Source organism: Azospirillum oryzae (assembly GCF_008364795.1).
GTDB lineage: Bacteria > Pseudomonadota > Alphaproteobacteria > Azospirillales > Azospirillaceae > Azospirillum > Azospirillum oryzae.
This window is the reverse complement of record NZ_VTTM01000001.1, coordinates 616,766-842,659: the sequence shown is the minus strand read 5'-3', so window position 1 is coordinate 842,659 and position 225,894 is coordinate 616,766. Positions and strand designations below refer to the sequence as shown.

Here is a 225,894-nt window from a genome sequence, read left to right as displayed (position 1 = left end):
CGCCTGAAGGAGCGTTACAGCCGCCCGGCCTGCGTCGTTGCCCTCGAGGAAACCGCCGATGGAACGGTCATCGGCAAGGCATCGGGCCGTTCCGTCCGCGGCGTCGACCTGGGTTCCGCGGTGATCGCCGCCCGGCAGGAGGGGCTGCTGCTGGCCGGCGGCGGCCACCGCATGGCGGCCGGCTTCACCGTGGCCGGCGACAAGATCGACGCACTGCGCGACTTCCTGCACAGCCGCATCTCCGAACAGGTGGCATCCGCCCCGCTGGTGCCGACGCTGGAACTGGACGGCGCCCTGTCGGTCGGCGGCGCCAGCATCGGGCTGGTGACGATGCTCGACAAGCTCGGCCCCTACGGCACCGGCAACTCCGAACCGCGCTTCGCCATCGCCGATGCCCGCGTCGTGCGCGCCGACGTGGTGGGGGCCAACCATGTCCGCTGCATCTTGCAAGGCAATGACGGCGCCCGGCTGAAGGCCATCGCCTTCCGCGCGCTCGACAGTGACATGGGGCAGGCGCTGCTGACCGGTCGCGGCACTCCTTTCCACCTCGCCGGCGTGCTGCGGGTCGACCGCTGGAACGGGTCGGAAGGCGTGCAGTTGCTGATCGACGACGCGGCGCCTGCGCGCTCCGCCTGAGCGCTTGCAGGACGCCGGGCGGGCAGGGCGCAAAAAAGTATCGGGGGATGCAAAAAAGCGCTTGCGCTCTCCGGCTCCGATCTTTAGAAAGCGCGTCACCGCGAACGACGTCCCCGTCGTCTAGAGGCCTAGGACACCGCCCTTTCACGGCGGCGACACGGGTTCGACTCCCGTCGGGGACGCCACCTCCTCCAAGGTGCGTGACAAGCTTAGAAGGCCCGGCTGCAAAGCCGGGCCTTTTGCGTTTGGCGAATTTTTGCCGGGCGGTTGCCCGCCGATCCGATTTCGCCCATCCTGATCTTTCCGGCTGCAGCAGAGCTTACCGCTATGACCGCTCCGAACCTCGCTCCCGCCTCTGGCCCCGCCATCCCCCTCAGCGTCGCCCCGATGATGGACTGGACCGACCGGCATTGCCGGTACTTCCACCGTCTGCTGTCGCGCTCGACCCTGCTCTACACCGAGATGGTGACGACCGGCGCCGTGCTGCATGGCGACCGCGAGCGGCTGCTGGGATTCGACGCGGCGGAGCATCCGGTCGCGCTCCAACTCGGCGGTTCCGACCCGGCCGACCTCGCCGCCTGCGCCCGCATCGCGGAAGAGTGGGGCTATGACGAGGTGAACCTGAACGTCGGCTGCCCCAGCGACCGCGTGCAGTCCGGCCGCTTCGGCGCCTGCCTGATGGCGGAGCCGGAACTGGTGGCGCGGCTGGTCGGCGCCATGCGCGAGGCCGTGTCGATCCCCGTCACCGTCAAGTCGCGCATCGCCATCGACGAGATGGAGGAGTGGCCGACGCTGGACCACTTCATCCGCACCGTCTCCGCCGCCGGCTGCACCCACTTCATCGTCCACGCCCGCAAGGCTTGGCTGAAGGGCCTCAGCCCCAAGGATAACCGGGACATCCCGCCGCTGCGCTACGACCTCGTCCACCGGCTGAAGGCGGACTATCCGCACCTGACCATCGCCATCAACGGCGGCATCAGGACGCTGGACGAGGCCGAGGCGCATCTGGGCAAGGTCGACAGCGTGATGATCGGCCGCGCCGCTTACGAGACCCCCTATCTGCTGGCCGATGCCGACCGCCGCCTGATGGGCGGGCAGCCCGGCCCCGACCGCCATGCGGTGATCGAGGCCGTGCTGCCCTACATCGAGGCGCGCATGGCGCGGGGCACGCCGCTCTCTTCCATCACCCGCCACATGCTGGGGCTGTTCCAGGGGCTGCCCGGCGCCCGCGCCTACCGCCGCCACATCGCCGAGAACGCCCACCGCCCCGGCGCAGGCCCGGAGGTGCTGGAACGCGCCGCCTCGCTGGTTCGCCGGCGCACGACAGACGAGGCGGCCGACGAAGCCGTGGAGGAGGCCGCGTGAGAGGCCAAGGCCCGGATTGAACAGTGAACACTCCCCGGAAGACTGTTTCACGGCGTTCCAAACGTTCCATCCAGAGCAGCCCGACGGCCCCAACCGGACGGAATATGCGCCGTGCGTCCCGCACCGCTTGCGTGCGGGCGGGGTCCTCGCTAACTATGCCCACTTCATCGGACGGAGTGTAAGCGGTGCGGTACGTCAGCACGCGGGGCGCGGCCCCGGTCTTGGGTTTCGAGGACGTCCTTCTTGCCGGGCTGGCGCGCGACGGCGGCCTCTATGTGCCGGAGACCTGGCCGCAGTTCACGGCCGACGACATCCGCGCCATGCGCGGGCTGCCCTACAGCGAGATCGCCGTCCGGGTGATGCTGCCCTTCCTGGGCGGTGCCATTGCGGAGGACGAGTTCCGCGCCATCGTCCGTGACGCCTATGCCAGCTTCGACCATGCCGCGGTGACCCCGCTGGTGCAGGTCGATCCGACCACCTGGGTGCTGGAGCTGTTCCACGGGCCCACCCTGGCCTTCAAGGATGTGGCGCTGCAGCTGCTCGGCCGCCTGTTCGACCATGTGCTGGCCAAGCGCGGGCAGCGGGTGACCATCGTCGGCGCCACCTCCGGCGACACCGGCTCGGCCGCCATCGAGGCCTGCCGCGACCGCCAGAACGTCGACATCTTCATCCTGCACCCCAAGGGCCGCACGTCCGAGGTGCAGCGCCGGCAGATGACCAGCGTGCTGTCGTCCAACGTCCACAACATCGCGCTGGACGGCACCTTCGACGATTGCCAGGACCTCGTGAAGGCGATGTTCAACGACGGCGCTTTCCGCGACCGGATGGGGCTGTCGGCGGTGAATTCGATCAACTGGGCCCGCATCATGGCCCAGATCGTCTATTACTTCACCGCCGCGGTGGCGCTGGGCGCTCCCGACCGCAAGATTGCCTTCACCGTGCCGACCGGTAATTTCGGCAACGTCTATGCCGCCTATGGCGCCCGCGCCATGGGACTGCCGGTGGAGACGCTGGTCGTCGGCTCCAACAGCAACGACATCCTGGCGCGCTTTTTCGCCAGTGGGAGCATGGTCGCGGCGCCCGTCGTCCCTACCTTGTCTCCCAGCATGGACATCCAGATCTCCTCCAACTTCGAACGGCTGCTGTTCGACCTGCTCGACCGCGACGGCGCCGCGGTGACGGAGGCGCTGAACCGCTTCCGCACCGAGGGCAGGTTCGCGGTGACCGACGCGCAGCTCGCCCGCGCGCTGGCGATCTTCTCCGGCCACCGGGTGGACGAGGCCGCCACCATGGCGACCATCGCCGACGTCTGGAAGGGCAGCCTCTATCTGCTCGACCCGCACACCGCGGTCGGCATCGGGGCGGCCAAGGCCGCGGTCGCGGCCGGCCGGGTCGATCCGTCCGTTCCCATGGTGGTTCTCGCCACCGCCCATCCCGCCAAGTTCCCCGACGCGGTGGAAAAGGCGACCGGCCGCCGGCCGGACCTGCCGCCGCGTCTGTCCGATCTTTATGTGCGCGAGGAGCGCCTGTCCGAACTGCCGAACGATCTGGCGGCGGTCCAGGACTTCGTCACCGCGCGCGCCCGCGCCGCCCAGGAGGCCGCATGAGTTCCATTCGTGTGACGACGTTGCCCAACGGGCTTCGCGTCGCGACCGATACGATGCCCGACGTGCAGTCCGTTTCGCTCGGCTGCTGGGTCGGGGTTGGTACCCGCAACGAGGCGGCGAGCGTCAACGGCGTCGCCCACCTCGTCGAGCATATGCTGTTCAAGGGCACCCGCCGCCGGTCCGCCTTCCGCATCTCCGAGGAGATCGAGAATGTCGGCGGGCAGCTGAACGCCTACACCACCCGCGAGCAGACCGCCTATTACGCCAAGGTCCTGCACGAGGATGCACCGCTGGCGCTCGACATCCTGTCCGACATGATCCAGCACTCCACGCTGGACGCCGAGGAGCTGGTGCGCGAGCGCACGGTGGTTCTGCAGGAGATCGGCCAGAGCGCCGACACGCCCGACGACATCATCTTCGACCATTTCCAGTCCACCGCCTATCCTGGGCAGGCGATCGGCCGTCCGGTGCTGGGCTCGGCGGAGATCGTCGGCGCGCTGCCGCGCGAGGCGCTGGTCGACTATATCGGCGGCCATTACGGCGCCCCCGGCATGGTGCTGAGCGCCGCCGGCCGGATCGAGCATGACCGGATGGTCGACCTCGCGTTCAAGGCATTCGGCGACCTGCCGAGCGGCGCCCCGCCCAAGCCGGAGTCCGCCAGCTACACCGGCGGCGACTTCCGCGAGGACCGCGACCTGGAGCAGATGCACCTCGTGCTCGGCTTCGACGGGGTAGGGGTCCATGATCCGGACTTCTACGCCCACTCCGTGCTCTCCACCCTGCTGGGCGGCGGCATGTCGTCCCGCCTGTTCCAGGAGGTGCGCGAGAAGCGCGGGCTGGTCTATTCCATCTACACCTTCACCGGCGGCTACCATGATGGCGGCCTGTTCGGCGTCTATGCCGGCACCGGCGAGGATGAGGTGGCGGAACTGGTCCCCGTCGTCTGCGACGAGATCGCCAAGGTCGGCGCCGACGTCACCGAGGACGAGGTCGCCCGCGCCCGCGCCCAGTTGAAGGCCGGGACGCTGATGGCGCTGGAAAGCACCATGTCTCGCTGCGAACAGCTGGGCCAGCAGATCCTGATCTACGACCGCCCGGTTCCGGTGGAAGAGATCGTGGCGAAGATCGACGGTGTCGACCGCGACGCCGTGGTCAAGGCCGCCTCCCGCCTGCGCGCCAGCCGCCCGACCGTCGCCGCGCTCGGCCCGATCGCCAAGCTGGAAAGCTACGACCGCATCGCGGAGCGTCTCGCCTGACGATGAAGACGGTGGCGGTCTCCATTTCACCCCCGCACTCGTCTCCCTCTCCCCCCCGGGGAGAGGGTTGGGGTGAGGGGGATGCATTGCGTGAATGGACCGGGATGCGGATGTCTCTTCTCCTGAAAGGGAGAGGAAGTGTGGTCGCACTATGATCCGCCTCCTCGGCAGCGGCCTCATCAGCCCGCCCGCGATCCGTCTCGACGGGCCAAACTGCTACATCCGGCCGCCTTTGCCCCGCGACTGGCGGGAGTGGGCCGACCTCCGCGCCGCCTCGCGCGCTTTCCTGACGCCCTGGGAACCCACTTGGCCGGCCGATGCTCTGACGCGCACAGCCTTCGCCCGGCGGCTGCGGCGGCAGGCGCAGGAATGGCGCGACGATCTCGGCTATAGCTTCCTGATCTTCGACCGCGCGACCGACGCGCTGGTCGGCGGCCTCGGCCTCACCAACATCCGCCGCGGCGTGGCCCAGATGGGGACGCTCGGCTACTGGGCCGGCCAGCCCTATGCCCGCAACGGCTATGTGTCCGGCGGTACCCGGCTGGTTCTGGAATTCGCCTTCGGGCAACTCGGCCTGCACCGGGTCGAAGCCGCCTGCCTGCCGACCAACCTGCCGAGCCGCGGCCTGTTGGAAAAGGTCGGCTTCACCCACGAAGGCTATGCCCGAGGCTATCTGCGCATCGACGGCGCATGGCGCGACCACGTCCTCTACGCCATCCTGCGCGAGGAGTGGCAGGGCTGACCCAGCCGGACCTTACCGCTGGTCCAGCTTGATCTCGATCCGGCGGTTCTTCGCCAACGCCTCGTCCGACGCGCCGGGGTCGATGGGCTGGAACTCGCCGAAGGCGGCGGCGGCGAGGCGTTCTGCCGGGATGCCTTGATCGATCAGAAACTTGACCACCGAGATGGCGCGCGCCGACGACAATTCCCAGTTGGAGGCGAACTGGAAGCGCACCGGCTTGATGTCGGTGTGGCCATCCACCCGCAGAACCCAATTGATGTCGGACGGAATCGCCTTGCCGATCTCGATCAGGGTATGGGCGAGGTCGGCCAGCCGTTGCTTGCCGGCCTCCTCCAGCGTCGCCGAGCCGGACGGGAACAGCAGTTCCGACTGGAAGACGAAGCGGTCGCCGACGATCTTCACGTCCGGCCGGTTGCCCAGCGCCTCGCGGACACGGCCGAAGAATTCCGACTTGTAGCGCGCGAGGTCCTGGACCTTGGCGGCGAGCGCCTGATTGAGCCGGGCGCCCAGTTCCGCGATCTGCACCTTCTGCTCGGCCGAGGACTTTTCCGACGCCGCCAGCGCCGCGCCGATGCGGGCGAGCTGTTCACGCAGGGCCAGAAGCTGTTGGTTCAGCAGGTCGATCTGCTGCTTGCTCTGGGTCCCCACCGCCTTCTCGCCGGTGAGGGAAGCCATCAGGTCGCGGATGCGGATGTCGCGCTGGTCGATTTCCTTCTGGGCCTGGGTCCGGCTGTCGGCCAGCTGCGACTCCATCGTCTTCAGCCGGATGTCGCGCTGGTCGATCTCCTTCTGCGCCAGCATGGTCTTCTCGTTGGCGGATGCGAGTTCCGATTCCAGCGCCTTGGCGCGGTCACGGGTGGTTCCGAGTTCGGCCAGCAGGGCTTGGCGTTGCTGCTCGGTCAGCTTTGTGGCGGCGACGGCGGCGGCAAACTCGCCCTCCAGCTTCTGCCGGGCCTCACGCAGGGCCTTGATGTCGTTCTGAAGGCTGATGATCTCCTTCAGCTTCAGGTCGAGCGTCTCACGGTCGACGCGGACATTGCGCTGCAGCTCTTCCAGCGTGCGGGCGGTGCGGTCGCGGTCCTCCTGCAACTGGCTCAGCGTCAGGGTCATGTCGTCGCGGGCGGCGACGGAGGTCTGCAATTCGGTCGACAGCTGGGTGATGTTGACGCGCAGGTCGGCGTTGGCATCCCGCTCCATTGCCAGCAGGTCGTTCATCTCCGCGATCTTGTGATTGAGCGCGGTCAGCTGCTCGTCCCGGCCGGTCAGGGCTGTGGCGAGGTAGAATTGTGCCACGACGAAGACCATCAGCAGGAAGATGACGACCATCACCAGCGACGACAGGGCGTCGACCCAGCCGGGCCATGCGCTGGCGTCGCGGTGGCCGTTGCGGCGGCTGATGCTGGCCATGGGTACTCCCGGCGTTGGCCTACGGTGTCAGAGTGTCAGCGCTGCTGCTGGTCGGCTTCTTCGGCCAATGCGGCGATGGTGCGGGCCAGCAGCTTGATCTCGCTGCGGATCTCCTGCACCGCCTGGACGCGGCCGTTGGAGGATTCCTCGACGATGCGGGCGAGATAGATGTCCATGTTGCGCAGATGCTGGCGCGAGGCGTCGTCGAAGCCGGCGCCGGCGTTTTCCGCCAGCCGGTCGAGCAGCCCCTTCACCTCCAGCTGGTTCTCGCCCAGCCGCAGGAGAAGCTGCTGTTCGGCCCGCATGTGGTCGGTCAGACTCGACAGCCGCTCGGTCAGCGCCATCAGGTTGGCGTTGGCGGCGCGCCGGCCTTCCTCGGCGGTGGCGACGGTGCGTTGGAGCGAGTCGAGGTTTTCGGCGGTCTGCTCCAGCAGGGCGGTCAAGTAGGCCGACGCCGCATGGTCGCCCGATTCGAGCCCGCCGGCGGCGGCGCTCGACAGGCGGGTGGCGCTGGACAGCCAATCCTCAAGGTCCTGGAAGAAGCGGTTGTGGGCTTGGCTGGCCTGGAGTTCCAGGAAGCCCAACACCAGGGACCCGGCGAGGCCGAACAGCGACGAGGAGAATGCGGTTCCCATGCCGACCAGCGGCGCTTCCAGCCCCTGCTGCAGGTGGGAGAACATGGTGCCGACGTCGCCGCCCTGGACCGACAGGCTGCCGATGACGCCGCCAACCGACTGCACGGTGTGCAGCAGGCCCCAGAAGGTGCCGAGCAGGCCGAGGAAGATCAGCAGGCCGATCAGATAGCGCGACAGCTCCCGCGATTCGTCCAGGCGCGAGGCGATGCCGTCGAGCAGGGAGCGCATCGACAGGGCTGACAGGGTCAGCCGGCCGCGCCGCTCGCCCAGCATGCGCGCCATCGGCGCGAGCAGCACCGGTTCCTGCAGCGAGGCGGGGGCGACGCCGCTCTGGTACTGCTCCAGCCACGCCACTTCGGGGCGCAGCATCAGGACCTGGCGGAAGATGAAGGCGATGCCGGCCAGCAGCGTCGCCAGGATGACGCCGTTCAGCGGCGCATTGTTGAGGAAGGCGGAGCGCAAGGCGGGGAACAGCAGGCCAGTCACCGCGCCGACCACCACCAGGAACAGGATCATCCGGGTCAGGAACCGCTCCGGGCGTGTCATGAGGGCGGATACCTCCAGCGGTCGGGTCGTCGGGGTTGTGGCGGTCATGATGCTCCGAAGGGGTGTTCCGATCAGACCTCGCGCACGGGTTGGGCGCTACTCATTCAGAAAGACAGCATCGATCCGGTCGGGTGGCCCGCCGTTGTCGTCGACGCCAAGCGCGCGGACATCGACGCGGGTGCTGCGGATCCCGAAGGCCGACAGCCGCTCGCGCAGAGCCAACGCCCGGGCCAGTGCCAGCTGTCGCGCCTCGCGCGCCGTATCGGCGGTGCCGCTGGCGTAGGAGCGCAACTGGAGCCTCGCGGTGTCGCTGGCGCGCAGCCGTTCGACGATCCGGTCGACCACGGCGTCTGCCGTATCCGGCAGATTGGTGGCGTCGGCCGGGAACACAAGGCTCAAAACGCTCGAAGGTGGCAGGTTAGCCGCAGGGGGTGCCGCGTCCGGGGGAGGGGGCAGCGCGGCCGTGTCGGTTCGCGGGGCGGTCGGCGTCCGATCGGGCGCCGGAGCGGCAGGTGCCTGGACGGCGGGCTGCTGCGGCTGCGCCGCCTTCGGGGCCGGCTCGGTACGGGCGGTTGCGCGGGGTGCCGGCTGGGCCGGACCTTCGGTCAGGACGGGCGGAGGCGGGGCCTCCAGCGGCTGCGGCAGGACGAGTCGCGGCGGTGCCTTGACCGGTGGCGGGGTGCGCAGATTGGGGCGGGGCGGCACGGACAGGGGAACCGCGTTTTCCAGCGTCAGTCCGGCGGGAGACGGCGCCGGGCCGTTGGCCGGTGCCGCTGCCGACAGGGCAGCCGGAGAGAGCGTCCAGACCGCGCACAGCGCGGCGGCGGCAAGGTGCTTGCGGTCGGCGTGTCCCCAGCGGCCCAAAACGATGTGTCCCGTTAAACCTTTGTCCTGCAAACCATAGCCTATCGATCGCTCCAGCCACAACCACCCATCCGCCTGTCCCGCACGGGAAGGCGGATGGGTGGGCAGGGCAGGAGGGGTCAGCCCTTGGCGGACTTCAACAGGCGGGCGACCGGGACCTGGAGATGGCTGTTGGCGGCGAGCACGTTGCCGGTGAAGACCGGGTTGCGGCCGCCCTCGATCTCGCCGACGAAACCGCCGGCCTCGGTGACCATCAGCACGCCGGCGGCGCAGTCCCAGGGGGCCAGGCCGCGTTCCCAATAGGCGTCGAATCGGCCGGCGGCGGTGTAGGCGAGGTCGAGCGAGGCGGCGCCGAAGCGGCGGATGCCCGCGACCTCCTTCATCACCGCTTCCTGTTCCTTCAGGAAGGTGGCGTGGTCGCCGCGGCCCTTGAACGGGATGCCGGTGGCGATCACGCAATCCTCCAGCCGCCGGCGTTCGGAAACGCGCAGGCGGGTGTGGTTGACGAAGGCGCCGGCACCCTTCTCGGCCCAGAACAGCTGGTCGCCGATCGGGGCGTAGATGACGCCGGCGACGATCTCGCCGTTGCGCTCGGCGGCGATGGAGATCGCCCAGTGCGGCAGGCCGTGCAGGAAGTTGGTGGTGCCGTCGAGTGGATCGACGATCCAGCGCGCCTCGGCATCGCTGCCCTTGGACGCGCCGCTCTCCTCCATCAGGAAACCGAATTCGGGCCGCGCCTTCTGCAGTTCCTCGCGCAGGGTGCGTTCGGCCTTCAGATCGGCGGCGGACACGAAGTCCGCGGGCCCCTTGCGCGACACCTGGAGGTGTTCGACCTCGCCGAAGTCGCGGACCAGACCGCGGGCAGCCTTTTCGGCGGCGCGGACCATGACGTTGATGAGAGCGGAGCGGGTGGCCATGGGTGTGGGTGTACCGTTTCGTGCAGGAACCAGAAAACAATACACCGGCCTCCGCGCATGGCGAAGACCGGTGATGGCAGAACCGACCTGGGAAGGATCAGTCCTTCGCGCGCTCGACGTATTCGCCGGTGGCGGTATCGACGACGACGCGGGTCCCGGCCTCGATGTGCGGCGGAACCAGGATCGACACGCCGTTCTCCAGCTTGGCCGGCTTGTAGGAGGAAGAGGCCGTCTGGCCCTTCACCACCGGGTCGGATTCGGTGATCAGCAGCGTGACCTTGCCGGGGATCTCGACGCCCAGCGGCGAGCCTTCATGGCTCTGCACCGTGACTTCCATGCCGTCCTGCAGGAAGACGGCCGGTTCGCCGATGATGTCGCGGGGGATGGCGACCTGTTCGAAGCTTTCCTTGTCCATGAAGGTGAAGCTGTCACCTTCTGCGAAGAGGAAGGTCATCTCATGCTCGTCCAGGCGAGCGCGCTCAACGGTCTCCTGGGTGCGGAACCGCTCGATCGACTTGTTGCCGGTGCGAACGTCCTTCATTTCCAGCTGGATGAAGGCGCCGCCCTTGCCAGGCTGGACGATGGCGGTTTTGGTGATGACCCAGAGCTTACCGTTGTGCTCCAGCACATGGCCGGGGCGCATCGTGTTGGCATTGACCTTCATGGCGTACTCGTGAATTCCAGAATCAGGGCGGCGCGGACCCTACCAGCTTGACCGCCCGTAGGCAACGGCGCGGAACGGTAACTGCGGGCGATCCGGGCGATTGGCGGACGATTCTTCGCCGTTTCGTAGCGTGGTACTTTAGAATTCCTCCAGGAAGGAGACGTTTGAAACAGTTTTCCGCCCCCTGTTCACTGTTCCATCCGCACATCCCGACGGTCGATCGCCGGCCCGGCGATTCTACCACGGGGCGGTCATAGACGGTAAGCGGGAGCGGTAAAACCGTTGGCCGGGCCGATGACGCTGTGACTATTGGCGACCCGGCTTGAGTACGCCGCCCGTGGGTGCTCTGATGCGGCCGCACCCCTTTCGACCGTCCATGAAGAGCGCGCCCGCATGTCCGCCCCGATCCGATCTGCCTCGATTCCCTCTGGCGACCTTCCTCCCTGGCATCCCGAGGCGCTTGCCCGTCGCCGGCCCTATCTGGCGGCGCGCGGCCGGGTGTTGAACGCTGTCCGCCGCGTGTTCGAGGACCTCGCCTTCGTCGAGGTCGACACGCCGGCCCTGCAGGTCTCGCCGGGGATGGAGCCGCATCTCCAGGCCTTCGCCACCGAGCTGCGCGGACCGCACCCGGACGACCGCCGGCCGCTGTACCTGCACACCAGTCCCGAATTCGCCATGAAAAAGCTGCTGGTCGCGGGCGTGCCGCGGCTGTGGCAACTGGCGCATGTCTACCGCAACGGCGAACGGTCGGGGACCCATGCGCCGGAATTCTCGATGCTGGAATGGTATCGTGCCGGAGACGGCTATCGCACGCTGATCGACGATTGCCGCGAACTTCTGCGCGCCGGCGCCGAAGCCGGCGGGCGGCGGACGTTCAGTTTCCGTGGGATGACCTGCGATCCCTTCGCGGTTTGGCGGGTGCTGACCGTGCCGGAGGCGTTCCGGGAGTATGCCGGCATCGACCTGATGGCGACCTATGACGGCAGCCACGATCCCGATCCGGCGGCGCTGGCGGCGGAGGCGGCGCGCATCGGGGTCGCGCCCCATCATGGCGACCGCTGGGAGGACATCGTCTTCCGCATCATGTTCGACCGCATCGAACCGCATCTGGGGGAGGGGGTGCCCTGCGTGCTGACCGACTATCCGCTGTGCATGGCGGCGCTGTCGCGGCCGAAGCCGGAGGACCCCCGGCTTGCCGAACGGTTCGAGTTGTATGCCTGCGGGCTGGAACTGGCGAACGCCTTCGGCGAACTGACCGACCCGGCGGTGCAGCGCGCCCGCTTCGAGGCCGACATGGCGTTGAAGGAGCGGCTCTATGGCGAGCGCTTCCCGGTGGACGAGGATTTCCTCGCCGCGCTGGAGCACGGCATGCCGCAGAGCAGCGGCATCGCCATGGGCTTCGACCGGCTGGCGATGCTGTGCAGCGGGGCCGAGAGCATCGAGCAGGTGCTGTGGCTGCCGGTCGCGGGGGTGTAGGGGGCTGGAATCTCCCTCTCCCCCCGGGAGAGGGTCGGGGTGAGGGGGATGCACTGAGTGCCTTTCCCGAGAATCCCCGCCACGCGTCCCCCTCACCCTAACCCTAACCCCCTCCCCGGGGGGAGAGGGGATTGTCAGGGGCGGGCGAGGGCAGATCACCTCACATCAGAACGTGAACTTCGCCTGCAGGCCGATCAGGTCGATGCTGCTTTTGTAGTCCACATTCAGGTTGCCGCGGCCGGCTTCGGCGCCGGTCAGGTCGTCGGTGAGGGCGACCGACGTCTTCGGGATGAAGACGTGCGAGTAGGCGGCATCGACGCGCAGGTTGTCGGTGACCTGATAGCCGGCGCCGGCCGACAGCCAGTAGCGGTTCTGCTCCGGGATGCGGGGGGTGCGGTACTCGACGTCGACCGAGCCCTTGTCGAAGGCGACGCCGGCGCGCAGCGTCAGCTTGTCGGTCACCTTGTAGGAGGTGCCGAGCGCGTAATACCAGGTGTCCTTCCAGTGCTCTTCCGTCACGGAATTGAGCGCCGGATTGGCGACGTTGACGCGCAGTTCGCGGAAGCGTGACCAGTTGGTCCATTGCACGTCGGCCATCACCGCCCAGCGGTCGTTGACCTCGTGGTACAGGCCGATCGAGGCGATGTCCGGCGTGGTCAGATCGGCGCTGATGCTCTGGGAGGGCAGGGCACCGGCGAGCGGCGCCGGCAGGCCGGTGAAGGAGATGGTGCCGGTCAGCGTGTGCTTGACCGCCGAGCGGTAGGCGAGGCCGACGCGGGTGCCCTTGACCGGTTCGATCAGGGCGCCGAGCGTGAAGCCCCAGCCCCAGTCGTCGCCGGTCATATCGCTCTTCACGTCGAGCGAGCCGGGACGGCCGAGGCGGCTGGCGCCGAAATCGGACGCCTGCGACAGCTTGGCCTTGGCATACTGGACCTGCACGCCGCCGCCGATGGTGATCATCGGGTTGATGCGGTAGGACACCGACGGCGCGAAATTGTAGGTGCGCAGGTCGGAGCGGATGCCGTGATAGCGGCCGATCCAGTTGTCGCCGTAATCGGTGACCAAGCCCCAGGGGCCGTTGGCCGACAGACCGACCTTCAGGTCGTCGTTGATCGAATAGACGAAGTAACCGGCCGGAACCAGCGCGTCCTGGGCGATGTCGCCGGGCGAGGCGTTGCCGCTGATCGCCGTGCCCCCCAGGCGCCGGGCGCGGGTGGCGCTGGCGCTGTCGACCTTCGACTTCACGATGACGCCGGTGGCGGTCTGCACCGCCTCGATGCCTGTCACCAGACCCATGGTCGCCGGATTGTAGAACATGGAGCTGGCGTCGCCGTTGCCGCCGGCGGTCACGCCGGCATAGGCGGTGCCCTGGCCCGATACGCTCTGCTCCTTCAGCGCGAAACCGGCGGCGAACGCGGTCGAGGCGGTCGCGATCGGTGCGGTCACCGCGATGGCGGCAGCGGCGGTCATCAGGCGTGTCTTGAGCGTCGTCGGAGACATTCGTTCCTTCCCCCAATTGTGTTGTTGACGCAATGATACACAAACTGACGCTTACGTAAAGGGCTGCCCACCACTTTTTGTTGGCTACACAAGCAGTGTTGCGGGCCTGCATCGGTTTCGGAAGTCGGAAAAGGGAGAAAGGGGTGCGGCGCGGCCACCGGAGGCAGCCGCGCTTTCGTCCCCGCCCCCGTCGCGGGGGCGAGATTATCCAGTGAATTCAGTGGAAAAAACGGCGCGATGGCCGCCGTTGCGGCCCGGCGCGGTCAGGCGATCCAGGCGGTGGCGGCGGTGAAAAGCTCGCGCAGGATGTTGTGCTCGTCGCTCCACACCAGCTTGGCGGTGATGACGATGGAGGCGACGACCAGCATCGGACGCACGACTCGGGCGCCGTTGCGGATCACCATGTGGGCGCCGGCCTGGGCACCGATATACTGCGCGACGCCCATCAGCAGGCCGACCGTCCACAGCACATGGCCGCCGGCGATGAAGAACAGCAGCGAGGCCACGTTGCTGGTCAGGTTCAGCACCTTGGTGTGGGCGGTCGCCTTGCGCAGGTTGTAGCCCAGCAGCGAGACGAAGGCGATGGCGAAGAAGGTGCCGGTGCCGGGCCCGAAGAAGCCGTCATAGAAGCCGATGCCGGTGCCGATGCTGAGCGCGAAGGCATGCTCGCCGATGCGCTGATGGGCATCGACATCGCCAGCCTTGGGCGACAGCAGCAGATAGATGGCGATGCCGATCAGCAGGATCGGGATGACGTCGCGCAGGAAGCTGGGATCCAGCATCTGCACCAAGGTGGCCCCGGCCCCGGCGCCAATGAAGGTGCAGAGAATCATCGTGCGCATGGACGCAGGATGGACCTCGCCCCGGCGGACGAACTTGATGGTGGCGGACAGCGAACCGAAGCTTGATTGCAGTTTGCCGGTGGCCAGCGCTTCGGCCGGGGACAGTCCGGCGGCCAGCAGGGCCGGGATGGTCAGCAGGCCGCCGCCGCCGGCGATAGAATCGACGAAGCCGGCCAGCAGGCCGACGGCGAACAGGATGCCCAGCGACTCGGGCGTCAAAAGGTCCATGATTATGGGGAAGTCCAGGTAATCGGCCGGCCTAGCCGGCGAGTGCGGCCTCGATGGCGGCGTTCAGCGCCCGGACTCCGGCGCCGGGACCCTGCGGATGACCCCAGACGGCGTTGACCACGGCCAGGAAATCGGCGCCCGCGGTGACCAGCGGCGCGCAATTCTCGGCGGTGATGCCGCCGATGGCGACACAGGGGACCTCCATCAGCTCCGACCACCAGCTCAGCAGCTCCGGCTCGGCCTTGTATTCGGCCGTCTTGGTGCTGGTGGGGAAGAAGGCGCCGAAAGCGACGTAGTCCGCCCCTTCCTCGCCGGCGATCATGGCGAGATGGCGGCTGTCGTGGCAGGTGACGCCGACGATGGCGTCGTTGCCCAGGATCTTGCGGGCATCGCGATAGGGCGTATCGGACTGGCCTACATGGACGCCGTCGCAGCCGGCCTCCCGCGCCAGACGCGGATGGTCGTTCAGGATGAAGGCAACCTCACGCTCCTGCGCGATGGGGCGCAGGACGTCGCAGGCGCGGCGGATGTCGTCCTCCGAGCAGTCCTTGAGGCGGAGCTGCACGCAGGCGACGTCGCCGGCATCCAGCGCTTCCTCCAGAAGCGGCGCGAACGCCGCCGGCTCCAGGGCCGGCGGCGTCACGAGGTACAGTCGGCAGGCGGCAGGTTCCGCCTGCGTCGGCTTTCCCTTGGCCAAGTGTTACTCCCGGCCCTGGTAGATCTTCATGATCCGGTCGAGCAGCTTGAGGGCATCCTCGCGCGGGCGCTGGAAGGCGTTGCGGCCGATGATCGAGCCGTTGCCGCCGCCGTCACGGATGGCGCGGGCGTCCTCGAACACCGCGTCCTCGCCCTTGGTGGCGCCGCCGGAGAAGACCACGATGCGGCGGCCGTTGAAGGCGCACTGCATGATGTGCTTCACGCGCTCGGCCTGGTTGCCGATGGCGATCTGCTTCGACTCGTAGACCTTCTTGGCTTCCGGCTGCTCCAGATGGGCCGACGGCAGCTTCACCTTGATGATGTGGGCGCCCAGCAGAGCGGCCATGTGCGCGGCGTAGCCGATCACGTCGATGGCCAGCTCGCCGTCCTTGGTGACGGCGCCGCCGCGCGGGTAGGACCACAGCACGGTGGCGAGGCCGTAGGACTTGGCCTCCTTCGACAGCTCACGGAACTCCTCGTACTGGGAGTACATGGCGTCGGAGCCGGGATAGATCGTGAAGCCGATGGCCGAGGCGCCGATGCGCAGCGCGTCCTGGACCGAGGCGGTGACGGCCTGGTCGGCGGCTTCCTTCTGGGTGGACAGCGAGTTGGCGCTGTTCATCTTCAGGATCAGCGGGATCGACCCGGCGAAGGTGCCGGCGCCGGCCTCCAGCGAGCCCAGGGGAGCGGCGTAGGCGTTGCAGCCGGCGTCGATGGCCAGCTGGTAGTGGTAGTGCGGGTCATAGCCCGGCTCGTTCGGGCCGAAGCTGCGGGCCGGACCATGCTCGAAGCCCTGGTCGACCGGCAGGATCACCAGCTTGCCGGTGCCGCCGAGCTTGCCTTCCATCAGGATGCGGGCGAGGTTCGCCTTGGTGCCGGGATTGTCGCTCTCGTAGTTGGCGAGAATGTCTTTGACGCGGCGCGTGAGCTTCATTGTGGCTCTTCCCCTGGGGCATTCTTGGAAATGGCGCCGTCTTAGCCCGTATTCGGCCGCTTTGCAACGGCGGGAGGGGCATAAAGCGGCCATTTGCCACGCCTGAACGGCCTAGGGCCTGCGGCGGGGGGAAACCCGCGGGGGGTGGAAAGGCTCGGCCGGAGGGGTTAAGGCAGAAGAGAGCTGACCACGGTGTAGAGGCCGTATCCGGCCCCACCCAGCACCGCCCAGGATCCGGCGGTCAGCCCGACCCAGACGGCGACCAGCCGCAGACCGCGTATCTTCTCCGGCCGGGGATCCGGGCTGTTCCCCATCCGGTCGGATGAGCGGCCGTTTGCGGCCTGCCCCGGATGGTGCGGCTGCGCGATGGTCTGATCCGGCGTGGTCAGGGAGGTGATGCTCATGGGTGGCTCTTCCGGCATCGGAGGGAGAGTGCGGTGTCACAAAAATATCCTTACGTGACGTTACACCACCTTTGCGCGGCGAGGCTGTGCGAAAAAGCGGTAGTCCGGACCTAAGCCTCGGCACGACTTTCGGCCCAACCGTTGGCCTGTGTCAGCCAGTCGCGGCATAGCGCCTCCAGCAGGACCGGCCGGGTGGAGCCATGACTTTCGGCGGCGAGGTCGAGCAGGGGCGGGCAGGCGGTCAGCAGCGCGGCGCCACGGGCCGTGGCGATGGCCGCCAGACGGCCCGCCGCCTCCGTCCGTCCGGTGAACAGCAGGGCCTGCACCCCGGCGGCCAGCGCCCCCTGCGCCTCGCCGGCGCGGTCGCCGCAGTCCAGCAGGCCGCTCACCTCCAGGCCGGGGTGGGCCCGGCGCACCCGCGCGATCAGGTCGAGGAGCCACAGCGCCCCGCCCGCCGGCGGCGCCATCAGGGTGAGGGCGGCACCGGCCGAGTCGGCGACCGCGGCGGCGGCCAGCGCGTCGGCGAGGCCGCGGACCAGGATGGGGCGGATGGGGGACGGGGGGAATTGCGGGGCGGCGGGCATGGGCGGCGGCGGGGCGGGGCAGGGTGGCGGCGGGTCGGACATTCTAGCGGTGGGTGCGATTGGGCTCCAGCCCTCAGCCGGTTGAGAGAATTGAGGCAGGTCAAACCCAGGGATGGCGGTCCCGGAGTATGGTCAGTCACAACGGACAGCAGGCCGGGGCACCGGCGTCCGTTTCATTGGAATACCTCCCCCGGGAATGCCGCGATGATGGAATACAAGGGTTACAAGGCCCAGATCGACTTCGACAACGACGCGGGCGTCTTTGTCGGCGAGGTCATCAACACCCACGACGGCATCACCTTTTCCGGCCGGTCTGTGGACGAATTGCGGGACTCCTTTCGGCGGGCGGTCGACGATTACCTCGATTTGTCCTGCGACATGGGGGGCGAGGGCGAACAGCCCTTCTCCGGACGGCTGGCCATCCGCATCAACCCGATCCTGCACCGCGCCGTCGCCGACTGCGCCGCGCGGGAAGGCAAGAGCGTCTCCGCCTGGATCGCCGAGTGCCTGGGCCGTGCCGCCGGCGTGACCGATGTCAAAGCCGGATGATTTTTCGCAAAACGCAACGCAGCTTGCGTTCGAAGGAGTGTGAGTTTGGCGAAACGCTTGAATTATGCATTCACGTAATCATAGCAGAGCAACGGCTCCATCCCGTTTTCCGATTGGCACCGTCCTTGCTGTGAAGTCTCCGATCTAAAGGGGGGGACTTCCTCATGAGCGGACTGAAACTGACTCTGCGAACGAAGCTGTGGACACTGGTTGCGCTGGCCGGGGCCGTCAGTATCGCGCTTGCCGCCGCCGCGCTGTGGTTGAACCAGCGCAGCACGCTGGAGGATCGGAAGGAAACCCTGCGCTCCGTCGTGCAGGCCGCCCATGGTCTGGCGACCGGTTACGAGGCCGAGGTCAAGGCCGGCCGGCTGACCCGCGATCAGGCCTTCGACCGGTTCAAGGCCAACATCAACACGATGCTCTACAGCGGCAAGGACTACATCTTCGTCCTCGATACCGGCTATCGCACCGTCATCCATCCGGTGCGGCCGGACGTGATCGGCAAGGATCAGCGCGACCAGAAGGATGCCAACGGCGTCTATTTCTCGCGTGAGATGGTCGACACCGCCAAGGCCAAGGGCGAGGGCTTCGTCTATTACAGCTATCCCAAGGCCGGCGGCAGCGAGCCGCTGCCCAAGCTCAGCTATGTGAAGATGTTCGAGCCGTGGCAACTGGCCATCGGCACCGGCGTCTATATCGATGATCTGGACGCCCGATTCGCCAACAGCCTGTGGACCATGGCGGCCTTTGTCGGCGGGTTGGTGCTGCCGGCGGTGGCGCTGATCGCGCTGGTCGGCAATTCGATCAGCCGGCGCATCCGCCGCCTGTCCGACGCCATGCGCTCGCTCGCCGACGGCAACCTTTCCGTCACCATTCCGGAGACTGAGGGCGGCGACGAACTGGGTGACATGGGCCGGGCGGTCCAGGTGTTCCGGGTCAATGCCGAGGCCGCCCGCCGGCTGGAGGCCGAACAGGCGGAGGCCGCGCGCCGGGCGGTGGAGGAAAAGCGGCAGGCGATGGACCGGCTGGCCGCGCAATTCGAGGGGACGGTGGGCGGCATGATCCGCTCCGTCTCCACCACAACCGACGCGCTGGGCCAGAAGGTTCGGGCGATGTCGCACGCCGCGGAGCAGACCAGCCAGCTGGCCGGGATCGTGGCGAGCGCCAGCGACGGCACCGCCGCCAACGTGCAGACCGTCGCCGCTGCGTCGGAACAGCTGTCCTGCTCCATCGTCGAGATCGGCCGGCAGGTGTCGGAAGCCAGCCGCGTCGCCGGCGAGGCGGTCGGCATGGCGCAGGAGGCCACCGGCCGCATCGGCAGCCTCGCCGAGGCGGTCGAGCGGATCGGTACGGTCGTCGGACTGATCAACTCCATCGCCGGACAGACCAATCTGCTGGCGCTGAACGCCACCATCGAGGCGGCGCGGGCCGGCGAGGCCGGCAAGGGCTTCGCCGTCGTGGCGAGCGAGGTGAAGGCGCTGGCCAACCAGACGGCCAAGGCCACCGACGAGATCGGCGGCCAGATGAGCGGCATCCAGGCGGTGACCGGTCAGGCGGTGACGGAAATCCAGAAGGTGTCGGCGGTGATCGAGCGGCTGAGTGCCATCGCAACGACGATCTCCGCCGCGGTCGACCAGCAGAACGCCGCCACCGCGGAAATCTCCCGCTCGGTCCAGCAGGCGGCATCCGGCACCGGCGAGGTGTCGTCCAGCATCTCCGGCGTCACCGCCGCGTCGGACGAGAGCGGCCGCACCGCCCGCGAACTGGTCGAGGCGCTGGGCAAGTTGACCAGCGAAGCGGCCGGGCTGAACGCGAAGGTCGGCGACTTCCTGGCGACGGTGCGGGCGGCCTGAAGGCCTGCGGCCACTGAAAAGAAAAAAGGCGCCTTCCCCACGGGAAGGCGCCTTTTTCTCGGGTAGGCGAGGCTTACTTGGCGTTCGCCATGGCGACGGCGGTGTCGCTCATGCGGTTGGAGAAGCCCCACTCGTTGTCGTACCAGGTCATGATGCGGACGAAGTTGCCGTCGATGACCTTGGTCTCGTTCAGCGCGAAGATCGAGCTGTTCGGGTCATGGTTGAAGTCGGTCGAAACCAGATCTTCGGTGTAGGCGGCCAGCACGCCCTTCAGCGGGCCGTTGGCGGCATCGGAGATCGCCTTGGTGATCTCTTCGACCGAGGTGGCGCGCTTGGCGGTGAACTTGAAGTCGACGACCGACACGTTCGGGGTCGGAACGCGCATCGCGGTGCCGTCCAGCTTGCCCTTCAGCTCCGGCAGCACCTTGCCGACGGCCTTGGCGGCGCCGGTGGAGGTCGGGATCATGTTCAGGGCCGCGGCGCGGGCGCGGTGCAGGTCCTTGTGGTTGGTGTCGACGATCCGCTGGTCACCCGTGTAGGAGTGGATCGTGGTCATGAAGCCCTTCTCGATGCCCACCAGGTTGTGGAGGACATGCGCGACCGGGGCCAGGCAGTTGGTGGTGCAGGAGGCGTTGGAGACGATCCGGTGCTCGGCGGTCAGCTTGTCGTGGTTGACGCCGTAGACGACGGTGATGTCCTCATCGGTGGCCGGGGCCGAGATCAGCACCTTCTGCGCGCCGGCTTCCAGATGCTTGGCGGCGTCGGCGCGCTTGGTGAAGATGCCCGAGCATTCCATGGCGATCTCGATGCCGAGATCCTTCCACGGCAGCTTGGCCGGGTCACGCTCCTGCACGACCTTGATGGAGTGGCCGTTGACGATCAGGACGCCGCCCCCGTCTTCAGATTGGGCGGTCTCGATGGTGCCGGGGAAGCGGCCGTGGACGCTGTCGTACTTCAGCAGGTGCGCGTTGGCCTTCAGATCGGCGAGGTCGTTGATCGCCACGACCTCCACGTCCTTGCGGCCGCTCTCGTAGATGGCGCGCAGAACCAGACGGCCGATGCGGCCAAAACCGTTGATCGCTACCCGTACAGCCATGACTTCCTCCAGTTGGATATGGGGCGCCCGAATTCTGCTGGACGCCCCTTCGGCTTCTCTCAGAGACGCGCCCTTACAGGCGCGCTTTAACGGCGTCCACGACCGCTTCGGCGGTGATGCCGAAGTGCTTGTACAGTTCCTGGTACGGCGCCGATTCGCCGAAGCCGGCCATGCCGACGAAGGCGCCCTTGTCGCCCAGCCAGCGGTCCCAGCCCAGACGGATCGCCGCCTCGACGCCGACGCGCACGCCGGTGCCGAGCACCGAGGCCTTGTACGCATCGTCCTGGCGCTCGAACAGTTCCCAACTCGGCATAGACACAACGGCGGTGCCGATGCCCTGGGCCTGCAGGGCCTTGCGGGCCTCCATCGCCAGCGACACTTCCGAACCGGTGGCGAGGATGGTCGCCTTGCGCTCGCCATCGGCCTCGGCCAGGACATAGGCGCCGCGGGCGGACAGGTTGTCGGCGGTGTGCTCGGTGCGCAGGGTCGGCACATTCTGGCGGGTCAGTGCCAGAACCGACGGGCTGCCGGTGGCCTCCAGCGCGATCTGCCAGCACTCGGCGGTCTCGACCGCGTCGGCCGGGCGCAGGACAAGCAGGTTGGGGATGGCGCGCAGAGCGGCCAGATGTTCGACCGGCTGGTGGGTCGGGCCGTCTTCGCCGAGACCGATCGAGTCGTGGGTCATCACGAAGACGGTGCGCTGCTTCATCAGCGCGGCCAGACGGATCGACGGACGGCAATAGTCGGCGAACTGCATGAAGGTGCCGCCGTAGGGGATGATGCCGCCATGCAGCGTCATGCCGTTCATCAGCGTCGCCATGCCGTGCTCGCGCACGCCGTAGCGGACATAACGGCCGGCGAACTCGCCCTTGCCCTTCACGTCGGCGGTGTTCTTGACCTTGGTGTTGTTCGACGGGGTCAGGTCGGCGGAGCCGCCGATCAGTTCGTGGATCGCCGGGACCAGGACCTCCAGCGTGTTGCCGGAAGCGACGCGGGTCGCCCAGCTCGGCTTGTCGGCGCTGACCTTCTGCTTGAAGGCGACGATGGTGTCGGCCAGGGCGGAGGGAACGCCGCGGCCGAAGGCCTCGTCGAACGCCTTGCCGGCGGCCTCGGTCAGGGTGGCGCGGCGGCCGGCCCAGGCGGCATAGGCGTCGGCGCTGCGGGAACCGGCGGCGCGCCAGGCGGACAGAACCTCGTCCGGAACGACGAAGGGCTCATGGGTCCAGCCGATGGCGGTGCGGGTCGCGGCGACCTCGTCGGCGCCCAGCGGCGAACCGTGGCAGCCGTGGGTGTTGGCCTTGTTCGGCGCGCCCTTGCCGATGATGGTGCGGCAGGCGATCAGCGTCGGCTTGTCGGTGGAGGTCCGGGCCTGGGCGATGGCCTTCGACACGGCGTCGGTGTCGTGGCCGTCGACGGCGATGGTGTTCCAGCCGTAGGAGCGGAAGCGCGCCTGGGTGTCGTCGGTGAAGCTGAGGTCGGTCGAGCCGTCGATGGAGATGTGGTTGTCGTCCCACAGCACGATCAGGCGGTTCAGCCCGAGATGGCCGGCCAGCGAGCAGGCCTCGTGGCTGACGCCCTCCATCAGGTCGCCGTCCGAGGCGATGACGTAGGTGTAGTGGTCGATCAGCTCGTCGCCGAAGCGGGCGTTGGTGATCCGCTCCGCCAGCGCCATGCCGACCGCGGTGGAGACGCCCTGGCCGAGCGGGCCGGTGGTCATCTCGATGCCGAGGGAGGGATCGACTTCCGGGTGGCCGGGGGTCAGGCTGCCCAGCTGGCGGAAGCGCTTGATCTCGTCGATCGTCATCCGCTCGTAGCCGGTCAGGTAGGCCAGCGAATAGATCAGCATCGACCCGTGGCCGGCCGACAGCACGAAGCGGTCGCGGTCGGGCCAGGACGGGTTCTTCGGATCGAACTTCAGGAACTGGGTGAACAGGACCGTGGCGACGTCGGCCATGCCCATCGGCATGCCCGGGTGGCCGGACTTCGCGGCCTCGACCGCGTCCATGGAGAGCGCGCGGATCGCGCTGGCCATCGTGTGGAGGGAGGGCTGGGCGGAGGCAGCGGACATCTGGCGTTTCCTGCGGAGTCGGGCGCGGTTGCGGCGTCGGCAACGGACGTTGCGCGGTCGCCTTGGAAGGCGCCGCGAAACGGGCGCACCATGCAGAACCGCCGTCCGCAGGTCAACATGGGAATGGGGTAGGAAATGGTATGGCAGAGGCCCCTCTTCCGTGTGGGATGCGCTCCGTCCGGCATTGTTTCGTCACTGTCGCATCCTCTGCGGCCTTCCGTCACGCCCCGGTATTCCGTATGGGCATTCGGTGGAAGAAGCCGTCGTGACGGTTGACGCGGTCGGTGTGCCGGCCCAACTCTAGGCGCTGCGATAAGGCAGCGGTTCGGCTTGGCGCAGCGCCGATCGAGCTTCTACGCCTAGAACATGACGTGCCCACAGGTCGAGGTTGACGTCCATGGATTCCCTGAAAGCCGCTCTCGACCGTCTCGGCCGCGCTGTGGACCGGCTGGAGCATGCCGCGACGGCCCGTGATGAGCGGGTGGTCCGGCGCGAACAGGACTTGTCGCAGGCGCTGGAAACCGCGCGGGCGGACCGGGCGACCGCCCAGGCCACCGCGGAGGCGGTATCCCAGCGGCTGGAGGTCGCCATCGCCCGACTGCAACAAGTGCTGGAGAGCTGACGCCATGGCCCAGGTCGACATCGAAGTGAACGGCCGCTTCTATCGCATGCTGTGCGAGGACGGCCAGGAAGCGCGGCTGCGGGAACTGGCGGCCTACGTCGACGAGCGTCTGCGCCGGCTGACCGGCGGCGGCCGCAGCGGGTCGGAGGCGCAGATGATGCTGATGACCTGTCTGGTGCTGGCCGACGAGCTGCAGGACGTGATGTCCGGCAAGGGCATCGCCCCTGCCGTGGACGAGGGCGCGGTGGTCGGCGAACTCGATCGTGTGGCAAAACGCATCGAAGAGGTTGCCGCGCGGCTCGAGCGCGCCTAGATTGGTACACGGAAGGACCGCTGCCTGGTTCGACAGGCTGCAATAATCCCCAGGGCCGATAACCTTGATCTCTAGGGAGCTGTCCCTGTCCGGCCCATAGGGCCGGGTATATGGCGCCCACCTGCTCATGCAGGCCATGGAGGATAGGCATATGGCCACCGGCCGAGGCGGCACCTTCCACCCTTTTCTTCCCGCACGCAGTCCGCGATGACCGATCCGCAAGCCAAGGACGCCGCCCGACGCGAGGCGCGCGTCCGGCGCGACGCCATCGCCGACTCCGACCGCCCCGCCGCATCCGCCGCCGTGCGCGACCGCATCGCCGAACTGGCGCAAGGCGGCCATCTGCCGCGCGGCGCCGCCGGGGGATATTGGCCGCTCGGCTCCGAACTCGACGCGCGGCCGGCTTTGCTCCATCTTAAAGAACTCGGTCATACGGTCGGGCTGCCGGTCTCGGGGCCGCGCGGCACCGCGCTCGTCTTCCGCGATTGGGATCCGCAGGCGCCCATGGCGGCCGGCCGTTACGGCATTCATGAGCCGGCGGAGGGGCGCGCGGTGCTGCGGCCGTCGCTGCTGCTGGTGCCGCTGCTGGCCTTCGACCGCTCGGGGCATCGGCTGGGCTATGGTGCCGGCTATTACGACCGGACGCTGGATGGCTTGCGCGATGGCGGGGCGGTGGTCGCGGTCGGCGTGGCCTTCGCGGCGCAGGAAATGCCGGCGGTGCCGGTGGACGGCCACGACGAGCGGCTTGACTGGATCGTGACGGAGCGCGAGACGCTCCGCGTTCGTAAGTAGTTATTCTGGAAGGTTGGGCGATGCGGATTCTGTTCTTCGGCGATGTGGTGGGCCGGGCCGGGCGCGAGGCGGTGCTGGCGCACATGCCGATGCTGCGCGAACGGCTGGACCCCGACCTGACCGTGGTCAACGGCGAGAATTCTGCCGGCGGCTATGGCGTCACCGTCAAGATCGCCGAGGAGTTCTTCGAGGCCGGCATCGACGTGGTGACGCTCGGCAACCACACCTGGGACCAGAAGGAGCTGGTCGGCACCATCGAGCAGCAGCCGCGCATCATCCGTCCGCTGAACTACCCGGAGGGCACGCCCGGCCGCGGATTCGTCCTGTTGCAGGCGCGCGGCGGGCGCAAGGTGCTGGTCATCAACGTGCTGCTCCGCCTGTTCATGGAGCCGATGGACGATCCCTTCGCAGCGGTGGACCGGGTGCTGAAGGCGCACCGGCTGGGGCCGGGCGGCGTCGATGCCGTGCTGGTCGACATGCATGGCGAGGCCACCAGCGAGAAGATGATCATGGGCCATTTCTGCGACGGCCGCGCCTCGCTGGTGGTGGGCACCCACAGCCATGTTCCGACCGCCGACCACATGGTCCTGCCGAAGGGCACCGCCTATCAGTCGGACGCCGGCATGTGCGGCGATTACGACAGCGCCATCGGCATGAAGAAGGAGGTGGCGCTGGCCAAGATGGTGCGGAAGCTGCCGACCGAACGGCTGTCCCCGGCGGAAGGGGAGGGCACCGTCTGCGGCTGCTACGTGGAGACCGACGACCGCACCGGGCTGGCGGTCCGCATCGAGCCGTTGCGCATCGGCGGGCGGCTGAGCCAGACTTTGCCGGAACGGATGCAATAGCCGGAGCGCAGTGTCATGGGCTTCCATGCGAAGCATGATGAGGATTTCTACGCCTGGGCGATCGAGCAGGCAGCCCGCCTGCGCGAGGCGGCAGCGTCGGGAACCAACCTGCCGCTCGACTGGGAGAACCTCGCCGAGGAAATCGAGAGCATGGGTGGGCGTGACCGCCGGGAACTTCTCAGCCGGCTGATACGGGTAATCGAGCATCTGCTGAAGCTCGAACTTTCGCCGGCCGAAGGGCCGCGCGAGGGATGGAAGCGGTCGGTTCGCCAGCAGCGCCTGTCCTTGGCACGGCTGCTGAAGGACAGCCCCAGCCTAAAGGCGCGCGTGGACGAGGTTCTGCCGGACGCCTGGAGCGGCGGGCGCGAAGAGGCGTTGATGGGGCTGGAGTGCGACGGGCTGTACGACCAGGATCTCCCCCGCGACTGCCCCTATGGCGTAGGGGAACTGCTCGATCCCGCATTCTGGCCTGCCAATGGGCATGGGCTGAGGTGACCTCGGCATAAAGTCTCTGCTGGGCTCCCAGCCGCGCCGCAATCTCGCCATATTGACTTTCTAATCCCGTGGGTGTCGTCTCCCGCGCCGAAAAGGTGCGGTGGGGCGGCAGACCTGTTACATGTGTCGTGCGCTCACCCCGCCCGATTGACCATTTTCCGTTTCGAGGCTCGTTCGACCCATGGCCGGTCATTCCCAGTTCAAGAACATCATGCACCGCAAGGGCGCACAGGACGCCAAGCGGTCCAAGATCTTCAACAAGCTCGCCCGCGAGATCACCGTGGCCGCCAAGAGCGGCCTGCCGGACCCGGCGGCCAACCCGCGCCTGCGCGCCGCCATTCTCGCTGCGCGCGTGCAGAACATGCCGCGCGACCGCATCGACCGCGCCATCAAGCAGGGCACGCCCGGCGGCGGCGACGACGCGAACTATGAAGAGGTGCGGTACGAGGGCTACGGCCCCGGCGGCGTCGCGCTGATCGTCGAGGCGCTGACCGACAACCGCAACCGCACGGCGGCGGAAGTGCGCTCCAGCTTCACCAAGTATGGCGGTAGCCTGGGCGAGACCAATTCGGTCAGCTTCATGTTCAACCGCATCGGCGCGATCTTCTACCCGGCCGCCGCCGCGGATGCCGACGCCGTGTTCGAGGTGGCGCTGGAGGCCGGTGCCGACAACGTCGAATCCGACGAGAACGGCCATGAGGTCACCACCACGGTCGAGAATTTCGGGGCCGTGCGCGATGCGCTGGAGGCCAAGTTCGGCGGTGCGGAGAGCGCGCGGCTGACCTGGCGCCCGCTGAACACCGTCGCACCAAGCGAGGATGCCGCGGCCAGCCTGCTGAAGCTGCTGGACGTGCTGGAGGACAACGACGACGTCCAGGTGGTCGAAGGCAACTTCGACATCTCCGACGAGCTGATGCAGAAGCTGACCGCGTAAGCTGAACGCTGGTCTTGCAGGCGGAGTGCGGGTGCCGTGTTTGCGCGGGCAGGACGAAGTGAGGCGGGGATGCCTTCGCCGGTGCGGTTGCTGGGGATCGACCCCGGTCTGCGCCACACCGGCTGGGGCATCATCGACGTGGCGGGCAACCGCCTGAGCCACGTCGCCGACGGCGCCGTGCATTCGGACGACTCCTGCCCGTTGGCCGAGCGGCTGGTCCAGCTCCACGACGCGCTGTCGGCGGTGGTGGAGCGCTACCGCCCCGACGAGGCGGCGGTGGAGGAGACCTTCGTCAACAGCAATGCGGTCTCGACGCTGAAGCTGGGGCAGGCCCGCGCCGTGGCCCTGCTGGTGCCGGCCCAGGCCGGGCTGGCGGTGGCGGAATACGCCAACAACATGGTCAAGAAGGCGGTCGTCGGGCAGGGCCGCGCCGAAAAGGCGCAGGTCCAGACGATGGTGCGCCTGCTGCTGCCCGGCTGCGAGATCGGCTCGCCGGACGCCGCCGACGCGCTCGCCGTGGCGATCTGCCACGCGCACCATCGCGCCAGCTGGACGATGTGGCGGCGGGGTGGCGACGCGGCGGGGAAGCAAACCCTCTCCCCCCCGGGGAGAGGGCAGGGTGAGGGGGGCGCATTGCGTGCCTCTCCCAAGACTTCACGCAGTGCCTCCCCCTCACCCCGACCCTCTCCCCGGGGGGGAAATGGAGATATGGCGAGCATCGCAAAGGCGAAGCCCACTGAATACATAACCGGGCGCGCGCACGAACTGCGGATGAACGCCACGGATGTGGAAAAGATCGTCTGGCAGAAGCTGCGCAATGCCCAACTCGGCGCGAAATTCCGACGGCAGGAGCCCATTCTTGGCTTCGTCGCCGACTTCGTCGCCCATGACCATCGCCTGATCATCGAACTGGACGGCGGCCAGCATGCCGAGCAGCGCGCCGCCCATGACGAAAGGCGGGCGCGGATGCTGGAGCAGGCCGGCTTCCGCATCCTGCGCTTCTGGAACATCGACGTGATCGACAACCTTGACGGCGTGCTGGAGACCATCCGCGCGCGTCTCGAAGAGACCCCCATTCTTCGCAGCCAGCCCTCGGGCCGGGAGTTCCCATGATCGCCAAGCTGACCGGCATCGTCGATTCCACCGGCACCGACTGGGTCGTGCTCGACGTGAACGGCGTCGGTTACCTGCTGTCCTGCTCCAACCGCACGCTGTCGCGCATGGCGGTGGGGGAGCGGGCGTCGCTGGTGGTCGAGACCTTCATTCGCGAGGAGCGCATCGTCCTGCACGGCTTCGGCGAGCAGGCCGAGCGCGAGTGGTTCAAGCTGCTGACCACCATCCAGGGCGTCGGCGCCCGGCTGGCGCTGTCGATCCTGGGCGTGCTCGACCCCGACCAGCTGACCCGCGCCATCGCCTCGCAGGACAAGACCGCGCTGGTGCGGGCTGACGGCGTCGGGCCGAAGGTGGCGGCGCGCATCCTGAACGAATTGAAGGACAAGGTCGGCAATCTGGCGCTCGGCCCCGCGGCGACCGCGGGCGCGCCGGCCGGCAAGGGCGCCCCCGCCGCCGTTCCGGGCGCCAGCCCGGCGCTGGCCGACGCGGTGTCGGCGCTGGTCAATCTCGGCTATGGCCGGTCGGAGGCCTTCGGCGCGGTCGTCGCCGCCGGGCGGGTGCTGGGCGATGACGCCGGCGTGTCCGATCTGATCCGCCAGGGCCTCAAGGAACTGAGCCAATGAGCGACCCCAACCACGACCGTCTGGTCCAGCCGGGCCAGGGGCAGGGCGACTCGGCCGAGTCGTCGATCCGCCCGCTGTCGCTCGCCGAGTTTATCGGCCAGCGCCAGGCGCGCGAGAATCTGTCGATCTTCATCCAGGCCGCCCGCTCCCGCAACGAGGCGCTGGACCATGTGCTGCTGTTCGGGCCCCCCGGCCTGGGCAAGACCACGCTGGCGCAGATCGTGGCGCGCGAGCTGGGGGTGGGGTTCCGCGCCACCTCCGGGCCGGTCATCGCGCGGGCCGGCGATCTGGCGGCGCTGCTGACCAATCTGCAGCCGCATGACGTCCTCTTCATCGACGAGATTCATCGCCTTAATCCCGCCGTGGAAGAGGTGCTCTATCCCGCGATGGAGGATTTCCAGCTCGACCTCATCATCGGCGAAGGCCCGTCGGCGCGGTCCATCCGGATCGACCTGCCGCCCTTCACGCTTGTCGGCGCCACGACGCGCAGCGGCTTGATCACGCGCCCCTTGCGCGAACGCTTCGGCATTCCCGTGCGGCTGCAATTCTACGAGCCGGACGAGCTGGAGCTGATCGTGCGCCGCGCCGCCGGCGTGCTCGGCATGGGCATCACGCCCGAGGGCGCCCGCGAGATCGCCAACCGCTCGCGCGGCACGCCGCGCGTGTCGGGCCGGCTGCTGCGCCGGGTGCGCGATTTCGCCGCGGTCGCCGGGGTGGAGGAGGTCGACAAGCGGGTCGCCGATGCCGCCCTGACCCGGCTGGAGGTCGACCGGCTGGGGCTGGACAGCATGGACCGCCGCTATCTCGGGCTGGTCGCCAACAACTATGGAGGCGGGCCGGTGGGCGTCGAGACGCTGGGCGCCGCTCTGGGTGAACAGCGCGACGTGCTGGAGGAGGTGGTCGAACCCTACCTGATCCAGCAGGGCTTCCTGCAGCGCACGCCGCGCGGGCGCATGCTGACCGACCAGGGCTTCCGCTATCTCGGCCTCAACCCGCCGAACGCGCCGCTCCGTCAGCTCGACCTGCTGGACCGGGTTCCCAACCCGACAGACGAGGGTGACGATGAGTGAGGCGACGATCTCCCTCTCGGGCTGGTTCGCGGATGACGGCACGCACCGCTATCCGCTGCGGGTCTATTACGAGGATACCGACGCCGGCGGCATCGTCTATCACGCCAATTACCTGCGATTCGCGGAGCGGGCGCGGACGGAGATGCTGTACCTGATGGGCTTCCGTCAGAAGGAAATGGCGGACGGTTTGGGCGATGTCACAGGTGTGTCATTTGCGGTACGGCGCCTGACCATCGATTTTGACGCCCCTGCCAAGCTGGAGGACACGCTTGAAGTGGAAACCCGAATCGTCGATATCCGCGGAGCCTCCTTCGCAGTTGCACAAGTCATCCGCCGCGACGGTCGCGTGCTGGCGCGCGCCGACCTGCAGCTGGTGACGATAAACCGGGCCGGGCGGGCCGTGCGCCTTCCCGAACCGGTGAAAGCGGCGATGGAGTCGCTGCATGCAAAGCAAAGCTCTTCTTCGTCTGCCCACCCTTGATCGACCGTTTCCCTTCCACATCCCCGTGCCAACAGCGCAACCGCGAGACTGACTGCGATGGACGCCCTGCAAACCGCCCAACTGGCCGGCAACGCCGCCACGACGGCACATGAAATCACGATCCTCGGCCTGTTCTGGCAGGCCGACGCGATCGTCAAGATCGTGATGATGATGCTCGTCGTCGCCTCGATCTGGTGCTGGGCGATCATCATCGAAAAGCTGATGCGGATCCGCCGCCTGAACGCCCAGGCCGACGCCTTCGAAGAGGCCTTCTGGTCGGGCGGGTCGCTCGACGCGCTGTACGACCGCATCGGCCAGACCCCTGCCGACCCGATGGCCGCGACCTTCGCCGCCGGCATGCGCGAATGGCGCCACGCCGCCGACCGCGGCATCGCCGGCACCATGAAGGGCTCGCTGCAGCAGCGGGTCGAGCGGGTGATGGCGGTGACCATCGGCCGCGAGATGGCGCGGGCCGAACGCTACATGACCTTCCTGGCCTCGGTCGGCTCGACGGCCCCCTTCATCGGCCTGTTCGGCACGGTGTGGGGCATCATGAACTCCTTCACCTCGATCGCCGGCTCGGGCAACACCAGCCTCGCCGTGGTGGCGCCCGGTATCGCCGAGGCGCTGTTCGCCACCGCCATGGGCCTGCTGGCCGCCATCCCGGCGGTGCTGTCCTACAACAAGTTCTCCACCGACCTCGGCCGCTACGCCGACCGGCTGGACACCTTCTCGGGCGAGTTCTCGGCGATCCTGTCCCGCCACCTCGAGGAGCGGGGAGCCGCCTGAACCATGGCCGGACAACTCGCAGGCAAATCCCACGGACGCGGCAAGCGCCGGGGATATCGCGCGATGGCCGAGATCAACATGACGCCGTTCATCGACGTCATGCTGGTCCTGCTGATCGTCTTCATGGTCGCCGCCCCGATGCTGACCGTCGGCGTGCCGGTCGACCTGCCCAAGACCAACGCCGCTCCGCTGGAGCAGCAGAAGGACCCGCTGTTCGTCACCGTGCAGACCGACGGCCGCGTCTTCGTCCAGGAGACGCCGGTCGAGCTGGGCAACATGGTGCCGCTGCTGATCGCGGTGACCAACAACAACCCGGAGGCCCGCATCCTGGTCCGCGGCGACGCCAAGATCGCCTATGGCAAGATGCTGGAGGTGATGGGCACCATGAGCGCCGCCGGCTTCAAGAAGGTCGGCCTGGTCGCCGAGATGCCGAACGGTCCGACCGCGTCCAGCGCGCGGGTCGGCGCCCCCAAACCGGCGCGTTGAGGCGGGCGGAACTCCCATGCGCAAGCCCCTGATCGCCTCGGCGGTGCTGCACGTCGCGCTGGTCGCGCTGTTCGTGCTTGGCCTGCCGCCCAGCGATCGCAAGCTCGAAATCGCCTCCTCGATCCCGATCGAGATCGTCGACATCGGCGAGGTCACCCAGGCCGCCCGGGTCGAGAAGGGCGAGCCCAAGCCGGCCAATGCCGCGCTGCGCCCGCCGATGCCCGAGGCCAAGCCGTCCCCGCCGGCGCCCGAGCCGCCGGACGAGGAGGACGAACCGCCGCCGCCGCCCCCGCCGCCTGCCAAGACGCCGGAGCCGCCGAAGGTCGCCCAGGTGCCGCCGCCCCCGCGCGAGCCGACGCCGCCGCCCAAGCCCGCCCCGACTCCGCCGCCTCCTCCGCCGCCACCCCCGCCGCCCCCGGATCCGGCGCCGTCGCCGACTCCGAAGCCGCCGGAGCCCCCCAAGCCCGAGCCGCCGAAGCCGGAACCGCCCAAACCGGAACCGCCGAAGCACGAGCCCAAGCCGGAGCCTCCTAAACCGGAGCCGCCCAAGCCTGAGCCTCCGAAGCCTGAGCCGAAGAAGCCCGAGCCGCCCAAGCACGAGCCGAAGCCGGAACCGCCCAAGGCGGAACCGAAGAAGCCGGAGCCGGCGAAGGAGGTCGCGAAGGCCGAGCCGAAGAAGGCGGAGACGCCGGCCAAGCAGCCGGAGAAGCCGTCGGCCAAGACCGACCCGCTGTCCGACCTGCTGTCGAACGTCGGGAAGATCAAGCCGTCGGACAACCCGAAGGCGGACGGCAAGGCATCGGCCAGCGCCAACAGCGACGCCAAGCCCAGCCAGAAGACCGCTTCGGCGGCACCGGCCGGTGCGGCGAAGGCGACCAACGGCCCCGACAGGCCGTTCAAGCCGTCGGGCCGCGCGTTGGACGCCATCCGCGGCCAGTTGAGCAAGAACTGGAACTTCGACAGCGGCCGCAAGGACGCAGGGTCGATGCAGATCGAGATCCACGTCGAGGTCGGCCGCGACCACAGCGTGATCCGAGCCTGGATCGACGAGAAGTACAAGTCGCGCTATCTGTCGGATGCCGCCTTCCGGGCGTCGGCCGATGCGGCGGTGCGCGCGGTCAAACGGTCCAGCCCCCTGGACCTGCTGCCCAGCGAGTTCACGTCGCAGACTTATGAAGACTGGCGCTTCATCGTGTTCAATTTCGACCCGAGGGACATGTTCTGACCATGACGACGAAGACGAGGCTTCTGTTGAAGCTGGCCGGGGCCACCGGCGCGCTTCTCCTCTCCCTCGGCGTTGCCGCTCCGCAGGAGGCGCGCGCCGAGTTGCGCATCGACATCACGCGGGGCGTGTCCGAGCCGCTGCCCATCGCGATCACCAGCTTCGCCGGTGCGGGCGGACGCGATGCACAGCTGGGCGCCGACATCTCCAAGGTCATCTCCGCCGACCTGGAGCGCTCCGGCCTGTTCAAGCCGCTGGACCCGCGCGGCTTCCTGCAGACGCCGGAGCAGCTGCGCAGCGGCGAGCCGCGTTACCCGGACTGGAAGGCGCTTGGCGCCCAGGCGCTGGTCGCCGGCAACACCACGACGGGCGGCGACGGCCGCATGAAGGTGGATTTCCGCCTGTGGGACGTCGCCGCCGGCCAGTACATGCAGGGGCTGAGCTACAGCGCCTCGCCGCAGGAATGGCGCCGCATCGCCCACATCGTGGCCGATGCCATCTATAAGCGCCTGACCGGCGAGGACGGCTATTTCGACACGCGCATCGTCTACGTTGCCGAATCGGGCCCGGCGAATGCGCGCAAGAAGCAGCTGGCCATCATGGACCAGGACAGCGCCAACCATCAGTTCCTGACCGACGGCCAGTCCCTGGTCCTGACGCCGCGCTTCTCGCCGACGTCCCAGGAAATCACGTACATGTCGTACTTCAACAAGAAGCCGCGCGTGTACCTGTTCAACATCGACACCGGCCGCCAGGAGGTCCTGGGCGACTTCCCCGGCATGACCTTCGCCCCGCGCTTCTCGCCGGACGGCAACAAGGTCATCATGTCGATGGCCCAGAACGGCAACACCGACATCTACACGCTGGACCTGCGCACCCGCCGCCAGACCCAGCTGACCGACGCGCCCGGCATCGACACCGGTCCCAGCTATTCCCCGGACGGCCAGAAGATCGTCTTCGAGTCGGATCGCGGCGGCACGCAGCAGCTCTATGTCATGGGCGCCGACGGGTCGGGCGTGAAGCGGCTGACCTTCGGCGAGGGCCGCTACGGCACGCCGGTGTGGTCGCCGCGCGGCGATCTGATCGCCTTCACGCGCCAGCGTGGTAGCAGCTTTGCAATCGGCGTAATCCGTCCGGATGGGACGGGGGAACGAATCCTGACCGAAGCCTTCCACGTCGAGGGGCCGACCTGGGCGCCGAATGGCCGTGTTCTTATGTTCTTCAAGGACTTGCCGACGGGTGACGGTCGTGGCCGCAACGCGCAGCTGTACAGCATCGACATCACCGGCGCGAACGAGCGTCGCGTGAGCACCCCGGTCGGCGCATCGGACCCTGCGTGGTCGCCCTTGATTCCCTAGTGGAGTAGCCCTATTTTGCGGCGGCGCGGGAGCAATGCTCAAGACAAAGGTCGGACGTCGTCTTTTCGTCGGGGATTGGCGAAAAGAAGCGGCTCTCGTGCTGACCAGTCCGGCCACTCAACAATTGTCGTTCAAGGGGTCCCTGAACATGCGTATGAAGTTCCTTGCCCTCGCCGCGGTCGCCCTGCTCGCCGCTTGCGAATCCACGCCGAACGACGCCGCCAACGGCGCCAACACCGGTGCCCAGCAGACCTCGGTCCGCCCGGGCTCGGCTGAAGATTTCGTCGTCAACGTCGGCGACCGCGTCTTCTTCGGCCTCGACCGCTTCGACCTGTCGCCGGAGGCTCGCGCCACCCTCGACCGTCAGGCCAAGTGGCTGCAGACCTACGGTTCGGTCACCGTGACCGTCGAGGGCCATGCCGACGAGCGCGGCACCCGCGAGTACAACCTGGCCCTGGGCGAGCGTCGCGCCAACTCGGTGAAGAACTACCTGGCCGCCAAGGGCATCCCGGCCAGCCGCGTCAACGTCGTGTCCTACGGCAAGGAGCGTCCGGCCGTGGTTGGCTCGAACGAGGCCGCCTGGTCGCAGAACCGCCGTGGCGTGACCGTCGTCAACTAATGACGCCGGTCCCCGCCTGACGGGGAAATGGGAAAAGGCGCCGCCACCGGGCAACCGGGGCGGCGCCTTTTTCTTTTCGGCGGGCGGTATTCCCGACTCTTTCGACGGCCGGAATTCCGGCGCCGCCGGGTTCTTTGCGCCGGTGCGCAAGTTCTGCTAAACAGCGGCCATCGCGTCGCCTTTTTCGTTCGCCATGGTCGCCGTGGGTGTTTTCCCCCGGCATCAGATCTCCTCAGGATCCCACGCGCATGACCAACATCCGTCCCGTCGCCGCCCTGCTGCTGGGTGGCATGCTCGCGGCAAGCCCCGCACTGGCCCAGTCGAAGGGGCAGATCGAGCGGCTGCAATCGCTGGAAACCCAGGTTGCGGCGCTGGGCGGTCCGGTGGAGGTGGCGCAGCTGTCGCCCTCCGTCGCCGCCGATTTCGAGATCCGGCTGCAGAACCTGGAACGCGCCATCCAGGACCTGACCGGCAAGTACGAGGAGTCGACCTATCAGGTCACCCAACTGCGCGAGCGCCTGGAGAAGGTGAACGCCGACGTGGATTTCCGCCTGAAGGAGCTGGAGAAGGGCGGCGGCGCCACCGGAGGGGCCATGGGCGGCGCAATGGGCGGCGCAATGGGCGGCGCCATGTCTGACGCCGCGCCGTCCAAGCCGTCGAAGGCCGCCGACGACAAGAAGCCCGCCGACAAGCCGGCGCAGACCGCCGCGGCCAATCCGCCCTCGACCGTCGGCCTGTCGCCGGAAAAGCAGTATGAGCAGGCGTTCGAACTGCTGCGCAACTCCGACTATGACCGCGCGGAGAAGGCCCTGCAGGAGTTCATCGCCAAGAACAAGTCCCACGCCTATGCCGGCAACGCGCAATATTGGCTGGGTGAGAGCTATTACGTCCGCAACCGCTTCCCGGAGGCGGCCCAGGCCTTCGCAGAGGTGCTGTCCAAGTACCGCACCAACCCGAAGGCGGCGGACAGCCTGCTGAAGCTGGGCATGACCCTGCAGCAGATGAACAAGAAGTCGGATGCCTGCACCGCCTTCGGCCAGCTGCTGACCAAGTTCCCCGAAGCCTCGGCCAGCGTGAAGCGCCGCGCCGATACGGAGCGCAAACGCATCAATTGCCCGGCCTGATGGGCGATACAGACGACTCCGCAACGGTTTCGGCGGAGGAGTTCGCCCGTGCGATGGCGGCGCTGGGCGGATTCGAACCGGCGCCGGCCGTCGCCGTCGGGATTTCCGGCGGCGGCGACAGCATGGCGCTGGTTCTGCTGCTGCGGCATTGGGTCGCAGAGCGGGGCGGACGTCTGCTGGCGCTGACCGTCGACCACGGCTTGCGGCCCGAATCGTCCGACGAGGCGGCGGCGGTCGGGGCGGCGATGGCCCGACTCGGTATTCCTCACCGCGTCCTTCGCTGGGACGGGGAAAAGCCCTCGGCGGGATTGCAGGCGGCGGCCAGGGCGGCGCGGCACCGGTTGCTGGCCGCGGCCTGCGACGAGTCCGGCATCCTGCATCTGGCGTTGGCCCACCATCGCGACGATCAGGCGGAGACGGTGCTGCTGCGGCTGGCCCGCGGCTCCGGCATCGACGGGCTGGCCGGAATGGCGGCGGCGCGCGCCGATGGGGCGGTGCGGGTGATCCGGCCGCTGCTGGGCTTTTCCCATGACCGGCTGCTGGCGACCTGCCGCGCCCAGGGCGTCGACTGGATCGAGGACCCCTCCAACCACAATCCGCGCTTCGCCCGCGCCCGGCTGCGCGCCGCCGTCGATCTGCTTGGGGGGGAGGGGCTGGACGCCACCCGGTTGGGCGAGGTCGCCCGCCGGGCCGGACGGGCGCGCGCCGTGCTGGAACAGGCGACCGCCGGGTTGCTTGCCGAGGCCGCGACCATTCATCCGGAAGGCTGGATCACGCTGGCTCCCGCACCGTTGCTGGGCGCGCCGGCGGAGGTTGCGCTGCGGGGGCTGGCCCAGGCGCTGACCGCGGTCGGCGGTCCGGCCCATCCCGTGCGCGACGAGGCGCTGGAGCGGCTGTTGGGCGCGCTGGCGGACGGGCAGGGCACGACCTTGGGTGGCTGCGTGGTGCGGCTGCGGCGGGGCGCGGTCATGGTGGCGCGCGAGCCGGTTGCAGCAATGGAGCGGCTGAGCGTGCCGCCGGGCGGGCGGGTGCTGTGGGACGGTCGCTTCGACCTGCGGGTGTCTCCGCGACATGGCAAGCCCGTCACGGTCGCGGCGCTGGGGGCGGCGGGCTGGCGCGAATGGGTGGCGCGGTTGGCGCCGGAAAAGGCGCCCGATCTGCCGGTACCGGTGCGGGAAACGCTGCCAAGCCTTTGGTCGGCAACGGAATTGCTTGGCGTACCAATGGTTGGCGGACGATACGGATTCGACGCGGATGGACAGGACCCGATGGACCGCGCGATCTTCCGTCCGCCTTCGTCGTTGGGAAGACCAGCTTTTACGGTTGTTTCGGACCGGCGCGGCATTATTTAATCTGGGAACGTGCCCGTAGGAGTCCGGGGTGCGGCCTTGTCGGCGCACCGCATGGCGATGGGTTCGCAGAAAGGCGTGTGACGTGAACAATTTCGGCAAGAACCTCGCGCTCTGGATCATCATAGGGCTGCTGCTCGTGGCCCTGTTCAATCTGTTCCAGAGTTCTTCCACCCGCAGCCCGCAAACGACCGTTCCGTTCAGCGAGCTTCTCGCCGAAGTGGACCGGGGCCAGGTTGCAGACGTGACGATCAAGGGCAACCAGGTTTCGGGCCATTTCTCGGACGGCCGCTCCTTCAGCACCTATGTCCCGCCCGAAGCGGGTCTGGTGGAGCGCCTGACCAACAAGAACGTCCGGATCAACGCGGTCCCCGACGACAGCAACGTGCCGTCGCTGTTCTCGGTGCTGCTGTCCTGGTTCCCGATGCTTCTGCTGATCGGCGTTTGGATCTTCTTCATGCGCCAGATGCAGTCCGGCGGCGGCAAGGCCATGGGCTTCGGCAAGTCGCGGGCGCGCCTGCTGACCGAAAAGGTCGGCCGCGTGACCTTCGACGACGTCGCCGGCATCGACGAGGCCAAGCAGGAGCTGACGGAAATCGTCGAGTTCCTGAAGGACCCGCAGAAGTTCCAGCGGCTGGGCGGCAAGATCCCGAAGGGCTGTCTTCTGGTCGGCCCGCCGGGTACCGGTAAGACGCTGACCGCCCGCGCGGTAGCCGGCGAAGCCAATGTCCCGTTCTTCACCATCTCCGGTTCGGATTTCGTCGAAATGTTCGTCGGTGTGGGTGCGTCCCGCGTCCGCGACATGTTCGAACAGGGCAAGAAGAACGCCCCCTGCATCATCTTCATCGACGAAATCGACGCGGTCGGCCGCCATCGCGGTGCCGGCCTGGGCGGCGGCAACGACGAGCGTGAGCAGACCCTCAACCAGTTGCTGGTCGAGATGGACGGCTTCGAGGCGAACGAGGGCGTGATCCTGATCGCCGCGACCAACCGTCCGGACGTTCTCGATCCCGCGCTGCTGCGTCCGGGCCGCTTCGACCGTCAGGTCGTGGTGCCGAACCCCGACGTGCTGGGCCGCGAGAAGATCCTCAAGGTCCACATGCGCAAGGTCCCGCTGTCGCCGGACGTCGACGCCAAGGTCATCGCCCGCGGCACCCCCGGCTTCTCCGGCGCCGATCTGGCGAACCTCGTCAACGAGGCGGCGCTGCTGGCGGCCCGCATCGGCAAGCGCGTCGTCGGCATGTCCGAGTTCGAGGCCGCCAAGGACAAGGTCATGATGGGTGCGGAACGCCGCTCCATGGTGATGACCGAGGACGAGAAGAAGCTGACCGCCTACCACGAGGCCGGCCACGCCATCTGCGCGATCCACTGCGTCGACAGCGACCCGGTCCACAAGGCCACCATCATCCCGCGCGGCCGTGCGCTGGGCATGGTGATGCGCCTGCCGGAAGGCGACCGCATCAGCCTGTCGCAGGCCAAGCTGCTGGCCGACCTGACCGTCGCCATGGGTGGCCGCATCGCGGAAGAGCTGATCTTCGGCAAGGAGCGGGTGACCACCGGCGCCTCGGGCGACATCAAGATGGCGACCGAGATGTCGCGCCGGATGGTGACGGAGTGGGGCATGAGCGACAAGCTCGGTCCGCTGCTGTACGGCGAGCCGACGCAGGAGGTGTTCCTGGGCCATTCGGTGACCCAGCACAAGAACATGTCCGACCGCACCGCCCAGCTGGTCGACGAGGAGATCCGCCGCATCGTGGACGAAAGCTACGATCGCGCCCGGACCATCCTGACCGAGAACATCGACCAGCTGCACACCCTCGCCAAGGGCCTGCTGGAGTACGAGACGCTGAGCGGCGACGAGATCAACCGTCTGCTGCGCGGCGAGCCGATCCTGCGCGACGACGAGCGCGAGACGATGCCCGTCCCGCCGCGTCCGACCACCGGCACCGGCCGCCGGTCCTCCGTTCCGCCCAGCACCGGGCAGGAAAGCGGCGGCATCGGTCCGGAACCGCAGGGCACCTGAGTTTTCAGGGATCCGACATGAAGAAGGCGGCGCTGCGAGGCGCCGTCTTTTTTGTTGGCCTTGCCGGTGCTCCGTGGCGGGAGATTGACGGCGTCCGACGTTGGTATCAGACTTTGCTACCGGGAAGTGGAGAGTTGTCATGACCGGCCGGAACTTCAGCCTAACAGACCGCTTGAGCGACTTCATCGATCAGCAGGTCGAGCATGGGCGGCATCAGAACGCCAGCGAGGTCGTACGCGAGGCGCTGCGCCGCTATCAGGACGATCTGGAGGCGGAGCAGGCGAGCCTTGCCGCCATCGGCGCCATCGCCCGCAATGGCATTGTCGCTGTCGAGCAGGGCGACTTCCGTCTGGTGCAGGGCGAGGAGGGACGGCGCGACCTGCTGGCGGACCTGAACCGCCGTGCCGCCATGCGTGCTGCCGCCAGACGGGGATGACGGTGTCTGCGTTCCGCCTTTCCGGTCCGGCGGAAGCCGAGTTGGAAGATATCCTGGACTGGAGCGAGCGGAACTTCCACGAGGTGGGCCGGATGCGCTATGCGGCACTTCTCGTCCAGGCGATGCAGGACATCGCCGACGATCCGCAGCGTCACGGCATCGAGTGGGTACAAGCGGCTGGGCTCCGGGTTGGGCTTTACCACAGCTGGCACAGTAGGACCCGCATCGCCGATCCGGCCGAGCGAATCCACGCGCCGCGCCATTTGATCGTCTTTCGGCTCGCAGCCGATGGCATTGTCGATATCTTGGGCTTCGTCCATGAAAGCATGCTGCGCGGCCGTGCGCTCGGCAGGATCGTTCGGGCGAATGGCTGACGGGGCTTCCGCCGCCTGATAGCCCCACAGGACTTCAGGCGGCGGAGAAATCCTTCAGAGCGAGCCCTTCTGCTCGCGGCGGCGGTCCAGTGCGACGTCGAACTGGCGCAGCAGCTTCTGCATGCCTTCGAAGTACAGCTTGCGCGACGGCGTGTTCTTCATGCAGCGGGCGTCCAGATGGGCGACGCTGGTCAGGGCCGAGACGCAGTAGCCGAGCAGCCAGTAGCGCGAGCGGATGCTGCGCAGGTAATCGCGGAAGGGCTCCGGCTGGCCGTTCATGAAGCTGCTGAACGACGTCTCGTAATCCGACAGGATGGTGCGGATGTCGAGCAGCGTCGTCTCCAGCAGCTTGCCCACCCGTTCGATGTGCATCAGCAGCTGGGTCTCGTAGGGCTTGTGCATGCGGATGTCGACCGGGATGCACTCGCGCGACTTCAGCCAGGTCAGGATGGTGCGGGCACGCGGGGCGATGCGGCGCAGCTGGTATTCGTAGAAGGTCGTGCCCTTCCACGCGCTGAAGATGGTGTCGGCCTCCGACCGCTCGATGCCGAAGGCGGAGACGAACAGGCCGGCCTCTTCCAGGTTGGGGTTCCAGATCGCCTCCAGGAAGCGCTCGATGCTTCCGGCGCTGCCCTGGCTGCCGGACAGCGCCTTGCGGACGATCGGCTCGATGCGGGCGCGGATCAGGCGGCGGAGCTGGTGGTCCTCCTCGTTGGAGATCAGCCAGTGGCGCGGATCGACGTTGACCTTCTCCGCTTCGAAGCAGGTCTTCAGCAGGAAGGCGTCGAGCGACGGCACGTCGTCGATCATCGACAGCATCTTCATGTCGCCGATGATGCCGTTCTCCTGCGGCCCGTGCTTCAGCCCGAACTGCTCTTCCAGCAGGGTCGCGCTGTTGCGGCCGCGCAGATAGATGGCGATGCCGCCGGCCTCCGGCGCCCGGGCGTTGTGCGGCACATAGATGCCGGTCTCCACCGGCCGCTCGCCGCCCTCCAGTTCCTCGTCCTCGGCGATCGGATCGCCGCCGTCGTCTTCGCGGTCGTCGAAGTTCGGGTATTTGAACAGGATGCAGTTGTTCAGGCCCTGGGCCTTGAACATGCGCTGCTCTTCCGGAATCTCGCGCGTGATGGCGATGAGATTCATCGACACGCTGGAGCCGCCATAGAGGATCTGCTCAAGGATCGGAGAAACCGAGTCCATTTTCTTGCGAGCGCGCATGAATATTACCCAAATCCGCGAATATTGCGCAAATCATAAACGCCGTTTTTGCAAACGCAAAGAGGGATCGGCGTACCGATCCCTCTCTTCGTCATGCGATTGCAGGCGTCGGTCTCCGGCTCGACCGACCGGCTTTCAGCCGGCCTTCGGCGTGCCGCCCAGCGAGCCCAGCAGGCTGGCGACCTCGGCCGCCTCGTCCACCGCGACCATGCCGACGGTGTGATAGCCGCTGTCGACATGCATCACCTCGCCGGTGACGCCGCTGCCCAGATCCGACATCAGGAACAGGCCGGCGCCGCCGACCTCCTGGATGGTGACGTTGCGCTTCAGCGGGGCGTTCAGCTCGTTCCACTTCAGGATATAGCGGAAGTCGCCGATGCCGCTGGCGGCCAGAGTCTTGATCGGACCGGCGGAGATGGCGTTGACACGGATGTTGCGGCCACCCAGATCGACGGCCAGGTAGCGCACGCTGGCTTCCAGCGCGGCCTTGGCGACGCCCATCACGTTGTAATGGGGCATGACGCGTTCGGCGCCGTAATAGGATAGAGTGAGCAGGCTGCCGCCGTCCTTCATCAGCGGCACGGCGCGCTGCGCCACCGCGGTGAAGGAGTAGCAGGAGATGTCCATGGTGCGCAGGAAATTGGCCCGCGTGGTATCCAGATACAGCCCGTCAAGCTCGCTCTTGTCGGAAAAGGCGATGGCATGAACCACGAAGTCCAGCCCGCCCCATTCCTTCTCGATGGCGGCGAAGGTCGCGTCGATGCTGGCCTCGTCCGTCACATCGCAGGGCAGGACGAGCTTGGCGCCGACCTGTTCGGCCAGCGGCTTCACCCGCTTCAGCAGCGCATCGCCCTGATAGGTGAAGGCAAGCTCCGCCCCGTGCTGGGCCAGGGTGGAGGCGATCCCCCAGGCGATCGAACGATCGTTGGCCACGCCCATGATCAGGCCACGCTTGCCGGCCATGAGCGGCATCGGATTGGACATCGGAACCTCGTGAACGACGGATGTGCTGCGGGTCGAGCCGCGAAAAGTGGGGCGCATCCTACACGAAAGCGCCCACCGGTCAAACCGACGCGGGTGGTCCCGCCGCAGGAGGCGTCGCATGGCTCACCCTAAGCACAGCGGTGGGCGCGAGGAGGAGGAGCGCAGCCGCATCCTGACCGGTCTGAGGGAGCTGAGCGGCTTCTTCGGCCATTCGATGCTGCGCTTCTACAACGACAACTGTTTCCAGACCGCGGCGGCGCTGACCTACACCTCGCTGCTGGCCATCGTGCCGATGATGACCATCGGCTTCGCCATCTTCTCCGCCTTCCCGGCCTTCAGCGCGCTGCAGCTGCGGATCCAGACGGCGCTGGTCAAGAATCTTGTGCCGGAGATCGGCGACGCGATCCTGGAATATCTCGGCCGCTTCATGGCGAATGCCGGGCAGATGCCGATCTTCGGCGTGATCGGGCTGGCCGTGTCGGCGGTGCTGTTGATCTGGACGATAGAGGGGTCCTTCGCCACCGTCTGGCGCGTGCGCGAGCCGCGATCCTACGTCACCCGCATCCTGTCCTTCTGGGCGGTGGTGTCGCTGACCCCGCTGTTCGCCGGCGCCAGCCTGTCGCTGTCCAGCACGCTGTGGACCGCGCTGGAGGTTGCGCATTTGGAGGGCGTGGTCCATCCGCTGGCGGGAATCGGCATGCTGCTGCCGTTCGGGCTGCAACTGCTGGGATGCACGCTGCTGTATCTGGTGATCCCGAATCGCGACGTTTTCTGGCTGGACGCGCTGTGCGGCGGCGCCATCGGCTCGATCCTGTTGGAGGGGTCGAAGGCGATCTTCGGCTGGTACATGCGCGAATATCCGGCCTACCAGACCATCTACGGCGCCCTGTCGGTGGTGCCGATCTTCCTGTTCTGGCTCTACATCGCCTGGTCGACGGTGTTGTTCGGCGCGGTGGTCGCGGCGTCATTGCCGGAATGGCGCGCCGGCAAGGTCACCCGCGGCGGCATGGAGGGGCTGTTGCCGGCCCAGCGGCTGGCGCTGGCGCTGGCCGTGCTTCACGAGCTTATGGAGGCGAGCCGGCTGGGCGTCGGCATGCGCCGCCGCACGCTGGTCGGCCGGGTGCCCGTCGGCACGCTGCTGATCGACGGCATCCTGGAACAGCTGCGCGACGCCCATTGGGCGGCCCACACCACCCGCGACGCCTGGGTGGTCACCCGCGACATGGGCGAGGCGACTTTGCTGGAGCTGATGAAGGCGCTGGGCATCGGCATGCGCGGCTCCGTCCACGGGCTGGGCGGGCTGGATCTGCCCTGGCAGGAACGCACCGCCCGCCTGCTGGACGCCGCCGAGGCGCGGCAAAGCGACCTTCTGAACGTGCCGCTGAAGACCCTGCTGAACGACGATCTGCCGCCGGAAGGCCAGCCGATGGGGCAGGGGAGTGCTGGGCCGTTACCGTTGCCGTTGCGGGCGGTGAAGAAGTGATGCCCTACTCCAGCCCGGCCTTCTTGCGGACGTCGTAACTGCGGGTCTTGGCCCACTGTTCCACGAACTTGACCAGTTCGGCGTCGGGCGGGTCGGGCAGGACGACCTTCAGCTTCACATACTGGTCGCCCGGCTGCTTGGTGGCCTGATTGACCACGCCCTTGCCGCGCAGACGCAGGACCGAGCCGGTGTTGGCACCGGGCGGAACCTTCACCGCCACCTTGCCGCTGATGGTCGGGACATTGACGGTGGCGCCCAGAACCGCTTCGTTCAGGGTGATCGGCACCTCGACATGGATGTCGCTGTCCTGCCGGGTGAAGAAGGGGTGCGATTCGACATGCACCTCGACGATGGCGTCGCCGTTGGGCATGCCGCCCATGCCGGGCAGGCCCTGGCCCTTCAGGCGCAGCTTCGTCTCGTTCTCCGTCCCCGGCGGGATGGCGACGTCGATGCTCTTGCCGTTGGACAGGTTGATCCGGCGCTTCGACCCGTTCGCCGCCTCGACGAAGGGGACGGTCACCGAATAGGAGATGTCGCTGCCCCGCACCCGCGGCCCGGCGGAGCCGCCGGCCCCCGCACCGGCCCCTGCACCCGGCCCTCCGGGGCGGCGACGGCCGCCGCCGAACAGGTCGGAGAACCAGTCGTCGCCGCCGCCGAAGAACGTGTCGTCGGCGGTGCTGCTGTAGGCCCGGCCGCGGCTGCCGGAGCGGCCGCGCGAGCCGAAGCCCGCGTGCCGTTCCTGCCCCGACGGGTCGATCTCGCCACGGTCGTAGCGGGCGCGCTTCTCGGCATCCGACAGCAGCGTGTAGGCGGCCGAGATTTCCTTGAACCGCTCCTCGTTGGCGCCGTCGCCCGGCTTCAGGTCCGGGTGATGCTGCTTGGCGAGCTTGCGGTATGCCTTCTTGATGTCGTCGGCACTGGCGGACCGGCTGACGCCGAGAACGCTGTAGGGATCGCGCGTAGCCACGGGCAGAGGGTTCCCGCCCCAGGGGGGCTTAGAGGTTGCGAGTGCGGGGTGCTGGTCGGCGAAGTTACGAGTTACCGATGATCTTCCACGTACCGTCGGCCTGTTTGCAAGCGGTTCCGTACGCCTGCTCCGTCCGGCCCTTCACGACGATGGTCTGCTGGAACTCGCGGCAATAGGTGCCGGCGCTGCTGTAACCGTCGCGGGTGGTGACGATCGTGCCGGAATTGCCCGACTGCGGGTTGTTCCAGTTGATGCGGTCGCCGACCGGGGCGGCGTAGGCCCGACGGGCGGCGGTCTCGGCATAGCCGGCATCGGCCTTGTCGAGCGAGCTGCCGACTTCCCTGCCGATGAAGGCGCCGAGCAGCGTGCCGACGCCGGTCGCCACCAGCTTGCCGGTTCCGCCGCCGATCTGCGACCCGATCAGGCCGCCGGCGACCGCGCCGCCCGCCGTGCCGATCGTTTCCTTCTGGCCACCCAGCTGGCAGCCGGCCAGCAGGCCGGCGACGATCATGGCCGGAACGACTTTCTTCACGAACATCCTTGCGCCTCGAAAAGGTTGGTTGCCGCGGCACCTTATCGGTGGCTTCGCGGTGGACAGTGATATAAGCGACCCTATGCTTGCTGTGAATTGTGATGAGGCTGTGACCCTTACGCTTTTGCACGGAAGCTCGCCCGCTCCCCTGGCCGCGCACCGCCCGGCCGGCGGCACGGGACCCATCGATACAGGACCACAGGCATGACGGACAGCACCGACCGCGACCCTTACGAACTCTTCGCCGAATGGATGAAGGAGGCGGAGCAGAGCGAACCGAACGATCCCAACGCCATGGCGCTTGCCACCGCCGACGCCAACGGCATCCCGTCAGTGCGGATGGTTCTGCTGAAGGGGATCGATCCGCGCGGTTTCGTCTTCTACACCAACACCGAAAGCCGGAAAGGCACCCAGCTGCTGGCGAATCGGAACGCCGCCCTGTGCTTCCATTGGAAGAGCCTGCGCCGTCAGGTGCGGGTGGAGGGGCCGGTGGAGGTCGTCACCGACGCCGAGGCCGACGCCTATTTCGAAAGCCGGCCGCGCGAAAGCCGCATCGGCGCCTGGGCCTCGCTGCAGTCGCGCCCGCTGGAAGGGCGGTGGGAGCTGGAGAAGCGCGTGGCGCAGTTCGCCGCCAAATACGCCATCGGCACCGTGCCGCGCCCGCCGCACTGGACCGGTTTCCGCGTGCTGCCCTCGCGGATCGAATTCTGGCGCGACCGCCCGTTCCGCCTGCACGACCGGCTGGTTTTCCAGCGCGCCGAGGGGACCGACGGCACGCAGACGGGTTGGACCACCGAGCATCTTTATCCTTGACCGGGGCACTGCGGGCGGAAGCCGGCCGTAAGCGAACTGTAAGGATGGGCCGCTACGGTCGCGCGCCGGCCAGCGCGGTCGCGCGAGCGGACGGGGACCCAAGCGGATGGGGGGAGCATTGAGCGACAGTGCGCAAAACGCGGCATCGGCGGACCGGCTGCGCCGCTATGCCACCTACGCCAGCGTCTCGGTGGCCTCCACCCTGATCGCGGCGAAGCTGGCCGCCTATCTGTTGACCGAATCGGTCAGCATCCTGTCGTCGCTGATCGATTCCTGCACCGACCTGATGGCGTCGGTGGTGACTCTGCTGGGGGTGCGCCACGCCCTGCGCCCGGCCGACGCCAACCACCGTTTCGGACATGGCAAGGCGGAGGCGCTGGCGGCGCTCGCCCAGGCCGCCTTCATCGGCGGCTCGGCCGTGCTGCTGAGCGTCGAGGCGGTGCGGCGAATTATCCGGCCGGAGCCGATCACCGAGGGCACGATGGGCATCGCCGTGATGCTTTTTTCGATCCTGCTGACCGCCGGGCTCATCACTTTCCAGCGCCGGGTGCAGGCGGCCACCGGCTCCGTCGCCATCGGTGCGGACCGGCTGCACTACTCCGGCGACCTGCTGATGAACAGTGCGGTCATCGTCGCCATCCTGCTGACCGAGGCGACCGGGCTGACCGTGGTCGACCCCCTGTTCGGCATCGGCATTTCCCTGTTCCTGCTGAACGGCGCCCGCGGCGTGGCGCGCGATGCGTTGGACGTGCTGATGGACCGCGAACTGGCCGAGGAGGAGCGCGAGCGCATCGCCGCGCTGGCGCGGGCCGAGCCGGGGGTGCGCGGTCTGCACGACCTGCGAACGCGCAATGCCGGCACCGGCTGTTTCATCGAACTGCATCTGGAGTTGGACGGCGGCATCAGCCTGACCGCCGCGCACGAGGTCGCTGACCGGGTGGAGCGGCGATTGCGCGAGGCCTTCGTCAACGCCGAGGTGATGGTTCACCAGGAGCCGGCCGGGCTGGCCGACGAGCGGCTGGATCACCGGATCGCCGGCTGAAAGCGGGGGTTGCAAGGCCTTGGCCTGGAAACCGATGCCCGCAAATCGAGTCCTGGCGATTGACGGTTGTGGGCGGTGCAGCTGGTGATACGGGTCCGTATTGCGGGATAACCCGCATTTCGCATCGAACGAGGGGTATCGCACAATCGCCGGGCGTGCCCTCCCCTTAAGGTATCCTACCAAAGGACAGGGGGGCCGGGCGCTGCCCTGGCACCCCCTTCATTGCGAATCTGTATCAAAAGCGCAATAATAGTACTTGGGAGAAAGCGCTCGGTTATAATTCAGCAAGAATGGTGGATATGATGGATGGTGGCTTTGGGCTTCGTCCGAATCTGATTGCGGACATCGCGCAGGAAGCAGGCAATCTCGGCATCGAGATCGCGGATATCGCCGGCCATATCGAGGATGTGAACGCCCGCGTCACCCACCAGTCGGAGGTGTTCACGCAGCTGCGCGATACCGGTGCCAAGATGTCGCGCAGCACGCAGCGAATCTCGGAGGCGTCGGCCGTAGCGCGCTCGGTCACCGAACAGGCGCGGCAGGAGGTCGACAGCTCCCACGACCGGGTGCAGCAGTCACTGTCCGACATCCATGCGCTGGTGTCGTCGGTGACGGGGATCGAGGGGCAGATCGCCGGGCTGCGCGAGGCGCTGGAGCGCGTCGGCAAGGTCGCCAAGGAGATCTTCACCATCGCCAAGCAGACCAACCTGCTGGCGCTGAACGCCACCATCGAGGCCGCCCGCGCCGGCGAGGCCGGGCGCGGCTTCGCCGTGGTGGCGAACGAGGTGAAGTCGCTGTCCACCAAGACAAGCGAGGCGACGACGGAAATCGACGCGACGCTGAAGGTGCTGAACGAGCAGGCCCAGCGCCTGATGACGGAGAGCGCCGCCAGCGCCGCCAAGGCCCGCGCGGTCAGCGAGGGCACCACCGCCATCGGCACGGTGATCGAGACGGTTGGCCGCGCCATGCGCGAACTGAACGGCGAGACCGACAAGATCGACGCCGCCTCCGCCGAGATCGGCGGCAACTGCGGCGAGTTGGAGCACGAGATCGCCGATCTGGCGGTGGGCGTGAAGCTGTCCAGCGACAATCTGGCGCAGGCGCGCGACCGGGTGAACAATCTGGTCGGCATGAGCGAGCGTCTGATCGGCATCACCGCCGAACTGAACATCGAAACGGTCGACACCCCCTTCATCGCCGCGGTCAAGGACGCCGCCATCAAGGTGTCCGCCGCCTTCGAGGACGCGCTGGCCCGTGGCGACATCAGCGAGTCCGACCTGTTCGACCGCAATTACCAACCGGTCGCCGGATCAGACCCGCAGCAGGTGCTGACCCGCTATACCCAGCTGTGCGACCGCGTGCTGCCCGGAATCCAGGAGCCTGTGCTGGCGGCCAACAGCCGCATCGTCTTCTGCGTGGCGATCGACGAGAACGGCTATCTGCCCACCCACAACCGTCAGTTCAGCCAACCGCAGGGCCGTGACCCGGTCTGGAACGCCGCCAACTGCCGCAACCGCCGCATCTTCAACGACCGCGTCGGCCTGGCCGCCGGGCGCAACACCAAGCCCTTCCTGCTGCAGACCTACCGGCGCGACATGGGCGGCGGGAAATACACCCTGATGAAGGACGTCTCCGCCCCCGTCATGGTCCGCGGCCGCCATTGGGGCGGGCTGCGGCTGGCCTACAAGGTGTGACCGGGAATATGTGAGAAAGCGCGCAAGCGCACGGGTTGCCGGACTTCCCTCTTGATCCGTATCAACGCATGGGATCAGCCTTGCGGGTGAAATGGCGGGGCAGAGGGAGCGACCATGAAGTATGTCGATGAGTTCCGCGATCCGGTGCTTGCCCGCAACGTCGCCGCCGCCATCGCGCGGGAGGTGCGGTCAGACCGCTCCTATCACCTGATGGAGTTCTGCGGCGGCCACACCCATGCCATCTCCCGCTATGGCATTCCCGACCTGCTGCCCGACAATGTGCGCATGATCCATGGGCCGGGCTGCCCGGTCTGCGTTCTGCCGGTGGGGCGGATCGACGACGCCATCGCGCTGGCCCGCCGGCCGGAGGTGACGCTGTGCACCTATGGCGACGTCATGCGGGTGCCGGGGTCCGGGCGGCTCAGCCTGCTGAAGGCCAAGGCGCAGGGCGCCGACGTGCGCATGGTGGTGTCGGCCGACGCCGCGGTACGCATCGCCGCGGAGAATCCGGACCGGCAGGTGGTGTTCCTCGCCATCGGCTTCGAGACGACGACCCCGCCCACCGCGCTGGCGGTGCGGGCGGCGGCGGCGCAGGGGCTGTCCAACTTCTCCGTCTTCTGCAACCATGTGCTCACCCCCTCGGCCATCCAGGGCATCATGGCGGGAGCGGACGAGGGGCTGTCGCTGGACGGGTTCGTCGGGCCGGCCCATGTCTCCGTCGTCATCGGGTCGGACTCCTATGCCCCGGCTGCAACGGATTACGGCAAGCCGGTGGTGATCTCCGGATTCGAGCCGCTGGACGTGCTGCAGTCGATCCTGATGCTTGTCCGCCAGATCAACGACGGGCGGGCGGAGGTCGAGAACCAGTATACCCGCGCCGTCACCGCCGACGGCAACCGCAAGGCCCAGGCGCTGGTGCTGGAGATCTTCGAGACCCGGCCGTCCTTCGAATGGCGCGGCCTGGGCAGCATCCCGCACAGCGGGCTGAAGCTGCGCGAGGCCTATGCCGACTTCGACGCCGAACGGCGCTTTCCCATCGCCGGGGCCAGCGTGCCCGACCACAAGGGCTGCGATTGCGGCGCCATCCTGCGCGGCGTGAAGCGGCCGATCGACTGCAAGCTGTTCGATACCGTCTGCACCCCGGAAAACCCGATGGGGTCCTGCATGGTGTCGGCCGAAGGCGCCTGCGCGGCGCACTACACCTATGGACGGTTCCGCGACGCCTGACCGGCTCCGGGCGGTGCGTCTCAGCCATTGCGACCTTTCACCGCAGGCTGGACGAAGGCTGCTGGACGAACGCCGCCCGGTTAAACATGATGCATATGAAACAATCCGTTGGGCCGGCCATCCACTCCATGGCATCCACCCCATGGCATCGGCCCCATGGAAAACGGCAGACGTCGCAAGACTTCGCATTTCATACCGGGAGGACCCGCATGACCTACAAGCACATCCTCGTCCATCTCGACAGCAGCCCGCATGTCGAGGCGCGACTCGAGGCCGCCATCGCACTGGCGCAGAGCCACGGCGCCTTTCTGCGCGGCCTGTTCGCTCAGGGCGACCGCAACGCCTCCAGCGTCATCGCCCGCCGGTCCAGCGACCATCTGGTCGAGGCGGCGGCGCGCAGCGAGGCGCTGTTCAACGAAAAGCTCGCCGCGTCCGGTCTGCAGGGCCATTGGCACGGGCTGACCCACGGCGAATACAACCATGTGATCCGCGAGGTCATCATCTGGTCGCGCTTCGCCGACCTGACGGTGCTGGGCCAGTATGACCGCGAGGCCGGATCGCAGGCCGCGCCGGAGGAACTGAACGAGCAGGTGGTGCTGAACTCCGGCCGCCCGGTGCTGGTCGTGCCCTATGCCGGCCGCTTCCCGGTGATCGGCAAACGCGTCGCCGTCGCCTGGAATGCCGAGCGCGAGGCCGCCCGCGCCCTGTCCGACGCCATGCCGATGCTGGAGAAGGCCGCCGAGGTGACGGTCATCACCGTGCTGACCCAGGCCTCGAACGCCGCGCCGGAAGCGCCGCGGGTCGGGCTGCTCGACCATCTCGCCTTCCACGGCGTGAAGGCGGAGCAGACCCACTTCACGGTCAACGACATCGGCGCGATGGACGCCCTGCTGGCCCGTGCCATGGATACCGGCGCCGACCTGCTGGTGATGGGCGCCCATGGCCATTACGGCTTCCCGTTCCTGCATCGCGGCAGCGGGACGCGCCACGTGCTGCGCACCTGCCCGGTGCCGCTGCTGCTGTCGCACTGAGGTTGGGGGACGTTAGACCCCCACCTAACCTCCCCCGCCCAGCGGGGGAGGGTTAGGGTGGGGGCCAACCTTCCCCTCATGCCGCCTTCACCCCGCTCAGGAAGCTCTCCACCTCCTGACGCAGGCGGGTCGATTCGGTGCTGAGGTGGTCGGCGACGTTGCGGACCTCGCCCGCGGCGCGGCCGGTGTCGCCGGCGGCGCGGGTGACGCCGACGATGTTGCTGGTCACCTGCTGCGTGCCCTGGGCCGCTTCCTGGACGTTGCGGCTGATCTCCTGGGTCGCCGCGCTCTGCTGTTCCACCGCCGAGGCGATGGTCGCGGAAATCTGGCTGATCTCCGTGATGATGCGGCCGATCTCCTCAATGGCGGAAACCGCCTCGCGGGTCGCGCCCTGGATGGTGGCGATCTGGCCGGTGATGTCCTCCGTGGCCTTCGCCGTCTGGTTGGCCAGGCTCTTCACCTCGCTCGCCACCACCGCGAAGCCCTTGCCCGCCTCGCCGGCGCGGGCAGCCTCGATCGTTGCGTTGAGCGCCAGCAGGTTGGTCTGCGCCGCGATGTTGTTGATGAGGTCCACCACCTCGCCGATCTTCTGCGCGCCGTCGGCAAGTCCGGAGACGACGCCGTTGGCCCGGCTGGCGCCGCTGACCGCCTGTTCGGCGACGCGGGTCGACTGAGAGACCTGACGGCCGATCTCGGCGATCGAGGAGGAGAGTTCCTCGGCCGCAGCGGCGACGGTCTGGACGTTGGCGGAGGCCTGCTCGGCGGCCGAGGCCACCGTGGTGCTCTGGCGGTTGGTCTCGTCGGCGGTGCTGGTCAGCATGCCGGCCGACTGCTGCATCTGGGTCGCCGCTCCCGACAGGCTCTGCACCACCGCGGTCACATTGCCTTCGAAGGCGCGCATCAACTCCTCCAGCCGGGCGGTGCGGCGGGCCTTGGCCTCTTCCTCGGCGCGCTGGGCGGAGGCGAGGCGGTCGGCCTCGATGGCGTTGCGCTTGAAGACGTCCACCGCTTCGGCCATGGCGCCGACCTCGTCCTTGCGGCCGACGCCGGGCACCTCGACCGCCCGCTCGCCGCCGGCCAGACGGCCCATGGCGGCGGTCATGGCGACGATGGGCGAGGCGATGGCCCCGCGCAGCACCATCCCGGCGGCCACGGCGACCAGGACGGAAGCCAGCGCGCCGACGATGGCGGTGAGATAGCCGGTGGAGAAGGCGGCCTTCTGCTCGTCCTTGCGCAGGGTCAGAAGCACGCGCTCCGCGTCCTCGATCTGCGCGACCAGCGCGCGGACATGGTCCATGGAGGCCTTGCCCAGCGCCTTCGCCTCCATCGCGCGGGCTTCCTCGCGCGATTCGGCCTTTGACATCAGGGCGATTTCCTTTTCGGCCACGGTCTGGCGCCAGATGGCGGCGTGTTTGCGCAGTTCCTCCAACCGGGCCTGCTGCTGCGGATTGTCGGCGGTCAGCGACTTCACCTCCGCCAGGGCGCGGTCGAACGCCTGTTCACCCCGACGGTAGGGCTCCAGGAAAGCCTGATCACCGCTGACCAGATAGCCGCGCACACCGGTCTCCTGGTCGACCATCGCCGCCAGCGCCGCGTCGGTGGTCTGGATCACGCGGTAGGTGTGGATCGTCCAGTCGATGGAGGATTGGATGGACGACAGCGTGGCATAATTGGCAAAGCTGATCGCGCCGATGATGACAATCAGAGCGGCGAATGCCGTCAGCAGCTTTCCGCCGATTCGGAGATTGGTGAACCAGGACATTTCTTGCGCCTCATGTGACCGGACGGGCTTGTGATTCGCGCGGACAGTCGCCTTGCCTCGCAGAGTCGCATCCGATCGGGTGAGAGTCTTACCCGTTCGAATGCGCCACCTGATACGGCAGGAAAATCGATTTCGATCATCGACAATTTTACGTATGGCGAAATCTTCTGTCTGTCACATAAGGCCTATACCCGCCTTGCAAACAAAGCGTTAACGTCCCAGCGATGTTCTACCGCCGGTAATTGTCCTGCGTGCTTTCATTGCCGCCGCGCGCATGCGGCAGGGTGACGCACCAACCTATGGGGATCGGATGGCGGCTTTGGCGGTCAGCGACGAAGCCGCATGTCGATGTGGGGAATGCCGAAGTCGTCGTAGGGTTCGGTGACAGGCACGAAACCGAAGCTGCCGTAAAAGCGCTCCAGATAAAGCTGTGCGCCGATCAGCACATCGCGGCCGGGCCAGCGTTCCGCCAGCACCGCCAGCGATTCCACGACCAATGCCCGCCCCAGCCCGGTGGAGCGTTGCGACCGGTCGACCGCCAGCCGGCCGAAGGAGACCGTCGCGTCCGGACCTTCGGAATCGGGGCCCTCGCGGTCCGGGCCGAGGCAGCGGGCACAGCCGACGATGGCGCCGGCGCCGTCCGCCGCGATCAGATGAAGCGCTCCGGGATCGCGGCCGTCGATGTCGGGATAGGGGCAGGACTGCTCGACGACGAACACACGGCTGCGCAGCGCCAGCAGGTCGTGCAGTTCGGTCAGCGACAGGGCCTCGAAGGCGACGCGGCGGATCGGTGGGCGGCGGATCGATGAGGCGGGCATTCCGGCGGACTGCTCAGGCAATCGCGTTGCGGATCATGTAGTCGGCGATGTCCTTGGGCTTGACCTTGACCTCGGTCAGCGGCTCGTCGGCGGTCATCGCCTTGGCGACCAGCAGGCTGTTCTGCACGTTGGTCAGGGTGATGCGGTAGACGCCGGCCGCCCCCTTCAGGCGCGGGTAATAGGTGGGGTCGATCACCTTCTCGCGCCGGCCGAGCCGGGCCAGCGCGCTGTCCTCGTCCAGATCGTCGATCTGTTTGGAATGGACGAGCTTCCAGTCGGATTCGCCACCCCAGCCGGCGGCGACGGCGGCCTTCACCGCGGCTTCGTCCTCCGCAATGCCCAGCTTGTAGATGTGCTTACCCTGTCCGACGTCGGACGCCCATTTGGTCAGGGCGGCGCTGCGCGCGACATAGACGACGGGCATGACGATTCGATCCTCCCGGCACAGGCTGTTGGAGCAGCGTTATTGCAGCGACGATTGGCGCGCGATGGGCGTGATCAGGATGCGGCTGACGACGTCCTTGCCGAACATGGCGACGACCGATTCGTCGATCCGGCGGCGCAGGGCGGGGACGTTCGCGATGTTGCCGCGGACGATCCATCCCTCGTCCACGCCCTTGTAGATGGCGGTCAGGATGGCGTCGTGCAGGCGGGGGATGCTCAACTGGACCTCGCCCAGCCTCAGCGCGTCGCCGATTTCCAGGTTCACTTCGACCTGGGTGTATTTCTCGATCCGGCCGGCATTCACCACCGGGACCATCAGCGGCTTGATCCGCACCGACGGGGGCAGGGCGCCCGGCGCCCCTTCGTTCGCGGCGGCCGGCAGCGCCGACGTCAAGGTCAGGAGCAGGGCAAGGCAGAGGGCAGGCAGAAAGCCGCGCATGGCAGAACACCGCGAAGGACCGGATGGCAGGGATGCTACCGGTCCGACGCGGTGGTTGCAACCGCGGCCCGGGTCTTTTGCCGACCCGGGGGCGATTGGTCACGGTTCGGCTGGGATCAGGCAGCCTTCTTGCCGCTGGCGGCGATCGCCTTCTTGTTCACGTCGCCGATGGCCAGCTTGTTCAGCAGCATGTCGGTGTCCTTTTCCTCCTGCAGCGTCTCGTTCAGCAGTTGCGCGACCTTGTCGAGGCCGCAGGCGGTGGCATAGGCGTGGAGCGTGCCGTAGCTGGCGATCTCGTAATGCTCCACCTTCTGGGCGGCGGCGATCAGGGCGGCGTCCTGAACCTCCGGCGCCAGACCCATTTCGAGGATCTCCTGTGCCTCGCTGATCAGCCCCTCCATCGCGTCGCAATGCTTGCCGCGGGGGCGGGTGTCCATTTCCTCGAACACCTGCTGCAGCCGTTCGATCTGGCCGTTGGTCTGTTCCAGATGGGTCTCGAAGGCCTTGCGCAGCTGGTCGGAGCTGGCGGCCCTCGCCATCTTGGGCAGGGCCTTCGCGATCTGCTTCTCGGCGTGGTAGATGTCGCGAAGATCCTCGATCAGGAGATCCTGCATCGTCTTGGCGGCCATTATGATGGTCCTTCCTCGCTGTGGGTTTTGGCGGAGCGGGGCTCCTGCGCGCCGAATGGCAGCGGGAACAACAGCGGCGGCCACCGGGCGTTGCGGTCTCGAACGGGGATTGGCTTTCGGATAGGGGAGGGGACGGATCATGACGGCAGCGGGCGGCGACGGCGAGGTGCTGTTCGAATTCCAGCGGGTCGGCAGCTATCTGAGGGTCACGGCCATCGACGCGAAGACCGGCGTCGAGGTGACGGTGGCCGGCCCGGCGACCGGCAGCCAGGAATTGCTGAAGCGTACGGCGATCAACAAGCTGCGCTTCGTCCAGACCAAGAGCGCGGACAACAGAGGCGCTTCCGGAAGCGGTTCTTCCGGGGGCGGTGCGGGCGGGGGACCGGCGAAGCCGGCGCCGAAGGGGCGTGGCGGCCTTTACTGACCGGCCGCCATCGACCGGTTGCCGGGGCCTGCCAAAGAAAACGCGCCGCCGGACGGGGCCGGGCGGCGCGGATCGAAGTCTGGCTTTTGCTGATGGTGAGCGCCGGCATGCCTCCGCCGGCAACCCCGCATGGGACATGGTCCCAGTCCGGATCGCCGGTCGTAGAGCGAACCGCTCGACCCAGACAGTAGACCTATGCCTGCCCGTTGGCACTGGCGCAGGGGGTGTAACGCTTGTAGAACCGCGCATCTCTGAACGAATGGCGCATAGAAAAGGCCCTTCTTCCACGCCGTCCGGGCGGGTAAGCGGAGAAAGGGTCCGGCCGTTGTCCGGCCGGCTTTCGCACAGAGGAACGAAACACCAGGGGAACGAGGCCATGGTCGGTGTGAGGGCGGTTCGTGTGACGGCTTTCCTGCGCGTGTCGGTGATGTCGGCGCTTTTGACGGCAACCGCCCTGGCGGCGGCCCTGCCGGTGCTGACCACGGCGCGGACGGCAACCGCCGCGACCTCGCAGAAGCCGGGTCACGGGACGCAGGATCATGGCGGCCGGTCTGCCGCCCCCGCTGCACCGTCACCGGGCGCTCAGGCCGGCGGAGCGGCATCGACGGCACCCCAGCCCACCACTCCGGCGGCGGGCTGTCTGAAGCCGGGCGTGCCGATGTGCATGGACGACCAGTCCACCTTCCTCAGCGCCGACAAGATGTCGTCCTGTCAGGGCGAGGTGAAGGAGTATGTCGACAAGTCGATGGCCTATCTGACCTGCCTGAACGAAGAGAATGTGGCGACCGGGCGGGAACTGAGCCGCAATGTCGACCGGTTCAACTGCCGCCTGTCGGGCCGGAAGGGCTGCGCCAACTGAGCTGCGCCAATCGGGGCTATGGCCGCCGGGAGGCGGTTGCGCGGTTGCGATGCCGGCGGTGGCCGGTTCGCCGTAACTGGCTTGCCGTAACTGGCCCGCTGCAACTGGCGGGGGCGACCGGCTTGCGTCTCGTCAACCAATCCGACGGCTTCGCCGTCATTCCGACCGCTTTGCCATCATTCTGACATGCACACGGGCCGAATCCCATGGGACCGGCCCGCGTTGCATACGGACTTTACACGATCAACCGGCCTTGCGGCGGGTCTGACGGCCGGAGCTGCGGCCGAGGCCGATGCGCTTGGCGAATTCCGAACGCTGCGCCGCGTAGTTCGGCGCGACCATCGGATAGTCGGGCGGAAGTCCCCAACGGGACCGATACTCGTCCGGCGACATGTTGTAGGTCGAGCGAAGGTGCCGCTTCAGCATCTTCAGCTTCTTCCCGTCTTCCAGGCAGACGATGTATTCGGGCGTCACCGATTTGCGAATCGGAACGGCAGGCTTCAGCGGTTCCGCCGCGACCTCGCGAGGCTGACCATTCAGGCCAGTCAGCGACGAGTAGACCGTATTGATCACATCGGGGATTTGCTGAGCAGGCAACACGTTCTTGCTGACATACGCCGATACGATGTCGGCGGTCATCCGCAGCAGCGCATTGTCCGGTACATCGGCGCGAAGCTGGTCGCTCATTGCACTGTGTCCTGGTATTTCATTTGTCCGTACGAACCAAGTTGCATACCGTGATTTGGGTGTCAATATAATTTCGGCAAGCTTCAAATTAGTTGCTCTTGGCTGCCAGAACAAAGGAGCGTGGTGCAAATCAGCCTTCGCTGAAAATCGTTGCACGGTTGTGGCTGTGCGGCGGCTTTAGCGGCGGTCTAGTAAGCAGGGGCTTGTGATTTTCCGCCGAGTCCGCCGCGGCAATTGGGCGTTTTCCCGCTCCTATAACGAATCGGCTATCTCCCTTGTTTCGGCTTCTCGGCAACGCAGAGGTGAAAACCGTCTCCAAACCTTCGCAGTGTCGGGGTGCCCCGGTTCGATGCGGGCGGGGAACCGCGAAGGACGGTCTGAAGGCAAGGCGTCGCCAGCCGAGGACGGGCCGGCCCCGGGTTTAGCTATGCATCCACGTCATGGTGTGGCAGTGGCGGTCTGCACCGACATCTGGTAGGGTGCGGGCGTCTTTCGCCGCATTGCCGGCGCTGTCGTCGCTTGTGCATCCGTTACCGCACGCACCGGAGTTTCCGCCGTCATGACCGTCCGCACCGTGGCACTCGCTTCCGATCACGCCGGCTATGAGCTGAAGGCCCAGATCGCCCGGCAGCTCGAGGACGCCGGCTACACCGTCCTCGACCTCGGTACCGACGGGCCGGCCTCGGTCGATTACCCGGATTTCGCCGCGGCGCTCGCCGCCGCCGTCACCGACGGCCGGGCGCAGCGCGGCGTGCTGATCTGCGGCAGCGGCATCGGCATCAGCATCGCCGCCAACCGCCACCCCGGCATCCGTGCCGCCCTGGTCCATGACGTCACCACCGCGCGCCTGTCGCGCGAGCACAACGACGCCAACGTGATCGCGCTCGGCGCCCGCGTCATCGGCCCGGAGATCGCCAAGGATTGCGTCGACGTCTTCCTGAAGACCGGCTTCGAGGGTGGGGAGCGTCACAGCCGCCGCATCGCCAAGATGGGCTGAGCGCGCCGTCGCGCCGCCTTTTCCAGGCCCGTTATTTGGCCGCCAAGGCCCGCAACCGGGACGCGACAGAACCCGGAAAGACCCAACGGAAGCCGCCTGACCGGGCGTCCGGCCGGCTTCGCGCCCTTCGATCGAGGAACCTTCCGCCATGACCAGCAGCAACACCGCCGAGATCGGCCGCTTCTTCGCCGCCTCGCTCGCCGAGACCGATCCCGAACTGGCCCGCGCGGTGCGCGACGAGCTGGTCCGCCAGCAGGAGCAGATCGAACTGATCGCGTCCGAGAACATCGTCTCGCAGGCGGTGCTGGAGGCGCAGGGCTCGGTCCTGACCAACAAGTATGCCGAAGGCTATCCGGGCAAGCGTTACTATGGCGGCTGCGAGTTCGTCGACATCGCCGAGAACCTGGCGATCGAGCGCGCCTGCAAGCTGTTCGGCTGCGATTTCGCCAACGTGCAGCCCAATTCCGGCTCCCAGGCCAACCAGGCGGTGATGCTGGCCCTGCTGCAGCCCGGCGACTGCGTGCTGGGCATGTCGCTGGCCGCCGGCGGCCACCTGACCCATGGCGCCGCGCCCAACATGTCGGGCAAGTGGTTCAAGGCCGTGCAGTACGGCGTTCGCAAGGACGACCACCTGATCGACTTCGATCAGGTCGAGGCGCTGGCCCGCGAACACAAGCCGAAGCTGATCATCGCCGGCGGCTCGGCCTATCCGCGCGTTCTGGATTACCAGCGCTTCCGCGCCATCGCGGACGAGGTCGGCGCCTACCTGATGGTGGACATCGCCCACTATGCCGGCCTGATCGCCGGCGGCGTCTATCCGAACCCGTTCCCCTATGCCGACGTGGCGACCACCACCACCCACAAGACCCTGCGCGGCCCGCGCGGCGGCATGGTGCTGACCAACAGCGAAGAGATCGCCAAGAAGATCAACTCGGCGGTGTTCCCCGGCCTGCAGGGCGGCCCGCTGATGCATGTCATCGCCGCCAAGGCTGTCGCCTTCGCCGAGGCGCTGCGTCCGGAGTTCAAGACCTACGCCCAGGCGGTGGTCGACAACGCCCAGGTGCTGGCCAAGACGCTGATCGGCGGCGGGCTGGACATCGTGTCGGGCGGCACCGACAGCCACATCGTGCTGGTCGACCTGCGTCCGAAGAACCTGACCGGCAAGGCGGCGGAAGCCAGCCTGGAGCATGCCGGCATGACCTGCAACAAGAACGGCGTGCCGTTCGACCCGCAGAAGCCGATGATCACCTCCGGCGTCCGTCTGGGCAGCCCGGCGGCGACCACCCGCGGCTTCGGCACCGCCGAGTTCAAACAGGTCGGCGAGATGATCGTCGAGACGCTGGACGGGCTGGCCGCCAGCAACTCCGGCGACAACACGGCGGTCGAGGCCGCGATGCGCGAGCGGGTGCGCGGCCTGTGCCGTCAGTTCCCGATCTATCCCACTCTCTAAGGCCCGACCCTCTGATCCGATAAGGTGATCGACAGATGCGCTGCCCGTTCTGCGGAAACGAGGATACCCAGGTCAAGGACTCGCGCCCGACCGAAGACAACTCGGCAATCCGCCGGCGGCGCTTCTGTCCCAGTTGCAGCGCCCGCTTCACCACCTTCGAACGCGTCCAGCTGCGCGAGCTGACGGTGGTGAAGAGCAACGGCCAGCGCGAACCCTTCGACCGCGAGAAACTGTTGCGGTCGATGAAGATCGCGCTGCGCAAGCGCCCGATCGACGCCGACCGCATCGACCGGGTGGTGAACAGCATGGTCCGCCAGCTGGAATCCTCCGGCGAGAGCGAAATCCCGTCGAAGCAGATCGGCGAGAAGATCATGGAGGCGCTGCAGACGATGGATCAGGTGGCGTATATCCGCTACGCCTCGGTCTACAAGGACTTCCGCGAAGCGTCAGACTTCAACGAGTTCGTGGAACAGCTGGCTCCGGAAGCGTCGCCGGGAATGTGAGTGTTCCGGTGCGGGGCAGGTGGTTGTCCTGCCCCGCACCGACCCTTCAGCTGAACTGCGCCAGGATGGCCAGCAGCAGGATCGCCACGATGTTGGTGATCTTGATCATCGGGTTCACCGCCGGGCCGGCGGTGTCCTTGTAGGGATCACCGACGGTATCCCCGGTCACCGCCGCCTTGTGGGCGTCGGAACCTTTGCCGCCGTGGTTGCCCTCCTCGATGTATTTCTTGGCGTTGTCCCAGGCGCCGCCGCCCGACGTCATGGAAATGGCGACGAAGATGCCGGTGACGATGGTGCCAAGCAGCATGGCGCCCAGCGCCGCGAAGCCGGCCGCCTGACCGCCGATGGCGGAAATGACGAAATACAGAACCACCGGTGCCAACACCGGCAACAGCGAGGGGATCACCATCTCCTTGATCGCCGCCTTGGTCAGCATGTCCACCGCGCGGCCGTAATCGGGCTTGGCGGTGCCCTCCATGATGCCGGGGATTTCGCGGAACTGGCGCCGCACCTCCACCACCACCGATCCGGCGGCGCGGCCGACGGCGGTCATGCCCATGGCGCCGAACAGGTAGGGCAGCAGACCGCCCACCAGCAGCCCGACGACGACATAGGGGTCGTTCAGCCGGAACTCCACCGGGATGTTCGGGAAGTAATGGCCAAGGTCCTGGACATAGGCGGCGAAGAGGACCAATGCGGCCAGACCGGCGGAGCCGATGGCATAGCCCTTGGTCACCGCCTTGGTGGTGTTGCCGACGGCGTCCAGCGCGTCGGTGGTGACGCGGATGTTGGCGGGCATGTCCGACATCTCGGCGATTCCGCCGGCATTGTCGGTGACCGGCCCGTAGGCGTCGAGCGCCACCACCATGCCGGCCAGCGCCAGCATCGTCGTCGCGGCGACGCCGATGCCGAAGACGCCGGCCTGCCCATGGGCGATCAGGATGCCGGCGCAGATGACGATCACCGGCAGGGCGGTCGATTCCATCGACACCGCAAGGCCCTGGATGACGTTGGTGCCGTGCCCGGTCTCCGACGCCTTGGCGACGCTGCGCACCGGGCGGTAGGCCGTCGAGGTGTAGTACTCGGTGATCCAGACCAAGAGGCCGGTGACGCCCAGCCCGACCAGGGCCGAGACGAACAGGTTGAATCCGGTGATCGTCATGCCGTCGGTCATCGGGATGGCGCGGGTGAAGCCGAACAGGATCGCGGTGACGATCAGGATCAGCACCAGCGACAGGCCCGCCGCGACGGCCAGCCCCTTGTAGAGCGCCTTCATGATGGCGTTGTCGGCGCCGAGCTTCACCGCGAAGGTGCCGGCGACCGAGGCCAGGATGCACACCGCGCCGATCAGCAGCGGATAGACCAGCATCAGTCGCAACACGCCGCCGGTAAAGAAAATCGCCGCCAACAGCATGGTGGCGACGATGGTGACGGCGTAGGTTTCGAACAGGTCGGCGGCCATACCGGCACAGTCGCCGACATTGTCGCCGACATTGTCCGCGATGACCGCCGGGTTGCGCGGGTCGTCCTCCGGAATGCCGGCCTCCACCTTGCCGACGAGATCGGCGCCGACATCGGCGCCCTTGGTGAAGATGCCGCCGCCCAACCGGGCGAAGATGGAGATCAGCGACGCGCCGAAGCTGAGCGCCACCAGCGCCTCCAGCACGGTGCGGACCTCGACCGGGTCGTTGACGTGGTAGACCAGCGTCAGGATGCCGAAATAGCCACCGACGCCCAGCAGCCCCAACCCGACCACCAGCATGCCGGTGATCGCCCCCGATTTGAAGGCGATGTCGAGCGCGGGAGCCAGCCCGCGAGTCGCCGCCTCCGCCGTGCGGACATTGGCACGGACAGAGACGTTCATGCCGATATAGCCGGCGCTGCCCGACAGGACGGCGCCGATCAGGAAGCCCAGTGCCACCGGAAAGCCCAGCGTGACCCACAGGATCAGCAGCAGGACGACGCCGGCGATGGCGATGGTGGTGTACTGGCGGTTCAGGTAGGCGCGCGCCCCTTCCTGCACCGCGGCGGCGATGGCCTGCATCCGGTCGGACCCCGGCGACGCGGCCATGACTTCTTTTCCGGTACGAAAACCGTAGGCCAGCGCGAGCAGGCCGGCGGCGATGATGACGATGAACGCTAGAGCCATCGCATCCCCCGATTGATTTTAAGGTCGCGCCCCGGAAAGGCTGGTCCCACCACGCGGATCAGTGGGGGAGAAGTCGGGCGCAAGTATTTTCACGAAAAGCATGCGCCCGGTCCCGCCGCTTTGCAACCGCCGCACGGGTCGACGCGACGCGGCGAAATGGCCGAGGGTGATCCTGACCTTTATGGGTAGTACAGGGCTTCTGCACCGTAAAATGGGTGCAAATGGCGGGTGTTGTGCAGTGCGGTCAGAGATTGCGTTGCGTAACCGCCTGAACCAGCACGTCATAGACCGCGTCCTTGCCCACCACTTTGACGGCGGCCTCCTTCAATTTCGCCTTTACGGCAGGAATATTGACCAAAGCACCGTTCAGGATCGACTTGTCGGCGACGCCGCCGTAGAGCGCGGTGAGGAATGCGTCGGTCAGGCGTGGCTGGTTGGCCTGGACCATCGGCTGCTGTTCAAGAATCACCTCGACCGCCACCACCACGGTGACGAATTGCTCGACTCGGGAAGGGCCGATCATCGGCACCACCAGCGGGGGCAAGCGGACGAAGGCGGTGGGCGGCTTTGGCGGCGGCTCGACCTTCTTCGGTTCTTCCGGGTGCGGGGTAAAATATTTCTGATAGACGAACCAGCCGCCGAAGCTGGCGCCGCCCAGCAGCACGATGCCGAGAACGAGGACGATCAGGGCCTTGACCACGGCGGCACACCTTACGCAGACGTAAATTCGCCGAACCCTGCGCCGGGGATGCTTTCGATTGTCTTAAATGCGCGGCGTCGTTGCAGACGCGTCAGAAATGGTCCCAACCGCGCCGGGTCAGCGGCAGGGGCGCGTCGGACGCATCCAGCACGGCGACATCACCGGGCGTGCCGGGGCGGAGTTCGCCGATTTCGGTGATCGCGACGCCGCACTCGGCCGCCAGGGCCGCCAGGGCGTCGCGGGCCGAGGGCGGGGCGGTGAACAGAAGCTCGTAATCATCGCCGCCGGTGATGGCAAGCGCCAGCCGGACCGGATCGCCGTCGATGGCGCCGCGCGCCGCATCCGACAGCGGCACCGCATCGGCTCTCAGCAGAGCGGCGCAGCCGGATTCCTCGCAGAGATGGCCAAGGTCGGCGACAAGACCGTCCGACACGTCCATCGCACCGCTCGCCAGCCCGATCAGCCGCGGCCCGACGCTTATGCGCGGGTCCGGCCGGCGCATCCGGCGCAGCAGATGGGCGCGGGTCTCCTCGTCCGGGACATCGAGGCGACCATAGGCGATCTCCAACCCCAGGGCGGCATCGCCGATGCTGCCGGTGATGAAGACGCGGTCGCCCGGCTGTCCGCCCCAGCGCGGCAGGGCGCAGCCGGTGGGGACCAGCCCGAAGGCGGTCACCGACAGGGTGATCGGGCCGCTGGTGGAGACCGAATCGCCGCCGGCCAGCGCGATGCCGAACCGGTGCTGTTCCTCGCCCAGGCCGGCTGCGAACGCCTCCAGCCACGACTCGTCCAGCCCGCGGGGCAGGGCGGTCACCAGCGTATAGGCCAGCGGCTCCGCCCCCATGGCGGCGAGGTCGGACAGGTTGCTGCGCATCAGCTTGGCGGCGATGTCGGCCGGCGCGTCGTCGGGGAAGAAATGCACCCCAGCCACCATGGCGTCGGTGGTGACCACCAACTCCCGCCCCTCCGGCACCCCGAACACGGCGGCATCGTCCCGCAACCCGCGGGCGCCGGGGAACCCGGCGGCCAGCGGCTTGAAGAAGCGGGCGATGCGGCCGAACTCGCCGAGGGGGTGGCTTTGAGACGTCACTCCTCGCCCGTGCCGCGGCCGGGGTCGGGCTTGGCGAGGTCGTCGGCGCGCAGTGCGCGGGCGACGTGGTCGAGAACGCCGTTCACCATCGCCGGCTCGCGGCCGGAGAAGAAGGCGCGGGCGACGTCGACATACTCGCTGATGAGGATGCGCGGGTGGGTGTCCATATGGACCGCGATCTCATAGGCGCCGGCGCGCAGGATGGCGCGCAGCAGCAGCTCCAGCCGGTCGAGCGGGAAGCGTGGGTCGAGCGCGGCGCCCAGCACCCCGTCGACCTCGGCCCGGCGGTGGACGACGCCGCGGACGATGTCGGCGAACAGCTGCGGATCGCCGGCGACGAACTTGTCGCCGTCGATCTCCTCTCCCAGCCGGTGGGCGACGAACTCGCCGACGACATTCTCGACCGGGGCCTGGGCCAGATCGATCTGGTACAGCGCCTGGGCCGCGGCCAGACGGGCGGCCTTGCGGCGCGCCTTGGCGGAGCCGCCGCCGGTCTTGTTCTTGCGGGACTTCGATTTGCCCTTGGAGTCGCCGCCCTTGGGGGCGTGATCGGGTGTCACGGGGCTGCCCGCGTCGTCGTTGCTCATGATCTGCAGTCGCTAAAAGAGAGGAGATGTCGGGGTCAGCGCGGATAGAGGCGGAATTTGCGCTTCAGGTCAATCATGTCAAGACAGGCCCGCGCGGCACGGCCGCCCATATTGACCGATCCGACATTGGCCCGCGCCCAGGCCTGCTCGCGGTTTTCCACCGTCAGGATGCCGTTTCCGACCGCCAGACTGTAACGCAGCGCCAGATCCTGCAAGCCGCGGGCGCTTTCGGCACAGATCGTGTCGTAGCGCGTCGTCTCGCCCCGGATCACGCAGCCGAGCGCGATATAGCCGTCGAAGCGCTTGCGGGCGGTGAAGAAATCCATGGAGCGGATGGCGTACATGATCGCCGCCGGAAGCTCCAGACAGCCGGGCACGCCATAGCGGATGTGCGTGGCGCCGGCGCGGTCCAGTTCCGCGACGGCGCCACGCGCCAGCTCATCGGCGATGTCCTCGTGGACGCGGGCGTCCACGACCATGATGTGGGGCGTGTCGGTCATCCGGCGGCGACCAGTCCCTTCCTCAGTCGTCGCCCGGGCCGGCGGCGCCCGTTCCATCGGCCGTGGGGCCGACCGCGCGGTGGCCGACCACGGTCAGGCCGTAGCCCTCCAACCCGATGATCGGCTTCTTGCGGTTGGAGATCAGCACCATCTTGCGCACGCCCAGATCCAGCAGGATCTGGGCGCCGATGCCATAGTCGCGCAGTTCCGGCACGCTGCTGGCCTGACCTTCCAGCCGGGCCTTCAGCGTGACCGAGAGGCCGTTCGGGTTCGGCTCGCGCAGAAGCACGACGACGCCGCGGCCTTCCTTGGCGATCAGCTCCATCGAGGCGTGGAGTTCGTTGTCGCGGCCGGAGTTGCGGTCGCCCAGCACGTCGTCCAGCACCGATTGGGCATGCATGCGGACCAGCACCGGCTCGTCGCCGGAGATGTCGCCGCGCACCAGCGCGATGTGCTCCGCATACTGGATCTTGTTGACATAGACATAGGACTGGAACCGGCCGCCGTAACGGCTGTCCAGCGTGCCGGCCAGCACCTGCTCGACGATGGTCTCGGTGCGGCGGCGATAGGCGATCAGGTCGGCGATGGTGCCCACCTTCAGCCCGTGGAACTGTGCGAACTGCACCAGATCCGGCAGGCGGGCCATGCTGCCGTCGTCGTTCATGATCTCGCAGATCACCGCCGACGAAGAATGGCCGGACAGCCGGGCGATGTCGACCGACGCCTCCGTATGGCCGGCGCGGACCAGCACGCCGCCGTCACGCGCCAGCAGCGGGAAGATGTGACCGGGGGTGGCGAGATCCTGCGGGCCGGACGCCGGGTCGATGGCGACGGCGATGGTGCGGGCGCGGTCGGCGGCCGAGATGCCGGTGGTCACCCCCTCGCGCGCCTCGATCGAGACGGTGAAGGCGGTCTGGTGGCGCGAGGCGTTCTGCTGCGCCATCAGCGGCAGGCGCAGCCGTTCGATGTTCGGCCGGTCCATGGTCAGGCAGATCAGGCCGCGCCCATGCTTGGCCATGAAGTTCACCGCATCCGGCGTGGCGCAGGAGGCGGGGATCACCAGATCGCCCTCGTTCTCCCGGTCCTCGTCGTCGACCAGGATGAACATTCTGCCCTGACGCGCCTCTTCGATGATCTCTTCGGCCGTCGACAGGTACTTGTGAAACTCGGACGTCATTCCTGCCCCGCGAGCCGGGCGACATAGCGCGCCAGCATATCGATTTCGAGATTGACCGGATCGCCCTCCCTCAGCCCGCCGAAGGTGGTCGCGGTCTGGGTGTGGGGGATGATGTTGACGCCGAAGCGGTTGCCCTCGACCTCGTTGACGGTCAGGGACACGCCGTCGATGGCGACCGAACCCTTCGGCGCGATGTATTTGGCGAGGGTGGCCGGCGCCTCGAAGGTCAGGCGCAGCGATTCGCCTTCGGGGCGGATCGACAGCAGCCGGCCGACGCCGTCGACATGGCCGGACACGATGTGCCCGCCCAGCTCGTCGCCGACCTTCAGCGCGCGTTCCAGGTTGACGCGCGTGCCGGGCTCCCACCCGCCGAGCGTCGTCTTCGACAGGGTCTCCCCCGACGCCTGGATGACGTAGGTCCCCGGTCCCTTTTCGATGACCGTCAGACAGACGCCGTTGTGGGCGATGGACGCCCCGATCGCGATCGTCTCCGTGTCGAAGGCGGTCTCGATGGTGAACCGGGTGTCGCCCTGCCGCTCCACGGCCTGGACGCGCCCGACATCGGTGATGATTCCGGTGAACATGCGGGGAATTTAGCAGGTTTCGCGGCCAGGGGAAGCGCGCGCGACACCGCGGACGGCGCAACGGTCTGTTGCGTCGGCTAGACCGATGCTTTGGCGGGGATCCGGCGGTAGCTTTCGGCGAGATCGGCGCCGGCACCGCGGACGGCGGCGCGTTCGAAGCGCGCCATGGCGGCCAGCGCCTCGACTCCGAAGCCGGCGACCGCCGGCAGCCCGTCGCCGCCGATCAGCGAGGCGGCGCGGAACCACTCCAGCCGGTCGACCAGCCCGGCGCCGAGCAGGGCGCCGGCGATGGACGCTCCGCCCTCCACCAGCACGCGGGTGATGCCGCGGGCGGCGAGGGCGGTCATCGCGGCGGCTGGATCGATGCGGCCGTCAGCGTCGGTGGCAACCGGGATCACTTCGACGCCGAGAGCGGTCAGCGCCTGGGTGCGGGCGGGATCGGCAGAAGGGCCGGTGACGATCCAGCTCGGGATGCGGCCGGCGCCGGTGGCGAGCTTTGCCGTCGGCGGCAGGCGCAGGCTGCTGTCCACCACCACGCGCACCGGGCTGCGGTCTTCCAGGCCGGGCAGGCGGCAGGTCAGTTCGGGATCGTCGGCCAGCGCGGTGCCGATGCCGACCAGGATGGCGTCGTGGCTGGCGCGCAGCCGGTGGCCCCAGGCGCGGGCGGTGGGGCCGGTGATCCACTGCGACTCGCCGGTGGCGGTGGCGATGCGGCCGTCCAGCGTGCTGGCGACCTTCAGCGTCACCAGCGGGCGGCCCAGCGTGATGCGGTTGAAGAAGCCCTCGTTCAGGGCCAGCGCCTCGGCCTCGCAGACGCCGGTGGTCACCTCGATGCCGGCATCGCGCAGCCGGGTCAGGCCACCGCCGGCGACCCGCGGGTCGGGGTCCTGGCAGGCGACGACGACGCGCGCCACCTTCGCCTCCACCAGCGCCAGGGCGCAGGGCGGCGTCTTGCCATAGTGATTGCAGGGTTCCAGCGTGACGTAGGCGGTGGCGCCTTCCGCCCCGCCGCCCTCTATCCCGCCGGAGAGGCTGCGGGCACGGGCCAGCGCCTCCGTCTCGGCATGCGGCCTCCCGCCGGGCTGGGTCCAGCCGCGGCCGATCACGGCGCCGCCGCGGACCAGCACACAGCCGACCGCCGGATTGGGCCATGTCCGCCCCAGCCCGCGCGCGGCGAGCGACAGGGCGGCGCGCATGTGGCGCAGGTCGGTGTCTGTATCGGGATGAACCGGCACGGAGGGCCTGGCTGGCGGCTAAGCGATCAGCTGCCGGGGCCCTTGCCCTTGGTGTCCTTGGCGGAGAAGCGGCCGACGTTGCCCATCATCTGTTCCAGGAAGCCCATCTCGCGGCCGGCGGTCGGGGTGGTGCGTTCCACCAGATCGACGTCCTGGCCAGCCGACTTGTCGAGCGTCTTGATCTCGCGCAGGACGCCGGTGTCGTCGAAATGGGCGACGACGACGCGGCGCTCCGTCACTTCCGGCTCGAAGAAGGCGGTCTTCTCTGTCTTCTGCCCGATATAGTACCAGACGTTCGGATCGAAGGTGCCGACCGAGGTCGGGGTGCCCAGCACCGCGGCGACGTCGTCGCGCCGGCTCTGGCCCGGCTGCAGCTCTGCCACCAGCTGCGGGTCCGTCAGGTTGCCGCGGGTGGCGACGATGGGCGAGCAGCCGGTCGCGGCGAGGCCGGCGAGCAGGACGCTGCCCAGCAGGGCGGTGCGAATGACGGTGCGGGGGGCGGAAAAGTTCGATCTGGTCATGGTGCTCGGGCTATGATGGAGCCGGCGGGGCAGTGAGGCCGTCCACGGCTGTGGACAGTCTCCGTGCGGGACAATCGCACCGGCTGCTTCGCCCTGTCAACGAGACTCCGAGTCGGGGAAGGGCTGCCGTTCGTGTCAGGAAGCTTTATCGGCCGTCTGCTGGCCCCTTTGATGTCCGGGATCGGCGGCGGCGCGCGTGCCCGCAACGCCACGGCGGTGGGCGGCCTGTTCACCGCCATCGTCGGCCGCGCCCGCGAGCCGGCCTTCTACAGTGCGCTCGCCGTGCCGGACACGCTCGACGGGCGGTTCGAAATGGTGGCGCTGCATCTGCTGCTGGTGATGCGCCGGCTGAAGGGGCAGGGCGCGGAGGCGGGCAAACTGTCGCAGCGCCTCTACGAGACGATGGTCGACGATTTCGAGAAGTCGCTGCTGGAGATGGGGGTCGGCGACAGCGGCATCGCCCGGCGCGTCAAGACGATGGCGCGCGGCATGGCCGGACGCATCCGCGCCTATGACGAGGCGCTGGCCGACTCCGACGACGGCAGGCTGGAAGTGGCGCTGGACAACAACCTCTACGGCACGGTGGACCCGGTGCCGGACGGGGTGCTGGTGACCATCGCCGCCTATGTGCGCGCCTGCGCCGCGGCGCTCGACGCCCAGCCGCTGGAGTCGCTGATGCAGGGGGAGGTCCGCTTCGCGCCGGTGCCGGCGTGAGCGTTGCACTATATTAAGGTGAGCGTTGAATCGCTCGCGGCCGGGCGGGCGATGCCCAGGGAGATGCCCTGGGAGATGCTTGAGGGCTTGCCTTTCCGGTGCGGCGGCTGCATGTGACTTGAGTGATGCCGGTCGCCCGTCGCGCCGGCCGTTCCGGTTTTCGATCAGAGAGTCTTTCGCCATGAGTCCTGCCAACGGTGCCCTGCCGGCCCCGGAATTCTCGCGCATCGTCCCTGCCGACGCTGTGCGCCGCGCCGACGTGATCGAGACCATCGAAGCGACGGAGACGGAGCGCAAGGCGCTGGCCGAACGGCTGGAGCTGGAGGCGATCGGCAGCCTGACCGCCACGGTGAAACTGCGGGCGGTGCGCGGCGGCCAGATGATCCGCGTCTCCGGCCGGTTGGAGGCCGACGTGGTCCAGACCTGCGTCGTCACGCTGGAGCCGGTGCCCGCCCATGTCAGCGAGAGCTTCGATGCGCTGTTCGCCCCGCCGTCGATGATCGAAGACCAGGGGCTGGAGATCGATTTCGACCCGTCCCTGTCGGACGAGGACATTCCCGAGCCGATGGACAACAACCGAATCGACATCGGCGAGTTGACGGCGCAGCACCTGTCGCTGGGCCTGGACCCCTATCCGCACGCCGAAGGGGTGGAATTCGAAGGCTATGACGAGGACCCGGTGGAGGAAGAGGTGGCGGAAGAGCCTGAAAAGCCCAATCCCTTCGCCGTTCTGCAACAGTTGAAGTCGCGGGACTGATCGGACTGTTGCTTTCCCCGCCGCGCCTTGTATAAGGGCCGGCATTTCCACCCCCACCAATGAGCGGCGCGGGGTTGCGAAATGGGGGTTGTTCGGGCTTGCCCTTTGGGGGCATTTGCCTTATTGAATGCCGCTCGCGCTGGGCGGCCCCTGTTCGGGCCGCCCTTTCCAATGAAGAGAGTTTACGGTCATGGCTGTTCCGAAGAAGAAGACCTCCAAGTCGCGGCGCAACATGCGGCGTTCGCACCACGCTCTGCCGACGTCGGCGTACAACGAGTGCCCGAACTGCGGCGAGCTGAAGCGTCCGCACCACGTCTGCGGGTCTTGCGGCCATTACGACCAGCGTGAAGTGGTTCAGAGCGGCACCGCGGCCGCTTGATCCGGATCGCGTTGTCTGAGGTCCCGATGACCGGGGGCGCTGGTCGCCCCTGCCGGGGTCCAAGCCGGGGAGCCTGTTCGCGGTGAGCCAGCGCCTGACCATCGCCCTGGATGCCATGGGTGGCGATCTCGGCCCCGACATGGTCGTTGCCGGGGCGGACATCGCGCGGGAGCGCCATCCCGACGTGCGCTTTCTGCTGTACGGCGACCAGCAGCGGCTCGAACCGCTGCTGAGCCAGCGGCCTGCGTTGAAGGCAGTGGCGGAAATCCGCCACACCGCCGACTTCGTGGCCGGTGACGCCAAGCCGGCAGTGGCGTTGCGCGCCGGTCGCCAGTCCAGCATGAGGCTTGCCATCGACGCCGTCGCGGCGGGCGAGGCTGCCTGCGTGGTGTCGGCCGGCAACACCGGCGCCCTGATGGCGATGGCGAAGTTCGTGCTGAAGACGCTGCCGGGCATCGACCGGCCGGCGATGGCCTCCTTCTTCCCGACGCAACGGGGCGAGAGCGTGATGCTGGACCTCGGCGCCAACGCCGAATGCCAGCCGGAAAATCTCGTCCAGTTCGCCGTGATGGGGGCCGTCTTCGCGCGCGCCATCCTGGGCCTTCCGGAGCCGTCGATCGGTGTGCTGAACATCGGGTCGGAGGACATGAAGGGCAACGAGGTGGTGCGTGCCGCGGCGGCCAGCCTGCGCGACATGCCGCTGCCCGGCCGCTTCCATGGCTTCGTCGAAGGCACGGACATCGGGCTGGGAACGGTGGACGTCATCGTCACCGACGGTTTCACCGGCAATGTCGCGCTGAAGACGGCGGAGGGCACGGCCAAGCTGTTCTCGGAGTTCCTGCGCCGGACCTTCGCGACGTCGTTCCTGGCACGGATCGGCTATCTGCTGGCACGCGGCGCCTTCAAGCGCTTCCGCGAGCGGATCGACCCGCGCCGCTACAACGGCGCGATGTTCCTGGGCCTGCGCGGCGTCTGCGTGAAGAGCCATGGCGGCACCGACGCGGTCGGCTTCGCCAATGCCGTCGCGGTCGCCGTCAATCTGGCGACGCATGGCTTCAACGAACGCATCAAGGAAGAGATGGGGCGCATAGCCGACGCGAACCCTCTTCCCGACACGAAGGCGGCGGCGGGCTGAACAATGGTCATGCGTTCCCGAGTTCTGGGTTGCGGTATCTTCCTGCCGTCCAATGTCGTCACCAACAAAGATTTGGAACAGCGGGTCGACACGTCGGACGAATGGATCGTCCAGCGCACCGGCATCAAGTCCCGCCACATCGCCGCGGAGGGGGAGAAGACCTCCGACCTCGCCATCGCCGCGGCGACCCGCGCGCTGGAGCATGCCGGCGTGCCGGCCGCCAGCATCGACTGTATCATCCTGGCCACCACCACGCCCGACAACACCTTCCCGGCCACGGCGACCAAGGTGCAGGCGGCGCTGGGGACCAAGGGCTTCGCCATGGACATCCAGGCGGTGTGCGCCGGATTCGTCTATGCCATGTCGGTGGCCGACAATTTCCTGCGCAACGGTCAGGCGCGCCGCGCCCTGGTGATCGGGGCGGAAACCTTCTCCCGCCTGCTGGACTGGAACGACCGCACCACCTGCGTGCTGTTCGGCGACGGCGCCGGCGCCATCGTTCTGGACGCCTATGAAGGCAAGGGCGATTCGTCCGACCGCGGCGTGCTGTCCACCCACCTGCATTCCGACGGCAGCCAGTACGACCTGCTCTACGTCGACGGCGGCGCATCGTCGACCGGCACCATCGGCCATGTCCGCATGCACGGGCAGGAAATCTTCCGCCACGCCGTGTCCAAGCTGTCGGCGGTGGTGGAGGAGGCTCTGGTCGCCAACGGCCTCGAGTCGACCGACATCGACTGGATGGTGCCGCACCAGGCGAACCGCCGCATCATCGACGGGCTGGCCCGCAAGATGAAGCTGTCGCCGGAGAAGGTGGTTCTGACGGTTGACCGCCACGGCAACACCTCGGCCGCGTCGATCCCGCTGGCGCTGGGCGAGGCGGTGGCCGACGGCCGCATCAAGCGTGGCGACCTGATCCTGATGGAAGCCATCGGCGGCGGCCTGACCTGGGGTTCGGCGCTGATCCGCTGGTAAGCCGCCGGCGTCCCATTCCACTCTCCCCGTTGCCATGCTGCGCTGCAACCCCGGCCGGACTTCGGCCGGGCCGTTTGCGGCTGCCAAGCTTTTGAATTGACGGACCTTCTTCCCCCGGATTACCGTCTTCGCAATGGTTGCGGGGGGAGGTCGAACAATGTCGCAAAACACCGTCACGCGCGCGCAATTGAGCGAAGCCGTCTATCAGGAGGTCGGTCTTTCGCGCAATGAATCGGCCGATCTGGTCGAAACCGTCCTGGACGAGATTTCCGATGCGCTCGCCCGGGGGGAGATGGTGAAGATCTCGTCCTTCGGCAGCTTTCAGGTCCGCCAGAAGGGCGAGCGAATCGGCCGCAATCCCAAGACCGGGGAAGAGGTGCCGATCCTGCCGCGCCGGGTTTTGGTCTTTCGCGCCAGCCATGTGCTGAAGAACCGCATCAACGAGGTTCAGGAGGGTGGGGCGCCGACGCCCGCGCGGGCGCTGTCCTGACGTTGGCCGTTCCCGATGATTCGGATGTCCCGTCCATCGCCGTGCCGTGCCGTCCCGCGGACCGCCGCCTTCGGTCATTGCCGGAAGGCGGCCTGATCCGGTCATGAAATCCGCCACGGCCTATCGCACCATCAGCGAGGTGTCGACCGACCTCAACGTGCCTCAGCATGTGCTGCGGTTCTGGGAGACGAAGTTTCCCCAGATCCGCCCGCTGAAGCGCGGCGGCGGCCGACGCTATTACCGGCCGGAGGATGTCGATCTTCTGCGGCGCATCCAGGCGCTGCTGTATGAGGACCGCTACACCATCAAGGGCGTTCAGCGCCTGTTGAAGGAAGGGCGGATGTCCGATCCGACGCCGCCGCTGCCCGAAGACACGGATGACGGCAACGAGGCGCCGGATGTCGAAGCTTTCACCATTGACGAACCCGATGACGGCGGCGAGGCCGGTGCCGACCAGCCGCCCCTGTCCGATGCGGTGCGTCACGAGATCACCATGGTGTTGGACGAGTTGAAATCGTTGCGATCGGTGCTGTCCCGCCTGTCCGAAATGGGGAGCAAAAAAAGCTGAAAATTCATCACGGGAGATGTTGCATCGGCAAAAGCCCGCGGCTATAGTCCCGTTCCCTTCCGGAGCCAAGCCGCAAGCACTGCGGTGAAGTTGACGGAGCGTAGCGCAGCCTGGTAGCGCATCAGACTGGGGGTCTGGGGGTCGCAGGTTCAAATCCTGTCGCTCCGACCAGTTCCGGAAGGAAAGAAAAGCCTTGGAACCCAACGGTTCCAAGGCTTTTTCTTTGCCCGCGTCATCGGGGGGCCGGTGCGTCATCTGTCGGCGCCGTGTGGAACTCTTGTGTGGAAGTCGGGCCGGTTCCCACACGCGGCGCCGCCATGGTCGCCCCCTCCGGCGCCAGATCCTGGTTGTGAGAGAGCGACGCCGGTCACGCGGCGCGGATGCCGCTCAGGAAGGTCTCCACCTCCTGCCGCAGCAGTTCCGACTGGCGCGCCAACTCGCCCGAGGCGCCCAGCACCTGACTGGCCGCGGCGCCGGTCTGGGCCGCCGCCTCGCTGACGCCGCCGATGTTGGCGCTGACCGACGCGGTGCCGCTGGAGGCCTCCTGAACGTTGCGGGCGATCTCGGCCGTTGCCGCGCCCTGCTCCTCGATGGCGGAGGCGATGGAGGTGGCGACCTCGCTGATCGTCGCGATGGTCCGGCTGATGCCGCCGATCGCCTGGGCCGCGCCGTTGGTGGCGCCCTGCATCGAGGCGATCTGGGTGCCGATGTCCTCCGTCGCCTTGGCCGTCTGGTTGGCGAGGCTTTTCACCTCCGACGCCACCACGGCGAAGCCCTTGCCCGCTTCTCCCGCCCGTGCCGCCTCGATGGTGGCGTTCAGCGCCAGCAGATTGGTCTGGGTGGCGATGCCGTTGATCATCTGCACGATCTCGCCGATGCGCTGCGCCTGCTCGACCAGCCCCTGGACCTGGGCATTGGTCTGCTGCGCTTCGCCCACCGCCTGATCGGCGATGGCAGTGGAGCGCGACACCTGCCCGCTGATCTCGGTGATGGAGGCGGTCAGCTCCTCCGTTGCCACTGCGACGGCCTGGACGTTGGATGAGGCCTCGACCGCCGTTCGAGCCGCCGCCGTTGCACGCGCATTGGTTTGGTCGGCGATGCCCGACATGCTGTGCGCCGTCTGGCTCAGTTCGGTGGCGGCGGACGACAGCGTGTGCAGGATGCCGCTGACGGTCGCTTCGAAATGGCGGACCAGACGCTCCACCTCGGCCGTGCGCCGTTCCTTGGCGGCGCGGTCGGCCGCCTGCTCGGCCTCCAGCCGGTCGGCGGTCTGCAGCGCGTCGCGGAAGGTGACGACCGCGGTGGCCATCGCGCCGACCTCGTCACCGCGCGCCGCATCCGTCAGGTCGACGCCGTAATCCTTGCGGGCAAGGCGTCCCATGCTCGCGGTCAGGCGGGCCAGCGGCTCCACGACGCTGCGGCGGGCAATCAGCAGGGAGAGCAGGGCGCCGGCGAGAATGCCGATAAGCCCGACCGCCGCCACGGCGACCTTCACGAAGCTCTCGGTCTCCTCCACCGCCTCGGTGAGTTGGGCGATCCGCTTCGTCCCAGTCTCGATGATCGGATCGGTCAGGGCCGAGGCCGCGCGCTCGCCGTTGCGCACATCGCTGCGGAACAGGGCGGCGGCGGCGGCGCGCTGCCCCGCCAGGGCGAGGTCCTGCGTCTTCGCCAGGGCATCCATCACCTTGACCTGCAGCGGACCGATTTGCCCGGCGGCCGGATTGCCCGACGCGGCGAGAAGCCGGTCGAGCCGGCGGTTGGTGTCCGCCATTTCATCAATTCGCGCGCCGAACCGTTCGCCGATCGCCGCCTGCGTCGCAGCGTCCTCGGAAATGAGGTTCAAGGCGTCACGCTGCAGGGACCTACTGATCGACCGCAGTTCCGATGCGGTGAGGACCATCCGATCCGTCCGGATCAGGGCTTGGTTGGCGGCGGCGATGCGGTTCAACCCCCATACCGAGGTGCCGCCGATGGCGGCCGACACGATGGAAAGGACCAGGACCGGCAGCAGGATCTTGTTGGAAAGTTTCATCGCACTCTCGGGGGGGGGCAGCGGAATGAGGGGCCGGAAGGTCACTCCGCCGGCACGAACTCGGCAGTAGCCCTAACTGGGTTAACAAATGGCAATACGCGGGTATGCGGGCCAACCCGCACCGGGCATTGGTCATCTGGCTCCAGGGCAGCGTCATGCGCCAAACGCATTGCACGCAATCAAATAGCGCACGATAAAAAGAGATTGCGTGCAATTCAATTGTGCGCAATAGTTCTTCTCACGAGATCGACGGGCGCCGGTTCAAACCGCCGCCCCGGAAACCCAGCCAATCCAATCTGTGAAGGAGCACACGCCATGAAGACCCTGTATTCGACCAAGGTGACCGCCACCGGTGGCCGTGACGGCAAGGCCGTCAGCGAGGATGGCCTGCTGTCGGTCGCGCTGGCCGCGCCGAAGGAACTGGGCGGCCAAGGCGGCGCCACCAATCCGGAACAGCTGTTCGCCGCCGGCTATTCGGCCTGCTTCATCGGCGCCATCAAGTTCGTCGGCAACCGCGACAAGATCGCCGTTCCGGCCGACCTGACGGTGAACGCCACGGTCGGCATCGGCGCCCGCGACGATGGCGAGGGCTTCGGCCTGACCGTCGACTTCGTGGTCTCGCTGCCGGGCATGGACAAGGCCGCCGCCGAAGACCTGCTGGCCCGTGCCCACAAGGTCTGCCCGTACAGCCACGCCACCAAGGGCAACATCCCGGTCACCACGACCGTCGCCTGACGATGGGGCTGAAGGCCGGATCTTGAGGGTATCGCCCGAGGCGTAAAGCCTTCGGCATTGCGCTGCCGGGCTGTTGCGCGCGATTGTGCGGGATGCACGATCGATCGACGCGCGGCATCCCGGCGGCGCGCCATCTTTTTCACGCCGCCTTCTCCGCGCCGTCTTTCCAGGGTTCACGCATCATGGCAGCCGACAAGGACGACCCGCTTCTGCTCTCCAACCAGGCATGCTTCGCGCTCTATTCGGCCAATCTGGCGATGAGCCGCGTCTACCGCCCGATGCTGGAGCAGCTTGGCCTGACCTATCCGCAGTATCTGATCATGCTGCTGCTGTGGGAGCAGGACGGACAGTCGATGAAGCTGCTGGGCGAGCGGCTGGGGCTGGACAGCGGCACGCTGACCCCGCTGCTGAAGCGGATGGAAGGGCAGGGGCTTCTCACCCGCGCCCGCGATCCGCAGGACGAACGGCTGATGCGCATTGGCCTGACCGCCGAGGGTGCGGCACTGCGGGCCAAGGCCGAATGCCTGCCGACGCGGATCGCCGCCGCCGCCGGCAATTCAGCCGAGGAACTGATGTCGCTCCGCGATGCGCTGCTGCGGCTGCGCGACGACCTGAACCGGGCCGCCGATCAGGGCTGAGCGGATTGGGGCCGAGCGGGTCGGTTCGCGCGAAAGGGGCTGGAAATCCGCGGCGGGAGGGCCTCTTCTATTCGGCCGCTCTCCTGATCGAAGGTTCCCGCCGTGAGCCCTGCATTGACTGACGACCGTCTCCGCATCCGCCCGGCCGATGCCGACGACGCACCGGAGCTGGCTCGGTTGATCGACATTGCCGGGGGCGGCGTCTACGAATTTCTGCTCGACGGGCTGATGCCGGGAATGACCGCGGCGGAGATGCTGGTTCCGGGATTGGCCGGGCGCAGCGGGTCGCTGTCGCACCGGCAAAGCGGAGTGGCGGAACTGGACGGGCAGGTGGTCGGCATCGCCCACGGCTATCCCACCGACTGGATCCGGACGGAGGATTACAGCGGCCTGCCGCCCGACCGGGTCGCCCATATGGCCGAATTTTCCGAAACGCTGGATTGGGGCAGCTATTTCCTGTCGGCGCTGGCGGTCGATCCGGACCGGCGGCGGCAGGGCATCGCCGGGCGGCTGCTCGGCTGGTTCTACGAGCGGGCGCGGACCGGCGGCTTCGACCGCGTCACCCTGCATGTCTGGGCCGACAACGAGCCGGCCCGCCACCTGTATGCCGGCGAGGGATTCGAGGAGATCGGCCGCGCCGACATCCCCTGGCACCCCCGCCTGCCGCACCAGGGCGGCAGCGTCCTGATGCGGCGCTATCTGTGAACGGAGACTTGCGGCGCCGCCTTTTCTGCTGACAACTCGTCGATCCGGCGCACCACCAGCTCCGGATCGGCGTAATGCACCATGTGGCCGGAGTCCGGTACCCAATGCAGGGTGCTGTCGGACAGGACATGGTGAAGTCGGCCGCTCTGTTCCTCCTGCTCGACGACGCGATCGCCATGACCGGCGAAGATCGCCACCGGGACCGTCACGTCGGCATAGCGGTGCTGCAGCCGTTCGGCGGCGGGCACCATGGTGACGCCGTCCTGGGCGTTGGCGCGCAGCTGGCTCGGCCGGATCGTCAGGGCGGCGGGAAAGCTGTCCGTCAGGTGGTCCGGCACCGGCCGCGGCGAGAACAGCGTCTTCAGCATCGCCGGCATCATCGCCTTGGCGAACGGCGGCGACAGCGTATAACGCAGCAGGTCGCCCAGCACCGGCATCGCCACCGGCGCCACCAGAGCCGCGTCCACCCGCCTGGTCGGGAAGTAGTAGCCGGCCATCAGCACCAGACCCTTCACCGCCCGGCGATGATCCAGCGCCAGGGCCAGGGCGACGAGCGTGGCGTAGGAGTGGCCGACCACCACGGCGTTCTCGATGTTCAGCGCGTCGAAGGCGCGGGCGAGCAGGTCGGCCTGATCCTCCGGCGTCCAGTCGCGGCCATGGGAGCGGTTTTTGGGACGGTCGCTGTGGCCCATGCCGGGACGGTCGAAGGCGATCACCCGGTGATTCCGCGCCAGCCGCTGGAACATGCCGCTCGCCAGCGAATCGCCGAGGGCGGAGACGTTGCCGTGCAGCAGCACGACCGGCGGGCCTTCGCCGGCCTCCATGTAATGCAGGCGGACGCCGTCGACGGTCAGGAAACGGCCTTCCGGCGGATAGCGGCGCTCGGCCGCCCGCGCGGCCAGCGTGTTGGCCACGGCCAGCCCGCCAAGCGCCAGCGCGGTGATGCCCAAGGTCTTGAGCATGGTGGAGTGGCGGTTGGTCATTGCGGTCGTCCTCTCGGGCTGGTGCTGCGGCGCAGCATCATGAGTGGACAACCGGGCGGCGGAGGAAGGGTTCCCAAGGGGGAGACGGTTGCGTCCCCCTCGGGCACTCCCCTCCCCCTATTCGGTCAGCGCTGCGACGGGAACAGGAAGCGCGCCTTCAGGGTGCCTTCGATGGCGCGCAGGTCGTTGGTGACCTCCAGCTCGTCGACGTCGCCGTTGACGTCCACCACCACATAGCCCAGCTCCGGATCGGTCTGGAGATACTGGGCGGCGATGTTCAGGTCGCGGCCGGAGAACACCTCGTTCACCTTGCGCAGGATGCCCGGACGGTTCTCGTGGACATGCAGGAAGCGGGTGCAGCCGGCCTGCACCGGCAGCGCCACCTGCGGGAAGTTGACCGCGCCGACGGTGGAGCCGTTGTCCGAATACTCGATCAGCTTCTGCGCCACCTCGGTGCCGATGTTGGCCTGGGCCTCCATCGTCGAACCGCCGATGTGCGGGGTCAGGATGGCGGTCTTGATGCCGCGCAGCGCGCTCTGGAACTCGTCCTTGTCCGAACCGGGTTCGACCGGGAAGACGTCGATGGCGGCGCCCAGGACGTGGCCGGTGTTCATCGCGGCGGCCAGCGCCTCGATGTCCACCACCTGCCCGCGGGCGGCGTTGATCAGGTGGCTGCCCTTCTTCATGGCGGCCAGTTCACGCTCGCCGATCATGTTCCGGGTCTGCGCGGTGTCCGGCACATGCAGGGTCACCACGTCGGACACCGACAGCAGCTCCTCCAGCGAGTCGCAGGCGCGCGCGTTGCCGAGCGCGAGCTTGCGCACGGTGTCGTAGAAGCGGACCTGCATGCCCATGGCTTCCGCCAGGATCGACACCTGGGTGCCGATGTGACCGTAGCCGACGATGCCCAGCGTCTTGCCGCGGATCTCGTAAGAATCCTTGGCCGACTTCATCCAGCCGCCGCCATGGACCAGCTGCGACTTCTCGAAGATGCCGCGCATCAGCATGATGATCTCGCCGATCACCAGCTCCGCCACCGACCGGGTGTTGGAATAGGGGGCGTTGAACACCGGCACGCCCTGGCGGCGCGCCGCCTTCAGGTCGACCTGGTTGGTGCCGATGCAGAAGCAGCCGACGGTGATCAGCTTGTTCGCCGCTTCCAGCACCTTGGCGGTCAGGTGGGTGCGCGAGCGGATGCCCAGGATGTGGACCGAACCGATGCGCTCCAGCAGTTCCGCCTCGTCCAGCGCGCGCGGCAGCCGCTCGACGGAGGCATAGCCGCCGCGGGCCAGCTCGTCGATGGCGTTGTCGTGGACACCTTCCAGAAGGAGGATGTTGATCTTGTCCTTGGAGAGCGAGAGCTTGGTCACGGCCGGCATCCGTATCTGGGCATCGGAACTGTTCCGCATGGCCCGCCCACCGGGATAAGGGCGCGCACGGGCCTTCGGAAAAGCGAGCGCGCAAAGTAATACCAAAGCCATCCCTTGTCACCTGAGGGATGTTGCGCCGCGGCGTCCGTTTCCGCATGCCGGATTGGCGCGGAGCGCGGGTTGGGTGTATCAGTCTGACCGCTCTTCAAACCGAGCAAGCCTGCCCAACCCTGGAAAGCCTACCATGAGCGACGTGACGATCTATCACAACCCGCGCTGCAGCAAATCGCGCGAGACGCTGGAGCTTCTGCGGTCGCGCGGCGTCGAGCCGACGGTGATCGAGTATCTGAAGACCCCGCCCGGCCCGGCGGAGCTGTCGGCCATCCTCGCCAAGCTGGGCAAGGGGCCGCGCGACATCACCCGCGCCAAGGAGGCGGCGGAGGCCGGCTTGCCCAAGGATCTGGACGGAGAGGCGCTGGTCGCCGCCCTGTCCGCCAATCCGGCGGCCATCGAGCGCCCCATCGTGGTGAAGGGCGACCGCGCCCGCGTCGGCCGTCCGCCGGAGTCGGTGCTGGACATCCTCTGACCCCTTTCCCGTTCCTGACCGGAGCCTGCGCCCAGTGACCAGCAAGCTGACCACCAAACACACCGCCGCGGCAGCCGCCGCCGAGCTGTCGACCATCCGCGATTTCCTGCGCTACGGCGTCAGCCGCTTCAACGAGGCCGATCTGGATTACGGCCACGGCACCACCACGGCCTTCGACGAGGCGGTGTTCCTGGTGCTGGAGACGCTGCACCTGCCGGTCGACCAGCTCGACCCCTATCTGGACTCGCGCCTGACCGCGGCGGAGCGCGAGGCGGTGGCCGGCATCCTCCATGCCCGCATCGACACCCGCAAGCCGGCGCCCTACCTGCTGAACAAGGCCTATATCCAGGGCATCCCCTTCTATGTGGACGAGCGGGTGATCGTCCCGCGCTCCTACATCGGGGAGCTGCTGTTCTCCGACCTGTTCGGCGGCGACGACTTCACGCTGGTGGAGGACCCGACCTCGGTGGAGCGGGTGCTGGATCTGTGCACCGGTTCCGGCTGCCTCGCCATCCTGGCCGCCCGCATCTTCCCCGAGGCCCAGGTGGACGCCGTCGACCTGTCGCCCGACGCGCTGGAGGTGGCGAAGCGCAACGTCGCCGACAGCGGGTTCGAGGACCGCATCACCCTGCATCAGGGCGACCTGTTCGCGCCGCTGAAGACGCGGAAGTACGACGTCATCATCACCAACCCGCCCTATGTCGACGCCGAATCGATGGACGCCCTGCCGCCGGAATTCCGGGCCGAGCCGGAGATGGCGCTGGCCGGCGGCGATGACGGGCTGGACATCGTCCGCCGCATCCTGAAGGAAGCACCCAAGCACCTGACCCCGGAGGGCGGCCTGCTGTGCGAGTTCGGCACCGGCCGCGAGATTCTGGAGGCGGAGTATCCGCACCTGGATTTCCTGTGGCTGCAGACCGCCAACAGCTTCGGCGAGGTGTTCTGGCTGACGCGGGAGCAGCTGAAGGCGGGGAAGTGAGGTTCGGGGGCATCGGCCGCCCTTCCATATCTCTTGTCGGCGAACGGTTTCCCGGTAACAGTGCTGGGATGACCGTTCGCCTCCTGTTCCTTTCCCTTTTGGGTCTCCTCCTTGCGGCGATGCCGGCCGCGGCGCAGTCCAATGGCTGCGGCGGCTTTCCGCCGACCAAGCTGACTCTCGACACCGTGCTGGCGCCGATCAAGCGCGACGACAGCCTGTCGATCGCCCAGCTCACCCGGCTTCCGGGGCGGACGCCGGGGCCGGTGAGCACCGCCGACAGCCATGTGCTGGGGCTGACCCAGGCGCGTTACGGCGAACAGTCGCAGGTGCAGGCGCTGTTCAAGTCGATGGGCGACGGCACCTATTGCGCGTCGGCCAGTTCGCTGACCATCAGCTTCGGCTTCCAGCAGCGCATCGTCCATGTCGCCGGCGAGATCCCCGCCGGGTCCTGCCTGCATGGCGAGGTTCTGGCCCACGAGATGCGCCATGTCGCGGTGGACGAGGCGCTGCTGAACGAGACGATGCCGCAGATCCGCAGCCGCCTGGAACAGGTGATCGACGGGATGGCGCCGGTGCGTTCGCGCAGCCAGGCCCAGGCGATGGCGGCGATCCGCCGGCCGCTCGAATCGGCGATGCGGCGGATCATGCAGGAGTTCGGCCGCGAGCGCGACCGCCGGCAGGCCAAGGTCGACACGGTGGAGGAGTATGAGCGGGTCAGCCGCGTCTGCAACGGCGAGGCCCGCGAATATCTGCCGAAGCCGGCCGCGCGGCGGGCGATGCAGCGGGGCTGAGGTCGGTCAGCGCTTGCGCCGCCGCCGGTCGGTGGCATGGCCGTCGACGAACTCCGGCGGCTTGCGGCGGACCCAGCGGATGAAGGCGGCGATGTCGGGATGGCCGCGCAGGGCCTCGATCTCGTGATAATGGTCGCGCAGCTGCTGTTCGGTCAGCACCGCGTGGATCTTCGCATGACAGATGCGGTGCATCGTCACCGTTTCCCGGCCGCCATAGGTGCGGGGGATCAGGTGATGCTCGTTCAGGCTGGCGCCCGGCACCATCGGCCGTCCGCAAAGCGGGCAGGCGGGGTTGTCGGGCTCCGCAGTCGGCGGAGGCTTGTGAGAAAACGGATGATCCGGAAGACGCATATCTGTTGGAACCGCTGACCGCTGCCCATGTTGGCAATCTAGGAGAGGCCATAATCGATATGGTCCGCAACCTCCAGGAGGCCACTGTGGACGATCCCAAATCAAAGCCTCGTGACCAGAAGCATGGCGGCGAAAAGGCGGCCGCTACCCCGACAGCCGCCGGCCAGACAGCCGATTGCACCCAGTACGGACAAGCCGTCGGATCACCCGGCGGGCGTGGCGGCACCAGCTGCTATGGCGGCATCCAGCGGGTCCAGCCGCGCACGGCGACCACCGCGACGCTGGCCCCTGACAAGGAGCGTAATGCCAAATAGGAAAAGGGGGAGCCGCGCGAACGGCTCCCCCTTTTTCATGACCTGCCGGCGGTCGGGCGTCAGGCCGCCTTCTTCTCGGCGATCAGCTGGACGAAGCGGTCGAACAGATAGTGGCTGTCCTGCGGGCCGGGCGAGGCTTCCGGGTGGTACTGCACCGAGAAGACCGGCTTGCCCTTCAGGCGGATGCCCTCGTTGGTGCCGTCGAACAGGCTGACATGGGTGACCTCGGCGTCGGCCGGCAGGGTCTCCGGAACGACGACGAAGCCGTGGTTCTGGCTGGTGATCTCCACCCGGCCGGAGGCGAGGTCCTTCACCGGATGGTTGGCGCCACGGTGGCCCAGCGCCATCTTGGTGGTCTTGGCGCCCAGTGCCAGCGACAGCATCTGGTGGCCGAGGCAGATGCCGAACATCGGCACGCCGGTGTCGAGCAGGCCCTTGATGGTCGGCACGGCATATTCGCCGGTGGCGGCGGGGTCGCCGGGGCCGTTGGACAGGAAGACGCCGTCCGGCTGGTGGCGCATCACGTCCTCGACCGAAGCGGTGGACGGAACCACCGTCACCTTGCAGCCGGATGCTGCGAGGCAGCGCAGGATGTTGCGCTTGGCGCCGTAATCGATGGCGACGACATGGTACTGCGGCTTGTCCTGGGTGGCGTAGCCGCCGCCGATGGTCCAGCCGGCCTCGGTCCAGTCATAGGTCTGGCGGCAGGACACGTCCTTGGCCAGGTCCATGCCCTCCAGACCCGGCCAGCCCTTGGCCTTGGCGACCAGCGCCTCGATGTCGAACTTGCCGTCCGGCGCATGGGCGACGACGCCGTTGGGCGCGCCCAGGTCGCGGATGCGGCGGGTCAGGCGGCGGGTGTCGACGCCGGCCAGACCGACGAGGCCGTAGCTCTTCAGCCAGTCGTCCAGATGGCGGGTGGAGCGCCAGTTCGACGGGTCGGTGATGTCGGCGCGCAGGATCAGGCCGCGGGCGGCCGGCGTGATCGTCTCGATGTCTTCGGCGTTGGCGCCGGTGTTGCCGATGTGCGGGAAGGTGAAGGTGATGATCTGGCCGGCATAGCTGGGATCGGTCAGGATCTCCTGATAGCCGGTCATGGAGGTGTTGAAGCACACCTCGCCCACCGAATCCCCCGTGGCGCCGATGCCTCGGCCGCGGAACACCGTGCCGTCGGCCAGGACCAGGACGCCGGTGTGAACCGCATTGTCGGAGGGGGGAGTGGCGAGAGTCATTCCTATGAACCTTCCCAAAAACCGCGGCCGGCGACGGATCGGGTGATCGGCGGAACGGCGACGGCCTAGCGTCCCGCCGGGCGCGCACACGCAACCGCTCGCACCCCATGTCCACCCTGGAGGGCGATGACGTGGGATCGAGTGGGCTGATCGGGTGGGCCGGACATCCTATATGACGATTGGCGGCCGGATTTCCAGCAATAGCTTTGCAAGGCGGCCCTGATCCGCGGACAAAGTCGGAGGGTTCCGTGGCGTCCATTCGCCGGATGGGGCTTTTGCCATGGAAATCGGCGGCCATTTTCGGAATAGTCGGCTGTCCGGCCGGAGCCTTTCGATCCCGGCCCGCTCCCGGCCCGACGAACCAAGGAAGACAGGACATGACGCTGCGCACGCAGTTCAACGACAGCCTCAAGGATGCGATGCGCGCGAAGGACCAGCGCGCGGTGTCCACCATCCGCATGATCCTCGCCGGCCTGAAGGACCGCGACATCGCCGCCCGCACCCGCGGCGTGACCGACGGCATCGACGAGGCGGAGATCCTGTCGTTGCTGCAGGCACTGGTAAAGCAGCGCAACGAATCGGCGGTGCTGTACGACCAGGGCGGCCGTCCCGAACTGGCGCAGCAGGAGCGCGAGGAGATCGCGGTCATCGAACGCTTCCTGCCCAAGCAGATGAGCGAGGAGGAGTCCGCCGCCGCCATCGACGCCATCGTGGCCGAGCTGGGCGCCGCCAGCATCAAGGACATGGGCAAGGTGATGGCCGAGCTGAAGGCCCGCCATGCCGGCCAGATGGACTTCGCCAAGGCCGGTGGTCTGGTGAAGGCCCGGCTTTCGGGCAAGTAAGGCGCGCTGGCTGCCGCGGGGCGACTCAGGCTAGGCTGATGTCTGATGCGCCCTGCGGCAGACGGGCAGGAGGACGGTGGAATGGTCGCGGTCCGCAAATCCAGCTTTTCGGGCATGACCGTCGCGGAGTTCCTGGACTGGAACGGCGACGGCACCGACACACGCTATGAACTGGTGAACGGCGAACCGCGCGCCATGGCGCCGGCGAGCATCACCCACGGCATCCTGCAAAGCACCGTCGCCCGCCTGATCGGCAACCATCTGGCCGACCGCGCGCCCGGCTGCCATGTCGTCACCGCTCCGGGCGTGCAGCCCCGCGTCCGCTCCAGCCACAACATGCGCATCCCCGACCTGGGCGTCACCTGCACCCCGGATGAACGGGGTCTGCGCACGCTGCCCGATCCGGTCCTTCTGATCGAGATCCTCTCGCCCAGCAACGAGGCCGAGACCTGGGAGAATGTCTGGACCTACACCACGCTGCCGTCGGTCCGCGAGATCCTGGTGCTGTGGACGGCCGGTGTCGGTGCGGAGCTTCTGCGGCGGCAGGGGGACGGAAGCTGGCCGGAAAGTCCGCAGGTGATCGTCGGGGACGAGGTGCTGACTCTGGACAGCGTCGGCTATCAGGCCCCCTTGCGCATGCTCTATGCCGGGACGCATCTCGTCAGGCAGCCGGACTGACGCACTCCACCCGTGCCATCTGCACCCTTGGGGCCGGCGGCGCTGGTTCCCATACTATGCCTCTGCTATAGCCTAGCGCCCATTGCCCCGCCCATTGCTCCGCCCATCGTCCTTCGTACCCCGGTGACCGTTCGACCATGGCTTTCCCGCCCCAATTCCTGGAAGAACTGCGCACCCGGCTGACCTTGTCGGAAGTGGTATCCAAGCGGCTGCGGCTGATCCGCGCCGGCCGCGAGTACAAGGCTCCCTGTCCCTTCCACAATGAGAAGTCGCCCTCCTTCTACGTCAACGACCAGAAGGGCTTCTTCCATTGCTTCGGCTGCGGCGCCCATGGCGACATCATCGGGTTCGTCATGCGCCACGACAATCTCGGCTTCCCCGATGCGGTCGAGCATCTGGCCGGCGAGGCCGGCTTGCCGGTTCCGCGCCCGACGGAGGAGGACCGGCAGCGCTACGAGCGGCGCAAGACCCTGCACGACCTTGTCGAACAGGCGGCGCGCTGGTTCGAACAGCAGCTGCACACGCCCGCCGGGCGGCCGGGGCTGGACTATTTCATGCGGCGCGGGCTGGACGGCGAGACCATTGCCCGCTTCCGGCTGGGCTATGCCCCCGGCGATTCGAACGCATTGCGCACCTATCTGGGCAAGCAGGGCTTTTCCGACGAGGACATGGTCAATGCCGGGTTGCTGAAGCGGCCGGACGACGGCCGGGCGCCCTACAGCTTCTTCCGCAACCGGGTGATGTTCCCGGTCACCGACCGCCGCGGGCAGGTGGTCGCCTTCGGCGGGCGCATCCTGGAAGGCGACGGGCCGAAATACGTCAACACCGCCGACACCCCGCTCTTCCACAAGGGCACGCTGCTCTACGGCCTGTCGCGGGCGCGGCAGGCGGCGGCGGACGGCAAGCCGGTGATCGTCGCCGAAGGTTATATGGATGTGATCGCGCTGGTCCGCGCCGGCTTCGAGGGCGCCGTGGCGCCGCTGGGCACCGCGCTGACCGAGACGCAGGTGCAGGAGCTGTGGAAGCTGATCCCGGCGGCGGAGAAGGTGCCCTTCCTGTGTTTCGACGGGGACAATGCCGGCCGGCGCGCGGCATGGCGGGCGGTGGAGCGCATTTTGCCGCACCTCGCCCCCGGCCAGTCGGCCCGCGTCGCCTTCCTGCCGGAAGGGGAGGACCCCGACAGCCTGATCCGCGCCAGCGGCGCCAAGGCGATGGGGGCGGTGCTGGAGGCGGCCATCCCGCTGTCCGACGCCCTGTGGCGGATGGAGAGCGAAGGCCGGCCGACCGACACGCCGGAGGCCAAGGCCGCGGTGAAGTCGGCGCTGGAGGCCCGCGTCGCCACGATCGCCGACCGCGACGTCCAGAGCTTCTACCGCACCGAGATGCGCCGCCGCGTCGACGAGGCCTTCGCCCCGGTGCGCCAGGGCTACAATCGCGGCCCCTGGGTGCCGGGGCAGGGGCGGGGCCGCTTCGGCGAGGCGCCGCGCCGCCATGTGCCGGGCACGCCGGGCCGCCTGACCTCCAAGCCGGTCGGGGAGGGGCGCGGCCGCGCCTCGCGCCTCGCCTCGATGCGGGAGCGGATCCTGCTGGCGACGCTCATCAATCATCCGGAATTGTTCGGCGAACTGGCCGAGCCGCTGGGGCTGTTGCCGTTCGGTGACCCGGAGCTGGAAAAACTGCGCTGGGCGGTCATTGAATGCCTTTCCGACGACCGCAATCACGACTCGACACTTGACGCCGCTGCGCTTTGTCGCCACTTGTCATCCGCCGGCCATGAGACCATGGTCGGTGCTTTGCTAGGCGAGTCGACCTATGTCCATGCCGGCTTCGCCCGTCCCGACGCCTCTACGGAGGACGCCAGGAAGGGATGGTGGCCTGCGTGGCGGCATCTGCATCACGAGCGGGTGCTCGACGATCTTAGGGAAGCGAAGGCGGCCCTGACCCGTGACAACAGCGAGGCCAACTTCGCGAGGGTCGTGGCTCTTCAGCAGGAGGTCATAAAGTCCGGTCTGGGTAATGCGGACGACAGTGACTTTGACGATGTCTGACGGTTGATGACTCGTATCATCGGCAATCGGGCATCGGTTGACGGGACACAGGGCAACAGGACGGGGCCGCATGACAGCTTCTGTGATGGCGGGTTCTGGGTAGATACATGGTTGGGGGTGGGGCGGACGGGCCGGGAAACCGGGACCGGGCGCTCCTTTCGTCTTTATTCACTGGGGTAATGCGGGGGCACCGATCGCATGGCCACGAAAGCTGCGAACAGCGTGGAAGTTTCCGAAACGCGGGAGGAATCCGCAGACGGTCCTCTGATGGACGGCATGGGTTTGGCCGTCAAGAAGATGATCGCCCGCGGCAAGGAGCGCGGGTATGTCACCTATGACGAGCTGAACGCAGCGCTGCCGCAGGATTCGTCCTCTTCCGAGCAGATCGAAGACACGATGGCGATGCTGTCCGAAATGGGCATCAACATCGTCGAATCGGAAGAGCAGGATTCGGAGAACAGCGGCGAGGCCGGCGGCGAGGGCGAAGGCCGCTCGTCGGGCAATCTCGACGACGACGACATCGGCCGCACCGACGACCCCGTGCGCATGTATCTGCGCGAGATGGGGTCGGTGGAGCTGCTGTCGCGCGAAGGCGAAATCGCCATCGCCAAGCGGATCGAGGCCGGCCGCGAGATGATGATCGGCGCGATCTGCGAATCGCCCCTGACCATCCGCGCCATCCTGGAGTGGCATGATTCCCTGATGGAAGGGAAGATGCTGCTGCGCGACATCATCGATCTGGATGCCACCTATGGCGGCGGTCCGGACGGTGAGGAGATTCCGGAGGGTCTGGCCGGGGTGGTCGAGGCCGTCGGTCCCGCCGGCACCGCCGGTGCGGCTCCCGCCGCCGAAGCGCCGGCCGACGAGGAAGGCGACGAGCCGCGTCCGCCGCGCGCCGAAGGCGAGGGCGACGAGGGCGAGGAAGGCGACGAGGGCGAGAACAGCCTGTCGCTGTCCGCGATGGAAGCCGCGCTGAAGCCGCAGGTCATCGAGACCTTCGAGAACATCAAGGCGACCTACGACAAGCTGCACAAGCTGCATGAGGCCCGCATGGGCGCGATGCAGCGCGGCGAGGATGTCGGCAAGCAGACGGACAAGAAGTACGACAAGCTCAAGACCGAGATGGTCGAGCTGATGAACACCGTCCGCCTGAACAACCAGCGCATCGAACAGCTGGTCGAGCAGCTCTATGGCCTGAACCGCAAGCTGACCGGCTTCGAAGGCCGCCTGCTGCGCATGGCGACCGAGTGCCGGGTGAAGCGCGAGGACTTCCTGAACCAGTATTTCGGCCACGAGCTGGACCCGAACTGGCTGGAGCGCATCCGCGGCCTGAACCCCAAGACCTGGGGCAAGTTCGCGGAGAAGTACGACAGCGACATCCGCAAGACGCGCGAGGCGATCTCCAACGTCGCCGACGAGGCGCGCCTGCCGATCAACGAGTTCCGCCGCATCGTCTCCACCGTCCAGAAGGGCGAGAAGGAAGCGAGCCGCGCCAAGAAGGAGATGGTCGAGGCCAACCTGCGTCTCGTCATCTCCATCGCCAAGAAGTACACGAACCGCGGCCTGCAGTTCCTGGACCTGATCCAGGAGGGCAACATCGGCCTGATGAAGGCGGTCGACAAGTTCGAGTACCGGCGCGGCTACAAGTTCTCGACCTACGCCACCTGGTGGATTCGTCAGGCCATCACCCGTTCCATCGCGGACCAGGCGCGGACCATCCGCATCCCGGTCCACATGATCGAGACGATCAACAAGCTGGTCCGCACCAGTCGCCAGATGCTGCACGAGATCGGCCGCGAGCCGACCCCGGAAGAGCTGGCCGAGCGTCTGATGATGCCGCTGGAGAAGGTCCGCAAGGTCCTGAAGATCGCCAAGGAGCCGATCTCCCTCGAAACGCCGATCGGCGACGAGGAGGATTCGCATCTCGGCGATTTCATCGAGGACAAGAACGCGGTCCTGCCGCTCGACGCCGCCATCCAGGCGAACCTGCGCGAGACGACGACCCGCGTCCTGGCCTCGCTGACGCCGCGCGAGGAGCGTGTGCTGCGCATGCGCTTCGGCATCGGCATGAACACCGACCACACGCTGGAAGAGGTCGGCCAGCAGTTCAACGTGACCCGCGAGCGTATCCGCCAGATCGAGGCGAAGGCGCTGCGCAAGCTGAAGCACCCGTCGCGGTCGCGCAAGCTGCGCAGCTTCCTGGATACCTGATCGGGAACGCCTGATTTTCCAGACGAAGCGGGGGCCGATCGGCCCCCGTTTTCGTTTTCGGGCTTCTGCGTCGGAACGATGAACGAGGGGTTGCATTTCCCCGAAGCTTTGTCGCAAAGTGCGCCCCGCGGTAGGGCCTGTAGTTCAGCGGTTAGAACGCGCCGCTCATAACGGTGTTGTCGTCGGTTCGAATCCGGCCGGGCCCACCACGCTTTTCCGGGGGTTTCCGACAGGCCGTCGGCCCCCTCGTCCCCGTCGCGGATCGCGTCGGATAAGACACGGCATCTCCTTGGACATGATCGGGCAGCCTTTCGGTTGGCCTGCGGCGCTTCGCCCCGCTGCGTCGGTGACTATCTCACCGACGCCGGCGCGTGGCGGGGTGTATCGTATCCGCAATGGGGAATGGGCGAAGGGAATCCGGACATGCGTCGGCTGCTGCGCCTCGGTCTCGCGCTGCTCCCGATCCTCGGTGTCCTGGCCGGCGGGGTCTGGGCGTTGTGGCTGCGCCCGCTGGCGCTGCCGGTCGCGGCGGCGGAGGACGAGGTTCCTTTGGAGGTCTACGGCATCGGCACGGTGGAGGCGCGGGTGCGCTCCGCAGTCGGGCTGGAGGTCGCCGGCACGCTGACGGAGCTGTTCGCCGACCACGGCGAACGCGTGCCGCAGGGCGCCGTGCTCGCCCGCCTCGACACCCGCCAGCAGGACGCCCGCGTTGCCGAGGCCAAGGCCGCCGTCGGGCAGGCGCGGGCGGCGCGCGCGAGGGCGGAGGCCACCATCCTCAAGGCGCACTCACTGCTCGACAAGCGTCGGCAGGCCGCTGGACGACGGCAGCAACTGCTGGCCAAGGGCAGCGTGTCGGTGGAGGTGGCGGAGGACAGCGCCGCAGACCTGCGCGTCGCCGAAGCGGAACTGACGGTGGCGCAGTCGGACCTCGCGGTGGCCGATGCCGCCCTTGCCGATTCCGAGGCGCGGCTGCGCTACGAATCCGCTCGGCTCGACCGCTACACGCTGACCGCACCGTTCGACGCATTGGTGATCGCCCGCCACAAGGAGTTGGGCGCCGCCGTCAATCCCGGCGAGCCGCTGTTCACCCTGATCGCCCCGGACAGCGTATGGGCGCTGGTCCACATCGACGAGGCCTCGGCCGGTGGTCTGGCGGAAGGGCAGGTGGCGACGGTGCGGTTGCGTTCGCTTCCCGGCGGGACCTTTCGGGCGCGCGTGGCCCGCATCGAGCTGGAAAGCGACCGTGTCACCGAGGAAAGGAAAGTCTATCTGAAATGCGAGGTCTGCCCGTCCCGCGTCTATCTCGCCGAACAGGTCGAGGCGACGATCGCGGTGGGCCGCCTGCAGCGCGCCGTGCTGGTGCCGCAGATGGCGATCGACCGCTTCGACGGACGGAGCGGTACGGTGTGGACCATCGAGGACGGCCTCCTCGCCCGCCGCGCGCTGAGTTTCGGCCGGCGCATGCTGGACGGCCGGCTGGAGGTGACCGGCGGTCTGCCCGATGGCGCGCAGCCGGTGGTCGCCGCCGCGTCCGGCCTGCGGGAGGGCCGGCGCGCCGATCCGCTGGGGGCGCCGCCATGAACCTTGCGTTGCGCGACGTCCGCCACAACCTCGGCCGCTTTCTGCTGACCTGCCTGGGGCTGAGCCTGCTGCTGGGTGTCGTGCTGTCGATGATCGGCATCTACCGTGGGCTGGTGGACGAGGCGCTGACCCTGGTGCGCGCCCCCGGCGCCGACCTGTGGGTCGTCGAATCCGGCACCCGCGGCCCGTTTGCCGAGTCCTCGCGCATTCCCGGCGACACGCGCGACGCGGTGGCGCGGTTGGCCGGGGTGGCGGCGGCGGGGGCGCTCACCTTCCAGTCGGTGGAAGCCGCACACCGCGGGCGGACGTTGCGCCTGTACGTTGTCGGCTACGAGCCGGGCCGGCCGGGCGAGCCGAAGCGCCTCGCCGCCGGGCGGCCGATCACCCGCAGCCACTACGAAATGCTCGCCGACCGCCGCGCCGGTCTGGAGATCGGCGAGCGGGTGCGGCTGGGGCGGGACTCCTACGAGGTGGTGGGGCTGACCGAGGGCATCGTCGCGTCGGGCGGCGATCCGGTGGTCCATCTGACGTTGAAGGACAGCCAGCGCCTCCAGTTCGAGCTGGACCCGCCCGCCGCCCGGCGCGAATTGGCACGCGGCGCCCGCCCGGCCGGTCTCGACACCGTGAACGCGGTGGTGGCGCGGATGCTGCCCGGCGTGCCGGCGGTCGGCGTTGAGGCGGAGGCGGCGCGCTGGAAGCATCTCGGGGCGCTGACGCAGGAGGACCAGGAAGGGTTGTTGCTGAAATCGGTGGTCGAGAAGGCGCGCCGGCAGATCGGTCTGTTCACGGGGATCTTGCTGGCGGTCTCGGCCGTGGTGATTGCGCTGATCCTCTACACGCTGACCATGGATAAGGTGAAGGCCATCGCCACGCTCAAGCTCATCGGTGCGCCCGACCGCACCATCGTCGCCCTGATCGTGCAGCAGGCGCTCGCCATGGGGATAATCGGCTGGAGCGCCGGCACGCTGCTCATTCTGCTCGCCAAGGATCATTTTCCGCGCCGCCTGCTGCTGCTGCCGGAGGACGCGCTGATGCTGGGCGTGGCGGTGCTTGTCCTGTGCGTGGCGGCGAGCGGGCTTGGCGTGCGCCTGGCGCTCAAGGTCGATCCGGCCACGGCGCTGGGAGGGTAGGGCGATGGCCGCGCCGCTCGTCGAGCTTCGGGGAATCGCCAAGACCTACGGCCGAGGCGAGACCGCCGTGCATGCGCTGAAGGACACCGACCTGCAGGTCTATCCGGGGCAGGTGGTCGGGCTGCTCGGCCCCAGCGGATCGGGCAAGACGACGCTGCTGAACCTGATCGGCTGCATCGTCGAACCGACGCGCGGCCGCCTGAACCTCGACGGCGAGACGGTCTACGACGGCCGCTGGCTTCGATCCGACCTGCGCCGGCTGCGGTTGGAGAAGATCGGCTTCATCTTCCAGTTCCATAACCTGCTGCCGTTCCTGACCGCCGAGGAGAATGTCGCGGTCGCGCTCGACCTTGCCGGCGTTCCCGGCGCCGAGGCGCGGCGCCGCGCGCGGGCTTTGCTGGACTATCTGGAGGTGGGGCACCGTGGCGCGACGCTGCCGTCGCGGCTGTCGGGCGGCGAGGCGCAGCGCGTCGCCATCGCCCGCGCGCTCGCCAATCGCCCGCGCATCATCCTGGCCGACGAGCCGACGGCGGCCCTGGACTCCGGGCGCGCCGGCATGGTGATGGACCTGCTGCGCCGGCTCGCCATCGAACAGCAGGCCGCCATCCTGGTCGTCACGCACGACGAGACGATCTTCGGCCGTTTCGACGGCACGGTGACGCTGCGCGACGGGCGGGTCGTCTCCAGCGGGTGAAGGATGCGGCATGTGCCACGCCCGCATGATCGCTGCCGCCGCGTGCGGCATTCCGTTCTCTGCCGGCCCGGCTCTGAAGCCTTTTCGGCACAAGCGTGGCCGTACCGCACAAATTTTGCTGCAAGCCCGACAAAGTCTGGAATAAAGGATGCGCGGCGCGCGTTCGCACCCATATGCATCGGGTCCCCATTTCGGCCGCAGGGTCGAGTGAGCCGGCCCGGCCCTGGAGTTGCGGCGCCCTCGTCGTCCCGTCCGGCCTCTCGCTGGAAGGGGGAGTCCATGGCGTGAGCCTTGGCGTTACCGGTAAGGAACGGGTGCGCGGTTGAGCAAATTCGGGGTCGATCTGGAAGTCCACATCGCGTCCTTGCGGCGCTACGCGCGAGCGTTGCTGCGCAACGGTGCGGATGCGGAGGATCTGGTGCAGGAGGCGCTGACGCGCGCGGTGGCGCGCGCCGACAGCTTCCAGGCGGGGACGAACCTGCGGGCATGGCTTTTCACCATCCTGCACAACGTCCACGTCAATCAGGTCCGTTCCAAGGCCGCCCGGCCGCAGGAGGTCGACGTCGCCGACGTCGAATCGAAGCTGGTCAGCCCGGCCCGGCAGGAAGAGCGTGTCGAGTTGCGCGAGATGATGCGCGCGGTCGACGAGTTGCCGGAGGAACAGCGCAAGGTGCTGCTTCTGGTGGCGCTGGAGGGCCTGAAATACGACGAGGTCGCCGACATGCTCGGCGTGCCGATCGGGACCGTCATGTCGCGCCTCTCCAGGGCGCGCGAGGCGGTGCGGGCGAAACTGGCGAACGAGGGTGGCGTCACCCTCCGGCGGGTGAAGTGATGAACGCGCATCAAGCGACTGGACGGGTCACGGAGGACGAACTCCACGCCTATGTGGATGGCCAGCTGGACGGCAACCGCCGCCTGGCGGTGGAGCGATGGCTTGCCGAGGATCCGGAGGCGGCGCGCCGGGCGGAGGATTACCGCGCCCAGGGGCTGCTGCTGCACGAGATGTTCGACGCCGTCCTGCGCGAGCCGCCGAGCGACACGGTTCAGGAGCTGTCCGACCGGCTGAAGGGCCGCATCGCCTTCAACGACAACCGTCCGGCGTGGCATGCCCGTCCGCTGGTGCGATTCGCCGCGGCGGTGATGCTGGTGGTCGCCGGTGCGGCCGGCGGCTGGATGGGCCGTGGCGCCGACCAGCAGGGCGCGGCCCCCGTCGCCCAGCAGCGCCAGACGCTGGCCACCTTCGCCCAGGAGGCGACGCAGGCCCACCGTTTCTACACCTCGGACGAACGCTTCCAGGTGGAGCTTGGCGCCGACAATCAGGACGAGCTGAACGGCTGGCTGTCCAAGCGGATGGGCCGCGACGTGTTCGGTCCTGACCTGGGCCGCGTCGGCTACCGGCTGATCGGCGGCCGGTCGCTGCCGACCGACCTCGGCGCCGGCGCCCAGTACATGTACGCCAACGACGCCAACAAGCGGATCACCCTGTTCGTCGGCGCGCCCCAGGGCGGCAACCAGTCCAACTTCAGCTTCACCCAGAACGGCGACGTCGCGACCTTCTATTGGGTCGAGGGTCCGCTGGCCTACGCGCTGGCCGGCCGCCTGTCGAAGGAGGAACTGCTGGAGATCGCCAAGGCGGTCTATCAGGACGTGAAGGCCGGCCCGCCGCGCCGCGAGCCGCCGCCGGAACAGCAGCCCCAGCAGCAACAGCCGCAGCCGCAACAGGATCATCCGCCGGGCGTGCAGCCGATCAGCGACACTCAAAAGGCGAAGGAAAGCTGAGGCGAAGGAAAGCCGAGGGGGCGTCTGCTCCCCTCTACTTCTTCAGCAAGTTTTCCTTCAGCCAGTCGCGCACCTCGCGGCAGACCGCCTCCGACGCCTCCTCCAGGGCGTGGCCGGTGCCGGGGACAAGGACCAGCTTCTTCGGCTCGCGCGCCTTGCGGTGGACGTGGATGGAGCAGCTGGGCGGCAGGATCTCGTCCGCCTCGCCGTGGACCAGCAGGATGGGGCAGGACAAATCGCCGACCGGGTCGGTGCCGTAGCCCTGGGTCGCCAGCGCCACCACCGTGCAGACGGCGCCGCGGTTCGACGCCGCCGCCTGGATGACCACCGCCCCGCCGAAGGAATGGCCGACCAGCGCCACATGGTGGATGCCCTGGCGGCCCAGGAAGCTCAGCCCGCACAGCAGGTCGTACACCGCCTCCTCCAGGTCGCGCGGATCGCGGAAGCGCAGGCGAAGCGAGGCGATGCGGTCGGCGGTCAGGTCGGCGGCCAGCCGGGGATAGAGCCCGCGCGCCGGCGTGTCGAAGCCGCCGCCGACCCCGCCGACCCAAATCACCGCCAGAACCCCGCCCGGCACCGGGTAATAGCGGGCCTCGATCGGGCCACGGTCGGTTTCCAGTGTCGCCGGCTGAAAGCCTTCGGCGTCGGCGATGCCCATGGTGGCGTCCAGAAGCGGCACGGCCATTCTCCCTTCCGATCTCGGCTGCTGAAGATGGTAACAGCGGGAACGGCCCGCGGTTGCCGCATACCGGGGCGGGCGAGGCAACGAAGCCGCAACCCGGCTGTTCTCTATCCAGAGACTTTGGCCCAGTGACTCTGGCCACAGGCATTGGACAAACGGGAAAGGAGCGGCGATGGCGTCGAACAGTTTGACCGGAGACGGCCGCTGGCCGCGGCCGGACACTTTCGGCTCGGGCTTGAGCCGGATCGGCGACCGCCTTGGGTCGGGCGAGGTCGCGACCGGCGGACGCTGGCTTGCCATGATGGGCGGCACCGCGCTGGGCGTGATGGGGTTGCGGCGGTCGGGATGGGGCGGGGCGATGCTGGCGCTCGGCGGCGCCGGCCTGTTCGCCGTCGGCGCCCTGGGGTTGGGTTCGTTCGGCGGACGGCCGCTGCGCACCGCGCCGAACCCCGGCTCCTGGCGCAGCCATGGCCTGGCCTCCCGCCGGCGGTCGTTGACGCCGGAGCGGAAGCAGGCCGTGGTCACCATCGCGTCCGAACCGGGGACGGTCTTCCGCTTCTGGCGCAACTTCGCCAACCTGCCGAAGCTGATGCCGCAGCTGGAGCGGGTCGACGTGCTGTCGGCCACCGAAAGCCGCTGGATCGCCAAGGCCGTCTCGGGCGGCGAGGGGCCAAGCTGGCGCTGCGTGCTCGACCGTGTCGACGAGGACCGGCTGCTGACCTGGCACACGGTGGGCGAGACGGCGCTGCCGCACCGCGCCTCGCTGATGCTGAGCCCGGCGCCGGGCGACCGCGGGACGGAGGTGCGGCTGACGCTGGTCTACCGGGTTCCGGCCGGCGAGGTGGCGGCGCTACTGGGCGTGACGCCGGAAGGGCAGGCGGAAGAGGCGCTGCGCCGGCTGAAACAGCGGGTGGAGACCGGTGAACTGTCGACCATCGAACGGCAGCCGCGCGGGGATGGGTCGGGTACTTTCCGGGAGGCGACGGAATGAAGGCGCTCTGCTGGAACGGAACCGACGATTTGCGGGTGGAGCGGGTGCCCGACCCGGTGCTGGTCAATCCGCATGACGTGATCGTCAAGGTGGCGCTGTCGTCGGTCTGCGGGTCGGACCTGCATCTGATCGACGGCTATGTGCCGACCATGCGGCCCGGCGACATCATCGGCCACGAGTTCCTGGGCGAGATCGTGGAGAAGGGGCCGGAGGTCCGCTATCTCAACCGCGGCGACCGGGTCATCACCGTGTCGATCATCGGCTGCGGCCATTGCGGGCACTGCCAGCATGGCGAAAGCTCGCTGTGCGACAACTCCAACCCGAATCCGGACTATGCCCGCACCGCCTATGGCCATTGCGGCGCCGGCATCTTCGGCTACAGCCACGCCTTTGGCGGCTACGCCGGCAGCCACGCCGACTATATCCGCGTGCCCTATGCCGACTTCAACGCCTTCCGCGTGCCGGAGGGGGTGAGCGACGAGAAGGCCGTCTTCGTGTCGGACGCGGTGCCGACCGGCTACATGGCCGCCGACATGGCCGGCATCAAGCCCGGCGACATGGTGGCGGTATGGGGCTGCGGCGGCGTCGGCCAGATGGCGATCCGCAGCGCCTATCTGCTGGGGGCGGAGCGGGTGATCGGCATCGACCGCTTTCCCGACCGGCTGCGCGCCGCCCAGATGAAGGTGGGGGCGGAGACGCTGGACTACAGCCGCGTCGACGTCTTCGACGCGCTGCAGGCGATGACCGGCGGGCGCGGTCCCGACGTCTGCATCGACGCCGTCGGCATGGAGGCCGACAGCGCGTCGAACGCGGTGGAGGATTTGTACGACCGTGCCAAGCAGGCGGTGGGGCTGCAGACCGACCGGCCGGCGGTTCTGCGCCAGATGATCGAGAGTTGCCGCAAGGGCGGCACCCTGTCGATCGTCGGCGTCTATGGCGGGGTGATCGACAAGTTCCCGATGGGCGCGGCGATGAACAAGGGCCTGACCTTCCGCATGGGCCAGCAGAATGGCCAGCGCTATGCCGGGCGCCTGTTCGAGCACATCCGCAACGGCGACCTGGACCCGTCATATCTGATGACGCACCGGCTGCCGCTGGACGATGGCCCGCAGGCCTACCGCATGTTCAAGGAAAAGGCGGACGACTGCATGCGCGTCGTCTTCGCCCCGCAAGGCTAGAGTGCGATCGGTTCAGACGGAATCGTCTGAAGCGTGAATCGCACGGCAAATCAAAAGGCTAGAGTCTGTCCGATGCTTCAATAAGCATCGGACAGACTCTAGAGCGAAAAGGGAGAGCCGCCATGGAGCTGGTCTATGCCTATCCCGCCGAACGCGGCCGGGGTGTGGAGGCCGAGATCGTCGGCAGCCTGCGCGACCGCTTCGGCGATGTCGTGCAGCGGGGGCGGGAGGAGCGCGACGCCGAACGCGGCGACCGGTCCGACGTGGTGGTGACGCTGGAGGTCACCGACGACAAGGTCGAAGCGGCGCTGACCGCGCTGCGCGCCCACCCGCTGGTGATCGACGCGGCGGCGCGGAGTTTTGGGGAGCGGGTGTGAGGGACGGGGGCGTCGAAGCGCGCTCCCTAAAACCCTTAGTCTCTGAAACAATTTTCAGCCTGTCTGCAACCACGCCGCCCAGCCTCTGTTGACCATTGCCGCAAGGCAAGTCCGCATCACTCGTCCCGGGGGGCCGTTGCCGTGAAGTTGTCCGCCGTCGTACCGCCTGTCGAGCAGGCGCAGGCCACCGTCAAACGCCGCTGGCCCATCGGTGTGGAGTTACTGCCCGGCGGTGCCCATGCGCGGGTCTGGGCGCCGAAGGCCGGGCGTGTGGAGCTTGTGGCCGAACCGGACGGGCGGGCGACGGCGCTGGAGCGCGAGGGCAACGGCTATTTCTCCGGCGCCGTGCCGGGGCTGGAGGCCGGCGGGCTCTACCGCTTCCGGCTGGACGGCGGCGACATGCGTTATCCGGATCCGATGTCGCGCTTCCAGCCGGAGGGACCGCACGGCCCGTCCCAGCTGGTCGATCCGCACCGCTTCCCCTGGACCGATCAGGACTGGCAAGGCCGCGCGATCAAGGGCCAGGTGATCTACGAGATGCACATCGGCACCTTCACGCATGACGGGACCTGGGACGCCGCGCTGCGGGAGCTGCCGGCACTGGCCGATCTCGGCGTGACGGTGCTGGAGGTGATGCCGGTGTCGGAGTTTCCCGGCCGCTTCGGCTGGGGCTATGACGGGGTGAACCTGTTCGCGCCGACGCGGCTCTATGGCGATCCCGACGCCATGCGGCGCTTCGTCGACGGGGCGCACCGGCTGGGGCTCGCCGTCATTCTCGACGTCGTCTACAACCACTTCGGTCCGGACGGCAATTACCTGAAATGCTTCGCCGATGACTACTTCACCGACCGCTACAAGAACGACTGGGGCGAGTCGATCAACTTCGACGGCCCCAACTCAAAACCGGTGCGGGAGTTCTTCCTCTGCAACGCCGCCTACTGGATCGCGGAATACCATCTGGACGGGCTGCGGCTGGACGCCACCCAGTCGATCTTCGACAGCAGCGAAGAGAGAGGAGAACCGCACATCCTGACCGAGATCTCCCTCACCGTGCGCAAGGCGGCCGACGGACGCGCCACCATCCTGGTGGGGGAGAACGAGCCGCAGCATGCCAGCATGGTGAAGCCGGCCGAGGAGGGTGGTTGCGGGCTGTGCGCCATCTGGAACGACGACCTGCACCATTCGGCCGTGGTGGCGTTGACCGGCCGGAACGAGGCCTATTACAGCGATTACCGCGGCACGCCGCAGGAGTTCGTGTCGGCGCTGAAGTACGGCTTCCTCTATCAGGGGCAGTGGTATCGCTGGCAGGGCAAGCGGCGCGGTATGCCGGCCCTCGCCATGCCGCGGCCGGCTTTCGTCAATTTCCTGCAGAACCACGACCAGATCGCCAACTCCGCCAGGGGCTCGAGGCTGCATGCGCTGACCGCGCCGGGGCTGCTGCGGGCGATGACGGCGCTGATCCTGCTGGGACCCGGTACGCCGATGCTGTTCCAGGGGCAGGAATTCGCCGCCGGCGCCCCCTTCCTCTATTTCGCCGACCACAAGCCGGATCTCGCCGTGCTGGTCGAGACGGGCAGGGCGGAGTTCCTGGCCCAGTTCCCCAGCATCGCCGAACCGGCGATGAGCGCCGGACTGCCCAAGCCGCAGGCGGAGGACAGCTTCACCCGTTGCAAGCTCGACCACCGGGAGCGGGAGGCCAACGCCGCGGTCTGGACGATGCACCGCGACCTGCTGCGCCTGCGCCGGGAGGACGCGGTGTTCGCCGCCCAGCGCGTCGGCGGGCTGGATGGCGCGGTGCTGGGCGAGGAGTCCTTCGTCCTGCGCTTCTTCGGGGAGGAGGAGGGCGACGACCGGCTGGTCCTGGTCAATCTGGGCCGCGACCTGACGCTCCGCGCACTGGCGGAGCCGCTGCTGGCCCCGCCGTTTGTGGATGGCGCCTGGACGGTGCTGTGGTCGAGCGAGGAGCCGGTCTATGGCGGCGGCGGCTCGGCGGCGGTGGAACAGCCGGACGGCGCATGGCGGCTGCCCGGCCATGCGGCTCTGGTTCTGGCCCCCGCGCGCGATTTTCCAAAGAAAAGCGACGGGGCCGGAGGCAACACAACCCCTGTCATCGTGGTTTCACATGGGTCGGAAACCGATTGCAGAGCATAGGTCCACCATGGCTGATTTCGTCCGCACCCTGTCGCGCGATGTCCTGAACACCGGTCCGAAAGGCGCGGAGACCCGTGAATGGCTGGTCGCCAACGGTCTCGGCGGCTACGCCTCGGGCTCCGTGTCGGGAGCGGTGACGCGGCGTTACCACGGGCTGCTGATCGCGGCGCTGCCGGCTCCGCTCGGCCGCGTGCTGATGCTGAGCCAATTGAGCGACGTGGTCATCGACGCCGACGGCCGGAGCTACCGGCTGAGCAGCCGCGACACCGGCGGCGATCCTGCGGGAGACGATTCGGAGGGCGGCGAAGCGGGGCAGGAGGGCCAGACCGCCGCCTTGCAGGAATTCCGCATGGAGTCGGGACTTCCGGTCTGGCGTTTCCGCGCCGGCGGGGCGGTGATCGAAAAGCAGGTCGTCCTGCCGCACGGCCAGAACATCGTCCATGTCACCTATCGGGTGATGGAGACGAAGGCGCCGGTGAAATTGCACCTGCGGCCGGTGCTGGCCTTCCGCACGCAGGAATCGGCGGTCGACCGGCCGCTCGCCGGGGACTATCGCATCACCGCGGCCGGGCAGCGTTACGAGGTTTCCGCCGGACCCGACCTGCCGGTGCTGCGCATGGCGATCGAGGGTGGCCATTTCCCGATGACGCTCGACGGCGGCATCCGCCGCGACGTCTATTACCGGGTGGAGGACGAACGCGGCTATCAGGCGCGCGGTTCGCTGTGGACGCCCGGCTATTTCAGCGGCGAGGTCGGATCGGGCCAGAGCATCACCTTCGCCGCGGCGACCGAGGACTGGTGGCGGCTGGAGGCGTTGCCGCCGCAGGACGTGCTGGTGTTCGAGACGGAGCGCCGCCGCCGCATCATCCAGAACGCCCATCCCGCCTTGCGCGACGGGGCGATGGCGGAACTGGTGCTGTCCGCCGACAGCTTCCTGTTCGTGCCGGCCGGCCGGGTCGCCGACCAGATGCGGGCGCGGGCGGAGGGCGACGAGGTGCGGACGGTGATCGCCGGCTATCACTGGTTCACCGACTGGGGCCGCGACACCATGATCGCGCTGGAAGGGCTGACGCTGGCCACCGGCCGCCATCTGGAGGCCGGGTGGATCCTGCACACCTTCGGCCATTACATCCGCGACGGCCTGATCCCCAATATGTTCCCCGACGGCAAGGATCGCGGGCTGTACCACACCGCCGACGCGACGCTGTGGTTCTTCCACGCGCTGCACCGCTATCTGGGAGCCACCGGCGACCGCGACACGCTGCGCCTGCTGCTGCCCAAGCTGACCGATGTGATCGACCACCACCGCCGCGGCACCCGGTTCGGCATCGGCGTCGACCCAAGGGACGGGCTGCTGCGCCAGGGGCAGGAGGGCTACCAGCTGACCTGGATGGACGCCAAGGTCGACGACTGGGTGGTCACGCCGCGCCGGGGCAAGGCGGTGGAGATCAACGCGCTGTGGTACAATGCCCTGCGGCTGATGGCAGGCTGGCTGCGCGAGGAGGACGGCGAGGCCGCCGCCCGTCCGCTGACCGAATTGGCCGATCAGGCCCACGCCTCCTTCAACGCGCGCTTCTGGTGCCCGTCGGCCGGCCATCTGTTCGACGTGGTGGATGGCGAGCATGGCGACGACATCGCCTGCCGGCCCAATCAGATCTTCGCCGTCTCGCTCGACCATCCGGTGCTGGAGCGCGAACGATGGGAGCCGGTGGTGGAAACGGTGCGCAGCCGTCTGCTGACCCCGCTGGGGCTGCGGTCGCTGGCGCCTGGCTGCCGCGACTACAAGGCCAAATATTTCGGCGACCTGCGGGCGCGCGACGCCGCCTATCACCAGGGCACCGTCTGGGGCTGGCTGATCGGCCCCTATGTCGATGCGTGGCTGAAGCTGCACCCGGAGGACAAGGCGGGGGCGCGGCGCCTGCTGGAGGGCTTCCTGCCGCATCTGGACGAGGCCGGCATCGGCACCATCAGCGAGATCTTCGATGCGGAGGCGCCTTTCACCCCGCGCGGCTGCATCTCCCAGGCCTGGAGCGTGGCGGAGGTCCTGCGCTGCTGGGTGAAGACGGAGAGCTGAAGGAATTCGGCGGTTGCGGAGACCCTGCCTCTCCGAAGGTCATAGGGCGGCCGATGAGGGCCGCCCCACCCGCAACGATGGTGGAATGCCCTTGGGAGCAGTTGTCAACAGGGCACAACAGGGTGTGAAATCGCAGGGTCGGGCGGAATGTGACAGATTTCGGTTGACACGCGGCCAGGGCTCCGAGAGCAGAAAAACAGGGTTTTCTTTTATAAATCAGGCGCTTGCGTTATTTGCCTGATTTTTGGGCAAACACCGTGGCCCCGTTGAATCGCCTAGCGCGAATCGGGACTGCCCACGGCTTGCCCACACAGTTATCCACAGCCTCTGTGGAGACCGTCGGCTTTGCCGGCGGCCATGCCTCCCGTCGTGCCTATGGGCCGGACCTGTACTTTCGATGCCTGTGCTTTGGGCCGAGGCAGGGGTGGGGCTCTGCGCAAGGGGGTAATCGTTTTGGATTTTAGCCAGACCGGAGAAAGCATCCTATAGTTCCCGCGCCGGTTCTCTCGGTACCCCGACTGGCGGTACTCCGGGCGGACCTTCGAAATGCAGCCGTACGGAGTGCGGAAGGACAGCCAGAGCGGAGGAGCCAATGCGGAGCGTTGTGCGGGGTGTCGCCGGCATGCCGTACCCGGCGGGCCGGTCGGGATGGGCGGCGGAGGATGCCGCCACGGCCGGGACCGCCGGACGCTCGCGGCGTGGCGCCCTTGGCCTGCTGCCGACCGTTGTCGGTCCTCTGCTGGCGGTGTCGGTGCTGGGGGCGCTGATCCTGCATCTTCTGGCCGGTCTGGTGGCCCGGCTTCCCACCTCCGATGCGCTGGGAGCCTTGTCGGTCATGGTCGGGATGGCGGTGGTCCTGGTGACTCTGCTGCCCTTCGCCTTGCTGTCCGTCAGGCGGGCGCAACGGGCCTGGGCCGCCATGCAGGAGTCCTTCCGCAGCTGAGGCCGCAGCTGAGGCCGCCGCAGAGATCGCCCGCTCAGGCTTTTCCCTAGGATTACTCCCGATAAGGATTCCGTTGCTCCGCGAGGCGCACCCGCGTTTAATCGCGGGTGAGGGCGGCATTCGCCCTTCCTCCCGGTGATCGGGGGCGGTTTTCCGGGGGCGCGGGATGGGGCTATTCGATTTCCTGAAGGTCGCGGTGAAGGACAACAAGGCGGCCAAGCCCGCCGGCCGCATACCGGTCAGCGTCATCCAGTGCGACGGAAAGAGCTTTCCCATCGTATCGCTGACGCCGAAGGGTTTCGTTGCCCGCGGTTTCGACGGGTCGCTGATCGTCGGTCAGAACGCCAAGGTGTCGGTGCGTGTCGACGATCCCGCCGGCAAGTTCACCTTCAACGCGACCGTCGCGGTGGTGGAGATCAAGGGCGACACCGTCGGCGCCACCTGGTCGATCCTGCCGACGGAAGTCGATGCGGTGATCCGCCAATACGCCCAGAACCGCAAGAAGCAGGACGGCAAGCCCGCCCGGTGAGGGCGCAGCCCCCTTACTGGCGATCCGTGGGCGTTCCGGCCACCGGCGAGGGGATGCCGGCGTTGACGATCTTCGGCAGTGCAAGGACGCGCGCCCGTTCCAGCCATTCGGACAGGGTGACGAACTCGCAGCCCTTGGCCCGCAGCTCCGCGATCACGCGGGGCAGCGCCTGCGCCGTGCTGGCATAGGTGGAGTGCATCAGGAAGACGTTGCCCGGCAGGCCGCCCAGCTTGATCTGGCTGACGATCTTGTCGGCATTGCGCACCTGCCAGTCGCGCGTGTCCACCGACCACAGGACGGAGCCCATATGCTCCTCCCGCGCGATGGTCAGCAGATCGTCCGAATAGCGGCCGTAGGGCGGGCGGAACAGCACCGGATTGGCGCCGAATTCGCGCAGGATGCGGTTGGTCTCGGCGATCTCGTAGCGGGCGCCGGCGGCGTCCATCTTGCGCAGGTCGGAATGGGTCAGGCTGTGGTTGCCGATCTCGTGCCCGCCGGCGACGAAGTCGCGGATCAGATCCCCCTGCCGTTCGGCGATGCGGCCGACCGGGAAATAGGTGGCGCGCACGCCCTCGCGGTTCAGGATGTCCAGAACCTGACGGGTGACCGTGCGGTGCGGCCCGTCGTCGAAGGTCAGGGCGCAGAGGTTCCAGTTCTCCCGCTTCAGCGTCGCCGGCATCACGTCGTAGCGCGAATCCGGCATCACCGAGCGCAGCCGGCCCTTGCGGCGGCTGTGCTGCTCGATGTCCGCCATGGTGCGGGCATCTTCCTCGTTGTAGATGACCAGACCGTCGGCCGGCGGCAAGGCTGCGGCGACGGACGGCGGCGGCAGCGGAGCGGCGACGGCGGAGCCGATCGGCGCCAGGACCGAAGTGGTCGTCGCCGTCACCGGCTCGCGCTCTACGGCCGGCTGCGGCGGCTTGCCGTCGGGCAATGGTGGGGCGACCGCCACGGTCACGGCCGGCGGCTTGGTCGCGGGCGACGGAACGAAGGCCGGCTCCGCCGGTGTTGCCGCCTGCACGGGGGCAACGTCGGGAACGGGCGCCGTCGCGCTCTTTTCGGGAGCAGCCTTTTCGGGGGTGGTCTTCGCCAGCGTGACGGGCGCCAGCGTGACGGGCGCCGGTGTCGCGGCCGGGGCCGGGCGGTCGACGACAAGGCAGCCGAAACCGGCACCGACGATCCGGCGGCACAGAGCCCGCGCGTCGGTGCCCTTGGCGACCTGGGCGTAGAGCGCCACGCCGCCAGCCTCGCTCTTGCCGTCCAGCAGCATGACCGAGGCGGTCATCCCGGCCGTCAGGTCGTGCTCGCGCCGCTGCAGGTTCTTCCAGCTCCACCAGGCGTCGCCGTCGCGGGAAAAGATGCCCAGTTGCAGGACCGGGCCATCGGCAGCGGCCGGGGCAGCGGCTGCGACTGGGGCAGCGGCCGGGGCCGGCGCCTTCTGCTCGACCTTCGCTGCGTGCTGGCGTTTGGCGGGCGATTCGGCAGCGTGGGAGGACAGGGCGGGCAAGGCGATCGCGCAGGCCAGCAGGGCGGCCTTGAGCAGTCCGCGGGAGCCCTGGCCGCACGCCGGCAGGACCAGCGCGAGGCCACGGCCCCGGAGGCTGTCGGCCATCCGATGGCTGGAACTGTGGGATGCGGCGTTCGGCCAGGAAATGCGCAACATATCGGTCCCGTCGCTTGGCCCAGCCACTATCTGCGGACCGCCGGTTGATGGCGGTGCAATATCATCCCGATGGGGTTAATTCAAACGACAAGCGGCGAAAATGTGGCGGCTCCGCCGCTTTTCACAGGGGCGTTGCCGTTCGGAAACGGTGCCGCGACTGGGCATGCCCGGGGCGGGGGCAAAGGCCTGTGAAGAGGCGTGTCGGAACCGGTGGGGGAGCGAAGGGGTTCATAAGGGGACTGGCGGAGCGGCCGGGCGCCGGAACGGGCGCCGCCGGCCGCTCCGCTTTCCCCCTTGGAAGGCCCACCCGTGAATGGAGACGACCCGTATGGCCGAGGATTTGGAAAGCCGCATCCGTCGGCGCGCGCATGAGATTTGGGAAGGCGAAGGCCGGCCGGAAGGCCGCGACGCCGCCCATTGGGAACTGGCCAGCGAGGAGATCGCGATCCAGGACAATTACCGCGACACGCTGAAGCCCAACCCGGCCGGCGGTCCGGAAGCGACCGCGATGCGGACCGAGCCGGTGGAGCCGGTGCTGAGCATCGCCAATCAGGGCGAACAGCCCGGCCTTGCCGACCAGGGTGAAGAGATGGGCATCCCTATGCGCGGCGACCGGGAGGTTTGGCCGACGCCGGAGGAAGCGGCCTCCACCGCCGTGCCGCCCAACCGCAGCAAGAAGACGCGTCGCCGGGGATAGCCCCTCAGACGCGGGACTTCTCCACCATACCGCCGGCCGTGCCGCTCGTGCCCTCGGGCATGGCGGCGCGGCCGGTGTCGGCCGGCGTCACTGCCGGGGTGGTCGCCGGGGCGGTCGCGGGCGCGACGGCCGGAAGCGAGCCGGGCGCCGGTTCCACCGCCGGGGCGGCTGCGCCGACCGGCACGTCGTCCAGGCGGTCGTAGATGTCCGGATGCAGACGGACGGCGCCGTCGGCCTCGACCGTGGCGATCCAATAGACGAACTGTACCGGCATCGGCGTGGGCAGCTTGACCCACTGCGGCTGCGGCTTGCTCAGCATGCGGTCGATCCGCTCCGGGGTCACGCTGGATCCCTGCAGCAGCAGCTCGGCCAGCCGGCGCGGGTCTTCCAGCCGGACACAGCCGGAGCTGATGGAGCGCAGCTCGCGGGCGAACAGCCGCGGCTCGTTGGTGCCGTGCAGATAGATGTCGTAGGGGTTGGTCAGGTTGAAGCGGAACCGGCCGAGCGCGTTGTGGTCGCCCGGCTGCTGCACGATGCGGACCCGGCCGGGCGTGACGTCGTGCCAGTCGACCGTTTCCGGCGCCACCTCCTGCCCATCGAGATAGACGATGGCATTCTGGATGCCGGGCACGCCCTTGGCCCGCAGCATCGGCAGCTTGTCTTCCTTCAGGACGGTGGGCGGCACGGTCCAGGTCGGGTTGACGATGACGTGGGTGATGCGGTCGGTCAGCAGCGGCGTCTCGCGCGATGGCCGGCCGACGATGGCGCGCATCGTCAGCTCCTCCTCCCCGCCGCGCACCAGCGTGGTGGTCTGGTCGGTCAGGTTCACCACCAGGACATTGTCGGGGGCGGTGTCGCGGAAGCTGCGCATGGCGACGGCACTCTGCCGCATCAGCGCCGCGGCCTCGGCCGGCGTGCGGTCCAGGGCGGCGCGGGTGCCGGCGCCCACCAGCCCGTCCTGCTTCATCCGCTGGGCGAGTTGGAAGGCCTTGACCGCACGGTCGATGTCGGCGGTGAAGACCTCCGACACCTTGTCCGCCGACAGCAGGCCGAGTTCGACCAGGCGCTGCGACAGCCGGCCGACGCGCTCGCCGCTGCTGCCGAGCTTCATCAGGCCGCCTTCGCCGATCCGGGTGGAGGGCTGCACCGGGTTGCGGTCCAGCTCCACGGCGGCGGCGTCCAGCCGGTCGGCCCATTGCGTCAGCGTGTCGCGGTAGGGCAGGGCGTCCGCGGGGCCGACGCCAAGCAGCGCCAGCGCCGATGCGGCAGCGAGCGCCAGCATGGCCAGCTTGCGGGGCTTGCGGAGGTCGGCGGAAACGGTCATGTCGGATACCCTCTGTCACAGTGGGCAGGCTGTGCGTACGAATGAACGCGCCGCCGCCCTTTCGAACAATTTATGCAACGCAATAATGGAAGGCGAGGCGTGCGGCGCGAAATTCCGTCGATCATTCTCCCGGTGTGATCTTCCTGCCGCCGTCCTATGACCTGCCTATGCAAGAAGGTCACAGTGCAAAATTTTTTGGTTGCCTCGACCGATGACCTTCCTTATACGGATATCCGTCCGGAGACGATTCACACCAGACGGGACGCTTCGGACCAGCGTTGGTCATAAGGTTATACCAGCCGCGGGCGCCACGCGACCCGCCAAACGCCGAACGGCCACAGCGTAGAACGGCCAAAAACGTAAAACGACGAGGTTCGGGGATGCATTTGGGGGATGACGAGCGTGCCGCTCCGGCCATCGGTCGGCGCGGGTTCCTGGGTTTTGCCGCCGCGGCGGTGACGTCGGCCCTTCCGGCCGCTTCGGGACTGATGACGGGGGTTGCCACCAGCGTGGCGACGGGTGTGGCGACGGCACCGGTCTTGTTGGGGTCGGGCAGCGCGGAGGCCGCTCCCCTTGCCGGCAGCGTCCGGCGGATCAGCCTGCACAACATCAACACGCAAGAGCGGTTCGACGGCGTCTATTGGGCCGACGGCCATTACAAGCCGGATGTGCTGCGCAAGCTGGACGTGCTGCTGCGCGACCATCGGGCCAAGCAGGTCTGCCGCTACGATCCGCGCCTGTTCGACCTGCTCGCCCGTGTTCACCAGAGCGTCGGGTCGGACGATCCGTTCGAAGTGATCTGCGGTTACCGCTCCCGCCGCACCAATGCGATGGCGCGGCGCCGGTCGCGCGGTGTGGCGAAGGAAAGCTATCACACCCGCGGGATGGCCATCGACATCCGCCTGCCCGACACCCAATTGCGCGCCATCTCGGAGATGGCGAAGGCGATGCAGTCGGGCGGCGTCGGTTACTACCCGCGCAGCGGCTTCGTCCATCTCGACGTCGGCCCGGTTCGCAGCTGGTAGGCATCCGTTCGACGGGTTGGCGGCCGACGGGACAGCAACCGACGGGTTGCCTGCCAGCCGTCACAGCCGTCACACTGGGTGCGTCATTTCATGCAAAAAGGCTCCGCATCGATCGATGCGGAGCCTTTTTGATGTGCGGATGACATGCTGGAGTCCTGTCGGTCGTCCTGTCGCCTTCAGCTTCGCGGCGATGGTTTGGTCGCACGCAGGATGTCGGTCGGATCCCAAACAGCGCCATGACGGCGGCGTGCCTTGCTCTCGCTGGAGCCGTCGGCGGAATTCACCGGCTTGATCCGCAGCGCATCGCTGCGGACCGTGCGGCCGGCCTTGCGGGCGTTTTCCCTCTCCGGGGCCACGGCGACGATTTCGCTGCCCGCCAGGCTGCTGCCGCCATCGGATGACTGCATCGGGTCCAGGGACGTCGATGAGTCGGGATCACCGTCCTCGCCCTCGTCGGGGCCTTCCGGCGGCTCCTTGATTTCCGGTGACAGGGCGGAGAGCAGCGACAGCATCTCGTCCGACACATGGGAGGGGGCGGCGCGCCATAGGCGCAGAAGCCGCGCCTCGCGCCGGCTGATCTGGGTGTCGTTGTCGTCCGACTCCTGAAAGCCGCCGCGCGAGCGGCGCAGGCCGTCGGCATCGCTGTAGGTGTCGAAGAAGAAGCTCACCGGAACATCCAGAACCTGTCCGAGGCGGTACAGGGTTCCGGCCGATATGCGGTTGGAGCCGCGTTCGTATTTCTGAACCTGCTGAAAGGTCAGGCCGATCGCCTCGCCGAGTTTTTCCTGGCTCATTCCCAGAAGGGTCCGGCGCATCCGCACGCGCTGCCCGACATGGGCGTCTACAGACCAGGATTCCGGCGATCCGCGTCGTCCTCTTTTGCGCGCCGTCGGTTCACTCATGTCCATTGGTCTCCGATGCCCAGTCTTCCGCAGCCTCTCTTTGCGAGAATGAAAAGATTGTTCACACATTCCTTGGGTATGTTCAAGAGAAAACTTTTGAATATTGGTGCGCGACCGCCATATTCCGATAGGCATCGATGGTGCCGCAGCATTCGCGAGAGTTGTGCTGTTACAGCTTTGTATTATTCCGCAGGCGATGAGGATCAAATGCCAGAAGGGCTTGTCCGATCCCTGCATTCAACCCTTTTGCGGAAATCCCGGAATCTTCCGGCTCGCCCAATGGTTGGGTCGACAGCTTTTTGTTTACAGGAATTCGACGATCGTGACCGGATAGGGTTTGCACTGCCGCAAATGGTGATAAGAAACCTTCTGGTTGTGGTAAATATTCGGGTGCTTGCAGAACAACTTTCTGTTCGACAGGCCGATACACCGCGTCACGCATCGGCGATCGGCTGTCGCGGCCCGGCAACGTTGGTCGGACCATCATTAATATATAATTAACTATATTCGGACGGCGCCGATCGGCGCCTGATACGGCGGATTCAGGGCCGCGGGGGCCGTGGTGCGTGACCGTCCGTATCGGCCTTGCCGCCACTCCCCTTCCGGGCACTGGCCCGGAACGTTGGCGCTGCTTCCCAGGGACCGCCGGCGGCCGCAAACCCCTCCACATGGTCGCGCAGCTTCTGAACCTGGGACGGGGTGACGCTGCGGCCGAAACGCGACTTCAGCAGGGCGGCCAGCGCGCCGCGTGTCGGGCGGACACCGTCGGCCGACAGGGTGCGGTAGGCGACGAAGGCCTCGGCATAAAGGCGGATGCGGTCGGGCCGCGCGCGCAGCTGCGCCGTCTGGGCGGAGGCGTTGCGGTTCAGGTGGTCGACCAGCCGCTCCGCCGCCTGCGCCAGTGTCAGGTCGGGCAGGGCGGCGGCCGGCTGCTCCGGCGGTTCGGGACGGCCGATGGAGTCGCGCAGGCGCCGCCGCCGCTGGCGCTCGCGGTCGCCGGCGCGCAGCCGCTCGGCATAGGCTGGGTCGGCGGCGCGGCGTTCGGTGCGGCTGCGGTTGGAGCGGGCGGCGCGCTCCGCCTCGCGCGCCTGCAGCATCGGGTCGCGCAGCAGGAATGCCAGTTCTTCGGCGGTCAGCCGATGCTCGGGCTCCGGCCCGGCGGGCACGGAGGCGGAAGGACTGTCGCGGTCGCCGTCGGTGTCGTCCATCGCGAGGGAACGCAAAGATCGCCCCCCTTGTTCCCGCCCCCCGCCGTTCCCCCGCCAAACGGTCCCCCGCCAAACGATCCGCCGAACGGCCCGGCCGGAGTCTCCGCATGGATGATGAGGGAGATTTCATGTCCGGTGCCGGTCCCGCCCGTGCTAGAGAAAGCCCGTCCTAATTCGGGCCGCCGTCCTCTTCCCGGCCCGTCTTCCCGGCCCGTGCAACAGTGGAATTCGCCCGCCCATGACCCCCCGGCAAGCCCTTCAGCAGCGCCTTGCGGCCTTGGATGCCCATCTGCGCGCGGAAAACCCCAACCTGCTGCCGGTCCTTCCGACCTTCCGCGCCTTCGACCGCATCCTGGCCGGGCTTGGGCTGATCGACCGCTATGAATCGCTCACCACCCGCATCCCCTGGTGGCCGATGGTCGCAGTGCTCGGCACCTTTTCGGCCGGCAAGTCGACCTTCCTCAACGGCTATCTGGGCGAGGTGCTGCAGAACACCGGCAACCAGGCGGTCGACGACAAGTTCACCGTCATCTGCCACGGGCCGGAAACCCGCAAGGAGGCGCTGCCCGGCACCGCGCTGAACGCCGACCCGCGCTTTCCCTTCTACCGCATCGCCGACGAGATCGAGAAGGTCGCGGCCGGCGAGGGCAAGCGGATCGACAACTACCTACAGCTGAAGACGCTGGCCGGCCCGCGGACCAAGGGCAAGATCTTCATCGATTCCCCGGGCTTCGACGCCGACGACCAGCGCCGCTCGGTCCTGCGGCTGGTGGACCATATCGTCGAGCTGTCGGACCTCGTGCTGGTCTTCTTCGACGCCCGCCATCCGGAACCGGGCGCCATGCAGGACACGCTGCGCCATCTGGTCGCCAAGACGGTCAACCGCGCCGACGCCCGCAAGGTCTGCTACATCCTCAATCAGGTCGACACCACGGCCAAGGAGGACAATCTGGAGGCGGTGTTCGGCGCCTGGCAGCGTGCCATCGCCCAGGCCGGGCTGGTGTCGGGCCGCTTCTACGCCATCTACGACCAGCGCTCCGCCGTTGACATCCAGGATGACGGCCGCCGCGCCCGCTACGAGGCGCGCCGCGACCACGACCTTGCCGAGATCCACACCCGCATCAACGAGGTGGAGGTCGCCCGCGCCTATCGCATCATCGGCTCGATCGACAGCCTGACCAAGGAGCTGGAGGGCGAGGTGCTGCCCAAGCTGCGCGAGGCGATGGCGACGTGGCGCCGCCGCGTGCTGACCGGCGACGCGGTCTGGGGGGCGCTGCTGCTGGCGTTGCTGGGGACGGTGGTGCAGACGGTCGGCGGCGGCTTCGGCGCTTTCGTCGGCTGGATGTTCGAGAATGCCGACGGCGGGCTGCCGCTGCACCTGATCGGCACCGCCGTGCTGCTGGGCGGGCTGTTCCTGGCCGGGCATTTCAAGATCCGCCAGTTCTTCGCCCGCCGCATCGCCTTGTCCTTGAGCGACCGCTTCGGCGACGTCGACCTGGACCTGAGGGCGGCCTTCCTGAAGAACACGCGCTTCTTCCGTTCGATCTTCGCCAAGCAGCCGGCCGGCTGGGGCGGGCGGGCGCGCAGGGCGATCTTCGCCATCCGCGAGGCGACGGCGGTGCATGTCCAGCGTGTCAACGACCTCTATACCGATCCCGCCGGTCGCCGCGCCCGGGAAGCCGCGCCGGGCCCGGCCGCCGCGGCGGAATGACCGCGGGCCGCATAGGACCTCGGCCGCCCTTTACAGCGCAACGGATGGGTCGTTAGATCTGCGCTCCACCGCCGGACGGCGGTGCGGGACCTAACCGGTGGGCGGCCAGTGGACTTGCGGGAATCGGCAGGCGGCATTGCGGGCGGGCGGGGGCGGACGGCGCTGGGCGCCGTCATCGCCGGGCTGCTGCTGTGCGCGGCGCCGGTTCGGCCATCGGCGCTGGAGGCGCATTCCCGCACGGGCTCCGACATGGCCCCGGCGCCGGCGCCCTACACCGGGCTTGATCTGGTGACCGGCAATGATTACGCCCCCTATACCGGCGAGGATTTGCCGGGCGGCGGTCTGGTGACGGAACTGGTCCGCCAGGCCTTCGCGGTCGGCGGACGCCGGTACGATGTGCGCTTCATGCCGTGGAAGCGCGGCTATGACGGCGTGGTCTTGGGCCGTTTCCTTGCCACTTTCCCCTATGTCCGCACGCCCGAACGGGAGCGTGAGGTGCTGTTCTCCGACCCGGTGGTCGAGGTGCGGCAGTTCGTCTATCTGTCGAGGCGGTCGGCGATGGAGTTCCATGGCCGCGGCGGCGCCGGCGGCGGCGGCTCCGACGGCGTGACGGACTTCCGCGGGCGGACGGTCTGCCAGCCGGTCGGCTACGCCCTGCCGGCCGAGTTGGAAGAGCTGGTGCAGCTGGGGCGGCTGACCCGTCACACGCCGTCGGACCTCGGCGCCTGCATGCGCATGGTGGCGGCCGGCCGGGCCGATGCCCTGGTGATCGACGAATACAGCGCCGCCGCGGTCATCGCCCGTGCCGGTCTGACCGAAGAAATCCGGATATCGGAGCAGCCCTTCGCCTCGGTGACCCTGCATCTGGTGGTGGGGCGCGCCACGCCGGGGGCGGAAGCGATGGTCGCCGCCTTCAACGACGGGCTGAAGACGCTGAAACAGCAGGGGGTCTACCGCCAGCTGCTGGCCGCCCACACGGTTCGGCCTCATCCCTGATTTCCCTCGGTTTCGCACGGTCTTTGGGGTGGCGGGGTGATTTTCCGGCCTGATGCCGCGCTTTTCCGCGCCATAGGCCCCCGTCGCCATGGACAGGACGGTGCTTCGTGCTATAAACGCGCGGTTTCGATCATGGAAAAGGGGCGCGGGCCGTGGCCATCGACGCGTCGATTCTGGTCCTCAACGGGCCGAACCTCAACATGCTGGGCGTGCGGGAGCCGCAAATCTACGGGTCGATGACCCTGGACGACCTGGAGGCCTCCTGCCACGAGCGTGCCGATCAGCTGGGTCTGACCGTGGATTTCCGGCAGTCCAACCACGAAGGCGAACTGGTCTCGTGGATCCAGCAGGCGCGCACGGAGAATGACGGCATCGTCATCAACGCCGGCGCCTACACCCACACCTCGGTCGCGATCATGGACAGCCTGATCCTGTCGGAGCTGCCGGTGATCGAGGTCCATCTGTCGAACATCTTCAAGCGCGAGCCGGTCCGCCATCATTCCTACATCTCGCCGGTGGCGAGGGGGATGATCTGCGGGTTCGGGCCGCACGGGTATCTTCTGGCGCTTGACGCCATCGCGAACATCATCGACCGCGATTAAGGAAACGGGAACGACTGACATCATGGCGAGCTTCGACATCGACGGCGATCTGGTCCGCAAGCTGGCGGACCTCCTGCGTGAGACGGGCTTGAGCGAGATCGAGTTCGCCGAGGGCGAAAAGCGCATCCGCGTCACCCGCCCGACCGCCGCCCAGACGGTCGCCGTCCAGGCAGCCCCGGTCCTGGCGGCCGCCCCGGTCGCCGCCGCGGCGGCTCCGGCGGGCAAGCCGGTGAACCATCCGGGGGCGGTGACCTCGCCAATGGTCGGCACCGCCTATCTGGCGGCCGAGCCGGGCGGCACGCCCTTCGTCCGTCCGGGCGACGTGGTCAAGGCCGGCCAGACCATCATGATCATCGAGGCGATGAAGGTCATGAACCCGATCAAGGCCCCGCGCGGCGGCACCGTCGCCGAGGTGTTGGTGTCCGACGCCCAGCCGGTCGAGTTCGGCGAAGTTCTCCTCATCATCGAGTAAGCGGGGCATTCCCTTGGCGATGTTCGAAAAGGTCCTGATCGCGAACCGTGGTGAGATCGCTCTGCGCATCCACCGCGCCTGCCGCGAGATGGGGATCCAGACCGTGGCGGTGCATTCCACCGCCGACGCCGACGCCATGCACGTCCGCCTCGCCGACGAAAGCGTGTGCATCGGCCCGGCGTCCGCGCGCGACAGCTACCTCAACATTCCGGCCATCCTGTCGGCGGCGTCGATCACCAATGTCGACGCCATCCATCCCGGCATCGGCTTCCTGTCGGAAAACGCCCAGTTCGCGGAGATGGTGGAGGAGCACGGCTTCACCTTCATCGGCCCGACGCCGGAGCATATCCGGATCATGGGCGACAAGGTCACCGCCAAGAAGACGGTGATGGAACAGGGGCTGCCGGTGGTGCCCGGCTCCGACGGTCCGGTGACGTCGCTGGAAGATGCGGAGAAGGTCGCCCACGAGACCGGCTATCCGGTGCTGATCAAGGCGGCGGCGGGCGGCGGCGGCAAGGGCATGAAGGTCGCCCGCAACCCCGACCAGCTGAAGGAAGCCTATCAGCTGGCCCGTGGCGAGGCGCGCGCCGCCTTCGGCAACGACGAGGTCTATCTGGAGAAGTATCTCGGCCACCCGCGGCACATCGAGATCCAGCTCCTGGGCGACACCCACGGCACCTGCGTGCATTTCGGCGAGCGCGACTGCTCGGTCCAGCGCCGGCACCAGAAGGTGATCGAAGAAGCGCCGAGCCCGGCGCTGAACGCCGAACAGCGCGCCTTCATCGGCGATCTGGCGGCGAAGACGGCGGCGGCCATCGGCTATCGCGGCGTCGGCACGATGGAGTTCCTCTACGAGGACGGGCAGTTCTATTTCATCGAAATGAACACCCGCCTGCAGGTCGAACACACCATCACCGAGATGATCACCGGCATCGATCTGGTGCGCGAGCAGATCCGCGTCGCCGCTGGCGCGCCGCTGGGCTACGGCCAGTCGGACATCCGCTTCGAAGGCCATGCCATCGAATGCCGGGTGAACGCCGAGAACCCGGAGACCTTCATGCCGTCGCCGGGCAAGATCGACGGCTATCACGCGCCGGGCGGCCTGGGCGTGCGCGTCGATTCGGCGCTGTATGACGGCTACCGCGTGCCGTCGCATTACGACAGCCTGATCGCCAAGCTGGTCGTCCACGGCACCACCCGCAACGAGTGCCTGATGCGCCTGCGCCGCTCGATCGAGGAATATGTGATCGGCGGCATCCAGACCACGCTGCCGCTGCACGACCGCATCATCGCCCAGCAGGCCTTCATCGACGGCAATTACGACATCCATTGGCTGGAACAGCTGATGGCGAAGTCCTGATCGCGCCGCGTCTATATTACATACCCGCAAATGCTGCGGCGAATTGTCGCAGTGTTGAAAGCCCCTCCCTCAAGTCGAGAGAGGGGCTTTTCTTTTATGAAGTTTCGCTGACGAAGCCGGTTCTATTCTCTGGCCGCCATCCGATCCTTTGCAATCTGGCAATCCGGTGGCTAACCCGCGCTTTTTCTCGCAAACTGCGACGCTGAATGCATATGACGCCGCCGGACGGCGGCAGCCCGCCGTCCCCTCGGGCGTTGCCGTCCATAGGGGTTATCCCGGAAGTCCACTTTTCGGCCGGCCGCGCGTGCATGGCACACCTCTTGCTGACTTGATCTGCATCAGTGCGGGGCGGTGCCTACCCAGAGTAGACGAAACTCCATTCCGTTAGCTGTGCCGAACCATGCCTTCCTTCCGGTGGCGTTGTGTTCCCCTGGTCCGCATCCCGGTGGCTCTCCCATTGCGCTGCCGAACCTGCCCCCTGCCCGACGAGGTTCCGTCCATGCGTCTCAATGAACCGATCACCGACCGCGAAATCGAGATGGAAGACGGCGTGCTGCTGGTGTCGCGAACCGACACGGGCGGCCGCATAACCTTCGTCAACAAGGCCTTCGTCGACATCAGCGGCTATGCCGAAGACGAATTGATCGGGGCTCCGCACAACCTGATCCGCCATCCCCACATGCCGAAGGAGGCTTTCGCCGACCTGTGGGCGACGATCAAGGACGGGCGGCCGTGGGAAGGGCTGGTGAAGAACCGGACCAAGACCGGCGACTTCTACTGGGTCCGCGCCAACGTCACGCCGGTGGTGGAGGACGGGACGGTGACCGGCTTCATCTCCATCCGCACCAAGCCGTCGCGCGAGCAGGTGGCGGCGACGGAACGGCTCTATGCCGACATCCGCGAAGGACGGGCGGGCCATGTGATGGTGCGCGACGGACAGGCGGTGGCGCGGGGCGGCGCCGCGAGGCTGCGGCGCTGGATGACCAGCATAACCGGGCGGCTGACCCTGATCTTCGCCTTCATGGTCCTGTCGATGCTGGTGGTTGGCGGCGTCACGCTGCGCGGCATGTCCGACAGCAACGCCTCGCTGAAGACGGTGTATGAGGACCGGACGGTTCCCGCCGTGCAGATCGGCGAGATCCTGGACCATATGCGCGACAATGTGCAGACGCTGCAGCACCTCATCATCGACGCCCGCGACGGCACCGATCCCAAGGTGATGGCCGGCCGCGAGCAGCGCATCTTCGCCAATGCCGCCACCATCGACCGGCTGTGGGCGGACTATCTCACCACCTACCTGACGCCCGAGGAGAAGGAGCTGGCCGAGCGTTTCGCCAAACAGCGCGCCGCCTTCTTCAACGACGGGCTGAAGCCGGCGGTCGAGCTGGCGCGCCAGGGCGATTCGCTGCGGCTGGAGGTGCTGGTCCGCGACCGCATCGATCCGCTGTTCGAGGCCGCCTTCCGGACCAACAAGGACCTGCTGCAACTGCAGCTGACCGTGGCCCGAACCGAATATGAGGGGGCGCTGGCGGATTTCCGCTGGCATCTGGTCTTCGCGGTGGCCGCCGGGCTGGCGGTGCTGGTGGCGGCCGTGCTCTGCGGCTTCATGCTGCTGCGCACCGTGCGGCGGCCGCTTGCCGACTTCTCGGCCGATTTCGACGCCATCGCCCGCAACGACCAGGCCCACATCATCGACCTGCCGGCGGCGGTCGAGTTCCATCCCATCGCCGGGCAGCTGCGCGGGTTGAAGGCCCGGCTGTGCTACGCCGTGCAGGAGCGCGTCGAACGCGCCCGCCATGCCGACGAGGAGCGGCGCCGCGCGCTGGAGGCCATGGCCTCCACCGTGGAGCGCGAGGCCGGCCGCGCGGTGGAGGAGGTGGCCCAGCGCACCGGCGCCATGGCCAATGACGCCGAAGGCATGTCCGGTTCGGCCGAGCGGGTCAGCATCAACGCCCAGACCGTGGCGTCGGCTGCGGGCCAGGCGCTGGCCAACGCCCAGACCGTCGCCGCCGCCAGCGAGCAGCTTGCCGCCTCGATCCGCGAGATTTCCTCGCAGATCGCCCATTCCAGCGCGGTTACCCGCCGTGCGGTGGAAAGCGGCCACCACACCCAGGCCACCATCCGCTCCCTGTCGGAGACCGTGGCGAAGGTGGGCGAGGTGGTGAACCTGATCCAGTCCATCGCCGGCCAGACCAATCTGCTGGCGCTGAACGCCACCATCGAGGCGGCGCGGGCGGGGGAGGCTGGCAAGGGCTTCGCCGTCGTTGCACAGGAGGTGAAGAACCTCGCCAACCAGACCGCCGCCTCCACCGAAGAGATCACCCGCCAGATCACCGCCATCCAGTCGGTGACCGATCAGGCGGTGCAGGCGGTGGAGGAGATCGGCCAGACCATCGCCGAAATCGACCACATCGCCGGCTCGATCGCCGCGGCGATGGAGGAGCAGTCGGCCGCCACCCAGGAGATCAGCCGCAACGTGGTGGAGACCTCCACCGCGGCGCAGGAGGTGTCGTTCCGCATCGCTGCGGTGTCTGAGGAGGCCGACCGCACCGGCGAGCAGGCGACGCAGGTCAAGCACGGCTCCGGCGACGTCGCCCGCTCCATCGAGAGTCTGCGCAAGGTGCTGGTCCGCATCGTCCGCACCTCCACCGGCGACGCCGACCGCCGGCGCAAGCCGCGCTATCAGGTGGACGAGACGGGGACGCTGCTGATCGACGGCGACCGTCTGGCGGTGACCGTGCGCAACCTGTCGATCGGCGGCGCCATGATCGACCCGGTGACGGCCACCGACGGCCGTTCCCTGGCGGGCGCCACCGGCAAGCTGCGCTTCGACCGCTACGGCGCCGAGGCGACGGTCGCGGTCAAGGCGGTGGAGCATAACCGCATCCATCTCGCCTTTGATGGCGAGACGATGTCGCGCGACTTTGTCCGGGCCGTCGAAATCGCCACGAAGGATCGTCCGCCGGTCGACGTGGCCGCCTGAACAGTTCCGGCAGTGTCCGACGCCCCACCAACAATGTTCGGCACGGAATTTTGCGTGTCTTCTCCATTCCCTAGGTTGAGGTGTGCTCCTCTGTGACAATTTTGCAAGGGAGTCCTTAGGGAGTGAAGGGGTGTTATTAGGCTTGTCGCCGGGATCCTGTGCTCGCTCACGTATCCCGCCGCTTGCACGGAATCGAGAGCCGGCCGCATCCATGGTCAACACCACAACCTTGTCCCCCCCGATGGAGTGTCCCGAGCAGGGCGCTCCCCGGTCGAGCCGCCTCCAGCCGGTCGCCGGCCCCTCCGATACCGGGTCGTCGAACGCCATGCCGGGGACCGGAAGGACGCTCCGTACCCGCCTGCGCTGGCGGCGCGGCCGGCAGGCATCGGCGGTTCCGCGCCTGTATCAGGCGACCGACGCCGCCGGCGACGGGCTGTGGGATTGGGACATGGCCAGCGGCGCGGTGTGGTACAGCCCGCGATGGCAGACGATGCTGGGCTTCACGCCGGGCGAGGTGCCGCCGCATGTCGAATTCTGGCGCTCCCGCGTGCATCCCGAGGACCTGCCGCTGGTCGAGTCCGTGCTGGCGGCGCATCTGTCCGGCGAGCGACCGGTCTATGAATGCGAGCACCGGGTCCGCACCAAATCGGGAGCGTGGCTCTGGATTCTCGACCGCGGCCGGGTGGTGACCTGGGACGAGGAGCGCCGTCCGTTCCGCATGATCGGCACCCATGTCGACATCACCGCCCGCAAACGGATCGAGGAGGAACTGGCCGAAAGCCGCCTGCAGCTGGACGCCATTCTCGACAACGCGCCGGTGGGCGTCCTGCTGGTCGACCGCGACCGGGTGATCCGCCGTGTCAACCAGTCGGTGGCCGCCACCTTCCAGCACCGGTTGGAGGACATGGTCGGCTGCAGCGCCCGCGTCATCTACGGCGACGACCGGGTGTTCGAGGAGTTGGGCCGGCGCGCCTATCCGTATATGCAGGCCGGCGGCCAGTTCGACGAGGAGGTGGTGATGCGCCGCGCCGACGGCGCCGACATCCGCTGCCGTCTGATCGGCCGATCGGTGAAGGCGGGCGATTCCGACCGCGGCTATGTCTGGGTGGTGGAGGACGTCACCGTCCGCTGGCGCGCCGAACAGGCGCTGAACGACCGCGCCGGTTTCCAGCGCGTGCTGCTGGACACGGTGCCGGTGCCGATCTTCGTACAGGACGTGATGGGCCATTACGTCGACGCCAACAGTGCCTTCGAACGCTGGATGGGCATCGACCGGCAGGCGCTGTTCGGCCGCACCGTCTTCGATCTCGCCCCGCCGCACATCGCCGAGGCCGACGAGGCGGTGGACAAGGCCCTGCTGGCCGACCAGAAGCCGCAGAGCTACGAGACGCAGCTGCGCTGCGCCGACGGGACGCTGCGCGACGTGCTGTTCTCCAAGGCGGTCTACTGCCGGACCGGCGGCAAGCCGGCCGGCATCGTCGGCGCCGTGATGGACATCAGCGAGCGCAAGCATGCCGAACAGGCGCTGCTGGAACGGCAGCAGCTGTTCGAGCAGATCTTCGTTGCCAGCTGCGCGGTCAAGCTGCTGGTCGACCCGGCCGACGGGCGGATCGTCGACGCCAACCCGGCGGCGGCGGAGTTCTACGGCTACCCGCTCGACCGGCTGCGCAGCATGCATGTCCAGGACATCAACGCCGCCCCGCGCAGCGTGGTGGAGCGGGACCTGCATCACGCGGGCAGCGCCGGGCAGCGGCATTTCCAGTTCCGCCACCGGCTGGCCTCCGGCGAGGTCCGCGATGTCGAGGTCTATATCAGCAACATCGTCGTGCATGGCCGCACCATGCTGATGTCGCTGGTCCACGACATCACCGAACGCTGCCTTGCCGCCGACGCCCTTCGCCGCAAGACGCGGGAGCTTGAACGCTCCAACGCCGAGTTGGAGGCCTTCGCCTACGTCGCCTCGCACGACCTGCGCCAGCCCCTACGCGTCATCACCAGCTACCTGACCCTGCTGGAGCGGGGATTGGGCAAATCGCTGGACGAGGAGGCGCGGGAGTGCATCGACTTCGCCCGCGACGGCGCCCAGCGCATGGATCGGCTGATCGTCGACCTGCTGGAATATTCGCGGGTCGGGCGCAAGGCCAAGCCTTTCCGGCCGGTGCCGCTGGAGGAGCCGCTGCGTCTCGCCCTGCTGAACCTGGAGGTGGCGGTGCAGGATGCCGGCGCCACGGTGACCGTCGATATGGCCGGCGACGGCGCGCCGCCGATGACGGCCGGAGATGGTGTGGCGCCGGCGGTGGCCGGCGACGACAACGAGCTGATGCGGTTGTTCCAGAACCTGATCGGCAACGCGGTGAAGTACCGCGCGCCGGGCCGTCCGCCCATCGTGCGCGTCGCCATGGCGGCGGACCGGCAGGACGGCGCCGCGGTCTGGCGGATCGACATCCGCGACAACGGCATCGGCATCGCCGCCGAGGACCGCGAGCGGGTCTTCGGCATCTTCCAGCGCCTGCACCGCCGTGACGAATATGAGGGCACCGGCGTCGGTCTGGCGGTCTGCAAGAAGATCGTCGAGCATCACGGCGGCCGGCTGTGGGTCGACGACCCTCCTGCCGATGAGGCGGACGACCTGCGCGATGAGGACGGGCGTCCCTGCGGCAGCCTGTTCCGCATGGTCCTGCCGGCCCTGGATGCACAGGGAGAGACGGGCGGGGAGGCGCCGAGCCCGCCATGACGGTGCAGCAATCGTCCGCCATGCGCCCGCCGCTTCCGGTCCTTCTGCGCCGGCTGCTGTCCGACGGACGGCGCATCTGGAAGCTCGCCGCCGTCCAGGCGGCGGTGACGCTGGTGCTGGTGCTGAGCTATCTCTGGATGGGCGACGTCTATGTCCGCGTCCTGGTGGCCGAATACCGCGCCAGCGCGGCGCTGACCGCCTCTTCGCTGGCCAGCACCCTGTCCAGCGCACTGAACGAGCGTCTCGCCCTGGTCCGCGGCCTGACCGCCTTCGTCGAGGTTGCATCGGGCGCCGGCAACTTCGCCGACCAGTTCCCGCGCTATGCGGAGAGCCTGCGGCGCTCGGTGGTGGGGGTGCGCAACATTTCCGCCGCCCCGGATTTCGTGGTCCGCATCGTCTATCCGGTCGAAGGCAACGAGAGGGTCCTTGGCAACGACCTGCTGAAGGACGCCCGTCCGGGCTTCGCGGAGACGGTGCAGCGGGCGATCATCAGCCGCGATGTGACCATCCACGGCCCGGTCGGCCTGCTGCAGGGCGGGCGGGGGCTGATCGCCCGCCAGATCGTCTACGGGCTGGATAAGGGGGGGCCGGCCAAGCCCTGGGGTGCGGTCGGGCTGGTGTTCGATGTCGACGCGGTTCTGAAGGAGGTGCGGTTCGACCGGGTGCCGCCGCATCTGACCTTCGCCCTGGTGACCGATGCCGGGCAGCCGGTGGCCGGCGATGCCCTGGCGTTGAGGAACGACCCGCTGGTCGAGGGGATCAACCTGCCGGAAGGCCAGTGGGATCTGGCGCTGGCTCCGCGCAGCAGCTGGGAGGGGCTCGCCCATGCCGACCCGGCCTTCCGTGGGTTCCAGGCCGCCTTCCTGCTGCTGGCCCTGCTGACGGAGGCGATCACCTTCATGGCGGTCAGCCGCCGGTATTCGCTGGAACGGCAGGTCGACCTGCGCACCGCCGAGCTTGGCCGCACCAAGAACGAGCTGGAACAGTTCGCCTATGCCGCCGCCCATGACCTGCAGGAGCCGCTGCGCGCCATCGCCAGCTATGCCCAGCTTCTGGAGAAGCAGCTGAAGGGCAGGCTGGACGACGAGAGCGAGGGCTTCATCCGCGAGATCGTCGAGGGTGCCGGACGGCTGAAGATGCTGCTGCGCGACGTCCAGCTGTTCCTGGCGGAGGACCGGGTGCCGCTGGGCGGCGGCGTCGCGGCGGCGGGCGACGCGCTGAAGGCCGCCCTGACGGCGCTGAAGCGGCGCATCGCCGAAGCGGGGGCCACCGTGACGGCGGCGGACCTGCCGGATGTGCAGGGCGACGAACGGCGCCTGCGCGAGATCTTCATCGTGCTGATCGGCAACGCCGTCGAATACCGCCATCCCGACCGCGCGGCGGAGGTGCATGTCTCCCACCGGAGGGTCGACGGCCATGACGTGATCGACGTGCGCGACAACGGCATCGGCATCGACCCGCGTTACCGCGACCAGATCTTCGAGGTGTTCCGGCGCCTGCATTCGCGGGACGAGCATCCCGGCACCGGCATGGGCCTGGCCATCGCCCGCAAGATGGTGGAGCGGCTGGGCGGCCGCATCACCGTCGTCTCCAGCCCCGGCCTCGGCAGCGTTTTTTCCATCCATCTGCCCACTCCCGCCTTCCGAGGATTCCCGTGATGCAGGACCTGACCACCCCCTTCGAGATCCTGCTGGTCGAGGACGATCCGGCCGACGCCGGCCTCGCCAAGCGCGCTTTGCGCGACGGGCGGATCCTGTGCAACGTCTCCCATGTCCGCGATGGGGTGGAGGCGATGGAGTATCTGCGCCGCCAGGGCTCCTTCGGCGCCGCCGCCCGCCCGGACCTGATCCTGCTCGACCTGAACATGCCGCGGATGGACGGCCGCGAAGTGCTGCAGGAAATGAAGGCGGACGACGAGCTGAAGACCATTCCGGTGGTGATCCTCACCACATCCGACGTCGACCGCGACGTTAACGCCAGCTATCTGCTGGGCGCCAACAGCTTCATCACCAAGCCGATGGACATGGACGCCTTCTTCGATGCGGTGAAGAGCATCGAGGAATACTGGTTCCGCGTCGTCCGGCTGCCGCGGTGAGGGAGGTCCGCCATGTCCATCGCCTTGTCCCGCAAGCCGCTCTTATCCAGCATGTCCGATCGGGAGGACGGCCGCACCGCCATCCTGCTGGTCGAGGATGACGATGCCGACGCGCGGCTGGTCACCCGGTCGCTGACGCCCTATGCCCGCCGCGCCAGCGTGGCGCGCGCCACCTCGCTGAAGGAGGCGCGGGCGTGGCTGCACCGCAACGCCTGCGACGTCGTGCTTCTCGACCTGTCGCTGCCCGACAGTTTCGGGCTGGAGACGGTGACCCGCCTGCATGCCGACGCGCCGTCGCTGCCGCTGGTGGTGCTGACCGGCTACGACGACGAGGATTTCGCACTGGATATCCTGGCCCACGGCGCGCAGGACTATCTGGTCAAGGGACAGACCGACGGGCCGCTGATGTGGCGCGCCGTCCAGCACGCCATGGCCCGCAAGCGGCTGGAGGAGGAGCTGCGCCTGTCGGAGGAGCGGCTGCAGGGCATCATCGGGCTGGCGCAGGACGCCATCCTGACCACCGACGCCAACCTGAACATCACCCTGTTCAACCGGGCGGCGGAAAGCCTGTTCGGCTATGACGCCGACGACATCCTGGGCCGTCCGCTGTCGCTGCTGATCCCCGAACGCTTCCGGCCGGACCATGACGCGCACATCGCCGATTTCAGCGTGTCGGAGCTTCAGGCCCGGGTGATGACCAACCGCCGGGAGGTCCTGGGCCTGACCGCCAACGGCCAGGAATTCCCGGCGGAGGTGTCGATCGCCAAGCTGCACCATGCCCACGGCCTGCTGTTCACCGCCGTGATCCGCGACGTGTCGGAACGCAAGCGGGTGGAGAGCGAGCTGCGCCGCATGGCGACCACCGATCCGCTGACCGGGCTGAACAACCGCCGCCGCTTCCTGGAACTGGCGGAGGTCGAGATGGCGCGGCTGCGCCGCTATGGCCGGGCGGTGTCGGTGCTGATGCTGGACATCGACCGGTTCAAGGCGATCAACGACACCCACGGCCATGCGGTGGGCGACCATGCCCTGGTCAGGCTGGCGGAGGTCTGCCGCGACGAGCTGCGCGACACCGACCATATCGGCCGGCTGGGCGGCGAGGAGTTCGCGATCATCCTGCCGGAAACCCCGCTGGCTTCGGCGGCGGAGGTGGCCGAACGGCTGCGCCAACGTCTGGCGCTGGCCGAGGTGCCGATCGTCCCCGGCGACCATGGGCACGGTTGCCTGCGCATGACCGTCAGCATCGGCGTCGCCATGTGCGGCGACGAGGATTCCAGCATCGAACGCGCGCTGGGCCGCGCCGACCGCGCGCTGTACGAAGCGAAGGCGGCGGGCCGCAACCGCATCGTCGTCAGCGACGGCTATCCGGGTCCGGCCTTCGCCTCCGCGTCCGGCCCCATCTCGATGGCGAGCTGACGGCATCTTCGAGGAAAAATGACCGAAGGACCCATGACCCAGCGGACGGCTGAAACGGCGGCTGTAACGGCGAAGACGCCGGAGCCGGTTCTTCTTGTGTCCTCGCAGGCGGCGCTTGCCCAGCGCTACGCTCCGGTCTTCGGGGCGCTGGCGCGGGTGGAGACCGTGGCCGCGGCGCTGGACCGCCTGCGCGGCGGCGGTGCGGCGTCGGGCGAGACGGTGGTGCTGCTGGACGCCCCCGCCGTGGCGGCGGTCGAGGCGCTGGCCCGGCTGGATCCGGCACCAGCGGTGGTGGTCCTGCTGCCGGACGGCGAAGGGGATGGTCAGGGAGACGCGTGGGGCCAGGACGTCGCCGGTTTCATCGCGGCGGGGGCGCAGGATGCCCTGCCGGCCGGCGATGTCACTGCCGGGTGTCTGCGGGCCGTGGTGTCGGCCACCCGCCGCCGGCAGATGCGGGAGAACCGGCTGCGGCTCGCGCTGGCCGAAGCGGAGCGGGCGCGGGGAGAGGCCCAATCGCTGCTCGACGCCGCAGGGACCGCGGTGGCGGCGGCGCTCGACCCGATGATGGCGCTGACCTCGGCCGCGCTGGAGTCGCCGCTGCTGCCGCGCCAGCAGGAGCGGCTGGTCGCGGTCCAGATGGCGGGGGCCGCCCTGCGCGCCACGCTGTCGGCGCTGCGACCGGTCGGGCGCGAGGCTGCCGTGGAGGAAAGCCTGACGCTCGCGGCGCTGGCGGACGGCGTCCGGGCGGCGAAGGTGGAAAGCGGGGCGGAGGAGTGCTTCACCGGCGATGCCGCGGCACTGCGGGCGCTGCTGTCCCTGCTGACGGCGGAGGCGGGGGCTTCGGTGTCACTGGCGTTGCGCCCGGCCGGCGACGACGCCGAGCTGTCGGTGCGGCGCCGGGTTGATGCGCGGCTGCGCCCGCTGCTGCTGGCGGCGATCCAGCCGGCGCTGCGGCGGCTGCGAGGGCGCCTGCTGCCCGAAAGCCCGGAGAGCGAGGCGGGGGAGGGGGTGGTCATCCGCATCCCCGTCCGCCGGATGGAGCGGCCGGCCGCCCTGTCGGTGCTGCTGGTGGAGGACAACCCGATCGGCCGTCTGGTCGCCGCCGGCTTCTTCAAGGCGCTGGGCCATGCCGTGACGACGGCGGACGATGGGGCGCAGGGGCTGGCCGCCGCGACGGACAAGCGCTTCGACCTGATCGTGATGGACATTCAGATGCCGGTGATGGACGGCCTTGAGGCCTCCCGCGCCGTCCGCGCCCTTCCCGGCGAGGCGGGCCGCGTGCCGATCGTCGCGCTGACCGCCGGCACCGATGCCGAAGACGACGCGCAATGCCGCGACGCCGGGATGGACGACTGCCTGCACAAGCCGCTGACCATGGATCGTCTGCGTGCGGTGCTGGAGCGCCTGTTCCCCGGCCGGGTGCAGGTCGGCGGATAGCGGTGTACGGCACAAATTGTCGAAAATTTTACAGAGACAAAACCATATTCCACTCCATGGTAACCGAGCATCGGTTGCCGGCCGCCGGTTCGGACGGTATCAGTGGAAAGCGGTGATCTGGCCGGAGGATTGGGGATGGACTTGCAGGCGATCGACTATTCCCGGCATCGTATCCTGGTCGTGGAGGACCAGCCCTTCGTCCGCCGCACCATCGTCCAGATCCTGGGCCAGATCGGTTTCCGCGACGTGGCGGAGGCCGAGGACGGTGAGACGGCGATGCGCGAATCGATCCGCGTCAACCCCGACCTGATCGTCTGCGACATCGACATGAAGCCGGTTTCCGGCCTGCAGTACCTGGCCCGCCTGCGCGCCAGCACGGAGGCCGCCAACCCGCGCGCCCCGGTGGTGTTCCTGACCAACCACACCGAATCGGAGATCGTGAAGCAGGCGATGGCGCTGGGCGTCAACGGCTTCGTGGTCAAGCCGCCCTCCTTCTCGGCGCTGAAGGAGCGGGTGGACCGGCTGCTGGGGGGACGGTGAGGTCCGCAATCCTGCTCGCCACGCTGCTGCTCGCCGCCTGCTCCGGCGAACCGTCGGAAGGCGACATGCGCAAGCTGGTGGAGGCGCACACCCGCCGCACGCTGGAGCGGCAGGGCAATGCCGGCTTCCGCGCCTTCGACGAATTCCGCAAGCAGGGATGCGTCGACGCGAAGCTGAAGGGCGGACAGGACAATGGCGGCCAATATGACTGCTATTACGCCGCCACCTTCGTGCCGCAGCCGGGACAGCCGCCGCTGACCGTCAACGGCAAGGGCCGCTTCCGCCGCACCGACAAGGGCATGACCTTCGAGGATCTGGGCGCGCAGCCGCGCTGAGACCTCTCAACTGCCCCCGATTATCCACCGCGCGCAAGGCGGGAGAGGGTGGACAGCGGATCGCCGGCCTCCTCGCCGAAACAGACCTCCACGTCGTCGCACACCTCGCAGTTGGGGGATTTGCACAGCATCAGCCCCTCGCGCTCGCAAAGCTGGCGATAGAAGAACTTCTTCCATTTCATGTCGCCGGCATTCATCGCCACCAGCGCCGGGAAATGCCGCCGGAACAGGAGGTTGAGTTCGCCGCGGTCGTGGAAGCCCATGTCCTGCCACAGATGGTTCGGCTCCAGCGACCGCCGGGCCAGGATGGCGGCGAGCCAGCGCTCCTCTTCGGCACCGCGCGCGCCATGCTCGGCCAGGAAGGCGCGCAGGTCGGCCTCCTCGATGGCGTCCTCGCCGGACCCGTCCCCGTCGGGCAGGGCGGCGACCCTATCGGCGACTTGCGGGGCGTGACGCGCGGCAAGCTCCGCCAGTTCCGCCTTGGTCAAGGCCAGCGCCTGGGTCATCGTCCGCACCGGATCGGCGGCGGCCAGCGCCAGGATCCGGCCGAAGATCATGCGATCGGCGGTGGCGTCATCCGGAGTTGCGGTTTGGGCAGGGGTTTGGGCAGCGGGCTGGGACAGGACCACTCGGCATCTCCACCGGCAAAGAGCACCCGCGACGCCTGCTATCCTGACCCATGATGCTGCAGTTGCGAAAGGCGCTGTTCGGCCGCCGGTACTGCGGCATTGCGCCGCATCAGCCGGCGCGGTCGCCGATCTCCGCCCTGATCTCCGCCGTGATCTCCGCCGCGAAGCGCTCGAAGAAGCCGGCGAGCACGCGGTCGGTCTTGGCCTGCACCAGCTTCACCGCCAGACGGCCGACGGCGCCGCCCAGCGCCACCGACAGGCTGTAGGTCAGCAGGGTGCGGCCGTCCGCCTCCTCCAAGACCACCAGCGCCTCGCCCTTCACCGCGCCGGCCAACCCGCCGCTGCCTTGGGCGACCAGCCGGTAGCGGTGGGCGCCGTCCTCCGGCTCCAGCCGCAGCCGGCCGGAGAAACGCGCCTTCATCGGACCGAGCGTGGTCCGCACCCGCGCGGCATAGTCGGTGGCGGACAGCCGCTCCATCTCTTCCAGGACGGGGATGCAGCGCATCAGCACCGCCGGATCGCAAAGCGCCGCGAACACGCGGTCGCGCGGTCCGGGGACGCTGTGGGTGCCGGTGATGTCCATGCGCGGTCTTCCTCCCTTGCCGTCCGGGTACAACAGTTTGGCCCAATAACAATTTGGACGGGCCGATTCATCCCGGCAAATCCGTTCGGGCCATGACATCTGGTATTGCTTGCCCGCGGAGCCAAGCCAGCGAAATACGAGGAGATCGAAAGCCATGCGACAAGCCGCCACGACGCTGACCGTCCCCACCCGCGGCGCCGGGCTGGTCGAGGTGACCGCCCAGGTGCGGCGCTGGGTGGCGGAGCAGGGGATGGACATCGGGCTGCTGACGGTGTTCTGCCGCCACACCTCGGCGTCCCTGACCATCCAGGAGAATGCCGATCCCGATGTGCAGGCCGACCTGCTGCGCTTCTTCCGCCGTCTGGTGGCGGAGGACCCGTCGCTCTATGCCCACACCACCGAAGGGCCGGACGACATGCCCGCCCATATCCGCTCGGCCCTGACCGGCGTCAGCCTGTCGATCCCGGTGATGGGCGGTGAACCGGCGCTGGGCACCTGGCAGGGCATCTACCTGTTCGAACACCGCGCCCGGCCGCACCGGCGCGAGATCGCCTTGCACCTGATCGGGGACTGAGCCGTCTCCTTGCCTGAAATATCTTTCATCCGGTCGCAAGGCGGCGGTGAAGGGCGGTTCCCTATGTTCACGACAACAGCGGCGAGGCGGCGCGGCGGTCTGAAAGGCCGGCCATCGCCTCCCGGAAGTCGGAATCGCCTGATTGGAGTGTCGCCGTCATGACCACCCTTCCTCCCACCAAGAGCCAGACCCCGAACCAGCCCCAACGTCCGGGCCGTTTTCGCCGGACCGTCGCCGCCCTGCTGCTGGGCTCCACGGTTCTGACGGCTCCGGCGCTGGCCGGCTGGGCGGCATCGCAGGCCCAGCAGAACGGCGCCACGCCGCCCGCCGTCACGATGACGCAGGACACGCCCTCCACCTTCGCCGACCTCGCGGCGAAGGTCAGCCCCGCCGTCGTCAACATCTCCGCCACCCAGGAGGCCAAGGCCGAGCCGCGGGCGCAGCGCGGCCCGCAGATCCCCGGCTTCCCGCCCGGCTCGCCGTTCGAAGAGTTCTTCCGCCAGTTCCAGGACCAGATGGGCCAAAACGGCGGCCCTGGCGGCGGCCCCGGTGGCCAGGATGACCAGGAGCAGGCGCCGCGCGGCAAGATGGGGGCGCTCGGTTCCGGCTTCATCATCGACCCGGCCGGTTATGTCGTGACCAACAACCACGTCATCGACGGCGCCAGCGAGATCACCGTCACCCTGCAGGACGGCACCGCCATGCCGGCCAAGCTGATCGGCCGCGACGCCAAGACCGACCTTGCGCTGCTGAAGGTGAAGTCGGACAAGCCGCTGCCCTCGGTCGATTGGGCGGACAGCGACAAGACCCGCGTCGGCGACTGGGTGATGGCGGTCGGTAATCCGTTCGGGCTGGGCGGCACCGTCACCAAGGGCATCGTGTCGGCCCGCGGCCGCGACATCCACAGCGGTCCGTACGACGATTACTTCCAGCTCGACGCCGCCATCAACCGCGGCAATTCGGGCGGCCCGACCTTCGACCTCAGCGGCCGGGTGATCGGCATCAACACCGCCATCTACTCGCCCAACGGCGGCTCGGTGGGCATCGGCTTCGCCATTCCCGCCAACCTCGCCAAGGAGGTGGTGGCCCAGCTGAAGGACAGCGGCAAGGTGGAGCGCGGCTGGCTCGGCGTGAAGATCCAGGAGGTGACGCCGGATATTGCCGATAGCGTGGGGTTGCCCAGCGCCAAGGGCGCCCTGGTGGCGGACGTCACCGCCGACAGCCCGGCCCAGCGCGCCGGCCTGCATCAGGGCGACGTCGTGCTGTCCTATGCCGGCAAGCCGGTCAACACTCTGCGTGACCTGACCCGCAACGTGGCGGAGACCAAGGCCGGCGATACGGTGGAGATGAAGATCCTGCGCGAGGGCCGGGAAAAGACGGTTCCGGTGCGGATCGACCGCCTGTCCGACCAGACGCAGGTCGCCTCGGCCGACACCGGCAGCGGCAACGGCTCCGCCGGGCAGGAGGAGGTCGCGCCGGTGAAGGGGCTGAAGCTCGCCCCGCTGGACCGGGCGGCGCGCAAGCGGCTGGGCATCGACGATGCCGTCCAGGGCGTGGTGGTCACCGGCCTGTCCTCCAGCGTCGATGTGCCGATCCGTCCCGGCGACGTGATCGAACGGGTCGGTGACAGCGAGGTGAAGAGCCCGGCCGACGTCCGCCACCGGGTGGCGGAGGCCGAGAAGGCGGGGCAGAAGGCGCTGCTGATGCTGATCAACCGGCAGGGCAACGAGTCCTTCGTCGCGCTGAAGCTGAAGGCGTGAGGCGACGCGCCGCTTGAGTGACGGAAAGTCCGGCCGGGCACGACACCCTCGTGCTTGGCCGGGCTGTTTTGGGAGGCTACACTCGTGCTCATGAAGATTCTCGTCATCGAAGATGATCGCCAGGCCGCCAGCTACCTTGCGAAGGGGCTGAAGGAGGCCGGCCATGTGGTGGACGTCGCCAACGACGGGAAGGAAGGCCTGTTCCTGGCCGGGGCCGAGCATTACGACGTGATGATCGTCGACCGCATGCTGCCGGGGCGCGACGGGCTGTCGCTGGTCCAGGTGCTGCGGGCGGCCGGCAACGACACGCCGGTGCTGTTCCTGTCTGCCCTGGGCAGCGTCGATGACCGGGTGAAGGGGCTGAAGGCCGGCGGCGACGACTACCTGACCAAGCCCTTCGCCTTCTCCGAACTGCTGGCCCGGATCGAGGTGCTGGTGCGCCGGCGCGGCGCCGGCCAGCCGCAGACCCGGCTTGCCGTGGGCGACCTGGAACTCGACCTGCTGTCGCGCAGCGTCAGGCGCGCCGGCAAGGCGATCGACCTGCTGCCGCGCGAGTTCTCGCTGCTGGAATACCTGATGCGCAATGCCGGCAGCGTGGTGACCCGCACCATGATGCTGGAGAATGTGTGGGACTATCACTTCGATCCGCAGACCAACGTAATCGACGTGCACATCGCCCGCCTGCGCCAGAAGATCGACAAGGACTTTCCCACTCCCCTGATCCACACCGTGCGCGGCGCCGGCTACAGCCTGCGCGCGGCGGAGGGGTAAGGGTTTCATCATGAAGCATCACGCATGAGACATGACGGCGCGGCCGCCGGCCTGCACGGCTTCGTCGCCGCGGGCTTTCGGCTGGTGCGGGCCACGGCGTTCCGGCTGGCGCTGCTCTATCTGGCGATGTTCGTCCTGTCGGTCGGGCTGATTCTCGGCGTCGTCTACCGCACCACGGCGGGCTTCCTCGAACAGGAGATCGGCGAGACCATTGCGCTGGAGGTCGCCGGCCTGCAGGACCATTACCGCAATTACGGACTGTCCGGCCTCATCGACGTGGTGCGGACGCGCAGCGCGGTCGCCAACAACAACTCCATCTATCTGCTGACCACGCCGGCCGGGACGATCCTGGCCGGCAACCTGTCGGGCTGGCCGGCGGCAGTGCCCAACGCCAGCGGTTGGACCCATTTCAAGGTCGCCGATTACGGCGGGGTCACCGACCGCCCGTCGACGGCGCAGGCCGTGACCTTCACGCTGCCGGGACAGTTCCGCCTGCTGGTCGGCCGCGACATGAGCGAGATCGACCAGCTGCGCACCCGCATGTTCCGCTCGCTGGGCTGGATCCTGGGGTCCACCGCCCTGCTGGGGCTGGGGGGCGGGCTGCTGATGAGCCGCGGTGCCATGCGGCGGATCGAGGCGATCAACCGAACCACCCGCCAGATCATGAGCGGCGACCTGAGCGACCGCGTGCCGCGATTCGGCGGCGGCGACGAGATGGACCGGCTGGCCGGCAACCTCAACGCCATGCTGGACCGCATCGAACGGCTGATGACCGGCATGCGTCAGGTGACCGACAGCGTCGCCCACGACCTGCGCACGCCGTTGACCCGCCTGCGCTCCCGCATCGAATTGGCGCTCCTGCATGAGACGGAGGACCCGGAGGTCTATCGCGGCGTCCTGCAGGACACCATCGTCGAGGCCGACCGGCTGCTCGCCACCTTCACCGCCCTGCTGTCGATCGCCGAGGCGGAATCGGGCGCCAAGCGCCAGGACTTCGTTCCGGTCGATCTGGCCGAAGTGGTCGAACTGGCCGCCGACCTCTACGAGCCGGTGGCGGATGAGCGCGGGCAGCGCCTGTCGGTGGTCATCCGCAGCAAGCCGACCGTCCGCGGCAACGGCCAGCTTCTGGCGCAGGCGGTGTCGAACCTGCTGGACAACGCCATCAAATACACGCCGGAGGGCGGCACGATCACGCTGGTGCTCGACGGGCCGGCCCCCGGCCGCGCCGCCAGCGTCGAGGTCGCCGACAGCGGCCCCGGCATCCCGGCGGAGATGCGCGACAAGGTCCTGCAGCGCTTCGTCCGGCTGGACACCGCCCGCGCCTCGCCCGGCAATGGGCTGGGGCTCAGTCTGGTGGATGCGGTGGCGACGCTGCACGGCGCCCGGCTGGAGTTGAGCGACAACGAGCCGGGGCTGAAGGTCACCCTGATATTCCCGCCGGAGGCGCGGCGGTAAGGGCAGAACGCCCGGCTGCGCAAAGGGCGGTCCCCAAAAAAAAGCCCGCCGGGTGGCGGGCTCTTCAAGTGACATCAGCGAGAATGACTCCTTGGCGTCACATTTGATATGGGGCCGCCTGCGGCACCTTCCATACCCATTTTCGGACTATCGCCGACGACCTAGCCTGCTGACTTTCCGCAACGTCGGCAGGATTGGCGCGTTCTCCCCCAGGGCCGTCCGTCCGGCGGCGCCAAGTGCGGGAGATTCGAAAGATGGCGATACCCAGCAGGCCAACCGCCCACCAGGCCGCCAAGCCGGGAGGCGGGGCGGTGCAGGACGAGCCGCCGGCGCGCGCCGGACGCGGGGAGCTGGCCGTCTTCACCTGGAAGGTCCTGATCGTCGCCGGGGTGGTGGCGCTGGGGATCTTCCTGTGGAAGGTGTCGGGCACGCTGCTGCTGATCTTCACAGGCGTGCTGTTCGCCATCCTGCTGCAGCGGCTGACCGGCTATGTGCGGCGGTGGACGGGGCTGGGCCATGGTCTGGCGCTTGCCATCGTGCTGCTGTTGCTGGTGCTTCTGGTCGGTGGGGGCGTCTGGCTGATGGGCACGTCGATGGCGGCACAGCTCGGCCAGTTGCAGGAGCAGGTGACAAAGGCCATGGACATGCTGCCCGACGGCTGGCGCCAGCGCATCATGGAGCAGGGCAAGGAGTGGCCCTGGATGAACCAGTTGAGTTCCTTGGCCTCCGGCCTTGTCTATGTCGTCGGCGATGCGGTGGTGGTGATGTTCGCGGCGCTCTATCTGGCGGCGTCGCCGGGGGTTTATCAGCGCGGCGTGGTCCTGCTGGTGCCGCCGCGCGGGCAGAAGCGGGCCTGCGAGGTGATGGAGGTGGCCGGCGACAGCCTGTGGAAGTGGCTGATCGGGCAGCTGGTGGCGATGGCGGCGGTGGGGACGATGATCGGGGTGGGGCTCTGGCTTCTCGGCATCCCGTCGGCGCTGGCGCTGGGCATGGTGGCCGGGCTTTTGGAGTTCATTCCGCTGGTAGGCCCCTTCCTGGCGGCGGTACCGGCCCTGCTGATCGGCTTCGCCCAATCGCCGCAGGACGCGCTGTGGGTCGCCGGGCTTTACCTCGTCATTCAGCAGGTGGAGGGAAACCTGATCACGCCGCTGTTGCAGAAGCGGGTGGTCGACCTGCCGCCGGTGGTCACCATCGGCGCCATCGCCGCCGGCGGCGTGCTGTTCGGCATCATGGGCATGTTCCTGGCGACGCCGATCGCCGTGGTCGTGCTGGTCCTGGTCAACCTGCTCTACATCGAGGACAGGCTGGGGGAGGAGCGGCATTTCCCCAGCGACAAGTCCTGACGCGGTCACTCCCGACCGGTCATCCCTTCGCCGCCGGGGCGCCTTTGGCACGGCCCGGATTGGCGGAACGCAGCGGCAGTTCCTTCAGGAACAGCGTCATCGCGAAGGAGACGACCGCCAGTGCCGCGGCCAGCAGGAACAGAGTGGCGAAGCCATGCTCCAGCGTCGCCACCACGCCGGCGCGGGCGGCCGGGGGCAGGGCGGCCAGGGCGGCGGCGCCATGGTCCAGCACGGCGCGGCCGGACAGGCCGGCGCCCTCCAGCCGGTCCGACACCACGGCGTTGAAGACGGCGCCGAACACCGCGACGCCGACCGACCCGCCGAGCGAGCGGAAGAAGCCGACCGACGCGGTGGCGGCGCCGAGGTCGCGCTGCTCCACCGCATTCTGCACGGCGACCGTCATCACCGGCATTACCAGCCCCAGACCCATGCCCAGCGGCACCAGGATCAGCGTCGACCACAGGCCGTCCGCGGCCAGTTCCGGCAGGGTGCCCAGCAGCGCGTACATCACGCCCGACAGCGCCAGCCCGGCCAGCGGGAAGACCTTGTAGCGGCCGGTCTTCGCGATCAGCCGTCCGCCGCCGACCGACCCGAAGGTCATGCCCAGCACCAGCGGCAGAAGCAGCAGCCCCGACACGGTGGCGCTGGTCCCCTGCACCAGCTGCAGGTGCAGCGGCAGATAGACGATGCCGGCGAACAGCACCATCGCCGACACGGCGACCACCGGCGTCGCCACCGCCACCACCGGGCGGCGGAACAGGTGCAACGGCAGGATCGGCTCCTCGATCCGGCGTTCGTGCCACAGGAAGACCGCCAGCATGACGAGGCCGGCCGCCAGCAGGCCGAGCGCCGCCGGGCTGCCCCAGCCCATGGCTTCGCCGCGGGTGGCGACGATCAGCAGGCTGGTCACCGCACCGGTCAGCAGCGCCGCCCCGGCCAGATCGATGCGCGGCTTCGCCCGGCCGGCGGGCAGGCGCGACAGGGTGCTGCGCGTCATGGCGAACGCAGCGACGCCCAGCGGCAGGTTGATGAGGAAGATCCAGTGCCAGCCGATGGTTTCGGTAAAGATGCCGCCCAGCAGCGGTCCGGCGACGCTGGCCAGCGCGAAGACGCCGCCGATCATCCCCTGGTAGCGGCCGCGTTCGCGCGGGGCGACCACGTCGCCGATGATGGTGAAGGCCAGCGACATCAGCCCGCCGCCGCCCAACCCCTGTAGCCCGCGGAACAGGATCAGCTGGGTCATGCTCTGCGCCATCGCGCACAGCAGCGAACCGGCCAGGAACAGCATGATCGCCGTTTGCAGCACCCGCTTGCGGCCGTAGAGGTCCGACAGCTTGCCGTAGATCGGCGTCGTGGTGGTGGAGGTCAGCAGATATGCGGTGACCACCCAGGGCAGCATGTCCAGCCCGCCGAACTGGCTGGCCATCGTCGGCAGCGCGGTGGCGACGATGGTCTGGTCCATCGCCGCCATCAGCATCGCCAGCGCCACCCCGCTGAACACACGCAGGATTTCCTGGTGGGTGAAGACGGGATGGTCGTCGGCGGCTTGCGACGGGCTGGCGGCGGTCTCTGTCATGGTCGATCGTCTCGGACGTTGAGGTCTTTGAGCGGGGATATCCCCCTCCCCGGGGGGAAGGGATTTGGTCCAGGCGCCTCTCACCGCTCCAGCGTCATCGCCGGCATGCGGGCCTGCACGCCGTCTGCCTGGGCGGCGGCGAGCAGGGGGCGCAGGTGGGCCAGCAGCGGGCGCAGCTCCGCCACGGCGGCGAGCGCGCCGACAAGCTCTCCCTTGCCGGCCACCAGATCCAGCAGCTGGTCCGTCATTGATTTCGGTGGCGGGTACGGGGCCAGCGTCACCGGGGCGTCGGGCGACAGGCCGGCGGCGGTGCGGGCCAGGGTCAGCGCCTGCTCCTGCCCGCCGAGATCGTCGACAAGGCCGAGTTCGCGGGCCTGGGCGCCGGTCCAGACGCGGCCCTTGGCGACGCCGCGTGCCTGTTCGGGCGTCATGTGCCGGGCCTCGGCCACCCGCTGCAGGAAGTTGGCGTAGGTGTCGTCGATGATGGCGTTCAGCCGTTCGGTTTCGCTGTCGTCGAAGGGGCGCAGCGGCGACCACATGCCGGCGTTGCGTCCGCCCTGCACCCGGTCCCACTGGATGCCCAGCTTGTCGGACAGGCCGCCGATGGCGAATTTGCCGGCGACGACGCCGATCGACCCGGTGATGGTGGCGGGGGACGCGACGATGCGGTCGGCGGCGAGCGCGATCCAGTAGCCGCCCGACGCCGCGGTGTCGCCCATGCTGGCGACCACCGGCTTGCCGCTCTGCCGCGCCCTGACCAGCGCCCGGCGGATCGCCTCGGACGCCGAGACGGCGCCGCCGCCGCTGTCGATGCGGAGCAGGATGGCGCGCACGTCGGGATCGTCGGCCGCCTCCTCGATGGCGTCGACGATGGTCTCCGACCCGGCGGAGGTGCCGCCCAGCGCCGGCTTGCCGCTCTCGCCGCCGGTGATGGTGCCGACGGCGTGGATCAGGGCGATGGTCGGCCCCTTGCCGTTCGGGTTGCCGGCGACCGACAGGTAATCGGCCGGCTCCATCGCCTCCGCCCCGGCGCCGGCGCGTTTCAGCGCCTCGTCGCGCGCCTCGTCGGCGTAGCCGAGCCGGTCGACGAACTTCTGGTCCAGCGCCTCCTTGCTCAGCAGCGGCGCCTTGTCGATGGCGGCCCTGACCATCGCGGGGGCGAGGCGCCGGCTCTTGGCGATGCCGTCGACCAGCTGGTTGCCGAGATCGGTGACCAGCGCCTCCATCATCTCGCGGTTGGCGGGGGTCATGCCGGATTTGGTGAAGGTCTCGGCGAAGCTCTTGTATTGCTCGCGCTGGGCGAAGTTCGGCTGCACGCCCAGCTGGTCGAGGGCGCCGCGCGCGAAGGGCAGCTCCGCCGACAGTCCGGTGATGCCGAGCGTGCCCATCGGCTGCAGCCAGACCTCGTCGAAGGCGCTGGCCAGCAGGTAGGAGCGGTTGCCGGCCCCGGCCCCGCCATATTCCTCGGCGAAGGCGACGGCGAACCGGCCCGACGCGCGGAACCGCTCGATGGCGGTCCGCAGTTCCTGCGTCTGGGCGAAGCCGATGCTGTCGTCGCCGAAGCGGGCCAGCACGCCCTTCACCCGCGGGTCGCGCCGTCCGCCGTCCAGCGCGTCCAGCACCTCGCGCAGGGTGGTCTGGTGTTCGAACAGGCTGCCGATCTTGCCGCTGTCGCTCTCCGCCAGCGGCTTGGTCAGGTCGAGGTCCAGCACCACCGCATCGGGCAGGGTGGGTTCATGTCGCACCACCAGCACCGCCACCGTCACCGCGCCGGCCACCAGAAGCAGGCCGATGAGCGCGAACAGACGGACGAAGAAACGGACGATCGCCATGATTCCTACCCTGTGTGGCCTCGACGAAGGCGATGAACGACCTCAACGATCCTGGCTGTGGTACTCGCGGTTCGGGATCATGTCCACCGCGGTCGCCAGACGGTTGGACATGTTGTAGAAGGCGGCCGTGTCGGCAATGTCGAAGATGTCCTCCGCGCCGAATCCGACGGCGCGCAGCGCCTCGCGGTCGGCTTCGCCCACCGACATCGGGTTCTCGGTCAGCTTCCAGGCGAAATCGAGCATGGCGCGCTGGCGCGGCTCCAGCGGGGCGACGCGGTAGTTGGCGACCAGCATCTCGCCCAGTTCCGGATCGCCGGACAGCTTGCGCACCGCCTGCCCATGGGCGACGAGGCAGTAGTAGCAATGGTTGGCGGAGGAGACGACGACGGCGATCATCTCGCGCTCCAGCTTGCTGAGACCGCTCTCGCCCAGCATCAGCTCGTTGTAGAGCATGGCGAAGTTGCGCAGCTTCTTCGGCCGCAGGCTGTAGGCCCGGAGCACGTTGGGCACGAAGCCCAGCTTCTCATCGCACTTGTCGAACAGGACCTGCATGTCGGGATCGAGGTCCGGCTTTTCCGGCAGGGGCAGGGCCATGACATGATCGGGTTGCGGCATCGGGCGGTTCCTCTCCTGATTGATTGTTGGGCCTTCCGGCGAGGGGAGGGTAACCGCGGCCGGCCGGTTTGTCTTCCGTTCCGCTTGCCGCTCGCCAATCGGGCGCGGTTGTGCCAGAAGTGGAATTTGAATGCGGCGATATGGCCCGGTTGCCGAAGCAGAGGGCGATGACCCAGCCGAAGCTCGATCTTCTCTCGGTCCTGGTGGTGGAGGACAGCGGCTTCATCCGCTCGGTCCTGACCGCCACCCTGCGCGCCATCGGCATCGGCCGGGTCGAGGGGGTGGCGAGCGGCGCCGACGCCATCCGCTGGCTGGAGGACCGCCGCGCGGCCCTGCCGCCGGGGACCGCCCCGGTCGACCTGATCCTGTCCGATCTGGTGATGCCCGAGGTGAACGGGCTGATGCTGCTGCGCTGGATCCGCTACAGCCCCAAGAGCCCGGACAAGTTCCTGCCGGTGCTGATGCTGTCGGGCGCCGCCGACCGTCAGTATGTGGAGCAGGCGCGCGATCTCGGCGCCACCGACTTCATCGCCAAGCCTTTTTCCGCCCAGACCATCGCCAGCCGGCTGCTGTTCGCCATCGCCCGGCCGCGCCGCTTCGTTCTGGCCAAGGGCTATTTCGGTCCCGACCGCCGCCGCGCCGACAAGCCGGTCGCCATGGATTGCCGGACGACCGCGCCGTCGGAGATCCTGGTGGTGCACAGCGCGTCGAAGGCGCGCGGCATCGACCGCTTCCCCGTGATCTATTTCGACCTGCCCAACCGGCTGGGCGCCAAGGTCGGCCTCGCCCCGCGCGATCCGGTGCCGACCCTGCCGCCGGAGGTGCTCGCCGCCGCGGAGGAGGAAATCCTGAACCGCGCCGGCGACTATGCCGTGTGGATCGGCGCGGAGGTGGAGGAGATGGGCCGCCGCGTCGACCGCCTGCCGCGGGAGCCGGACTCGGTGCCCGCCCTGCTGGCCCAGGTCAACCGCTCCGCCCACGAGATGCGCGGGCAGGGCGGCATCTTCGGCTATCCCCTGATCACCCACATCGCCAAGTCGCTCTACGAGGCCACCCGCAGCGGCCTGACCACGGTGACCGCCAGCGAGCATCTGCTGTTCAAGGCCCATGTGGACGCGATCAAGGCGGTGATGACCGGCCGCGTCAGCGGCGACGGCGGGGCGACCGGTCAGCAGCTGCTGGCGTCGCTGGAGGTGGCGAAACGGAAATACGCCAAAGCGACCGGGGTGGGGTGAGGGGCCGCGTTCGCCGCCCGCTTCAACCGCTCCCCAATCCCCGTCACGCCGCCCGGATCTTCCCGATGAAGTCGGCCACGTCGCCGCGCAGGCTGTCGGTGCTCCGTTTCAGCGCATCGGCCATGGTGAGAACCTCCTTCGCCATGGCGCCGGCGCGGCCGGCTTCGGTGCCGACCAGCGACGCGTTGTGGGAGACCTGGTCGGTGCCGTCGGCGGCCTGACGGACATTGCGGCCGATCTCCGCGGTGGCGGCGTTCTGCTCCTCCACGGCGGCGGCGACGGCGGAGATGTTCTCCTCGATGTGGGTGACGACGGTGCCGATGTCGCCGATGGCCTGGACGGTGTGGTCGGTCGCCGACTGGATTTCCGCGACCTTGGCGGTGATGTCCTCCGTTGCCTTGGCGGTCTGGCTGGCGAGCTGTTTCACCTCCTGCGCCACCACGGCGAAACCCTTGCCGGCCTCGCCCGCGCGGGCGGCCTCGATGGTGGCGTTGAGGGCCAGCAGATTGGTCTGGCTGGCGATGTCGGTGATCATGCGCACGATCTCGCCCACCTGCTGGGCGGCGCCGTTGAGGTCGGCGATGATGCCGGCGGTGCGGCGGACGTCGTTGACCGCCCGCTCCGCCATCTCGGTCGACCCCGTCATCTGCCGGCCGATCTCCGAGATGGACGCGGTCAGTTCCTCCGTCGCCGCGGCCACGGCCTGGACATTCTCGGAAGCACCTTCGGACGCGCGGGCAACCGACAGCACATGGTTTTCGGTTTGCGACGCGATGCTGCTCATCCGTTCGGCATTGCCGCGCAGGCCGCTGGCGGCGCCCGCCAGCTGTTCGGCGACCGTCTCGATGTGACGGTCGAACTCCGCCACCAGCCGTTCCAGCCGCTCGGCCTCGCGCAGGCGGTCCTCCTGGTGCTGCCGCTGTTCGGCGGCGAGCCGGTCGGCCTCGGCAAGGCTGAGGCGGAACTGGTCCAGGCTGCGGGCCATGGCGCCCAGCTCGTCGGCACGCCCGGCGCCGTGGATGGACAGGTCGCGTTCGCCGGCCTCCAGGCGCCCCATGTCGCCGTTCAGCCGGGCGATGGGCCGGGTGATGTTGCGGGCAACCAGATAGGCGATGAGCGTCATCACCACCAGAAGGGTGGCAAGGCCGGCGGCCACGCCGGTCAGCCGCGTCGTCGCATCCTCCGCGTCGCGGTTGGCGAGCGCGATCAGGTCGTCCGCCACATGGGTCTCGACGCTGCGCAGCATGTCGATGGTCACGGTGATGGTGTCGAACCACTTGCCGGCATCGACCCCCTGGTTGTCGGCCCCGCCATAGGCCGAAACGATGCCGATGCGCCGCATCCGCTCCACCTCGGCGATGGCCGGGCCGGCGACCGTCCGGTCGTAAAAACCCGCCTCTTCGGCGGTCAGCTTCGCCTTCAGGCCGGTCATCAGCGCCTTGTACTCGCCGGACAACTCTATGAAGCGCTCATGCGCATCGGCGGGAAAGCGGTCCTTGCGGAAGGCGCCGCCGCCGACGGCGCGCTGCTGGCCCAGCCGCTCCTTCGCTTCCGACAGGGCGACCATGGCGTCGGCGGCGCGCAGCTGGTCGCTGTCGTCGGACAGGGAGCGCGCCTGCCCGGTGGCATCCAGCAGCTTGCGGATCATCGCGCTGTAGCTCGCCACCACCTCCATGGAGGATTGGGCCGTGCTGTCCACCCCGGACCGCAGCCGCGACAGCTGCGACAGTGCGTCGCGGGCGCCGGCAATCGCCGCGGCGACATGGGGATCGCGGATGCGGACATCGGCGAACTGCCGGGTCAGGTCGGCCAGCTTCGCATCGGCGACGGCGCGCACGCCGTCCATGCGCCGGCGGTCTTCGTCCCGCTTGCCGCTGAGGTAGATGGAGGAGGAACCGCGCTCCTTCTGCAGTTCATGCACAAGGCTGGTCATGCCGACCGACAGGCGGGTGACGGACGCAAGGTCGGCGGCCCGGCGGCTGGCGTCGACCTGCTCCCACACCAGCAGGGACGACAGCACGACCACGCCCGCCATCGGGACCGACAGGGCAAGCGCCATCTTCCGCGCGAAGCGCATGTTCCCGAGCAGGCCGTCGGCGGCCTTCAGCAGCGATACCATCTCAACTCTCCAGCAAACGGAACCATCGGAGCCCGGCGGGTGGCTCCGGCATTGGAAGGTATGCAAGCTAATGAGTTAAGACACAGTTAGGTATAACCATGACGTGGTTGAGGGAATTGATTGGTCATTCAAGGAACGCGGCCGACCGCCGATCGCCGCCGGTCCGGGGGCAAAGCAGGGTTGCGACGGCGCGTGACGCGAAATTTGCCTCGCTTCCGTCGCGTCGCGGCGGTAGAACGTCAGTCCCGGTCCGCAGGTCTCTTGGGTTCGTGGCGTGACCGGAGCGGTCTTCCGGAGCGTCCATGTCGAACAACGAATTCCATCGCATCAAGCGCCTGCCGCCCTACGTCTTCGCCGAAGTGAACGCGATGAAGGCGCGAGCTAGGGCCAACGGCGCCGACATCATCGACCTCGGCATGGGCAATCCCGACCAGGCGACCCCGCAGCACATCGTCGACAAGCTGGTCGAGGCCGTGCGCGATCCGAAGACGCACCGCTACTCGAACTCCCGCGGCATCCCCGGCCTGCGCAAGGCCCATGCCGCCTATTACAAGCGCCGCTTCAACGTCGATGTCGATCCGGAGACGGAGTGCATCGTCACCATCGGCTCGAAGGAAGGTCTGGCGAACCTCGCCCAGGCGATCACCAGCCCCGGCGACATCATCCTGGTGCCGAACCCCAGCTATCCGATCCACCCCTTCGGCTTCATCCTGGCCGGCGCCTCGGTGCGCCACCTGCCGGTGGGCATGGAGAACGGGGCGTCGACCGACATCGACAGCTTCATGATCATGCTGGAGCGCGCCGTGCGCCACAGCGTGCCGAAGCCGCTGGCGCTGGTGCTGAACTATCCGTCGAACCCGACGGCCGAAGTGGTCGGGCTGGATTTCTACCGCCCGATCGTCGAGTTCTGCCGCAAGCACGGCATCTACATCCTGTCCGATCTGGCCTATGCCGAGATCTTCTTCGACAACGACCCGCCGCCCTCGATCCTCGAGATCCCGGAAGCGCGCGAGATCGCGGTCGAGTTCACCTCGATGTCGAAGACCTATTCGATGGCCGGCTGGCGCATCGGCTTCGCCACCGGCAACAAGACGCTGATCACCGCGCTGGCCCGCATCAAGTCCTATCTGGACTATGGCGCCTTCACGCCGATCCAGGTTGCCGCCGCCGCCGCGCTGAACGGTCCGCAGGACTGCGTGCAGCAGGTGCGCGACATGTACAAGCAGCGCCGCGACGTGATGATCGAGGGTCTGGCCGCCGCCGGCTGGGAGGTCCCGAGCCCGAAGGCGTCGATGTTCGCCTGGGCGCCGATCCCGCCGCAGTTCGCCCATCTCGGCTCGCTGGAATTCTCCAAGCTGCTGCTGCAGCAGGCGGAGGTCGCGGTGGCGCCCGGCATCGGCTTCGGTGAATACGGCGACGGCCATGTCCGTCTGGCGATGGTGGAGAACGTCCACCGCATCCGTCAGGCGACCCGCAACATCAAGGAGTTCTTCCGTTCCAACGCCGGCGGCGTTGCGGCGAGCAAGGACCCGGTGGCCCGCGCCGCCCTTCTGGAATCCGAGAAAGCGAAAGCCTGATGCCGAACGCCCAGCAAGCCCCCCTGAAAATCGCCGTCGCCGGCCTTGGTACGGTCGGCGCCGGTGTCCTGAAGCTGCTGGACGCCCAAGCCTCGCTGATCGAACAGCGCTGCGGCCGCCGGATCGAGGTGGTCGCGGTCAGCGCGCGCTCCAAGGGCAAGGACCGCGGCGTCGACCTGTCGCGCGTGCAGTGGTTCGACGATCCCGTCGCCATGGCCGCGCAGGCCGGCGCCGATCTGGTGGTGGAGCTGATCGGCGGGTCGGAAGGTCCGGCGCGCGACACCGTCGCCACGGCGCTGGAGACCGGCAAGCATGTGGTCACCGCCAACAAGGCGCTGCTGGCCGTCCATGGCACCGAGATCGCCCAGAAGGCCGAATCGCGCGGGCTGACCGTCGCCTTCGAGGCGGCGGTGGCCGGCGGCATCCCGATCATCAAGGGGCTGCGCGAGGGGCTGGCCGCGAATTCCGTGTCGGAAATCCACGGCATCCTGAACGGCACCTGCAACTACATCCTGACGGAGATGCGGACCACCGGCCGCGACTTCGCCGATGTGCTGGCCGATGCCCAGGCGCTGGGGTATGCCGAGGCCGATCCCAGCTTCGACATCGACGGCGTCGATGCCGCGCACAAGCTGGCGATCCTGGCCTCCGTCGCCTTCGGCACGCCGGTCGATTTCTCCGCCGTCTACATCGAGGGCATCCGGCAGGTCTCGGCAGTCGATTTCGACTATGCCGACCAGCTGGGTTTCCGCATCAAGCTGCTGGGCATCGCCCGGCGCACCGACAAGGGCGTCGAGCAGCGCGTGCATCCCTGCATGGTGCCGAAGAACGCGCCGATCGCGTCGGTGGACGGCGTGTTCAACGCCGTGGTCGCCCAGGCCGATTTCGCCGACCGCGTGCTGTTCGTCGGCCGCGGCGCCGGTGCCGGCCCGACCGCGTCGGCGGTGGTGGCCGATCTGATCGACATCGCCCGCGGGCGGTCTACGCCCACCTTCGGCGTTCCGGCCGATCGGCTGGGCGCGGCAACCCCGTCGCCGATGGAATCGCGCCGCGGGTCGTACTACGTCCGCCTGATGGTCGTGGACCGCCCCGGTGTGATAGCGGATATCGCAGCGGCGATGCGCGACCAGAACGTCTCCATGGAGCAGTTCCTGCAGCGCGGCCGTTCGCCGGACGAAGGCGTTCCGGTGGTCCTCACCACCCATGACACCGACGAGGCTGCCATGCAGCGCGCGCTTGCGACCATCGCGGCCAGCGACAACGTGCTGGAGCCGCCGCGGATGATCCGGATTGAACAGTTCTGATAGGCAGTTCTAAGCCCTTTCCCGAACAGGACAGTCCTGACCTGCCCCGTTTCCCACAATAACCAATATCAGCCTGATACGACCGAAGAGTCGGGGGGAGCACACGATGTCTACGCCGTCTACGCATGTCGATCTGTCCCATATGGACCGCAACCTCGCGCTGGAGGCCGTCCGCGTGACCGAGGCCGCCGCCCTGTCGGCCTCGCTGCTGATGGGCCGCGGCGACGAGAAGCTGGCCGACCAGGCCGCGGTCGACGCCATGCGCCAGGCTCTCAACACGCTCTACATCGACGGCACCGTGGTGATCGGCGAGGGTGAGCGCGACGAAGCCCCGATGCTCTACATCGGCGAGAAGGTCGGTGCCGGCATCGGCTCGGGCCCGAAGGTCGACATCGCGCTCGACCCGCTGGAAGGCACCACCATCTGCGCCACCGGCGGCCCGAACTCGCTGGCCGTGATCGCCATGGCGGAGGAGGGCGGCTTCCTGAACGCCCCCGACGTCTACATGGACAAGATCGCCGTCGGCGCCGGCCTGCCGGACAACATCGTCGATCTGGACGAGACGCCGGCCAACAACCTGAAGGCGCTGGCCGCCGCCAAGGGCACCGAGGTGCAGGAACTGCTGGTCTGCATCCTGAACCGTCCGCGCCATGCCGAGCTGATCGCCCGCGTCCGTGAAGCCGGCGCCCGCATCATGCTGATCAACGACGGCGACGTGTCGGGCGTCATCGCCACCAGCCAGGCCGGCACCGGTGTCGACATGTATGTCGGCTCCGGCGGTGCGCCGGAAGGCGTGCTGGCTGCCGCGGCCCTGCGCTGCATCGGCGGTCAGTTCCAGGGCCGTCTGCTGTTCCGCAACGACGACGAGAAGGCCCGCGCCGCCAAGTGGGGCGTCACCGACCTCGACAAGAAGTACAGCCTGCACGAGCTGGCGCGCGGCAACGTCATGTTCGCCGCCACCGGCGTCACCGACGGCGCCATGCTGAAGGGCGTGCGCCGCTTCCCGGGCGGCGCCTACACCCACTCGGTCATCATGCGCTCCAAGTCGGGCACGGTCCGCTACATCGAGGCGCACCACAACCTGTCGCGCAAAGTCAGCGTGAAGTAAACGGATCGACGCTTAAGCCGTTGTTCCGAAAGACGCGCGGGGGGAGCCCCCCCCCGCGCGTTTTTTTATGCCCGCGTTGATTTGCCCACGAATGTTCTATCGAATTCGCGCAGGTCTGCCGACGCCGGGCCGCAGAGGGCCGGCCATTGATTTCGCGGGTGCAAAAGGCAAAATAGGCTCATGTAATCAGCGCCAAGCGCAGGAGATCAACATGGCCTACTCTTCGATGCAGTCTTCGTCCGGTGAATTGTTTGCCGCCGGAACAAAGGAAAACACCCTCTTTCAACGGGTCGTTCATTGGGTCCGCGAACGGATTGAACTTCACCGTGCGGAAGATGAGCTGCACCATATGTCCGATGCCGAACTGTCCGACATCGGACTGACCCGCGGCGAAATCCACATGGCGGTCCGCCGGGGTTTCTGAGGTCGCGGCGTCAGCCGGCCCGAAAATCGGAAGGCGCGGATATCGAAAGGTTTGCCCATGGCGTTTGGCGCAGGGCGGCCGAACGAGTCCCGAATGCGGAAAGCCCCGGAAGAATGCCGGGGCTTTCGCATATGAACCACCATTAACCTTTTCTTCATGTACCCTGCCCATGCGGCACATATGCCTGGGAGGGGTTGCGCGCTGCAGCATGATTATGGTTAATGCAGTTTAACATTAACCCCGGTTCTGTTCGAAAATGGAAACGGGGCGCCTTCGGGAACCCCATCATCCTCCGTGAGAGCCGTGGACGAAGCATGAGTCTCATTCATCGCCTTCAGTCGCTGGAAGCGGAGCGCGATGCCGCCCGGGAGGAAGCCGAGCGCGCAAATCTCGCGAAATCGAAGTTCCTCGCCGCCGCCAGCCACGACCTTCGCCAGCCGCTCCAGGCCCTGTTCTTCCTGTCCGCCGCACTCGCCCGCCATGTCGGTGACCATAACGGGCGCGATCTGCTGTCCCGGCTCGACCAGGGGCTCGACACCATGAAGGGCCTGCTCGACGGGCTGCTGGAGGTGTCGCGGCTGGAAGCGGGCGTGGTGACGCCGGTGCTGGACACCTTCGAGATCAGCGAGATCACCGATGCGCTCGACGCCGCCTATGGCGAGCAGGCGACCGCCAAGGGGCTGGTCTGGCGGGTGGAGAGCTGCGAGGCGGTCCTGCGGAGCGACCGCGGCCTGCTGATGCAGCTGCTGCGCAATCTCGTCGACAACGCCCTGCGCTACACCGAGGCCGGCGCGATCCGCATCCGCTGCCGCATCGACGCCGCGCCGGACGGCGACCGGCTGGCGATCGAGGTGCAGGACACCGGCATCGGCATCCCGCCCGAACATCTCGACCGCATCTTCGAAGAGTTCCATCAGGTTAGCAATCCGGAGCGCGACCGGCTGCGCGGGCTGGGGCTGGGGCTCGCCATCGTCCGGCGGCTGTCGCAATTGCTCGACCATCCCGTCGAGGTCCGGTCGGTGCACGGGCAGGGGTCGGCCTTCCGCGTTCTGGTGCCGCTGGCCCCGGCCCGCTTCCTGGCCGGACGGCCGGGTGGTCCCGAACGGCCGCCGGCCATCGACCGGCCGCGGCTGGCGGTTCTGGTCGACGACGACGCGGTGGTGCTGCTGGGCTTGCAGTCGGTGCTGACCGAATGGGGTTTCCGCGTCGTCGCCGCGGACAGCGCCGACCGGGCGATGGACCGGCTGGAGTCGCTGGGGCGGGTGCCCGACATCGTCATCGCCGATTACCGCCTGCGCGAAGGGCGCGTCGGCACCGAGGTGATCCGCCGCGTGCGCGCACGCTATGGGGCTGAGGTTCCCGCCCTGATCCTGACCGGCGAGACCGGCGCCGATACCCTGGCCGATGCCTCCGCCCACGGCGTCGCCGTCCTGCACAAGCCCGTGACCCCGCGCCAGCTCCAGGCCGAGGTGGGCCGGCAGTTGCGGATCAAGCGCGGGAACGGCTTGGCGGAAGCGGCGGCACGATAGGCCGGACTTTCGGGCCGATTGCCACTTTTCTCTTTTAAATCAGCGCGCCTTGCCGCGCGTCGTCCTGCGGCTCCCCGACCGGGGTGGCGTCGCCGTGGCCATGGCCGTCCAGCGCCGTGCGGCCGGTTTCGGTCAGGCGGCAGACCAGCCAGTCGGGCTTCAGCGGATTGTCGAACCAGCGCTCCGCCCAGCCGGCCTTCAGGCAGGCTTCCACCGTCGCCTTCTTCACCCGCTGGCCGCGCTCGTCGAACAGCGGCAGCTTGCCGCCCGGCTGGTCCAGACCGCGGCGCAGCCATGCCCCCTGAACGTCGGACGGGGTGCAGCGGGACGAGGAACGGCGGGACTTGGCCATGGGACGGGCTGCTCTTGCGGATACGGGATCGGACAGGGGATTGCCGGCCCCCATGGGGGCTGTGGCAAAGTGCGGGCATCCTACGCGAAAGCGTCGCACAGGTGCATCGAAAAGGAGGTGGCTTTCCCCATGCCGGAAACCAGCCCAACGGCCCGCCCGGAAACCCATGACGACGATCTGGTCTTCGCCTACATCACCGCCGGTTCGAAGGAGGAGGCCCTGCGCATCGGCCGCAGTCTGGTGGAGGAGCGGCTGGCCGCCTGCGCCAACGTGCTGGACGGCATGACCTCCGTCTATCGCTGGAACGGTGCGGTGGAGCAGGCCGACGAGGCGGTGCTGATCGCCAAGACGCGATCCTCCCTGTTCGACCGGCTGGCCGCCCGCGTGCGCGAACTGCACAGCTACGACACGCCTTGCGTCGTCGAACTGGCGCTGGGGCGGGGCAATCCCGGCTATCTGGAGTGGCTGCGGGCCGAGACGGCGTAAATGACTGAATTGCCGCCATGTCCAAACAGAGCCTTGACGCCGATCAAAGTCGTGGGCTGCAGTTGGCGATAGGTAGGGCGCCGCCACACCTATTTTAAGGACACCGAGATCATGGACGATTGCTCCGCACACGGCCCCATTCCCCTGTCGCTGGACGAGGCGGTCGCGCGCGTCGCGCAGGGCTATGGCGCGGTGACCGGGACGGAGGAGGTGGCGCTGCGCCAGGCGCTCGGCCGCGTGCTGGCGGAGGAGGTGGTGGCCCCGGTGAATGTGCCGCCGGCCGACGTCTCCGCCATGGACGGCTGGGCATACGCCGCCGAGGCGGGGGAGGGCTTCCGGCGGCTGGCTGTCGTCGGGCGCGTGCCGGCCGGCTCCCGATTCGAAGGGACCGTCGCGGCCGGGACGGCGGTGCGAATCTTCACCGGCGCGCCGGTCCCCGCCGGGGTCGACACCGTGGCGATGCAGGAGGATTGCCGGACCGACGGCGACGCCGTGCTGGTCCCGGCCTCTCTGAAGCGCGGCTCCAATGTGCGTCCGGCGGGGGAGGACATGACCGCCGGTGCGGTGGTGCTGCATTCCGGCCAGCGTATGCGCGCGCAGGAGGTCGGGCTGGCCGCCGCGGTCGGCCGCTCCAGCCTGATGGTGCGCAAGCGGCTGAGCGTGGTGCTGTTCTCCACCGGCGACGAGCTGCGGGAGCCGGGGACGCCCAAGCCGGACCACGCCATCTATGACGCCAACCGCTACACGCTGGCCGCCCAGCTCGATGCGCTGGGGGTGGAGGTGCGCGACCTCGGCATCCTGCCCGACCGGCCGGACGCCACCCGCGCCGCCCTGGCCGAGGCGGCGGGCAACTGCGACCTGATCGTCACCAGCGGCGGCGTTTCGGTCGGCGAGGAGGACCATGTCAAGGCGGCGGTCAATGCGCTGGGATCCATCGATTTGTGGACGCTGGCGATCAAGCCGGGCAAGCCGCTGGCGCTCGGCCGGGTCGGCGATACGCCCTTCCTGGGGCTGCCCGGCAACCCGGTGTCGGCGATGGTGACCTTCCTGCTGGTCGGCCGGCCGCTGGTGCTGCGCCTGTCCGGCGCGACCGGCATCGCCACGCCGCGCAGTCTGGTGGTCGCCGACTTCTCCTTCACCAAGAAGCCCGGCCGCCGCGAGTTCCTGCGCGCCCGGCTGGAGCGCGGCGCCGACGGCCGTCCGGTCGCCGTGAAGTTCCCCAGCAACAGCTCCGGCGTGCTGACCTCGATGGTGGAGGCCGACGGGCTGGTCGACATGCCGGCGGAGGCCACCGCGGTCAATCCCGGCGATCTGGTCGATTTCCTGCCCTTCACCGGGCTGTTCGCGTGACGCTGGAACAGCTGCGCATCTTCGCCACGGTGGCGGAGATGCTGCATTTCACCCGTGCCGCCGAGGTGCTGCACCTGTCGCAGCCGGCGGTCAGCGCCGCCATCGCCGCGCTGGAGGCGGAGCATGGCCTGCGCCTGTTCGACCGCATCGGCCGGCGGGTGGAACTGACCGCCGCCGGCCAGCTTCTCCACGGACAGGCCCGCGCCATCCTGGCGAAGGTGGAAGAGGCCGGGACCATGCTGGCCGAGCTGTCCGGCCTGTCGCGCGGTGCGTTGCGGCTGGCGGCGAGCCAGACCGTCGGCAATCACTGGCTGCCGCCGCGGCTGCTGCGCTTCGCCGCCGCCTATCCCGGCATCCGCGTCGACCTGTCCATCGGCAACACCGAGCAGGTGGCCGAAGCGGTGCGCGACGGCCGGGCCGAGCTGGGAATCGCCGAGGGGGTGGTGACCGATTCGGCTCTGGTCAGCGAACCGGTCGAGGGCGACCGGCTGCGGCTGGTGGTGGGCGGCTGCCATCCCTGGGCCGGGCTTGTCCGGGTGGGGCGGGACGAACTGGCGGCCGGGCGCTGGATCCTGCGCGAACCCGGCTCCGGCACCCGCGCGCTGTTCGAGGCGGCGGTGCGCGGGGTTGGGCTGGATCCGGGCGGGCTGGATGTCGCCATGACATTGCCCGGCGGCTGCATCATCCGCGCGGCCCTGCTGGCCGGGGTGGGGGCGAGCGTGCTGTCGGACCTGATCCTGGCCGACGATCTGGCCACTGGCCGCATCGTCGCGCTGGAGGGGCTGGACCTGCCGTCCCGCCCCTTCCATCTGCTGCGCCACCGCGACCGCCACCGCAGTCTGGCGGAGCGGGCTTTCGTGCGTGTGGCAGTGGAAGCCGGACAACTCCCGGCTTCCCCCTAACTCAACGCGCGGTCAGGCCGTGCGGAGCGTGCGGACGCCGTAGGTCGCGGCCTCGATGACGGCGAAGACCAGCATCGAAATCCCGACCATCGGGAAGAACAGGCCGCCGGCGACCGCGATGACGATCAGCCCCTTCGGTACGCCGGCCCTGGCGGCAAGGCGCGGCGCGCCCAGGCTGCCGGTGGGACGGCGCTTCCACCACATCACCAGCCCCGACACCACCAGCCCGACCATCGCCACCAGCGAGGCAAGCAGCACCAGCTGGTTGGCCAGCCCGAAGGCCTGGCCCATATGGATGCTGACCCCCCATTCCGCCAGCCGGCCGAACAGGCCGAGATCCGTCAGCTGCATGTCGAACAGCACCTTGCCGGAATACTGGTCGAGATGGACGACCCGCTCCTTCGTGATGTCGTCCGGATAGACCGACGCGGTGAAGACGCCGTCCGGCTTGCCGGGAATGACCAGGGCATAGCCCGGCGCGATCCCCAGCCCCTCCACCGTCCGCACCACGTCGTCCAGCTTGGCCGGAACCCCGCTTGCGGCGGTGGACAGCGGCGTCGGCTGGTTCTCGACGATCCAGGGGGCGCGGTCGATGCTGTCCTTCAGCGGCACGGTGGAGACCGGATACTTGTCCCAGTAGCCGTCGGGCATGCCCATGCCGACCGCATAGGCGAAGCCGTAGAACTGCTTGCCCCAATAGCCGGACCAAGGCAGGCCGGTCATCGCCAGGAAGACGATGAAGACGCTGACGAAGACGCCGGTCACGGCGTGCAGGTCGCGCCAGAACAGGCGCTTCCCCGGCGCGCCGCGCACCGTGACGACCCCGCCCTTCCGGCCGCGCGGCCACCACAGGTAAATCCCGGAGGCGACCATCAGCACCATCCAGCCGGCGACGGCCTCGACGATGCGTTCGGCGAACCAGCCCGCATATTTCAGGCTGTGCAGCTTGCGCACCACATACATCGACGGCGATCCGGCGGCACCGCCGTCCCACAGGCTGCCCAGAACCCGGCCGCTGTAGGGATCGACATAGACGATGTCCTTGAGACCATCGGCACCGACGATCTGCACCCCGGCGGCGCGATCCGCCGCCTCCGGCGGACTGTAGCCCGTCAGCGTGCCGGGATGTGCCGACAGCGCCTTCGCCACCAGGGCGGAGGGCGCCAGCCGCTCGGTGCCCGGCGGCGCGACGATGCGCAGGTTGCGGTGCAGGCCGTCGTTGATCTCGTCCTTGAACAGATAGATGCCGCCGGTCACGGCGAGCAGGATGACGATGGGCGCGCAGATCAGCCCGGCGAAGAAATGCCAGCGCCAAAGCGCACGATAGAGCACAGAGCCGATGGCTCCGCCTTGCAGAGTTCCAGTCATGATGTGTCCATTCGGTCGTCGCGATACGGATCGCCCGGTCAAGCGGGCGGCTCAGTGCGTCGGATGACGACCGGATGGCGGGGCCTGGGACTGGAAGGGCTTCCGCTCCTTCGGCCGGTGGACCTCGTCGGGCTTCGCCGACTCCGACGCCAGCAGGATGCCGGCCGGAATGACCGGCAGCTGCAGGGCCGGCAGCAGCGCGATGTACTGGCCGAGCCAGCTGCAGGGCATATGCAGCGGGGAAAGCGGCTGCTTGTCGGCTTCGCCGCCGGGGGGAAGCGGGACGCCGTCCCGATCGACCGGCAGATAGACGATCTCGCTGCCGGTGCAGATCGCGACATAGCCGTCGCGGTCGGCGGCGCCGGCAGTGGGGGCGGCAACGCGCAGGAACAGGCTGAACGCCAGCGCGAGCGCAAGCGCCAGACCCCACCGTTGCTGCACTGTGCGGCAATAGGCCAGCATCCGATTGCGACCGCCTCGCAAGCTTTAGAAACGGATCGTTACCCGATCCGCGAGGGGCGAACAAGTGCGGCGGGATCTCTCTACAGCCGAACGGTGCATCGGCGGTTCGCCATATCGCCATGCACCGATTATCGGCGCTATAACCGGGGGCATTCCCGCTTCCGCTTGTAAGGCGACATGATGGCACGGCTGCTGACGCTGCTTTGGGTTCTGGTGGTGATGGTTTTCGCGGCCGGTCCGGTCCATGCCGACTACACGCCGCCGGGAGCGCTGTCGGACGCCACCGCCTATGCCAACGGGCTTCTGCTGAAATCGCCGCCGCAGCCCAAGCCGCAGGTGATCGCCGACCTGCTGAAGCAGGCGCGTGCCGCCCGCGACCGCAAGGACATGGCCGGCGCCATCCAGGCCTATGAGAAGACCATCACCCAGGGCGGCGGCTCGCCGTCGGTCTGGCTGGAGCTGAGCGCGGCCTGGATGGCCGCCACTCCGCCGAACAAGGACCGCGCGCTGCACAGCGCCGTCATGGCCGGGCAGTTCAACCCGAAGGACGAGGAGCGCGTCGCCATCCTCTGGCGCATCGCCACGCTGATGGACGAGGCGTTCGGCAAGCCGGACGAGGCGGTGAAGGCGCTGAAGGCGATCCAGGAAATCGCGCCGAAGATGGAGGTGGCGACGCTCGACACCCAGGCGCCGAAGCTGGAGGAGCGCATCGTCGCCATGCGCCGCAAGGCCGGTCTGGCGATGACCGGCGTCACCGTGAATGCCGAGGGCAGCAGCCCGCGCGTCTGCTTCCAGTTCAACGACCGGCTGAGCGGCAAGCAGGGCGTGCGCTTCGACGATTATGTCCGGGTGGAGCCGCCGACCAAGACCGCCATCGAGGCGCGCGAGAACAGCCTGTGCCTGCGCGGTGTCACCCATGGCAACGGCTACACCGTCACCCTGCGCCAGGGCCTGCCCGGCGAGGACGGCGTGGCGTTGAAGGCGGACGAGACGCAGCGCGTGCGCGTGCCCGACCGGCCGGCGATGGCGGCCTTCCGCGGGTCCGCCTACATTCTGCCGCGCAAGGGTGCCGACGGCATCCCGGTGGTCAGCGTCAACACCGACCGGCTCGACGTGTCGGTCTACCGCATCGCCGACCGGGCGCTGGTCTCCAACAAATATGACGCCAGCCTCTTCAGCGAGCTGACCGGCTATACCGCCGACCGGCTGGCCCAGGAGAACGGCGAGCTGGTCTGGACCGGCACGCTGGACGTGAAGGGCGAGCGCAACCGCGACACCACCGCCGCGATCCCCTTCCGCCAGGCGGTGGGCGACGATCCCAAGGCCGGCCTCTATGTCGTCACCGCCCGTCCGCATGACACGGAGGATGCCGACCGCTGGGACGCGCTGGCGACCCAGTGGGTCCTGCTGTCCGACATCGGCCTGACCAGCTTCCGCGGCGCCGACGGGCTGACCGTGTTCGCCCGCTCCTTCGGCAACGCCAAGCCGCTGCCGGGGGTGGATGTGGCGCTGGTCGCCCGCAACAACACCGAACTGGCGCGGGTGAAGACCGACGAGTTCGGCCGCGCCCGCTTCGCGCCCGGCCTGCTGAAGACCGGCGGCAACGCGCCCGAGATGGTGATGGCCTATCTCGGCACCGACTTCGCCATGCAGGACCTGACCGGCGCCGCCTTCGACCTCAGCGACCGCGGGGTCGGCGGGCGTCCGACGCCGGGGCCGATGGATGCCTTCGTCTATTCCGACCGCGGCGTCTACCGCCAGGGCGAGACGGTCAACCTGTCGATCCTGCTGCGCGACGACAAGACGGAGGCGGTCGACAATTTCCCGCTGACCGTGAAGGTCCTGCGCCCCAGCGGCACCGAGTATTACAGCGGTGCCCTGAAGGGGCAGGAGGCCGGCGGATTCTTCCTGCCGCTGAGCCTGACCCGCACCGCGCCGCTCGGCGGCTGGGAGGTGCTGGTCTATGGCGACCCGAAGGGCGAGCCGATCGGCCGCGGCGGGTTCCAGGTCGAGGATTTCGTGCCGATCAAGCTGGCGCTCGACGTGACCGCCAGCGCGCCGATCCTGGTGCCGGGCCAACCCTTCGAGGTGACGGCGCAGGGCCGCTTCCTCTACGGCCCGCCGGCCGCCGGGCTGGACGGCACCGCCGAGGTGGCGCTGAAGCCCGACCCGATGCCCTATCCAGCCTTCAAGGACTATCGTTTCGGCCGGGTGCAGGACAACCCGACCGAACGGCTCGACCCGCTGGAATTCCCGACCACCGACGAGCAGGGGGTCTCGCACGTCGCCGTGACGCTGCCGGAGGTGCCGGACACCAGCAAGCCGCTGCGCGCCGACATCCGCGTCACCCTGTCGGAGCCGGGCGGGCGCCCGGTGAAGAAGTCGGTTTCGGTCCCGGTGCGGCCCAAGACCTATGCGCTGGGCCTGCGCCCGCGCTTTTCCGACGGCCGCATCGGCGAGGGGGCGGAGGCCGCCTTCGACCTCGTCGCCGTGGCGCCGGACGGCAGCGCCATCGCCAAGCCCGGCGTCAAATGGGAGCTGGTGGAGGAACGGGTTTCCTTCGTCTGGTTCCGCCGCGACGGCCGCTACAGCTACAACGCCTCGGTGCGCGACGTGCCGCTGGCCTCCGGGACCGTCGATGTCGGCGCCGAAAAGCCGGCGCAGGTTGCGCTGGGCAAGCGCGACTTCGGCCGCTACCGGCTGGAGGTGACGGACAAGGCGGCCGGTGTCGCCAGCTCCTACCGCTTCTATTCCGGCTGGGCGAGCGGCGATGACACCGCCGACATCCCGGACAAGCTGGAGGTCTCGACCGACAAGCAGTCCTACAAGCCGGGCGAGACCGCCCGCGTCCGCATCGCTCCGCCCTTCGCCGGCGAGTTGCTGGTGACGGTGGCGACCGACCGCATCTTCGACGTCCGCACCCTGTCGGTCCCGGCCGAAGGGGCGACGGTGGAAATCCCGGTCGATGCCGCCTGGGGCCCCGGCGCCTATGTCACCGCCACCGCCTATCGTCCGCCGGTCAAGGGGCGGGAGCGCCAGCCGGTGCGCGCCATGGGCGTCGCCTGGGTCGGTGTCGATCCGTCGGTGCGCACGATGACCGTGTCGCTCGACGCGCCGCAGGTGATGCGCCCGCGCAGCCGGCTGGAGGTCGGGGTGAAGGTCGCCGCCGCCGATGGCGGGAAGATCGAGGACACCTATGTCACGCTGGCCGCGGTGGACGAGGGCATCCTGCGGCTGACCGACTTCGCCAGCCCGCAGCCGGAAAAGCATTATTTCGGCAAGCGCCGGCTGGGGTTGGACATCCGCGACGATTACGGCCGGCTGATCGACCCGCTCGACGGCCCCTATGGCGCCATGCGCCAGGGCGGCGACTCCAGCGGTGCCGGGCTGCCGGTGGTGCCCTTCACCGTGGTTTCGCTGTTCCACGGGCCGGTGAAGGTCGGCGCCGACGGCACCGCCCGCATCGGCTTCGACGTGCCGGACTTCAACGGCGAGCTTCGCCTGATGGCGGTGGCCTACAGCCGCGGCCGGGTCGGCTCCGCCGCCGGGCCGGTGACGGTGCGCGATCCGCTGGTGGCCGACGCCATCCTGCCGCGCTTCCTCGCCCCCGGCGACGACAGCCGCGTGACCCTGTCGCTGCACAATGTCGAAGCGGCGGCGGGCACCTACGAGGTGGCGGTGACCGCGCAGGACGCCGTGTCGGTGGAGGGCGGCACCCTCTCCGTCCCGTTGGCGAAGGGCGAGCGCAAGACGCTGGTGGTGCCGCTGAAGGGCGTCGCCGCCGGCATCGGCCATGTCGCCGTGGCGGTGAAGGGGCCGGAGAATCTGGCGCTGAACCACGACTACGGCATCACCGTCCGCCCGGCCCGCTCGGTGGAGACGCAGTTCCTCACCCGCCAGATCGCCCCCGGCGAGAGCGTCCGCTTCGACGGGGCGGAGCTGGCGACCTATCTGCCGGGGACGACCAACTGGTCGGCCAGCTTCACCACCGCGCCGCCCTTCGATGTCGGCGGCATCCTGCGGGCGCTCGACCGCTATCCGTTCGGCTGCCTGGAACAGACGGTCAGCCGTGCCCTGCCGCTGCTGGTGGTGCGCGACGTCGAACTGGCGCTGGGCAAGGACCGCAAGCCGGACGACGGCCTGGAGGCGCGCGTCCAGCAGGCGATTTCCCGCACGCTCGACAAGCAGCGCTTCGACGGCGCCTTCGGCCTGTGGGGCGCCCATGACGAGGCCGACGGCTGGCTGACCGCCTATGCCACCGAGTTCCTGGTCCGCGCCAAGCAGAAGGGGGAGGCGGTGCCGGACAAGCCGCTGACCGATGCGCTGACCTGGCTGCGCCAGCGCGCCATCGCCAGCGCGAGCGAGCCGGGGGATCTGGCAGTGCGCGCCTATGCCCTGCACACGCTGGCGCTGGCCGGCGTGTCGCTGCCGGGGCCGGCGCGCTACCTGCACGACACCGCGCTGGAGAAGCTGCCGACCCCGCTCGCCAAGGGACAGCTCGGCGCCGCGCTCGCCCGCATGGGCGACAAGGAGCGGGCGGCCAGCGCCTTCGACAGTGCGGTCGCCCATCTGGCGCGCGAAGAGTGGCATGTCGATTACGGCTCCACCGTACGCGACTCCGCGGCGCTGGTGGCGCTGATGACCGAGGTCGACATGGCGGGCACCCGCATCCCGGCGCTGATCGACCGGCTTCCGGCCTCCGCCACCGCCGCCGGCCGCACCAACACGCAGGAAAAGGCGTGGTCGGTCCTGGCCGCCGACGCCCTGCTGCGCGGCGCGCCGGCCAAGGTCGAGGTGACGCTGGGCGGTGCCAGGAAGGATGGGACGCGGGTCGACCTGACCCCGACGCTGGCCCAGCTGAAGGCCGGCATCCCGGTGGCCAATGCCGGCAAGGCGGCGGTGTGGCAGGCGGTGTCGTTGTCCGGCGTGCCGGTGGCGCCGCAGCCGGCGGCGCGCGAGGGGCTGCGCATCAAGCGCAACTTCTTCACCCGCAAGGGCGAGGTGCTGAACCTCGACAGCATCAAGCAGAACGACGTCTTCGTCGTCGTGCTGGAGGGCGAGGCCAACACCAAGCTGTTCCACCAGGGCATGGTCACCCACGCGCTGCCCGCCGGCTGGGAGATCGAGAACGCCAAGCTGGGCGGCGGCACGCCGGAGGAGATGCAGTGGCTGGGCGATCTCAGCTACACCCGCACGACCGAGGCGCGCGACGACCGCTATGTCGCCGCGGTGGACCTGACGGAGGACCAGCAGACCTTCAAGCTGGCCTTCATCGTCCGCGCCATCACCCCCGGCACCTATGAACTGCCGGGCGCCACGGTGGAGGACATGTACAAGCCGCGCTTCTTCGCCCGCCAGACCACCGGGCGGATCACGGTCCATCCGGCGGAGTGACGATTGGCGCGGGATTGGGTGCGTAAGCTTTGGGTGCGGCGGTCGGCGCTTGCCGCGGCGGGCGTCGCCGCCCTGATGGGGACGGCGCTGGCGCTCGACCGGCTGTTCCCGCCGCCGCTGGAACGGCTGGCCGACCTGTCGGTGACCGTCACCGACCGCAAGGGCCAGCCTTTGCGCATCTTCACCAACGGCGCGGGGGCGTGGCGGCTGCCGGCGACGGTGGACGACGTGTCGCCCCTGTTCGTCGAGCTTCTGCTGGCCTATGAGGACCGGCGGTTCGAAAGCCATGCCGGCGTAGATCCGCTGGCGGTGCTGCGGGCGGCGGCGCAGAATCTGGGAGCGGGGCGGGTGGTTTCCGGCGCCTCCACCATCACCATGCAGGTCGCCCGCCTGCTGGAGCCGCGTCCGCGCACCTTCACCGCCAAGCTGATCGAAGCGGCGCGGGCGGCGCAGCTGGAATGGCGCTTCGGCAAGCGCGACATCCTCGGCATGTACCTGACGCTCGCCCCCTATGGCGGCAACATCGAAGGGATCCGCGCCGCCTCGCTGATGCTGCTGGGCAAGGCGCCGGTGGAACTGGACGCGGCGGAGGCGGCGCTGCTGGTCTCGTTGCCGCAATCGCCCTCCCGCCTGCGGCCGGACCGCTATCCGGAGCGGGCGCAGGCGGCGCGCGACAAGGTGCTGGACCGGGTGGCGGAAGCCGGCGCGCTGCCGCCCAAGGCGGTGGCGGAGGCGAAGACCCTGCCGGTGCCGGCGGCCCGCCTGTCCCTGCCGGCCTCGGCCCCGCATCTGGCCGACCGGCTGCGCAACGCCGATCTCCACCGGCCGGTGGTCGCCACCACCATCGACGGCACGCTGCAGCACGCCATCGAAGCGATGGCCCGCCGGGCGGCGGAGACGCTGAACCCACAGGCCGGGTTGGCGGTGCTGGTGGTCGACAACCGCGACCGTTCGGTCCTGGCCTATCTCGGCAGTCCGGACGCGCTGGACGAGACCCGGCAGGGGCCGATCGACATGGTGCGGGCGGTGCGCTCGCCGGGGTCGGCGCTGAAGCCCTTCATCTATGGGCTGGGTTTCGACGACGGCATCATCCACCCGCTGACCCAGATCGCCGACGTCTCCACCCGCTTCGGCGACTGGGCGCCGCGCAATTTCGACCGCAGCTTCACCGGCGACCTGACGGTGATGGAGGCGTTGCAGCGCTCGCTGAACGTGCCGGCGGTGCTGGTGCTCGACCGCGTCGGGCCGCTGCGCTTCGCCGAGGCGCTGCGCAAGGCAGGATCCCGGCTGGTGCTGCCGAGCGGCACGGCGCTGCCGGGGCTGCCGGTGGCGCTCGGCGGGGCGTCGATCAGCCTGTGGGACATGACGACTCTCTACAGCGGGCTGGCGCGCGACGGGTTGGTGGCGCCGCTGCGTACCGTGGTGGAGCAGCAGGACGGGCCGGAGCGTCGGCTGCTGTCGGCGACTGCGGCGCAGCAGGTGCGGGCGATCCTGGAAGGCTCCCCGCCGCCGCCGGGCGTGGTGCAGGCGCAGGAGCTGCGCGGCAGCGGGCCGGTGGCGCTGAAGACCGGCACCAGCTATGGCTTCCGCGACGCCTGGGCCTTCGGTGTCACCGGGCGCTACACCGTGGGGGTGTGGGTCGGCCGGCCGGACGGCACGCCCAGCCCCGACCATTATGGCCGCAACACCGCCGCCCCGCTGCTGTTCGAGGTGTTCGACCTGCTGCCGGCCGAACGCGGCCGCCCCGCCGGGCCGGTGCGCAACGACGCGCCGCCGGAACTGCTGCGCCGCCTGCGGCCGGGCGAGGTGGAATTGGCGGGACCGCGACAGACTGACCGCCTGCGCCTGACCTTCCCGGTCAGCGACATGGTTCTGGAGGCGCTGGGGCCGGACGGCAGGGGGGAGCCGATGACCCTGACCGCCAGCGGTGGGCGGCGCCCTTTGTCCTGGCTGATCGATGGCCGGCGCATCGCCCAGTCCCCCATCGCGCGCGAGGTGCTGTGGCGGCCGGCGGGGCCGGGGGTGGTGCGGGTGACCGTGCTGGACGCCGACGGCCGCAGCGACAGCGCGACCGTCGAGATAAGATGAAGGGGCTAGGACGCGCGGCGCAGACCGAAGGGGGCGTCGTCGCGCTGGCTCCACACCCGCGTGCGGACCCGCATCTGCTTCTGGCAATCAACCGAGCAATAGAGCGGCGCCGGTCCCCGCGTGGACGGACGGACGAAGGGACGGCCGCAGCAGGCGCAATGCAGCTGGCGGGTCGCGGTGTGCGGGAAATTGGCCGGACGGGCGGGGGCGGACATCTGGAAGAGTTCGGGCTGGTTTCGGGTGAGCGCCAATATAGGGGCGGTGTGTTGCAGTTCCATGCTCGGGAAAGCGCCTAGGACCGAAGGGGTAGAGGGCTTGTCCTGCGGTCGGGGGTGGTTGACCGGTTCGGCCCTCGGGCCTATCTGAAAAGGCTGACAACAAGCGGGAGCGGTGCGGTGCCGATGCGCGTCGCCGACTGGATGCGGAGGTTGAGCGGTGTCGCGGGGGCGATGGTCCTCGTGATGCTCGGCCTGCTGCTGTGGTCGGGTGCCGCCGCCGCCGCGTGCCCGCACGAGCGGCCGGGTTCACCGGCTGCCGTCGCGTCTCCTGCCATGTCGCACGGCACGTCGCACGCGATGAATACGAACCGCATCGACCACGGCCGGCAGGCGCCGGGCCGGCCACACCATGCGGTGCAGCCCTGCTGCGCCGGAATGGCCTGCGCCGCTGTGCCGGTGGGGTTGCCGGGTGCCGAGATGGCGTCGCCGCTCGGATCGGCGGGACCGCGGTTGGTCTGGGCCGCCGGGCCGTTGCGCGAGGGGCTGGGCCGGCGGCCCGATCTGCCGCCGCCCCGGCTGGGATGATGTCCTTGCGTTGCTGGTCCTGAGCGGCGCCGCCATCCGTCCCATCTCCCCAGAACATCCGGAGTCCGTCATGACTCTCGCGCTTTCCCGCCGCCGTCTGCTGTCCACGGCGGCGGCCGGCGGCTGTGCCGCCCTGCTGCCCGCCTTTCCCCGCTCCGTCCTGGCTGCCGGCCCGGCTGTCGACCCTGCCGCCGGCCCCACCGCCGGCCCCACCGCCGGCGACGCCGTCCGCCTGACCGTCGAGCGCCGCAGCCTGGAGGTGAACGGCAGGGCCGCCAGCCTGTTCGGCATCCGCCAACCCGACGGCACGCATGGGCTGATCCTCGATCCCGGCCGGCGCTTTCTGGTCGACCTGACGAACAGGGCCGGGGAGGATACCGTCATCCACTGGCATGGCCAGACCCCGCCCTATGTCCAGGACGGCGTCGCCGACATGAACCGGCCGACGATCCGCGATGGCCTGACGGTTCGCTACGACTTCGCGCCGCGCACCGGTACCCATTGGATGCACTCCCACCACGGGATGCAGGAACAGCTGCTGATGGCCGCCCCGCTGGTGGTCCGCAGCGACGAGGATCTCCGCGCCGACGAGCAGGAGGTGGTCATCCTGCTGCACGACTTCACCTTCCGCGACCCGGCCGAGCTTCTGGCGTCGCTGGGTGGGCCGTCCGGCGGGATGGCGCATGGCGGGCATGGTACCGGCGGCATGGGGCAGGGGGCCATGAACCACGGTTCCATGGATCATGGCGCCATGAATCATAGCCAGATGAATCAAGGCCAAATGCCCACCGGCCAGATGAACCACGGTCAGATGAACCACGGTCAGATGAACCACGGCTCCATGGGGCACGGCTCCCCGGCACAGGGCAACGGCCATGACATGGCCGGCATGTCCGGCGGCATGGCGATGGACCTGAACGACATCGATTACGACGCCTATCTGGCCAACGACCGCACCCTTGCCGATCCGCAGGTGGTGCGGGTCGAGCGGGGCGGGCGGGTGCGGCTGCGCGTCATCAACGGCGCCACCTCCACCGCCTTCCATCTCGACCTCGGGCGGCTGAGCGGACAGGTGATCGCCGCCGACGGCAACCCGGTGCATCCGGTGCCGGGCACCCGTTTCGGCCTGTCGATGGGGCAGCGGCTCGACATCCGCCTGACCCTGCCCGCCGACGGCGGCGCCTTCCCGATCCTGGCTCTGCGCGAAGGGGCGGTGCAGCGCACCGGCATCATCCTCGCCACCCCCGGTGCGGCGGTGGAAAAGGTCGCGGACACCGGGCAGGCGGTGACCGACGCGCTGGACCTGTCACTTGAACGCCGGTTGAGCGGCGTGACGCCGCTGGCGGTGCGGACGGCCGACCAGACGCGGCGGATGCAGCTGACCGGGTCGATGATGCCCTATGTCTGGAGCCTCGACGGCAAGACCTTCGGCGAGCACCGGCCGTTGCTGGTCCGCCAGGGCCAGCGGGTGGAGCTGACCTTCGAGAATGCGTCGATGATGGCGCACCCGATGCACCTGCACGGCCACCATTTCCAGGTGGTGGCGATCGATGGCCGGCCGGTGGCGGGGGCGGTGCGCGACACCGTTCTGGTGCCGATGATGGCCAGCGTGACCGTCGCCTTCGACGCCGACAACCCCGGCCGCTGGCCGCTGCACTGCCACAACCTGCTGCACATGGAGACGGGGATGATGACGGAGGTGGTCTATGAAGGGTTCGTTTGAGGGGGGGTGACGTGCGGCGTTGAACCGCGAGCCCACTCCTCTCCCGGCCTGAACGCCGCGCCGGGGGAGGGGTGGGCGATCATCCTCCCCTCACAGGCTCTCCCCCGGCTCCCAGCCCTCCGGCGCCATCCTGAACCCGGCGAATTCGAAGGCCGGCGCCACGGTGCAGCTCACCAGCGACCAGCCGTCCGGCACTTCGGCGAGGCTCCGCGCCGCCTGCCACGCCCCGACCGGCACCACCGCCTGCGGCCGTTCGCCGCCGGCGAGGTCCATCCCCAGCCGTCGGCGCTCGACCGCGCCGCCCTCTTCGAAAATCGAAAGCTCCAGCGGCGCCCCGCCATGCCAGAGCCAGATCTCCACGGCATCCACGGTATGCCAATGCGACCGCTCCCCCGCCCGCAGCAGGAAATAGATCGCGGTGACCGCCCCACGTCCGCCATCCCCCGGCGCCCGATAGGTTTCGACATAGCAGCCACCTTCCGGATGCGGCTGCAACCCCAGCAATTCGATCAGCCGTTCGGCGGTCAGTGCGCCGTCCGTCATCGTACGCTCCGCGCCGCCATGCCCAGCCCTTCGCGCAGTTCGGGCATCAGCATCGCCCCCAGCATGGCGATCACCGGCAGAACCGCATAATCGCCGCGAGCCGCCGCGTCGATCAGTTCGCGCGCGCTGTGCAGTTCGATCCGCATGTCCTCCAGATCGCCATGATCGGGCTCCGCCACCTTGCGGGCGCCCTTGGCGTGGAACATGTGGCAGGTGCTGCCCTTGGAGTTCGCACCCACGACGAAGCCGCCCAGCGCCGTCCAGTCGTCGGCGGCATAGCCGGTCTCTTCCAGCAGTTCGCGCCTGGCGGCATCCAGCGGCTCCTCGCCGGGGTCGATGGCGCCGGCCGGGAAGGTCAGGCTGACGCGCCGCGCCCCATGCTTGTAGGTGCGCAGCATCACCACCCGGCCGTCCTCGGTCTCGACATACATCAGCGCGAAGTCGGGCTGGTCCAGCTGATAGAAATTCTCCACCGTCCGCCCGTCCGGCAGCCGCACCGTCTCCGCCCTCACCTTCAGGTATGGGCTGGCGTCCAGCAACTCGCGGCTGTCCAGCACCTCCCACGGCTTCAGTTCGTCACTCATGCGGCGTTCCCATAGGGCAGCCCATAAGGAGGTTGGGTGAAGCCGGCGGGGGAGAGGGTGAAGATCTCGCAGCCGTCCTCGGTGATGCCGATCTGGTGCTCGAACTGCGCCGACAGCGAGCGGTCGCGGGTGACCGTGGTCCAGCCGTCGGACAGGATCTTCACCTCCGGCCGGCCGGCGTTGATCATCGGCTCCACCGTGAAGATCATGCCGGGGCGCAGTTCCACGCCGGTGCCGGGCTTGCCGAAATGGTCGACATGCGGGGCGCCGTGGAAGACCTGCCCGATGCCGTGCCCGCCGAAATCGCGCACGACGGAGCAGCGGGCCGCCTCCGCCATCGTCTGGATGGCATGGCCGATGTCGCCCAGATGATTGCCCGGCTTGGCCTGGGCGATGCCGGCCATCATGCAGCGCCAGGTCAGGTCGACCAGCTTGCGCGCCTTCACGCCGATCTTCTCGCCGACGAAATACATCCGGCTGCTGTCGCCGTACCAGCCGTCGAGGATCACGGTGACGTCGATGTTGACGATGTCGCCCTCCACCAGCTTCTTGTCGTCGCTGGGGATGCCGTGGTTGACGACATGGTTGGGCGAGATGCAGCTGCTGGCCGGATAGCCCTGATAGCCCAGCGTCGCCGGAATGCCGCCGCGGTCGCGCTGGAATTCCTCGATCAGCTTGTCGAGCCGCCCGGTGCTGACCCCCGGCACCACGAAGGGCACGATGTAGTCCAGCGTCTCGGCCGCCAGCCGGCAGGCCTTCCGCACCGCCTCGAACCCTTCCGGACCGTGCAGCACGATCCGCCGTCCTTCCCTGTCCATCAGACCTTCATCCGTCACGTAAATCCTCTGACATTCTTCAACCGCTGCGCCCATCCGCAGACAGCGCGAGCAACCTATCACGGCGCCGGTCTGAAAAAAGCTCCTGCATTCCACCCCTGCAAGCGTAGGATTCGGCGGAACGGCTTGCTATATGTGGCGGGCCCTATCCCCATCGGACTACCAGACCTTTGGCGAAGCCCACCACCCGATATGTCTGCCAGGCCTGCGGCGCCTCCTTCCCGAAATGGGCAGGCAAGTGCGACGCCTGCGGCGAATGGAACAGCCTCGTCGAGGAGGCGGCGCCCGACAGCGCGCCCAAGGGGCTGGGCTCTGCGCGTGGCCGCCGCATCGACTTCGTCGGCCTGCACGGATCCAGCGAGGCGCCGCCGCGCCGCATGACCGGCATCGCCGAGTTCGACCGCGTCTGCGGCGGCGGTCTGGTTCCCGGCTCGGCCATCCTGATCGGTGGCGATCCCGGCATCGGCAAGTCGACCCTTCTGCTCCAGGCGATGGCCCGGCTGTCCCAGGACCACCGCTGCGCCTATGTCTCGGGCGAGGAGGCGGTCGATCAGGTCCGCTTGCGCGCCCAGCGCCTCGGCTGCGCCACCGCCCCCGTCGATCTGGCCTCGGCTACCAGCGTGCGCGACATCGTCGCCTCGCTCGACGACGCCAAGGGGCCGGAGGTGATCGTCATCGATTCGATCCAGACCATGTACATGGACAATCTGGACAGCGCCCCCGGCACCGTCGCCCAGGTCCGCGCCAGCGCGCAGGAGCTGATCCGCATCGCCAAGCGGCGCGGAGTCGTCCTGCTGCTGGTCGGCCATGTGACCAAGGAAGGCATGATCGCCGGTCCCCGCGTGCTGGAGCACATGGTGGACACCGTCCTCTATTTCGAAGGCGAGCGCGGCCACCAGTTCCGCATCCTGCGCGCGGTGAAGAACCGCTTCGGCCCGACCGACGAGATCGGCGTGTTCGAGATGGGCGACGCCGGGCTGGGCGAGGTCGCCAACCCGTCCGCCCTGTTCCTGGCCGAACGCCGGGGCGACGTGTCGGGTGCGGCCGTCTTCGCCGGGATGGAGGGCACCCGCCCAGTCCTGGTGGAGGTGCAGGCGCTGGTCGCCCCGTCGCCGCTCGGCACGCCGCGCCGCGCCGTGGTCGGCTGGGATTCGGCGCGCCTCGCCATGGTGCTGGCGGTGCTGGAGGCGCGCTGCGGCGTGCAGATCGGCGCCAACGACGTCTATCTGAACGTTGCCGGCGGCCTGCGCATCACCGAGCCCGCCGCCGACCTCGCCGTCGCCGCCGCGCTCGTATCGTCACTGACCGGGGAGCCGGTGCCGGCCGACGCGGTGGTGTTCGGCGAGATCGGTCTGTCGGGCGAGGTCCGCGCCGTCGGCCAGAGCGACACGCGGCTGAAGGAGGCGGCGAAGCTCGGCTTCTCCTCCGCCATCTTCCCGGCGCGGCGCACCGGCAAGAAGGGCAGCCGCGGCGACAACGGCCTGAAGACGGTCGAACTCCAGCAGTTGGGCGAGCTGATGCCGCTGTTCCAGCCGCAGGGCTCCTCCGGCCGGCCGCCCTCGCGGCGCCCTCACGACGACAACGACACGCGCCGCTGGCGCGATGACGAATTCATCTGACCGCACTTCCGTCATCAATCGGTACCTCATCAATCGGTACAGGCAATCGGCACAGGGACATGGATAATCTTCCCGTCAATCCGGTCGACATCGTCGTCATCGCCGTCGTGCTTCTGGCCGCGCTTCTGGCCTTCAGCCGGGGGCTGGTGGCCGAAGTGGTGTCGGTCGCCGCCTGGGCCGGCGCCGCGATCGTCACGCTCTACGCGCTGCCCCATGTCCTTCCCTACGCGCAGATCTATATCCGCTTCGAGATGCTGGCCTACGCCGCCTCGGCGGTTGCGGTGTTCATCGTCGCGCTGATCGTGCTGTCGCTGCTGGGCCGCAGCCTGTCGCGCGGGGTGCAGGCCTCGGCCCTGTCGGCGCTGGACCGCACGCTGGGCTTCGCCTTCGGGCTGGTGAAGGGCGGGGTGCTGGTGTCCATCGCCTATCTGTTCTTCCTGTGGCTGGTGCCCAACCCGGCCGAACAGCCGGTGTGGCTGCAGCAGGCGAAGACCCGCCCCCTCCTGGCCGCCGGCGCCGAGACCCTCTATGCCTTCGTGCCGGAGACCCTGCGCCGGGAAGGGCTCGGCCAGATGGACATGGCGCGCGACCGTGCGCGTCAGGCGATTGAGGCCAAGCAGGCGCTCGACCGCCTGTCGACACCGGTGCCCAGCCCCGCGAAGACCGGGGGTGCGCAGGCGCCCGATACCGGTTATAAGGACCGCGACCGCGCCGACCTTGAAAGGCTGATGCAGAACAACGCCCGCTGAGCTTGACCGCTCGGTTTCGGCGCTATCGACGTTTGTGGACCGTTTCTTTCCGTTGCATGTGCTGACGCGCGCCTCCGGCGCCTCTTGGACGAAGGACTTCTGGTGATGCTGACGACGCATCCGTTCGACGACGACAAGCTGCGCGAAGAGTGCGGCGTGTTCGGCATCTACGGCAACCCGCAGGCGGGCGCCATCACGGCGCTGGGCCTGCACGCCCTGCAGCACCGCGGGCAGGAGGCGGCGGGCATCGTCAGCTTCGACGGTGGGCGCTTCCATCTCCAGCACACGCTGGGCCTTGTCGGCGACCATTTCAGCTCCGAGGCGATCATCGCCAAGCTGAAGGGCGGCAGCGCCATCGGCCATGTGCGCTACGCCACCACCGGCGACACCTCGATCCGAAATGTCCAGCCGCTCTACGCCGATTTCGAGTTCGGCGGCTTCGCGCTGGCGCACAACGGCAACCTGACCAACGCCCAGGTGCTGCGCCGCCAACTGGTCCGCCGCGGCTGCCTGTTCCAGTCCTCCACCGACACCGAGGTGATTGTCCATCTGATGGCGACCGCCCGCGGCGGCTCGCCGGTCGATCGCCTGATCGAGGCGGTGCGGCAGGTCGAGGGCGCCTTCTCCCTGGTGGCGCTGACCTCCAAGGAAGTGATCGGCGTGCGTGACGCGCTCGGCGTCCGTCCGCTGGTGCTGGGCAAGCTGGGCGACACCTATATCCTGGCCAGCGAGACCTGCGCCTTCGACATCGTCGGCGCCGACTATGTCCGCGACGTCGAGCCGGGCGAGATGATCGTCATCGACGGCAGCGGCCTTCACAGCCTGCGTCCGTTCCAGCCGCAGCAGCGCCGCCTGTGCATCTTCGAATACATCTACTTCGCCCGTCCCGACAGCGTGATGGAGGGCACCTCCGTCTATCAGGCGCGCCAGCGCATCGGCCGTGAACTGGCCCGCGAGGCCGGCGTGCCCGCCGACGTGATCGTGCCGGTGCCCGACAGCGGCGTGCCCGCGGCGCTGGGCTACGCCCAGGAAGCCGGCGTGCCCTTCGACCTCGGCATCATCCGCAACCATTATGTCGGCCGCACCTTCATCGAGCCGACCGACCAGATCCGCCATCTCGGCGTGAAGCTGAAGCACAACGCCAACCGCGCGATGATCGAGGGCAAGCGCGTCGTGCTGGTCGACGACAGCATCGTCCGCGGCACCACGTCGAAGAAGATCGTCGAGATGGTCCGCGCCGCCGGCGCCGCCGAGGTGCACATGCGCATTTCCAGCCCGCCGACCTCGCACCCCTGCTTCTACGGCATCGACACGCCGGAGCAGGGCAAGCTGCTGGCCCACCGCATGACGGTGGAACAGATGCGCGAGTTCATCCAGGCCGACAGCCTTGCCTTCATCTCGCTCGACGGCCTGTACCGGGCGATGGGCGAGGAAAAGCGTGACCCGGCCAATCTCGGCTATTGCGACGCCTGCTTCACCGGCGACTACCCGATCCCGCTGACCGACGCGCTGGAAAATCCGCCGGTCGAGGCGAACGTCGCCGTCCGCGCCTGAGTTAACACCCTCTCCCGCCCCGGGAGAGGGTTTTTCGTATGTGAACGAATAATAATCCCAGGAAACGAGTCGTCACCATGTCCCGTCTCTCCGGCCGCATCGCCCTCGTCACCGGCGCCTCGCGCGGCATCGGCGCCGCCGTCGCCAAGCGCTTCGCCGCCGAAGGCGCCCATCTGGTCCTGGTCGCCCGCACCGTCGGCGGGCTGGAGGAGACCGACGACGCCATCCAGAAGATCTCCGGCCAGTCGGCAACCCTGGTGCCGATGGATCTCCGCGACTACGACAAGATCGACCAGCTCGGCCACGCGCTCTACCAGCGTTTCGGCAAGCTGGACGTCGTCGTCGGCAATGCCGGCGCGCTGGAGGCGCTCGGCCCGGTCGCCCAGTATGATCCGAAGCTGTGGGCGCGGGTGATGGACCTGAACGTGACGGCCAACTATCGCCTGATCCGTTCGATGGACCCGCTGCTGCGCGCGTCCGGCACCGGCCGCGCCATCTTCGTCACCTCGGCCGCCGCCAAGGCACCGCATCATTACTGGATGCCCTATGGCGCCAGCAAGGCGGCGCTGGAGATGATCGTGAAGACCTACGCGATGGAGGTCACCGGTTCGACCCTGCGCGTCAACCTGATCGACCCCGGCGTGGTGGCGAGCAAGCTGCGCACCCAGGCGTTCCCGGGCGAGGATCCGACCAAGGTCGCCCAGCCCGACGACGTGACCGAGCCGTTCGTGGAACTGGCCGAAGCCGCCTGCGAGCGGCATGGGGAGCTGGTTCAGGCGCAGTGATGGCTTGACTGCCCAAACTCCCCTCTCCCCCCCGGGGAGAGGGTCAGGGTGAGAGGGATGCATCTGCCGAACGTCTTCGGCTACGCCGAACCCCCTCATCCTAACCTTCTCCCCAGGGGGGAGAAGGGATCTCCGCGGAGAATCAGCGCAGCATCCCCCGCAGCCGATACAGCTCCTCCAAAGCCTGCCGGGGCGTCAGACTGTCCGGGTCGATCCCCGCCAGAGCCTCTTCCACCGCCGAAGGCCCTGCAGACGCGACCTCCGCCTCCACCTTGGGCGCCGGCCGCTTCAACGCCGCGCTGAACAGCGGCAGATCCTCCGCCAGCCGGTGGATCGTCGCGTTCTGGTCGCCCGATTCCAGCAGCTTCAGCACCTCGTCCGCCCGCCCGACCACCGCCGGCGGCAGGCCGGCCAGCTTGGCGACGTGGATGCCGTAGCTGCGATCCGCCGCCCCCGCCGTCACCTCGTGCAGGAACACCACGTCGCCCTGCCACTCCTTGATCCGCATGGTGTGGCAGGACAGCGCCGGCAGCTTCGACGCCAGCATCGTCAGTTCATGATAGTGCGTGGCGAACAGCGCCCGGCAGCGGTTCACGTCGTGCAGATGCTCGACGCAGGCCCAGGCGATCGACAGCCCGTCGAAGGTCGCCGTGCCGCGCCCGATCTCGTCCAGGATCACCAGCGCCCGCGCACCGGACTGGTTCAGGATCGCCGCCGTCTCCACCATCTCGACCATGAAGGTGGAGCGCCCGCGCGCCAGATCGTCGGCGGCGCCGACGCGGCTGTACAGCCGGTCCACCACCCCGATATGCGCATGCTCCGCCGGCACGAATCCGCCCATCTGCGCCAGCACCGCGATCAGCGCGTTCTGCCGCAGGAAGGTGGACTTGCCGGCCATGTTCGGGCCGGTCAGCAGCCACAGCCGGTTGTCCGGCGCCAGATCGCAGTCGTTGGCCACGAACGGCCCGCCATGGGCGGCGTCCAGCACCGCCTCCACCACCGGATGCCGCCCGCCCTTGATCGAGAAGGCGAGGCTGTCATCCACCAGCGGCCGGCTGTAGCGCCGTTCCTCCGCCAGTTCGGCCAGCGAGGTGGCGACATCCAGCGCCGCCAGCGCATGCGCCGCCTGGGCGATGGCGTCGGCCTTTGCCGCCACCGCCTCGACCAGCCCGCCGAACAGCTCCAGCTCCACCGCCAGCGCCCGGTCGGCGGCCTCCGAAATCCGCCGCTCCAGGTCCGACAGCTCCACCGTGCCGAAGCGCACGGCGTTCGCCATGGTCTGCCGGTGCATGAAGACCTCGCGGGCCCGGTCCGACATCAGCTTGTCGGCATGGGCGGCGGTGACCTCGATGTGATAGCCCAGCACGTTGTTGTGCTTGACCTTCAGCGACGGCACCCCGGCGATCTCGGCATATTTCGTCTGCAACCCGGCGATCAGCCGCCGGCTCTCGTCGCGCAGCGTCACCAGCTCGTCCAGCGCATAGCTGTAGTCGCGCGCGATGAAGCCGCCGTCGCGGGCCAGCAGCGGCAACTCATGCGCAAGCGCCTGGGTCAGCTGGTCCACCAGTTCCGAATGCGCGCCCAGCCGCTTGTCGAGCGCCGCCAGCCCATCCGGCAGCGGCATGGATCCTGCCAGCAGTTCGCGGATCAGACCTGCCTGCCGCAGCCCGTCGCGGATCGCCGCCAGATCGCGCGGTCCCCCGCGCCCCAGCGTCAGCCGCGACAGCGCGCGCTCCAGATCGGGGCAGCTGCGCAACGCCTGCCGCAGCTCACCGCGCAGCCGTTCCTCGGCCAGCGCGAACTCCACCATGTCCAGCCGGCGGCCGATGGCGGCGGGATCGGTCAGTGGCGCCGCCAGATGGGCGCAGAGCAGCCGGGCGCCGGCCCCCGTCACCGTGCGGTCGATGGTGGCGAGCAGGCTGCCACGCCGCTCTCCGCTCAGCGTCCGCGTCAATTCGAGATTGCGGGCGGTGGAGGCGTCGATCTCCATCACCGCGCCCGGCCCCAGCCGGCGCGGCGGCGACAGCCGGGGCACGCGTCCCTTCTGCGTCAGCTCGACATACCCCACCAGCGCGCCGGCCGCCGCGACTTCCGCCCGGCTGAAATTGCCGAAGGCGTCCAGCGTGCCGACGCCATACTGGCTCAGCAGGCGCTGCTTGCCGTTCTCGCTGTCGAATCGCGGGTTGGGTTGCACGGTCAGCCGCGACTTCCATTCGCCCCACAGCTCGAACAGCTCCGGCGTCTGCGACAGCTTCTCCGAGATCAGCACTTCCTGCGGATCGAGCCGCCCCAGCGCCGCCCCGAGCCCCGTCCGCTCCACCGGCTGCACCACCAACTCGCCGGTGGACATCTCCAGCCAGGCCAGCCCCAGCCCGCCCGCCGTCTCCGCCACCGCCGCCAGCCAGTTGGAGGAGCGGGCGTCCAGTAGGCTGTCCTCGGTCAGGGTGCCGGGGGTGACGATGCGGATGACGCCGCGCTTCACCACCGATTTCGCCCCGCGCTTCTTCGCCTCCGCCGGGTCTTCCATCTGCTCGCAGATGGCGACGCGGAAGCCCTGGCGGATCAGGCGCTGCAGGTAATTCTCGTGGCTGTGCACCGGCACGCCGCACATCGGGATGTCTTCGCCCAGATGCTGGCCGCGCTTGGTCAGCGCGATGTCCAACGCCGCCGCGGCGTTCACCGCATCCTGAAAGAACATCTCGTAGAAGTCGCCCATCCGGTAGAACAGCAGGCAGTCGGGATGCGCCTGCTTGATCTCCAGATACTGCGCCATCATCGGCGTGGCGTCGGGCGGAATGACGATTTCTGCGGTGTCGGACACGGGAACCACGAGGCCTTGGATGGGTGTTGTATCGGGAGCGCACCGTAGCACGGGATATGCGGCCGCGGGATAGGCGGGATGGCGGAGCATGGGACAACAGGACGCGCACGAACGACTCGAGGGTGCGTCCCCGTCGCCGTTGACGGGCACGCGCCGGCGGTCGCTACAATAGGGCAAGCTGAAAAATAGGGAGACGGCCATCATGACGCAAATGACCGAGGAAACCGTACCCGCCGAGGTGCGGGAGGTCGTTGCCCTCTTCTCCACCCGCGCCGGTTTCGACCGTGCAGTGGAGGCGGTGCTGGCGGCCGGCTTCGACCGCGCCGACCTGTCGGTCCTGGCCAGCCACGCCTCGCTGGATGTCGCGGATCCGAAGGGCAAGCCGCGGGACGAGGCGCTGACCGGTCTGGTGGGCGAACTGAAATACGCCTTCCCCCTGACCACCGCCGGCCTGATCGCCATCGTCGGCGGTCCCATCGAGGCCGCGCTGGCGGCGTTGGTCGCGGCCGGCGTCGGTGGTGCGGCCATCAAGGACTATCTGGACGAGTTGACCAGCCACCCCAAGCCCGACGAGTTCACCCGCGCGCTGGAAGCCGGCGGCGTCATCCTGTGGGTGCGCGTCGAATCGCCGGATCAGGAGGCTCAGGCCGCCGCGCTGCTGGAGCGCGAGGGCGGGGTGAATGTGCATGTGAGCGTGCGCGACGCGTGACGGAACCGGACGGGGCGGGAAGGGCGTAGGTCCGGGAAGGCGTCAGGCGGTCAAATTCATCACTGCGCCGCGCTTGGCGTCCTGCCCCGTCAGCTTCCGCTTCAGTTCCTCCGCGATCTCCTTTTCGATGGCTTCCCGCTGTTCCGGGGGCAACGCGTTCAGGTCGTCCTTCGTCATCTTGTGACGTGCGAGCCACTCGTCGCGAATCCGCTCGGCCGGCGACTTCTTCGCCTCCGCCAGGAAGTCGGCGACGGCGGTGGTGTCGGTGGTCGGCCCTGCGCTGCTGCCCCAGCCCTTGCGGGCGGTCGCCGTCTGCGGCTGGGTGTGGAGAGAGTTCGTATAGCCGCTGTAGCCGTTGATCTGCATCGCGGTAATCCCGCTGTTGGTTGCGCCTTCGCCCGACAGCAACTGCCGGCAGCGCAGACCGCGATGCAATTTCAACGCCGAACGGGAAGTCCTTCCGTTTCCGTAACTTGATGCGTCCGCCGGGGCGGTGGAGTCTGCCGCCGGGCAAGTTCTGCCGGCCTAATCCCTGCCGGTTCCCCCCTGTAAGTCAGGCTGCGGCGGCCTGCCGGCACTTCGGGGCGGCAGCCATCCGCAGCCCATGCGCCCTGTACTGCGCCTGGACGATGGACGCCCAGCCCATGCGGATCAGCGTCAGCTTCACGCCGTCCGACACGTCGTCGCCGGTGACGAGGTCGGTCACCTGCCACATCAGCGTGTCGTCCACCGACCGCGGGAACATCGCGGCGACCCGCAGCAGCCGCGCCATCAGCGCCGCCGTGGTCTGCCGCCCCAGCCCGCGTTCGGCCAGCGTCAGCGCGTCGTTCAGCGCCGCCAGTTCCCGCCGCCCCTTCACCGAAGCTTCACCCGCCGCGCGTCCCGTGATCGTCCGGCCGGTCATGGCCCATCTCCCGCAAAACCGTTCACAGGCACCAGTCTGGCCCCGCAAAACGGGAACCGCTGTGACGGCCGTCACAACCACAGGCACAAGCAGGCGGGGCGCACTGGTTTTCCAGTGCGGGCGTGCTACCTGAAGGCTTTACCGCTATAGTGCGGCCGTTGCGGCCATTCCGGATCGCCTGCACGCCGCTTTAGAAGCCGAGGTTTTCCCCGACCGATGCTGTCCCGCTCCAAGGCGCCGCCCCCGCCCGAGTCGCCCGCGCCCGCCATCCCGAACAAGCGCGCCATCATCTCCCGCCGGAAGCTGGCGGGGGAGCTTGAGGATCTGGTCGCCGAACACGGCACCGGCGACAAGCTGCGCCCGGCGCTGATCGCCTGCCTGCGCAAGGCGCTGGCCGAGGGCAGGGCGGAAGTCCGGCAACGCTTCGACGCCGGCGGATCGGGCGAGCAGTGCGTGCGGGAGAACTGCTATCTCGCCGACCGGCTGGTCGGCACGCTGGCCGACTTCACCGTCCGCTTCATCTTCCCCACCGCCAACCCGACCTCCGGCGAGGTGTTCGACGTGGCGGCCACCGGCGGCTATGGCCGTGGCGAGCTGGCGCCCTTCTCGGACATCGACCTCCTGTTCCTGCTGCCCTACAAGCGCACGCCGCGGGTGGAGCAGGTGGTCGAATACATGCTCTACATCCTGTGGGATCTGGGGCTGAAGGTCGGCCATGCCGTGCGCAGCGTGGACGAGTGCATCCGCCAGTCCAAGGCCGACGTCACCATCCGCACCGCCATTCTGGAATCCCGCTATCTCTGGGGTCCGGGCAAGCTGTTCGCCGAGCTGCGCAAGCGCTATGACAAGGAGGTCGTCGCCGGCACCGGCCCCGAATTCGTAGAGGCCAAGCTGGCGGAGCGCGACAACCGCCATCTGAAGATGGGCGACAGCCGCTATGTGCTGGAACCCAACCTGAAGGACGGCAAGGGCGGCTTGCGCGACCTGCAGACCCTGTTCTGGATCGCCAAGTATCTCTACCGGGTGGAGGGCGTCGACGAGCTGGTCGGCAAGAAGGTGCTGACGCCGGAGGAGGCGCAGCGCTTCGCCAAGGCGCAGAACTTCCTGTGGACCGCGCGCTGCCACCTGCATTACCTGACCGGCCGTCTGGAAGACCGCCTGACCTTCGACGTCCAGACCAGCATCGGTGCCGCCATGGGCTACACCGACCATGCCGGCACCAAGGGCGTCGAGCGCTTCATGAAGCACTACTTCCTGGTCGCCAAGGATGTCGGCGACCTGACGCGCATCTTCTGCGCCGCGCTGGAGGCCGAGTCGAAGCGCCCGCCCAAGTTCAACCTGCTGCGTCTGGCGTCGGTCGCCCGGCGCAAGGACGTGGACGGCTTCATCGTCGACGGCGAACGGCTGAACGCCCGCAGCGACAAGCAGTTCAAGGAACAGCCGATCGACATGATCCGCCTGTTCCACACCGCGCAGATGAACGACATCGACATCCACCCGGCGGCGCTGCGCTCCATCACCCGCTCGCTGACTGCCATCGGCCCGAAGCTGCGCAACGATCCGGAGGCCAACCGCCTCTTCCTCGACATCCTGACCGGCCCCAAGGATCCGGAGATCACGCTGCGCCGCATGAACGAGGCCGGGGTGATGGCCCGCTTCATTCCCGACTTCGGCCGGGTCGTCGCGCAGATGCAGTATGACATGTACCATGTCTACACGGTGGACGAGCACACGCTGTTCGCTCTCGGCATCCTGCACAAGATCGCGTCGCGCGAGCATGTCGACGAGTTGCCACTGTCCACCGAGGTGATCCACAAGGTCGTCTCGAAACGCGCGCTCTATGTCGCCGTCCTTCTGCACGACATCGCCAAGGGCCGCGGCGGCGACCATTCCGTGCTGGGCGCCCGCGTCGCCGAAAAGCTCTGCCCGCGTCTGGGCCTGACGGCGGAGGAGACGGAGACGGTGGCGTGGCTGGTGCGCTGGCACCTCGCCATGTCGCACACCGCCTTCAAGCGCGATCTGGAGGACGACAAGACCGTCCGCGATTTCGTGGCCCTGGTCCAGTCGCCGGAACGCCTGCGCCTGCTGCTGGTGCTGACGGTCGCCGACATCCGCGCCGTCGGCCCGCAGCGCTGGAACAACTGGAAGGCCACGCTTCTCCGCGAACTCTACAACCGCTCGGAAGAGCTGATGTCCGGCGGCATGACGGTGGAAGGGCGCGGCCGGCGCATCCAGTCGGCACAGGCCGCCTTGCGCGCCGAACTGACCGACTTCGACGAGGAGGCGTTCGAGCGTCACAAGAGCCTCGGCTATCCCGGCTATTGGCTGGCCTTCGACACCGACACGCTGGCCCATCAGGCCCGCCTCGTCCGCGAGGCGGAGCGGGAACAGCGCCCGCTGACGGTGGAGACCCGCGTCGACCGCGGCCGGGCGGTGACGGAGGTGACGATCTACGCCACCGACCACAGCGGCCTGTTCTCCCGCCTTGCCGGGGCGCTGGCCGCCTGTGGCGCCGACATCGTCGATGCCCGCATCTTCACCATGACCAACGGCATGGCGCTCGACGTCTTCTCGGTGCAGGACGCCGCCGCCGGCGGTGCGTTCGAGAGCGGCGACAAGCTCGCCCGGCTGTCGGTGATGATCGAGAAGGTGCTGTCGGGCCAGTTGAAGCCGCTGAACGACCTGTCGACCCGCCGCACCACCCAGGCCAGCCGCACCCGCGTCTTCCATGTGCCGCCGCGCGTGCTGATCGACAACAACGCCTCCACCACCCACACGGTGATCGAGGTCAACGGCCGCGACCGTCCCGGCCTGCTCTACGACCTGACCCGCGCGTTGTCGAACCTGACCCTGCAGATCAGTTCGGCCAAGGTCTCCACCTTCGGCGAGAAGGCCATCGACGTCTTCTATGTGAAGGACGTCTTCGGCCTGAAGGTGACGCATGAAGGCAAGCTGGCGAAGATCAAGGAACGCCTGCTGAGCGCGCTCGACGACCCCACCGGCGACGCCCCCCCGCCCACGACGGTGAAACGGACCCGGACGAAGGTGACGTAAAAGGCCCTCTCCTCAGAGCGGTAACCCTCTCCCCCCGGGGAGAGGGCTGGGTGAGGGGGACGCACATGCCGAACCTCCCTCGAAGTCCCGCCGCGCATCCCCCTCACCCTAACCCTCTCCCCGGGGGGGGAGAGGGGACAGCCCCCGGACAGGCGACCCTCAAGGCGCCATGAACACGCTGGCGTGCTTGCCGACTTCGCCGCTGGTCTGGTCCTTGGCGATCACCGCCACGTCGGTCGAGCCCGGCTTCACCGACGCCGCCGGCACCTTCACGAACACCCGGTAGGTCGCCACCGTGTCGGCATCGGCCTTCAGCGTCAGGCTGCCGCCGCTGCCGGCGGCTTCATCGCCGGCCACCGACAGATGCGCGTCGCGCAGGCCGTCGAACGTCACGAGATAGCTGCGGGCGATGTGCGTCTTGTTCAGCACCTTGATGGTGTAGGCGTTCTGCACCGACCCGTCGGACAGCGTCACGAACAGCGGCGCACGGTCGCGCAGCACGCTGACGTCCAGCGTCGGCCGCAGCATCAGCGCGATGCCCATGGCGCACAGCACCACCAGCATGATCAGCGAGTAGATCACCGTGCGCGGCCGGACCAGCTTCACCCGTTCCGGCTTGCCGTCGATCTTGGCGATCTGGTTCGACTGGGTGTCGAAGCGCACGAGGTCGATCGGCCGGCCGATCTGCCGCATCACGTCGTTGCAGGCATCGACGCACAGGCCGCAGCCGATGCAGGAGATCTGCTGACCTTCGCGGATGTCGGTGCCGGTCGGGCAGACATGGACGCACTGCTTGCAGTCGATGCAGTCGCCAAGGCCCGCCGCCTGCCGTTCCTCCCAGCTCTGCGACTTGCGCATCGGCCCGCGGCCTTCGCCGCGCCAGTCCTCATAGGTGACCAGGAAGGTGTCCTCGTCCACCATCGCCGACTGGAAGCTGCGCCACGGGCAGACATAGATGCAGATCTGCTCGCGCGCCCAGCCGGCGAAAAAATAGGTCGTGAAGGTGAACAGCGCGATGAAGGTGGCGACGCCGCTGGTGATCTCGCCATGCAGCAGGTCGTTCATCAGCGTCGGCGCGTCGTTGAAATAGAACACCCACGCCCCGCCGGTCAGCAGCGAGATGCCGACCCACGCCGCATGCTTGGCCGACTTGCGGGCGAACTTCGCGCCGGTCATCGGCGCCTTGTCCAGGCGGATGCGGGCGGTGCGCGGCCCTTCGATCTTGCGCTCCACCCACATGAACAGGTCGGTCCACACCGTCTGCGGGCAGGCATAGCCGCACCAGATGCGCCCGGCCAGCGTGGTGGCGAAGAAGATGCCGAAGGCGCCCAGGATCAGCAGGCCGGTCAGGTAATAGACCTCCTGCGGCCAGATCTCGATCCACAGGAAGTAGGCGCGGCGCCCGACCATGTCGATCAGCACCGCCTGGTCCGGAATCCCCGGCCCGCGTTCCCAGCGAAGCCACGGCGTGATGTAGTAGATCGCCAGCAGGACGATCAGCGCCGCCCATTTGATCTGCCGGAACCGGCCCTTCACGTCGGCTGCATAAACCTTGGGCCGGTTGACGAACCAGTGGCGTCCCGGCTCCTCATGCGGCTCTGCGTGGGAAGTGGCGGTCGCCTTGGCCGCTTGAGCGGGGCGGCGGGTGAGGGTGGTGTCTTCTTGCGGAAGGGACATGGCATCTTTCCTCGGCCGTCAGCGGCGCGGGTGGCGTCTCGTGTCGTCCCTTCTCCATAAGACTTCCGTGATGAAGCCGCATTGCGCGAAATCAATCCGCGGAGGATTACACCGCCTGCCCACGCAGTTCCGCCAGCCCGTCGTGATAGGCGCGGTCGAACAGAGCCTCCAGCCGGGCATCGACGCCGCGCAGCCCCGCGACCACTGCATGGGCCCATTCGAAATACTCGACCTTGCGCGACAGCGGCCAGTCGGCGGGCGGGCTGTGCGCCATGGAGCGCAGGTTCGACACCTTGTCGGCCAGCTTCACCAGCTTCGCCCGCTTTGATGCATGGGGAGCGGCGTCGATCTGGTGCTGCTTGCGCTCGGCCTTCGACATCCGCTTGTCGTCGGTGGTCTCGGCGACGACCTGCACCACCTCGGTGCCGAACAGCTCCTCGATCTCCTCATAGCTGGCGTCGGTGTCCTCCAGCGTGTCGTGCAGCAGGGCGGCGATCACCACGACCGGGTCCTTGCCCTCCGTCGCCTGGGCAACCAGGAGGGCCACTTCCGACAGGTGGTTGACGTAGGGTTCGGCCCGCACGCCCTTGCGGCGCTGGTCGATGTGCTTGTGCGCGGCGAAATCCAGCGCCCGTGCGAAATCCAGGAGGGGAGCGTTAGGTAGGCTCATGCTGTTCTCTCGGCTGGGGCATTGCATTATTCTCCGCCCTGGGGAACCCCGCCCTTGGGGAACCCCGATGCGAAGGACCGCGCCCATGTTCACGTCATTCTTCTTCGATCTGCGCAAGGCCGGCGTCCCCGTCTCGCTGACGGAGTACCTGACGCTCATGGAGGCCATGAAGCAGGGCACCGCGTCCTTCCGCGTCGAGGACTTCTATTATCTCAGTCGTGCATGCTTGGTTAAGGACGAACGCAACCTCGACCGTTTCGACCGCGTCTTCGGCGCCACCTTCAAGGGCCTGACCGACGAGACCCCGGCCGGCGAGGAGGTCCCCGTCACCGACCTGCCGGAGGAATGGCTGCGCAAGCTGGCCGAACGCTTCCTGACCGACGAGGAGAAGGCGCAGGTCCAGGCGCTCGGCGGCTGGCAGAAGCTGATGGAGACGCTGGCCCAGCGTCTGGCCGAGCAGAAGGGCCGGCACCAGGGCGGATCGAAATGGATCGGCACCGCCGGCACCTCGCCCTTCGGCGCCTACGGCTACAACCCGGAGGGCGTGCGCATCGGCCAGAAGGAGAGCCGCCACCGCCGCGCCGTCAAGGTGTGGGACCGCCGCGAGTTCAGGAATCTGGACGACCGGGTGGAGATCGGCACCCGCAACATCAAGGTGGCCCTGCGCCGCCTGCGCAAATTCGCCCGCAGCGGGGCGGCCAGCGAACTGGACCTTCCCGGCACCATCCGCGCCACCGCCAACAACGCCGGCTGGCTCGACCTGAAGATGGTTCCGGAGCGGCACAACACGATCAAGGTGCTGCTGTTCCTCGACATCGGCGGATCGATGGACGACCACATCCGCCTCGTGGAGGAGCTGTTCTCCGCCGCGCGCAGCGAATTCAAGCACCTGGAGCACTTCTACTTCCACAACTGCGTCTACGAGGGCGTCTGGCGCGACAACGCCCGCCGCCACACCGAGCGCCTGTCCACCTGGGACGTCCTGCACACCTATCCCGCCGACTACAAGCTGGTCTTCGTCGGCGACGCCGCCATGAGCCCCTACGAGATCGTCTACCCCGGCGGCAGCGTCGAGCACTGGAACGAGGAAGCCGGGCAGGTGTGGATGCAGCGCCTGCTGTCGGTCTACGCCAAGGCGGTGTGGCTGAACCCGACCCCGCCGCAATACTGGGACTACACGGAAAGCACCCGCCTGCTCCAGCGCCTGATGGGAGGCCGTATGTTCCCACTGACGCTGGAGGGGCTGGACGGGGCTATGCGAGAGTTGGGGAGGTGAGAAGCGTTCTAATTGTTTAGCCTATAAGGTCGGCACATATCCGAAAGTTTTTAGGTGCGGCAAGAGATAATCTTCTGTGGGTTTTCACGATAAATTTACGCTCTTAAATTATCTTTATAGTTCTATTGTTCGCCCTAGAGATGTGGTGATTAAGGTGACATCTATTAGAAGTGTAAGGCTTTCCGTCGATAAGAAGACTTGGAACCCACCTAAAACACCGACTTTCCCAACAGCGTTCAGTCCTGTGAATCGGATTATAAATTTAGACGTGCAATCCATGCTTCATAGGCTGGGACTGCTAACTACCCCCGTAGCAGCACTGGGAATGTCTCTTGCGGAACATTGGGCCTGGATAAGATACTTTTATGCCTTTACAGCAGCTCCTGTTGATAAGACGTTAACGTTAGCGCCAGAGTACGCTAACCTTGATCCTCATCAAAAAACGATTCTGAGTGATGATATTGGTGTTGCTGTACCTGTGCATTGGATAATGGATACTCTTAATATTAAAGAAATGCCAGTTGATGGCGTTTATTTTGTAAAAAGGATGGCTCATCTTTTGAATAAGCCTCTCCGGCGTACGAATAAAAGAGGCCCGTTAAAGACTCCTGATTTTGTAATGAGGGATATCAATGGAAAGTGGCATGTTCTTGAGTGCAAGGGAACTCAATCAAGCATATCTGCTAGAAACAAGCAACTGTCTCACAATACGAAGAAAGGTGCAAATGGAGCGGTTGTCCAGAAAACGATGATTGAGCTTCGTCCAGAAATTTCTGGTCAGAGGTTAGGGAGTGGATTATTTATTGGGATTCAGGGCGGGAAGGAGAGAAGTCATCTTAGGGTTGTTGATCCAGATTATGCTCCATTAATTGATATATCGAAAAGTGAAGAAGGTCTGTTGGAAGATGCAATTATTAGAAGTTCTGTATCTAAATCTCTGATTTTATCTGGAATGATCTCTGCCGGCTCGGCTTTTGGATCTCCTGAAGGTTTTCTTGAGTTTTTTGACGATGTATCTCCTATGAGGTTTCGCCCCCCCCATCAGACAGCGGACGCTTCGCTGTCAGGGAGGTGGAAGCTAGACAAGAATTGTCTGAAGTAAGGTCAGGTGAGACTGCTTTGATTAACAACGAGATGTACTATATATTGAGTAGAAATATAGAACTTCCGCGCCCGTTGAATTTTGGAGGGCGCATAGTTACTAATTTCTTAGTTAAAAATTATTTATCGAATACGGTGTTGGACGCTATTGAGGAAAGTGGATTTAAAGATGAACCAATTGAAGGAGGATCATCTGAATGGGGTGAAATGGTTGGTAAAACATCAGTTATTAGGAATGGAGGGGCGACTGAGCTATCGATCGGAAAAATATTTAAGACCAAATTGATTGCAATGGAAGGCAGCAAGGAAGCTGTTCCCGTTGACCAGTAGCATTTATGGCATTGATATAATTAAGCCGCCCGCGATTTCTCCAGCGCCCGCATCACCGCTTCCGGTTCATGCTCGATCACGGCCAGATAGGCCGTGGTCGCGGCGTCCGGCTTGCGGCGGCCTTGCTCCCAATCGCGCAGGCTGGCGGTGGGGAAGCCGAAGCGTTCGGCGAAGGCCGGCTGGGTCAGTCGCAGCCGTTCACGAATCGCTTTCACACGTTCGCCGAAGGTCGCCCGCTCCAACTCGGCGTCGGACAGGATCGGGGCAGCGTCGGGATTACCGGCCACCTGCCGCGCGATCTCTTCGTCGGTCGTGGCGTCAACGGCTGCCCAGTCAATCCCCCGGAGCGCGTCCGCCGCCATTTCCTTGGTGACCTTCACCGTAGCCATGTCCGTTGCTCCCTCTTGTTGGCTTTCCGCACCGAAATCAGTCGGTAGGTCTCGCCGCGCATCGTGTAGACGCAGATGAACAGCCGTCCGGCGATCATCCCGAACGCGAGGCGGCGGTATTCGGTCCCGAACTCCGTCGCATACTCCCGTGGGTCCGCGACATCGCCGACACGGTTCTCGAGGACGATCAGCCCGATGGCCAATGGAAAGCCGTGCTTGGCCCGGTTGATGGCGTCCTTCTCGGTGTCGAGTTCGATGTCCATCACTCTCAATATGCGGCATTGCCGTACCTTTGGCAACGGCCCTCAAGTGGCCCTGCCACAGTCCAAAGACCGCGCGCCTCGACCGCCGGGAGGCCACGCTAACACAAAATATGAAAATTATCCTACCAACCTGCCAAATTTCCCGCTGAAATAGGAGCGTCCGCCCACCCGATCCCGGAGACGCCCCATGCCCGACTGCCTGCCCCCCGCCAGCCGCCCCGACGACAGATTCCCGCTCTGGGCCGAGGAGCCGCCGGTCCCGCCCGAAGGTTCCCTCGTCCCCGGTTCGCGCTTCCACGAGGAACAGTGGGTCATGGCCGCCGGCATGCTGGCGCGCGGGGCCTCGTTCCAGCAGGTCGCCCGTGCCATGGGCTGCAGCCGCACCACGCTGTGGCGGGCCTATTACGGATCGCAGGCCTTCCGCCATCGCGTCTGGTGGGAGAGGCAGGCGCTGAACCGCGAATCGGACCTTCGGCTCGCCTCGCTGCGCGCCCTGGTGACGGAGCAGGTCGAGCGGCTGGTCTCCGCCGTCGATCCCTCCACCGTGCGCTGGCTGGCCGAGCGGCTCGGCCTGTTCAAGGACTTCGACTCCCAGCCGGGCATGGAGCGCAGGGAGAGCGCTCCCGCCGCCGCTCCTTCCGGCAAATCTCCGGACCTCCCGCCCGCCGATCCGCAGCCGGCGCCCCCGGCCGCTTCGGCCGGCCTTGCCGACGCGGCCGGGCCGTTCGACGACGACTCCGTCCCCGGCGCGCTGCGCGAGCGTACGCCGCCCGACCCGAAGGCGGTCGCCGCCATCCTCGCGCGGCCGGAAGCCGAAGGGCAGAAGGGCGTCTATCCCTGGACCTACAACCCCGACGATCCCTTCCCCAACCTCGGCTCTGCGCTGGAACGGCAGGGCGGGCAGGGCGCCTTCACCCGCCGCCGGTAAGCGGATGCAACGTTGGAACGTCGCCCGGAAAACGGTTCACGGCGTTTCAAACGTTCAATCCACCGCCGTCCGCCTCCCCGCCCCATCGGACCGGCCCATATGGGATTGCGTGTATAAACGTTGAAAATATCAATTATCAGGAATCATATTTTCGACCATAAGTCTTTTCGGATGGAGTAATTCATGAGGCATACATATTTGTTGGGCCTGCTGCTGCCCCTGGCGCTCGGCGGCGCGCCGGGCGCCATGGCGGCAACCGCGGCGGCGGCGAAGGACGCTGCGGAACCGGCCGGCGAGGCGTTCGGCAATCCGCCGGTCCTGACCAACTCCGAATCGCCGCGCGTCGGTTCGCTGCTGATGCGGCAGCCGCAGGCGACCGCGCGTCCGCACGCCGGGCAGGCACGCAATTACGACCTGTTCGTCTCCTTCACTGACGGCTATATCCGCAATCCGGCCCAGGGCCGTCCGGACGCGGTGCGGCTGCGCAGCTATCGCGGCACCAACGTCGACCCCGCCCATCCCTATGTCGCGCCGACCATCGAAGCGACGCCGGGCGACACCGTCCGCATCAAGCTGCACAACCAGCTGCCGGACGATCCGAACTGCGCCAATCAGGCGGCGGCGGACATCAACACGCCACACTGCTTCAACGGCACCAATCTGCACAGCCACGGTGTCTGGGTCAGCCCGACCGGCAACAGCGACAATGTGCTGGTGTCGATCAATCCGGGCGTCGATTTCGAGTATGAATACAACATCCCGGCCGACCATCCGGCCGGCACCTTCTGGTACCACCCGCACCGCCACGGCTCGACCGCCCTGCAGGTCGGCAGCGGCATGGCCGGCGCGCTGATCATCCGCGGCGACCGCCCGCCGACCCCCGACGCCAACGGCGACCTCGACACCCTGCTGAAGAGCCCCAAGGGCGTGCCGATGACCGAGCGGGTCCTGCTGTTCGAGCAGATCCCCTACGCCTGCACCAAGGACGGCCAGCTGAAGACCAAGTCCGACGGCTCCATCGACTGGAGCTGCGCGCCGGGCGAGGTGGGCGAGGTCGTGTCCTACGACCAGTTCGGGCCGGGCACCTGGGAGCAGTCCGGGCGCTTCACCACCGTCAACGGCCGCGTGCGCCCGATGTTCGCCAACGCCAAGACCGGTCAGGCCGAACGCTGGCGCCTGATCCATGGCGGCGTCCGCTCCCCCATCACGGTGGAGTTCCGCAAGCTGGACCCCACCGGCTTCTTCCAGGCCGAAAAGACCCTGTCGGCCGCCGACCAGGACCGCTTCGCCAAGGAACGCTGCACCGGGCAGCCGGTGCCCTACATCCTGGCGGCCTCCGACGGCCTGACCATGAACGAAGGGCAGGTGCGCACCAGCGTGCCGATGCAGCCGGGCTATCGTGACGACCTGCTGGTCAATTTCCCCGAACCCGGCATCTACTGCGTCGTCAACAAGCCGGCGGCCGCCAACGCCAGCCCGGACCAGACCGCCACCGCCACCGGCGTGCTGGGCTTCGTCCGCGTGAAGGGCGACCGGGTGGTCAAGGACCCGGTGAAGGAGACCATCCGCCAGCTGACGGTCAACGCGACGAAATACGCGCCGTCGGTCGCCAAGGAGGTCATCGACGGGCTGACCGCGCGTTGCTTCGGTAAGACCATGGTCGAAACCCCCTATTGCCCGCGCTTCAGCAAATTCACCGCCCACCGGCCGATCACCGAGCATGAGGTGATGCATCAGCCCAAGCAGGAACTGACCTTCTTCATCAACCTGCCGCCGGAAGGGGGCAAGCGCACCAACCCGCTGTTCCAGGTCGCCAACAGCTTCGAGGTCGTGGAGAATCCCGACGGCACCTATGGTCCGAAGGGCGCCGCCGCCTACCAGCCGAGCGTGGTCAACCGGCCGGTGATCCTGGGCACCGCCCAGCAGTGGGAACTGGAATCCTACTTCGTCAGCCACCCCTTCCACATCCACGTCAACCCGTTCGAGATCATCTCGATCATCGGTCCCGACGGCCGCGACGTCAGCGAGCCCGGCTCGGGCGATCCCGACTATGCCGGCATGAAGGGCGTGTGGAAGGACACCATCTGGGTGAAGAGCGACAACGCCAACGCGCTCACCACCGCCCAGCCGCCGAAGGGCGTCTACAAGGTGACCGTCCGCACCCGCTACGAGCGCTTCATCGGCGAGTATGTGCTGCACTGCCACATCCTCGACCACGAGGACCAGGGCATGATGCAGAATGTCAGCATCGGCGTGCCCGACGGCCGCGGCGGCGTCGCCGGGGCTCACCACTGACCGGCGGCGCACTCCCTCCTTCCGTCAAGCCGGGAGGCAGGGAGTGCGCTCCGCCCGTTGCTGCGATCCGTCGCTGCCTCCAACCATTGAAAAAGGCCCCTGTTTGCGTCTACGGTCGCGCGTCCCCTTGGAGTGAGTGCATGCGCGATATCACCCCCGTCACGGTCGCACGCGGCGACGGCATCGGCCCAGAGATCACGGACGCGGTGCTATATGTGATGAACGCGGCCGGCGCGCGGCTGAAGGTGGAAGAGGTTCCGGCAGGCGAGGCCGTCTACAAGCGGGGCCATCCCGGCGGGCTGGACGCCGCCGGCTGGGGGTCGATCCGCCGCACGCGGGTCTTCCTGAAGGGGCCGATCACCATGCCCCAGGGATATGGCAACAAGTCGCTGAACGTGGTCGCCCGCACCACGCTGGGCCTGTTCGCCAATGTCCGTCCCTGCGTGTCCTACCACCCCTATGTGCGGACCCGGCATCCGCGCATGGACGTGGTCATCATCCGCGAGAACGAGGAGGACCTCTACGCCGGCATCGAGCATCGCCAGACCGACGACGTGATCCAGTCGGTCAAGCTGATCTCGCGGCCGGGGTCGGAGCGAATCGTCCGCTACGCCTTCGACTTCGCCCGCTCCAACCACCGGCAAAAGGTGACGGCCTTCGTCAAGGACAACGTCATGAAGATGACGGACGGGCTGTTCCTGAAAATCTTCTACGAGATCGCGGCCGATTATCCGGAGATCAAGGCCGATCATATGATCGTCGACATCGGCGCCGCCCGTCTGGCCGACCAGCCGGAGCGCTTCGACGTCATCGTCACCCTGAACCTCTACGGCGACATCGTGTCCGACATCGCCGCCCAGCTGACCGGCTCGGTCGGGCTGGCCGGTTCCGCCAACATCGGCGAGACCTGCGCCATGTTCGAGGCGATCCACGGCTCCGCCCCGATGATCGCCGGGCAGGGCATCGCCAACCCGTCCGGCCTGCTGATGGCCGCGGTGATGATGCTGGTCCATATCGGCCAGGGCGACATCGCCGCGCGCATCCACAATGCCTGGCTGAAGACCATCGAGGACGGCATCCATACCGCCGACATCTATGCCCGCGGCCTGGGCCGTGTGCGCGCCGGCACCGCCGCCTTCGCCGAAGCGGTGGTGGAGCGGCTGGGCCAGACCCCGGTCACCATGCCGCCGGTGGGCTATTCGACCGCGCGGCCGGCTTATGACGGCATCAACCGGCTCGCCCCGCGCGTGCGCGCGCTGAAGGAACTGGTCGGCGTCGATGTCTTCCTGCAATGGTCCGGCGGGCTGCCCGACGATCTGGCGGAGCTGGTGCTGCCGCTGTCCACCGACGCGCTGAAGCTGACCAGCATCTCCAACCGCTCGCAGCGGGTCTGGCCGGACGGCAACGCCGACGTCTTCTGCACCGACCATTGGCGTTGCCGCTTCCTGACGCAGCACGGCCCGGTGCAGCATGGCGCCATCGTCGATCTGCTTGGCCGGCTGGCGGCGGCCGGGATCGACTTCACCCAGACCGAAAACCTCTGCAATTTCGACGGCAAGGCTGGCTTCTCCTCGCCGGGCCAGTGAACCCATGGCGGCGGTGGGAATAAAGCGGCAGGGCAGGGCGTCATGACAGGTGACGACTCCTTGCCCGGACCCGACATGCCCCCCCCGCCAGACATCGACGACCGCGCCATCGCCGCGCATATTCCGCGGCTCCGGCGCTATGCGACCGCCCTGGTGGGCAACCGGTCCGACGCGGACGACCTCGTTCAGGACTGCGTGGAGAAGGCGCTGGCCAACCGCCATGCCTTGCGCGACCCGTCGAAGCTCGGCGGCTGGTTGATGACGATCCTGCACAACCTGCACATCTCCGGCCAGCGCGGCCGGCGCCGGCGCGGCGCGGAGGTGCCGGTGGAGGATCTGGCCGACGATTTGGCGCTCAGCGCCCCGCCGGCCGACCGCGGGGCGGTGCGCGACTTCGTCCGCGCCTTCGCCCAGTTGACCGACGAACACCGCACCATCCTGCTGCTGACGGGGATGGAGGGGCTGTCCTACCGCGAGGTGGCGGAGGTTCTGGAACTGCCGATCGGGACGGTGATGTCGCGGCTGGCCCGGGCGCGCGAGAAATTGAGGGTCCTGCTGGACGGTGGAACCCAGCAGGTCGTCAGGAGGATCAAGTGATGAGCGGCACCCGCAATCCCGTGACCGAGGCTGAGCTGCATGCCTGGCTGGACGGAGAGTTGCCGGAGGAACGGCTGGCCGACGTCGAGCGCCACCTTGCCGACAATCCCGAACTCGCCCAGCGCTTCGACCGCTACCGTGCCCAGCGCTCGCTGTTGGGCCAGAGCTTCGGCCCGCTGATCGACCAGCCGCTGCCCGACCGCCTGACCCCGCCCTTCACCGCGCGCGACCATGCCGCTCCGGTCCCGCAACGCCGGGGCAGGGGGGCCTGGTGGGGAACGGCGATCGCCGCCTCCCTCCTGATGTTCGTCGCCGGTGGCGCCGGCGGCTGGCTGTTGCGCGACCGCGTCGGTTGGCGGGCCGAGCCGCTGACCGCCGCCTTCATCGCCGATGCCGTCGCCGCCCACCGCGTCTTCTCCGTCGAAGTCCGCCATCCGGTCGAGATCGGCGTCGATGAGGAGGCCCATCTGGTGAACTGGCTGTCCAAGCGGCTGGGCAAGAACATGCGTTGCCCAAAAGTCACAAGAGGGGGCTACCAACTGATCGGCGGCCGGCTTTTGGCCGATTCCGCTGGACCTGTTGCAATGTACATGTACGAGGATGCGGCCGGGCGTCGCATCACGTTGTATATCCGCCCCTCTCCCAATACCTCCGGTTCAGCGTTCCGTTTCGCCCAGGATGGCGGTGTGCGCGCTTTGTATTGGCAGGACAATGGGTTGGCGCTGGCCGTCGCCGGAGAAGCCGATCGGGATACCCTGTCCGGCGTCGCCGAAGAGGTCTATGGCGCGCTGAATTCATGAGTCTGCCCACGGACTTATCAACAGGAATGTTGCCGCGCCCCCCTATCGTCTCCGGCCGTCATCTGGTAGCTTCTTCACCGGCTGGCACAAAATGTTGCGGCTTATGGAAAACGGCACTAGACCGTGACCTGTTTGCCACAGCATAACCGGACACCGGATCGGGAGTACTCGGGGATGAGTTGGACGGACGAGCGGATTCAACAGCTCAAGGATCTCTGGTCCCAGGGTTTGAGCGCGAGCGAGATCGCCGACATTCTGGGAGACATCACCCGCAACGCGGTCATCGGCAAGGCCCATCGCCTGGGCTTGTCCGGCCGGCCGTCGCCCATCAAGAAGAAGCCGACGCGCGGCGCCACCATCCTTGCTCTGACGGAGCGGATGTGCAAATGGCCGGTCGGCGACCCGAAGCACCAGGATTTCCATTTCTGCGGCAAGAACGCCTTGCCCGGCATGCCCTATTGCGCGGAACACGCTGCGCTGGCCTACCAGCCCGCCTCGGGCAGCAAGAAGCGTGAGGAAGATCGCAACGTCGGCGCCGCCTGACCGGTCGACAAGCCATTCAAAAAAGCCCGCTCTCGGGGGAGAGGCGGGCTTTTTTGTTGGCGAAATCCTGAAATCGGCTGCGCAGGGAAGGTCTCACGGCCCCTCGGCCGCATCGCGCAGCACCAGCACCATCCCCTTGTGTCCGGCGACCAGCATCGCCGCACCTGCCGGCCGATCGGGCCCCTCGACAGACCACAACGTATCGCCGACGAACACCCGTCCGTGTCCATTGACGATCGGCTCGCTCAGCGTCACCGCCCGTCCGACAAGCTGGCCGGCGCGGTCGTTGATCCGCGCGGCGTTGCCTTCCACCGATGCATTGCGGCGGCGTGAAAGGACGATGGCGACACCGATCGCCGCGCCGGCGGCGATGGTGAAGAAACCGGCCTCGTTGACCAGCCCCCAATCATGCCACAGCGCCGTCACCAGCCCGGTCAGCAGCGCAGCTCCGCCGAACCAGACCAGGAAGATGCCCGGGATTACCAGTTCCGCCGCGATCAATACGGCACCCAGCGCTCCCCACAGCAGCGGCGACATTCGTTCACTCCCCGTCCGACGCGGTCGTGGTGGGCGGCACCGACCAGGGATTGCGCGGGGCGGGTGAGGGCGAGGTGGCCGGCCGGGGCGGGGCGGCGTCGCGCACCAGATCGCCCAAGCCCGCCAGCGCACCGGCAACGCCGGCCAATTCCACCGGCAGGATCATGGTCTTCTGGTTTGGGGACGCGGCGAATGCCTTCAAGGCTTCCATGTATTTCTGGCCGAGGAAATAGCCCAGCGCCTGGTTCGATCCCTGTGCCACCGCCTCCGACACCAGCCGGGTGGCCTTGGCCTCCGCCTCCGCCAACCGTTCGCGCGCCTCGGCCTCCAGCTTGGCGGCTTCCAGCTTGCCCTGCGCGATGCGGATCTGGCTTTCCTTCTCGGCGTCGGCTTCCAGGATCTGGGCGCGGCGGAGGCGCTCCGCCTTCAACTGCCGGCCCATCGCCTGGACGATATCTTCGGGCGGGGTGATGTCGCGCAGCTCGATGCGGGTCACCCGCACGCCCCAGGAGGCCGTAGCCTCGTCCACCGCGCGCAGCAGGCTGGCGTTGATCGCCTCGCGCTGGCTCAGCAGCTCGTCCAGGTCCATGGAACCCATCACCGTGCGGGTGGTGGTCATCGCCAGTGTCTGGATCGCCCGCTGCAGGTCATTGACCTCATAGGTCGCCTTCATCGGGTCCAGCACTTGGAAATAGAGTACGCCGTCGGCGGTCACCGCGGCATTGTCCTTGGTGATGACGCTTTGCGACGGCACGTCCACCACGGTCTCGCGCATGTCCACCTTGGCCCGGACCGAGCTGATGACCGGGAAGATCACGTTGAAGCCAGGATGCAGCGTTTCCTGGTAGCGGCCCAGCCGCTCGACGATGAAGTTGAAGCCCTGGGGGACGATGCGGACGCTGGTGATCGCCAGGATGACGACCAGCACGAACGCCGCGATAACCAGAATGCCGAGTTCCATCGATGGCCGCTCCTGACATGGGGGGAACGCCGCACCGGGCGTCCTCTGCCCATCATGAGGCAATTCGCGGAGGCTGCAAATCCCGCCCCCGTCGCGACGATCCGTCTCAATAGTCCTGGGTGTCGTGCTTCAGACTGACCAGTTCGCCGTTCAGCAGCGACAGCATCAGCTGCACGACCATCTCATGGACGATCACCGTATGGTGGTTGCCGGTCTCCTGCATTGCCTTGCGCAGCGCATCGCGCACGGCCGGCACGCCGGTGACGTCGATCAGCACGTCCAACCGCTCGCCCAACTGCGCCAACTCGTGGAAATTGGTGGTGGTCTTCACGCCGCGGTGATTCGCAAGTTGCATGCCCGGCGCATCCGGATCGAGATCCGCCACACCCAGCAGCTCGACGAAGGGGGCGGCCAGCAACTTGCGCAGCAAGGGGGTTCCGGTCTCGCCGGCACCCACGACGGCAACACGGAACAGATTGTTGGGCATCGGGTTCGGTCCTTTCACGAATCGGGCAAGAAAAAAGCGGGGAGCCGAAACTCCCCGCCCGAACCCTAGCTGAGCCGCCGTCCGGTTTGACCCGGACGCGGCGTCGCACCCTGTGAAGTATAAGCGCTGGACAGAGACGGCGCCGGCCTTACGACCAGGCAGCCATCTTCTTTTCCAGGTTGTCCGACAGCTTGTCCAGGAACTGCTTGGTGGTCAGCCACGGCTGCTGCGGGCCGATCAGGATGGCGAGATCCTTGGTCATGAAACCGGACTCTACGGTCTCGACGCAGACGCGCTCTAGCGTCTGGGCGAACTTGATCACGTCCGGGGTGTTGTCGAACTTGCCGCGATAGGCCAGACCCTGGGTCCAGGCATAGATCGAGGCGATCGGGTTGGTCGAGGTTTCCTTGCCCTTCTGGTGCTCGCGATAGTGGCGGGTCACCGTGCCGTGGGCCGCTTCGGCCTCGACGGTCTTGCCGTCCGGCGTGACCAGGACCGAAGTCATCAGGCCGAGCGAGCCGAAGCCCTGCGCCACGACGTCCGACTCAACGTCGCCGTCGTAGTTCTTGCAGGCCCACACGAAGCCGCCTTCCCACTTCAGGGCCGAAGCGACCATGTCGTCGATCAGGCGGTGTTCGTAGACCAGACCCTTGGCCTTGAACTGGTCGGCGTAGGTCTCGTCGAAGACCTTCTGGAAGATGTCCTTGAAGCGGCCGTCATAGGCCTTGAGGATCGTGTTCTTCGTCGACAGATAGACCGAGTAACCGCGCTCCAGGCCGTACATGAAGCTGGAGTGGGCGAAGCCCTCGATCGAATCGTCGAGGTTGTACATGCCCATGGCCACGCCGGCGCTCGGGTAGTCGAACACCTCATGCTCGATCTGCTGGCTGCCGTCGGCCGCTTCCCACTTGATCGTCATCTTGCCCGGGCCGGGAACGACGAAGTCGGTGGCCTTGTACTGGTCGCCGAAGGCGTGACGGCCGATGATGATCGGCTTGGTCCAGCCCGGGACGTAGCGCGGAACGTTGGAGCAGACGATCGGCTCGCGGAAGACGGTGCCGCCCAGGATGTTGCGGATCGTGCCGTTCGGCGACTTCCACATCTTCTTGAGGTTGAACTCCTTCACCCGAGCTTCGTCCGGGGTGATGGTCGCGCACTTCACGCCGACGCCATACTGCTTGATGGCGTTCGCGGACTCGACGGTGACCTTGTCGTCGGTCTTGTCGCGGTTCTCGATGCCGAGGTCGTAGTACTTCAGGTCGATGTCGAGGTAGGGCAGGATCAGCTTGTCTTTGATGAACTGCCAGATGATGCGCGTCATCTCGTCGCCGTCGAGTTCGACGACCGGATTGGCTACCTTGATCTTGGTCATGGGTGCGAGATCTCCCCGAACGGGTAAGGGCGTTGTCATTCCTTGGGAGCCGGGCGCGTCGTCCAGCGGGCGCTTGTTGCCGGGGAGCATGCCGCTTGGGTGGCTCCCCGGTACCCCGGGCGGAAATCAATCGCGGTTATATAGCATCGCCCCGTGACGGAAAGGAAGGCGCGCCGGTGGCTCGGGCGTCGATGTCGCACGATTCCGCTTGCAACGCAGCCCCGCAGCCGGCCATGATGGTCAATTGGTATTACCGGTTGGTCGGATTGAGCCGCTGGCGGGGCGGAATGGCCGGTAGGAGCCTCAAATCCGGCCTCAGGAATGGTCAGGCCGCCGACTCCGGCGTACGCGAGGGCCGCAGTTCCGCCGATTGACCGTTCGATGCGCTGGCGAGGTCCCGTTCCGCGTTCAGCATGTAGTCGCGTGTCAGCGGCACGGCGCCCAGAGAGCGCGCGACCTGGACCTGGAACACCATATGGCCCTGCAGGCGGAAGGCCAACTCGGCTCCGGCCAGATAGAACTCCCACATCCGGCAGAAGCGCTCGTCATACAGCGCCTTCGCGTCCTCCCAATGGGCGGTGAAGCGGGCGCGCCAGTGGCGCAACGTCTCGGCGTAATGCAGGCGCAGAACCTCCAGGTCGGTGGCCAGCAGGCCGGACCGCTCGATGACCGGCAGCACTTCCGACAGGGCAGGGGAATAGCCGCCGGGGAAGATGTATTTGCGGATCCAGGGGTTGGTGCTTGCCGGACCATCCAGCCGGCCGATGGAATGGATCAGCGCCACGCCCTCGTCGTTCAGCATGTCGCGCACCGCGTTGAAGTAATTGCGGTAATGCGGCACGCCGACATGCTCGAACATGCCGACCGAGACGATGCGGTCGAAGGCCCCGCGATGGGCGGCGGCGAATTCGCGATAGTCGCGCAGTTCGAAGTTGACCCGGTCGGACAGTCCCGCCTCGACCGCCCGATGGCGGGCTACGGCGAGCTGTTCCGACGACAGGGTGATGCCGGTCACCCGCGCTCCGGTGTGCCGCGCCAGATAGAGCGCCATGCCGCCCCAACCGCAGCCGATGTCGAGCACCCGCATGCCGGGCACGATCAGTAGCTTGGCGGCGATGTGACGCTTCTTGGCCTCCTGGGCCTCGTCCAGCGACAGGCCGGGTTCCGCGAAGTAGGCGCAGGAATACTGCATGTCCCGGTCGAGGAACAGTTTATAGAACTGGCGTGACAGGTTGTAATGGTGCTCGACATTCTGGCGGGAACGCCGCATCGGGTTGTATTGCTGGGCGCGACGCAGCAGCGGCGACAGCGACTCCATGGCGCGGCCAAGGGCGCCCTGCACCTCGGCACCGCTCATCAGCATCGACAGCAGGTCGTAGATGCCGCCGCCTTCGATCGAAAAGCGGCCGTTCATATAGGCTTCACCAAACCGCAGGCGCGGATTGATGAGCAGGTCGCGTTCCACGGCGTGGTCGTGAAGGCGAAGGGTCAGGTTTGGTGACCCGGATCCGATCCGATGGTGTTTCCCATCGGCCGTAATGAGATTGAGGGTTCCGTCGCCCTTGGCGGCGGCAAGCAGACGAACCAGCAGCATGCCGAACTCCTTCCGCGGTGCCGTTCCAAGCATGGCGCGCAGGAAGGGGTGCGACAATTCGTCAATCGGTCAGAACTGCTACCCAATTGGGTATTGCGGACATATGCACGCAGTCATGTCCGCCGTCGCTGCGGCCCGCCCCGAAAGCGGAAAACCGCCCGGCCCCGGGTGGGGCGGGCGGTTTCCGGACGAGCGGTACGACGTGCCGCCAAACTCCCGAAGACGTCTTCGGGACTTCAGCCGCAGAAGGGCGATCAGCCCTCCTCTTCCTCGGTCGCGGTCTCTTCGACGTAGGTCTCTTCTTCTTCCTCGTCGCGCAGGTCGGCGGCGGTGATCATGCCACCACGCTGGGCCTGCAGCTCGGCCTCTTCGGCCGAACGGGCGACGTTGACCGTGACCGTGATCGACACTTCCGGATGCAGGACGACGCGCAGCTTGAACAGACCCAAGGTCTTGATCGGGGTGTCGATCTGGACCTGCTTGCGGTCGGTCTTGTAGCCGGCGGCGGTCAGCGCGTCGGAGACGTCGCGGGTGGTCACGGAACCGTACAGGACGCCGGTCTCGGCGGCCTGACGGATCACGACGACCGTCACGTTGTCCATCTTGGTCGCGACCTGCTCGGCGTCCTTGCGGCGCTCCAGGTTCACGGCCTCAAGGTGGGCCTTCTGCTTCTCGAAGACGGCCAGGTTCGCCTTGGTGGCGCGCATGGCCTTCTTCTGCGGCAGCAGATAGTTGCGGGCGAAGCCGGGACGCACATTCACGACCTGGCCCATCTGGCCGAGCTTCTCGACCCGCTCCAGCAGAATAACTTCCATCACTCGTCCTCCTGACCGGGGGCCGCGGGGGAAAACCGGCGGCGCAGCCCGATCCATTGCTCGATCATGCCCAGGCCGACCAAAAGCAGGATCGGCCACCCGAAGAGAAACAGCATCATGTAGAAGCCAACCAGGATCAGCGTGCGCGCCGATTTGCTGCTGGCGAATACATGGACCACCGAAAGCCCGGCAAAGGCGAAGGGTACCGCCAGGATCAGAGCCAGATTGACCGCCAGGAACCCGAAGGTTCCCGGTACGGCCGAAGCCGCCGCGACCGCCACCGCGAACAGCGGCGCCAGCCAATACGGCAATTCCAGCTCGGCCAGACGCATGGCAGGGCGCCGGTTGCGGCCGAACCGCATCAGCGCCCCCTGCGCCAGCACCGCGTTGACGATCGTCATGACAAGCCACGAGACCGCAACCAGCCCTGGCAGGACAGCCGCCACCCAGAATTCCTCGGGATCCGGGGCCGGCTGGCCCTGCGAACGGAACGCCGGCTCGACGACTCGGGCCAGGGTCTGCCGCATCAGCCCTTCCAACCCACCGGGCTGGTCGAGCGTCAGGATCACCGCGGCGAGCAGCGCCGCCACGCCCATCCCGGTCAGGCCGATCAGGACCCGGCCGGGGGGATACCATTCCAGGGTTCCATCCTCCCGCGTGCGCGCCAGCAGCGACTGCCGCACCACCAGGATCGCCGGGGCGGCCCCGGTCACCAAGTAGGACAGCGCCACCAGCGTGCTGCCGGAGGTGCCCAGCATCACCGCGGCGGCGCCGGCCAGACCGGCCAGCGTCACCGCCGGCGCCCCCAGCCACAATCCCGTCAGGAACAGGGGCAGGGGGGCCAGATAGCCAAGGATCAGCGCACCCATCCCGCCGAACGTGACCGACAGGTAGAAGAATGCGCTTGCCAGACCGCCGCCGACGGCGACCACCAGCGGTACGGCCGGACCCAAGGCCATGGAAACCCCTTGAAGAACCTTCACCGAAACAGTTCGGCCGTTGCCGGGCTTACTTCACCACGTAGGGGAGAAGGGCCAGGAAACGGGCGCGCTTGATTGCGCGGGCCAGTTCACGCTGCTTCTTCGTCGAGACCGCGGTGATGCGGCTCGGGACGATCTTCCCGCGCTCGGAGATGAAGCGGGACAGCAGCTTGACGTCCTTGTAGTCGATCGCCGGAGCATTCGCGCCCGAGAACGGGCAGGTCTTGCGGCGACGGAAGAACGGGCGGCGAGCGCCGCCGGTGCGGGCCGGAGCGCCCGTGGTCTGCTTGTCGGACATTTACGCGGTCTCCCCTTCGGCGGCGGCAACGTTTTCCTGGCGGCGCGGCGGACGCGGGCCACGGTCGTCGAAGCGACGCGGACCACGGTCGCCACGATCGCCGCGCTCACCACGCTCGTTGCGGCTCTGCATCATCGCCGACGGGTTGGCATCGAGGGCGTCGACACGCACGGTCATGAAGCGCAGCACGTCTTCGCTGATGCTCATGTTCCGCTCCATCTCGGCGACGGCGGCGGCCGGCGCGTCGATGTTGAAGAGGGTGTAGTGACCCTTGCGGTTCTTCTTGATCTTGTAGGTGAGGGTCTTCAGACCCCAGTATTCGCTCTTGGCGATCGTACCGCCGTTGTCGCGAACGATCTGGGCGAACTGTTCAGAGAGCTGCTCGGCCTGGGCGGCCGAAATGTCCTGGCGCGCGATCAGCACGCACTCGTAAAGTGCCATTGCACTCCCCATGGCTGTTCATGGTCCGGCGCTGTGCCCCATCCCTCATGGATCGGATCAGCTGCCCGGGCCTAGCCGACGGCGGACCGCCGGCAAGGAGTTATGAAGCGGCGCAGTATGCACAGGCCGGCGGTGGTAGCAAGTGGAAATCCGGCCCGGGATGCGCCGCCTTTCGGAAAAATCTATTCGCGTTATAGAGAGCTGGCCGGATGACCCCCGCTGCGCTGCTTTGGGCATGGGTTGGGCGGGGCGGGGCAGGGGTGGCTATCGCGCGGGACAAGCTCTGGCGCATTTGACCGAAGTGCATTGGATCGCTCCAGGCGCCATGTTCAGCCTGCCGTTTGCGGCGGAGTTCACGGTGCGTCGGTCGACCGAGCGCTCCGTCCGCGGCGCTGACAGCCCGGTGCCTGGAGTAGCGATGCGCAAGAACATGTTGCCGTATCATGTCGTGGAATTGAGGGGGCTGGCCTGCATCCTGCTGGTCGCCTACCACGTGGTCGGCATTCCCGGGGCCGGCATGCAGGTGGCGGATGGGTCGGTCTACCGCTATGCCACCGACAGCTTCGAACTGATCCGCATGCCGCTCTTCACCTTCATCTCGGGGCTCGTGTACGCCCTGAACCCGGCCAGAGGCGACCGGCTGAGCACCTTCTTCGTCAAGAAGCTGCGCCGGCTGGGCTTTCCGTTCCTGGTGGTGTCGACACTCTTCTATCTGCTGCAGACCCATGCGCCCGGTGCGAACGGGACCGCTGCCCCCGATTCGATGTGGCGGATCTACGTCTTCTCCTATGCCCACTTCTGGTATCTGCAGGCGCTGTTCCTGATCTTCACGGGCGTCGCGCTGCTCGACGCGCTGCACACGATGGACCGGCCGGGGGGCTTCGCGCTCGCCATGGCGGCTGCGGTGGCTGCGTGCCTGATGGTTCATGTCGATTCGAACGTCCTGTCGGTGAACGAGGCCTGCTTCCTGTTGCCGCACTTCCTGCTGGGGGTGGGGGTGACCCGCTTCCGCGCCATGGTTCCCCGCCAGGCGATGCTGGGCGCCGCCGGTGCCGCGCTCGCCATCGGCGTGGCCCTGCATCAGGCGTCGCTTTGGGGGCACCTGCCGCATTTTGGCTGGAACAGCGGCGTCGCACTGCTGTGCGGGATGGGCGGAGCGGTGACGCTGCTGCATGCCATGCCGCCGGGCCGGGTTTTCCGGATGGTGGGAGCCTCCTCCTACGCCATCTACCTGCATCACGCCCTGTTCGCCGCCGGTGCGAGGGTGGTGCTGCACCGGCTGAACGCCGCGGACGGCGTGATTTTCTGCGTGGCGCTGATTGCCGGCTTGATCGGCCCGATGGTGCTGGAATCGTTGGCGCGGATCAGGCCCTGGACCAGGGTGGCGCTGGTGGGCAAGGCATGACCGCGGCCCTATGATTTGCGCCGCAGCAGAAGGCCCAAGACCCACAAGACCCAATTCGCGGTACGTCTGGGTCAGCCCACGAACAACCCCTTCCGCACGGCGGTTTTTCGTGGGCCTTCTGCATCAATACGTGGCGTTTTATCGCACCATTGTCGCTTTGGTCATCGCGCGTCGCTTGACTTGCTAAAAAGTGAGGGTATGACTGTCGCCCAATCCATGGTGCCGCCGCAGGGGCGGGGCGCATTCATCCAGGGTTTCACCGAAGCATGACCAGGGCGTTCGTCTTTCCGGGGCAGGGCAGCCAGGCTGTCGGCATGGGCCGCGAACTCGCCGAAGCGTTCGAAGTCGCTCGTCACACCTTCGAAGAGGTGGACGACGCGCTGAACCAGCGGCTGTCGCGACTGATGGTCGAAGGCCCGGAGGCAGATCTGACCCTGACCGAGAACGCGCAGCCCGCCCTGATGGCGGTCAGCGTCGCGGTGATGCGGGTTCTGGCGAGCGAGGGCGGGGTCGACCTGTCCAAGCATGCCACCTTCGTCGCCGGCCACTCGTTGGGCGAATATTCGGCGCTCTGCGCCGCCGGCGCCTTCTCGCTGGGCGACACCGCGCGCCTGCTGAAGCTGCGCGGGCAGGCGATGCAGAAGGCGGTGCCGGTCGGCAAGGGCGCGATGGCGGCCCTGCTGGGCGCCGACCTGGATCAGGCGCAGGCGATCGCCGCCGACGCCGCCCAGGGCGAAGTGTGCAGCATCGCCAACGACAACTCGGTCGGGCAGGTGGTGATTTCCGGCAGCGCCGACGCCATCGACCGCGCCATTGCGCTGGCGGCGGAACGCGGGCTGAAACGCTCGGTGCGCCTGCCGGTGTCGGCGCCCTTCCATTGCTCGCTGATGCAGCCCGCCGCCGACGCGATGGCGGAGGCTCTGGCGAACGTCACGATTTCCGCCCCGGTGGTTCCGGTGGTGGCGAACGTCACCGCGTCTGCGGTGTCGGATCCCAATACCATCCGCCGCCTGCTGGTCGAACAGGTGACCGGCATGGTGCGCTGGCGCGAATGCGTGCTCTATATGAAGGAGCAGGGGGTCGAGCGGCTGGTCGAGGTCGGGTCGGGCAAGGTTCTCGCCGGGCTGACCAAGCGCATCGACAAGGATCTGGCGGCGGTGTCGGTCGGAACGCCGGCCGATGTCGAGTCGTTCCTGAAGACCCTGTGACCGCATCAGACCCGTGATACATCAGCCTCGTGAGGCCATCCATGTTTGACCTGACCGGCAAGTCGGCCCTCGTCACCGGCGCGTCCGGCGGCATCGGCGCGTCGATCGCCCGTGCGCTGCATGCCCAGGGCGCCGCCGTCGCGCTGTCCGGCACCCGCGTTGCCCCGCTGGAGGCCCTGGCCGCCGAGTTGGGTGAGCGCGCCTTCGTCGTGCCCGGCAACCTGTCCGAGGCCGCGGCGACCGAGCAGCTGTTCAAGGACGCCGAGGCGGCCCTGGGCAAGATCGACATCCTCGTCAACAACGCCGGGCTGACCCGCGACCAGATCGCGATGCGCCTGAAGGACGAGGACTGGCAGTCGGTCATCGACGTGAACCTGACGGCGGCCTTCCGCCTGTCGCGGGCCGCCATGCGCGGCATGATGAAGCGCCGCTGGGGCCGCATCGTCAACATCACGTCGGTCGTCGGCGTCACCGGCAATCCGGGGCAGGCCAATTACGCCGCGTCGAAGGCCGGTCTGATCGGCATGTCGAAGTCGCTGGCCGCCGAGCTGGCCTCGCGCAACATCACCGTCAACTGCGTCGCGCCGGGGTTCATTACCACGGCCATGACCGACGCCCTGAACGACGAGCAGAAGCAGAAGCTGCTCCCCGCCATTCCGGCCGGCCGCATGGGCCAGCCGGACGAGATCGCCGCCGGGGTCGTGTACCTCGCGAGCGAGGAGGCCGCCTACGTCACCGGCCAGACGCTGCACATCAACGGCGGCATGGCCATGATCTGATGAGGATCCGACGGGGCGGCATCGCCACGTGTGAAGAACGGCGCCAACCGGGCTCCCTCGCGGGTGCTGGTCAAGGCTGCTGAAATGTGTTATCGGACGGGGCTTTTCGCGGCAGGACGGCACGTTCTTCGCGTGTTGCTCCGACCGGATTATCCCGAGCGGTTTCAAGGATTGGAAGGTCTTAAAAGATGAGCGACATCGCCGAGCGCGTGAAGAAGATCGTTGTGGACCACCTGGGTGTCGAGGAGTCGAAGGTGGTGGAGAACGCCTCCTTCATCGACGATCTGGGCGCCGACAGCCTCGACACCGTCGAGCTGGTCATGGCCTTCGAGGAAGAGTTCGGTGTCGAGATCCCGGACGACGCCGCGGAGAAGATCCTGTCGGTGAAGGACGCCATCGACTTCATCAAGGCCAACGCCGCCGCCTGATCGGGCCGCGGGCATTGAGCCCCCGAGGGCCAGGCGAACCGCATTTGCGATACCAGCAGCGCGGGGCCTGGCCGTCGACGACCAGATCGTCGACAGTTTATTCGAGGAAAGGTCAAGGAACAGCCTCATGAGACGTGTCGTCGTCACCGGACTCGGTATGGTCACGCCGCTCGGCGTCGGCCACGCGCTGAACTGGGAGCGGCTGATTTCCGGAAATTCGGGAATCCGCGGCATCACGGGGTTCGATGCTTCGGACCTGGCCTCCAAAGTCGCCGGGCAGCTCCCGCGCGGAACGGGTGACGGCGAGTTCAACGCCGACTCCTTCGTTTCGCCGAAGGATCAGCGCAAGATGGATGATTTCATCGTCTTCGCCATCGCCGCGGCGCAGGAAGCAATCAAGGATTCGGGTTGGACTCCCCAGACCGATGAAGAGCGCGAGCGGACCGGCGTCATGGTCGGTTCGGGCATCGGCGGCCTTCCGGGCATCGCCGACGGCGCCGTGACCCTGCATGAAAAGGGTCCGCGACGCCTGTCGCCCTTCTTCATCCCCGGCTGCCTGATCAATCTGGCCTCCGGCCACATTTCGATCCAGCACGGCTTCAAGGGACCCAACCACGCGGTCGTCACCGCCTGCTCGACCGGCGCGCACGCCATCGGCGATGCCGCCCGTCTGATCATGTGGGACGATGCCGACGTCATGGTCGCCGGCGGCACGGAGGCGGCGGTCAGCCGTCTCGGCGTCGGCGGTTTCGCCGCCATGCGCGCGCTGTCCACCAACTTCAACGACACGCCCGAGAAGGCGTCGCGTCCCTATGACAAGGACCGCGACGGCTTCGTCATCGGCGAGGGTGCCGGTGTCGTCGTGCTGGAAGAGCTGGAGCACGCCAAGAAGCGCGGCGCCACCATCTATGCCGAGGTCGTCGGTTACGGCCTGTCGGGCGACGCCTACCACATCTCCGCCCCGGCGGAGGATGGCAATGGCGGTTTCCGTGCCATGAAGGGTGCGCTGAAGCGCGCCGGGCTGAACCCGTCCGACATCGATTACGTCAACGCCCACGGCACCTCGACGCCGCTCGGCGACGAGATCGAGCTGGGTGCGGTCAAGCGCCTGTTCGGCGACGCCATGGACAACTTGGCGATGTCCTCCACCAAGTCGGCCATCGGCCACCTGCTGGGGGCCGCCGGTGCGGTCGAGGCGATCTACTCGATCAAGGCGATCAATCACGGCATCGTGCCGCCCACGCTCAATCTCGACAATCCGTCGGAAAGCTGCATGGGCGTCAATCTGGTGCCGAAGGTCGCGCAGGAGCGCCGCGTGCGTGCTGCGCTGTCGAACTCCTTCGGGTTCGGCGGCACCAACGCCTCGCTGGTGTTCAAGGAATTCGCGTAAGCGAAGCTCCCACCGACGTTGCGGTCTGCAGTCTTCAAGAGGTGAGCGATGGGTTGGGGTCTCCGGATTTTCGCGGGGACGCTGGCCCTCGCGGTCGGTGCGGCGGGCGGAATCGGCGTCTGGGGTTACCAGCGCTATTCGGCCCCCGGACCGTTGGAGCAGGTCGAGACCGTCGTCATCCCGCGCGGCAGCGGGCTTGAGGCCATTGCCATCACGCTGGGCGAATCCGGCGTGATCGGCTCGCCGCTGGTGTTCGTCGCCGCTGCCAAGTTGTCCGGCACCTTCCGTGAGTTGAAGGCCGGCGAATACCAGTTCCCCGCGGGAATCAGCATCGAGGGGGTCTTGGAGCAGATGCGCCAGGGCCGCACCGTCGTGCATCGCCTCACCGTGCCGGAAGGGCTGACCTCGGCCCAGGTGGTGGCGCTTCTGGAACGGGAAGCCGTGCTGACCGGCGACCTCGCGAAGCCGCCGAAGGAAGGCTCGCTTCTGCCGGAGACCTACCACTTCGCCTATGGCGACAGCCGCACCGCCCTGATCGAGCGGATGCAGACGGCGATGACCCAGACCTTGGCGGAGGCGTGGAAGACCCGCGACCAGAACCTTCCCTTCGAAACGCCGCAGCAGGCGCTGACGCTGGCGTCCATCGTCGAAAAGGAGACCGGTGTCGCCGCCGAGCGACCGCGGGTGGCGGGGGTTTTCGTCAATCGGCTGGAAGCCGGCATGAAGCTGCAGTCGGATCCGACGGTGATCTACGCGCTGACCGATGGCAACGGCGAGTTGGGGCGGGCGCTCACGCGAAACGACTGGAAGTTCGAATCGCCCTACAACACCTATGTGGCGACCGGCCTTCCGCCGGGTCCGATCGCAAATCCGGGCAAGGCGTCGATCCAGGCGGTGATGAAGCCGGAGCGGCACGAGTTCTTGTATTTCGTTGCCGACGGCACCGGCGGCCATGTTTTCGCAAAGTCGCTGACCGACCACAACCGCAACGTCGCCAAATGGCGCGAGGTCCAGCAGGGCCGGCAGCCCGATCACGGCGAAACGTCATCGGAGTGAAGGCCGGGGAGTGCCGCGGTCTGCGGCGGAGGGCCGATAACGATCCGCTTGGTTGCGTGTAATTAACAAATTGTGCAGTCTTCGCATCGCAGCAAGCCCAACCACCATTCCCAGGGGAGATGTGATGAGCGTGGATGTCGAACAGCGCATCCGTGACCGCGCCTATGCGATCTGGCTGGAAGAGGGCCGTCCGAACGGCCGCGACGCCGACCACTGGTTCCAGGCCGAGCGTGCGATTCTGGCCGAGGCGGCGACCGTTGCCGATGTCGCCCCGGTCATCGCGATGGTGAAGGCCCCGCGCAAGACCACCAATGCGAAGCCGCGGGCGTTCGTGAAATCCGCCGAACCGGAACAGACGACTCCCGAGCCTCCCAAGGCGCGTAAATCACGCACCCGCAAGCCGGCCTCCGCCTGACCGGAGTTGGGCGGAACCCCCCGGGATCAGGCGGCGTTGGAGGCCTGCGGCAACTCCAGGTTCGAGACGACCATCACCCCGGCGGTCGTGCCGTAGTTCTTACGGGCGGCGCGCAATGCCTCCAGGGCTTCCGTCAGGCTTTCCTCGGCGAAGCCCGGTGCCAATCCGGCCAGTTCCCGCTCCGTCAAGTCGATGAAGGCGTCCAGCAGGCGCGCATGGATGCGGCTGGCCAAGCGGACTTCATCGGCGACCTTCTGTGCGGGCATGGGGAGCTCCATTGGTGTCGTGTGGGTCTAATGATCGGTAGAGCGTCTTCTCGGGATGAACGTCCCGCGAGGCCGATTAGGCGTCGAATAGGGTTAAAAGAACTTTAAATGCCAGATATCTCCGGCAGGGATTAAGAATTACCACTTCGGATTCTATCGAGGCGACGATTGCCGCCCGTATTTGGTGACCGGATCATGCCGCCGTTCTAACCGCCACCAAAGAACTTCAGTGACCGGCCCTGCTCGATGGCTCCGGCGGCCCGGGAATGTGCCGCGGACCGGCATTCTGTTGACCATTGCAACCAATGGGACGACCACCGTTCATGAAGTGGATTTCATGGACGAGTCAGGTTGGGGACAGGGCGGCCGGGCTATTGTCCTTCTTGTGACGCGGTCGGGCCAGCCCCCCTGAAACACCGGCCCGTCACGAATGAGCGTCTTCTTATCTGGTGTCTCTTCCCGATGGTCCCCTGCCATCGGACATGACCGTCCGGTTCTCCCGTTTGCCTCCGGATGGTACCTATCGGCGGAGCGCGTCCGCGGCCAAATCCAAGGCCGACGTTGCCCCCCACCATAGGCCCCTGGCCTCGGGTGCGCTCCGCCGTCCCTTCTTTTCTCCGATGCTGTTCAGTGGCCTTGACGTGGCTGGGTCCACCCGGCTTTCTGGAAGCCGTCGAAGGCTTTCCCGGTAGCGACCCGCCCGTGCGTCCCGCCATTCTTTTTCCGCTGTTCAAACCGGTCACGGCACTCCCCGGCCTCGGCCCCAGGCTGGGCAAGCTGGTGGAGAAGCTCGCCGGCGCCCATGTTGTCGACCTGCTGTGGCATCTGCCCTGCGGTGTCGTCGACCGCCGCTTCTCTCCGAAAATCGCGCAGGCGCCGCACGGGCGCATCGCCACCCTGACCGTGCGCATCGATTCGCACGCGCCGCCGGTGAACCCGCGCCATCCCTACAAGATCCGCTGCACCGACGAGACCGGCGTGCTGGAGCTGGTCTATTTCCATGTCCGCGGCGACTGGCTGTCGAAGCAGATCCCGGCCGGCACCACCATGGTGGTCTCCGGGAAGGTGGAGTGGTTCAACGACACCGCCCAGATCACCCATCCCGATGCCGTCGTCCCGGTCGATGCCAAGGAAGAACTGGAACTGGTGGAGCCGGTCTATCCGATGACCGCCGGCCTGCCGGCCAAGACCCTGCGCAAGGCGGTGCGCGCCGCCCTGGACGACATTCCGACGCTCGATGAATGGCAGGATCCGGCATGGCTCGCCCGTCGCCAGTGGCCTAGCTGGGCCGAGGCGCTGCGGCGTGCCCACACGCCGGAGGATGAGGGCGACCTTGCCGCCACCGCACCGATCCGCTGCCGCCTGGCTTATGACGAGTTGCTGGCGAACCAGCTGGCGCTGATGCTGGTGCGGGCGAGCCAGCGCCGGCTGGCCGGGCGCGCGACCGAGGGCGACGGCAGGCTCCGCCAAGCTGCGCTGGCGGCTCTGCCCTTCTCGCTGACCGGCTCGCAGGCGGCCTCGCTGGAAGACATCTACGCCGACATGGCCGCCGAGCGGCGGATGCTGCGGCTCCTCCAGGGCGATGTCGGCAGCGGCAAGACCGTGGTCGCGTTGATGGCGATGCTGAACGCGGTGGAATCCGGCGCCCAGGCCGCCCTGATGGCGCCCACCGAAATCCTGGCCCGCCAGCATGCCGAAAGCCTCGCACCGTTGTGCAAGGCCGCCGGCGTGGAGATCGGCCTGCTGACCGGCCGCGACAAGGGCAAGGCGCGTCAGGCCGTGCTCGACCGGCTGGCGTCGGGCGAGCTGCCGCTGCTGGTCGGCACCCATGCCCTGTTCCAGGAGGATGTCGCCTTCAAGGATCTGGCGCTGGCGGTGATCGACGAACAGCACCGCTTCGGCGTCCATCAGCGCCTCCAGCTGTCGGCCAAGGGCCGGGCGGTCGACGTGCTGGTGATGACCGCCACCCCGATTCCGCGCACGCTGACGCTGACCGCCTATGGCGACATGGACGTGTCGCGCCTGACCGAAAAGCCGGCCGGCCGCAAGCCGGTGCAGACCGTGACCATCGCGCTCGACCGGCTGGAGGAGGTGGTCCACGGCATCCAGCGCAAGGTGGCGGAGGGCGCGCGGGTCTATTGGGTTTGTCCGCTGGTCGACGAATCGGAACAGAGCGACCTTGCCGCCGCCACCGAGCGTCACGCCTTTCTGCGCGCCACCTTCGGCGACCGGGTCGGGCTGGTCCATGGCAAGATGCGTGGGCCGGACAAGGACGCGGTGATGGCCGCCTTCGCCGAGGGCAGTCTGGACGTGCTGGTCGCCACCACGGTGATCGAGGTCGGCGTCAATGTGCCCGAGGCGACCGTGATGGTGATCGAACATGCCGAGCGCTTCGGCCTCGCCCAGCTCCATCAGTTGCGCGGACGGGTCGGGCGCGGCGAGAAGCCGTCGAGCTGCCTGCTGATGTTCGATTCGAACCTGACGGAGACGGCGCGGGCGCGGCTGAAGACCCTGCGCGATACCGAGGACGGCTTCGTCATCGCCGAGGAGGATCTGCGCCTGCGCGGCGCCGGCGAGGTGCTGGGCACCCGGCAGTCCGGCCTGCCCGGATTTCGGATGGCCGACCTCGCCGTGCACGGCGACCTGCTGGCGGTCGCGCGGGACGATGCCCGGCTGGTGGTGGACCGCGACCCCGACCTTGCCAGCCCGCGCGGTCAGGCATTGCGGACCCTGCTCTACCTGTTCGAACGCGACGCGGCGGCCAAGACCTTGCGGTCGGGCTGATCGTCGCCGCCCTCTTGGTCGGGGCCGGGCGGCGGCTCCACCAGCGTAGGGCGCCGCTCAGGCGGGACGACGATGCCGCCGGACATCACCAGCTTCAGCCCGTCTTCGACGCTCATGTTCAGCACCGTCACCTCGCGGCGCGGCACCATCGCCAGATAGCCGGCGGTGGGCGGCGCACAGGGGATGAAGACGTTGACGAAATCGTCGGCGATGCCCGCCAGCTGCAATTGCACCTCCGGGTGGGCGGCGCCGGTGATGAAGCCCAGCGACCACACGCCGGGGCGTGGATACTGGATCGCCACCACCTCGCGAAAGGCATTGGATTTCTTCGCCAGCACGGTCTCGAAGATCTGCTTCACCCCGCCATAGACGGAGCGGACGACTGGCATGCGCCCGACCACCCCCTCGCCGACGCCCAGTACCAGACGCCCGACATAGCCGGCGGCGAAGGCGCCGATCAGGGTGACGGCGACGATGACCACCAGCACGCCGATGCCGGGAATCGAGAAGGGCAGGTAGTTTTCGGGATTGTAGGTGCTGGGGATCAGCGGGCGGATATAGCCGTCGATCAGCGAGACGAACCACCAGGCGATATAGACGGTGATGGCTATGGGGGCGGTCACCAGGATGCCGGCCAGGAAATAGGCGCGCAGCCGCCCCATGAACCCGATGCCCTCGCGGCGGTGCCGCGCCGGTTCTGCCGTCTGGGTCTTGGCCGCCTGGGCCTTTTGGGCTTTCACCTGACCCCTTCCGGCGACCTTCGGTTCAGTCTGATCTCCGCTCACGCCCGCCCATCCGCCGATCGTCTGTCCGCGCCATAGTGGGGCAAGCGCGGTCCTCTCTCAACTGCCGTTTGGCGGTGATGGGTCAGCCGACCAGCGATCCGGCGATCACACACATGAGGGTGACGGCCCCGGCGATTGCGGCGCCGTCGACATGGTTGGGGAAGGCGCGCCAGAACTCTTCGCGCGACATCGGTTCCGGCGCGTCGAACTCGTCCATGGACAGGCCGGCGGCCATGCCGCCGCAGGTGCGGTCGGCGATGGCGCCGGACAGATGGGCCATGGCGACGGCCAGATAGCAGAGCTTCACGAAATCCAGCAGGAAGCCCAGCGTGCTGTTCGCCTCGCCCAACGGGCTGGCGGTGAAGCCGGTGGCGGCGACCGTGCTCGCCATGGCGATGGCCGCGGCGAAGGGGATCAGGACGACCGACAGCAGCCGTTGCGAATCGACACGGCGGGCGGTGGGCACGGTGAACAGGCTGGACATGGTCGGCGCTCCGGCAACGATGAACGGGGTGCGGTTGAGGGACGGGTCGGCGAGGCGTCGTTCCCTTCTGCGCGTTCGGCGTTAACGGAGGGTTGACACCGGCCATTGGTCACAGCGCCTTCCACCTTTGCGCAGGTCACGCTATCCTTTGGCGCAACAAACAGTCCGGGGCGGCTCCGGAACTTCCCGTACCGAAGGCCGAAATGACCAATTCCGACAGTCTGCCCGATGCGCTGCCCGATTCACCGGCCGACACTCCGGCCGCCGGGCTGGACCGCATAGAGTTGCTGCGTCCGCTTTCCGCCGGTCAGCGCGCCGCGGTGGCGCGCCAATGCCGTTGGCGCCGCTTCGCTCCGGACGAGCAGTTGATCGACCATTGGGCCGAGACCCGTGACGTCGCCTTCGTGGTGGAGGGGCGGGTGCGGGTGCTCAGCCACTCGGCCGGCGGGCGCGAGATCAGCTTCAGCGATATCGATGCCGGGGAACTGGTGGGAGAGATGTCGGCGCTGGACGGCCGGCCGCGCTCCGCGTCGGTGGTGGCGCTGGAGGAGGGAGCATTGATCGCCTTCCTGCCGGCGAAGCCCTTCCAGACCCTGGTGACCGCCCATCCGGAACTGGCGATGGCGATGATGCTGCGCCTGTGCGACAAGCTGCGTGGCGCCACCGACCGCATCATGGAACTGTCGACCCTCGGCGCCAACAACCGGGTCCATGCGGAACTGCTGCGCCTTGCCCGGCGCGCGTCGCGGCAGGGCGCATCCGCGGTCATAACGCCGATCCCCGTCCATTCCGACATTGCTGCACGCGTCAGCACCACCCGCGAGACCGTGGCCCGCGTGCTGAGCGACCTGACCCGTGACGGGATGCTGGAACGTCGCTCCGACGCGTTGGTCGTGCGCGATCTTCCGCGGCTGGAACTGCTGGTCGAGGATGTCCGCGGCGGCGCCTGAGGCGCAGGCCGAAAACGGACCTCCCAAAAAGAAAAGGCCGCGGCCGCCCGAATGGTTGGGCTGTGCCGCGGTCGCCTTTCAAACCCTCAGATTTTCTTGTTCTTGAGCTGTGATCAGCGGTGCAGGGACCGGAACAGGATCACCGCCGGGGTGGACTTCACCCATTCCGTCAGGAACGCACCGACCGGACGCAGCAGGATGGCGGCGGGGGTGGCTTCCAGCCAATCGGCGACGAAATCGCGGACCGGGTGCAGGGTGTGGATGTCGCCGTGGAGGCCGCGGTCGCTGTGATGAAGGCTGAGGATGCTCATGATCTACTCCGTTGATTTGGGGGTGACGAAGGCCGGGCGTCAGCGCTTCAGCAGGCTCAAGACGAAGCCGGCCGGGGTGGCGGCGGCCCATTCGCGCAGGAAGGCGGCGATCGGGCCAAGGACGAGATAGGCCGGGGTGGCTTCGAACCAGGCCACCGGGAATTCGGCGAGCGCGTGCAGGACGTCGTTCGAAGCGTGGTTGTCGGTGCCGGGCTGGAAAGTGGTGGTGGTCATTGTCGTCTCCATCGGGCTGTTGAGGAGACTATATACTGGTATACCCAATGCCAAATACGCTGCCTTTGCATTGCTGGCTGCTGCAAAAATTACAGCCATACAGAGATTTCCTTCAGCCAATGGTCAAACACCAAATCAATCAGTGCTACTGACTATCGCCGGTCGCCGGAAACGCTCTGATCCTCCAGTGGCGGCGGTGAAATGTTTGGTCGACCAATCAACGTCTTGACAGCACCGGTTTGAAAAACGATTTCAGGTACATGGTTCAATACATCGGTCCCGATCCGCTCCGCAGCCTGCACGAGGCCGTACAAACCCTGCGGCGCGAGCCTTCCTCCGTCCCCGAGGCCTCGCGCACGGCAAAGCTGCTGGCGCAGGGCCGAGCCCGCATGGCACGGAAGGTGGGGGAGGAAGCGATCGAAGTGGCGATCGAGGCGATGCGTGGCGACCGCGGCGCTCTGGTGATGGAAGCGGCTGACCTCTTGTACAATCTGGTCGTGCTGTTGGCCGACTTCGACATCGCCCCGGACGAGATCCTGGCTGAGTTGCGGCGGCGCGAACTGGCTTTCGGCATCGCGGAAAAGCTTCCGAAGTCCGAAGAACCGATCAATGGCCCGGCCGCGGAGTGTGGCAACGGCTCCACCAACGGTGTGGCGGCCAATTCTCCCAAGCCGGGCCCGGCCAAACGCTGCAAGCGCTGAAGTCTGTCAGAAGCTCATCGAAGCATTCGACAGTCTCTAAACGGCGTCGCTCTCCTGCGGGAAGACCAGATCGAACCGTGTGCCGGCGTCTCTGGTGAAGTGATACTCGCCGCGTATCTGCCGGGCGAAGGCCCGGATCAGGTCCATGCCCATCGACCGCCGTCCGGGGATTGAGGGGTCCTCGGGTTCGGGGGCGCCGGTGCCGTCGTCCTGGACCGTCAGATGCAGCGATCCGTTCTCCGCCGTCACCACGATGTCGATGGTCCCGGTACAGCGGCCGGTGAAGGCGTGCTTGAAGGCGTTCGACACCACTTCGTTCAGGATCAGGGCGAAGGGCACCACGCGATTGAGGTCGAGGCTGAGCGGTTCCACTCGATGCCTGATGGCGATGGTCCTGCCCGGACGGCTGTGGAAGCTGTTCAGATGCCCGGCCAGGGCCTCGATGAAGCTGTCGAGCGCGACCACGGATACGCCGGTGGCGCGGTAGATCTGCTCGTGGATCAGTCCCATCGTATTGATGCGGGTCAGCGCCTCGCTGAACGGCGCCTCCAGTTCCGGCGCGCGCTGCGCCTGCAGTTCCAGCAGGCTGAGGATCACCTGCAGATTGTTCTTCACCCGGTGATGGATGTCGCGCAGCAACACCTCCTTGTCGGCCAGGGCCTGATCGAGGTGCCGGGTGCGTTCGGTGATCCGGTCCTCCAGTGCTTCGTTGGAGCGACGCAATGCCTCCTGCGCCTCGGCGGCCTGACGTGACCGGTGCAGCGCGATGCCGCCCAGCAGGACAAGCAGCCCCAGTGCCGGGATCGCGAACAGCGCGTATGGTATCACCCTGTCGCGCCACGCCTTTTCGATCGACCCGACGTCGGTGCCGTAAACCACATATATCGGCATGTCCGGCACCTTGCGGCGGGCCAGCAACCGCTCGACCCCGTCGGACGGCGTCATCGCGCGGAAGACACCGTTCCTGTCGGGGATCGAGATCAGCTCCGGCAAACGTCCGATATCGGCACGGTCGGGCGGGGCGTCCGATGGGGTACGGACCAGCACCTCGCCGTCTTCACGCATCAGCAGGATCACGTCGCTCGATCCTCGCAAGACCGAACGGTAGAAGTCGGCGAAATAGCTGGGCAGGAGAGAGATCTGCGCCACCCCCTGGAACTGGTGGTTCGGCAGTTCCATGCGGCGGCTGAGGGTGAAGAAAAGCTCGGAGTTGATCTTGCCCTTTAGCCGCGGGCCGATGTGGATGGTGCTGCCCGGGTTCAGAAGGGCGAGGAAATATTCGCGGTCGCTCGCGGAGAGCGGGCGTATCGGCCATTCGAAGCTGCTGACGCGGACGCGTCCGCTCTCGTCGGTGATCCAATAGGACTGCACCTCCGGCGTCTGGGCCGCCATGGCTTTCAGGCGTTCGTGCAGCAGGGGAGAGCTGTCGATCCGGTCCCAACCCAGATCATCGACCATCCACTCCATATGAGACAGGGTGGCGGCATGGATCCCGAGAGTCTTGGCGGCATGCTCCTCCAGCACGCGGGCGATCGCGGCGCTGCGAACCTCCGCCTCGGCAATCACCTGGCTGCGGTATTGAAAGGCCGCAAACACCAGCAGGGCGGCCGTAAGGGCGAGGGCGACCGCCAGCAGCGCCAGAATCGCCGGTGAAGCGGCCTTGCGTCCCCCACGGACGGTGTCCGGGCTTCCTGCGGCATGTGCATCCTGTTCGAAGCCGGCAGGGGTCATCGGGGCGAGGTTATCCGTTGAGAGAGGGTGGCCAGGCTCAAGAATAGCGCAAAGGTCAACGCCCGTCACTCAACAACCATGTCGTGATAAAATAGCGTACAAATTCCCTGAATAGTCGGTGTCTCCCGTATCGCTTCGATCCTGGGCGTCGATCGACGACCCGATATCGATGCCCTTGAAAATGAGCATCCCGGTCAGTCGCAAAGGCAAGGCGGCCATAGTGGCACTGGCCGGGCAGGGACGCCGTGGTCGTCGACACTTCACACCCTTACTTTCCGGACTTTCCGTTATGCACTGTCGTAATAAAGCATTGCACAACATTAGCTTCGCCGTACATCACTCTTCGTTCATATGCGACAAATTGAAACGAATGCTGCCAATCCGACTTATCGGTCTTGGAAGCGGCACCGTACGGTGGTTCCATTGCGGCCGGGCATAGGCAATCGCGCATAGTGTGACGGGGGCGGCGGATGGCGGGCATGGACGGGGGGTTGGACGACGAACTGCTGTTCGGCCCGGAGGACGGCGCCGTGACGGCTGCAAGTTCTCAACGGCCGTCCGGTGCGCCCTGGCCCGTCCTGGTGGTGGACGACGATCCGCAGGTTCACGCCATGACCGCGGTGCTGCTGCGCGACTTCGACTTCGACGGACGCCCGTTCGAGGTGGTGAGCGCGCTGTCGGCGGAAGAGGCGAAGGCGGTCCTCGCCCAACGGCCCGACCTGCCCATCGCCCTTCTCGACGTTGTGATGGAGACGGAGGACGCCGGCCTGAAGCTGGTACGCCACATCAGGGAGGAATTGGGCAATCGCCGCATGCGAATCATTCTGCGCACCGGCCAGCCGGGTCAGGCGCCGGAGCGGGACGTCATCGTCGGCTACGACATCAACGACTACAAGGCAAAGAGCGAGCTGACAGCGCAGCGTCTGTTCACCACGCTGGTCAGCGGGCTGCGCGCCTGGCGCGACATCGTGGCGATCGAGCGAAACAGGCAGGGGCTGGAACGGATTCTCAGCGCCTCCGCCCCGCTGTTCGAGATGCGGCCGATGCGCGCCTTCGTCGAACGGCTGGTGGAGCAGATCGCCCGCGTCGTCGATCACGGCAGCGCGCCGGCGGTTCTGGCCTGCCGTCCGGTCGACCGCGCCGACGGCAGCCGGACGATCGCCGTGGTGGCGGGATTGGGTGTCTATTCCGGCCGCATCGGGCTGGCGGTGGCCGATATCCTGTCGGTCGGCGCGACGGCGGAAGTGGCGGACGCCCTGCTGACCCAGCGCAATCTCTATCACGACGACCGTTGCGTCCTGGTCTTCCGCACGCGCGAGCATGGCGTGACCATCTTCCGGCTTGAACGGGCGGAGCCCTACACCGCGGACGAGCACCGCCTGCTGGAGCTGTTCTGCAACCGTGTCGCCATCGGCTTCGACAATGTCTGCCTGTACGAGGAGCTGGTGGCGCTGAACCACTCGCTGGAGCAGCGGGTGGAGGAGCGCACGCTCGAACTGGCCGCCAATCAGAAGGCGCTTATCCTGGCCAAGGAACGGGTGGAGCGGGCGCTGGAGCGCGAACTTCTCGCCCGCGACCGGCAGCGCCAGTTCCTGGGCATGGTCAGCCACGAATTCCGTACGCCGCTCGCCATCATCGACAGCGCGGCGCAACTGCTGGCGATGCGGGCCGGGCAGGTGGAGCCGGAGATGCTGGAACGGTTGGCGGTGATCCGCGGCAGCGTCCAGCGTCTGACCGGTCTGATCGACGCCCATCTGACCGACGAGCGGCTGCAGACCAACGCCCTCGTGCTGGAGCGGGCCGAGGTCGACTTGGCCGACCTGATCGACAATGTCGTCCGGCCGTTCCGCGTCGCCTATCCCGACCGTGAATTCAGGATGACCCTGGCCGGTTTGCCGCGGCGGGCGGAGGTCGACGCCAACCTGATCGGGCTGGTCCTGAACAATCTCGTCAACAACGCCGTCAAATATTCCGGTCTGGGCGAAGCGATCCATCTACACGGCGACACCGACGGCGCCATGGCGGTGATCGAGGTGACCGACCATGGCCGCGGCATTCCCGAACCGGAGCTTCCGCGCCTGTTCGACCGCTTCTTCCGCGGGTCGGGTGCGTCCGGCGTGCCGGGCACCGGCATCGGTCTGCACACGGTGCAGCAGATCGTCCATCTGCATGGCGGCGCCGTCGCGGTCGACAGCACGCTGGGAAAGGGTTCGACCTTCCGGGTCGTGCTTCCCGTGTGATGCAGCCCGATGTCGCGGTCGCCGGAATGCCTGATTCCCGAAAGACTATGGCCCTTTCTCGTTGGAGATGACATAGTCGGCTGACTCCCGGCACCTGTGGAACGTCAGGCCACAACCATGCTCGCCCAACAGTATGCGTCGATTAAACGCGATCTCGACGAGAGGGGGATCGTGTTCTCTTTCAGCGGATACTTGTCGGAAGGGATACTTTACTCCCTCGGCGAAGCGCTGCGCGAGAAAATGGCGCTGGAGGAGGCCGATGGTCCCACCATCCGCCGCGTCTTCTCGGTCTTCGTCGAGCAGATGCAGAACATCATCCGCTATTCCGCGGAAAAGATGTCGGGCAGCGCCGGCCGCACGGTGGAACTCAGCGCCGGCATGGTCACCATCGGGATGGAGGGCGGCAAGGTCTTCATCGTCTGCGGCAACACCGTGCGCAACAGCGAGGTTCCCCGCCTGAAGGAGCGGCTGGACCATCTGAAGAGCCTGGATCGCGACGGCATCAAGACCTATTACCGCGAACAGCTTCGGGAGGAGCCGGACGACGGCAGCCGTGGCGCGACCCTGGGGCTGATCGAGATCGCACGGCGGGCCAGCGATCCCATCGACTATGATTTCGATGCAATGGACGCGGACCGCAGCTTCTTCTGCCTCAAGGTCCGCGTGTGAGCGGCCGAACCGAGCGATACGCCATGGACAGCCTGACCCTCCCCGCCACCGGACGCACGCCGGGCGTCTTCTTCGATTTCGCCGGCGGTCATTTACGCATGACCGGCGAATCGTACCCCGACGATGTCGCCGGTTTCTTCGGTCCGGTGTTCGAATCGTTGCGCGACTTTCTCGACCGTCCGGACGGCGGCGCCATCCGCTTCGATATGGAGCTTCTCTATTTCAACAGCTCCAGCGCCAAGGCGCTTATGAACATCTTCCAGATGCTGGAGACGGTGGCCCGGGGCGGGCGGCCGGTGACGGTGACCTGGTGCGTCGAGGAGAATGACGAGTCGATGCGTGAACTGGGCGAGGACTTCGCCGAGGATTTGCGGCATGTCGTCTTCCAAATGCGGGAGTTGCCCGCCGGCGGGGCCCCGTGACCTTCAACCTCTTCGCCGCGGAGGAGGAGGCGCTCGCCAAGGCCCGCGCGCTGGAGCAGAGGCTGGGCGCGCTGGCGCCGGAGTGCCTGCCGGAGTTCCGCGACCTGATCGCCGCCTTCGAACTCAGCACGCGGGAGCAGCAGCGCCTCGTGCGGGTCAGCGATCGGCTGCAGGCCCAACTGAGCGACGCCAATCACGAGTTGGAGCGGCGGCGCAGCGAGGCGGAGGCGGCGCTGGACAGGCTGCGCGAGGCGCAGGAGGCGATGATCCGGTCGGAAAAACTGGCCTCCCTGGGCGCGCTGGTCGCCGGTGTGGCCCACGAGATCAACACGCCGGTCGGCATCGCCGTTTCCTGTGCCTCGCATCTGGCCGACGCCACCCTGGCGATGCGCCGGCGGGCCACCGACGGCGAACTGGGCAAGGCGGAGTTCGCCCGTTATCTCGCCACCGCGATCGACACAACCGACCTGATCCTCGGGAATTGCGAACGGGCGGCACAGTTGATCGCCGGCTTCAAGCAGGTCGCGGTCGACCGTGCCAGCGCTGAGCGGCGCAGCGTCAACCTTGCCGCCTACATCCAGGACACGCTGGTCAGCCTGCAGCCGAAGCTGCGTCCATCGGGCCACGCGGTCGCGGTCAACTGCCCGGCCGACCTGGAACTGGACAGCTATCCCGGCGTGCTGTCGCAGATTCTGTCGAATCTGGTGATGAACGCGCTGACCCATGCGTTCGCCGACAGGCGGGCAGGGGACATGGCGATCACGGTCGACCGCCCCGATCCCGACACCGTCCGCCTGTGCTTCACCGACAATGGGCGCGGCATGATCGAGGAGCATCGCGCCAGGGCGTTCGAGCCCTTCTTCACCACCCGGCGTGGCCGCGGCGGCAGCGGGCTGGGGCTGCACATCGTCCACAATCTGGTGGTCGGAGCGCTGATGGGGTCGATCACCGTGGACAGTGCTCCTGATCGCGGCACCAGCTTCACCCTGCTGTTCCCCCGCCGCACGCCCGATCGGGCGTCGCCGGGCCAGGGATTGCCGGCGTCGGACTGACTTACCCCTGCGCGGCGCCCACCACCCGGATCGGCGCGGAGAAGACATAGCCGACCCCGTGCACCGACTTGAGCGGAGCCGGGCCGCCGATGGCGCCCTCCACCTTGTGGCGCAGGCGCCCGACGACGGTGTCGATGGAGCGGTCTTCCGGGTTCCAGCGGCGGTTGTACAGCGCCTGAGAGATCTGGTCGCGCGTCGCCGGCTTGCGGGCCTGGGCGGCCAGCAGGCTGGTCAGCTTCATCTCCATGCTGGTCAGGCTGATTCGGATCCCGGCCGGATTGGTCAGGCTCCATTCCGTGGGGTCCAGCGACCAGCGTGCCTCGTCGGCAGAATCGCCGGCCTCGCCGCCCGCGGTCCCGTTGGCGGCTTGGCTCGCCGTTTCCGCGGCGCGCTCGCTCAGACGGCGCAACAGCGATTTCACCTGCGCTTCCAGTTCGCGAAGCTCGACCGGCTTCACCAGATAGGCGTCGGCGCCGATCTCCAGCCCGACGACGCGGTCGACGGTGGAACTGCGGGCGGTCACCATGATGATGCCGGCGCCATGGCCGTCGCGCAGCCGGGCGGCGATCTTGAACCCGTCCTCGTCCGGCAGGTTCACGTCCAGGATGATGATGGCGGCGTTGCGGTTCCGCAGCAGCTGGTCCAGTTCCGCCCCATCGCGCGCGCCGATCGCATCGAATCCGCAGTTCGACAGATACTCGACCATGTCGGACCGCAGGGAATTCTCATCTTCGACCACGACGATCGTCGGACCTGCCATGCCGTGCTCTCCCCTGTCACCACTTCAGCGGGTGCAGCATACCCTAGGATGCCTAAATTTTAAAACAAACTCGAGGGGGTCCTGCCATCCGCGATGGATTGCCGTCACAACCTGTCACAGAAAATAGCATCTCTGTAACAGATTTGAGGGAGGGGGTCAGGAGTTTTACGCAGCGCGGCGGCTGGATCCGGCGCCGGAAGCGGCGGCTGCGTCGGTCAGCCGCACTCGGAAGCCGAACAGGGTGATGTCGTCCCGCTGTTCGCGGCTGCCCTGAAACCGGTCCAGCGAGCTTTCCAGGTCGGACTTCAGCCGGTCAAGCGGTCCGTCGCCGCCCTGGCTCAGCAGCTGGCGCAGCCTGATCCGGCCGAAACTGCGCCCGCGCTCACCGCCATTCTGGTCCACCAGCCCATCGGTGCCGATGAGGAAGGTCTGGCCGGGGCGCAGGGCGATGCTGTGGTTGGTGAAGGGCGACTCGGCAGTACCTGGGGCAGCACCCGGGGCGACGTCCCGGGCCGACCCGATCGCGGTGGGGCGATAACCCAGGCTGCGGCGATCGCCGCGCAGTTCCGTCACCTCGCCGCCGGTCACCATCAGCAGCGGAACACGGGCACCGGCGAAGACCAGCCGTCCTTCGGCCGGGCGGATGTGGCACAGCCCCAAATCCAGACCATTGTCGAAACAGTCCGTCCCGCTGCGCGCCTTCCCCTCCTGGTGCAGGGCGGCGCGGACCTTGCGGTCGACGGCGGCCAGCACCGCGGCCGGATCGTCCGCTCCCATCTGGTCCAGCACGTTGTTCAGCATCGCGCTGGCGGTCATCGTCATGAAGGCGCCGGGTACGCCATGGCCGGTGCAGTCGGCCACCGCGACGACGAAGCCGTCGGCCACCTCGCGGCAGACATAGAAATCGCCGCTGACCACATCGCGCGGGCGCCACAGCACGAAATGCTCGGTCAGCCCGGCCGACAGGGCATCGGCCGACGGCAGGATGGCGGACTGGATCAACTGGGCATAGTTGATGCTGTCCATGATGGCGCGGTTGGTGGCGGCCAGCGCCTCCGTCCGTTCGCGGACCCGGCTTTCCAGGGTGCTGGTATGGTCCTGCACCGTCGCCGCCATCCGGTTGAAGCCGTCGGCCAGCACGCCGATCTCGTCGCTCCGCCCGGCATCCATGCGGGCGCCGTAATCGCCGCGCGCCATGGCGCTGGCCAGCTGGGTCAACCGCCGCAGCGGCCGCAGCACCATGCGGTTCAGCGTCAGCCCCAGCGCCGCCATCGCCCCCAGCAGCGACAGCAGCAACAGCCCGGCCATCGGCGCCAGCGCGTTCAGCGTTGCCTGCCGCACCTCGGCCGTCGAATAGACGATGCGCAGATGCCCGACCGTCTGCACCCGTCCCTCACGCCCATGCAGGACGATGGGGCGCTCGACCGTGATGCGACCGGCGCCGTCCCCGACATCTCCCAAAGAGGTGCGTGCCAGCGGTTCATCGCGGTCGCTCTCGAAGACGGCGATGGAGCGGATGGCCGGATCGCGGACGGTCAGCGCCTCGATCATGCGCTCGGCGCTGCGGTTATCAAGTTCCCACACCGGGCCGCTCAGCGCGTCGGCCTGGGTGGCGGCGACCAGTTCCGCCCGGTGCAGCAGATCCTGGTGGCGCTGCCCCTCGACGATCCGCTCGGACAGCAGCATGGCGGCGGCACCGATGCTCGCCGTCGTCAGCAGGATGGCCCCGGCCACCCGCGCCAGCAGCGAGGATCGCCGCCTCACGCGATGATTCCGCTGCGCCGCCACAGGGCTTCCAGCCGTCCGTCTGCTTCCAGCCGATCCAGCAGCGCATCGAGCCAGCCGGCGGTGATCTTGCGGTCGCGCCGCGTCAGGATGGTGTGTTCGTAAATCTGGTCGGTGCGCTCGGACACCAGGACCTGCCGGGCCAGTTCCGGCTCGCGCTGCAGGAAGCGGGTCAGGAAGGAGCGGGTGACGATGGCGAGGTCGGCCCGGCCGGCGACGACGCTGCGGACATTGCCCTCATGCGTCACCGTGACACGGGTATGATGGCGCTGCTCCAGCAGCTTGGGATCGGCCTCGAATCCGGCGAAGGCGTAGTGATAGCCCAGCCGTCCGAGAATCGATTTGCCGTTCAGGTCGTCGAAATAGCGCTGGTCAAGTCCCGGCGCCGCCCTGGCGACGAACACCTCCGCATCGCGCAGGAAAGGCCGGGTGGCGTCGACCGGGCGATCCTGCCAGCCCCAATTGCGGCATTCGAAGGCGATCATGTCGAAGCGCCCCTGTTCCAGATCGTCATAGCGCCGCTGCGGGGCGGTCCTCACCGTGTCGAACCGGAATTCATCCTGCGCGGCATTGAACAGGTCCAGCAGGCCGCGCGTGACGCCGCTGCCCGAGTCGTCGACATAGGGCGGAAAATCATAGGCGCCGACACGGATGATGGTGGGGGGCGGGTGCGCCGCCGCCGGCCGGGAGGCCAGGAAGGGCAGGGCGAAAAGAAGAGGCAGCGTGGTCTGCAAAACCCTGCGGCGGGATAGCGGCCCCGTCATCGCGCCCCTCTCCTGTAACCCCAATTCGCGTGAGGGTCAGTCTACTCCCGTATGCACCCATGCCGCAACGCGGGACAATTCCCTATCGGGGGATAGTCTGGGAAACGTTCGACTGCCCGTACCCGACTTCAGGCCGCCTCGGTGGCGCGCTCCTGCTCGCGGTCGGCCAGTTCGGCGATCTCGCCGCCGCTCAGGGTCTCACGCTCCAGCAGGGCCTGGGCGATGCCGTCCAGCGCGGCGCGGTTGGTGCGCAACAGGCGGCGGGCATGTTCCATGCCTTCGTCGGTGAGCCGGCGGACCTCCTCGTCGATGCGCCAGGCCGTCCGTTCCGACCGCGCCCCCGGCTCAGCCGCCGCATGGGCGACGAAGCCGATCTCCTCGCTCATTCCCCAGGCGGTGACCATGCGCCGGGCCAGATCGGTGGCGGCGCGGAAGTCGGCCTCGGCCCCGGTGGTGACCTGATCGGGGCCGAAGGCCATCTCCTCTGCCGCGCGGCCGGCCATGGCGACGGCGATGTCGGCCAACAGTTTGGCGCGCGAGACCGAGACCCGGTCGCCCTCCGGCAGCCGCACGACCATGCCCAGCGCGCCGCCGCGCGGGATGATGGTCGCCTTGTGGATCGGATCGGCCTGCGGACAGCGCAAGGACACCAGCGCGTGGCCGGCCTCATGCACCGCGATCAGCCGCCGCTCGTGCGCCGTCAGGGCGAGGCTGCGGCGCTCCGTGCCCATCAGCACGCGGTCTTTGGCGGCCTCGTAATCCGCCATGGTGACGACGACGCGGCCCTGGCGCGCCGCCGAAAGCGCTGCCTCGTTGGTCAGGTTGGCAAGCTCGGCGCCGGAAAAGCCCGGCGTGCCGCGCGCCACCGTGCGGGCGCAGACGTCCGGGGCCAGAGTCAGCCGGCCGGCATGGACGCCCAGGATAGCCTCGCGCCCGGCCACGTCGGGCAGGCTGACATGGATGTGGCGGTCGAAGCGGCCGGGGCGCAGCACGGCGGGGTCCAGCATCTCCGACCGGTTGGTGGCGGCGATCACCACCACCTCTCCCCCCTCGACGATGCCGTCCATCTCGACCAGCAACTGGTTCAGCGTCTGCTCGCGTTCGGAATGGCTGGTCGATTCGCCGCGCTTGCCGGCCAGCGCGTCGATCTCGTCGATGAACAGGATGCAGGGGGCGTTGGCGCGGGCGGTCTTGAACAGGCTGCGCACGCGCGCCGCGCCCAGACCGACGAACATCTCGACGAAATCCGACCCCGACGCGGCGAAGAACGGCACGCCGGCCTCGCCCGCCGCCGCCTTGGCCAGCATGGTCTTGCCGGTGCCGGGGGGGCCGACCAGCAGGATGCCCTTCGGCACGCGGGCGCCGGCCATGGCGAAGCGGCGCGGGTCCTTCAGGAACTGCACCGTCTCGCGCAGTTCCTCCTTCGCCTCGTCCACGCCGGCGACGTCGGCGAACACCGTGTTGGTGTCCTCCGGCCGCACGCGGGTGGCGCGGCCCATGCCGAAGAACTGCCCGCCGCTCATCAGCAGCCCACCGATCAGCAGAGCCACCACCACGAAGGGCGCGGCGCGGTCCAGCACGCCCACCGTCTGCGCCATCAGCCCGCCGGGCCCCTCTTCGAAGGAGATGGCGACCGTGTGGGCACGCAGTTCCTTCAGCAGATCGTCGGTGACCGGCATGACCACGCGATAACGGCTGCCGTCGGCGGCGACCGCATGGCCGGTGCCGTTGGCAAAGGTGATGGAACTGATCTCCCCACGGCCTGCCTGCTCGATCAGCGCGCTGTAGGTGGCCGGCCGCTCGTCCGCCCGCTGATGGTGATCGTACCAGGCGGCGAAACCGAGCCACACGGCGAGCAAGGCGGCCAGGACGGCAAGTGCGATCAACGGGCGTTTCGGCAGCGTGGGCATATCGGCTCCGCGAAGGGAAAGGGACTGGCTTTCGATCTATGCCATTGATGGGACCATTGATGCTGGACGGCGGGCCGTCGCGGCAACCGATAAGGGCCCGCGTCCCTTCTTTGACACCGTAAGCGGTGCGTTTGCGGAATGGCTCCTTTCGGATTCCACGGAGATCTCAATCGGTTGCCGATAGGCTTCAGTTCGGACAGTATGGCATTCCAACCAAAGCGCATCGCCCGCCGAACCGCACCGCCAAAAAGATAAGGACCATACCGACATGGCCGAGGCCGCCGCGGCGCCCGCCCTCCAGTTGGAAGGCGTGACCTGCACCTTTCCCTCACCCGACGGCCGGGGACGTTCCTACACCGCCGTACAGGGCGCCAGCTTCACCGTCGCCGATGGGGAATTCGTGTCGATCGTCGGCCCGACCGGCAGCGGCAAATCGACAATGCTGAACGTCGCCGCCGGTCTGCTGAAACCCAGCGAGGGCCGCGCGCTCACCTTCGGGCAGCCGGTGACCGGCATCAATCCCAAGGCCGGCTACATGTTCCAGGCCGAGGCGCTGATGCCCTGGAAATCGGCGCTGGACAATGTCGCCGCCGGGCTGGAGTTCCGCGGAGTCTCGAGGGCGGAGGCGCGGGAGCGCGCGCTGCCCTGGCTGTCCCGCGTCGGGCTGGAGGGGTTCGGCGACCGATTCCCGCACCAGCTTTCGGGCGGCATGCGCAAGCGCGTGGCGCTGGCCCAGACGCTGATCGTCGATCCCAAAATCATCCTGATGGACGAGCCCTTCTCGGCGCTCGACGTCCAGACCCGCCAGATGATGGAGAACGAGCTGCTCGACCTGTGGGCGACGGACCGCAAGTCGGTGGTCTTCATTACCCACGATCTGGAGGAGGCCATCGCCATGTCCGACCGGGTGCTGGTGCTGTCCGCCGGGCCGGGGGCTCGGCTGATCGGAGAATACCGCATCGACCTGGACCGTCCGCGCGACGTGGCGGAAATCCGCATGACCCCGCAGTTCCTCGCGCTGCACCAGGAGATCTGGGCGCAGCTGCGCGACGAGGTGCTGAAGGGCTACGCCCAGACCAAGCTGCGGTGACGACATCATGAGATCCCACGCCAAACGCCTGCCCAGCCGTCCGGTCATCCTGCTGCTTCAGCTGGGCGTCCTGATCGCCTTCTTCCTGATCTGGCATGTCCTGACCGACACCAAGATTCTCAGCCCCTTCTTCTTCGGCACGCCGGGGGCGGTGCTGGCCCGCACCTGGGCCGATTTCGCCTCGGGCGTCATCTGGTACCATCTCGGCATCACGCTGCTGGAAACCGCGCTGGCCTTCGTCATCGGCACGGTGGCGGGAATCGCCTTCGGCTTCTGGTTCGCCCGCGCGCCGTTGGTCTCCATCGTCTTCGACCCCTACATCAAGGCGGTCAACGCGCTGCCCCGCGTCGTGCTGGCGCCGATCTTCGCGCTGTGGCTCGGGCTCGGCATCTGGTCGAAGGTGGCGCTGGGGGTGACGCTGGTCTTCTTCATCGTCTTCTTCAACGTCTATCAGGGTGTGAAGGAGGTCAGCCCGGTGGTTCTGGCCAACGCCCGCATGCTGGGCGCCAGTTCCCGCGACCTGTTCCGGCACGTCTATCTGCCCTCGGCCCTGTCCTGGGTCTTCTCCTCGCTGCACACAGCCGTCGGCTTCGCCATGGTCGGTGCGGTGGTGGGCGAGTATCTGGGCTCCGCCGCCGGGCTTGGCTACCGCATCCATCAGGCGGAGGGCGTGTTCGATACGGTCGGCGTCTTCTCCGGCATGTTGGTGCTGACGATCTTCGTCGTCCTGATCGACGCCGCCGTCACCATGATCGAAAAGCGGCTTCTGCACTGGCGTCCGCAGGACACCAGCGGCGGGCAGCACTGAAAATCCAACTGGGGGAGGAATCCAATGAAGCTCAAATCGCTGATCGCGGCCGCCGCGGTCGCCCTGACATTGGGAACGGCCGGACTGGCCGCGGCGCAGGACAAGCTTGAGAAAACCGACATCAAGATCGCCGTCGGCGGCAAGCCGCTGCTCTATTACCTGCCGCTGACGCTGGCGGAACGGCTGGGCTACTTCAAGGATGCCGGTCTGAACGTCGAGATCAGCGACTTCGGCGGCGGCGCCAAGAGCCTGCAGGCCCTGGTCGGCGGCTCGGCCGACGTGGTGACCGGCGCCTACGACCACACCATCCAGATGCAGGCCAAGGGCCAGCCCATCGTCGCGGTGACGCAGCTCGGCCGCTATCCCGGCATCGTGCTGGCCGCCGTCAACAAGGCCGGCACCGTCAAGTCGGTGAAGGACCTGAAGGGCAAGAAGGTCGGCGTGACCGCCCCCGGCTCCTCCACCAACTTCATGCTGAACTACGTCCTGACCTCGCTGGGCATGAAGCCGGAGGACGTGTCGGTCATCGGCGTCGGCGGCGGTCCCAGCGCCATCGCCGCGATCAAGCGCGGAGAGATCGACGCCATCGTCAACCTGGACCCGGTCATCAGCCAGGCCGAGGCTGACGGCGACATCACCGTGCTGGCCGACACCCGGACCGCCAAGGGCACGATGGAGGTCTATGGCGGCCCCTATCCCGCCGCCGTGCTCTATATGAAGCCGGACTTCGCAAAGGAGAACCCGAAGACCACCCAGGCGCTGGCCGACGTCTTCGTCCGCACCATGCTGTGGCTGAACAAGGCCAGCACGGAGGATGTGCTGAAGGTGCTGCCACAAGAATATTTCCTGGGCAACAAGGACCTCTATGCCCAGGCGTTCGAGCATTCCAAGCCGACCTATTCGCCCGACGGCCGCTTCACCCAGGACGGTGCCGAAGCCGCGCTGAAGGTGCTGAAGGCCTTCGATCCGGCGGTGGCGTCCGCCAACATCGACCTGTCCAAGACCTACACCAACCAGTATGTCGAGGACGCCCTGAAGCGCCTGCAGAAGTGAGCCTGACGGCCCCTTCGCAATACCCATAGAAAAAATGTGGGCGCGGCGGAATGTCGCGCCCTTTTTCGTGCTGCACCGCCGTTAGACTGGACGAAATCGGTCCTGATTGCTCCCCGGATCAGGATCCCCCATCCAGCAGCGGAGTGTCCCATGGCCGAAGTGATTTTCTACGGACTGGCCGGTTGCCCGGCGAATGCCAGGCAGAAGCAGCAGCTGACCGCCGCCGGCCACAGGCTGGTCGAACGCGACCTTGCCACCGCCGATCTGACCGCCGCCGATCTCCGCGCCTTCTTCGGCGACAAGGAGGTCGATTCCTGGTTCAACCGCCGCGCCGCCGCAGTGAAGTCCGGCGCCGTCAATCCTGCCGCCCTTGACGAGTCCACCGCGCTGGCCGCGATGCTGGCCGACCGCGACCTGATCCGCCGTCCGCTGATCCAGGTCGGCGACCGCCGCGAGGCCGGCTTCGACCCCACCACGCTGCATGCCTGGATCGGCCTGACCTCCGGCGAAAGCTGCGACGACAAGCATGCCCGCGGCCAGTGCGACCACGGCCATCAGCATTTCGTCAAGGCGCCGGGGGCCTGACGGTGCTCACTCCGGAGGCACTTCGCGCGGCTTGCGGTCCTCGCCGATGGCGACGTAGGTGAACACGCCCTCCGTCACCTTGATCGGGTCGGAGCCGGAGCGTTCGCGTCGCACCCAGGTCTCGATGCGGACGCGCAGCGAGGTGCGGCCGACCTTCTCGATGCGGGCGAAGCAGCTCACCTCGTCGCCGACGAAGACCGGCTTGTGGAAGGTCATCGCCTCGATCCCGACGGTGGCGACGCGGCCATGGCTGCGCCGCACCGCCACCGTCCCGCCGGCCAAATCCATCTGCGCCAGCAGCCAGCCGCCGAAGATGTCGCCGTTCGGATTGGTGTCCGCCGGCATCGCGATGGCCCGCAGGGCAGGGCCATTGTCGAAGTCGTATGTGTCCGCTGCGCTCATGCTTCCTCCGGCGTCACGAAAAATTCCTGCCCCAAAGCCTGTGGCACCGCACTATAAACGGCCCAGGACGCGCTTGCGCACCCCTGACGAAATTCCTATCATCCCGTCATGAGCGATCTTTTCGAGAACACGGCCCCCAAGGCCGACAGCTATTCCGCCCAGGACATCGAGGTTCTGGAGGGGCTGGAGCCTGTCCGGCGCCGTCCGGGCATGTATATCGGCGGCACCGACGACCGCGCGCTGCACCATCTGGTGGCCGAGGTCCTGGACAACGCCATGGACGAGGCGGTGGCCGGTCACGCCAGTCGAATCGACCTGGAGCTGGCCGCCGACTATACGGTGATGGTCCGCGACAACGGGCG

At 67.8% G+C, this 225,894-nt stretch carries 218 protein-coding genes, 3 tRNA genes, 1 other RNA gene and 2 pseudogenes (2 of these 224 only partly in view); 141 read left to right on the top strand and 83 right to left on the bottom strand.

All coding sequences use genetic code 11. The features are described from left to right. The 6 genes from recJ to FZ938_RS04040 form a co-directional block, all read left to right on the top strand. A protein-coding gene (gene recJ, locus FZ938_RS04065; RefSeq protein WP_149197345.1) for a single-stranded-DNA-specific exonuclease RecJ crosses the window boundary here: on the top strand, positions 1-636 show its 3' portion. Its footprint begins 1,161 nt before the window's first position; only the last 636 of its 1,797 coding nucleotides appear in the window; its start codon lies off the left edge, out of view; its stop codon occupies positions 634-636. 109 nt (positions 637-745) lie between these two features. Next, positions 746-821: transfer RNA gene (locus FZ938_RS04060), tRNA-Glu, on the top strand. Between the two features lie 142 nt (positions 822-963). Next, complete coding sequence (gene dusA, locus FZ938_RS04055; RefSeq protein ID WP_149197344.1) at positions 964-2,001, top strand: tRNA dihydrouridine(20/20a) synthase DusA; 1,038 nt, start codon at positions 964-966, stop codon at positions 1,999-2,001. 185 nt (positions 2,002-2,186) lie between these two features. Then, the gene (gene thrC, locus FZ938_RS04050) at positions 2,187-3,608 is read left to right on the top strand and encodes a threonine synthase (protein ID WP_149197343.1); all 1,422 of its coding nucleotides are present in this window, start codon (positions 2,187-2,189) and stop codon (positions 3,606-3,608) included. After that, the gene (locus FZ938_RS04045; protein ID WP_149197342.1) at positions 3,605-4,864 is read left to right on the top strand and encodes a M16 family metallopeptidase; all 1,260 of its coding nucleotides are present in this window, start codon (positions 3,605-3,607) and stop codon (positions 4,862-4,864) included. The genes thrC and FZ938_RS04045 overlap by 4 nt, the downstream gene beginning before the upstream one ends. Before the next feature lie 151 nt (positions 4,865-5,015). Continuing rightward, the gene (locus tag FZ938_RS04040) at positions 5,016-5,606 is read left to right on the top strand and encodes a GNAT family N-acetyltransferase (RefSeq protein WP_149197341.1); all 591 of its coding nucleotides are present in this window, start codon (positions 5,016-5,018) and stop codon (positions 5,604-5,606) included. A 12-nt stretch (positions 5,607-5,618) separates the two neighbouring features. Here the strand turns inward: FZ938_RS04040 and FZ938_RS04035 are convergent, their stop codons facing one another. From FZ938_RS04035 to efp, 5 genes are all read right to left on the bottom strand, one after another. Continuing rightward, a complete protein-coding gene (locus FZ938_RS04035; RefSeq protein WP_149197340.1) occupies positions 5,619-7,013 on the bottom strand; it encodes a peptidoglycan -binding protein in 1,395 nt (464 codons plus the stop codon). A gap of 35 nt (positions 7,014-7,048) precedes the next feature. Further along, entirely contained in the window at positions 7,049-8,242 is a 1,194-nt protein-coding gene (locus tag FZ938_RS04030) for a DNA repair protein RecN (protein WP_149197339.1), read from the bottom strand. 48 nt (positions 8,243-8,290) lie between these two features. Further along, positions 8,291-9,058 carry an OmpA family protein gene (locus tag FZ938_RS04025; protein ID WP_149197338.1) on the bottom strand — a complete coding sequence of 256 codons (768 nt, stop codon included), beginning with the start codon at positions 9,056-9,058 and terminating at the stop codon, positions 8,291-8,293. A gap of 119 nt (positions 9,059-9,177) precedes the next feature. Beyond that, positions 9,178-9,975, bottom strand: a complete 798-nt coding sequence (locus FZ938_RS04020) for an inositol monophosphatase family protein (RefSeq protein WP_149197337.1) — start codon at positions 9,973-9,975, stop codon at positions 9,178-9,180. A 97-nt stretch (positions 9,976-10,072) separates the two neighbouring features. Next, the gene (gene efp, locus FZ938_RS04015) at positions 10,073-10,639 is read right to left on the bottom strand and encodes an elongation factor P (RefSeq protein WP_063634101.1); all 567 of its coding nucleotides are present in this window, start codon (positions 10,637-10,639) and stop codon (positions 10,073-10,075) included. A 393-nt stretch (positions 10,640-11,032) separates the two neighbouring features. Between efp and epmA the strand changes: the two genes are divergently transcribed. Further along, on the top strand, positions 11,033-12,115 hold the full coding sequence (epmA, locus tag FZ938_RS04010; RefSeq protein ID WP_149197336.1) for an EF-P lysine aminoacylase EpmA: 1,083 nt from the start codon (positions 11,033-11,035) through the stop codon (positions 12,113-12,115). A 165-nt stretch (positions 12,116-12,280) separates the two neighbouring features. Here epmA and FZ938_RS04000 read toward each other — a convergent pair whose 3' ends face one another. The 6 genes from FZ938_RS04000 to FZ938_RS03975 all read right to left on the bottom strand — a co-directional run bounded on the left by FZ938_RS04000 (position 12,281) and on the right by FZ938_RS03975 (position 17,345). After that, positions 12,281-13,615: an OmpP1/FadL family transporter gene (locus FZ938_RS04000; RefSeq protein WP_149197335.1), complete on the bottom strand. Its 1,335-nt coding sequence runs from the start codon at positions 13,613-13,615 to the stop codon at positions 12,281-12,283. Between the two features lie 263 nt (positions 13,616-13,878). Continuing rightward, complete coding sequence (locus FZ938_RS03995) at positions 13,879-14,685, bottom strand: TSUP family transporter (RefSeq protein ID WP_149197334.1); 807 nt, start codon at positions 14,683-14,685, stop codon at positions 13,879-13,881. A 31-nt stretch (positions 14,686-14,716) separates the two neighbouring features. Next, entirely contained in the window at positions 14,717-15,382 is a 666-nt protein-coding gene (thiE, locus tag FZ938_RS03990) for a thiamine phosphate synthase (protein ID WP_149197333.1), read from the bottom strand. A 3-nt stretch (positions 15,383-15,385) separates the two neighbouring features. Next, positions 15,386-16,315 carry a class I fructose-bisphosphate aldolase gene (locus FZ938_RS03985; protein ID WP_149197332.1) on the bottom strand — a complete coding sequence of 310 codons (930 nt, stop codon included), beginning with the start codon at positions 16,313-16,315 and terminating at the stop codon, positions 15,386-15,388. Between the two features lie 167 nt (positions 16,316-16,482). Continuing rightward, positions 16,483-16,719 carry a hypothetical protein gene (locus tag FZ938_RS03980; RefSeq protein ID WP_246457504.1) on the bottom strand — a complete coding sequence of 79 codons (237 nt, stop codon included), beginning with the start codon at positions 16,717-16,719 and terminating at the stop codon, positions 16,483-16,485. Between the two features lie 110 nt (positions 16,720-16,829). Continuing rightward, on the bottom strand, positions 16,830-17,345 hold the full coding sequence (locus FZ938_RS03975) for a hypothetical protein (protein ID WP_246457502.1): 516 nt from the start codon (positions 17,343-17,345) through the stop codon (positions 16,830-16,832). A 162-nt stretch (positions 17,346-17,507) separates the two neighbouring features. Here FZ938_RS03975 and FZ938_RS03970 point away from each other — a divergent pair, with 162 nt between their 5' ends. Further along, the gene (locus tag FZ938_RS03970; RefSeq protein WP_149197330.1) at positions 17,508-17,852 is read left to right on the top strand and encodes a type II toxin-antitoxin system HicB family antitoxin; all 345 of its coding nucleotides are present in this window, start codon (positions 17,508-17,510) and stop codon (positions 17,850-17,852) included. Positions 17,853-18,016: 164 nt separating this feature from the next. After that, positions 18,017-19,705 carry a methyl-accepting chemotaxis protein gene (locus FZ938_RS03965; RefSeq protein ID WP_149197329.1) on the top strand — a complete coding sequence of 563 codons (1,689 nt, stop codon included), beginning with the start codon at positions 18,017-18,019 and terminating at the stop codon, positions 19,703-19,705. A 73-nt stretch (positions 19,706-19,778) separates the two neighbouring features. On the opposite strand, the gene gap is transcribed toward FZ938_RS03965, so the two are convergent. Both gap and tkt read right to left on the bottom strand, forming a co-directional pair. Continuing rightward, entirely contained in the window at positions 19,779-20,801 is a 1,023-nt protein-coding gene (gap, locus tag FZ938_RS03960) for a type I glyceraldehyde-3-phosphate dehydrogenase (RefSeq protein ID WP_149197328.1), read from the bottom strand. Between the two features lie 73 nt (positions 20,802-20,874). Further along, positions 20,875-22,869 carry a transketolase gene (gene tkt / locus FZ938_RS03955; protein ID WP_149197327.1) on the bottom strand — a complete coding sequence of 665 codons (1,995 nt, stop codon included), beginning with the start codon at positions 22,867-22,869 and terminating at the stop codon, positions 20,875-20,877. 397 nt (positions 22,870-23,266) lie between these two features. Here tkt and FZ938_RS03950 point away from each other — a divergent pair, with 397 nt between their 5' ends. The 22 genes and pseudogenes from FZ938_RS03950 to FZ938_RS03850 all read left to right on the top strand — a co-directional run bounded on the left by FZ938_RS03950 (position 23,267) and on the right by FZ938_RS03850 (position 39,937). Then, on the top strand, positions 23,267-23,491 hold the full coding sequence (locus FZ938_RS03950) for a hypothetical protein (RefSeq protein WP_085088803.1): 225 nt from the start codon (positions 23,267-23,269) through the stop codon (positions 23,489-23,491). A 4-nt stretch (positions 23,492-23,495) separates the two neighbouring features. Then, positions 23,496-23,804, top strand: a complete 309-nt coding sequence (locus FZ938_RS03945; protein WP_085088805.1) for a cell division protein ZapA — start codon at positions 23,496-23,498, stop codon at positions 23,802-23,804. Positions 23,805-23,818: 14 nt separating this feature from the next. After that, a non-coding RNA gene (ssrS, locus tag FZ938_RS03940) (6S RNA) lies at positions 23,819-23,982 on the top strand. Positions 23,983-24,011: 29 nt separating this feature from the next. Next, a complete protein-coding gene (locus FZ938_RS03935; protein WP_149197326.1) occupies positions 24,012-24,596 on the top strand; it encodes a 5-formyltetrahydrofolate cyclo-ligase in 585 nt (194 codons plus the stop codon). Between the two features lie 20 nt (positions 24,597-24,616). Beyond that, positions 24,617-25,441 carry a TIGR00282 family metallophosphoesterase gene (locus FZ938_RS03930; protein WP_149197325.1) on the top strand — a complete coding sequence of 275 codons (825 nt, stop codon included), beginning with the start codon at positions 24,617-24,619 and terminating at the stop codon, positions 25,439-25,441. Positions 25,442-25,456: 15 nt separating this feature from the next. Next, positions 25,457-25,936, top strand: a complete 480-nt coding sequence (locus FZ938_RS03925) for a DUF29 domain-containing protein (RefSeq protein ID WP_149197324.1) — start codon at positions 25,457-25,459, stop codon at positions 25,934-25,936. Between the two features lie 181 nt (positions 25,937-26,117). Further along, positions 26,118-26,870 (top strand): YebC/PmpR family DNA-binding transcriptional regulator, encoded by a 753-nt coding sequence (locus FZ938_RS03920; RefSeq protein ID WP_149197323.1) that lies wholly within the window; start codon positions 26,118-26,120, stop codon positions 26,868-26,870. 81 nt (positions 26,871-26,951) lie between these two features. Then, positions 26,952-27,443: pseudogene (ruvC, locus tag FZ938_RS30930) on the top strand (crossover junction endodeoxyribonuclease RuvC); the annotation flags it as partial. Next, a complete protein-coding gene (locus tag FZ938_RS30925; RefSeq protein WP_343075097.1) occupies positions 27,426-27,983 on the top strand; it encodes an endonuclease domain-containing protein in 558 nt (185 codons plus the stop codon). The pseudogene ruvC and the gene FZ938_RS30925, both read left to right, overlap by 18 nt. After that, positions 27,980-28,606, top strand: a complete 627-nt coding sequence (gene ruvA, locus FZ938_RS03910) for a Holliday junction branch migration protein RuvA (RefSeq protein WP_149197322.1) — start codon at positions 27,980-27,982, stop codon at positions 28,604-28,606. The genes FZ938_RS30925 and ruvA overlap by 4 nt, the downstream gene beginning before the upstream one ends. Further along, positions 28,603-29,676 (top strand): Holliday junction branch migration DNA helicase RuvB, encoded by a 1,074-nt coding sequence (gene ruvB / locus FZ938_RS03905; RefSeq protein WP_149197321.1) that lies wholly within the window; start codon positions 28,603-28,605, stop codon positions 29,674-29,676. Before ruvA ends, ruvB begins: the two co-directional genes overlap by 4 nt. Continuing rightward, positions 29,669-30,157 carry a tol-pal system-associated acyl-CoA thioesterase gene (gene ybgC, locus FZ938_RS03900; RefSeq protein WP_149197320.1) on the top strand — a complete coding sequence of 163 codons (489 nt, stop codon included), beginning with the start codon at positions 29,669-29,671 and terminating at the stop codon, positions 30,155-30,157. Before ruvB ends, ybgC begins: the two co-directional genes overlap by 8 nt. Positions 30,158-30,214: 57 nt before the next feature. Continuing rightward, a complete protein-coding gene (gene tolQ, locus FZ938_RS03895; RefSeq protein ID WP_149197319.1) occupies positions 30,215-30,946 on the top strand; it encodes a protein TolQ in 732 nt (243 codons plus the stop codon). A gap of 3 nt (positions 30,947-30,949) precedes the next feature. Further along, positions 30,950-31,432, top strand: coding sequence for an ExbD/TolR family protein (locus FZ938_RS03890; RefSeq protein WP_109074590.1), 483 nt, complete (start codon positions 30,950-30,952; stop codon positions 31,430-31,432). Positions 31,433-31,448: 16 nt separating this feature from the next. After that, complete coding sequence (locus tag FZ938_RS03885) at positions 31,449-32,657, top strand: hypothetical protein (protein WP_149197318.1); 1,209 nt, start codon at positions 31,449-31,451, stop codon at positions 32,655-32,657. 2 nt (positions 32,658-32,659) lie between these two features. Continuing rightward, the gene (gene tolB, locus FZ938_RS03880) at positions 32,660-34,012 is read left to right on the top strand and encodes a Tol-Pal system beta propeller repeat protein TolB (protein ID WP_149197317.1); all 1,353 of its coding nucleotides are present in this window, start codon (positions 32,660-32,662) and stop codon (positions 34,010-34,012) included. Positions 34,013-34,160: 148 nt separating this feature from the next. Further along, entirely contained in the window at positions 34,161-34,631 is a 471-nt protein-coding gene (gene pal, locus FZ938_RS03875) for a peptidoglycan-associated lipoprotein Pal (protein WP_149197316.1), read from the top strand. Between the two features lie 248 nt (positions 34,632-34,879). Then, positions 34,880-35,755, top strand: coding sequence for a tol-pal system protein YbgF (gene ybgF, locus FZ938_RS03870; RefSeq protein WP_149197315.1), 876 nt, complete (start codon positions 34,880-34,882; stop codon positions 35,753-35,755). Further along, the gene (tilS, locus tag FZ938_RS03865; protein ID WP_149197314.1) at positions 35,755-37,107 is read left to right on the top strand and encodes a tRNA lysidine(34) synthetase TilS; all 1,353 of its coding nucleotides are present in this window, start codon (positions 35,755-35,757) and stop codon (positions 37,105-37,107) included. The genes ybgF and tilS overlap by 1 nt, the downstream gene beginning before the upstream one ends. Positions 37,108-37,189: 82 nt before the next feature. Beyond that, positions 37,190-39,127, top strand: a complete 1,938-nt coding sequence (ftsH, locus tag FZ938_RS03860) for an ATP-dependent zinc metalloprotease FtsH (protein ID WP_149197313.1) — start codon at positions 37,190-37,192, stop codon at positions 39,125-39,127. Positions 39,128-39,266: 139 nt separating this feature from the next. Next, entirely contained in the window at positions 39,267-39,563 is a 297-nt protein-coding gene (locus FZ938_RS03855) for a type II toxin-antitoxin system ParD family antitoxin (RefSeq protein WP_149197312.1), read from the top strand. Beyond that, the gene (locus tag FZ938_RS03850; RefSeq protein WP_149197311.1) at positions 39,560-39,937 is read left to right on the top strand and encodes a type II toxin-antitoxin system RelE/ParE family toxin; all 378 of its coding nucleotides are present in this window, start codon (positions 39,560-39,562) and stop codon (positions 39,935-39,937) included. The genes FZ938_RS03855 and FZ938_RS03850 overlap by 4 nt, the downstream gene beginning before the upstream one ends. Before the next feature lie 54 nt (positions 39,938-39,991). Here the strand turns inward: FZ938_RS03850 and FZ938_RS03845 are convergent, their stop codons facing one another. Beyond that, complete coding sequence (locus tag FZ938_RS03845; RefSeq protein ID WP_246798990.1) at positions 39,992-41,137, bottom strand: hypothetical protein; 1,146 nt, start codon at positions 41,135-41,137, stop codon at positions 39,992-39,994. Between the two features lie 153 nt (positions 41,138-41,290). Then, a complete protein-coding gene (gene fabI, locus FZ938_RS03840; protein ID WP_149197309.1) occupies positions 41,291-42,139 on the bottom strand; it encodes an enoyl-ACP reductase FabI in 849 nt (282 codons plus the stop codon). A gap of 118 nt (positions 42,140-42,257) precedes the next feature. Here fabI and FZ938_RS03835 point away from each other — a divergent pair, with 118 nt between their 5' ends. Beyond that, positions 42,258-43,622, top strand: coding sequence for a YihY family inner membrane protein (locus tag FZ938_RS03835; protein ID WP_246457501.1), 1,365 nt, complete (start codon positions 42,258-42,260; stop codon positions 43,620-43,622). 4 nt (positions 43,623-43,626) lie between these two features. Here FZ938_RS03835 and FZ938_RS03830 read toward each other — a convergent pair whose 3' ends face one another. Then, positions 43,627-44,589: a DnaJ C-terminal domain-containing protein gene (locus FZ938_RS03830; protein ID WP_149197307.1), complete on the bottom strand. Its 963-nt coding sequence runs from the start codon at positions 44,587-44,589 to the stop codon at positions 43,627-43,629. A gap of 64 nt (positions 44,590-44,653) precedes the next feature. Continuing rightward, positions 44,654-45,127 (bottom strand): RT0821/Lpp0805 family surface protein, encoded by a 474-nt coding sequence (locus FZ938_RS03825; RefSeq protein WP_149197306.1) that lies wholly within the window; start codon positions 45,125-45,127, stop codon positions 44,654-44,656. A 198-nt stretch (positions 45,128-45,325) separates the two neighbouring features. Here FZ938_RS03825 and pdxH point away from each other — a divergent pair, with 198 nt between their 5' ends. From pdxH to FZ938_RS03800, 5 genes are all read left to right on the top strand, one after another. Continuing rightward, a complete protein-coding gene (gene pdxH, locus FZ938_RS03820) occupies positions 45,326-45,934 on the top strand; it encodes a pyridoxamine 5'-phosphate oxidase (protein WP_149197305.1) in 609 nt (202 codons plus the stop codon). 106 nt (positions 45,935-46,040) lie between these two features. Continuing rightward, entirely contained in the window at positions 46,041-46,976 is a 936-nt protein-coding gene (locus tag FZ938_RS03815; RefSeq protein WP_174757310.1) for a cation diffusion facilitator family transporter, read from the top strand. A gap of 302 nt (positions 46,977-47,278) precedes the next feature. Beyond that, a complete protein-coding gene (locus FZ938_RS03810) occupies positions 47,279-48,670 on the top strand; it encodes a methyl-accepting chemotaxis protein (protein WP_149197685.1) in 1,392 nt (463 codons plus the stop codon). A 114-nt stretch (positions 48,671-48,784) separates the two neighbouring features. After that, positions 48,785-49,897: a hydrogenase formation protein HypD gene (hypD, locus tag FZ938_RS03805; protein ID WP_149197303.1), complete on the top strand. Its 1,113-nt coding sequence runs from the start codon at positions 48,785-48,787 to the stop codon at positions 49,895-49,897. Positions 49,898-50,106: 209 nt separating this feature from the next. Next, entirely contained in the window at positions 50,107-50,928 is an 822-nt protein-coding gene (locus FZ938_RS03800) for a universal stress protein (RefSeq protein WP_149197302.1), read from the top strand. Positions 50,929-51,004: 76 nt separating this feature from the next. Here the strand turns inward: FZ938_RS03800 and FZ938_RS03795 are convergent, their stop codons facing one another. The 5 genes from FZ938_RS03795 to FZ938_RS03775 form a co-directional block, all read right to left on the bottom strand. Then, positions 51,005-52,690, bottom strand: a complete 1,686-nt coding sequence (locus FZ938_RS03795) for a methyl-accepting chemotaxis protein (RefSeq protein ID WP_149197301.1) — start codon at positions 52,688-52,690, stop codon at positions 51,005-51,007. A 326-nt stretch (positions 52,691-53,016) separates the two neighbouring features. Next, a complete protein-coding gene (locus FZ938_RS03790; protein WP_246457498.1) occupies positions 53,017-53,508 on the bottom strand; it encodes a GNAT family N-acetyltransferase in 492 nt (163 codons plus the stop codon). 13 nt (positions 53,509-53,521) lie between these two features. Next, positions 53,522-53,932, bottom strand: coding sequence for a hypothetical protein (locus FZ938_RS03785; protein WP_149197300.1), 411 nt, complete (start codon positions 53,930-53,932; stop codon positions 53,522-53,524). Positions 53,933-53,971: 39 nt separating this feature from the next. Further along, positions 53,972-54,391 (bottom strand): hypothetical protein, encoded by a 420-nt coding sequence (locus FZ938_RS03780; protein ID WP_149197299.1) that lies wholly within the window; start codon positions 54,389-54,391, stop codon positions 53,972-53,974. Between the two features lie 116 nt (positions 54,392-54,507). Further along, positions 54,508-55,020: a YciE/YciF ferroxidase family protein gene (locus tag FZ938_RS03775; RefSeq protein WP_149197298.1), complete on the bottom strand. Its 513-nt coding sequence runs from the start codon at positions 55,018-55,020 to the stop codon at positions 54,508-54,510. Between the two features lie 139 nt (positions 55,021-55,159). Here FZ938_RS03775 and FZ938_RS03770 point away from each other — a divergent pair, with 139 nt between their 5' ends. Further along, positions 55,160-55,444 (top strand): DUF6898 family protein, encoded by a 285-nt coding sequence (locus FZ938_RS03770; RefSeq protein WP_149197297.1) that lies wholly within the window; start codon positions 55,160-55,162, stop codon positions 55,442-55,444. A 376-nt stretch (positions 55,445-55,820) separates the two neighbouring features. Continuing rightward, complete coding sequence (locus FZ938_RS03765; protein ID WP_149197296.1) at positions 55,821-56,303, top strand: hypothetical protein; 483 nt, start codon at positions 55,821-55,823, stop codon at positions 56,301-56,303. A 243-nt stretch (positions 56,304-56,546) separates the two neighbouring features. Here FZ938_RS03765 and FZ938_RS03760 read toward each other — a convergent pair whose 3' ends face one another. Further along, positions 56,547-56,990, bottom strand: coding sequence for a Ros/MucR family transcriptional regulator (locus tag FZ938_RS03760; protein ID WP_042701716.1), 444 nt, complete (start codon positions 56,988-56,990; stop codon positions 56,547-56,549). A 559-nt stretch (positions 56,991-57,549) separates the two neighbouring features. Between FZ938_RS03760 and rpiB the strand changes: the two genes are divergently transcribed. The 3 genes from rpiB (at position 57,550) to nrdR (ending at position 59,940) form a co-directional block, all read left to right on the top strand. Further along, positions 57,550-57,987, top strand: a complete 438-nt coding sequence (gene rpiB / locus FZ938_RS03755) for a ribose 5-phosphate isomerase B (RefSeq protein ID WP_085088868.1) — start codon at positions 57,550-57,552, stop codon at positions 57,985-57,987. Between the two features lie 148 nt (positions 57,988-58,135). Further along, a complete protein-coding gene (glyA, locus tag FZ938_RS03750) occupies positions 58,136-59,437 on the top strand; it encodes a serine hydroxymethyltransferase (protein WP_149197295.1) in 1,302 nt (433 codons plus the stop codon). A 35-nt stretch (positions 59,438-59,472) separates the two neighbouring features. Then, entirely contained in the window at positions 59,473-59,940 is a 468-nt protein-coding gene (gene nrdR / locus FZ938_RS03745) for a transcriptional regulator NrdR (protein ID WP_014247245.1), read from the top strand. Between the two features lie 46 nt (positions 59,941-59,986). On the opposite strand, the gene FZ938_RS03740 is transcribed toward nrdR, so the two are convergent. The 9 genes from FZ938_RS03740 to FZ938_RS03700 all read right to left on the bottom strand — a co-directional run bounded on the left by FZ938_RS03740 (position 59,987) and on the right by FZ938_RS03700 (position 68,483). Continuing rightward, positions 59,987-62,089, bottom strand: coding sequence for a sodium-translocating pyrophosphatase (locus FZ938_RS03740; protein ID WP_149197294.1), 2,103 nt, complete (start codon positions 62,087-62,089; stop codon positions 59,987-59,989). A 244-nt stretch (positions 62,090-62,333) separates the two neighbouring features. Continuing rightward, positions 62,334-62,789 (bottom strand): hypothetical protein, encoded by a 456-nt coding sequence (locus FZ938_RS03735; protein ID WP_149197293.1) that lies wholly within the window; start codon positions 62,787-62,789, stop codon positions 62,334-62,336. 91 nt (positions 62,790-62,880) lie between these two features. After that, positions 62,881-63,879, bottom strand: a complete 999-nt coding sequence (gene thiL, locus FZ938_RS03730) for a thiamine-phosphate kinase (protein WP_149197292.1) — start codon at positions 63,877-63,879, stop codon at positions 62,881-62,883. Continuing rightward, positions 63,876-64,466 carry a transcription antitermination factor NusB gene (nusB, locus tag FZ938_RS03725; protein ID WP_109151537.1) on the bottom strand — a complete coding sequence of 197 codons (591 nt, stop codon included), beginning with the start codon at positions 64,464-64,466 and terminating at the stop codon, positions 63,876-63,878. The genes thiL and nusB overlap by 4 nt, the downstream gene beginning before the upstream one ends. Positions 64,467-64,501: 35 nt before the next feature. Continuing rightward, positions 64,502-64,966, bottom strand: a complete 465-nt coding sequence (gene ribH, locus FZ938_RS03720) for a 6,7-dimethyl-8-ribityllumazine synthase (RefSeq protein WP_149197291.1) — start codon at positions 64,964-64,966, stop codon at positions 64,502-64,504. Between the two features lie 22 nt (positions 64,967-64,988). Continuing rightward, positions 64,989-66,143, bottom strand: coding sequence for a 3,4-dihydroxy-2-butanone-4-phosphate synthase (gene ribB, locus FZ938_RS03715; protein ID WP_149197290.1), 1,155 nt, complete (start codon positions 66,141-66,143; stop codon positions 64,989-64,991). Next, complete coding sequence (locus FZ938_RS03710; protein ID WP_149197289.1) at positions 66,140-66,727, bottom strand: riboflavin synthase; 588 nt, start codon at positions 66,725-66,727, stop codon at positions 66,140-66,142. Before FZ938_RS03710 ends, ribB begins: the two co-directional genes overlap by 4 nt. Positions 66,728-66,804: 77 nt before the next feature. After that, positions 66,805-67,962, bottom strand: a complete 1,158-nt coding sequence (ribD, locus tag FZ938_RS03705; RefSeq protein ID WP_343075088.1) for a bifunctional diaminohydroxyphosphoribosylaminopyrimidine deaminase/5-amino-6-(5-phosphoribosylamino)uracil reductase RibD — start codon at positions 67,960-67,962, stop codon at positions 66,805-66,807. Between the two features lie 26 nt (positions 67,963-67,988). Next, the gene (locus FZ938_RS03700; RefSeq protein WP_149197288.1) at positions 67,989-68,483 is read right to left on the bottom strand and encodes an outer membrane protein assembly factor BamE; all 495 of its coding nucleotides are present in this window, start codon (positions 68,481-68,483) and stop codon (positions 67,989-67,991) included. A gap of 171 nt (positions 68,484-68,654) precedes the next feature. Between FZ938_RS03700 and FZ938_RS03695 the strand changes: the two genes are divergently transcribed. The 8 genes from FZ938_RS03695 to FZ938_RS03660 all read left to right on the top strand — a co-directional run bounded on the left by FZ938_RS03695 (position 68,655) and on the right by FZ938_RS03660 (position 73,672). Next, positions 68,655-69,197, top strand: coding sequence for a ubiquinol-cytochrome C chaperone family protein (locus tag FZ938_RS03695; protein ID WP_149197682.1), 543 nt, complete (start codon positions 68,655-68,657; stop codon positions 69,195-69,197). Between the two features lie 181 nt (positions 69,198-69,378). Then, positions 69,379-69,954 carry a YceD family protein gene (locus tag FZ938_RS03690; protein WP_149197287.1) on the top strand — a complete coding sequence of 192 codons (576 nt, stop codon included), beginning with the start codon at positions 69,379-69,381 and terminating at the stop codon, positions 69,952-69,954. A 190-nt stretch (positions 69,955-70,144) separates the two neighbouring features. Next, a complete protein-coding gene (gene rpmF / locus FZ938_RS03685; protein ID WP_012973646.1) occupies positions 70,145-70,333 on the top strand; it encodes a 50S ribosomal protein L32 in 189 nt (62 codons plus the stop codon). 82 nt (positions 70,334-70,415) lie between these two features. After that, positions 70,416-71,468 (top strand): phosphate acyltransferase PlsX, encoded by a 1,053-nt coding sequence (plsX, locus tag FZ938_RS03680; RefSeq protein WP_149197286.1) that lies wholly within the window; start codon positions 70,416-70,418, stop codon positions 71,466-71,468. A 3-nt stretch (positions 71,469-71,471) separates the two neighbouring features. Further along, a complete protein-coding gene (locus FZ938_RS03675; RefSeq protein WP_149197285.1) occupies positions 71,472-72,443 on the top strand; it encodes a beta-ketoacyl-ACP synthase III in 972 nt (323 codons plus the stop codon). 157 nt (positions 72,444-72,600) lie between these two features. After that, entirely contained in the window at positions 72,601-72,933 is a 333-nt protein-coding gene (locus tag FZ938_RS03670; protein ID WP_085088899.1) for an integration host factor subunit alpha, read from the top strand. A 103-nt stretch (positions 72,934-73,036) separates the two neighbouring features. Further along, complete coding sequence (locus FZ938_RS03665) at positions 73,037-73,501, top strand: MerR family transcriptional regulator (RefSeq protein ID WP_149197284.1); 465 nt, start codon at positions 73,037-73,039, stop codon at positions 73,499-73,501. 94 nt (positions 73,502-73,595) lie between these two features. Next, positions 73,596-73,672, top strand: a tRNA-Pro gene (locus FZ938_RS03660). A gap of 196 nt (positions 73,673-73,868) precedes the next feature. On the opposite strand, the gene FZ938_RS03655 is transcribed toward FZ938_RS03660, so the two are convergent. Further along, entirely contained in the window at positions 73,869-75,533 is a 1,665-nt protein-coding gene (locus FZ938_RS03655) for a methyl-accepting chemotaxis protein (protein WP_149197283.1), read from the bottom strand. Between the two features lie 315 nt (positions 75,534-75,848). Between FZ938_RS03655 and FZ938_RS03650 the strand changes: the two genes are divergently transcribed. The 3 genes from FZ938_RS03650 to FZ938_RS03640 all read left to right on the top strand — a co-directional run bounded on the left by FZ938_RS03650 (position 75,849) and on the right by FZ938_RS03640 (position 77,611). Beyond that, entirely contained in the window at positions 75,849-76,268 is a 420-nt protein-coding gene (locus tag FZ938_RS03650; RefSeq protein WP_012973667.1) for an organic hydroperoxide resistance protein, read from the top strand. A 182-nt stretch (positions 76,269-76,450) separates the two neighbouring features. Further along, a complete protein-coding gene (locus tag FZ938_RS03645) occupies positions 76,451-76,906 on the top strand; it encodes a MarR family winged helix-turn-helix transcriptional regulator (RefSeq protein WP_149197282.1) in 456 nt (151 codons plus the stop codon). A 114-nt stretch (positions 76,907-77,020) separates the two neighbouring features. After that, positions 77,021-77,611 carry a GNAT family N-acetyltransferase gene (locus FZ938_RS03640; protein WP_246457496.1) on the top strand — a complete coding sequence of 197 codons (591 nt, stop codon included), beginning with the start codon at positions 77,021-77,023 and terminating at the stop codon, positions 77,609-77,611. Here FZ938_RS03640 and FZ938_RS03635 read toward each other — a convergent pair. Next, positions 77,602-78,594, bottom strand: coding sequence for an alpha/beta fold hydrolase (locus FZ938_RS03635; protein ID WP_149197280.1), 993 nt, complete (start codon positions 78,592-78,594; stop codon positions 77,602-77,604). The genes FZ938_RS03640 and FZ938_RS03635 overlap by 10 nt on opposite strands. 125 nt (positions 78,595-78,719) lie before the next feature. Continuing rightward, positions 78,720-79,964, bottom strand: coding sequence for a phosphoglycerate dehydrogenase (gene serA, locus FZ938_RS03630; protein ID WP_149197279.1), 1,245 nt, complete (start codon positions 79,962-79,964; stop codon positions 78,720-78,722). A 244-nt stretch (positions 79,965-80,208) separates the two neighbouring features. Between serA and arsC the strand changes: the two genes are divergently transcribed. The 3 genes from arsC (at position 80,209) to FZ938_RS03615 (ending at position 82,320) form a co-directional block, all read left to right on the top strand. Beyond that, positions 80,209-80,550, top strand: a complete 342-nt coding sequence (gene arsC / locus FZ938_RS03625; RefSeq protein ID WP_149197278.1) for an arsenate reductase (glutaredoxin) — start codon at positions 80,209-80,211, stop codon at positions 80,548-80,550. 34 nt (positions 80,551-80,584) lie between these two features. Continuing rightward, on the top strand, positions 80,585-81,529 hold the full coding sequence (gene prmB / locus FZ938_RS03620; protein WP_246457494.1) for a 50S ribosomal protein L3 N(5)-glutamine methyltransferase: 945 nt from the start codon (positions 80,585-80,587) through the stop codon (positions 81,527-81,529). A gap of 68 nt (positions 81,530-81,597) precedes the next feature. Next, on the top strand, positions 81,598-82,320 hold the full coding sequence (locus FZ938_RS03615; protein WP_149197277.1) for a hypothetical protein: 723 nt from the start codon (positions 81,598-81,600) through the stop codon (positions 82,318-82,320). Positions 82,321-82,326: 6 nt separating this feature from the next. On the opposite strand, the gene FZ938_RS03610 is transcribed toward FZ938_RS03615, so the two are convergent. Continuing rightward, positions 82,327-82,584, bottom strand: a complete 258-nt coding sequence (locus FZ938_RS03610; protein ID WP_174757306.1) for an HNH endonuclease — start codon at positions 82,582-82,584, stop codon at positions 82,327-82,329. A 92-nt stretch (positions 82,585-82,676) separates the two neighbouring features. Between FZ938_RS03610 and FZ938_RS03605 the strand changes: the two genes are divergently transcribed. Next, positions 82,677-82,985, top strand: a complete 309-nt coding sequence (locus tag FZ938_RS03605; protein ID WP_149197275.1) for a hypothetical protein — start codon at positions 82,677-82,679, stop codon at positions 82,983-82,985. 59 nt (positions 82,986-83,044) lie between these two features. On the opposite strand, the gene carA is transcribed toward FZ938_RS03605, so the two are convergent. Beyond that, positions 83,045-84,217: a glutamine-hydrolyzing carbamoyl-phosphate synthase small subunit gene (gene carA / locus FZ938_RS03600; protein WP_149197274.1), complete on the bottom strand. Its 1,173-nt coding sequence runs from the start codon at positions 84,215-84,217 to the stop codon at positions 83,045-83,047. A 377-nt stretch (positions 84,218-84,594) separates the two neighbouring features. On the opposite strand from carA, the gene FZ938_RS03595 reads away from it, so the two are divergent. The 10 genes from FZ938_RS03595 (at position 84,595) to FZ938_RS03550 (ending at position 95,180) form a co-directional block, all read left to right on the top strand. Further along, the gene (locus FZ938_RS03595; protein WP_149197273.1) at positions 84,595-85,059 is read left to right on the top strand and encodes a GatB/YqeY domain-containing protein; all 465 of its coding nucleotides are present in this window, start codon (positions 84,595-84,597) and stop codon (positions 85,057-85,059) included. A gap of 81 nt (positions 85,060-85,140) precedes the next feature. Continuing rightward, complete coding sequence (locus FZ938_RS03590; protein WP_149197272.1) at positions 85,141-85,737, top strand: Uma2 family endonuclease; 597 nt, start codon at positions 85,141-85,143, stop codon at positions 85,735-85,737. Positions 85,738-85,874: 137 nt separating this feature from the next. Further along, positions 85,875-87,785 carry a DNA primase gene (dnaG, locus tag FZ938_RS03585; RefSeq protein ID WP_149197271.1) on the top strand — a complete coding sequence of 637 codons (1,911 nt, stop codon included), beginning with the start codon at positions 85,875-85,877 and terminating at the stop codon, positions 87,783-87,785. A 198-nt stretch (positions 87,786-87,983) separates the two neighbouring features. Next, complete coding sequence (gene rpoD / locus FZ938_RS03580) at positions 87,984-89,996, top strand: RNA polymerase sigma factor RpoD (protein ID WP_149197270.1); 2,013 nt, start codon at positions 87,984-87,986, stop codon at positions 89,994-89,996. Positions 89,997-90,129: 133 nt separating this feature from the next. Continuing rightward, a tRNA-Ile gene (locus FZ938_RS03575) sits at positions 90,130-90,205 on the top strand. 214 nt (positions 90,206-90,419) lie between these two features. Continuing rightward, positions 90,420-91,577 carry an efflux RND transporter periplasmic adaptor subunit gene (locus FZ938_RS03570; protein WP_149197269.1) on the top strand — a complete coding sequence of 386 codons (1,158 nt, stop codon included), beginning with the start codon at positions 90,420-90,422 and terminating at the stop codon, positions 91,575-91,577. Then, complete coding sequence (locus FZ938_RS03565) at positions 91,574-92,707, top strand: ABC transporter permease (RefSeq protein WP_149197268.1); 1,134 nt, start codon at positions 91,574-91,576, stop codon at positions 92,705-92,707. The genes FZ938_RS03570 and FZ938_RS03565 overlap by 4 nt, the downstream gene beginning before the upstream one ends. 4 nt (positions 92,708-92,711) lie before the next feature. Beyond that, positions 92,712-93,401, top strand: coding sequence for an ABC transporter ATP-binding protein (locus FZ938_RS03560; RefSeq protein WP_149197267.1), 690 nt, complete (start codon positions 92,712-92,714; stop codon positions 93,399-93,401). A 322-nt stretch (positions 93,402-93,723) separates the two neighbouring features. Beyond that, entirely contained in the window at positions 93,724-94,233 is a 510-nt protein-coding gene (locus FZ938_RS03555; RefSeq protein ID WP_085089022.1) for a sigma-70 family RNA polymerase sigma factor, read from the top strand. Next, on the top strand, positions 94,233-95,180 hold the full coding sequence (locus FZ938_RS03550) for an anti-sigma factor family protein (RefSeq protein WP_149197266.1): 948 nt from the start codon (positions 94,233-94,235) through the stop codon (positions 95,178-95,180). The genes FZ938_RS03555 and FZ938_RS03550 overlap by 1 nt, the downstream gene beginning before the upstream one ends. Before the next feature lie 34 nt (positions 95,181-95,214). On the opposite strand, the gene FZ938_RS03545 is transcribed toward FZ938_RS03550, so the two are convergent. Further along, a complete protein-coding gene (locus tag FZ938_RS03545; protein WP_246457493.1) occupies positions 95,215-95,865 on the bottom strand; it encodes an alpha/beta hydrolase in 651 nt (216 codons plus the stop codon). Positions 95,866-96,034: 169 nt separating this feature from the next. Here FZ938_RS03545 and FZ938_RS03540 point away from each other — a divergent pair, with 169 nt between their 5' ends. The 7 genes from FZ938_RS03540 to FZ938_RS03510 all read left to right on the top strand — a co-directional run bounded on the left by FZ938_RS03540 (position 96,035) and on the right by FZ938_RS03510 (position 104,105). After that, complete coding sequence (locus FZ938_RS03540; RefSeq protein ID WP_149197265.1) at positions 96,035-96,853, top strand: SRPBCC family protein; 819 nt, start codon at positions 96,035-96,037, stop codon at positions 96,851-96,853. Next, on the top strand, positions 96,850-98,031 hold the full coding sequence (locus tag FZ938_RS03535) for a zinc-dependent alcohol dehydrogenase (RefSeq protein WP_149197264.1): 1,182 nt from the start codon (positions 96,850-96,852) through the stop codon (positions 98,029-98,031). Before FZ938_RS03540 ends, FZ938_RS03535 begins: the two co-directional genes overlap by 4 nt. A gap of 122 nt (positions 98,032-98,153) precedes the next feature. Next, positions 98,154-98,408 carry a hypothetical protein gene (locus FZ938_RS03530; RefSeq protein WP_149197263.1) on the top strand — a complete coding sequence of 85 codons (255 nt, stop codon included), beginning with the start codon at positions 98,154-98,156 and terminating at the stop codon, positions 98,406-98,408. A gap of 141 nt (positions 98,409-98,549) precedes the next feature. Further along, the gene (gene treZ / locus FZ938_RS03525) at positions 98,550-100,559 is read left to right on the top strand and encodes a malto-oligosyltrehalose trehalohydrolase (protein WP_246457492.1); all 2,010 of its coding nucleotides are present in this window, start codon (positions 98,550-98,552) and stop codon (positions 100,557-100,559) included. A 7-nt stretch (positions 100,560-100,566) separates the two neighbouring features. Further along, positions 100,567-102,633, top strand: coding sequence for an amylo-alpha-1,6-glucosidase (locus tag FZ938_RS03520; RefSeq protein WP_149197262.1), 2,067 nt, complete (start codon positions 100,567-100,569; stop codon positions 102,631-102,633). Positions 102,634-103,255: 622 nt separating this feature from the next. Beyond that, positions 103,256-103,576: a hypothetical protein gene (locus FZ938_RS03515; RefSeq protein ID WP_149197261.1), complete on the top strand. Its 321-nt coding sequence runs from the start codon at positions 103,256-103,258 to the stop codon at positions 103,574-103,576. A 166-nt stretch (positions 103,577-103,742) separates the two neighbouring features. Next, a complete protein-coding gene (locus FZ938_RS03510) occupies positions 103,743-104,105 on the top strand; it encodes a hypothetical protein (protein WP_149197260.1) in 363 nt (120 codons plus the stop codon). 13 nt (positions 104,106-104,118) lie between these two features. On the opposite strand, the gene FZ938_RS03505 is transcribed toward FZ938_RS03510, so the two are convergent. After that, complete coding sequence (locus FZ938_RS03505) at positions 104,119-105,717, bottom strand: polysaccharide deacetylase family protein (protein ID WP_246457490.1); 1,599 nt, start codon at positions 105,715-105,717, stop codon at positions 104,119-104,121. A 364-nt stretch (positions 105,718-106,081) separates the two neighbouring features. Between FZ938_RS03505 and FZ938_RS03500 the strand changes: the two genes are divergently transcribed. Beyond that, positions 106,082-106,465 (top strand): DUF2934 domain-containing protein, encoded by a 384-nt coding sequence (locus FZ938_RS03500; RefSeq protein ID WP_246457488.1) that lies wholly within the window; start codon positions 106,082-106,084, stop codon positions 106,463-106,465. A 4-nt stretch (positions 106,466-106,469) separates the two neighbouring features. On the opposite strand, the gene FZ938_RS03495 is transcribed toward FZ938_RS03500, so the two are convergent. Beyond that, a complete protein-coding gene (locus FZ938_RS03495) occupies positions 106,470-107,789 on the bottom strand; it encodes a L,D-transpeptidase family protein (RefSeq protein ID WP_149197258.1) in 1,320 nt (439 codons plus the stop codon). Between the two features lie 380 nt (positions 107,790-108,169). Between FZ938_RS03495 and mepK the strand changes: the two genes are divergently transcribed. Next, entirely contained in the window at positions 108,170-108,814 is a 645-nt protein-coding gene (mepK, locus tag FZ938_RS03490; RefSeq protein WP_149197257.1) for a peptidoglycan L,D-endopeptidase MepK, read from the top strand. Positions 108,815-109,460: 646 nt separating this feature from the next. On the opposite strand, the pseudogene FZ938_RS03485 reads toward mepK, so the two are convergent. From FZ938_RS03485 to FZ938_RS03475, 3 genes and pseudogenes are all read right to left on the bottom strand, one after another. After that, a pseudogene (locus FZ938_RS03485) lies at positions 109,461-109,716 on the bottom strand (helix-turn-helix domain-containing protein); the annotation flags it as partial. Between the two features lie 169 nt (positions 109,717-109,885). Continuing rightward, entirely contained in the window at positions 109,886-110,158 is a 273-nt protein-coding gene (locus FZ938_RS03480; RefSeq protein WP_149197256.1) for a hypothetical protein, read from the bottom strand. 100 nt (positions 110,159-110,258) lie between these two features. After that, the gene (locus tag FZ938_RS03475) at positions 110,259-110,939 is read right to left on the bottom strand and encodes a hypothetical protein (protein ID WP_246457487.1); all 681 of its coding nucleotides are present in this window, start codon (positions 110,937-110,939) and stop codon (positions 110,259-110,261) included. Positions 110,940-111,162: 223 nt separating this feature from the next. Between FZ938_RS03475 and FZ938_RS03470 the strand changes: the two genes are divergently transcribed. The 13 genes from FZ938_RS03470 (at position 111,163) to FZ938_RS03405 (ending at position 127,605) form a co-directional block, all read left to right on the top strand. Beyond that, positions 111,163-112,635 carry a dynamin family protein gene (locus FZ938_RS03470; RefSeq protein ID WP_149197255.1) on the top strand — a complete coding sequence of 491 codons (1,473 nt, stop codon included), beginning with the start codon at positions 111,163-111,165 and terminating at the stop codon, positions 112,633-112,635. A gap of 108 nt (positions 112,636-112,743) precedes the next feature. Next, the gene (locus FZ938_RS03465) at positions 112,744-113,631 is read left to right on the top strand and encodes a substrate-binding periplasmic protein (RefSeq protein WP_246457485.1); all 888 of its coding nucleotides are present in this window, start codon (positions 112,744-112,746) and stop codon (positions 113,629-113,631) included. Between the two features lie 152 nt (positions 113,632-113,783). Next, complete coding sequence (aroQ, locus tag FZ938_RS03460) at positions 113,784-114,233, top strand: type II 3-dehydroquinate dehydratase (protein ID WP_149197253.1); 450 nt, start codon at positions 113,784-113,786, stop codon at positions 114,231-114,233. 22 nt (positions 114,234-114,255) lie between these two features. Beyond that, complete coding sequence (locus tag FZ938_RS03455; RefSeq protein ID WP_109151492.1) at positions 114,256-114,705, top strand: acetyl-CoA carboxylase biotin carboxyl carrier protein; 450 nt, start codon at positions 114,256-114,258, stop codon at positions 114,703-114,705. Positions 114,706-114,724: 19 nt separating this feature from the next. Continuing rightward, positions 114,725-116,065, top strand: a complete 1,341-nt coding sequence (gene accC / locus FZ938_RS03450) for an acetyl-CoA carboxylase biotin carboxylase subunit (RefSeq protein WP_149197676.1) — start codon at positions 114,725-114,727, stop codon at positions 116,063-116,065. A gap of 499 nt (positions 116,066-116,564) precedes the next feature. Beyond that, positions 116,565-119,048, top strand: coding sequence for a methyl-accepting chemotaxis protein (locus tag FZ938_RS31305; protein ID WP_149197252.1), 2,484 nt, complete (start codon positions 116,565-116,567; stop codon positions 119,046-119,048). Positions 119,049-119,259: 211 nt separating this feature from the next. Continuing rightward, entirely contained in the window at positions 119,260-121,782 is a 2,523-nt protein-coding gene (locus tag FZ938_RS03440) for a PAS domain-containing sensor histidine kinase (RefSeq protein WP_149197251.1), read from the top strand. Beyond that, complete coding sequence (locus FZ938_RS03435) at positions 121,779-123,440, top strand: sensor histidine kinase (protein ID WP_149197250.1); 1,662 nt, start codon at positions 121,779-121,781, stop codon at positions 123,438-123,440. Before FZ938_RS03440 ends, FZ938_RS03435 begins: the two co-directional genes overlap by 4 nt. Continuing rightward, positions 123,440-123,877: a response regulator gene (locus tag FZ938_RS03430; protein WP_149197249.1), complete on the top strand. Its 438-nt coding sequence runs from the start codon at positions 123,440-123,442 to the stop codon at positions 123,875-123,877. The genes FZ938_RS03435 and FZ938_RS03430 overlap by 1 nt, the downstream gene beginning before the upstream one ends. A 12-nt stretch (positions 123,878-123,889) precedes the next feature. Continuing rightward, positions 123,890-125,293 carry a diguanylate cyclase gene (locus FZ938_RS03425; protein WP_149197248.1) on the top strand — a complete coding sequence of 468 codons (1,404 nt, stop codon included), beginning with the start codon at positions 123,890-123,892 and terminating at the stop codon, positions 125,291-125,293. 18 nt (positions 125,294-125,311) lie between these two features. Next, entirely contained in the window at positions 125,312-126,730 is a 1,419-nt protein-coding gene (locus FZ938_RS30780) for a response regulator (protein WP_211101031.1), read from the top strand. 135 nt (positions 126,731-126,865) lie between these two features. After that, positions 126,866-127,270, top strand: a complete 405-nt coding sequence (locus FZ938_RS03410; protein WP_149197247.1) for a response regulator — start codon at positions 126,866-126,868, stop codon at positions 127,268-127,270. After that, on the top strand, positions 127,267-127,605 hold the full coding sequence (locus FZ938_RS03405) for a hypothetical protein (protein ID WP_149197246.1): 339 nt from the start codon (positions 127,267-127,269) through the stop codon (positions 127,603-127,605). Before FZ938_RS03410 ends, FZ938_RS03405 begins: the two co-directional genes overlap by 4 nt. Positions 127,606-127,625: 20 nt before the next feature. Here FZ938_RS03405 and FZ938_RS03400 read toward each other — a convergent pair whose 3' ends face one another. Both FZ938_RS03400 and FZ938_RS03395 read right to left on the bottom strand, forming a co-directional pair. Further along, the gene (locus FZ938_RS03400) at positions 127,626-128,234 is read right to left on the bottom strand and encodes a nitrogen fixation protein NifQ (RefSeq protein WP_246457483.1); all 609 of its coding nucleotides are present in this window, start codon (positions 128,232-128,234) and stop codon (positions 127,626-127,628) included. A gap of 109 nt (positions 128,235-128,343) precedes the next feature. Next, on the bottom strand, positions 128,344-128,817 hold the full coding sequence (locus FZ938_RS03395; protein ID WP_149197244.1) for an SRPBCC family protein: 474 nt from the start codon (positions 128,815-128,817) through the stop codon (positions 128,344-128,346). 154 nt (positions 128,818-128,971) lie between these two features. Here FZ938_RS03395 and FZ938_RS03390 point away from each other — a divergent pair, with 154 nt between their 5' ends. From FZ938_RS03390 to FZ938_RS03370, 5 genes are all read left to right on the top strand, one after another. After that, on the top strand, positions 128,972-129,391 hold the full coding sequence (locus FZ938_RS03390) for a secondary thiamine-phosphate synthase enzyme YjbQ (RefSeq protein ID WP_149197243.1): 420 nt from the start codon (positions 128,972-128,974) through the stop codon (positions 129,389-129,391). 158 nt (positions 129,392-129,549) lie between these two features. Continuing rightward, positions 129,550-131,151: a DegQ family serine endoprotease gene (locus FZ938_RS03385; RefSeq protein WP_149197242.1), complete on the top strand. Its 1,602-nt coding sequence runs from the start codon at positions 129,550-129,552 to the stop codon at positions 131,149-131,151. Positions 131,152-131,241: 90 nt separating this feature from the next. Next, on the top strand, positions 131,242-131,922 hold the full coding sequence (locus tag FZ938_RS03380) for a winged helix-turn-helix domain-containing protein (RefSeq protein WP_149197674.1): 681 nt from the start codon (positions 131,242-131,244) through the stop codon (positions 131,920-131,922). Between the two features lie 24 nt (positions 131,923-131,946). Continuing rightward, positions 131,947-133,377, top strand: coding sequence for a sensor histidine kinase (locus tag FZ938_RS03375; RefSeq protein ID WP_149197241.1), 1,431 nt, complete (start codon positions 131,947-131,949; stop codon positions 133,375-133,377). 254 nt (positions 133,378-133,631) lie between these two features. Continuing rightward, positions 133,632-134,720, top strand: a complete 1,089-nt coding sequence (locus FZ938_RS03370) for an AI-2E family transporter (RefSeq protein WP_149197240.1) — start codon at positions 133,632-133,634, stop codon at positions 134,718-134,720. 19 nt (positions 134,721-134,739) lie between these two features. Here FZ938_RS03370 and FZ938_RS03365 read toward each other — a convergent pair whose 3' ends face one another. The 3 genes from FZ938_RS03365 to FZ938_RS03355 all read right to left on the bottom strand — a co-directional run bounded on the left by FZ938_RS03365 (position 134,740) and on the right by FZ938_RS03355 (position 138,743). Further along, the gene (locus FZ938_RS03365; RefSeq protein ID WP_149197239.1) at positions 134,740-136,296 is read right to left on the bottom strand and encodes an MDR family MFS transporter; all 1,557 of its coding nucleotides are present in this window, start codon (positions 136,294-136,296) and stop codon (positions 134,740-134,742) included. An 80-nt stretch (positions 136,297-136,376) separates the two neighbouring features. Further along, on the bottom strand, positions 136,377-138,128 hold the full coding sequence (sppA, locus tag FZ938_RS03360) for a signal peptide peptidase SppA (RefSeq protein WP_149197238.1): 1,752 nt from the start codon (positions 138,126-138,128) through the stop codon (positions 136,377-136,379). A 42-nt stretch (positions 138,129-138,170) separates the two neighbouring features. Continuing rightward, positions 138,171-138,743 carry a peroxidase-related enzyme gene (locus FZ938_RS03355; RefSeq protein WP_149197237.1) on the bottom strand — a complete coding sequence of 191 codons (573 nt, stop codon included), beginning with the start codon at positions 138,741-138,743 and terminating at the stop codon, positions 138,171-138,173. Positions 138,744-138,910: 167 nt separating this feature from the next. Here FZ938_RS03355 and FZ938_RS03350 point away from each other — a divergent pair, with 167 nt between their 5' ends. Next, the gene (locus FZ938_RS03350; RefSeq protein ID WP_149197236.1) at positions 138,911-139,978 is read left to right on the top strand and encodes a response regulator; all 1,068 of its coding nucleotides are present in this window, start codon (positions 138,911-138,913) and stop codon (positions 139,976-139,978) included. Between the two features lie 43 nt (positions 139,979-140,021). Here the strand turns inward: FZ938_RS03350 and FZ938_RS03345 are convergent, their stop codons facing one another. Beyond that, positions 140,022-142,097, bottom strand: coding sequence for a methyl-accepting chemotaxis protein (locus FZ938_RS03345; protein WP_149197235.1), 2,076 nt, complete (start codon positions 142,095-142,097; stop codon positions 140,022-140,024). A 302-nt stretch (positions 142,098-142,399) separates the two neighbouring features. Here FZ938_RS03345 and FZ938_RS03340 point away from each other — a divergent pair, with 302 nt between their 5' ends. The 5 genes from FZ938_RS03340 (at position 142,400) to FZ938_RS03320 (ending at position 148,039) form a co-directional block, all read left to right on the top strand. Further along, positions 142,400-143,674 (top strand): LL-diaminopimelate aminotransferase, encoded by a 1,275-nt coding sequence (locus tag FZ938_RS03340; protein ID WP_109151472.1) that lies wholly within the window; start codon positions 142,400-142,402, stop codon positions 143,672-143,674. Then, a complete protein-coding gene (locus tag FZ938_RS03335; RefSeq protein ID WP_149197234.1) occupies positions 143,674-144,978 on the top strand; it encodes a homoserine dehydrogenase in 1,305 nt (434 codons plus the stop codon). Before FZ938_RS03340 ends, FZ938_RS03335 begins: the two co-directional genes overlap by 1 nt. Positions 144,979-145,084: 106 nt before the next feature. Further along, positions 145,085-146,086 (top strand): class II fructose-bisphosphatase, encoded by a 1,002-nt coding sequence (gene glpX / locus FZ938_RS03330; protein ID WP_174757304.1) that lies wholly within the window; start codon positions 145,085-145,087, stop codon positions 146,084-146,086. A gap of 211 nt (positions 146,087-146,297) precedes the next feature. Beyond that, positions 146,298-146,510: a DUF1127 domain-containing protein gene (locus tag FZ938_RS30425; protein ID WP_174757302.1), complete on the top strand. Its 213-nt coding sequence runs from the start codon at positions 146,298-146,300 to the stop codon at positions 146,508-146,510. Positions 146,511-146,824: 314 nt separating this feature from the next. Continuing rightward, complete coding sequence (locus FZ938_RS03320) at positions 146,825-148,039, top strand: ATP-binding response regulator (protein WP_149197232.1); 1,215 nt, start codon at positions 146,825-146,827, stop codon at positions 148,037-148,039. A gap of 34 nt (positions 148,040-148,073) precedes the next feature. Here FZ938_RS03320 and FZ938_RS03315 read toward each other — a convergent pair whose 3' ends face one another. Then, positions 148,074-148,391 (bottom strand): hypothetical protein, encoded by a 318-nt coding sequence (locus FZ938_RS03315; RefSeq protein ID WP_149197231.1) that lies wholly within the window; start codon positions 148,389-148,391, stop codon positions 148,074-148,076. Between the two features lie 129 nt (positions 148,392-148,520). Between FZ938_RS03315 and cutA the strand changes: the two genes are divergently transcribed. From cutA to FZ938_RS03300, 3 genes are all read left to right on the top strand, one after another. Further along, complete coding sequence (gene cutA / locus FZ938_RS03310; RefSeq protein WP_149197230.1) at positions 148,521-148,877, top strand: divalent-cation tolerance protein CutA; 357 nt, start codon at positions 148,521-148,523, stop codon at positions 148,875-148,877. 111 nt (positions 148,878-148,988) lie between these two features. Further along, positions 148,989-150,227, top strand: coding sequence for a molybdopterin molybdotransferase MoeA (locus FZ938_RS03305; protein ID WP_149197229.1), 1,239 nt, complete (start codon positions 148,989-148,991; stop codon positions 150,225-150,227). Then, on the top strand, positions 150,224-151,129 hold the full coding sequence (locus tag FZ938_RS03300) for a LysR family transcriptional regulator (RefSeq protein ID WP_149197228.1): 906 nt from the start codon (positions 150,224-150,226) through the stop codon (positions 151,127-151,129). The genes FZ938_RS03305 and FZ938_RS03300 overlap by 4 nt, the downstream gene beginning before the upstream one ends. A gap of 12 nt (positions 151,130-151,141) precedes the next feature. On the opposite strand, the gene FZ938_RS03295 is transcribed toward FZ938_RS03300, so the two are convergent. Both FZ938_RS03295 and FZ938_RS03290 read right to left on the bottom strand, forming a co-directional pair. Then, complete coding sequence (locus FZ938_RS03295) at positions 151,142-152,497, bottom strand: PepSY-associated TM helix domain-containing protein (protein ID WP_149197227.1); 1,356 nt, start codon at positions 152,495-152,497, stop codon at positions 151,142-151,144. A gap of 51 nt (positions 152,498-152,548) precedes the next feature. Next, a complete protein-coding gene (locus tag FZ938_RS03290) occupies positions 152,549-152,959 on the bottom strand; it encodes a hypothetical protein (protein ID WP_149197226.1) in 411 nt (136 codons plus the stop codon). Positions 152,960-153,139: 180 nt separating this feature from the next. On the opposite strand from FZ938_RS03290, the gene FZ938_RS03285 reads away from it, so the two are divergent. Together FZ938_RS03285 and pbpC are read left to right on the top strand one after the other, a co-directional pair. Continuing rightward, positions 153,140-158,353, top strand: a complete 5,214-nt coding sequence (locus FZ938_RS03285; RefSeq protein ID WP_246798989.1) for an alpha-2-macroglobulin family protein — start codon at positions 153,140-153,142, stop codon at positions 158,351-158,353. An 18-nt stretch (positions 158,354-158,371) separates the two neighbouring features. Continuing rightward, on the top strand, positions 158,372-160,441 hold the full coding sequence (gene pbpC / locus FZ938_RS03280) for a penicillin-binding protein 1C (RefSeq protein WP_246457481.1): 2,070 nt from the start codon (positions 158,372-158,374) through the stop codon (positions 160,439-160,441). Between the two features lie 5 nt (positions 160,442-160,446). On the opposite strand, the gene FZ938_RS03275 is transcribed toward pbpC, so the two are convergent. Next, on the bottom strand, positions 160,447-160,719 hold the full coding sequence (locus FZ938_RS03275; protein ID WP_246457480.1) for a hypothetical protein: 273 nt from the start codon (positions 160,717-160,719) through the stop codon (positions 160,447-160,449). A 150-nt stretch (positions 160,720-160,869) separates the two neighbouring features. On the opposite strand from FZ938_RS03275, the gene FZ938_RS03270 reads away from it, so the two are divergent. Then, positions 160,870-161,244: a hypothetical protein gene (locus FZ938_RS03270; RefSeq protein WP_149197224.1), complete on the top strand. Its 375-nt coding sequence runs from the start codon at positions 160,870-160,872 to the stop codon at positions 161,242-161,244. A gap of 70 nt (positions 161,245-161,314) precedes the next feature. Then, positions 161,315-162,967 carry a multicopper oxidase family protein gene (locus tag FZ938_RS03265; RefSeq protein WP_149197223.1) on the top strand — a complete coding sequence of 551 codons (1,653 nt, stop codon included), beginning with the start codon at positions 161,315-161,317 and terminating at the stop codon, positions 162,965-162,967. A gap of 90 nt (positions 162,968-163,057) precedes the next feature. On the opposite strand, the gene FZ938_RS03260 is transcribed toward FZ938_RS03265, so the two are convergent. Genes FZ938_RS03260 through map form a run of 3 tightly spaced genes read right to left on the bottom strand, consistent with a single transcriptional unit; the run spans position 163,058 to position 164,912 of the window. Next, on the bottom strand, positions 163,058-163,510 hold the full coding sequence (locus tag FZ938_RS03260; protein ID WP_149197222.1) for a cupin domain-containing protein: 453 nt from the start codon (positions 163,508-163,510) through the stop codon (positions 163,058-163,060). Further along, positions 163,507-164,094: an NUDIX hydrolase gene (locus FZ938_RS03255; protein WP_149197221.1), complete on the bottom strand. Its 588-nt coding sequence runs from the start codon at positions 164,092-164,094 to the stop codon at positions 163,507-163,509. The genes FZ938_RS03260 and FZ938_RS03255 overlap by 4 nt, the downstream gene beginning before the upstream one ends. Continuing rightward, a complete protein-coding gene (gene map / locus FZ938_RS03250; protein WP_149197220.1) occupies positions 164,091-164,912 on the bottom strand; it encodes a type I methionyl aminopeptidase in 822 nt (273 codons plus the stop codon). The genes FZ938_RS03255 and map overlap by 4 nt, the downstream gene beginning before the upstream one ends. A gap of 188 nt (positions 164,913-165,100) precedes the next feature. Between map and radA the strand changes: the two genes are divergently transcribed. The 4 genes from radA to FZ938_RS03230 all read left to right on the top strand — a co-directional run bounded on the left by radA (position 165,101) and on the right by FZ938_RS03230 (position 169,637). Continuing rightward, positions 165,101-166,549, top strand: coding sequence for a DNA repair protein RadA (radA, locus tag FZ938_RS03245; RefSeq protein ID WP_149197219.1), 1,449 nt, complete (start codon positions 165,101-165,103; stop codon positions 166,547-166,549). Positions 166,550-166,608: 59 nt separating this feature from the next. Then, positions 166,609-167,298 carry a CvpA family protein gene (locus FZ938_RS03240; RefSeq protein WP_149197218.1) on the top strand — a complete coding sequence of 230 codons (690 nt, stop codon included), beginning with the start codon at positions 166,609-166,611 and terminating at the stop codon, positions 167,296-167,298. A 105-nt stretch (positions 167,299-167,403) separates the two neighbouring features. Next, complete coding sequence (gene purF, locus FZ938_RS03235; protein ID WP_149197217.1) at positions 167,404-168,852, top strand: amidophosphoribosyltransferase; 1,449 nt, start codon at positions 167,404-167,406, stop codon at positions 168,850-168,852. A 77-nt stretch (positions 168,853-168,929) separates the two neighbouring features. Then, the gene (locus tag FZ938_RS03230; RefSeq protein ID WP_149197216.1) at positions 168,930-169,637 is read left to right on the top strand and encodes an SDR family NAD(P)-dependent oxidoreductase; all 708 of its coding nucleotides are present in this window, start codon (positions 168,930-168,932) and stop codon (positions 169,635-169,637) included. Positions 169,638-169,779: 142 nt separating this feature from the next. Here the strand turns inward: FZ938_RS03230 and mutS are convergent, their stop codons facing one another. Then, positions 169,780-172,413, bottom strand: coding sequence for a DNA mismatch repair protein MutS (mutS, locus tag FZ938_RS03225; RefSeq protein WP_149197670.1), 2,634 nt, complete (start codon positions 172,411-172,413; stop codon positions 169,780-169,782). Positions 172,414-172,660: 247 nt separating this feature from the next. On the opposite strand from mutS, the gene FZ938_RS03220 reads away from it, so the two are divergent. Beyond that, positions 172,661-173,167, top strand: a complete 507-nt coding sequence (locus tag FZ938_RS03220) for a hypothetical protein (protein WP_149197215.1) — start codon at positions 172,661-172,663, stop codon at positions 173,165-173,167. 42 nt (positions 173,168-173,209) lie between these two features. Here the strand turns inward: FZ938_RS03220 and FZ938_RS03215 are convergent, their stop codons facing one another. Further along, positions 173,210-173,608 carry a hypothetical protein gene (locus FZ938_RS03215; RefSeq protein WP_149197214.1) on the bottom strand — a complete coding sequence of 133 codons (399 nt, stop codon included), beginning with the start codon at positions 173,606-173,608 and terminating at the stop codon, positions 173,210-173,212. Between the two features lie 112 nt (positions 173,609-173,720). After that, entirely contained in the window at positions 173,721-174,071 is a 351-nt protein-coding gene (locus FZ938_RS03210; protein ID WP_149197213.1) for a hypothetical protein, read from the bottom strand. A 216-nt stretch (positions 174,072-174,287) separates the two neighbouring features. On the opposite strand from FZ938_RS03210, the gene FZ938_RS03205 reads away from it, so the two are divergent. Next, positions 174,288-177,125: a [protein-PII] uridylyltransferase gene (locus FZ938_RS03205; RefSeq protein WP_149197212.1), complete on the top strand. Its 2,838-nt coding sequence runs from the start codon at positions 174,288-174,290 to the stop codon at positions 177,123-177,125. Positions 177,126-177,284: 159 nt separating this feature from the next. Here FZ938_RS03205 and ccoG read toward each other — a convergent pair whose 3' ends face one another. Together ccoG and FZ938_RS03195 are read right to left on the bottom strand one after the other, a co-directional pair. After that, positions 177,285-178,802: a cytochrome c oxidase accessory protein CcoG gene (gene ccoG, locus FZ938_RS03200; protein ID WP_149197211.1), complete on the bottom strand. Its 1,518-nt coding sequence runs from the start codon at positions 178,800-178,802 to the stop codon at positions 177,285-177,287. A 106-nt stretch (positions 178,803-178,908) separates the two neighbouring features. Further along, positions 178,909-179,472 (bottom strand): HD domain-containing protein, encoded by a 564-nt coding sequence (locus FZ938_RS03195; RefSeq protein ID WP_149197210.1) that lies wholly within the window; start codon positions 179,470-179,472, stop codon positions 178,909-178,911. A gap of 85 nt (positions 179,473-179,557) precedes the next feature. Between FZ938_RS03195 and FZ938_RS03190 the strand changes: the two genes are divergently transcribed. The 3 genes from FZ938_RS03190 to FZ938_RS03180 all read left to right on the top strand — a co-directional run bounded on the left by FZ938_RS03190 (position 179,558) and on the right by FZ938_RS03180 (position 182,179). Beyond that, complete coding sequence (locus tag FZ938_RS03190; RefSeq protein WP_149197209.1) at positions 179,558-180,748, top strand: vWA domain-containing protein; 1,191 nt, start codon at positions 179,558-179,560, stop codon at positions 180,746-180,748. Positions 180,749-180,824: 76 nt separating this feature from the next. Then, a complete protein-coding gene (locus tag FZ938_RS03185) occupies positions 180,825-181,850 on the top strand; it encodes a hypothetical protein (RefSeq protein WP_149197208.1) in 1,026 nt (341 codons plus the stop codon). A gap of 17 nt (positions 181,851-181,867) precedes the next feature. Beyond that, positions 181,868-182,179, top strand: a complete 312-nt coding sequence (locus tag FZ938_RS03180) for a hypothetical protein (protein ID WP_149197207.1) — start codon at positions 181,868-181,870, stop codon at positions 182,177-182,179. A gap of 20 nt (positions 182,180-182,199) precedes the next feature. Here FZ938_RS03180 and FZ938_RS03175 read toward each other — a convergent pair whose 3' ends face one another. Further along, positions 182,200-182,568 (bottom strand): helix-turn-helix domain-containing protein, encoded by a 369-nt coding sequence (locus tag FZ938_RS03175; protein WP_149197206.1) that lies wholly within the window; start codon positions 182,566-182,568, stop codon positions 182,200-182,202. Continuing rightward, positions 182,556-182,831, bottom strand: coding sequence for a BrnT family toxin (locus tag FZ938_RS03170; RefSeq protein WP_149197205.1), 276 nt, complete (start codon positions 182,829-182,831; stop codon positions 182,556-182,558). The genes FZ938_RS03175 and FZ938_RS03170 overlap by 13 nt, the downstream gene beginning before the upstream one ends. 187 nt (positions 182,832-183,018) lie before the next feature. Here FZ938_RS03170 and FZ938_RS03165 point away from each other — a divergent pair, with 187 nt between their 5' ends. The 6 genes from FZ938_RS03165 (at position 183,019) to FZ938_RS03140 (ending at position 189,580) form a co-directional block, all read left to right on the top strand. Further along, entirely contained in the window at positions 183,019-183,759 is a 741-nt protein-coding gene (locus FZ938_RS03165; RefSeq protein WP_149197204.1) for a helix-turn-helix domain-containing protein, read from the top strand. 183 nt (positions 183,760-183,942) lie between these two features. Then, on the top strand, positions 183,943-186,054 hold the full coding sequence (locus tag FZ938_RS03160) for a multicopper oxidase family protein (RefSeq protein WP_149197203.1): 2,112 nt from the start codon (positions 183,943-183,945) through the stop codon (positions 186,052-186,054). A gap of 140 nt (positions 186,055-186,194) precedes the next feature. Next, entirely contained in the window at positions 186,195-187,640 is a 1,446-nt protein-coding gene (locus FZ938_RS03155; RefSeq protein ID WP_149197202.1) for an NADP-dependent isocitrate dehydrogenase, read from the top strand. Between the two features lie 75 nt (positions 187,641-187,715). Beyond that, positions 187,716-188,237 carry an RNA polymerase sigma factor gene (locus tag FZ938_RS03150; RefSeq protein ID WP_246457479.1) on the top strand — a complete coding sequence of 174 codons (522 nt, stop codon included), beginning with the start codon at positions 187,716-187,718 and terminating at the stop codon, positions 188,235-188,237. Then, positions 188,237-189,037: an anti-sigma factor family protein gene (locus FZ938_RS03145; RefSeq protein ID WP_149197200.1), complete on the top strand. Its 801-nt coding sequence runs from the start codon at positions 188,237-188,239 to the stop codon at positions 189,035-189,037. The genes FZ938_RS03150 and FZ938_RS03145 overlap by 1 nt, the downstream gene beginning before the upstream one ends. A gap of 174 nt (positions 189,038-189,211) precedes the next feature. Then, on the top strand, positions 189,212-189,580 hold the full coding sequence (locus tag FZ938_RS03140) for a GcrA family cell cycle regulator (RefSeq protein ID WP_149197199.1): 369 nt from the start codon (positions 189,212-189,214) through the stop codon (positions 189,578-189,580). 93 nt (positions 189,581-189,673) lie between these two features. Here FZ938_RS03140 and FZ938_RS03135 read toward each other — a convergent pair whose 3' ends face one another. The 9 genes from FZ938_RS03135 to rpsF form a co-directional block, all read right to left on the bottom strand. After that, a complete protein-coding gene (locus FZ938_RS03135; RefSeq protein ID WP_149197198.1) occupies positions 189,674-190,117 on the bottom strand; it encodes an NfeD family protein in 444 nt (147 codons plus the stop codon). 4 nt (positions 190,118-190,121) lie between these two features. Further along, positions 190,122-191,078: an SPFH domain-containing protein gene (locus FZ938_RS03130; RefSeq protein ID WP_149197197.1), complete on the bottom strand. Its 957-nt coding sequence runs from the start codon at positions 191,076-191,078 to the stop codon at positions 190,122-190,124. 106 nt (positions 191,079-191,184) lie between these two features. Continuing rightward, positions 191,185-191,565, bottom strand: coding sequence for an oxidoreductase (locus FZ938_RS03125; protein WP_149197196.1), 381 nt, complete (start codon positions 191,563-191,565; stop codon positions 191,185-191,187). A 148-nt stretch (positions 191,566-191,713) separates the two neighbouring features. After that, positions 191,714-192,937, bottom strand: coding sequence for an NADP-dependent isocitrate dehydrogenase (locus FZ938_RS03120; RefSeq protein WP_085089173.1), 1,224 nt, complete (start codon positions 192,935-192,937; stop codon positions 191,714-191,716). A gap of 325 nt (positions 192,938-193,262) precedes the next feature. Beyond that, positions 193,263-194,531, bottom strand: coding sequence for an SAM-dependent methyltransferase (locus tag FZ938_RS03115; protein WP_149197195.1), 1,269 nt, complete (start codon positions 194,529-194,531; stop codon positions 193,263-193,265). 254 nt (positions 194,532-194,785) lie between these two features. Beyond that, a complete protein-coding gene (rplI, locus tag FZ938_RS03110; RefSeq protein WP_149197194.1) occupies positions 194,786-195,346 on the bottom strand; it encodes a 50S ribosomal protein L9 in 561 nt (186 codons plus the stop codon). Beyond that, positions 195,346-196,305: a DUF2232 domain-containing protein gene (locus FZ938_RS03105; RefSeq protein ID WP_149197193.1), complete on the bottom strand. Its 960-nt coding sequence runs from the start codon at positions 196,303-196,305 to the stop codon at positions 195,346-195,348. The genes rplI and FZ938_RS03105 overlap by 1 nt, the downstream gene beginning before the upstream one ends. Before the next feature lie 49 nt (positions 196,306-196,354). Beyond that, complete coding sequence (rpsR, locus tag FZ938_RS03100; RefSeq protein ID WP_012974291.1) at positions 196,355-196,624, bottom strand: 30S ribosomal protein S18; 270 nt, start codon at positions 196,622-196,624, stop codon at positions 196,355-196,357. Further along, entirely contained in the window at positions 196,625-197,065 is a 441-nt protein-coding gene (rpsF, locus tag FZ938_RS03095; RefSeq protein ID WP_085089177.1) for a 30S ribosomal protein S6, read from the bottom strand. A 418-nt stretch (positions 197,066-197,483) separates the two neighbouring features. Between rpsF and FZ938_RS03090 the strand changes: the two genes are divergently transcribed. The 7 genes from FZ938_RS03090 to FZ938_RS03060 all read left to right on the top strand — a co-directional run bounded on the left by FZ938_RS03090 (position 197,484) and on the right by FZ938_RS03060 (position 203,746). Next, entirely contained in the window at positions 197,484-198,470 is a 987-nt protein-coding gene (locus tag FZ938_RS03090) for an acyltransferase family protein (protein WP_149197192.1), read from the top strand. A gap of 266 nt (positions 198,471-198,736) precedes the next feature. Further along, the gene (fabD, locus tag FZ938_RS03085; RefSeq protein WP_149197191.1) at positions 198,737-199,678 is read left to right on the top strand and encodes an ACP S-malonyltransferase; all 942 of its coding nucleotides are present in this window, start codon (positions 198,737-198,739) and stop codon (positions 199,676-199,678) included. A 41-nt stretch (positions 199,679-199,719) separates the two neighbouring features. Further along, the gene (gene fabG / locus FZ938_RS03080) at positions 199,720-200,457 is read left to right on the top strand and encodes a 3-oxoacyl-[acyl-carrier-protein] reductase (RefSeq protein ID WP_109074453.1); all 738 of its coding nucleotides are present in this window, start codon (positions 199,720-199,722) and stop codon (positions 200,455-200,457) included. A gap of 188 nt (positions 200,458-200,645) precedes the next feature. Next, complete coding sequence (locus FZ938_RS03075) at positions 200,646-200,885, top strand: acyl carrier protein (protein ID WP_014247969.1); 240 nt, start codon at positions 200,646-200,648, stop codon at positions 200,883-200,885. A gap of 127 nt (positions 200,886-201,012) precedes the next feature. After that, the gene (gene fabF, locus FZ938_RS03070; protein ID WP_149197190.1) at positions 201,013-202,275 is read left to right on the top strand and encodes a beta-ketoacyl-ACP synthase II; all 1,263 of its coding nucleotides are present in this window, start codon (positions 201,013-201,015) and stop codon (positions 202,273-202,275) included. Positions 202,276-202,323: 48 nt separating this feature from the next. After that, positions 202,324-203,331: an endolytic transglycosylase MltG gene (gene mltG / locus FZ938_RS03065; protein WP_149197189.1), complete on the top strand. Its 1,008-nt coding sequence runs from the start codon at positions 202,324-202,326 to the stop codon at positions 203,329-203,331. A gap of 124 nt (positions 203,332-203,455) precedes the next feature. Continuing rightward, entirely contained in the window at positions 203,456-203,746 is a 291-nt protein-coding gene (locus FZ938_RS03060; RefSeq protein WP_149197188.1) for a DUF2934 domain-containing protein, read from the top strand. A 26-nt stretch (positions 203,747-203,772) separates the two neighbouring features. On the opposite strand, the gene FZ938_RS03055 is transcribed toward FZ938_RS03060, so the two are convergent. Continuing rightward, positions 203,773-204,012: a hypothetical protein gene (locus FZ938_RS03055; RefSeq protein WP_149197187.1), complete on the bottom strand. Its 240-nt coding sequence runs from the start codon at positions 204,010-204,012 to the stop codon at positions 203,773-203,775. Positions 204,013-204,714: 702 nt separating this feature from the next. Between FZ938_RS03055 and recG the strand changes: the two genes are divergently transcribed. After that, positions 204,715-206,796, top strand: coding sequence for an ATP-dependent DNA helicase RecG (gene recG, locus FZ938_RS03050; RefSeq protein WP_149197186.1), 2,082 nt, complete (start codon positions 204,715-204,717; stop codon positions 206,794-206,796). On the opposite strand, the gene FZ938_RS03045 is transcribed toward recG, so the two are convergent. Further along, positions 206,748-207,536 carry a DUF502 domain-containing protein gene (locus FZ938_RS03045; protein WP_149197185.1) on the bottom strand — a complete coding sequence of 263 codons (789 nt, stop codon included), beginning with the start codon at positions 207,534-207,536 and terminating at the stop codon, positions 206,748-206,750. The two genes, recG and FZ938_RS03045, sit on opposite strands and share 49 nt — an antisense overlap. A gap of 127 nt (positions 207,537-207,663) precedes the next feature. Next, entirely contained in the window at positions 207,664-208,065 is a 402-nt protein-coding gene (locus tag FZ938_RS03040; protein WP_149197184.1) for a hypothetical protein, read from the bottom strand. Positions 208,066-208,268: 203 nt separating this feature from the next. Here FZ938_RS03040 and FZ938_RS03035 point away from each other — a divergent pair, with 203 nt between their 5' ends. Beyond that, positions 208,269-209,015, top strand: coding sequence for a Crp/Fnr family transcriptional regulator (locus tag FZ938_RS03035; protein WP_149197183.1), 747 nt, complete (start codon positions 208,269-208,271; stop codon positions 209,013-209,015). Positions 209,016-209,128: 113 nt separating this feature from the next. Here the strand turns inward: FZ938_RS03035 and FZ938_RS03030 are convergent, their stop codons facing one another. Further along, a complete protein-coding gene (locus tag FZ938_RS03030) occupies positions 209,129-209,326 on the bottom strand; it encodes a hypothetical protein (protein ID WP_149197182.1) in 198 nt (65 codons plus the stop codon). A gap of 39 nt (positions 209,327-209,365) precedes the next feature. Continuing rightward, entirely contained in the window at positions 209,366-209,560 is a 195-nt protein-coding gene (locus tag FZ938_RS03025; protein WP_149197181.1) for a hypothetical protein, read from the bottom strand. A gap of 239 nt (positions 209,561-209,799) precedes the next feature. Here FZ938_RS03025 and hisE point away from each other — a divergent pair, with 239 nt between their 5' ends. Further along, positions 209,800-210,261 carry a phosphoribosyl-ATP diphosphatase gene (hisE, locus tag FZ938_RS03020; RefSeq protein WP_246457477.1) on the top strand — a complete coding sequence of 154 codons (462 nt, stop codon included), beginning with the start codon at positions 209,800-209,802 and terminating at the stop codon, positions 210,259-210,261. A 36-nt stretch (positions 210,262-210,297) separates the two neighbouring features. Here the strand turns inward: hisE and FZ938_RS03015 are convergent, their stop codons facing one another. Then, entirely contained in the window at positions 210,298-211,992 is a 1,695-nt protein-coding gene (locus FZ938_RS03015; RefSeq protein ID WP_149197180.1) for a sensor histidine kinase, read from the bottom strand. 479 nt (positions 211,993-212,471) lie between these two features. Between FZ938_RS03015 and FZ938_RS03010 the strand changes: the two genes are divergently transcribed. From FZ938_RS03010 to FZ938_RS02995, 4 genes are all read left to right on the top strand, one after another. Then, positions 212,472-214,232, top strand: a complete 1,761-nt coding sequence (locus FZ938_RS03010; protein ID WP_246457476.1) for a hybrid sensor histidine kinase/response regulator — start codon at positions 212,472-212,474, stop codon at positions 214,230-214,232. 117 nt (positions 214,233-214,349) lie between these two features. Then, complete coding sequence (locus FZ938_RS03005) at positions 214,350-214,901, top strand: SiaB family protein kinase (protein ID WP_149197178.1); 552 nt, start codon at positions 214,350-214,352, stop codon at positions 214,899-214,901. A 23-nt stretch (positions 214,902-214,924) separates the two neighbouring features. Then, positions 214,925-215,323, top strand: coding sequence for a DUF1987 domain-containing protein (locus tag FZ938_RS03000; RefSeq protein WP_149197177.1), 399 nt, complete (start codon positions 214,925-214,927; stop codon positions 215,321-215,323). Further along, a complete protein-coding gene (locus tag FZ938_RS02995; protein WP_149197176.1) occupies positions 215,320-216,375 on the top strand; it encodes a sensor histidine kinase in 1,056 nt (351 codons plus the stop codon). The genes FZ938_RS03000 and FZ938_RS02995 overlap by 4 nt, the downstream gene beginning before the upstream one ends. A gap of 1 nt (position 216,376) precedes the next feature. Here FZ938_RS02995 and FZ938_RS02990 read toward each other — a convergent pair whose 3' ends face one another. From FZ938_RS02990 to ftsH (FZ938_RS02975), 4 genes are all read right to left on the bottom strand, one after another. Further along, complete coding sequence (locus FZ938_RS02990; RefSeq protein WP_149197175.1) at positions 216,377-217,135, bottom strand: response regulator transcription factor; 759 nt, start codon at positions 217,133-217,135, stop codon at positions 216,377-216,379. Between the two features lie 165 nt (positions 217,136-217,300). Next, entirely contained in the window at positions 217,301-218,899 is a 1,599-nt protein-coding gene (locus tag FZ938_RS02985; protein ID WP_246457473.1) for a SpoIIE family protein phosphatase, read from the bottom strand. Then, entirely contained in the window at positions 218,896-219,684 is a 789-nt protein-coding gene (locus FZ938_RS02980) for a substrate-binding periplasmic protein (RefSeq protein WP_149197173.1), read from the bottom strand. The genes FZ938_RS02985 and FZ938_RS02980 overlap by 4 nt, the downstream gene beginning before the upstream one ends. Positions 219,685-219,812: 128 nt before the next feature. After that, positions 219,813-221,594: an ATP-dependent zinc metalloprotease FtsH gene (ftsH, locus tag FZ938_RS02975; RefSeq protein WP_149197172.1), complete on the bottom strand. Its 1,782-nt coding sequence runs from the start codon at positions 221,592-221,594 to the stop codon at positions 219,813-219,815. A gap of 268 nt (positions 221,595-221,862) precedes the next feature. Between ftsH (FZ938_RS02975) and FZ938_RS02970 the strand changes: the two genes are divergently transcribed. The 4 genes from FZ938_RS02970 to FZ938_RS02955 all read left to right on the top strand — a co-directional run bounded on the left by FZ938_RS02970 (position 221,863) and on the right by FZ938_RS02955 (position 225,130). Next, positions 221,863-222,684, top strand: a complete 822-nt coding sequence (locus tag FZ938_RS02970; protein ID WP_149197171.1) for an ABC transporter ATP-binding protein — start codon at positions 221,863-221,865, stop codon at positions 222,682-222,684. Positions 222,685-222,691: 7 nt separating this feature from the next. Beyond that, on the top strand, positions 222,692-223,492 hold the full coding sequence (locus tag FZ938_RS02965; RefSeq protein ID WP_149197170.1) for an ABC transporter permease: 801 nt from the start codon (positions 222,692-222,694) through the stop codon (positions 223,490-223,492). A gap of 24 nt (positions 223,493-223,516) precedes the next feature. Further along, on the top strand, positions 223,517-224,545 hold the full coding sequence (locus FZ938_RS02960) for an ABC transporter substrate-binding protein (RefSeq protein WP_149197169.1): 1,029 nt from the start codon (positions 223,517-223,519) through the stop codon (positions 224,543-224,545). Between the two features lie 150 nt (positions 224,546-224,695). After that, positions 224,696-225,130: an ArsC/Spx/MgsR family protein gene (locus FZ938_RS02955; RefSeq protein WP_149197168.1), complete on the top strand. Its 435-nt coding sequence runs from the start codon at positions 224,696-224,698 to the stop codon at positions 225,128-225,130. Between the two features lie 6 nt (positions 225,131-225,136). Here FZ938_RS02955 and FZ938_RS02950 read toward each other — a convergent pair whose 3' ends face one another. Further along, complete coding sequence (locus FZ938_RS02950; protein WP_085089201.1) at positions 225,137-225,532, bottom strand: acyl-CoA thioesterase; 396 nt, start codon at positions 225,530-225,532, stop codon at positions 225,137-225,139. Between the two features lie 108 nt (positions 225,533-225,640). Here FZ938_RS02950 and parE point away from each other — a divergent pair, with 108 nt between their 5' ends. Continuing rightward, positions 225,641-225,894 carry the 5' portion of a DNA topoisomerase IV subunit B gene (parE, locus tag FZ938_RS02945; RefSeq protein WP_149197167.1) on the top strand. It continues 1,735 nt past the right edge of the window, so 254 of the gene's 1,989 nt are visible here — the first part of the coding sequence; it begins with the start codon at positions 225,641-225,643; its stop codon lies off the right edge, out of view.

Coding starts and splice junctions, on each gene's coding strand:
- dusA (WP_149197344.1), top strand. CDS start 964: ATGACCGCTCCGAACCTCGCTCCCGCCTCTGGCCCCGCCATCCCCCTC.
- FZ938_RS04045 (WP_149197342.1), top strand. CDS start 3,605: ATGAGTTCCATTCGTGTGACGACGTTGCCCAACGGGCTTCGCGTCGCG.
- FZ938_RS04040 (WP_149197341.1), top strand. CDS start 5,016: ATGATCCGCCTCCTCGGCAGCGGCCTCATCAGCCCGCCCGCGATCCGT.
- FZ938_RS04035 (WP_149197340.1), bottom strand. CDS start 7,013: ATGGCCAGCATCAGCCGCCGCAACGGCCACCGCGACGCCAGCGCATGG.
- FZ938_RS04030 (WP_149197339.1), bottom strand. CDS start 8,242: ATGACCGCCACAACCCCGACGACCCGACCGCTGGAGGTATCCGCCCTC.
- FZ938_RS04020 (WP_149197337.1), bottom strand. CDS start 9,975: ATGGCCACCCGCTCCGCTCTCATCAACGTCATGGTCCGCGCCGCCGAA.
- efp (WP_063634101.1), bottom strand. CDS start 10,639: ATGAAGGTCAATGCCAACACGATGCGCCCCGGCCATGTGCTGGAGCAC.
- epmA (WP_149197336.1), top strand. CDS start 11,033: ATGTCCGCCCCGATCCGATCTGCCTCGATTCCCTCTGGCGACCTTCCT.
- FZ938_RS04000 (WP_149197335.1), bottom strand. CDS start 13,615: ATGTCTCCGACGACGCTCAAGACACGCCTGATGACCGCCGCTGCCGCC.
- FZ938_RS03995 (WP_149197334.1), bottom strand. CDS start 14,685: ATGGACCTTTTGACGCCCGAGTCGCTGGGCATCCTGTTCGCCGTCGGC.
- FZ938_RS03985 (WP_149197332.1), bottom strand. CDS start 16,315: ATGAAGCTCACGCGCCGCGTCAAAGACATTCTCGCCAACTACGAGAGC.
- FZ938_RS03980 (WP_246457504.1), bottom strand. CDS start 16,719: ATGAGCATCACCTCCCTGACCACGCCGGATCAGACCATCGCGCAGCCG.
- FZ938_RS03975 (WP_246457502.1), bottom strand. CDS start 17,345: ATGTCCGACCCGCCGCCACCCTGCCCCGCCCCGCCGCCGCCCATGCCC.
- FZ938_RS03970 (WP_149197330.1), top strand. CDS start 17,508: ATGATGGAATACAAGGGTTACAAGGCCCAGATCGACTTCGACAACGAC.
- FZ938_RS03965 (WP_149197329.1), top strand. CDS start 18,017: ATGAGCGGACTGAAACTGACTCTGCGAACGAAGCTGTGGACACTGGTT.
- gap (WP_149197328.1), bottom strand. CDS start 20,801: ATGGCTGTACGGGTAGCGATCAACGGTTTTGGCCGCATCGGCCGTCTG.
- tkt (WP_149197327.1), bottom strand. CDS start 22,869: ATGTCCGCTGCCTCCGCCCAGCCCTCCCTCCACACGATGGCCAGCGCG.
- FZ938_RS03950 (WP_085088803.1), top strand. CDS start 23,267: ATGGATTCCCTGAAAGCCGCTCTCGACCGTCTCGGCCGCGCTGTGGAC.
- FZ938_RS03945 (WP_085088805.1), top strand. CDS start 23,496: ATGGCCCAGGTCGACATCGAAGTGAACGGCCGCTTCTATCGCATGCTG.
- FZ938_RS03935 (WP_149197326.1), top strand. CDS start 24,012: ATGACCGATCCGCAAGCCAAGGACGCCGCCCGACGCGAGGCGCGCGTC.
- FZ938_RS03930 (WP_149197325.1), top strand. CDS start 24,617: ATGCGGATTCTGTTCTTCGGCGATGTGGTGGGCCGGGCCGGGCGCGAG.
- FZ938_RS03925 (WP_149197324.1), top strand. CDS start 25,457: ATGGGCTTCCATGCGAAGCATGATGAGGATTTCTACGCCTGGGCGATC.
- FZ938_RS03920 (WP_149197323.1), top strand. CDS start 26,118: ATGGCCGGTCATTCCCAGTTCAAGAACATCATGCACCGCAAGGGCGCA.
- FZ938_RS30925 (WP_343075097.1), top strand. CDS start 27,426: ATGTGGCGGCGGGGTGGCGACGCGGCGGGGAAGCAAACCCTCTCCCCC.
- ruvA (WP_149197322.1), top strand. CDS start 27,980: ATGATCGCCAAGCTGACCGGCATCGTCGATTCCACCGGCACCGACTGG.
- ruvB (WP_149197321.1), top strand. CDS start 28,603: ATGAGCGACCCCAACCACGACCGTCTGGTCCAGCCGGGCCAGGGGCAG.
- ybgC (WP_149197320.1), top strand. CDS start 29,669: ATGAGTGAGGCGACGATCTCCCTCTCGGGCTGGTTCGCGGATGACGGC.
- tolQ (WP_149197319.1), top strand. CDS start 30,215: ATGGACGCCCTGCAAACCGCCCAACTGGCCGGCAACGCCGCCACGACG.
- FZ938_RS03890 (WP_109074590.1), top strand. CDS start 30,950: ATGGCCGGACAACTCGCAGGCAAATCCCACGGACGCGGCAAGCGCCGG.
- FZ938_RS03885 (WP_149197318.1), top strand. CDS start 31,449: ATGCGCAAGCCCCTGATCGCCTCGGCGGTGCTGCACGTCGCGCTGGTC.
- tolB (WP_149197317.1), top strand. CDS start 32,660: ATGACGACGAAGACGAGGCTTCTGTTGAAGCTGGCCGGGGCCACCGGC.
- pal (WP_149197316.1), top strand. CDS start 34,161: ATGCGTATGAAGTTCCTTGCCCTCGCCGCGGTCGCCCTGCTCGCCGCT.
- ybgF (WP_149197315.1), top strand. CDS start 34,880: ATGACCAACATCCGTCCCGTCGCCGCCCTGCTGCTGGGTGGCATGCTC.
- tilS (WP_149197314.1), top strand. CDS start 35,755: ATGGGCGATACAGACGACTCCGCAACGGTTTCGGCGGAGGAGTTCGCC.
- FZ938_RS03855 (WP_149197312.1), top strand. CDS start 39,267: ATGACCGGCCGGAACTTCAGCCTAACAGACCGCTTGAGCGACTTCATC.
- FZ938_RS03850 (WP_149197311.1), top strand. CDS start 39,560: ATGACGGTGTCTGCGTTCCGCCTTTCCGGTCCGGCGGAAGCCGAGTTG.
- FZ938_RS03845 (WP_246798990.1), bottom strand. CDS start 41,137: ATGGACTCGGTTTCTCCGATCCTTGAGCAGATCCTCTATGGCGGCTCC.
- fabI (WP_149197309.1), bottom strand. CDS start 42,139: ATGTCCAATCCGATGCCGCTCATGGCCGGCAAGCGTGGCCTGATCATG.
- FZ938_RS03835 (WP_246457501.1), top strand. CDS start 42,258: ATGGCTCACCCTAAGCACAGCGGTGGGCGCGAGGAGGAGGAGCGCAGC.
- FZ938_RS03825 (WP_149197306.1), bottom strand. CDS start 45,127: ATGTTCGTGAAGAAAGTCGTTCCGGCCATGATCGTCGCCGGCCTGCTG.
- pdxH (WP_149197305.1), top strand. CDS start 45,326: ATGACGGACAGCACCGACCGCGACCCTTACGAACTCTTCGCCGAATGG.
- FZ938_RS03815 (WP_174757310.1), top strand. CDS start 46,041: ATGGGGGGAGCATTGAGCGACAGTGCGCAAAACGCGGCATCGGCGGAC.
- FZ938_RS03810 (WP_149197685.1), top strand. CDS start 47,279: ATGGATGGTGGCTTTGGGCTTCGTCCGAATCTGATTGCGGACATCGCG.
- hypD (WP_149197303.1), top strand. CDS start 48,785: ATGAAGTATGTCGATGAGTTCCGCGATCCGGTGCTTGCCCGCAACGTC.
- FZ938_RS03800 (WP_149197302.1), top strand. CDS start 50,107: ATGACCTACAAGCACATCCTCGTCCATCTCGACAGCAGCCCGCATGTC.
- FZ938_RS03795 (WP_149197301.1), bottom strand. CDS start 52,690: ATGTCCTGGTTCACCAATCTCCGAATCGGCGGAAAGCTGCTGACGGCA.
- FZ938_RS03790 (WP_246457498.1), bottom strand. CDS start 53,508: ATGCCCGCCTCATCGATCCGCCGCCCACCGATCCGCCGCGTCGCCTTC.
- FZ938_RS03785 (WP_149197300.1), bottom strand. CDS start 53,932: ATGCCCGTCGTCTATGTCGCGCGCAGCGCCGCCCTGACCAAATGGGCG.
- FZ938_RS03780 (WP_149197299.1), bottom strand. CDS start 54,391: ATGCGCGGCTTTCTGCCTGCCCTCTGCCTTGCCCTGCTCCTGACCTTG.
- FZ938_RS03775 (WP_149197298.1), bottom strand. CDS start 55,020: ATGGCCGCCAAGACGATGCAGGATCTCCTGATCGAGGATCTTCGCGAC.
- FZ938_RS03770 (WP_149197297.1), top strand. CDS start 55,160: ATGACGGCAGCGGGCGGCGACGGCGAGGTGCTGTTCGAATTCCAGCGG.
- FZ938_RS03765 (WP_149197296.1), top strand. CDS start 55,821: ATGGTCGGTGTGAGGGCGGTTCGTGTGACGGCTTTCCTGCGCGTGTCG.
- FZ938_RS03760 (WP_042701716.1), bottom strand. CDS start 56,990: ATGAGCGACCAGCTTCGCGCCGATGTACCGGACAATGCGCTGCTGCGG.
- rpiB (WP_085088868.1), top strand. CDS start 57,550: ATGACCGTCCGCACCGTGGCACTCGCTTCCGATCACGCCGGCTATGAG.
- glyA (WP_149197295.1), top strand. CDS start 58,136: ATGACCAGCAGCAACACCGCCGAGATCGGCCGCTTCTTCGCCGCCTCG.
- nrdR (WP_014247245.1), top strand. CDS start 59,473: ATGCGCTGCCCGTTCTGCGGAAACGAGGATACCCAGGTCAAGGACTCG.
- FZ938_RS03740 (WP_149197294.1), bottom strand. CDS start 62,089: ATGGCTCTAGCGTTCATCGTCATCATCGCCGCCGGCCTGCTCGCGCTG.
- nusB (WP_109151537.1), bottom strand. CDS start 64,466: ATGAGCAACGACGACGCGGGCAGCCCCGTGACACCCGATCACGCCCCC.
- ribH (WP_149197291.1), bottom strand. CDS start 64,966: ATGACCGACACGCCCCACATCATGGTCGTGGACGCCCGCGTCCACGAG.
- ribB (WP_149197290.1), bottom strand. CDS start 66,143: ATGACGTCCGAGTTTCACAAGTACCTGTCGACGGCCGAAGAGATCATC.
- FZ938_RS03710 (WP_149197289.1), bottom strand. CDS start 66,727: ATGTTCACCGGAATCATCACCGATGTCGGGCGCGTCCAGGCCGTGGAG.
- FZ938_RS03700 (WP_149197288.1), bottom strand. CDS start 68,483: ATGACCAGATCGAACTTTTCCGCCCCCCGCACCGTCATTCGCACCGCC.
- FZ938_RS03695 (WP_149197682.1), top strand. CDS start 68,655: ATGTCCGGGATCGGCGGCGGCGCGCGTGCCCGCAACGCCACGGCGGTG.
- FZ938_RS03690 (WP_149197287.1), top strand. CDS start 69,379: ATGAGTCCTGCCAACGGTGCCCTGCCGGCCCCGGAATTCTCGCGCATC.
- rpmF (WP_012973646.1), top strand. CDS start 70,145: ATGGCTGTTCCGAAGAAGAAGACCTCCAAGTCGCGGCGCAACATGCGG.
- FZ938_RS03675 (WP_149197285.1), top strand. CDS start 71,472: ATGGTCATGCGTTCCCGAGTTCTGGGTTGCGGTATCTTCCTGCCGTCC.
- FZ938_RS03670 (WP_085088899.1), top strand. CDS start 72,601: ATGTCGCAAAACACCGTCACGCGCGCGCAATTGAGCGAAGCCGTCTAT.
- FZ938_RS03665 (WP_149197284.1), top strand. CDS start 73,037: ATGAAATCCGCCACGGCCTATCGCACCATCAGCGAGGTGTCGACCGAC.
- FZ938_RS03655 (WP_149197283.1), bottom strand. CDS start 75,533: ATGAAACTTTCCAACAAGATCCTGCTGCCGGTCCTGGTCCTTTCCATC.
- FZ938_RS03650 (WP_012973667.1), top strand. CDS start 75,849: ATGAAGACCCTGTATTCGACCAAGGTGACCGCCACCGGTGGCCGTGAC.
- FZ938_RS03645 (WP_149197282.1), top strand. CDS start 76,451: ATGGCAGCCGACAAGGACGACCCGCTTCTGCTCTCCAACCAGGCATGC.
- FZ938_RS03635 (WP_149197280.1), bottom strand. CDS start 78,594: ATGACCAACCGCCACTCCACCATGCTCAAGACCTTGGGCATCACCGCG.
- arsC (WP_149197278.1), top strand. CDS start 80,209: ATGAGCGACGTGACGATCTATCACAACCCGCGCTGCAGCAAATCGCGC.
- FZ938_RS03615 (WP_149197277.1), top strand. CDS start 81,598: ATGACCGTTCGCCTCCTGTTCCTTTCCCTTTTGGGTCTCCTCCTTGCG.
- FZ938_RS03610 (WP_174757306.1), bottom strand. CDS start 82,584: ATGGTGCCGGGCGCCAGCCTGAACGAGCATCACCTGATCCCCCGCACC.
- carA (WP_149197274.1), bottom strand. CDS start 84,217: ATGACTCTCGCCACTCCCCCCTCCGACAATGCGGTTCACACCGGCGTC.
- FZ938_RS03595 (WP_149197273.1), top strand. CDS start 84,595: ATGACGCTGCGCACGCAGTTCAACGACAGCCTCAAGGATGCGATGCGC.
- FZ938_RS03590 (WP_149197272.1), top strand. CDS start 85,141: ATGGTCGCGGTCCGCAAATCCAGCTTTTCGGGCATGACCGTCGCGGAG.
- dnaG (WP_149197271.1), top strand. CDS start 85,875: ATGGCTTTCCCGCCCCAATTCCTGGAAGAACTGCGCACCCGGCTGACC.
- rpoD (WP_149197270.1), top strand. CDS start 87,984: ATGGCCACGAAAGCTGCGAACAGCGTGGAAGTTTCCGAAACGCGGGAG.
- FZ938_RS03570 (WP_149197269.1), top strand. CDS start 90,420: ATGCGTCGGCTGCTGCGCCTCGGTCTCGCGCTGCTCCCGATCCTCGGT.
- FZ938_RS03565 (WP_149197268.1), top strand. CDS start 91,574: ATGAACCTTGCGTTGCGCGACGTCCGCCACAACCTCGGCCGCTTTCTG.
- FZ938_RS03560 (WP_149197267.1), top strand. CDS start 92,712: ATGGCCGCGCCGCTCGTCGAGCTTCGGGGAATCGCCAAGACCTACGGC.
- FZ938_RS03550 (WP_149197266.1), top strand. CDS start 94,233: ATGAACGCGCATCAAGCGACTGGACGGGTCACGGAGGACGAACTCCAC.
- FZ938_RS03545 (WP_246457493.1), bottom strand. CDS start 95,865: ATGGCCGTGCCGCTTCTGGACGCCACCATGGGCATCGCCGACGCCGAA.
- FZ938_RS03540 (WP_149197265.1), top strand. CDS start 96,035: ATGGCGTCGAACAGTTTGACCGGAGACGGCCGCTGGCCGCGGCCGGAC.
- FZ938_RS03535 (WP_149197264.1), top strand. CDS start 96,850: ATGAAGGCGCTCTGCTGGAACGGAACCGACGATTTGCGGGTGGAGCGG.
- FZ938_RS03530 (WP_149197263.1), top strand. CDS start 98,154: ATGGAGCTGGTCTATGCCTATCCCGCCGAACGCGGCCGGGGTGTGGAG.
- FZ938_RS03520 (WP_149197262.1), top strand. CDS start 100,567: ATGGCTGATTTCGTCCGCACCCTGTCGCGCGATGTCCTGAACACCGGT.
- FZ938_RS03515 (WP_149197261.1), top strand. CDS start 103,256: ATGCCGTACCCGGCGGGCCGGTCGGGATGGGCGGCGGAGGATGCCGCC.
- FZ938_RS03510 (WP_149197260.1), top strand. CDS start 103,743: ATGGGGCTATTCGATTTCCTGAAGGTCGCGGTGAAGGACAACAAGGCG.
- FZ938_RS03505 (WP_246457490.1), bottom strand. CDS start 105,717: ATGGCCGACAGCCTCCGGGGCCGTGGCCTCGCGCTGGTCCTGCCGGCG.
- FZ938_RS03500 (WP_246457488.1), top strand. CDS start 106,082: ATGGAGACGACCCGTATGGCCGAGGATTTGGAAAGCCGCATCCGTCGG.
- FZ938_RS03495 (WP_149197258.1), bottom strand. CDS start 107,789: ATGACCGTTTCCGCCGACCTCCGCAAGCCCCGCAAGCTGGCCATGCTG.
- mepK (WP_149197257.1), top strand. CDS start 108,170: ATGCATTTGGGGGATGACGAGCGTGCCGCTCCGGCCATCGGTCGGCGC.
- FZ938_RS03480 (WP_149197256.1), bottom strand. CDS start 110,158: ATGCGTGACGCGGTGTATCGGCCTGTCGAACAGAAAGTTGTTCTGCAA.
- FZ938_RS03470 (WP_149197255.1), top strand. CDS start 111,163: ATGACCCCCCGGCAAGCCCTTCAGCAGCGCCTTGCGGCCTTGGATGCC.
- FZ938_RS03455 (WP_109151492.1), top strand. CDS start 114,256: ATGGCGAGCTTCGACATCGACGGCGATCTGGTCCGCAAGCTGGCGGAC.
- accC (WP_149197676.1), top strand. CDS start 114,725: ATGTTCGAAAAGGTCCTGATCGCGAACCGTGGTGAGATCGCTCTGCGC.
- FZ938_RS31305 (WP_149197252.1), top strand. CDS start 116,565: ATGCGTCTCAATGAACCGATCACCGACCGCGAAATCGAGATGGAAGAC.
- FZ938_RS03440 (WP_149197251.1), top strand. CDS start 119,260: ATGGTCAACACCACAACCTTGTCCCCCCCGATGGAGTGTCCCGAGCAG.
- FZ938_RS03435 (WP_149197250.1), top strand. CDS start 121,779: ATGACGGTGCAGCAATCGTCCGCCATGCGCCCGCCGCTTCCGGTCCTT.
- FZ938_RS03430 (WP_149197249.1), top strand. CDS start 123,440: ATGCAGGACCTGACCACCCCCTTCGAGATCCTGCTGGTCGAGGACGAT.
- FZ938_RS03425 (WP_149197248.1), top strand. CDS start 123,890: ATGTCCATCGCCTTGTCCCGCAAGCCGCTCTTATCCAGCATGTCCGAT.
- FZ938_RS30780 (WP_211101031.1), top strand. CDS start 125,312: ATGACCGAAGGACCCATGACCCAGCGGACGGCTGAAACGGCGGCTGTA.
- FZ938_RS03410 (WP_149197247.1), top strand. CDS start 126,866: ATGGACTTGCAGGCGATCGACTATTCCCGGCATCGTATCCTGGTCGTG.
- FZ938_RS03395 (WP_149197244.1), bottom strand. CDS start 128,817: ATGGACATCACCGGCACCCACAGCGTCCCCGGACCGCGCGACCGCGTG.
- FZ938_RS03390 (WP_149197243.1), top strand. CDS start 128,972: ATGCGACAAGCCGCCACGACGCTGACCGTCCCCACCCGCGGCGCCGGG.
- FZ938_RS03385 (WP_149197242.1), top strand. CDS start 129,550: ATGACCACCCTTCCTCCCACCAAGAGCCAGACCCCGAACCAGCCCCAA.
- FZ938_RS03380 (WP_149197674.1), top strand. CDS start 131,242: ATGAAGATTCTCGTCATCGAAGATGATCGCCAGGCCGCCAGCTACCTT.
- FZ938_RS03375 (WP_149197241.1), top strand. CDS start 131,947: ATGAGACATGACGGCGCGGCCGCCGGCCTGCACGGCTTCGTCGCCGCG.
- FZ938_RS03370 (WP_149197240.1), top strand. CDS start 133,632: ATGGCGATACCCAGCAGGCCAACCGCCCACCAGGCCGCCAAGCCGGGA.
- FZ938_RS03365 (WP_149197239.1), bottom strand. CDS start 136,296: ATGACAGAGACCGCCGCCAGCCCGTCGCAAGCCGCCGACGACCATCCC.
- sppA (WP_149197238.1), bottom strand. CDS start 138,128: ATGGCGATCGTCCGTTTCTTCGTCCGTCTGTTCGCGCTCATCGGCCTG.
- FZ938_RS03355 (WP_149197237.1), bottom strand. CDS start 138,743: ATGCCGCAACCCGATCATGTCATGGCCCTGCCCCTGCCGGAAAAGCCG.
- FZ938_RS03350 (WP_149197236.1), top strand. CDS start 138,911: ATGACCCAGCCGAAGCTCGATCTTCTCTCGGTCCTGGTGGTGGAGGAC.
- FZ938_RS03345 (WP_149197235.1), bottom strand. CDS start 142,097: ATGGTATCGCTGCTGAAGGCCGCCGACGGCCTGCTCGGGAACATGCGC.
- FZ938_RS03340 (WP_109151472.1), top strand. CDS start 142,400: ATGTCGAACAACGAATTCCATCGCATCAAGCGCCTGCCGCCCTACGTC.
- FZ938_RS03335 (WP_149197234.1), top strand. CDS start 143,674: ATGCCGAACGCCCAGCAAGCCCCCCTGAAAATCGCCGTCGCCGGCCTT.
- glpX (WP_174757304.1), top strand. CDS start 145,085: ATGTCTACGCCGTCTACGCATGTCGATCTGTCCCATATGGACCGCAAC.
- FZ938_RS30425 (WP_174757302.1), top strand. CDS start 146,298: ATGGCCTACTCTTCGATGCAGTCTTCGTCCGGTGAATTGTTTGCCGCC.
- FZ938_RS03320 (WP_149197232.1), top strand. CDS start 146,825: ATGAGTCTCATTCATCGCCTTCAGTCGCTGGAAGCGGAGCGCGATGCC.
- FZ938_RS03315 (WP_149197231.1), bottom strand. CDS start 148,391: ATGGCCAAGTCCCGCCGTTCCTCGTCCCGCTGCACCCCGTCCGACGTT.
- cutA (WP_149197230.1), top strand. CDS start 148,521: ATGCCGGAAACCAGCCCAACGGCCCGCCCGGAAACCCATGACGACGAT.
- FZ938_RS03305 (WP_149197229.1), top strand. CDS start 148,989: ATGGACGATTGCTCCGCACACGGCCCCATTCCCCTGTCGCTGGACGAG.
- FZ938_RS03295 (WP_149197227.1), bottom strand. CDS start 152,497: ATGACTGGAACTCTGCAAGGCGGAGCCATCGGCTCTGTGCTCTATCGT.
- FZ938_RS03290 (WP_149197226.1), bottom strand. CDS start 152,959: ATGCTGGCCTATTGCCGCACAGTGCAGCAACGGTGGGGTCTGGCGCTT.
- FZ938_RS03285 (WP_246798989.1), top strand. CDS start 153,140: ATGGCACGGCTGCTGACGCTGCTTTGGGTTCTGGTGGTGATGGTTTTC.
- FZ938_RS03275 (WP_246457480.1), bottom strand. CDS start 160,719: ATGGAACTGCAACACACCGCCCCTATATTGGCGCTCACCCGAAACCAG.
- FZ938_RS03265 (WP_149197223.1), top strand. CDS start 161,315: ATGACTCTCGCGCTTTCCCGCCGCCGTCTGCTGTCCACGGCGGCGGCC.
- FZ938_RS03260 (WP_149197222.1), bottom strand. CDS start 163,510: ATGACGGACGGCGCACTGACCGCCGAACGGCTGATCGAATTGCTGGGG.
- FZ938_RS03255 (WP_149197221.1), bottom strand. CDS start 164,094: ATGAGTGACGAACTGAAGCCGTGGGAGGTGCTGGACAGCCGCGAGTTG.
- map (WP_149197220.1), bottom strand. CDS start 164,912: ATGGACAGGGAAGGACGGCGGATCGTGCTGCACGGTCCGGAAGGGTTC.
- FZ938_RS03240 (WP_149197218.1), top strand. CDS start 166,609: ATGGATAATCTTCCCGTCAATCCGGTCGACATCGTCGTCATCGCCGTC.
- purF (WP_149197217.1), top strand. CDS start 167,404: ATGCTGACGACGCATCCGTTCGACGACGACAAGCTGCGCGAAGAGTGC.
- FZ938_RS03230 (WP_149197216.1), top strand. CDS start 168,930: ATGTCCCGTCTCTCCGGCCGCATCGCCCTCGTCACCGGCGCCTCGCGC.
- mutS (WP_149197670.1), bottom strand. CDS start 172,413: ATGATGGCGCAGTATCTGGAGATCAAGCAGGCGCATCCCGACTGCCTG.
- FZ938_RS03220 (WP_149197215.1), top strand. CDS start 172,661: ATGACGCAAATGACCGAGGAAACCGTACCCGCCGAGGTGCGGGAGGTC.
- FZ938_RS03210 (WP_149197213.1), bottom strand. CDS start 174,071: ATGACCGGCCGGACGATCACGGGACGCGCGGCGGGTGAAGCTTCGGTG.
- FZ938_RS03205 (WP_149197212.1), top strand. CDS start 174,288: ATGCTGTCCCGCTCCAAGGCGCCGCCCCCGCCCGAGTCGCCCGCGCCC.
- ccoG (WP_149197211.1), bottom strand. CDS start 178,802: ATGTCCCTTCCGCAAGAAGACACCACCCTCACCCGCCGCCCCGCTCAA.
- FZ938_RS03195 (WP_149197210.1), bottom strand. CDS start 179,472: ATGAGCCTACCTAACGCTCCCCTCCTGGATTTCGCACGGGCGCTGGAT.
- FZ938_RS03190 (WP_149197209.1), top strand. CDS start 179,558: ATGTTCACGTCATTCTTCTTCGATCTGCGCAAGGCCGGCGTCCCCGTC.
- FZ938_RS03175 (WP_149197206.1), bottom strand. CDS start 182,568: ATGGCTACGGTGAAGGTCACCAAGGAAATGGCGGCGGACGCGCTCCGG.
- FZ938_RS03170 (WP_149197205.1), bottom strand. CDS start 182,831: ATGGACATCGAACTCGACACCGAGAAGGACGCCATCAACCGGGCCAAG.
- FZ938_RS03165 (WP_149197204.1), top strand. CDS start 183,019: ATGCCCGACTGCCTGCCCCCCGCCAGCCGCCCCGACGACAGATTCCCG.
- FZ938_RS03160 (WP_149197203.1), top strand. CDS start 183,943: ATGAGGCATACATATTTGTTGGGCCTGCTGCTGCCCCTGGCGCTCGGC.
- FZ938_RS03155 (WP_149197202.1), top strand. CDS start 186,195: ATGCGCGATATCACCCCCGTCACGGTCGCACGCGGCGACGGCATCGGC.
- FZ938_RS03150 (WP_246457479.1), top strand. CDS start 187,716: ATGCCCCCCCCGCCAGACATCGACGACCGCGCCATCGCCGCGCATATT.
- FZ938_RS03145 (WP_149197200.1), top strand. CDS start 188,237: ATGAGCGGCACCCGCAATCCCGTGACCGAGGCTGAGCTGCATGCCTGG.
- FZ938_RS03140 (WP_149197199.1), top strand. CDS start 189,212: ATGAGTTGGACGGACGAGCGGATTCAACAGCTCAAGGATCTCTGGTCC.
- FZ938_RS03135 (WP_149197198.1), bottom strand. CDS start 190,117: ATGTCGCCGCTGCTGTGGGGAGCGCTGGGTGCCGTATTGATCGCGGCG.
- FZ938_RS03130 (WP_149197197.1), bottom strand. CDS start 191,078: ATGGAACTCGGCATTCTGGTTATCGCGGCGTTCGTGCTGGTCGTCATC.
- FZ938_RS03125 (WP_149197196.1), bottom strand. CDS start 191,565: ATGCCCAACAATCTGTTCCGTGTTGCCGTCGTGGGTGCCGGCGAGACC.
- FZ938_RS03120 (WP_085089173.1), bottom strand. CDS start 192,937: ATGACCAAGATCAAGGTAGCCAATCCGGTCGTCGAACTCGACGGCGAC.
- FZ938_RS03115 (WP_149197195.1), bottom strand. CDS start 194,531: ATGCTGCTGGTTCGTCTGCTTGCCGCCGCCAAGGGCGACGGAACCCTC.
- rplI (WP_149197194.1), bottom strand. CDS start 195,346: ATGGAAGTTATTCTGCTGGAGCGGGTCGAGAAGCTCGGCCAGATGGGC.
- FZ938_RS03105 (WP_149197193.1), bottom strand. CDS start 196,305: ATGGCCTTGGGTCCGGCCGTACCGCTGGTGGTCGCCGTCGGCGGCGGT.
- rpsR (WP_012974291.1), bottom strand. CDS start 196,624: ATGTCCGACAAGCAGACCACGGGCGCTCCGGCCCGCACCGGCGGCGCT.
- rpsF (WP_085089177.1), bottom strand. CDS start 197,065: ATGGCACTTTACGAGTGCGTGCTGATCGCGCGCCAGGACATTTCGGCC.
- FZ938_RS03090 (WP_149197192.1), top strand. CDS start 197,484: ATGCGCAAGAACATGTTGCCGTATCATGTCGTGGAATTGAGGGGGCTG.
- fabD (WP_149197191.1), top strand. CDS start 198,737: ATGACCAGGGCGTTCGTCTTTCCGGGGCAGGGCAGCCAGGCTGTCGGC.
- fabG (WP_109074453.1), top strand. CDS start 199,720: ATGTTTGACCTGACCGGCAAGTCGGCCCTCGTCACCGGCGCGTCCGGC.
- FZ938_RS03075 (WP_014247969.1), top strand. CDS start 200,646: ATGAGCGACATCGCCGAGCGCGTGAAGAAGATCGTTGTGGACCACCTG.
- fabF (WP_149197190.1), top strand. CDS start 201,013: ATGAGACGTGTCGTCGTCACCGGACTCGGTATGGTCACGCCGCTCGGC.
- mltG (WP_149197189.1), top strand. CDS start 202,324: ATGGGTTGGGGTCTCCGGATTTTCGCGGGGACGCTGGCCCTCGCGGTC.
- FZ938_RS03060 (WP_149197188.1), top strand. CDS start 203,456: ATGAGCGTGGATGTCGAACAGCGCATCCGTGACCGCGCCTATGCGATC.
- FZ938_RS03055 (WP_149197187.1), bottom strand. CDS start 204,012: ATGCCCGCACAGAAGGTCGCCGATGAAGTCCGCTTGGCCAGCCGCATC.
- FZ938_RS03040 (WP_149197184.1), bottom strand. CDS start 208,065: ATGTCCAGCCTGTTCACCGTGCCCACCGCCCGCCGTGTCGATTCGCAA.
- FZ938_RS03035 (WP_149197183.1), top strand. CDS start 208,269: ATGACCAATTCCGACAGTCTGCCCGATGCGCTGCCCGATTCACCGGCC.
- FZ938_RS03030 (WP_149197182.1), bottom strand. CDS start 209,326: ATGAGCATCCTCAGCCTTCATCACAGCGACCGCGGCCTCCACGGCGAC.
- FZ938_RS03025 (WP_149197181.1), bottom strand. CDS start 209,560: ATGACCACCACCACTTTCCAGCCCGGCACCGACAACCACGCTTCGAAC.
- FZ938_RS03015 (WP_149197180.1), bottom strand. CDS start 211,992: ATGACCCCTGCCGGCTTCGAACAGGATGCACATGCCGCAGGAAGCCCG.
- FZ938_RS03010 (WP_246457476.1), top strand. CDS start 212,472: ATGGACGGGGGGTTGGACGACGAACTGCTGTTCGGCCCGGAGGACGGC.
- FZ938_RS03005 (WP_149197178.1), top strand. CDS start 214,350: ATGCTCGCCCAACAGTATGCGTCGATTAAACGCGATCTCGACGAGAGG.
- FZ938_RS03000 (WP_149197177.1), top strand. CDS start 214,925: ATGGACAGCCTGACCCTCCCCGCCACCGGACGCACGCCGGGCGTCTTC.
- FZ938_RS02990 (WP_149197175.1), bottom strand. CDS start 217,135: ATGGCAGGTCCGACGATCGTCGTGGTCGAAGATGAGAATTCCCTGCGG.
- FZ938_RS02980 (WP_149197173.1), bottom strand. CDS start 219,684: ATGACGGGGCCGCTATCCCGCCGCAGGGTTTTGCAGACCACGCTGCCT.
- ftsH (WP_149197172.1), bottom strand. CDS start 221,594: ATGCCCACGCTGCCGAAACGCCCGTTGATCGCACTTGCCGTCCTGGCC.
- FZ938_RS02970 (WP_149197171.1), top strand. CDS start 221,863: ATGGCCGAGGCCGCCGCGGCGCCCGCCCTCCAGTTGGAAGGCGTGACC.
- FZ938_RS02965 (WP_149197170.1), top strand. CDS start 222,692: ATGAGATCCCACGCCAAACGCCTGCCCAGCCGTCCGGTCATCCTGCTG.
- FZ938_RS02960 (WP_149197169.1), top strand. CDS start 223,517: ATGAAGCTCAAATCGCTGATCGCGGCCGCCGCGGTCGCCCTGACATTG.
- FZ938_RS02955 (WP_149197168.1), top strand. CDS start 224,696: ATGGCCGAAGTGATTTTCTACGGACTGGCCGGTTGCCCGGCGAATGCC.
- FZ938_RS02950 (WP_085089201.1), bottom strand. CDS start 225,532: ATGAGCGCAGCGGACACATACGACTTCGACAATGGCCCTGCCCTGCGG.